The following is a 224903-nucleotide window of genomic DNA, read 5'->3' on the forward strand; positions in this document are numbered from 1 at the left end:
ATCGTCGCAGATCCGGATGCCGAGGCGATCGGGATTTACCGATCACTCGGATTCACCGACACCGAACGCCAAGTCAAGCTTCAGCGCACGGTCGACGCGTCCTTGAAGGATCTGGAAGAGGCGCGAAGCCTCGCGCCACATAATCCGCAAGTCGAGTTGAACTAGAAGCCGACGCAACACGCCCCGACAGGTTCATCTGGAACGGACAGGCCCGGCCGACCCGGCGCATCTGACGCCGCGCAGGTCCGAGCACCGGCCCCGCATCAGGTCCGGTGAGGCGGGACACAGGCGGGATCATGAATGGGTTGGTGTCCGTGAAGGCCAGGCAGGTCCGACGGAGCCCCGCGCGGTTGTCATCCGCGGAGTAGGGCGTTCAGGAGGGTGAATAGCTGGGCTTTGGTCCCACTCAGGTCGCCGCGTTGGCCGGGACTCGCCGGCCTGGCCGCCGGCGGACTGTGGCCGTACGAATCCCTCACGGCCGAACGTCTCCCGGCAAGCCATCGCCGAACGCATTGCCGGCACCCTCAGAGGCGACTGAGGCGCCCGCCGTCGCCGACATCTGCCCCGTCACCCGCCGGGGCCGCCTGCCCTACCCGCGCGCGGAGCACCTGTTCAAGACCGCCTCGGCCGAACTCGACCCGCACGGGTCCGGATGGACGCTGCACCAACTGCGGCACTCGGCCCTGACGCACTAGCGGCCGCCGGACGTCAGCCGTCGAACTACAGGCCAAGTCCCGCCACGCCCACCTGGGCAGCCTCGGCTCCAAGTTCAGGTGAGCGAGAGGCCGTGGCCCCGATTGATCTGCTTGCGGCCCGCTTGACAAGATCGCACAATGGTTTTCGGTCATGATTTCGAACTGGAGGGGCCGGGTGCCTCGGTGCACTCCTGGAACTGGGTGGGCACAGCGACAAGGACGGCCGTTCGAGCGCGCGCCTTTACCTGCTGCCGAACGGAGATCTGACGCTCTACCTCGTGGACAGCGGCTATGGCGTCATGATGCAGATCGGGGAATCGGTGCTGGAGTGGCGGCGGTGGACGACGATTGCCGCCGCGGACGTCCCCCGCCTGGTCGGGGAGGACGCCGCCGATCCGCTGGAGGCCGTGCGCGCGGCCGTGGTGGGGGAGGGGCAGGAGAGGAACGACGCGTCGACCATCGCGGGCCGACTGGTCCGGTGGCTCGACGAGCGGGACGTGGCGTACGTGTTCCGGCAGTTCGACTACGACGGCTGACCGGCTCCCGCGCAGGGATCGCCCCGGCCGGGTCTCACAAACCGACGTGAGACCCGAGAAACCGGCCAGGGGCCTTTGCGACAGTGAGACGTCCGTTAGCGGCACGACCCCGGCGGACTGATTGTGCGCAGCCTGATCTGGGCTCAGCCACGGACCGACAGCGCGTGGTGAAAAACGTTGCGCGGGTCCCAGCGGGCCTTGACACGCTGAAGGCGCGCGTAGCCGTCGCCGTAATAGAGCGCGTGCCACGGAACGTCCGACTGGTTCCACCGCGGGTCGGCCAGGTCGGCGTCCGGATAGTTGATGAACGTGCCGAAGCCGCCGTCCTCGGCCGGGACCCCGCCGCTCGCTGCGTAGATCTTCCGGTAGAACTCGCGGATCCACGTGAGGTTCCGGTCGTCGCCCTTCGCGTCCTCCCAACCTGCCAGATAGCCGATCTTGAAGATCGAGTCGCGGTGCGCCACGGCGGTCGCCCCCGGCGCCACCGCGTTGACCTGGCCGCCGTAGGTGTTGACGAAGAAGTGCCCGTTGTCGAAGTCGGTCCTGGCGAGCTGCTCGTACGCGACGGCGGCCTGCGCGTCGGTGAAGCGCCGCCGCCGGTAACCCGACTTGATCTTGATCCGGTAGAACGGCGCGGGACCCCCGTCGAAGCCGTACCGTGTCGCGTGGAGCCACGCCATGGCGGACGTCCTTGGTTGGGGACGAAGGTCGAGCCCGCGGTGGAGGGCGCCCATCAGATCGGCCAGTATTCGTTCGGCGCCGCTGTCACTGACCACTTGTCCCGTCAAAGTGGCGTTCTCGGCGGGTTTGGAAAAGATGAACTCGCCGTACAGGGGCGCCATGGGCGAGCCAGGCGCCGAGTTGCGCTCACCCCACTCGCCGTAGTTGCGCAGGAGCCGTACGAAGGCCTCCCGGTCGAGCTTCTCCCACGGCCAGTCCACGGTGAACGTGAGGACAGTGCCGGGCGGCTTCGGCAGCGCCGCCTGCTCTCCCGGAGACCGGAACCAGTAGCGCGTGACAACACCGAAGTTGCCGCCGCCCCCTCCCGTGTGGGCCCACCACAGGTCACGGTTGGGATCCGAGGCCTCACGTGTGGCCACGACGCTCCTCACCTTCCCCGCGCGGTCCAGGACGACCACCTCCACGGCATACAGGTGGTCCACGGAGAGACCGTCCCTTCGGCAGAGCACCCCGTAGCCGCCGCCCGCGATGTGCCCGCCCACTCCGACATCCGGATGGGTCCCGCCAGGAAGGGCCACGCCCCACCCCACGTACAACCGGCGGTAGACCTCGCCCAGCGTGGCGCCCGCCTCGACCATGAACGCCTTGCGCCGGCGGTCGTAGTCGACCGCCGTCATCCCGGACAGGTCGATGAGCACCCGCACCGACGGATCGTCGACGAAGTTCTCGAAGCAGTGACCGCCGCCGCGCACGGCCACCCGCCGGCCCGTGCGCACCGCCCTCTCGACGGCCCGGACGACGTCCTCGGTGGACGTCGCGACCCGGATCTCCTCGGGTCTGCCCTCGAAGCGCCGGTTGTAGCCCCGGAGCACCAGCGAGCGGTAGCGCGGATCGCCGGGGCCGACCATGACCGGATCGGTACCGGCCGCCGCCGGGCTGATCTGCCCGGCCAGCGGCACGGACGCCACGGCGATGCCGCCGCTGCGCAAGACAGTCCTTCGGGTGTGCTCGACCACGTGGCCTCCCCATGTTGGCCGCCCATGCACGGGACACTATGAAGCCGAGATCACCCGGACAAGGGAGCTTCCACCCCCAACCAGGTAGAGAAAACCCCACCTCCGTAGCCCGACCTGATGCCTCCCGCCAACGCCGATCTGAAGGCCGCCCGGCGACCGTGTCATCCGGCCGCGGCGGGCAATGCGTGGCGTGATGCCACGCCTGCGCAGCCAGCGCCGCAGACCAGTCGGCGCTTGGCGCGCATTCTCGGCCGATGGCTTCCGGACGCCGCGACGCTGTCGCTCGACCCCATCAGGAGGTCGCCTCCGTCATCGCTGAGCCTCCGATCCAAACGTCCACAAAAGCCCAGGTGGGAACGTTCCATGTGCGAGGTCTGCCGGACCTGTCCTACCGTCTTCGGCAGCGGGCCCGCACCCCTCGTTCGTTTCCAGACAAAGAGGTTCTCCATGACCATCCTCGTGACCGGAGCGACCGGCACCGTGGGCAGGCACGTGGTCGATCGGCTCCTCGCCGCCGGACGGCCCGCCCGGGCGCTCACCCGCAACCCGAAGACCGCCGGGCTGCCCGACGGCGTCGATGTCGTGCAGGGCGACCTGAACCGTCCGGGCGACCTGTCCTTCGACGGGGTCGAGGGCGTGTTCCTCATCCCCGGCGTCTTCGATCCAGAGCACGCGCCCGACCTCGCGGAAGCCTTCGTCAGCCGCGCCGCCGCGGCCGGGGCCGCCCGGATCGTGTCCCTGACCAGCTCTGGCGTCACGACCCGGCGGGCCGGCTTCTACGAGACGCTGCACGCGGTGGAACAGGTCGTCGAGAAGTCCGGGGCGGCCTGGACCCACGTGCGGCCCGGCGAGTTCGCCGTCAACAAGCTCGACTTCTGGGGCGAGTCAATCCGCAGGGAGAACGTGGTCCGCAACGCCTACCCCGACGGCGTCGGCGTCCCGATCCACGAGGCCGACATCGCCGAGGTCGCAACGATCGCCCTGCTGGAAGAGGGTCACGCAGGCCAGGCGTACTCGGTGACCGGCCCGGAGGCGCTCACCCACCGGCAGCAGGCGGAGGCGATCGGCACCGGGCTCGGCCGTACCCTCACGTTCGAGGGGCTGACGTACGGGCAGGCCCGCCGCGCCTACATCGAGGCCGGGCTCCCGATGGAGATCGCCGAGTTCATCCTGGGCTACCAGGCCGAGTACGCCGAAGAGCCGCCGTCGGTCTCGCCCACGTTCGAGCAAGTGACCGGGCGGAAGGGCCGCACGCTCGCGCAGTGGGCGGCCGACCACGCCGCCGAACTGGCCCCGGCACACTGACGGCCGACGGCACGAGGCGGGGTGGTGCGGTGAGGTCTCGGCCCGCCGCACCACCCCTCCGTCGGCGGCGCCTGATCCGGCCCGTAGCCGGGCGGGTCACATGCCGCGCGGAGGACGGCCGGTCGGCGGCCGCCCAGGTCGCCAGCGGCACCAGGGCCGGGGCGACGTCGAGGAGGGGTGTTGGCCAGCCGAACCGGTATCCCAGCCCAGCCGCTGGCCGCTCTGTCCGCTCAAGGTCGCGTCGCCGCCCGGCCCGTAGTATCGCGGTTGCCCGTTCGTCAACAAGCGCCAGGCCGTGACTGTGGTTGAGCGTTGTCACAGCTCATTGCGGTGAGCATGGGGCGTTGTTGGTCGAGTGAGCTCGAACAAGGGGGCTTCGCAGCTCAACACCGACGAACTCGCCCCGTGGCTTGGGGACGCGGCCGGGAGAGCGGTGCCGGCGCGGCAGTCAAGACGACCGATCCACCGCCGCACGGTGGTGTCACTCCAGCAGCTCCCCGATCCCACCATCGACGACGAGTGCGCGACTCGTCGTCGATGGTGGACAGTCATGTCCTTGCCCTTGATTGCTCGGTGACCGATCAGTCGGGCCTGAACGTATGGACGGTGATGTCGGAGGTGACGGTGCCAGTCGCCCGCAGTAGTTCGAATGCGATGCGCAGTTCCTTCTGCCCCATGCTTTTACAGTCCAGCCGGGTCTTGCGGGCGTTGTAGGCGGAGTTGTTGTTCAAACTCCACCGGCCGGTGAGCAGTCCGTCAGAGTCGATCTCCGGTCTGAGTTCCCCGCCGATTCGGGCCGGCGGCCGGAGCCGGAGCAGTCTGGTCACCCGGTCATACGATGCCCCCGCCGCGAGATCGGCGTGCTTGAGCCCGTGGTCGGGGAGCCCTCTGCTCTCAAGGTAGACCCGCCTTGGGTAGAGACTTGCATACGAAGGGTCTTGCTCGGGCGCGATACGGATGTCGCCCTGAGCATCGATAAGCCAAAGGAAGGTCAGCGACGGGTCGAGCATGCTCACCTCCAGCGGCGCTCCTCGCCGGATGATCTGGACGGTGGGCGGCGAAATATAGGGCCGCTCAAATCCGCGTCCGCGGACGAATATCCGGCTCGGCCTGCCGAGCCGGTCGAGCAGCTCGTCCCTCCGGCTCGGCGAGATCCGGTCCTGCTCGACAGTCAAAACGATTCCAGCTTTCTATTGTACGACAACCGCCACAACGGCAAGCTGAGGTACACTTCGCGCACATACATTCTGAGTTCCATTCCGGGCGAGACGAACCGCATGCCACTCAGTACCGTCCGGAGAACTTCTGATCGGACCAGCACCATAGCGGGGCGACCCCACCCCGAGCCGTGACGCGGCCGGGGAGGTCATCGCCCATCTGCGTGCTCAGCAGACGGCGCGAGGCGCCACCTGCGGGGGAGTGGGCGAGACCGGCGCGACGGACGCGGCGCTCTTCGGCGTGGACACCGATGACGAGCATTGCGAAGATGCCGCACACGATTCCGGCAAGGAAAACGGAACCGTTCACCACCCGCGGCACCACGGTCACCCCCTTCGCGCCCATGGCACATGGGAGGGCTCCCGCAGCATCAGTTCGCTTCGCGCGCTGATACTGCTCGGACCCGGCGCCCTCTCATCAGAGCGCAGAACACCGCCGCCCTCCAGAAGTCCCTGATCTACGGGCTCCCAAGGCCACGAATGCCGCAAGAGAGATGTACCAGTGAATGGCTCCTGCGGCGTACGGACCCGACGATCGAGCACTTGTACAGAAACTGTCGGCCAGGAAAAGCGCGGGGGAGAGGCTTAGTGGAGCTGCGCCGAAGCGTCATCGGGGAGCTTGAACCGAGTGGCCCGCAAGTGCGCCAGGACCGGCGAGATCCTGGCCAGATCACGCGCTGCTTGAGCGGCCACCTTGGTGTAGAGGCTGGTCGTGGCCAGGTTCTTGTGACCGAGGACCGCCTGTAGCTCGTTCAGGCCGCCGCCGTTGCGCAGCACCCCGACGGCGAAGGTGTGCCGGAAGACGTGGGCGAGTTCGCCTGGGGGGCGGGGGACACCCGCCCAGCGGAACCACAGGTCGACGCGGTACTCGATCATGCCTGAGGTGATGGGGGAGCCGTTCAGTGCGATGAACAGCGGGTCGCCGGGGTCCACGGTCCCGAAACGTTGCTCACGATCGGCGAGGTAGTCGTCGACGCCGTCGACCGCGATGTCGTCGATGGGGACGTTGCGGTCTGCGGCCCCCTTGCCGTGTAGCCGAAGCAGACAGCCATTGAGATCCCGGACCAGGTCGGCGACCGTGAGGCCGCACACCTCGGCCGTGCGCGGCCCGGCCCCCGCGAAGACCGCCAGCAGTGCGCGATCCAGCAGCACCCACTGGCTCCACGCCCCGGGCCGCGGCGTGGAAGCGGCGCGGACGACCTCGCCGAGCTGCTCGTCGGTCAACGCGACCGGCAGCCGCTCCGGGATCTTCGGGACCTCCAAGTCGTTGGTGGGGTCGACAGACAGGCGTTTGGTCTTCACCAGCCAGCGGCACAGGCCGCGCATGGCGGAGATCCGCACGGCGCGGGTGCGTGCGCTGAGGCCGAGGCGGTGGAAGGCCGCTGCGCACATCAGTAGCGATTCTTCGGTGAGATGTGCGGGCTGCAGGAGATCGCGCGGGTCGGTGCCGTCGGGCACGGTGATCTCATGGATGTCGGCGAGTTCGCGGGCCCAGCCGGCCAGTGCCTCGCGGTAGGTCTTCTCGGTGTTGTCAGCGATTCCACGGCCGGCACGCTTGGTGTCGAGCCACCGGTCCTGCAGGAACGAAAGGTTCTCCGGCGTCTCATCGGTTCTTGCGGTCTCGCCGTTGAACACGTCCACAACCCTCCAAATACACTCTTTTCCAGGATAATTCATATTATCCTGGAAAAATCACCGCGCGTCCACCTCGCACCACACCTGACGACGCACAATCTCAAGCAGAGCCAACGACGATCCACCTCCCCTCACCCCGAATCGCTCAGCAGCACGAGACGATGAATACCTCCATCGTCGCAAGCGGTTCTGCACCCTCAAGGCCAAACAGGATGGAGCCGAAATCGGCTGCCGGCACGACCATTTATGAGCCCACACGAGCAAATGTGAAGTCCCATGCATGAAAACAGCCCAGGTCCGCCCAGACCGCCGAAGACCTTGGTCCAGCAGCAGGCTCGCTGGGAGCGACACCGACCGTGATCAATGGCCAACTGGTCGGCCAAGTACCGTGACAATGGCCATGAGCGCTGGCGAGCGACATTGGTGGTTTGGAGTCCTGCTCCGGCCGTGTCGTTAGTTGGTCGATAATGAGCATTATGTTAAGTAGAGGTGATTCGGGTGGTGCCCGAGAGGTTTGTTCGGGCGTTGGACGTCTTCGAGGCGGTACTCGCCGGGACGCCCGCTGACCGGTGGCTCTCCCCCTCGCCGTGTGAGGGCTGGGCGGCGGTCGACGTGGCCGGGCATGTGACGGCGGGCCTGCTGGTGGTCGAGCTGCGGGCCGCCGGGCGTCCGCTGCCCGAGGACGATCCGGACTGGCACGAGGTGGCCGGCGCGGATCCGCTGGAGTTGCTCGTCCACGCGTGGGATCTGGCCCAGGCCACCGGGCAGTCGGTCGTCTTCGACGCCGATCTGGTAGGTCCCGCGCTGGCGACCGCGCGGGAGATGGCGCCTGGCGGTCGGGAGGCGGGCATGCTGGGTCCCGAGGTCGCCGTCCCCGGCGATGCCGGCGACCAGGCGCGCTTGCTGGCGCTCTTCGGCCGCTCCCCCGTGGGCGCGTGAGATGACCCCAGGTCGTTACAGAAAGTGACGATTCCGTCGGGCCTCTCCCCCGTCGATTTCCTGGTGCGCGGGTGGCTTCGCGGCGGTTAGGGTGCGGGCATGCGCCGACGACATTGATCTTCACCTGAGGCAGGGCTCGCGCGGAGGCTGTACGGCTACGCGTTCCTTGAGGATTTCGTCCTTCTGTACCCGGTGTACGCGGTGCTGTTCGCCGAGACCGGGCTCTCCCCCGCGGCCGTCTCGTCCCTGTTCGTGATCTGGTCGGTCACGGCGTTCGCGCTGGAACTGCCGTCCGGTTTGTGGGCGGATGTGTTCTCGCGGCGGTTGCTGCTGGTGGCCGCTCCCCTGCTGGCGGGCGCGGGTTTCGGGCTGTGGGCCTTCTTTCCTTCGTATCCGGCGTTCGCGGCAGGTTTCGTGCTGTGGGGTGCGGGGTCGGCGCTGCGGTCGGGGACGATGCAGGCGCTGGTGTACGAGGAGCTGGAGCGGGTGGGGGCGCCGGGCGCCTACGCGCGGCTGGTCGGGCGTTCTGAGGCGGTGTCGCTGCTGGCGGTGGTGGCGGCGTCGGCGGTGGCGTCGCCGGTGCTGGCGGTGTGGGGATACCGGGGGCTGGGTGCGGCGAGCGTGGCGGCGTGTGCGGGGTGTGCTGTCGCGGGGTGGTTCCTGCCGGAGTCGCGGGGTGGCGGTGAGGGCGCGGAGGAGCCGTCGTTCGGGCGGGTGGTGCGTCAGGGGTGGGCGCAGGTGCGGGGTGAGCCGGCGGTGCGGCGGGCGCTGGTCCTGGTGACGGTGCTGGAGGGGGTGACCGCGCTGGACGAGTTTGTGCCGCTGCTGGTGCGGTCGACGGGGGTGGCGGCGTCGGCGGTGCCGTTGCTGGTGCTGGTGGTGACGGTGGGTGATGCGGTGGGTGGTTGGTCGGCGGGCCGGGGTGCGCGGTGGCTGGCGCCTGTGCTGGGCGTGGGTGCGGTGTGTCTGGCGGTGGGTTCGCTGGGTGGTCGGCCGGGTGGGCTGGTGCTGGTGGCGGTGGCGTTCGGGGTGTTCCGGTGGGCGATGGCGTCGGCGGACGCGCGGTTGCAGGAGCGGGTGGGTGACGGGGCGCGGGCGACGGTGACGTCGGTGGCGGGGTTCGGGGCGGAGGTGGTGGCGGTGCTGGTGTACGCGGGGTATGCGCTGGGGTCGCGGTGGGCGGGGGCGGGGGTGTTGATGGGGGTGGCGGCGGTGCCGTATGTCGGGGTTGCGGTCGTGCTGGGGTTGAGGGCCCGGCGTGGGCGTGTACATCCGGAGGTGTAGGCGGCGGGTGGTCGGTACGCGAAAGGCGCATGGCGGTTCAACGCTCTCGCCGGATTCGCGGGCGGCGGGTGCGGGCCGAGGATCGTGAGGTCGTTGCGGATCGATTCTTGGAGTGTGTGCTCATGGGTGGGGACCCGCTGGTTCTGGCGCGGGTGCAGTTCGCGTTGACGGCCGGCACGCATTTCCTGTTCGTGGCGCTGACGCTGGGGTTGGCGACGCTGGTGGCGTTGACGCAGACGCGTGCGACGGTGTCGGGCAGTGCGGTGCATGCGCGGATGGTGCGGTTCTGGGGGCAGTTGTATGTCATCAACTATGCGGTGGGGATCGTCACCGGGTTGGTGATGGAGTTCCAGTTCGGGTTGAACTGGTCGGGGCTGTCGCAGGTGACGGGGAACGTGTTCGGTGTGCCGCTGGCGCTGGAGACGATCGTGGCGTTCTTCGTGGAGTCGACGTTTCTGGGGTTGTGGATCTTCGGGTGGGGCCGGTTGAACCGGTGGGTGCATCTGGCGCTGATCTGGGTGGTGACGTTGACGGCGTATCTGTCGGCGTACTTCGTGCTGGTGGCGAACGGGTGGCTGCAGCGTCCGGTGGGGTTCTCGATGGTGGACGGTGTGGCGCGGCTGGACGACGTGGGGGCGCTGCTGGCGAATCCGACGGCGTTGCTGGCGTTCTTCCACGTGCTGTTCGGGGGGCTGCTGACGGCGGGGTTCTTCATGGCGGGGGTGAGTGGGTTTCACCTGCTGCGGCGGACGGCGGAGGTGGAGTTCTTCCGGCGGTCGATGCGGATCGGGTTGCTGGCGGTGATGGTGTCGGTGATGCCGGTGGTGGTGTTCGGCGGGATGCAGTTCCAGTACGCGCAGCCGACGAAGACGGGCGGGCACAGGGCGGCGGCCGCGGTGGCGGATTTCACGGCGCGGTTCGGGCCGGACGACTATCGGGCGCCGGTGCTGGCGGGGGTCGGTGAGGGGCTGATGGTGACGATGTGGTTGCTGATGCTGCTGGTGGCGGCGGTGGCGCTGGTGAAGTTCCCGTTCGGGCGGTGGCTGGTGCGGGGGCGGGTGTTCCACGTGTTGATGATCGTGGCGGTGCCGCTGCCGTATGTGGCGATGGTGTCGGGGTGGGTGTTCCGTGAGGTGGGGCGGCAGCCGTGGATGGTGTACGGGGTGCTGAAGACGCGGGACGCGTTGTCGCCGGGTGTGGGGGCGGGGGCGATCACGGTGTCGTTCGTGGCGTTCTCGGCGCTGTTCGCGGTGCTGTTCGGGGTGAACGCGTGGCTGCTGGCGCGGTTCGCGCGGCGGGGGCCGGAGGGGGCGGGGCTGGGCGCCTCTCCCCCGGTGGAGCCGGTCGCGCCGGTGATGAGCCCGACGTTCTGACAGGAGCCTGGTGATGGATTCTCTCGCGGTGGTTTTGCTGGCGGTGTTCTCGGCCGGGTATCTGGTGCTGGCGGGCGCGGATGTCGGGGTGGGGATGGTGCTGCCGTGGCTGGGGCGGGATCAGCGGGAGCGGCGGTTGGTGATCGCGTCGTTCGCGCCGTTCTTCCTGGGCAACGAGGTGTGGCTGGTGGCGGCGGCGGGTCTGGTGGCGGGTGCGTTCCCGGGGTTGGAGCACGGGTTGGTGGCGGAGTTGTATCCGCTGTTCGCGGTGCTGCTGTTCGGGTGGGTCGTGCGGGACATGGGGTTGTGGCTGCGGGGGCGGGTGGACGCGGCGGTGTGGCGTGGCGGGTGTGACGCGGCGGTCGTGGCGGGGAGTTGGGCGTTGGCGCTGGCGTGGGGGGCGGTGCTGGGGTCGGTGCTGGCCGGTGGCGGGCTGGGTGTGGGGAGTGTTGCGGGGTTGCCGTTGGCGTTGCTGTTCGCCTGGCATGGGGTGGGGTTCGCTCGGTGGCGGTTGCCGGTGGGGCTGGCGGAGCGTGCGGGGCGGGTTCCGGCCCGGTACGGGTTGTCGGCGCTGGTGATGGCGGGTGCGCCGGTGGTGGCCGGGGTGCAGGTGGAGTGGTCGGAGGTCGTGGCGGAGGGTGCGGGGTTGGCGATGACGGCGGTGGTGACGGTGGTGGTGCTGCCGTTGCTGTTGGCGTCGCAGGCGCTGGTGTGGTGGACGTTCCGGGGGCGTGTGGAGTCGCCCTCGTACCTTTAGGCGGGTCGGGGTGAAAGCGGTCGAGCGGCGTCTGCTGCGGTTGGTTCCTGGCCGGGTGATGGTGCTGCTGGGGGTGCTGGCGGCGGGTCAGGGCGTGCTGCTGGTGGTGCAGGCGGAGTTGCTGGTGCGGGCGGTGGCGGGGCTGGATGCGGGGCCGTTGCCGTGGGTGGCGGTGGTGGTGGCCGGGCGGGCGGTGCTGGCGTGGGCGGTGGCGCTGGTGGCGGGCCGGGCCGCGGCGGGGGTGAAGCGGGGGTTGCGGGGGGCGCTGCTGGAGCGGGCGGCGGGTGATGCCGGGGCGCGGGTGACGTTGCTGACGCGGGGGTTGGACGCGGTCGATCCGTTCTTTTCGGGTTATGTGCCGCAGGTGGTGGCGGCGTGTGCGGTGCCGGTGGTGGTGCTGGTGCGGCTGGTGGCGGCGGATTGGGCGTCGGCGCTGGTGGTGGCGGTGACGGTTCCGCTGGTGCCGGTGTTCGGTGCGCTGGTGGGGATGCGGACGGCGGAGTTGACGGGCCGGCAGTGGGGGCTGCTGCACCGGTTGGGCGGGCATTTCCGGGACGTGGTGGCGGGGCTGGGGACGTTGCGGGCGTTCGGTCGGACCGGTCATCAGTCGGTGGTGGTGCGGGAGTTGGCGGGTGAGCATCGGCGGGCGAGCGTGCGGGCGTTGCGGGTGGCGTTCCTGTCGTCGCTGGTGCTGGAGCTGGTGTGCGCGTTGTCGGTGGCGCTGGTGGCGGTGCCGGTGGGGTTGCGGCTGCTGGGCGGGGAGATGGCGCTGGCGACGGGTCTGCTGGTGCTGGTGCTGACGCCGGAGGTGTATCTGCCGTTGCGGGCGTTGGGGCAGCGTTTCCATGCGAGTGCGGAGGGGGTGGCGGCGGCGCGGGAGGTGTTCGCGGTGCTGGACGCGCCGGGGGTCGCCGGGTCCGGGGGCCGGGTGGTGGCGGGTGCGGGGGCGCCGGAGATCGTGCTGGAGGAGGTGACGGTCCGGTATCCGGGGGCGGCGGAGGCGGCGTTGGATCGGGTGTCGCTGCGGGTGGGGCCGGGTGAGCGGGTGGCGGTGACGGGGCCGTCGGGGGCGGGCAAGTCGACGCTGCTGCTGGTGCTGGCGGGGCTGGTGTCCCCCGATTCGGGGCGGGTGCTGGTGGACGGGGTGGATCTGGCGCGGCTGGAGGTGGAGGCGTGGCGGGCGCGTGTGGGGTGGGTGCCGCAGCGTCCGCATCTGTTCGCGGCGTCGGTGGCCGACAACATCCGGCTGGGTGATCCGGGGGCCGGGATGGAGCGGGTGGAGGAGGCGGCGCGGGCGGCCGCGGCGGATTTCGTCGGGGGTCTGCCGGAGGGGTTGGGGACGGTGCTGGGTGAGGGCGGTGCGGGGTTGTCGGCGGGGCAGCGGCAGCGGTTGGCGATCGCGCGGGCGTTCTTGTCGGGGGGGCCGGTGATGTTGCTGGACGAGCCGACGGCGCGGCTGGATCTGCACAGTGAGCGGGTGCTGGTGGAGGCGGCGGTGCGGTTGCTGGCGGGGCGGACGGCGGTGCTGGTGGCGCATCGTCCGGCGTTGGTGGGGGCGGCGGACCGGGTGGTGCGGTTGGAGGGCGGCCGGGTGTGCGCGGAGGCCGGTGGGCGGGCCGGGGAGGTGGCGGCGTGAGGGGCGCGTCGGGGGTGTGGGGTGCGGTGCGGCCGCACGCGGTGCGGCTGGTGGCGGCGGGTGCGGCTGGTGCGGCGGCGGAGCTGTGCGGGCTGGGGTTGATCGCGGCGGCGGCGTGGCTGGTCGCGCGGGCGTCGCAGCGTCCGGAGTTGGCGGCGCTGTCGTTGGCGATCGTGGCGGTGCGGGGGTTCGCGCTGGCGAAGGGGTCGCTGCGGTATGTGGAGCGGCTGGCGGGGCATGACGCGGCGTTGCGGGCGCTGGCGGAGTTGCGGGGGCGGGTGTTCGACGCGTTGGCGGCGGCGGGTCCGGGGGCGCGGCGGGTGCGGGACGGTGACGCGCTGACGCGGATGGTGTCGGATGTGGACGCGGTCCAGGATCTGTTGTTGCGGTGCGTGCTGCCGGTGGCGGCGTCGGTGGTGTGCGGGGTCGCGGGGGTGGTGGTGTGCGGGCTGGTGGAGCCGCGGGCGGGGCTGGTGCTGGCGGTGGGTCTGCTGGTGGCGGGGGTGGTGCTGCCGTCGGTGGCGGTGGTGGCCGGTGGGCGGGCGGCGGCGCGGATGGCGCGGGGGCGTGAGCTGTTGGCGGTGCGGTCGCTGGACGTGCTGGAGGGGGCGCGGGATCTGGCGATGTTCGGTGCGTCGGGGCGGTATGCGGAGCGGGCGCGGGTGGCGGTGCGGCGGCTGGAGCGGGCGGAGCGGTCGGCGGCGCGGGCGGCGGCGGTGGTGGCGGCGGCCGGTTTCGTGGTGCAGGGCGTGGTGGTCGCGGCGGTGGTGTGGGTGGGGTTGCGTGCGGGTGTGGACGAGGTGGGTGCGGCGGTGCTGGCGTTGACGGCGCTGGTGGCGGTGGAGTCGGTGCTGCCGCTGGCGGGTGCGGCGCAGCGGTTGCGGGAGGTGGCGCCGGCGGTGCGGCGGGTCGGGGCGGTGCTGGCCGCTCCCCCGGAGTCGTGCCCGGGGCGTCCGGCGGCGGTGGCGCGGGGGCCGCTTGCGGTGGAGTTGCTGGGGGTGCGGGTCGACTACGGGCGGGGGGCGGTGCTGGACGGGGTGGATCTGCGGGTGGAGCGGGGCCGGCGGGTCGCGGTGGTGGGGGCGAGCGGCGCGGGCAAGAGCACGTTGCTGGCGGCGGTGTCGGGGGATGTGCCGGTGGTGTCGGGTGTGGTGCTGGTCGGTGGGCGGGACGTCGGCGGGTATGCGCCTGGGGATGTGCGGGCGGCGGTGCGGGGGTTGGCGCAGGACGCGCATGTGTTCGCCGCGTCGGTGCGGGCGAACGTGCTGCTGGCGCGTCCGGGCGCGGGTGAGGCGGAGTTGTGGGCGGCTGCGGAGCGGGCGCGGTTCGGCGAGGTGGTGCGGGTGTTGCCGGAGGGGTGGGACACCGTGGTGGGGGCGGGTGGGCGCGGGCTGTCGGGCGGGCAGCGGCAGCGGTTGCTGCTGGCGCGGGCGTTGCTGGCCGATCCGCCGGTGCTGGTGCTGGACGAGCCGGCGGAGGGGCTGGATCCCGAGGCGGCGGACGTGGTGACGCGGGATCTGCTGGAGGCGCCGGGTGGCGGGACGCTGCTGCTGGTCACGCATCGGCTGGCGGCGTTGGGGGCGGCTGACGAGGTGGTGGTGCTGGATCGGGGGCGGGTGGTGCAGCGGGGCCGGCATGGGGAGTTGCTGGCGGTGGCGGGCGCTTACCGGGATCTGTGGGAGGCGGAGCTTCTGGCGTCTCGGGCGGTGGCGTGCTGACCCTGGTGGTGGTTGTGGAGTGCGTGGGCGAGTGCGGTGATGGCGTCGGGGATGGCCGAGGTGGGGACGGCCGCGTAGCCGAGGACCAGTCCGGGCGGGTGGGGGCGTTGTGCGTGCCATGACAGCGGGTGGGTCTTGACGCCGTGTTCGAGTGCGGCCGCGGCGAGGTCGGTGTCGCGGAGGCCGGCCGGTGGGTCGGGGAAGGTGATGGTGAGGTGCAGTCCGGCGGCGGCGCCGTGGACTGCGGCGGTGGGCAGGTGCGCGGTGATGGCTTTGATCATCGTGTCGCGGCGGTGTCGGTGGCGGCGGCGCAGTAGCCGCAGGGTGCGTTCCATCTCGCCGGAGTTCATGAGTTCGGCGAGGACGAGTTGCGGGAGGGCGGCGTTGCCGAGGTCGGCGAAGCGTTTCTCGGCGATGACGGCGTCCAGGTGCGGGGGCGGCGGGAGGATCCAGCCGATCCGCAGGGCGGGGGCCAGGAGTTTGGAGACGCTGCCGAGGTAGAAGGTGTGGTCGGTGAGCAGGGAGCGCAGTGCGGGGACCGGGGGGCGGTCGTAGCGGTGCTCGGCGTCGTAGTCGTCTTCGATGATCAGGCCGCCGGCGGCGGCCCAGCGGGTGAGGTCGCGGCGGCGGTCGCCGCCGAGTACGGCGCCGGTGGGGAACTGGTGGGCGGGGGTGAGCAGGACGGCGGGGGCGCCGGTGGCGCGCAGGCGGTCGACGCGGATCCCGGCGGTGTCGACGGGGACGGGCGGGGTGGCCATCCCCCAGTGCGCCAGGTGCTGGCGGACGCCGAGGGAGCCGGGGTCTTCCACGGCGATCCGGTCGATGCCGCTGTGTGCGAGGACGCGGGTGGTGAGGGCGAGGGCCTGGGCGGTGCCGGCGGTGATGATGAGGGCGGCGGGGTCGGCGTTGATGCCGCGGTAGCGGGCGAGCCAGGCGGCGACGGCGGTGCGCAGGGCGGGGGTGCCGCGCGGGTCGCCGTAGCCGAGGCCGGTGGCGGGCAGGTCGCGTAGGACGGTGCGTTCGGCGCGCTGCCAGGCCGCGCGGGGGAAGGCGGCGAGGTCGGGCAGGCCGGGTGACAGGTCGATGCGGGCGGGCAGGTCGCGCAGGGTGTCGAAGACGTCCGGGCCCGGTTGCGGCGGGATGGGTGCGGGGGGCGGTGGTGGGGCGGTGGGGGTGCGGGTCTGGCCGGTGGTGCTGCGCGGGGCCGGGGTGAGGGGTGCGGCGACGACGACGGTGCCGGCGCGTCCGCGTCCGGCGAGGTGGCCTTCGTCGGCCAGGCGCTGGTAGGCGTCGGTGACGGCGCCGCGGGAGACGCGCAGTTCGGCGGCCAGGAGGCGGGTGGCGGGCAGGCGGGTTCCGACGGGCAGGCGGCCGTCGGCGATGGCGGCGCGGAGCCGTCCGGCGAGCCAGTCGGTCAGTCCGCCGTGGGGGGCGTCGGCGGGGTCGAGTTGCAGGAAGTCCGACCCTCGCGTTGTGGCCCGGTCGTTCTCGGTGGTTTTGGACCTGTCCATCAGGCCGTTGTGGGGCCACGGTGGACGCATGGAGACCACGATGGCGGGCGGGCACGGCGGCTATGTGCACGGGTACTCGGGGCGGGAGGCGCGGCGGCTGGGTGATCAGGCCGATGTGCTGGCGGCGCTGCTGCACGACGGGACCGCCTATCCGGCGGGTTCCCGGGTGCTGGAGGCGGGGTGCGGTGTCGGGTCGCAGACGGTGCGTCTGGTGGCGCGCTCCCCCGGTGTGCGGTTGACCGCGGTGGATCTGTCGCAGGCGTCTTTGGACCGGGCCCGTGCGCGTGTCGAGGCGTCCTTTCCGGAGGCTCTGGTGCGGTGGATGCGCGCCGACCTGCGGGACCTGCCGTTTCCCGATGCGGCGTTCGACCACGTGTTCGTGTGCTTCGTGTTGGAGCACCTGCCCGATCCGGGGGCCGCGCTGGCGGGGCTGCGGCGGGTGCTGCGGCCCGGGGGGACGCTGACCGCCGTCGAGGGCGACCACGGGTCGGCGTTCCTGCACCCCGACAGCGCCCACGCGCGCGCGGTGATCGCCCACCAGGTCGCGTTGCAGGCGGCGGCGGGCGGCGACGCCCATCTGGGGCGCAGGCTGGGCCCGCTGCTGGCGGGGGCCGGGTATGGGCGGGTCGGTGTCGTCCCGCTCACCGTCTACGCCGACGGGTCGCGGCCCGATCTGGGGCGGGCCTTCACCCGCGGCACCTTCACCGCGATGATCGAGTCGGTCCGGGACGAGGCGGTCGCGGCGGGGCTGGCGACCGCGGCCGACTTCGACCGCGGGGTCGCGGACCTGCGTCGTGCCGCGGGCCCGGAGGGCACGTTCCACTACACGTTCTTCAAGGCGACGGCCGTGAACCCCCGGTGACCGCCTCCCCCGTCCCGGGTCTGGCCCGGGACGGGGGTCAGTGGTCGGGCAGGAGCGGGCCGAGGGGGCCGAGGTCGAGGTTGAGGTCGTGGTCGTCGAGGTCGAAGTGGTCCTTGAGCCGGGTCATCGCCTCGTCCAGGCGCATCAGCGCCAGCCCCAGGTCCTCGACCTGCTGGTCGGTGAGGTCGCCGCCCTCGGCGCGGCGCAGCGCCTGCCGCTCCATCAGCTGGCGGATCAGCTCGACCAGGGTCAGGACCAGTTTCACCAGATCCCGTTCGACCGTCTCGGGGTCGGAGCGCAGCCGCTGCATCGTGCGGGAGGACCGCTCGCGCAGGTCCGCCTCGCGGACCGGCGCGGCGCGCACCGGGGAGTCGTCGGAGGATTCGGTGCGTCCCGCCAGGATGTCGTCGGTGAAGGGGTCCCCGACGGCGGGGTCGTGCACCGACGCCTCCCCGCTGACCGGTTCGCCGCTCCCCCGCCCGCCGCGCGCCGAGGGGGCGCGGCCGGTCCCGGGAGGGGCCTCGTCATGCGGGGGGTCGTGCGGGGGCTCGCGGCGGTCCGGGCGGCTCATGGCCGTTCCTCCTCGGGGAGCAGCTCGTCGCGGACGGAGGTGATCAGCGCCCGCAGGGACACCTCCACCAGGTCCACGCCCGCGATCGAGATGACCAGGTCGCCGGTGATGACGACGCCGCCCGCCAGGAGCCGGTCCAGCAGGTCGACCAGCGCGATCCGCTCCATCGGGGCGTCGCGGCCCTGGTCCAGGACGGCCGTCACACCGCCCCCGGCTCGATGAAGGAGTAGGGCGGCCAGGGACCGGTGACCTCCACCTCGATGCCCGCCGGCCTCTCGGCGGCCGCCCGCGTCACCGCCAGGAACCCCTCCACCTGCTGCTCGTCCAGCAGGTAGGCGACGTTGAGGATCTGCGTGCCGTCCCTGCCCGACAGGCGCGGGTCCTGGGGCGGGTGGTGCCGGGCCGCCACGGCGTGGTCGGCGAGCTCGGCGTGCACCGCGTCGGCCTGCTCGCCCACCCGGCGTCCGGCGGCGGCGCGGCGGCGGCGCTCCTGCTGCCGGCGCCGCAGGTAGGCGGTGCCGGCCCCGCCGGACGCGCCGGCCCCGGGGGCGTGCGCGGCGCCCTGCGCGGGGGCGGGCCCGGTGGGGGGCTCGGCGCCCGGCGCGGGCCCCCCACCGGAGTCGGGGCCGTCCTCGGCGGGGTCGCCGCGCAGCAGCCCGGGATCGGCGTAGGCCTTCACGCCCCACTCCGAGCGGCCGGTGATCAGGTCGAGGACCTCGGTGAACCGGCCGCCCTCGTCGACGAGCACCTCGGCGACGCGCGCGTCGTCGCGGTAGATGGTCGCGATCCGCACCGGGGCGGTCGGGGCGGCGTGCGCGGCCCGGTCGACCACGGCGTGGTGGGCGCGGGCGGTGGCCTCCAGCCACTCCAGGTCCTCCAGGTTGGCGCGCAGCGCCGCCTCCCCGTACTCGGCGAGGCGGACGGTGCTGACCAGAGCGGTCAGACCGGCCGCGACCACGCCGCGCACCGGCGCGCCGGCCACCCCGGCGGCGTCGCCCAGCACGGCCGGGTCGAGGTCCCGCGCCACCCCGTACAGGTAGACGCCTGCGTCGGCCGGTTCGGTGTCGCCGTGGTCGCCGGCGGTCCGTCCGGTGATCCCGGGGGCGGTCATGATGGGGTCTCCTTCCCGTCTCCGGTGCGTTCGGCGGCGCCGTCGGCGCCCGCCTCCAGGGCGGCCAGGCGTTCGCGCAGCCGCCGGTTCTCCTCCAGCAGCTCGCGGTCGCCCTGGCCGTCCACCTCGGTGTCGTAGACCGCGAGGATGTCCGCGGAGTCGGGGATGCGGTGGGTCTCCACGACCTCCACCGTGACGCGCCAGCCCTCCTCCGTGCGCTCCATTCCCACGACGCTCTCGGCCCGGCGGCCGGTCATCGCCGTGACGTGCTCCACCGCCCGTTCGGCGGCCTTGGACGCGGACGACATCACCGGCCTCCTAGCCGCCCGGCTGGTAGCCGCGGGCGCGGCCCTCGTTCAACCGGCGGATCAGCTCCTCCTCGCGCTCGGCGGCCTCCTCCTCGGTGATCTCGCCGGCGGCGGCCTCGTCGGCCACCTGCTGCATCTCCGCGGCGATCCGCCCCGGGTCGTACAGCTGCGCCTCGGCCTGCTCGGTCAGGGTCTCGGCCAGCCACATCACGCCCTTGACGGGCGCCAGGGGCGCGGTGACGAGCCCGGAGAAGAATCCCATCGCCTTTTCACGCCTCCGGAACGAAGTCGTAGGGCGGCAGCGGCCCGATCAGCCGGATGCGGATCCGGTCGCCGTGCTCCCGGCCGAGCTTCTCCACGGCCTCCTCGAACGCGGCGCGGCGGTCGGAGCGGACCAGGAACGAGGCGTCCAGGACGTCCTCCTCCCGGGCCGGGGTCTTGCGCGTGAACGCCTCGGCCGCCGAGGCGGCCCCGTCCAGCAGGACCTGCTCGTCGCTCTCGCGGAGCCGCTGCATCGACTGCGCGATCAGCTCGCCGAGCCGGACCCGGTCGTAGTAGACCGCGTCGGCGGCGTCGGCCGGGACCTCCCGCAGCCGCTGCGACAGCTCGGCGACCTCCGGGTCGTTCTGCATGATCTCGCGCAGCACCGCGTCCTCGACGTAGGTGCCCTTGACGCGCAGCTCGATGCGGCCCTCCAGCTGGTCCAGGACCTGCCCGAAGCGCTCGGAGTTGCCGGCCAGCAGTTCCTTCTCCACCGCGCCGCGGTCGGCCAGGGCAGCGCCGAACCGGAACGGCAGGACCACGGTCCCGGCGTCGACCAGCGCGTTCAGGACCCGCTGGTGGGCCACCAGGTCGGCGCGCTCGCCGAGAGCCCGGTCGGCCGGCAGGTCGCTGACGACCGCGGCGGCCGTGCCGCCGTCCTCGATCAGCGACACCGGCCCGTCGTCCAGCCCGGCCAGGTCCGCGGGCAGCGCCGCGCCCGACCGGGTCACCCCGTACACGTACTGCGGGATCGGGGCCCCGGCCTCAGAGCCGCCGGGGTTCGCGGGCGTGCTCATTCTTCCCCGTCCTCCTTCTTGCGCGACGAACGGCGCCGCGCGGGCGGCTCGTCGTCCTCGTCGTCGGAGTCGCCGCCGAAGGTCTCCTTCAGCCGCTCCTGCGCCCCCTCCAAAGCGCCGCGCGTCTTCTTCTTGGCGCCCGACCTCCTGCATTCCGCCGACGAACTCCGGCAGGCCCTGCGAGGTGCCGTCGTGAGCGATGTCCAGACGGTTCACCGCCGCGGCAGGGCCGCGGGACACCGGGCCGCGACGCCCCGCGCCGCCTGGCTCACCGCAGGCTTCTGACACCCCGGCCCGCCCAGGACCAGCGGGTCAGATGCTCCAGAGGCGGCGCTTGCGGTAGCTGGGCTCCCACATCACCCGGTTCAGCTCGCGCAGCGGCTTGGGCAACGCCGCCAGGAACCGGCTGCGCTCCACCGGCCCGATCCCGTCCACCACCCACGGGACGAACAGCGGCGTGCCCGCCTCGGCGGCCAGCGCCCGCAACTCCGCGCCGGCCAGCACCGACTCCGCCAGCGGCAGCGCGCTCGCCTCCTCGTGCCGCAGATGCCGCTCCAGCGCCTCGCGCAGCTCCCCCACCGCGGCCGGCAGGTCACCGCCCCGCCCCGACGCGGCCGCCATCGCCGCGTCGACGCGGGCGATCAGCGGGTCCAGGCGGGCGTGGTCGGCGCGCATCTCCTCCAGCACCGCCCGCTCGGCCCGGCGCCCCGCCACCGCGCGCTCCACCCGCGGCCACAGCCACCCGTCCCCCAGCTCCGAATGCAGCCGGATCTGCTCCTTGAGGTTCTCCCAGCCCGCGCGCACGTGCGACGCCCCGCCCTTGCCCGCCGCCGCTGCCGCCGCGAGCCGGTCCAGATCCCGGCGGAACGCGTGGTGGGCGGCGTGCAGGAGGGTGCGGCAGGTCGTGTCGCGCGGCTGGACCGCGAAGGTCTCCATACCTGTAAGAGGCCTCCGGCGGCCGCCGATGTGACGTCCCGCGCGGCGGAGAGACGCACCTCACACGCGGGCGCGCCGCCCGGTCAGCCGGCGGCGAGCAGGTCCACCGCCGCGCGGGTGAACGCCCGGACCCGGGCCGTCTCGGCCCCCGCCCGCCACGCCAGGCCCCACTCCAGCGGCAGCGCGCCGTCCAGCGGCACCCCCTCGCGCATCCGCGTCGGCCCGGGCCCGGCCCGCCCGTCCTGGGCCGGGCCTGACGACACCGGCTCAGGCCGGGGCGGACAGCCGGATCGAGGCGAGCCTGGCCGGATCGACGACGATGTGGATGCCGGTGATCCGGCCGTCGGCCACGGTGAAGGCGATCACGGAGAGGGGCGTCCCGTCCGAGCGCCAGGACATGTGGCCCGGCACGCCGTTGACCAGCACGGGCCTGTGGCGGGCGGCCGCGCCGGAGAACATGCGGGCGCCGGCGGCGACCTCGGTGGCGCCGAGCGTGACGACCACGCCGCCGGGGGTGTCGACGGTCAGCCTCACGTCCGGGTCCAGGACCCGCAGGAGCGCCGCGAAATCTCCGCCGAGGGCGGCGGCGCGGAACGCCCGGACCGCCGCGCGGTGCTGGCGGCCGGGACCCGCCGGCCGGTCCGCGGCCCGGACCTTGCGGCGGGCGCGGCTGGCGGCCATCTTCGCGGCGTCGGCGGACCTGCCCAGGATCTGGCCGATCTCGTGGAACGGGACCGCGAACATGTCGTGCAGGACGAACGCCAGCCGCTCGCTCGGAGTGAGCGAGTCGAGCACGACCAGCAGCGCCAGGCCGACCGCATCGGCCAGCGCGGCCTGCTCGTCCGGCGCCGGGTCGTCGGCGGGCGTCGCCACGAGGTCCGCGAACCGCTGACCGCGGTCGGCCTCGGGGCGTGCCTGGCGCGATCGCAGCACGTCCAGGCTGATCCGGCCGACCACGGTGGTCAGCCAGCCCGCCAGGTTGGCGATGGCCGCCTCGTCCTGGCGGACCAGGCGCATCCAGGCCTCCTGGACCACGTCCTCGGCGTCGGCGTGCGATCCCAGCACCCGGTAGGCGACGGCGCGCAGCCGGTCGCGCTGGGCCTCGAACACCTCGGCCGCGAGGCCGGACGGGCCGGCGGTCACGGCTCCCGCCGCTGACGCAGCGAGACCCGGTTGCCGTCCGGGTCCACCGCCTCGACGCGGACCCCGAACGGATAGTCCACGGGCTCGGCCTCCTCGAAGACCACACCGCGCCCGCGCATGATCTCGAAGTCCCTCCGCAGATCGTCGGACTCGAGGATCAGCGGGCCGGGCGCGGCGGGCTCCCCCGCCCCGCCCGGCCGTCCCGCGGCGGCCGCATGCGACCACAGGATGATCTGCACCGGGCCGCCGGGAACGCCGGCGGTGAGGAAACGCCCGTCGGGCCCCGGGAAGTCGGCCCCCTTCTCCAGGCCGAGCCCCTCGGTGTAGAAGCGCAGCGCGCGGTCCTGGTCGGTGACGTAGACCGTCACGTACATGATGGTGGTCAGCACCCTGTCCTCGCTTCACTCGTCGATGCGACGACCGTTCGGATCGCGTCGTCACACCCATGACGGGCGCCGGCGGGAGAAGGTAACGGAAGGACCCGGCCGCCGCCGCTCAGGCCCCGGGGGGATCGTCGGCGTCGAGGGCGGCGGCGATGCCGTCCAGGACCAGGGCCAGGCCGCCCTCGAACGCCTCCCGCGCCGCCTGCTCCAGGTACGGGACGTCCTCGGCGGCGCCGATCTCGTCCTCGGCGTCCAGCCAGGCCACCAGCGGGAACCGCGCGGCGAACCCGGGCGCCAGCTCCCCCAGGGCCCCGGCCCGGCCGTACCACCACGCCTCCTCCGGCAGGCCCGTCGCCCGCACCGCCTGCCGCGACTCGGCGAGGGTCTGCGCCGCGCCGCGCACCACGCTCGACAGCGCCGACACCGCCCGCCGCACCCGCCGCGCCGGCAGCCCGGTGCGGGCCAGCACGCCCAGCAGCGCCTCCAGCGCCCGGTACTCGTTCGGGCCGAGCACCGGGCGCGCCTGCGACACCTGCAGCATCCACGGGTGCCGCAGGTAGAACTCCCAGGAGTCCTGCGCCCACCGGGTCAGCGCCGCCCGCCAGCCGTCGGCGTCGCCGTAGCCGCCGGGCAGCTCGGCCAGCGCGCGGTCGTACATCAGGTCGACCAGCTCGGCCTTGCCCGGCACGTAGGTGTACAGCGCCATCGCCGTGCGGCCGAGCCGCTCCCCGACCGCGCGCATCGACAGCGCCGCCATCCCCTCGGCGTCCGCGACGGCGATCGCGGTGTCCACGATCACCTCCACGCTCAGCCCCGGCCGCGGTCCCGGCCCCGTGCGGGGCGCCTGCGCGCCGCGCCACAGCAGGTCCATCGAGCGGCGCGGGTCGCCCTGCCCGGCGAAGACGACCAACGTGCATCTCCTTATGCCATAAACTGTCGAGTTCGAGTAACTCTTTACGCCCTAAGATACCAAGCGAGTGAGGAAGCCCATGTCCCTCCAGCCGACGACCGCGCAGCCCGAGCCGCCCGCCGGCGCGCTCCGGGCCGCCGACGCCCACGACGTCATCGAGGTCCGCGGCGCGCGGGAGAACAACCTCGCCGACGTCAGCCTGGACGTCCCCAAGCGCCGCCTGACCGTGTTCACCGGAGTGTCGGGGTCGGGCAAGTCGTCCCTGGTGTTCGGCACCGTCGCCGCCGAGTCGCGGCGGCTCATCAACGAGACCTACACCGCGTTCGTGCAGGGCTTCATGCCGAGCGTCGGCCGCCCCGACGTCGACGCGCTGCGCAACCTCAGCGCCGCGATCGTGGTCGACCAGGAGCGGATGGGCGCCAACTCCCGCTCCACCGTCGGGACCGCCACCGACGCCCACACCATGCTGCGCATCGTCTTCAGCCGGATCGGCGAGCCGCACGCCGGCACCTCCTCGGCGTTCAGTTTCAACAACGCCGAGGGCATGTGCCCCGACTGCGAGGGGCTCGGCCGCGCCTCCCGCGTCGACCTGGACGAACTGGTCGACCGCGACCTCTCCCTCAACGAGGGCGCCGTGACCGTCCCCAACTTCGGCGTCGGATCCTGGTACTGGAAGGTCATCGCCGACTCGGGGCTGTTCGACGCCGACGCCAAACTGCGCGACTACACCCCCGCCCAGTGGGACGACCTGCTCCACAAGCCCGCCACCAAGATCAAGAGCAGCGGCATCAACACCACCTACGAGGGCCTGCTGGTCAAGGTCAAGCGGCTCTACCTGGACAAGGACACCGAGTCGCTGCAACCCCACATCCGCGCCTTCGTCGAGCGCGCCGTCGCCTTCAGCGCGTGCGGGGCCTGCGGCGGCGCCCGCCTCAACCCCGCCGCGCTCGCCAGCCGCATCGCCGGGCTCAACATCGCCGACTGCGCCGCCATGCAGATCAGCGACCTGGCCGCCGTCGTCCGCGAGATCACCGAGCCGTCCGTCGCGCCGGTCCTGGCCGCCCTGCAGGACACCCTGGACTCCCTCGTCGAGATCGGCCTGGGCTACCTCAGCCTGGACCGCGAGTCCCCCACCCTGTCGGGAGGCGAGGCCCAGCGCGTCAAGATGGTCCGCCACCTCGGCTCCAGCCTCAGCGACATCACCTACGTCTTCGACGAGCCCACCGCCGGGCTGCACCCCCACGACATCGCCCGCATGAACGACCTGCTGCTGCGCCTGCGCGACAAGGGCAACACCGTCCTGGTCGTCGAGCACAAGCCCGAGACCATCGCGATCGCCGACCACGTCGTCGACCTCGGCCCCGGCGCCGGCGCCGAGGGCGGCCGGATCTGCTACACCGGCGACCTCGCCGGGCTCCGCGCGTCCGGCACCCTCACCGGACGCCACCTGGACCACCGCGCCCGGCTGCGCGAGAAGGTCCGCGAGCCGTCGGGGCACCTGGCCATCAAGGGCGCGAACCTGCACAACCTCAAGGACGTCGACGCCGAGATCCCCCTCGGCGTCCTCACCGTCGTCACCGGCGTCGCCGGATCGGGCAAGAGCTCCCTGATCCACGGGGCGCTGCCCGGCCGCGACGGCGTCGTCGTGGTCGACCAGTCCCCCATCCGCGGATCCCGCCGCAGCAACCCCGCCACCTACACCGGGCTGCTGGACCACGTCCGCACCGCCTTCGCCAAGGCCAACGGCGTCAAGGCCGCCCTGTTCAGCGCCAACTCCGAAGGCGCCTGCCCGGCCTGCAAGGGCATCGGGCTGGTCTACACCGACCTGGCGATGATGGCAGGCGTCGCCTCGGTGTGCGAGCGGTGCCAGGGCCGCCGCTACACCGACGAGGTCCTCACCTACACCCTGCGCGGCAAGGACATCAGCCAGGTCCTGGCCATGCGCGTCGCCGAGGCCCGCGAGTTCTTCACCGCCGGGCAGGCCCGCGCCGTCCTGGACCGCCTCGCCGACGTCGGCCTGGGCTACCTCGGACTGGGCCAGCCCCTCACCACCCTGTCCGGCGGGGAGCGCCAGCGCCTCAAGCTCGCCATCCACATGGCCGAGAAGGCCGGCACCTACGTCCTGGACGAGCCCACCACCGGCCTGCACCTGGCCGACGTCGACCAGCTCCTGGCCCTGCTGGACCGGCTCGTCGACGGCGGCAACACCGTCATCGTCATCGAGCACCACCAGGCCGTCATGGCCCACGCCGACTGGATCATCGACCTCGGCCCCGGCGCCGGCAGCGACGGCGGCCGCGTCGTGTTCACCGGCACGCCCGCCGACCTGGTCGCCGGCGCCGACACCCTCACCGCCCGCCACCTGCGCGACTACGTCCACAACACCTGACCCGGCCCGGCCCGCCGGCGCCCCCGGCGGGCCCAGGCCCGCACCGGCGCCGGAGCCGGGGACGCGCGGCCGGGGCCGGGCTCAGCGGCGCAGCGCGGTCTCCCGCTCGACCCTGGACAGCTTCTCAGGGTTGCGCACGGCGTACAGGCCGGTGATGAGGCCGTCGTCGAGGCGCACCGCGATGACGGCGTCGATCTCGCCGTCGAGGCGCAGGACCAGCGCCGGATAGCCGTTGACCTGCACCGGCTCCACCGCCGCGGCGATCGTGCTGAGCCGTCCGGTGGCCAGCACGCGGGCCACCGCGTCGGCGCCCACGATCGGCTCCAGCGCCGCCTGGACGACTCCGCCGCCGTCGCCCAGCAGGACGACGTCGGGAGCGAGCTTGTCGAGCAGGCCTTGCAGGTCGCCGCTCTCGACAGCCCGCTGGAACGCCTTGAGCGCGTCGTGGGTCTCGGCCGGCGAGACGGCCCCGCGCGGGCGGCGGGCGGCGACGTGCGCACGGGCCCGGTGGGCGATCTGGCGGACCGCGGGCTGCGTCTTGCCGACCGCCTCGGCGATCTCCTCGTAGCCGAGGTCGAACACCTCGCGCAGCACGAACACCGCCCGCTCGGTCGGCGCGAGGGTCTCCAGCACCAGCAGCATCGCCATCGAGACGCTGTCGGCCAGCTCGACGTCCTCGGCCACGTCCGGCGCGGTCAGCAGCGGCTCGGGCAGCCAGGGCCCGACATACGACTCCCTGCGGCGGCGCACCGTGCGCATCCGGCCGAGCGCCTGACGCGTGGTCATCCGGACCAGGTAGGCGCGCCGATCGCGCACCTGCTCCAGATCGACGCCCGCCCACCGCAGCCACGTCTCCTGCAGGACGTCCTCGGCGTCGGCGGCCGAACCGAGCATCTCGTAGGCGACGGTGAACAGCAGGTTGCGGTGCGCCGCGAACGCCTCGGTGGCCGCGTCCGCGGCCGGTTCGCCGTACTCGCTCATCGTCGTCGCTCCGCCCTTCGCGGTTGATCGTGTCCCACGCACGAAGGTGCCGGTCGCCGCCCGCCTGTGACAGCCCCGGCGTGTGGCATGCGCCACATCACCCGGCCGTCACAGGCATCGGGCCACCGGCATCTCCATGGTCGTCCGATGCCGCGCCGACGGTCGCGCGGCACGCACCCCCACCAGTGAGGAAGCAGCCATGGAATCCCGTCTGAACCTGTTCGGCAGCCCGGTCATCGCCGCGGCCCTGGGGCACTACGGCGCGACGGCCCCGGTGCTGATCAACGAGTCGACGCTGCCGGCCGCGACCCAGAACCTGGTGATGCTGCGCGCGAGCCAGATCAACGGCGACGGCTACGCCACCGACGTCCACGGCAAGAACGCCGCGGCCGCGGGAGAGACCGCCACCCGCCTCAACCTGGTCGCGGCCTGGCGCGAGTCGACGGTGTTCACCGACGCCGAGCGCGCCGCGCTGGAACTGGCCGAGCAGGGCACCCGCATCGCCGACGGCGCCGGCGGCGTCACCGACGAGGCGTGGGCCGACGCCGCCCGGCACTACGACCACGACCAGCTCGCCGCCCTGGTGGCGTTCGTCGCCCTCATCAACGCCACCAACCGCTTCGCCGTCATCAACCGGCAGCGCGGCGGCGGCCACGAGCCCGCCCCGGCCGCATGACCCCGCGTCCCGGAGCCGCTCGACCGAAAGGCCGAGCACCCGGCGCCCCCTCCGAAGGCCCGCCCCCGGCAGCCTGCTCCCGCTGCCGGGGCCCCGCCTTCCGCCGGGAGGCTCGCCTTGCCCGCCTGCCTCGTGACGGCCCGCCCGCGCGCCACCGGGCGCGGTGCCCGATGTTCACGCCGGCTTCCCGGCCAGCACCTCCAGGTAGTGCGGGTTGGACATCACGCCCAGCACGTTGCCGAACGGGTCGACCACCGACGCGGTCGCGAACCCCGTCCCCTCGCCCCGCTCGGTGATCTTCTCGTGCGTCCGCGCGCCCATCGCCAGCAGCCGCTCCACCGCCGCCTCCAGATCGTCCACGTGCCAGAACACGACCGCCCCGCCCGGGCCCGCCGGCGGCGCCCCCGGACGGAACCGGGCGTCGACCAGCCCCAGCTCGTGCTCGTAGTCGCCCACTCGGAACTCGTAGTAGGCGGCGCGGCCGTCCGGGCCCGCGACCCGGTAGTACGGCCGGATCCCCAGCAGGTCGGCGTACCAGTCCTTGGCCGCCTCCACGTCGTCCGCCCAGAAGCTGATGGTGGCGAATCCCCGTAGCATGTCCGACCTCCCGATCACCCGGAACCGGACGGTCCGGCCCCGACACCCACGACGCTAGACGGCCAATAGGTCACCCAACGTCCTAGAGGCGCGGCAGGATGGCGAACATGCGCGATCCGTCCGGACGGCTGCTCCAGCTGCTGTCCCTCCTGCAGACCCCCCGCGAGTGGTCGGGCACCGAACTGGCCGCGCGGCTCGGCGTCACCGCCCGCACCATCCGCCGCGACGTCGACCGCCTGCGCGAGCTCGGCTACCCCGTCCACGCCACCCACGGCAGCACCGGCGGCTACCGGCTCACCGCCGGCGCCGCGATGCCGCCGCTGCTGCTGGACGACGACGAGGCCACCGCCATCGCGATCGGCCTGCGCACCGCCGCCTCCGGCGCCGTCACCGGCATCGAGGACACCTCGCTGCGCGCCCTGGCCAAGCTCGAACAGGTCCTGCCCCACCGGCTGCGGCACCGCGTCGCCGCCCTCACCGAGGCCGCCGTGCCCCTGCCGCCGCAGGACGGCGCCCCGCCCGCCGCCGACCCCGCCGTCCTGGCCCTGCTCGCCGCCGCCTGCCTCACCCGCGAGAAGGTCCGCTTCACCTACACCGCCGCCGACGGCCGCCGCACCCGCCGGCTCGCCCAGCCCCACCGCCTCGTCACCGCCGGCCGCCGCTGGTACCTGGTCGCCCACGACGAGGACCGCGCCGCCTGGCGCACCTTCCGCGCCGACCGCGTCACCGACCCGCACCGCACCGGCATGCGCGGCCCCGAACTCCGCCTGCCCGGCGGCGCCGACCCCGCCTCCTGGGCCATGGACACCCTGGCCGGCGGATCGGGCACGATCCGGGCGCGGCTGCTGCTGCACGCCCCCATCGAGGAGGCGGCCGAGCACGTCACCGCCTGGCAGGGCGTCCTGGAACCCGCCGGCGGCCGCACCTGCCTGCTGCACACCCGGTCGGACTCGATGCGCTTCCTGGCCTACCGCGTCACCCTGCTGCCCGTCGACTACACGCTCCTGGACCCGCCCGAGCTCGCCGGCCACCTGGCCGCCATCGCCGACCGCGCCGCCCGCGCCATCCGCCCCTTCACCGCACCCGCCGCCACCTGACCGCGCGAGGCCCCGGGCCGGCGCGTGCGGCGGGGCCGTCAACCGTCGCCGGACGGGGAGCGGAGGGAGGTGTCGCCGAGGGACTCCAGCAGCGTGCGCAGCGCGGCGGCGAGGCGCCCGCGCTCGGCCGGCGCCAGCGCCGCCAGCAGCCGCTCCTCGTTGGCGACGTGCAGGCCGACCAGCTCGTCCACGATCTCCAGGCCGCGCGGCGTCAGCCCGATCCGCACCGACCGCCGGTCACCGGTGTCGCGCACCCGCTCCACCAGGCCCTTGGCCTCCATCCGGTCGATCCGGTTGGTGATCGCCCCGGAGGTGACCATCGCCGCCCGCAGCAGCGCGCCCGCCGTCAGCTCGTAGGGGGCGCCATGCCGGCGCAGCGTCGCCAGGACGTCGAACTCCCAGCTCTCCAGCCCACGCGCGGCGAAGAACTCCTTCAACTCCCGGCCGAGCAGCGCCTGCGCCCGCGAGATCCGCCCGACGACGCCCATCGCCGACACGTCCAGGTCGGGACGCTCGCGGCCCCACTGCGCCAGGATCGCGTCCACCGCGTCCGCCATTCCCACCCTCCCGCGACAATCTCAACGTTGAGAATATCAATCGGGCAGGACCTGTGCCGGATTCCGGACGCCCCGGGAAGGCGCGGCGCTCCGCGCCGCGCCGGAGGGAGGACGACTCCACCCCCTCCATTTTCAACTTATAGCGGGCCGGGGGGCTTGCGGCAAGACCCCGGTCGTGCCGCACAATCGTCGACCGAAGCCGGTACCCGCGTGAACGGGGACGCGGCACGCTCCGGCGGGCCGCCGGAGCGTGCCGGCCGGGAACCGCACCGCTCAAGGGGGATTCATGATCGACGTCATCGTGGTCGGCGGCGGGCCGACCGGCCTGATGCTGGCCGGCGAGCTGCGGCTGCACGGCGTGCGCGTCCGGGTGCTGGAGAAGGAGGCGGAGCCGGTCCCCTACGTCCGCGCCCTCGGCCTGCACGTGCGCAGTATCGAGCTGCTGGACCAGCGCGGCCTCCTGGAGCGGTTCCTCGCGCACGGCAAGAAGCACCCGCTCGGCGGCTTCTTCGGCGCCATCAGGAAACCCGCACCCGACGGGCTCGACACCGCCCACCCCTACGTCCTCGGCATCCTGCAGCCCGTCACCGACCGGCTGCTGGAAGAACGCGCCGCCGAGCTCGGCGCCGAGATCCGGCGCGGCCGCGCGGTCGTCGGACTCAGCCAGGACGGCGACGGGGTGACCGCCGAGCTGGCCGACGGGACCCGGCTGCGCTCGCGCTACCTCGTCGGCTGCGACGGCGGCCGCAGCACCGTCCGCACGCTGCTCGGCGTCGGGTTCCCCGGCGAACCGTCCCGGGTCGAGACACTGCTCGGCGAGGTGGAGCTCACCGCGCCGCAGGAGACGCTGACCGCCGTGATGGAGGAGGTCCGCAAGACCCAGAAGCGGTTCGGGATCATGCCCCTCGCGGACGGCGTCCACCGCGTCGGCGTGCCCGCCGAGGGCGTGGCGCGGGACCGCTCGGCCCCGACCACCCTGGAGGAGTTCAAGCAGCGGCTGCGCGCCGTCGCCGGCACCGACTTCGGCGCGCACTCTCCGCGCTGGCTGTCGCGCTTCGGCGACGCCACCCGGCTCGCCGAGCGCTACCGGATCGGACGGGTGCTGCTGGCCGGCGACGCGGCGCACATCCACCCGCCCACCGGCGGGCAGGGCCTCAACCTCGGCATCCAGGACGCGTTCAACCTCGGCTGGAAACTCGCCGCGCAGATCCGCGGCTGGGCTCCGCCGGCACTGCTGGACACCTACCACACCGAACGCCACCCCGTCGCCGCCGACGTGCTGGACAACACCCGCGCCCAGATGGAACTGCTGTCCACCGAACCCGGCCCCCTGGCCGTGCGCAAGCTGCTGTCGGAACTGATGGACTTCGACGAGGTCAACCGCCACCTGACCGAGAAGATCATCGCGACCGGGGTCCGCTACGACCTCGGCGGCGACCACCCGCTCGTCGGCCGCAGGCTCCGGGACGTCGCACTGAAGCAAGGCCGCCTCTACGAGCTGATGCACGACGGCCGCGGGCTGCTGCTCGACCGGACCGGCCGCCTCTCGGTCGCGGGCTGGACGGACCGCGTCGACCACGTCACCGGCGCCGGCGAGGAACTCCAGGTGCCCGCGGCCCTGCTCCGGCCGGACGGCCACGTGGCATGGGTCGGCGACGACCAGACGGACCTGCTCGGCCCCATGACCCGATGGTTCGGCGCTCCCACCGCCTGAGCATCCGAGCGCACCGGTTCGGCGACGGCCGGTGCCGCTCGAACAATGGCCGAGCCCATGCCCGGCACCGTGGTGTCATTCTTCTTCTGACCTCCCCCCCTTTGGCCGCGGACACTTGTAGGCCGCAGGTCTGCCACAGGGCCGGGCCCGAGGTTGTCCTGAAACCGTTGTTCGTTGGCCGGGTTCGGGCTCGTCCAGGAGCGGACGACCGATGAGAATCGGGCCGGAGAGATCACTAGATACGTTCCCGGTCCCATCCATCCCCTCGCACCGTAAACGCGATCAAGGAGTGCTTTCCCTTGAGTGCAATCACCTTCAAGACCTTCTCCGTCGGTGTCGCCGCCACCGGCGTGCTCGCGCTCGGCGCGGACGTGGGCGCCGCGCAGCAGGCCGCCGCCGCGCCCGCCACGGCATCGGCCCTCCGAGCGCCCACGGGTCCCACGGCCCCGGTCATCTACGCGGAGAACACCGTGGGCGACCCGGCGAAGGTGGCCGCCAAGCGCAAGACCACCACTGTCACCTACCGAACGTTCATCAAGAACAGCAAGGTGAGCGCGCTCGGCTGCTACTACAGCGACCCCACCGGAGGGACCAGGTACTGGTTCACGGGCGACGGACGCTCCTACTCCACCGCGAAGCGGTCCTACCGGACGATGATGCGGGTCAGCATCAACTGGAAGAAAAAGAAGATCACGGTCACCAAGGATGTGGGCACCTCCAAGGTGATCAACCGCAAGGGCAAGGTCGTCGCTCGCAAACGCGCCTCCATGAAGAAGATGAAGGTCATCAACGCAAAGGTGAACAAGAACGGCAAATCGGCCGGCTTTCAGCTCGACCACTCGGCTACCAACCCGTTCTGCAAGAAGACCGGCGGCTCGATCCGCTACAAGCTCGGCATGTCGGTCTTCAAGGACGGCAAGTACATCCTGGTCGGTTGGCGGCAGAAGGCGCCGCACCACGAGATGTTCATCGACCACAACGACACGAAGCCCAAATTCCTGTTCAGGGCGAAGAACCACGGGTTCATCTGCCTGCAGCCGGGCCTGTGCAAGCGCCAGTACTTCTCCTAGCCAGAAGCGAGCGCGTGCGGTACCGGTAGGCGCCTGAGGAAGGCGAACCGACCACGGGCGAACCGGCGAACACGAGCACCCGGCAGGGGCCGGCGGATGCGCCAGAACCGCCGATGGGCGGCCCGGCCCGCCGCCGAGCAGAATCCGTTGCCCCTTGCGGCCAGGATCGGCGGCGGCCGCCGGCACTCTCGCCACTGGCACCATGGCACAGCCATGACCCGACGAGATCTGACCAGCGCGGCGGACCAGAGGGTGGCACCGTGGGAGCCATGAAGGAGACCCCGGACCCAGCGCCGGCGACCTACGAGGACCTGCTGCGCCAGACCCGCCGGATCTACCGGGAACTGGAGCGGTACGACGGCATCACCCGGCGGCGGCTCCAAGAGAAGTGGAAGACCGTCCGGGTGTGAGTAGCTGCGGTACAGGAAATCCCGGTGAGAACGATCATGGTCATGAGCTGAGCACGCCGCGGCGTCCGGTCGGGGCCGGGGGACGTCTGCGTTACGGGGGTCGGCGAAGTCGGCGTGGGCCTGCTCGACGGCTTCGGGGTATGCCTCGCGCTTGGCGTGCTCGGCGAGCGCCGCTGGATCTGATTGTGGACGCCGCCATGGCCGGGGCCGGGGCCGGGCACTGGGCGGCGCTGCCGGTGATCGCCGTCCGGCAGGCGCGACGGTGACCTCGCGGCGGTCGCCCCGGCGGTGTGCCGAGGCGGCCGCCTCCGTTGGGACGCCGGGTCAGTGTGGCGTCGCACCGGGTAGCGGGTGCGCGGGTGGGGTGTTGGTCCAGCCCGCCGTCCGGACGAGGTGCCGGTACTGAGGCACACCCGGTCGCAGGAGCCGGTTCTTGCGGCCGGGTTTGACGACCACGGCCTCGGTGCCGACGACCGTGGCCGCGCGCGCGTCCAGGTAGAGCCGCCAGTCGAGGGTGCCGAGCGCCCCGGTGGTGTCGGACATGGTGAGCGCGGTGACGCTGCGGCCGAGCGGGTCCTTCACGGTGCCGAGGCTGCGCACCCCTGGCAGGCTCGCCAGCATCTGGAACAGCGCCGCCCGGGTCTGGGCGGGCAGCGGGGCCGAGCGGTCGGCCATCAGGCCGTCGATGCCGACCTGGTAGAGGAGCAGGTCGGGGCGCGACGGCGTCGCGCGGTGATCGCGCATCCAGCCCAGGATCGCGGTGCGCATGCGCAGCGGATCGGTCGGAAGGCTCGCGAGGTCGCCCTCGTAGAAGGTGCCGTCGTCGTGGCCGCGCGGCGTGTCGGGCACGTCGGGGACGACGACGCCCGCGTCCGGGTCGGGGTTCTCGTTCGCCTTGGGGGATCCGTCTCGGCGGTAGGCGGCGGCGTCGGAGGCGGTGATCGGCCGCACCCCTTCCTGCGTGCTGGCGAAGACGCCGTCGCCGTCGCGCCGGTCGGTCGGCTCCCACAGCTCGGTCGACCAGACCCCGAGCAGCATGTAGTCGTTGCCGCGGTGCGTGCGCCGGATCGCGACGGACTTCTCCCCCACCGCATGCCAGAACCGCCCCTTGGTCTCGGGCGCGGCGGTGCGGGCGGCGGCGGCGAGCAGCACGTCGTGGGCGGCGCCGGCGGTGACGATCGTCTGGTGCGGGATCGGCGGCTCGTAGAGCACGCCGAACGCGGTCGCCCCGGCGGTGAGGGCCGCTGCGGCGGGCAGGACGAGCTTCCAGCGGCGCCGCAGAGGACGCAGCGGGCGACGGGCGGCGCGGCGCGGCGCGGGCTCGTCCAGGATGCGTTCGAGCAGGGCTTGGGCGTCCGGGGTGCCCGCGGTCGCGCCCAGGGCGGCGACGTCCACGGGGTTGGCCGCGGCGAGGCGAGCGTGGAGATCGGTCATCGGGCCACCTCCGGGCGGACGGGCGCGGAATCGGGTTCGGGTTCGGCCAGCAGCGCGGCCAGGCGCTTGCGGGCGCGGTGCAGCCGCACCTTGAACGCGGTGGCCGAGCACCCGGCGGCGTAGGCGGCGGCGTGGTTGTCCAAGCCCTCCCAGCTCACCAGCAGCAGGGCCTCGCGGTCGGCGGCGCCGAGGCGGGCGAGCGCGTCGGTCAGCCGGTCCTGCTCGACGACGCCGTGCGCGGGGTCGGGGCCGGTGCGGGCGGGCTCGCCCGCGAGGCGCCCGGCGAGGCGCTCCTGCCGTACGCGCGAGCGGTGCTGGTTGGCCAGGCAGTTGGCGGCGGTGCGGTACAGCCAGGGCAGCGGATCGTCGGGCAGCGCGGACGCGTGCCGCCAAGCGGCGGTGAACGTCTCGGCGACCACGTCATCGGCTCGGGCCGCGTCGGTGCGGCGCAGCGCGTACGCCAGGACGCGCGCGTGGTGCTGCCGGAAGAGCGCGGTGAACCGTTCTTCATCGGGTCTCAAGGGCAAGGCTCCCTGCCGGAGGAGGCGGACACACGTACAGGTCCGGCAGGACACCCGAAGTTACCGGGTTCCTCCCCGGCAGCGGCCCGCAAGGCCGGGAAGCGTGCCGTCGATCACCACGGCGGCGACGTCCTTGGGCCGAGCGACGCGAATCCGCATTCCGGCCGCCAACCGGACCTTGATCGTTCTCACCGGGATTTCCTGCACCACAACCACTCACACCCGCCGTCGAAGCCGCGATGTACGACGGCGTCCGGCTGTTCGAGGACGCTGCGACCACCTCGAAGATCCCCGCGCTGGAGCGGCCCGCGTTCGCCGAAGTCGCCGCGGCCGCCGACCCCGGCGACTCCCTGGCCGTCTCCGAGCTGTTCCGCCTGTGCCGGGACCTGATCGACACCCACCGCATACGCGGCTGGTGCCTGGCCCGGGGCGTGTCCCTGCACGTCCTGTCCGGGCCGCTGAGCAACTTCGCCGACCTCGCCGCCAAAGACCCGACGACCGAACTCGTCATCAGCGTCATCACCAGCGTCGGCCAGTTCCAACGGGACCTGCAGAACGACCTCACCCAGGAAGGCATCGCCGCGGCGGCCGCGGAGGGGCGCCACCGTGGCCGGCCCCCGGCCCTGACCGGTGAACAGCGCGAGGAAGTCCGCACCGCCTACCTGGAGGAGGCGGGCGCCTCGATCGCATCGCTCGCCCGCCGGCACGGGGTGAACCGAGTCGCCGTACGGACCGCCCTCGCCGATCTCCTCCCCAACCGGCCCGGACCGACCGCCTGACCTCCACCCGCATCGGAACGGCCGGTTGCGACAACCCCGGCCCGGACGGCCCGCTAACGCAGCTGGCCGTTCGGTTGCTGCTCGACCCCCGATGCCCGGTCGTCACGGTCACCACACGGCTGAACGGCTTCGACGTCGCGCTCATCTCCCACAGCCAGGGCAACCTCGACGGCCTCGTCCAAGCCGCACCCGAACACGTCACCGTGCAGGAGTTGCGCCCGCAGATCGACCACATCCTCTACGGCGCGATCATCGCCACCCAGGCCGGAGGACGACTGACTGAAGGTGCTCAAGCAGATGATCCACGACACGGCGGCGCCCCGGCCCGGACGGCCGCGGCCCGGTGCCGTCGCCCAACGCCCGGTTCCGGGACCTCGGCCGGACGCCCTACCTGCGATGACCTGCTGAGGCGGCAAGGCTAACGGCGGTCGAGGCCGTCGAGCATGATGGGGAGGAAGCGCTCTGGGATGACGCCCGGGTGGCAGGCGAACACGTTGAGCAGTTCCAAGATGTCGCCGGTGCCGACGTCTGAACGCATTGCACCCTCCGCCTGCGCCTGCCGTACCAGCTCGTCGAGTCGCCGCACCAGCGCCTGCCTTGCCTGCGGCGCGGTGGTCCCGGCCAGCGAGGCCGCGATGGCGCCACGGCCCTTTTCCACGCTGTAGACGACGAAGGCGCGAACGGCCGCCCACGCGTCGGCCTCGGCCGCCACAGCGCGGTCGAGGCCGTCCATGAGCTCGTGGACGTACTGCTCCGCCAAGGCGGCGAGCAGCACGCCGCGGTCGGAAAAGCGGCGGTAGAGCGTGCCGACACCGACGCCGGCCCGGCGGGCGATCAGTTCCATCGGCACGTCCGCGCCGCGCTCGGCCACCGCGTCGCGTGCCGCCTCCAGGATCCTGTCCCGATTGCGGCGGGCATCGGCGCGCATTGAACTCTCCTCGAATTGGACGACAGCCTTCCGGTTAGTATATAACCGGAAGCCGACATTCCGTTTAAGGGGGTTGTGATGATCGTGGTGACGGGTGCGACCGGCACGATCGGGCGTGCGCTGGTCGAGGAACTCGGCGGTGTCGCGCGTGCCGTGGTGCGGCGCGCGGAACAGGGCGAGGAGCTGGGATGCGACTACGTGGTCGGCGACCTGGAGCGGCCGGAGAGCATCCCACTCGAGCCGGGTGACAGGCTCTTTCTCAACAGCGGGCTGTGGCCGGGTTTCGTGCGAGCGCACAAGGCGGTCATCGATCACGCGACGGCCGCGGGTGCGGCGCAGGTGGTGACCGTCTCCGTGCGCGGCGTCACGTCGAGCAGCCTGCTCGGGTTCGGCATGCACGGGCAGGTCGACGAGCATCTCAAGGCCTCGGGAGTGCCGTGGTCGATCCTGGCGCCCGTCGGCTTCATGCAGAACCTCGCGGGCGACGTCGACGAGGAGGGGCGGATCTTCGGCTCGTACGGCAGGGGCAGCGTCGGCTACATCGACGCGCGTGACATCGCGGCGGTCGCAGCCGCGCTGCTCACGCGTCCCGTCGGGGCCGACGCCACGTACGAGCTCACCGGGCCTGTGGCGCCTACGCACGATGAGGTCGCCGCCGAGCTCACCCGATCACTCGGCCGTACCGTGCGTTACGTGGACCTAACGGTGGAGGAAGCCGCCGTTCACCTGGAGAAACGCGGCATGCCCGCCCGAGCGGCGCGTGACCTGGCCGAACTCATGTCGCAGATCGGGGACGGGCGCTGGGCGAGCACGACCACGACCGTGGCCGACATCCTGGGCCGCGAACCGCGTTCGCTGCGGGAGTTCCTTGGATAGACGTGTGCAGCGGCGGCCGAGGAACAGGATCCTGGCCGCCGCTCCCGCGCGTAACGGCGGGACCAGCCCCGCTCCGCACCCGCACCGAGCGGTAAGGGCCTCACCTTCGGGGTCCTCGTCTCCGCCACGCTGCGCTGGGAAGCATCCGACACCGTCATCGTCCCGGGTGCGATGGTCGGCGCGATCGGAGCCCACCCGGACGGATCCGAGCACCATTTCGAGATGTGCACCTTCGCCTCTTGGCGCGGCGTCGCCGAGGACCCCGTGTGCGGCAGCCAGAACGCCGCCGTCGGGCAGTGGCTCACCGCCACCGTCTGCATCCGTGGGGCCGTCACCCTGCAACCCGTCCGTCGCCCGCCCTCAGGCGCGCTGCCCACACGACCCACACCCGCCCGTCGGTCGCGCGGCGCCGCGCTTGCCGGCGATGAGGTCGCGCTCTTCGTCCAGGATCGTCCAGTGCTCGAGGTGCAGCCCCGTGGCCGGTCAGGCCGCCCCGGCCCGCGCGAGCACCTCGGCGATCTCGTCGTGGCCCCGCTCCCTGGCGATGCCGAGCGGTGTGTCACTGCCGACCTTGAGCCCGGACGGGTCGGCGATCCGGGCGTCGACGTCGGCCCCGGCGGCGATGAGCATCTCGATGACATCGGGCGCGGCTCCCCACCACGCCGCGTAGTGCAGGGGCGTCGCGCCCGCCGTCGTGCGCGGGTCGGGATCGTCGGAGCGATCGAGCATCAGCCGGAGCGCCTCCTGACACCTGCCGCCCGCGGCGGCGTGCAGGGCGGACATGCCTTCGATCCCGAACAGGTCCGCGTGTGCGGTGCGCCGCGCCGGGTCCGCCCCCGCGTCGAGCAGCGCCGCGACGAATTCCGGCGCCTTGACCGCGACCAGCAGCGGGGTCGTGCCGATCCTGTCCTCGGCCTCGACGTCCGCGCCGGCGTCGACGAGGCGGCGCAGGATCTCCAGCCGCTCGGCGACCGCCCGCTTGCGCTCCCGGCTGAACCGGCTCTCGGCCACGACGTGCAGCGCAGTCGTGCCGATACGGTCGCTCGCCCGTGGGTCGGCGCCGACATCGAGCAGCGCCCGCACCACCTCCACCGAGGGCCCGGGCCGGTCGGTGCGGAACGGTCCTCTGACGGCCATCCAGAGCGGCGCCACGTCATACTCGATCCGGTCCATCCCGAAGTCGTCGGGATGCAGGCCGAGCTCCGACAGGAGGCTGTCGTGGCCGGTCCGCGCGCCGGCGTCGGCGCCCGCGGCCAGCAGCGCCCGCACCGTCTCGGCCGAGCCCGACATCGCCGCGAAGTGCAACGGGGTCATCGCCGAGCGGTCGTCCTCGGCCGGCCCCAACGGGGCACCCGCGGCGATCGCGGCGGCCACGGTCTCCAGGTCGCCGTGGGCGCAGGCGTTGGCCAGCCGGGCGGAATCCGGCGGCGCATAGACGGTCAGCTCGGCCAGCATCCGCGACAACCGCCGCGGACGACCGAAGGCGTCCGCCGCGTCGGAACCGTCGTGGTCGATCCGGTAGACGCCGGGATCGCCCGGCCGCGGGTCGTCGAGGTCGACGACCCAGTAGTACTGCGTCGACTCGTTGAACCCGATCACGAAGCACGGCCGGTCCACCCCGAACGGATCGCCCCCGCCGCTCCCCTGCGGGAAGCTCACCCGGTCGCCGTCCTCGGCGGTGACCAGCAGGGTGCGCGGCGGCCATGCGACCGCCATCAGCGTCTCGATCTCCAGTGGCAGCGGCCTGGGCGCGTCGGTCCAGTGCACGCCCGTCTCCACCGTCCCGGGCACGGTCCCGCCCAACCGCTCGATCTGACGCAGCACGTCGGTGTGCAGGGCCCCGCTTCGCATCGGGTCAAGGTAACAGCAGAGGCAGAGTCGGTCGAACGGCTCGGGCGCTCAGCCGAAGCGGTGCGGGGCCAGGACGCCGAGCTGCCGGGTGATGAGGCCGTCCTTGGGGTAGCGGGCGATCCGTCGCTGGACGGCGCTTCGGGCGCGCAAGATTATTGCGTCCTGGCACAAGAATTCTCAATCGCTTCGATCGGGAGCTCGAATAGCGTCGGCCGGGTCGGAAGAAGCCCCGGTGAAGGGCGGCGCATGGACCTGGACGTGACGCGGATCGAGGAGGCCGTACAAGTGATCGATCCGGTGTTCCTCAACACCCCGCAGTACCTCGACGAGCAGCTGAGCCGGGCGCTGGGCGGCCGCGCGGTGACGGTGAAGCTGGAGACGGCCAACCCGGTGCGCAGCTTCAAGGGCAGGGGCGCCGACCTCATGATGAGCACCCTCGCCCCCGGCACTCCGGTGGAGTGCGCCAGCTCGGGCAACTTCGGGCAGGCCGTCGCCTACGCGGGACGGGCCCGCCGGATGCCGGTCGAGGTGTTCGTGCCCGAGACGATCAATCCCGCCGAGCGGGAGCGGATGGAGACCTTCGGCGCGCGCGTCGTCGCGGCGGGGCCGGACGGCTCGTCGGCGCGCGAGGCCGCGGCCGCCCACGCCGAGCGCCATCCCGGCCGCGTCCACCTGCAGGACGGCGTGCAGGCGGCGATCGCCGAGGGCGCCGGGACGATCGGCGTCGAGCTGACCCGCCGCGCACCGGCCTCCGGCTTCGACGCCGTCGTGCTCCCGGTCGGCGACGGCGCGCTGATCAACGGCGTGGCGCGCTGGATGAAGGAGCACGCGCCCGGAACCCGGATCGTGGGGGTCAACGCCGAAGGCGCCCCCTCGATGCTGGAGAGCCTGCGCGCCGGCCGCGCGGTCGGCCTGGACCGCGCCCGCACCTTCGCCTTCACGAGTTCTGCGGCGCAGCGGTGGCGGTGTCGAGGCGATGGTCGGGGCGGTGCAGGAGCAGGACCATCACCGCCCCGATGACGGCCAGGCCGGCGGTGTCGAGAGGGTGGCGGGTGTGGGAGACCAGCCCGAAGGCGGTGTGGGCGACCAGAGCCCCGGCCGCCGCGGCCAGCCGGTGACGGGCCGTCCAGCCGTCCGCCGCGCCCCACCGGCGCAGAGCCCAGGCGGCGGCACCGGCGACCGCCGCCGCGGCGGCCATCGGCAGCGGCACCCACGCGCGGGGAAGGAACGCCGGATGGTGCGCGCCGGCGAAGGGGAACAGCAGCGCCAGGAAGGCGAAGGCAGCGACGGCGCACACGCCCCCGAGCCGGAACAGACCGGGAACGGGCCCGGCGCCCCCGACCGGACGGCGGCCCGCGACGCGCGGGAGCCGGGCGAGTGCCGCCGCCACCGCCGCGGCCGCCGGCCCCAGGATCACCAGGGCCGCCCGCCCCGACAGCAGGTAGCCGGGGTCCTCCGCCGGGGGCACCGACACCCGCAGCAGCCCGACCCCCAGCAGCGCCGCGACGCCCGTGCCGGCGAGCCCCGCGCGCCGCAGGTAGGGCGTCCGGCCGAGGTCGCGGAACATCAACTCGACGAGCGTCACCGGCAGCAGGACGCTGAACACCGCGTGGTAAAGCAGGTTCAGCTCGGCGTAGGGCGCGTTGATCCCCCACGGCCTCGGCCCCCAGCCCGCGGCGCCGCACCAGGGCCAAGGCGGCGCGCCGCTGCCGCCTGCGCTGCCGCCGCCGGAGCGCGCGGTCCGCACGGGACGGCCGGTTTCGGGAAAGGACCATGCCCCCGACGGTAGGGACGGAGCCCTCCCCCGCACCTCCGGCGACGGACCGGTCTGCGCCCTCCGTCGTCAGACGGAGAGACCGGGCCCGACCACCCCGAGGTCGTAGGCGAACACCACGCCCTGCACCCCGAGCCCGCTGAGGATCACCGGCGCCCGCGCCGCGTCGAGCGGGATCGTCACGCGGTCTCCTTCAACGGCAGGTGGGCGCGGACCCGGAACCCGCCCGACGGATCCGGTGCGGCCTCCAGCGTCCCGCCGAGCAGCGCCGCGCGCTCGCGCATCCCGGTGACGCCCTGCCCGGAGCCCGCCCAGGCCGACCGGCCGCCGCCCGTCCCGTCGTCGCGGACCTCCACCGTCAGCCCACCGTCCCGCGCGCAGACCGTCACGAACGCGGTGGACGCGCCGCGCGCGTGCCGCAGGGCGTTGGTGAGCGACTCCTGCACGATCCGGTACGCCGACAGGGACACGCCCGGCGGGACGTCGGCGCCCTCCAAACCGTCGCGCACCACGCGGACGGGCAGCCCGGCGGCCTCCACCGTCCCGGCGAGCCGGTCCAGGTCCTCCAGGGTCGGCTGCGGCACCAGGGCGTCGCCGTCGGAGAGCGCCGGGGCCTCCCCGTCCAGCAGGCGCACGGTGCGCACGAAGCGGCGCAGCTCGACCAGCGCCTCCCGCCCCGACGCCTCCAGACTCCGCACCGCCTGCCGCGCCTTCTCGGGGCTGGCGTCGAACACGTCGTCCGCGGCGGCTGCCTGCACCACCATCACCGACACCGTGTGCGCCAGGACGTCGTGCAGTTCACGGGCGATGCGGGCCCGCTCCTCCAGCACGGCCCGGCGCGACTCGGCCTGCCGCCGCGCCGCCCAGGCCCGTCCGAGCGCGCCCCAGCTCCAGGCCAGGACCGCCGCGACCGGCCACAGGACCGCCCCGACGCCGTGGCCGCCGGCACCGGCGGCCACGCCCAGGACGACCGCGGCCCCCGCCGCTCCCCACAGCGACGTCCTCGCGGGCCTCAGCCAGGCGAACGTGCTCAGCACGACCAGCGCGATCCCCGTCCCGGCCTCCGGGACCAGGAACTGCAGGGCCGCGCCGGAGACCACCGCGACGGCGGTGACCACGGCCGGCCGCGAGTTCAGCCACCACAGCGCCGTGGCCTGGACGACGACGAGCACCGTCACCAGCGGACGCCCGGCCTCGGCCGGCACGCCGCGGGGCGCAAGCAGCAGCACCGGCGACAGCGCCGCCAGCGCGCCCGCCACCAGCGGCGCCTTCCACCGCGCCGGCAACGACGCCTCGAACCGGTCCCGCACGAATGCAGACGCTACCAGCGCAAGCTCCCGCCACCGGCCGCGCGGGACCGGAGGCATGCAGGCGAATGAGGCGGCGCTTGGCCGGGCGTTGAGGAGATCGGCCTGCAGGGACGGCTTGCGGATCATCCGTTCGGTGCCTCGCTGATTCTGTCGGGCGACGGCACTACCTTTGCTCCACATGCCCCCGAACGAGAATCTCCTCGTCATCCCTGACGATTGGCGCGTCGCACTCCATCCACGTCGCGGTGGGACGCCCGGACCTTCGATCGAACTCGACGCCGACGCCGTCTCCGTCGTCCAGCAGTGGGTGAAGGAGACGCGCGACGAGATAGACCATCTGCTCGACACGCCGCAGAGCCGGAGAGACCTGGTCGGGTCCGCCCGCGCATATTTGCAGGGCGAGGCGAACCCCCAGGGCGCCGCCGTGATCGCGGCCGTCCTCGCCGCGGAGTGGCCGCTACGGGACGACTACGAGTACGGCGAGGAACCGTTCGCCACCATCGCGGACGCGTGGATCGCCGAGCACGGCCTGGTGTTCGCCGCCGCGGCCACGGTCGAACTCAGCGGCGTCTTCGTCGACGGCTACGGCTGGCAGAAGCGGGAGGACCGGCGCCATCTCCGGCTCCGCCAGCTCGACGAGGAGGACCCCGGTTACAACAGGGGTCTGGATTGCCTCGGATTGGTCGCGACCCGCGTGCGCGGCCTTCTCGCGGCCGCCGACGAGCCGGAGTACGAGCGGGCCGTCGACGAGCTGGGCGAGCGCCGCCTTGACGGCATGCGACGCCTGGCCGCCGCGTACCTGGTGCCGACGCAGACCGCGTGGGTCGACGAACTCTGCGCCACCCTGCCTGAACTGGAGCCCCACACCTGGATGATGGTCCTGTGCACGATGGGGTCGGCCGACCAGCTCGCCACGCTGCTCGCCGGCCAGAGCGGGTGGTCCTGGCTCGACGGCAGGCCGGGCGTGCTCTCCACGGCCGTCGAGGGCGTCGGTCCGGCGCTGGCCTCGACGCTGGCCACCGTCGCCGAGGAGGAGACCGAGATCGGACGCGACCCGTACGCGTTGCTGCGGGCACTCGGCGTGCTGGCGACGGACGAGGCGTTCCAGCTCCTGGTGGACCGCCTCGACCGGCCGCAGGTGCACAAGGCCGTGATCGAGACGGCCCGCCACCACCCGCAGCGGGCGCTGCGGCTGCTCAGCGAGGCGGCCGCGTCGGGCCCCGCGCCGATCTCCTCCTACGCCGTCCGGCTGCTACGCGACCACGTGACGGCCCGTCCCGACATCACCACCGCCGTTCTGCCGCGGCTGTCCGCGGCGGCGCGCGAAGTCGTCGAGTCGATCGGCGAGTCGGCCGCCGGCTGGGCGCCGGAGGCCGCGGCGGAGTCCCTGCCGCGGCTGCTGGTCGAGCCGCCGTGGACGCGCGAGCGCCCCACGTTCAAGCGGGTGACCGTCAAGGGGCTCGAACCGCTGACCGCCAGGGTGCCGGGAGAGCCGGAGGGAAGGGCGGAGATCCGTGCCGTCATTCCCGACGCGCTGGGCAAGACCGGCCCGCAGCGTTTCAAGGCGGAGGCCGCCCTTCGGCGCGTCGCCGAGGCCGAAGGCGACGAGGTAGTCCTTGAAGTGGCCGGTGAGTACGGCGCCAAGGCCGCGAACGCCGCCAAGGCGCTGCTCGCCGCCGACCCCCTGGACGACCTTCCGGCCGAGATTCCGCGGCGGCCGGCCTGGCAGGATCCGTACATCCTCCCCCAAGTGCTCCTTCGGGAGAACGGCCTCGCACTTCCCGCCGACGCGGTCGACCACATCGTCACCATGCTCTCCATCTCCAAGCCGGACAAGCCGTACGCGGGCATCGACGTCGTCAGGGAGATCTGCGCTCCCGCCTCCCTCGCCTCCCTCGTCTGGCGGTTGTTCGAGGCGTCGGGCCTGCGCGAGCAGAGCTATGCCACGGACGACGCCGGCTGGGTGCTGACGGCCCTGGGGCTGTTCGGCGACGACGAAACGGTGCGCAGATTCGCGCCGGTGATCCATGCCTGGCCGGGCGACGGCGGCCACGCCAAGGCGGTCAAGGGTTTGGACGTCCTGCTCGCGATCGCCAGCGATGTGGCACTGATGCACCTCCACGACACGGCGACCAAGGTCAAGTACAAGGGCCTCCGGAGGAAGGCGCAGGAGCGGATCGACGTCCTGGCCAAAGATCTCGGGCTGAGCCCCGAACAGCTGGCCGACCGGCTCATTCCCGACTTCGGGCTGGACGAGAAGGGCGAGTTGTTCCTCGATTACGGCCCGCGCGGCTTCACCGCCGGCTTCGACGAGCGGCTCAGGCCGTACATCGTCGACGACACCGGTCAGCGGCGCGCCGGCCTTCCCAAGCCGGGCGTCCGCGACGACCAGGAACTGGCCCCGGCCGCCCACCAGCGGTTCGCCGCCTTGAAGAAGGACGTCCGGACCCTGGCCGACGAACGGCTCCGGCGCTTCGAACGAGCCATGGTCGCGCAGCAGCGGTGGAGCGTCCGGGAGTTCCGGACCTTCATCGTCGAGCATCCCCTCGTGCGGCACGTCGCCCGGCGGCTGGTGTGGATCACTGAGGGGGGCCGCGCGTTCCGCGTCGCCGAGGACCGGTCGTTCGCCGACCTCCAGGACGACGAGCTGACCCTGACCGAGACGGCCCGAGTGAGGGTGGCCCATCCGCTCCACCTGTCCGGCGACCTGGAGGCGTGGGCCGAGGTGTTCGACGCCTACGAGATCAACCAACCCTTCCCGCAGCTGAGCCGCCCCACGTACGCGCTGACCGAGGACGAGCGCGCGGGCACCGAGCTGGGACGCTTCCACGACGTCACGGTGCCGGTCGGCAGGCTGGTCGGCATGGAGCGGCGCGGATGGCAGCGGGGCAGCGCCGAGGACAACGGCATCCAAACCGGTGTTCACCGCGAACTGCCCGGTGGCCGAGCCCTTGTCATCGGCGTTGATCCGGGCATCGTCGTCGGTGACATCGGTCACTGGCCCGAGCAGCGGATCGACCGCGTCTGGCTCAATCAGGGCACCGACCTCGGTTGGCGCGCCGAGACCCGGCCGCTGCCGTTCTCCGAACTGGACGCGATCACCGCCTCGGAAATCCTCGCCGATCTCGTCGAGTTGACGACCGCCTGAGCGCCGGAACGGCCTGGACCTGCATGATCAGGCGATCATGCAGGTCCAGGGAAACACGGCCTAGTACTACATGCCTAGATCTCGGTGGGCGATCGAACGATTCCTCTACGTGATCACACTGGGTGGTGTAACGGTGTCTGTATGTTTGACTCTCGTGAGTGCGCCGGTGCGGTGACGGCAGCGGTTCTGGACAGATGGAATTCGGATTTCGAGACGGTGTGCGTCCGGTTCGAGCGCCGATGGTACCGGACGGAGTCACGTGAGCATTTCCGGCAGTACCTGCGGGGATTGCTGGCGCCACTCGCGCGCAAGAATTCCTGGACGATCTCGGAGTTCACCGGGGAGCGCAGGCCGACAGCGGTCCAGCGGTTCATCAACCTGACGTCATGGGACGCCGATGGGCTGCGCGACGATGTGCGGTCCTATGCGATGGAGTATTTCGCCGATCCCCGGGCGGTGCTGATCGCCGACCCGACCGGGTTCGCTAAGAAGGGAAAGAAGTCGGCCGGGGTACAACGGCAGTACTCCGGGACGCTCGGCCGGGTCGACAACTGTCAGATCGGCACTTTCCTGGCCTACGCCAACACGGCCGGAGACCGGGTGCTCATCGACCGGGAACTCTATATGCCCGAACGCTCCTGGTGCGCCGACGCCGAGCGGCGGGCCGAGGCCGGCGTCCCCGAGGACCTGGCGTTCATGACCCGCCCGCAGCAGGTCCAGGCCATGATCGACCGGACGGTCGGGGCAGGGGTGCCGTTCGCGTGGTTCGCCGGGGACGAGGAGTTCGGCCAAAACCACAGACTGCGCCGTCATCTGGAGGAACAACAGATCGCCTACTGCATGGCCGTGCCCAAGAACACCACCGTCATCACCGGAAGCGTTTCCTCGGCGACAGGCGACCCCGCCATTGTCGAGACCGTCGCCGCACAACTGAAACCCCACGACTGGCAACGCCGAGCCTGCGGAATCGGATCGAAAGGCTTCCGGGTCTATGACTGGGCCGTGATCGAGGCACCGTTCCCGGGACACCAGTACGTGTTCCGGCGAAACATCACCGATGGCGAACTCGCGTACTTTCACTCCTACAACCCGCGCGGGGAAGGATTATGCGAGTTGGTCCGGGTCATCGGCTCCCGTTGGCCGATCGAGGAATGTTTCGAGGCCGCCAAACAGGAAGCGGGGCTGGCGCAATACCAGTTCCGGCTCTACCGCGCCTGGTACCGCCACATCACCCTGGCGATGCTCGCCATGGCCTTTCTCGCCGTGCTGCGCCATACCGCCAAAAAGGGGACCCGCCCCCTGTGGACAACCGGCGGCGACCGGCGGCGCACAACAGACGGACCGGCAGCAATCACCACCCGCCCCCCGGACGGTCACCTCAACGGCCTCTCCGGCGACTGATCGCCCTGTCGATCGCAGAGATCCGGCGTCTGTTCAACCTGATCGGTAAAGACGATCACGCTGTTGACCTGGGACTCTACTGGTCCGCCCTCCGCCGTGGCCATCAAGCTGAAGCGCGCAGGCACCACTTCAGGCGACACCTGCGCCTCCAGATCATCCAGATCTAGCTATGTAGTACTAGTCCCCGGGCATCACCGTGAAGGTGAACCCGGCGCTCGCCTGACGGCGCAGCGGAACGTCGCACCTGACCCGCCGCAGCACCTCGTTCCTGCTGAGGCCGAGCCCGTGCGCGATGAGCCGGTCGGGGCGGACCGGGCCCGGATCGTCGAAGACGACCTCCACCTGGACCGGCCACGCCTCGTCGAGCCATGGCGACGGGACGTCGAGCCGCCAGGCCCCCGTCCAGTCCAGGGTGAAGCGGTTGCGCCGGGCCAGCAGCGGATCCAGCAGCCGGGACGCCACCAGTTCCGGGTCGTTGACGCGGTAGCCGTGGAGTTCCGCCGGATCGAGGGAGCGGACCGGCGCCCGCTCGTGGACGGCGAGCTTGCTCGTGCGATCGCAGTGCGTGCAGCGGACCAGCAGCCACACGTCCAGCAGCTTCCCGTTGGCGTTGACGCGGAACCTGCCCTCGCCGGCGGAGGCCGACCCCGACGGGCAGTCCACGCACCGCAGCGACAGCAGGGGCAGCCTGGTCCGGCGAACAACCCAGGGCAGCACGGTATGAGGTTGTGAGGACATGAGCTCTCTAGACCTGACACGAGGCCGATTGCGCGCGGCCTCAAACGCTGTATGACCGGGTGCGCGAGGGCAGCCCGGCAGGACCGACGAGAGCGTCGGCTACAGGTGAGCGGAAGAAGGTGTCAGGTCTACAGAGCAGGCGGGGTCACGCGAGTTTTGTCCCTTCGTCTTCACTGCGATTGTCTTCACTGCGATGTGGGCCGCAGGCACCCTATGAGAACGCGCAAGGAAGGCTCAATCGGTTTTCCGGCCGAGACCTCGCCGGCGCTGCAAGCCCCCCAGAGGCGCTGGTGTCGTCAGGCCCGGCCGAGGACGCAGAACTCGTTGCCCTCCGGATCGGCCAGCACCGTCCACGGGACGTCGCCCTGGCCGAGGTCGAGGTCGGTGGCGCCAAGGGTCCGCAGCCGGGCCACCTCCGCCTCCTTGCCGTCGACGGGGTGGGGCAGCAGGTCGAGATGCACGCGGTTCCACCATGTCCTCGCGCCGGATGCGCGGCGGAACTCCAGATACGGCCCGACTCCCTGCGCGGAGCGCAGCATCGCGTGGTCATCGGTGACCTCGTGCAGGGTCCAGTCCATCACCTCGCCCCAGAACCGGACCATCGCCCGCGGATCCGCGCAGTCGACCACCACCGCGGCGATCGGCCCGGTGTCCTTGTAGATCTCCCGGGGCTCCAGCACGCAGAACACGTTGCCCTCCGGATCGGCCAGCACCGTCCACGGGACGTCGCCCTGGCCCACGTCCACGGGCGTCGCACCGAGATCCCTCAGGCGCGCGACCCACTCCGCCTGATGGGCCGCGGAGGAGGTGGCCAGATCCAGGTGCACGCGGTCCTCCACCGTCTCGGGGTCCGGGACGGTGACGAGGTCGACGCACACGGCGGTGGGGTCCGGCCAGTCGAAGCCCTCGGGTTCGAGGTTGGTCACGCCGGGTCCCTCGCTGGACGTGCCCCACCCGAGCGCCTCCGCCCAGAACCGGCCGAGCGCCGAGTCATCCCCGGCTTTGAAGTTCACCTGAACGAGTCGCAGCGTCATGGCGCCCCACCCTAAGCCCAGGTCGACGGGGTCGCTCCGTCAGGGGACGGACTCCGCGGCGGCGAGGGTCAGAGCGCCCGCCAGGGCGGCGCGGGCGCCCAGAGAGGAGGACCGCACCTGGACCCGGTCGCTGATCGCGGGCTGGGCGAAGCGCCGCAGGGACTCGCGGATCCCCTCCAGGAGGGGGTCGCCTCCCGTCGCGAGCTCGCCGCCGATGACGAGCATCGCCGGGTCCAGGGCGTTGCACAGGTCGGACAGGACGCGTCCGAGGCGGCGTCCCGCGTCGGCGACGATCCGGGCCACCACCGGGTTGCCGACCAGGGAGCCCAGGGACAGGTCGTCGGGCCGTTCGGGAAGCGGGAGGCCCGCCGCGATGAGCTGCCGCCACACCTCGCCGATCGACACCACCGACTCCAGGCAGCCGCGCTGCCCGCACCGGCACTGCGCCCCGCCCTCCTGGATCAGCGTGTGCCCGATCTCCCCCGACGCGCCGTACGCCCCGGTGTACCGGCGGCCCGCGAGGATCAGCCCGGCCCCGATGCCGTGGGACGCCTTCACGTAGATCAGGTCGGACACGCCCCGGGCGGCCCCGTGCGTGTGCTCGGCCAGCGCGGCGAGCTCCGCGTCGTTCGCGATCACCACCTCGCCGCCGAGCCGGGCGGTGAGCTCCTCCCGCGGCCGGACGCCGGCCCAGCCCGCGAGGATCGTGGCCGACTGGATCCGGCCGGTCGCCTGGTTGATCGGCCCCGGGATCCCCGCCACCGTCCGCAGCACCTGGCCGGCCGGGACCCCCGCCCGGTCGAGCAGGCCGGCGACCAGGTCCCCCGCCCGGTCGAGCGCGTTGCCCGCCGAGCCGTCCACGTCGACGGGCGCCCGTTCCTCGGCGACGACGTCCTGCGCGGTCGAGGCGAGGGCCGCGGAGACGTGCGTGTGCCCGAAGTCGATGCCGACGAGATACCCCGGGGGGCGGTGCGGCGACAGCGGGGAGGACGGCCTGCCGCGGCCCGCGCGCTCGGCGGCCGGGTGCTCGTGCACCAGTCCTTCGGCCAGCAGTCCCCGGACGATCCCCGCCACCGTGCTCGGTGCGAGCCCGGTGCGGCGGCTCAGCTCCTGCCGGGTCGCGGGAAAGGACTGGTTCAGCGCGTCGAGGATCGCGCGCCTGCTGCGCTCGATCCGCGGGTTCGGTGGGGTGGGCACCGGACCACGATATCCAATTAGAGCGTTGAACACACAAAATAATACTTTTTTAGAGTGTTGACCATAGAGATTTGTCCAATCTACGATCACCGGACCGTTTGTGGAGCGTTCCACCCCCACCCCCAGGGAGACGCATATGGGCCGTGCAGGCACCAAGTGGCGAAGAAGACGGGCGGCATCGCTCGTCGCGGCGGCGGCCCTCATGGTCCCGGGAGCGCTCGCGGCCGCTCCGGCCCGAGCCGCCGAGCCCGCCCCCTCGGGCGGACTCGCCGAGGCCGCCGGGAAGGACGCCCGGACCGTCAGGTCACCCGACGGCGATCTGCGCGTGGCCATCGCCACCGAGAACGGCCGCCTGACCTACAGCGTGAAGGAGCGCGGCAGGGTCCTCGTCGGCGCGTCCGGACTCGGCATGGATCTCGCCGGACGGTCCAGCCTCACGCGGGACATGTCCATCCGGTCCGTCGAACGGCGCACGATCGACGAGACGTGGAAGCCCGTCTGGGGCACGTCCAGCAAGGTCAGGAACCACGCGAACGAGCTCACCGTCCACGCCGTCCAGGCCGGGACCGGGTTCAAGCTCGACCTGGTGTTCCGGGTCTTCGACGACGGCGTCGGGTTCCGCTACCACTTCCCCGGACAGCCCGGCCTCGACGCCTACACCGTCACCGCCGAGCAGACCGAGTTCGCCTTCGAACCCGCCGCCAGGAGCTGGTCCATCGCCGCGGGCACCAACTGGACCGCCGACGAGAAGCACTACCGCGACCTGCCCCTGTCCAGCGTCCCCACCGCGCAGACCCCGATCACCGCCTCCCCCGCCGCCGGCTCCTACGTGGTGGTGCACGAGGCCGACCTGACCGACTACCCCAGCATGACCCTGAAGGCGGTGCCGGGACGGCCCGGCGCGTTCTCCAGCGACCTGATCAGCCTCCCCGACGGCACGAAGGCCAAGCTGAACGGCGAGTTCTCCACGCCCTGGCGCACCCTGACCACGGGTGAGCGGCCCGGCGACCTCGGCGAGTCCCACCTGACCGAGAACCTCAACGACCCGTGCGCGATCTGCGGCGACACGTCCTGGATCGAGCCCGCGACCTACGTCGGCGTCTGGTGGGAGCTGCAGCGGCGCGCCACCACCTGGAACGCCGGACCGAACCACGGCGCGACCACCGCGCGGGTCAAGCAGTACGTCGACCTGGCCAAGAAGGCGGGCGCCAAGTTCGTGCTGGCCGAGGGCTGGAACACCGACTCCGGCGGCTCGTGGAGCGGCCAGGACTTCCTCACCCCGCAGGCCGACCTCGACCTCCCTGAGGTGCTGCGGTACGCCAAGGCCAACGGCGTCGGGTTCATCGCGCACAACGAGACCCGGGGCGACGTCGACTACTACGACCAGAACCTGGAGAAGATCTTCTCCAGGTACGAGGCCCTCGGCATCCACTCGATCAAGACCGGCTACGCCACGAAGTACCTGCTCGGCGGCGTCAACCGCAGCCACTACGACCAGGAGGCCGTCCGGCACTACCAGCGGGTGGTCGACGCGGCGGCCCGGCACCGCATCACGGTCGACGCCCACGAGGCGATCAAGCCCACCGGCCTCGCGCGCACCTACCCGAACATGATGACCGGCGAGGGCGTCGCGGGCATGGAGCAGCACAACTACATGGGCGCGGGCGGCAACCCGCCCGCGCAGGCCACGATCCTCCCGTTCACCCGGTTCATGGGAGGGCCCGCCGACTACACGCCCGGCGTCCTCAACGTCACCTGGGACCCGGCCCGCCTCGGGACCCGCGTCCAGACGACCTCGGCCGCGCAGCTGGCCCTGTATCCGACGTTCTTCAGCCCAATGCAGATGCTCGCGGACACCCCCGAGAACTACGCCGCCCACCCCGGGTTCGCGTTCCTCAAGGACATGCCCGCCACGTGGGACGAGACCCGCGTCCTGGACAGCGCCATCGGGGACTACACCACCACGGCGCGCCGCAGCGGCGAGAACTGGTACCTCGGAGCGATCACCGACGAGAACGACCGGACCCTCCAGGTGCCGCTGTCGTTCCTGCCGCCCGGCACGTTCGTGGCGGAGGCCTACGCCGACGCCCAGGAGACCACCTGGAAGGGCGACCCGCTGCCCGTCGAGATCCGCAGGACGCTGGTCAGGTCCTCCACCCGGCTGTCCATGTCGCTCGTCGGCGGAGGCGGTCAGGCGGTCAAGCTCAGGCCCGCGACCGCCGACGACCTGCGCGCCCTCTCCGGCTACTCCGCGCCCCGCGCGGAATTCGGCGCCGCCGAGGCCGTCCTGGACCAGGCCACCCAGCGCCTCACCGTGAAGGCCCCGCTCACCAACGAGGGCAGCACCGTGGGCGGGTTCCAGGCCCGGGTGTTCCTCGACGGCCGCGCCGCCGGCGAGGCGCGGACCGTCCGCGTGGCGGGCGGCGGAACCCGGACCGTCGAGTGGACGCTGCCCGCCTCCGAAGTGCCCGACGGCGACTTCCGGGTCGCGGTGGGCGCGTCCGGCGCCGGCTCCGGCAAGCCGGTCCGGGTGGAGCAGGCGCGTTCGCTGCTCGAACTCGTCCAGGACCTGCGGCGTTCCGGCAAGATCACGCCGTCGGCGGCGGCCGGCCTCCAGCCCGCGATCGCCAAGAGCGAGGCCGCGCTCCGCCGGGGCGACGTCACCGGCCGCCTCCTGGCCCTGCAGGACCTGCGGCTCGCCCTCTACGGCCTGCCGCTCGACGAGGTGAGCGCACAGGCCCGCACCGCGATCGACGACCGGCTCGCCACCCGGCTCGGCGCACCGGAGGGGCTCCTCTCCCTCGCGCTCAAGGTGCGGGGGGCGGCCGATGACCGGGCCGTCGACCCGGCCCTGTCCGGCAGGCTCGCCGCCGAGGTCAAGGCCGCGGTCCACGCCGCGTCCGCGGGCGACGCCACGGAGATGAGGAAGGCGCTCGGCCGGTTCGACGCCCTGGTCGAGGCCGCGCAGATCGCCCCGGACGTCGCGGACGGCCTGCTGGCCGCGAGCCGGGCGCTCGCCGCCGAACCGCGCACGGCCGAGGCGGAGTCCGCGCAGCTCGTCAGCGGCGCGTGCCGGCGCACCGACCACACCGGCTACACCGGCACCGGATTCGTGGCCTGCCTGAAGACCAAGGACAGCGGCGTGCGGGTCGACGCCCCGGTCACCACCGAGGGCCTCTACACGGTCCGCCTCCGCTACGCCAACGGCATGGGCTCGACGCGGACCATGACCCTCGCCGGCGGCCCGCAGCCCGTCCAGGTCCACCTCCCCGACCTCGGGTCCTGGGACACGTGGTCGGAGGTGCGGGCCGGCGTCCACCTCGGCCCGGCCACGCCGCTGACCTTCGTCTACGGGGCGAACGACGACGGCAACGTCAACCTGGACTCGATCACCATCGAACCCGAACCTGGAGTCGTCCACCGGTAACCGGCGGCCCACCACGCGGAGGCGCGGTGCGGCGGTGCCCGAAGGGTCTCGGCCGAGACCCTGAACGGCACCGCCGCCTTCTCCAGATCCCAGGGCATCGCGGCGAAGAAGCCGGTGAGGATCCAGATCGTCAGCGGCAGGGCGAAGGACAGGTCGGGAAGGATCAGCGCGGGGAAGGTCCCCAGCCAAGGGATCTCGGTGAACAGCTGGAACATCGGGCCGAAACGGTCACCGCCGCTCGTGTCGAGCGCCACCACACCACGATGACGGCCGCGCCCGCGTACAGCCACAGGCGTCGCCGCGGCCACCGGCGAGTCGCTCGGGCGGCCGGAGTGGTCGGGCCATCGCGATCACAAACTGCGGGCGGTCTCCCGAAGCCGGAGGTCGCGTGTTATCGCGGGCGTATCAGAAATCGCATACGCCACCGCAACAGGCTCCCGTCTTCGGTGGGCGCGTGGACCGCGGCGGTCCGCCCCGAGCAAATGCCGCCGCGGCTTCGGAAGGTGACCGTGAAGAGGAGCGCGTCGTGCCGTACGAGAACGTTCGTCCGTCGTTGAGGAAGGCCGGTCTGGCCGCCGGTGTCGCCATGCTGGTGATGGCCCAGGCCGGGCCCGCCACCGCCGCCCCGGAACCCGTCGGGAACGTGCAGAAGGCGATGGAGGAGTTGGCCAAGGCTCCCGGGGTCGTGGGGGCCGTCGGCGGGGCCTACGTCGACGGGAAATCCATTGGAGTGGGCAGCGGGGGCTCCCGGCTGCTGGGGGGCAAGGGCGGGAGGATACCCGCGAACGCCCGTTTCCGGATCGCGTCCCAGACCAAGCAGATGGTGGCCACCGTCGTGCTCCAACTGGTCGAGGAGGGCAGGTTCGGCCTGGACGACAAGCTCGGCGAGCTGCTGCCGGTGGTGGTGGAGAAGGACCTGGTGGAGCGGGCCGACGAGGTCACGGTACGGCAGATGCTCCGGCACACATCCGGCATTCCCGACTGGTACTCCAAGCCGAATCCGGACGGGAGCGAGGGCGAAGACCCCGCGTTCGACGTGTTCGACTTCACGACCCACTACCAGCCGCTGGATCTGGTGAAGTGGAGCCGCGACCGGCCCCGGACCGGGGAACCGGGCGAGAGGTGGTCCTACTCCAACACCAACTACACCCTCCTCGGCATGATCATCGAGAGATCGACCGGCCGCGACCTGGCCGCCGAGCTGCACGGGCGCCTGTTCGGCCCGCTCGGTATGACCAAGACGTACCTTCCCGTCAAGCCGCCGGAGGGCATCAAGGGCCCGCACGGCCACGGCTACTACCCCGACGCCACCGGCAGGCTGCGCGACATGGACCGGTTCAACGCGAGCATCGCCGGGGCGGCTGGAGGAGTCGTCTCCACCGCCCACGACGTCAGCGCCTTCCAGCGGGCGTTCACCCAGGGCAGACCGCTGCCGCCGGAACTTCAACGCGTCCTGACCGACCGGCTGCCCGGTGGCCCGCAGCCCCTGGGCAGAACCCGGAACCTCTGCGGCGACGATCTCTACATCATGGGCGGGACCGCCCCCGGCCTCATCGCCATGACCTTCTACTCAGAGGACGGCCGCCGCCAGCTCTCGATTTCGGCCACCCTGAGCAGCAAGGACAACTCCGGAGCGGGCCAAGGCATGGGCAAGGCCATGGGGACCATCTTCTGCCCGTCCTCGTAGCGGCGGCTTCGGCCCCCCAGAGACCGACGGCGAGGGCATCCGGTTCCACCGGATGCCCTCGCCGTCGCTTTGCGCAAGAACGCCGCGACAGGCGAGCACACCGAACACCCCCTGCCCCTGCGCCCTGCCGGACGATCACCGCCGTGGGCCGGGGCGAGGTCCCCTGACACGTCCGGGACCGCCTCCTCCACGTCACACACCGGAAGCTCTGATCGCTGCGCATCGAGGCGCGCCGCGCCGCCCTGGCACACCGGGCCCGGCGGTGAACCGGATCCAGCCCTCGCCCCGCTCATCGCCCTCTCGGGCCATCGACGAGCCGGGCTCGCTCCCCCGCCGCAGCGCGACTCCATCGCCACTCTTATGAATGCGTGCACGACTCTTGCAGTTGAGTGCACATTCTGCACTGAAATACCCAATGGAAACGCTTTCTCGCCACTGGGGCGGTCACAGATGCGTACAGTTCGGATTGCTGACGGCAAAGGCCGTCCGTGAATCATCAAAGGAGAGAAGCGATGCGCAAGATCGCGATGATCGTCCGCCGGGCGATGAGCGCCGACCAGTACCCGTGCCCCTCCTGCGGCACTTACAACAGCGAGAACGCCAAGGTCTGCCAGGGCTGCGGCACTCGAATCGGCTGAGGTAGCGGCACACCGGGGCAACCCGATTTACTTTTACCTTTACCGATAATAGTCGGCTCCGGCGTTCGTTGCCTTGCAACGAGCGTCGGGGCTCATTTCTTGGCGTGCGGCTCTGCCGGCGAACTGTCGCCGCACGCGCGCCGGCACCCCTCTTCGCGACGAAGAACTCCCCCGGAGGCAGGACGCGAGTCCGTACGCAAGGGACCGCTCCTCGCCTGGACGTGAACCGCCCAAGATTGAAAGCGGAAATGCACACCGTGAGCACGAACGGGTTGGCCGCCGGCGACCGGTTCGCCTTCTGGCATGAGGTCAGTTCCCGAACCTGGGTCCCCTACGAGCTCAGCTGCGAACCGGACCTGGAGATGAGCTTCCAAGCCCGTATGGACATCTGGGACCTGGGTTCACTTCAGGTCGCGCTGATGACGACCACGCCCTATGTGATCCACCGGACGGCGAAGCTCATCCGCCAGGACGACCCCGGGTTGTGCAAACTCGGGATCGCCGTGGACGGTGCGGGGAACGCCGCGCAGAACGGCCGGGACACGGCCTTCGGCGTCGGCGACCTGGTTCTCTACGACACCTCGCGGCCGTACTCGGCGACACTCTCGGCCGACTCCCCCGTCGCTCGTCTGCTGGTGCTGCGGTTCTCGCGTGCCCTGCTGCCGCTGCCGGCCCGAGACCTCGACCGCCTGACCGCCGTGCGGATTCCAGGTGCCCAGGGGGTCGGGGCCCTCGCCTCGACCTTCCTCCTTCAACTCGCCCGGCACATCGACGAGTACAGCCCCACTGACCTGGCCAGGGTGTCCACCCTCTCGCTGGAGGCGCTGACCACCGCCCTCGCCCACGAGTTGGAGGCCGGCGACGCGGTGCCGCTGCACACCCGCCGGCGGGTGCTCCTGGTGCAGATCCACGCCTTCATCCAGCAGAACCTCGGTGATCCGGACCTGTCGCCGGCCTCGATCGCCGCCGCCCATCACATCTCCCTGCGCCTCCTCCACAAACTGTTCAACGAGCAGGGCCGCACGGTCGCCGGTTGGATCCGCGAACGCCGTCTGGAACACTGCCGCCGCGACCTGGCCGAACCGCTGCTCGCCACGCGTCGGATCAGCGAGATCGCGGCCCGGTGGGGGTTCTCCAGGCCGCAGCATTTCACCCAGGCGTTCCGCAATGCGTACGGCTTGTCTCCGCGCCAGTACAGGGAGGAGCAGTATTGGCGCGCGCGTAGGTAGGGCGACCAGCCTTTGACGGAGGTCGGTCTCACCCAAAGCGCGCGCCCACCACGGGCTCGCGCAAGCCGCCCGGGCACTGCACACCTCCCCGACGAGGCGTCCCTTCACCGCCGCAAGGCCCTGGACACCCTCACCGGCCTTGGTCTCGTCGTCCACGAGAAGATGACCGAAACCGAGATCGACACCAGACTCGCCGGACGTCCTCCCGCCCTCGACCGTGACGGTGTCGCCAGCGGTCGCCGTGAAGGGACAGCGTCAGCGATTGAGCAGGTAGCGGCGGGGCGTGGTGCCGACCGTGCGGCGGAAGGCCGCCAGGAACGCGCTCGCCGTGGCGTACCCCACGTCGTGCGCCACCCGCGATACCGGCTGCCCCTCGGCCAGCAGCGGCAGAGCGGCGCGCAGCCGTACCTGGGTGCGCCATTGGTCGAAGCTCATGCCGGTGTCGCGGACGAACAGCCGTGTCATCGTTCGCCTGCTCACGCCCGCCGCCCGGGCGTGTTCCTCCAGGCCGCGCGAGTCCGCCGGATCCGCGAGCAGGGCGTCCGCCACCACCCGGACCCGCTCGTCGGTGGCCTGCGGGACGTTGATGGGCCGGGTGGGCAGCGGGCGCAGCAGGTCGGGCACCACCGCCTCGGCGCGCGCCCGCGCGTCGTCGGCGAGGTCGGTGCGGGCCAGGTACCCGATCAGTTCGGCCAGCAGGCCGTCGACGCCGACCGCCGTGGGCTCGGACCAGTCCACCGGGCAGTGCTCCGGTGCCAGGTACAGGCTGCACAGCACCGCTTCACGGGTCGCGCCGGTCGTGTGGACGACGCCCGCGGGCAGCCACAGCGCCCTGGTGGGCGGCAGGATCCAGTACACCTCGTCCACGCCGACGCTCAGGACGCCTCGCCGGGTCCAGGCGAGCTGGTGGTGGGTGTGGCTGTGCGGCGCGAACCACTCCCCCGAGGCCAGCGGGAACCGGCCGACGATGATCGCGCCGATGTCCTCCATCCGGCTGTCCTCCATGCGACACAGGCTGGCCTCGTCGCGGATTGTGGTCAAATGCGGCGGATCGTAGCGTCGTCAGATGCCGATGATCGTGTTGTGCCTCGTCCAGTTCATGCTCGTGCTCGACGACACCGTCGTGAACGTCGCTCTGCCGAGCATCCGCGACGACCTGGGCTTCAGCGACTCCGGACTGCCCTGGACCGTCAACGCCTACTTCCTGGCCTTCGGCGGGTTGCTGCTCCTGTGCGGCCGGATGGCGGACCTGCTGGGCCGCCGCCGCGTCTTCCTCATCGGCGTGGCGATGTTCGGAGTGGCCAGCCTGGCGTGCGGGCTCGCGCAGCAGCCGTGGCAGCTCGTGACCGGGCGGTTCGCGCAGGGCGCGGGTGCGGCGATGGCCGGCCCGGCGGCGATGTCGATGATCACTTTGCTGTATCCGGGACGGAAGGAGCGGAGCAGGGCCCTGGGCATCTGGGGCGGCGTCGCGGCCCTGGGCGCGACCTCCGGCCTGGTGATCTCCGGCGTCCTGACCGACCTGGTGTCCTGGCGCGGGATCTTCCTGATCAACCTGCCCGTCGTCGTCATCGCCCTGGCGCTGCTCCCCCGCCTGGTCCCGGAGTCCCGCGCCCCCGGCCGGCGCCACCTCGGCGTTCCCGGCGCGGCCCTGGTCACCGGTGCCGCGGTGTCGCTGGTGTATGGGCTGCTGCACTCCGGCGAGACAGGCTGGAGCGATCCAACGGTCATCGGCGCCCTTGTGCTGTCGGCCGCCTCGGGGGCGATGTTCCTGAGGGCCGAGTCGCGAGCGGCGTCGCCACTGGTGCCCAGATCGTTCCTGGCTTCGCGGACGCGGGCGGCCGCCAATGGCGCGACCCTGCTGTTCTCGATGGCGATGTACGCGATGTCGTTCCTGTTGATGATCCAGGTGCAGACCGTCCTGGGGTACAGCCCGCTCCAGGCCGGCATCGCCTACCTCCCCTACGGCGGCGGCATTCTTGCGGGCATGTGGCTGTCCTCCCGCATCTCGCTCAGGCTCGGGACGCGGCGGACGCTCCTGCCGGCGTTCGCGGTCAACATCGCCGGTCTGCTGCTGCTGTCCGGCGTAGCGGCGGGCGACTCCTACGCCGCCCACGTCCTGCCCGGCATGCTCCTGCTGAGCGTGGGCAACGGGCTGAGCCTGCCGGTCATGGCCGCCGCCGCGGTCGAGGGCACCACCGAGAAGGACGCCGGTCTCGGCTCGGCCGTGTTCACCTGCGTCCAGCAACTCGGCGGCGCGATCGGGGTCGCCGCTCTGGCCATCATGGGATACGCGGGGGGACTCACGGCCGGCGCGGTCTGCATGGCGTTCGGCGCCGTGCTCATCGCCGCGCTGCTGCCGTCACGCGCCGGCGGCCCGCAACGTCCTGACGAACACCAGACCGACGAGCCGAGCGGACTGACAGCGGTTCCGCAGTAAGACGGGTCCAGAACTGCGGCAGCCACTACCGGGCCAGGCGTCTTGATGCTGGTGAGCTCGCGTAATCGTTCGGCGCGTCTTCGTCTGTGGCTTGGACTTCTCGGTCACCGGGTGTGGTCGCCGGGGGCGTAGCGGTTCTGGTCGAAGTCAGCGCCGCCGGTCGCGGCGGCGTCGTGCCGCCCGGGTTCTCGCCGTCGGCGACCGCGTTGTCCAAGAGGGTGTAGAGCTGGGCGGTCTCGGCGTTGGCGTGGCCGAGGTGCCCGCCGCCCATTGGCGAGGGCGCAAGCGATGCCCTCCAAGGCGTGCGCCTTTTCCAATAGGCTCCCGATCTGCCGAGCCAGCTCCAACGCCTGCTCATCTACCGCGCGTGCTCGATCAGATGCAGACGTCTACACCAGCAGCTCTCCCACGCTGCACAGCGTCTCCGTCTCCCCCAGCCGGTCGCCTGGGGGTACTCCCCGGGCTGGCTGCGGATGCGGCGCAGGTCGTTCAGGGTGTCGGCTTCGCCGAGCCGGTCATGGCCTCGATGCTCGCCACCGCCATGGGCGCGATGGGGCACCGGATGTGCATCATCCGTACCCCTTGTCTGCGCTGGTCGTGCGGGGCCGTGTGAGGTACGCCTACCCGCGAGTCAGTGGCAAGGGTTTTCGCCGTGATGGAAAGGCCTTCTGCTCGTGCTGGCGGCTGTCCATGCTGACCCCCGAGATGCGCCCCCATGAGGGCGCCAGTCGCCACGGAAAGTTGGGCAGATCATGCGCGCAGGTACTCGGATCGCTTTAGCTGCGGCAAGCACGGTGGTCGCAGGAGCGACGCTGATGATCCCGCTAGCGCCTTCGCAGGCGGCGGTCAACAGTCAGGCGCACAACGCGACGGCCGCTGCCGGCACGGAGTGCGTGAAGCACAGCTACGCGACAGCGTGCTTCGTGAAGCACGGAGACAAGATCTCGCTGTACGACGGGGGCTACACGACCGACAACCCGACGTCGATGAAGTGGAGAAACTACCTGCGAACCCGCTCCGGAGCGTGGAAGTACTACCGAAAAGGCTCTCACGCCAGCTTCCGGCCTCTTAGCTGGACGACCTGGAATTACAACTTCTACGAAGACCGGTCTGTGAACGCCTACGGGGGCAGGGGAAGCGGGATCCGCTTGTACGCGTGCACCAAGGAAGGCTGCTCGGGGTACATCTGGGTCCGCAACAACCAGTAGGCGGCGGAACGGGAGCGACAAGCCCCTCCATGGAGCCCCGATCATGCGATGAGGTTCACAGTCCGCCGGAAGGTCGCAGCGGCGGCTTCCAGGTCGGCGAGAGTCTTGCGCCAGTCGGCGGTTTCGTGCTGGTCCGTGTCGACCCGGTGCTGGTGGCCGAACTCACCGAGGTGTTCGGCGGTCTCGGCGAGCTTGTTCAGGACGGTCTCGACGCTCATCCCGCCGGTCGGGGCGGTGCGGAACCGGTGCGGCCGGGTGACGGTGATCGTGGACTTGCCCGCGCCGCCTCGGTGAGGATGTGCCGCTGCCGGAGCAGGACTGGGTCGCGGTGGACGAGCGAGAGTGGACCACGTCCCGTGATCAGGGCGCATGTAGGCGATCACCAGTGGTCGTATCGCCGAGGCCAGGCGCGCGATCAGTCGCGGTCGGTGGCCGAGGTCCGGAATCCATCCAGTCCGAAGGTCAGTAGCCGCTCGCCCTGAGGTGGGGAGCTCTGCTCGCCCGCCCATGCCGCCGCGTTGACCAGCGCGTACAGGTCCGGGGCGGTGACATCCGGCCGTACTTCACCGGCCGTTCGCGCCCGGGCCAGCAACTCCTCTCCCGCGGCGAGCACCGCTTTGCACGCCGCGTGCAGTTCGGAGGTTTCATCCTCGATGGCCTGCATAAGCGCGGCGCCGAGCCCCCGGTAGATCGTCGTGTGCACCATCGCCGCCCGCGCCCAGGTGGCCAGACCATCGAAGGGTGAGCACGCGGTGAGCAGCTCAGCGCCGGTCGCGGCCAGGGCCTGCATCCGATCACCCATCAGGGCCTCCAGTAGGGCCCGGCGGGTGGGGAAATGGCCGTAGAGCGTGCCGTTGGCCACCCCGGCCCGGCGCGCGATCGCCTCCAGGGAGAAGTCCGCGCCGTGCTCGGCGAACGCGGCCGCCGCTTCCGTCAGCAGCCGTTCGTAGTTGCGACGTGCGTCCGCGCGCATGCGACGACGAGATGGCGGTGTGCCGGTGTTCATGAGCAAACCCTCGCTTGCAAAGTTGAGACTGTCTCGATATTTTCTCGGGACAGTCTCGACTTTACCGTTTCCGGAGGTCCCTCACATGACCACGCCCGTGGAGCATTCGCTCTCCACCACCGCCGCGAGCAGGGCCGGCAAGCCTGTCCTGGTCACCGGCGCCACAGGCCGACAGGGCGGAGCCACCGCCGCACGCCTGCTGGCCGACGGCTGGCCGGTCCGCGTTCTGGTCCGGGATCCCGCCGCCACGGCCGCCCGCGTACTGGCCGCAACGGGCGCCGAGTTGCGGCTGGGTGACCTGGACGATCCCGGCAGTCTCAAAGCAGCCATGGCCGGCGCCCACGGCGTCTTCGCCGTCACCCCCGACGACCCGGACAGCGAACGCGAGATCCGGCGCGGCCGTCACCTGTCGGAGGCCGCGGACGCGGCCGGCGTGTCCCACCTGGTCTTCGCCTCCGTCGGCGGTGCCGAGCGAGGCACCGGCATCTCCTACTGGGAGAGCAAGTGGGCCATCGAGCAGCACATCGCCGCCCTCGGACTGCCGGCCACCGTCCTGCGACCGGTGCGCTTCATGGAGAACCACGCCATCCCCGGCCTTGGGCTGGGCGGCATCTCCACCGACGGAGTCCTGCGCCACCTGTTCGCCCCCGATGTGCCCGTGCAACTCGTCGCCGTGAGCGACATCGGCGCCTTCGCCGCCCTCGCCTTCGCCGACCCCGCCGCCTATCTCGGCCAGGCCCTGGAGCTGGCAGGCGACGAACTGACCCCCGAGGCCACCGTGCGCCTGATCAGCCGGCGGCTCGGGCGCCAGATCACTTACCAGCAGGTCGCCGGCGAGGAGCTGAACCTGAGCGAGGACGCCACTCGGGCCTTCACCGCCCAACGCGGGCTGTGGCGCGCCGACATCCCCGCCCTGCGCCACCACCACCCGGACCTGCTGGACTTCCCAAGCTGGCTGGACCAAGGCGGCACCGAAGCCATCGCCGCACTCCTCGACGGCGACCCATCCGATCCGCCAGCAGCCGGTGCGGCCGCTCGTCCGCGCGTCGAACTATGAGATAGCGGTTGACCGGTCAGCCTGCGTCCTGACATCCGGCCGCCCCTGGCCCTGGAGTTGGCGGGCGATGCGGGTTCCGTCCGGTGTCATGGCGTACGTCGTCGGCTCCCTCGCTCCGCCCTCAGACACCTGCTGCCACCGCGGTGCCCAGCCCCAGCAGGACGACGCCGGTGGTCACGCTGAGTCCCCGCAGGACGCTCGGCCGCGACACCAGGGCGCGCCCTCGGCTGACGGCCCAGGTGAGCAGCATGTACCAAGAGGCGCTGACGAGTGCCCACACGGCTCCCAGGCCGACGGTCGACAGGAACACCGGGCCCTCCGCGGTCACGAACTGGGGCAGCACCGAGATGGCGAACACGCCCGCCTTGGGGTTGCCGAGATTGGTGACCAGACCGGTGAGGTACCCGCCCGCGAAGCCAGTGCCGCGCTCGCCGTCGCAGGGCGTGCGGGTGGACACGGTGGTGAGCGCGGTCCGCAGCGTCTTCACTCCGAGGATCATCAGCACGACGCCGCCTGCGATTCGGAGGGCCGCGTACGCGGCGGGGCTGGCCAGCAGGACGGCGGACAGCCCGGCCGCGGCGGCCGTGGACCACAGCACGAAGCCGCTGGCATTGCCCGCGAGCGTGCCTCGGAGCGCACGTTGACCCCCTTCCAGAACCTGCCGGATCATCAGGGCCTGACTCGCGCCTGGCAGCATCGCCAGCAGCAAGGTGGTGGCGATGAAAACGGGCAGATGCGTGGGCATGGGAAAGAACCCCTTCCGGGGAGTGCGGCCGATGGGTGCACCACCAGGCTTCCTGTCTCGCGCCCCTAAGAGAAGTTAAAAGAGCGAGCTTCAGCGTTAGGATTAGTGAATGCTGGTGGATCCGGGACAGCTACGGCTTCTCGCGTTGATCGAGCGGCACGGCTCCCTGACGGCGGCGGCCAACGCACTCCAGCTCACGCCCGCGGCGGTCACCCAGCAGGTGGCCAAGGCCGAGCGCGACTGGCAGGTGCCCCTGGTCATCCGCGGTCCTCGGGGAGCGACGCTCACCGCGGCCGGTGCGCTGCTCGCCTCCCACGGTCGAACCGTCGAGGAGGCATCGGACAGAGCCGAGGCGGAACTGGCCGCACTGCTCGGCCACCTCTCGCTCCGTCTGCGGATCGGGACCTTCCAGGCGGCTGCCCTGCACCTGCTGCCACCGGCCCTGACGGCTCTGCGACACCGGCATCCGGAGGCCGACGTCTCCGTCATCGACGTGGTGTCCGGACGCGGAGCGGACGAAATCAGCGCGGGGCGCCTGGACGTGGCCATCGTCGCGTCCTGGAGCACCCCATTCGCGCCGCCCCCACACCTACGGGCCCACCCGCTTCTGCTGGACCCGATGGTCGTGGTTCTCCCCGACGACCATCCACTGGCCGTCGAGCGGCCCGCGGGCACCGAGTTTCACCTGGAACGACTGCGCGACGATTCGTGGGTTTCCATCCTGGCCGGCCATGCCGCCCGCGAACAGTTCCACGATGCTGCCCGCGAGGCCGGCTTCACTCCCACCGTCCGGTTCGAGACCGAGTCCTACGACGTCGCCCAGGCCCTCGTCGGCACGGGCATCGCAGTGGCCCTGGTCTCGCGCCTGGCCCTGACGCATGCGCCTGGCACCACTCATCGCGAACTGGCCCACCCCAGGCCCTACCGCCAGCTCTACGCCGTGACCAGAACCGACGCCGGCCTCACACCACTCGCAGACATGCTCATCGACCTCCTACGTGATGTCGCCCGCGACATCACCGCCACCTGGGAGGCTCCCCTGCAAGAGCAGGGCTCATCGAACTCACCGCACAGAACCTGAAGCGCCCTCCGAACCGCCCCCGCCTGATCCAAGCGGCCCCACTCCGATTTCGGCCACCGCAGGGTGCGAGTGCTCAGTGGAGGACGGTGAGCAGGCCCTCGACGCCGCGTTGGAAAGCGCCGCCGACGCTCTCGACGCCGTCGAGGTGGGCGCCGGTCATGGCGCCGTCGCGCATCATGACGAAGTGCCGGGCGGCGTGCTCGGGTTTGCCGCGTCGCGGTGAATCCCCGAAGACCCGCGCGAACAGCTCCGTGAGTGTGGCCATGTACCAGGCCCGGTGATCGAGGACGACCTGCCGCACCGGGTCGTTGGGGTCGGGGTACTCGTTTGCGGCATTGAGGAAAGCACATCCGCGGAACTCTGGTCTGGCCAGGTCGTCGGCGACGGAGGCGCCGATCGTGCGCAGCGCGTCGGCCGGCGAGGGCGCGGCTTCGATGGCGGCCTGCGTGTCGGAGCGGATGTGGGCGTCAACACCGCGCAGGTAGGCGAGTACGAGGTCTTCCTTCGAGGGGAAGTGCCGGTAGAACGTCGCGCGGGTGGCCGGCGCCTCGGCGAGGATCCGCTCGACCCCGACCGCGCGGATGCCCTCCCGGTAGAACAGGGCGCTGGCCGTGGACAACAGTCGTTCTCGAGCCTCGGACCGCCCCTGCCTCCCCGCGCTGCCGCTCTGGCCGTCTGTCATGACCATCACCGCCCCGGCTGCGACCGGCGTCGCACCGACGCTTCGGCGGCTCTACTTCGTGCGCTTCGGGTTCGCCCTCGTCTGGGCGGCCCTGCTGTTCCCGACCGCGTCCAGCATCAACCCGCTGACCGCGGTGCTGATCGTGCTGTACCCGGCGTTCGACGTGGCCGCCGCCATAGTCGATGCCCGCTCCGCCCGGGTAGACGTGAGTGGCGGGTCGGCCCAAGGCCTCTACGTCAACATCGCGATCAGCACCCTCGCCACCGTCGGACTCGCCGTCGCCCTCGCCTCCGGAATCCCGGCCGCCCTGCGCGTCTGGGGGGCCTGGGCCGTCGTGGCCGGCATCGTGCAGCTCGTCGTGGCCGTCCGGCGGCGCCGATTGGGCGGCCAGTGGGCGATGATCGCCAGCGGGGCGATCTCCGTGCTGGCCGGCACGTCGTTCTTCCTCATGGCGTCCCGCGAAGACGCTTCTCTGTCCAACGTGGCCGGCTACGCCCTGCTCGGCGGCGTCTTCTTCCTCGTCTCAGCACTGCGCCTCGGACGGAACGTCAACCAGAGCGCCAGTGGGAGGCACTGACCTGACCGACCACGACCCGAAGGATCTGGCAGGCGGTGAGGGCGGAGTGGCGGAGTGGCGGAGTCGCTGGGGCGATCAGCCGCGGGCGTGGGGGTCCATGTCGCGAGCGGCGGTCTTGAACAGATGCTCGCCGCGCGGGCAGGACAGTCGCCGCATGGTGGACGCCAAGTCGATGTCAGGGGTTGGCCCACGTACGCCAGCGGTGAGCGTGCACGGAGGAGGGCACCGCGGCAAAGTGGGGCCGCCCCTTCGACTGCGGCGCCAGATTGCATGTGCGAGAACGCATCGGCAGGGACACCTGGGGGCATCGCGGCGGTCCCCCGCCTGGACGGCCCCGGACCGGGCGACGAGAGCGTGTCAGCCTGCTCGATCCGACGGCTGATCATGAGCCGATCGCTGCCCCGCCGGCAGCGATCCGGCTACTCCCGTGGTGAGGGCGGGCCCGGTCAGCTCTTCGGCCAGGAGATCCATGAGGAGACCGTCGTGCCACGTGCCGTCGGCGCCGCGTTCGTACCGGCGCATGACGCCGACCGGACGGAAGCCGACCTTTTCGTAACAGCGGATGGCGGCAACGTTGGAGACCGCAGGGTCGATGGTGATCCGGTGGTGCCCGTGGCCCTCGAACAGGTGCCTGGCGAGAGTGCGGATCGCGTCGGGCCCCAGGCCGCGCCCGCGCACGGACGGGTCGAGGTAGATGTCGATACCGGCGTGTCGGTAATCGGGGTCCAGTTCGGCATGCCACTGAATCAGGCCGATGGTCTGGCCCTCGTGCTCGACGGCCAGTTTCCCGGTGTCGGATTCGGCGAGCTCGCGGGCCACTTCGGCGGCCGGGTCCGGGCCGCCTCGCCACCACCGGCGGATCTCCGGTCTTGCACGGATCGCTGCCAGCACCGGCACGTCGTCCACCGTCGCGGGCCGCAGGGTCACCCACTGGCCGTGAAGTCTCTCGGGCATGATCCGACGATATCCGCGGCACCGTCCACCGGTACCTGATGCCGTTGGCAGGTTCTCTCATCCGATACGGCCGAACGCCGGCTTCGCGGGACGCCCGCGGGGATGCGGGAACAGGGCAGAATGAAGCGGCCTCCCAAAGAGGCCGCTTCATGTCGGAGGTCTTCGCCGGTTCGGCGAAAACCCTGTTTGTTCAGCGTCGGCGCGGGCGGTCTCTCGAACCGCTCAGGCTGCCGACGATCAGACCGACAAAGAAGCCGATCAAGGTGCCCGTCATCCCTGAGGCGACGATCGCGGTCGCGGAGCCGTCGGGGTGCTCGATGAAGCCGCCGACGACACCAACGATGCCGACCACGACGCCGAGGACGCCGAGGACGATCCCACCGATCCAGATGCCGAGGATGGCATCGATCAGGGCATCGTCGGAATCGTTCGGTGAGTCGTTCTTAGCGGGCTCAGGCATCTAGATCACACCTTCGTTCTGGTTTTGCCTTTTCGCGCGAGGCGAGGGGCGTGCCCCACCTTGTGGGGGCGCTTGATGGCCATCAAGCCAAAAATTTCGGCTGCCGGCTACGCCAGAACGCCCGGCGCGGGCACTTTGGAGGACATGAAACTCCCCCTCAGGCTGGTCACAGCGTCGTCGGCGCCGACGGCCGTTCCGTTCGCCCTAGGGATGCAACTCTCTGACCAATACGAGGTCTCAGTGGTGACGTGCGCGGATCAGCAATGCGAGCGGCCGCGCGGGTCACCGCGACATGAGAACAGGCCCCCGAAGCGCCGAAAATCACGCGACATGCCTTTGCGTGGCCGCTCCGCGGCGGGGGCTCACCGCCTTCACGCTCGGGGAATGAATCCCGCCGGAGCGCGAAGCGCATGTGATGCCGATCACGGCTGGCCGTCGCCTTGCTGAGAACGGGTCGCTTCCGACTCCGGAGGAGCTACGGGCGCCCTTGCCTACGGTCGCCCTTGCCTGCGGAGGCCCAGGTGACCGGAGAGCCCGCGGTGCGGATCGTCACGACGGACTCCGGCCGCGTCTCGGCCATCACCCGCCGGCCCGACGGGACCGGCGGGACCGGCGGGACCGAGGTCCTGGACCCCGGGGAATGGCAACTCCAGGTCCGTGAGGGCCTAGAGCTTGAACCCATGATTGACCGGTCCGCAGGATTGAGGCCCCTCAACCTGCGGGCCGACGCTTTTTGAGACCTGGACCAGGACGCCAGTCAGGATCCTATGAGTCGCTAGCGGGGCCGCTAATTCCCACGAGGCGCCCCAGACGTCCGCGGCTCGCGGAGGTTGCGACGACTTTGGTCGCCGCATCCGCGACGACCAAAGTCGTGATCGCTGTAGACCTTGGCTCGTATCGCCCGGCGTCCGAGGCCGACACACTCATCCCATGTGGGGAATTCTTGGGGTAATCATAATAATCCAGGGCTTTGGCTCGGCCATCGCCACGGTGTTCAGTGACGACGCGAAGTTCGGGTTCCTGCTGAAGTGGGCGCACGACTATCAGCCGTTCATCGGCATCGCGACCGGCCTCCTCGGGATCGGAGTGGTCGTCCTGGGCGAGCGCGGCAAGAGTTCGGACGGCGGCTGACGGCGAGGGCCGATTCTCAGCGAGAAGGACGGCGCCGGGACCGAACCGCTGCACCGTCGCGGCAGCAACCCACGTTGCTGCCCCAGATGGACGTCGCCGACGCGCCGATGCGTGGTTGTACTGGCGCCCTGGACAACCCGCGCCAGACCGACGCCCTGGGGAAGCGCGCCAGGCTTCTGCGGAGGAAGCGGTCCGCGATGAAGAGGACCGGACGCCCGCCCACCAACCGAACCTCTGCTCGCCCTGGTCGGCGGGAGCGGTCGGCCGCGGGGCGGCGCGCGTCGTCCCGTTCGCCCGCCGCCCGAAGCAACGCCGGGGTTTTGATCGTCGCCGAGCCGGTTGTTAGGCGGGGGGCGGATCCTCGGAGTATTAGCGGTCTGGTGGCGGGGCGCAGGAACCGCGCTGGACGAGTTGGGCGCCGACGCGGTAGGTGCGGCCGTTCCGGGCGGGGGGGACTTTGCCGCGGCCGCGTTCCAGTTGCTGGAGGAGCAGGTCCATGGCGAGTTCGCCCAGTTCCCGGGCGCCGTTGTCGACGACCGTGACGGGCGGGTGCCACCAGCGGAGCCAGCTGATGTCCTCGTAGCAGACCAGGGAGAGGTCGTCGGGGACGCGGACGCCTGCGGCCACGAGGGCGGGCAGGACGCCGAAGACGGCCTCGTGGTTGGCCGCGAGGAGGGCGGTCATCTCCGGGGCGCGGCGCAGCAGCCGGTCGGTCGCGTCGGAGCCGAAGGCCGGTTCGAACGGGCCGCGCTCGACCAGCCGCTCGTCCACCTGGAGGCCGCGCTCGCGCAGGGCCTGCTCGTATCCCGCGAACCGCTCCTGGCCGGAGTTCGTGTCGGGCGGTCCGCCGATGTAGGCGATGTGGCGGTGGCCGAGGTCCAGCAGGTGCCGGGTCGCCTCGTGGGCGCCGTCGCGGTCGGCCGCGAGGACGGTCGGGGAGGCGCTCTCGGCCGCGCCGCGGATGAGGTTGACCACGGCGGTGCCGCCCGCCAGCAGGGCGTTGGAGGCGGCGGCGTTGGAACCGGTGCCGATCAGGATCAGGCCGTCCACGCCGTGCTCGCCTAGCGTCCTGAGGATGGTCTCCTCGCGGCGCGGGTCGGCGTCGGTGATGTAGAGCATCATCTGGTAGTCCTCGGCCGCGGCGCGGCGCTGGACGACCTCGGCGACGGTGTGGAACGAGGCGTTCACCAGGTTGCCGACGACGAGCCCGATCAGGTGCGACTGCCGGGACCGCAGCGAGCTGGCCGCGCGGTTCGGCCGGTAGCCGAGGCGCCGGGCGGCGTCCTCGACGAGGGCGCGCGTCTCGGCGGCGATCAGGGACGAGCCGCTCAGCGCCCGGGAGGCGGTGCTGCGCGAGACGCCCGCGGCGGCGGCCACGTCCTTCAGGGTGACGCTCATCGTGCTCCGTCTCTGCAATCGATCCCACTGGCGTGCTCATCATGCCACAGGAGTGTGGGCGAGGGTGGGGCAACAAAAAGCTTGAAGACGACTCTTGACACCCGAGTTACCTCTGCCGCAACCTTATGCAACCGATCCCAGCGGGATGAGCTCTACAGACTCGGGGAAAGATCTTGGATCGCGACGACGTCTCATGGCACGGCTACTGGCCGGCGGCGCCCACGCCGTTCACCGCGGATGGCGCGCTGGACGAGGACGCCTGGCGCGCGCTGCTGCGGCTGTACGTGCGGCAGGGCGTGCACGGCGTGCTGGTCAACGGCAGCACCGGCGAGTGGTTCAGCCAGAGCCCCGCCGAGCGCCGGCGGGTCGCCGAGATCGCCGTCGCCGAGATCGCCGGCCGGGTTCCCGTGGTCGTCGGCGTCACCGCGTACACCCCGGCCGAGGCGATCGGGCTGGCCAGGCACGCCGCCGACGCGGGGGCCGACGGCGTGCTCGCCACCCCGCCGCCCTACGTCCACCCCGGCCCGGAGGAGCTCCTCGCGTTCTTCGCCGAGGTCAGCGCGGCCACGGACCTGCCGTTCATGGTCTACAACTGGCCGCGCGGCGTCGCCGTCGACATGGGCGACCACCCGGACCTGGTCCGGCGGCTGGCCGACCTGCCCCGGGTCGCCGCGATCAAGGACAGCACCGGGGACTGGCTCCGGATGCTCGCGACGGTCGAGGCGGTCGCCGACCGCGTCCGCGTCTTCGGCAGCTTCCTGCACCGCCGCGGCCTGGCCGTCCTGCTGGAACTCGGCGGCGACGGCAACATCGACGGCGGCGGGCTCGGCGCCCCGTTCGCCGTCCCCTACTACGAGGCCGTCGCCCGCCGCGACGGCGCCGCCGCCCGCACCTGGGCCGACCGCTACACCGGCCTGTCGGGAAGGCTCATCCGCCCCGACTACAGCGGCGTGTTCGGCTCGCCGATCGCCCAGCTCAAGGGGGCCATGTCCCTGCTCGGGCAGCCGGGCGGGCACGTCCGCCCCCCGCTGCGGCCGGTCACCGGCGCCGCGCTGGAGGCGATCGGCGCGGTCCTGGAGGAGTCCGGCCTGGCGGACGCCCTCGCGCCGGAGCGGGACGCGGCCGGGGCGCGGCCATGAGCACCGGCACCCGGATCACCATCGACGGGGAACCCGTGGACGCCGCCGCGGGCACCTCCCTGACCGCCGTGTTCGTGGCCGACGGGCGCTGGCGGCTGCGCGACAACCCCGTCAGCGGGGAGCCGCGCGGGCCGTTCTGCGGGATGGGCGTGTGCTTCGAGTGCGAGGTCACCGTCGACGGGCGGCCCGGCGTGCGGGCGTGCCTGACCAGGGTCCTGCCCGGCATGGCCGTCGAGACGGGGGCGCCGTGACGGCCGCCGCGTGCGACGTGCTGATCGTGGGCGGTGGCCCGGCCGGGCTGTCGGCCGCGGCGAGGCTGGCCGCCGCCGGGCTCGCCGTGACCCTCGTCGACGAGCAGCCCGAGCTCGGCGGCCAGTACTACCGCCGCCCGTCGCCCACCGTGCTGCGCGAGCACGGCGACCACCGCCCGGAGGGCGCCCGGCTCATCGCCCGCGTCCGCGACCTCGGCGTCGACTGCCGGACGGGCCACCTGGTCTGGGGCGTCGACGACGACAGGCGGACCCTCCTCGGCACCGGCCCGGACGGGACCGCGGTCCGGCTGCGCGGACGCCACGTGATCGTGGCCACCGGCGCCTACGAGCGGACCCACCCGTTCCCCGGCTGGCAGCTCCCCGGCGTCACGACGCCCGGCTTCGCCCAGCACCTGGCCGCCGCCGATGGCATCCCGCCGGGCCGGCGGGTGCTGGTCGCCGGGTCGGGCCCCTTCCTGCTGCCCGTCGCGTGCTCCCTGCTCGCCGCCGGCGCCGACGTGGTCGGCGTCGCGGAGGCCGGGCACCCCTACCGGCCGTCGCTGCGGGCGGCCACGGCGCTGCGGCATCCCGCCCGGCTCCGCGAACTGGCGGGATACGCGGCGCGGCTGGCTCGCGCGCGCGTTCCGCTCTGGCAGGGGCGCGTCGTGAGCAGGGCGTCCGGGGCCGACCGCGTCTCGTCGGCCACGCTCGCCGCCACCGCTGATCCGGAACGGCCGCTGCGGACCGTGGACGTCGACGCCCTCTGCGTCGGGTACGGGTTCCGGCCGCAGACCGACCTTGCCCGCCTGCTCGGCTGCGAGATCCGCGCCGACGCGGTGACCGGCGACGCCGAACCCGTCACCGACGCCTTCGGCCGCACGAGCCGGCCCGGCGTGTACGTGGCCGGTGAGGCGGCCGGCGTCGGCGGCGTCCACCGTGCCCTGGTCCGCGGCGCGACGGTCGCCGCGCACATCCTCCTCCGGGAAGGGAGCCCCGCCGCCCCCGGCCGCCGGGAGATCGCCCGGCTCGCCGCGCGGGGCCGCGCCCTCACCCTGTTCACCGCGCTCAGCGACGCCCTGTACCCGAGCCCGGCCGAGCTGCGGAGGGCGCTGGCGGCCACCCTGGACGACGACACGATCGTGTGCCGCTGCGAAGCGGTCACCGCCGCCGCCGTGCGCTCCGCCGCCGCCGAGCGGGCGGGCGGCGACCTGAACGCCGCCAAGTCCTGGTCGCGCGCCGGGATGGGCCCCTGCCAGGGCCGCTTCTGCGGGTTCGCCGTCGCCGGCCTCGTCCGCGACGCCGCCGGCGCCGCGGGACGGTGCGGTGTCCCGGTCTTCCCGGCACGCCAGCCCGTCCGCCCCGTGCCCGTCGAGACGCTGCTCGCGCTCGGCGAGCAGGACGGGGGCGACGGATGAGCGCGCTGACCGCCGACGTGGTCGTGATCGGCGCCGGGGTGCTGGGCGGCGCGGCCGCCTTCCACCTCGCCCGCGGCGGGCACCGGGTGATCGTCCTGGACCGCGGCGCTCCGGGCCGGGAGGGATCGGGCACGACAGCGGGTAACCTGCACGTCCAGGCCGTCCACACCCGGCGGCCCGGGCAGGAGGTCCCGCTCGACAGCGCCCGGTTCCTGCCCCTCCAACGCGCCGCGAGCGACCGGTGGAACTCGGTCGAGGCGGAGCTGGAGACCTCGGTGGAACTGCGCCGCAGCGGCGGTTTCACCATCGCCGAGACGCCCGCGCAGCGTGCCGAGCTGATCGCCAAGCACGCGTGGGAGGAACGGGCCGGGATCCGCACCGAGGTCCTGGACGGCGGCGGGGCCCGCGCCGCGCTGCCGCTGCTCGGCCCCACCGTCACCGCGGCCACCTGGTGCCCGCTGGACGGGTACGCCAACCCGCTGCTGACCACCCCCGCCTACCTGGCGGCGGCGGTGCGGCACGGAGCCCGGCTGCACCCGTTCTGCCCGGTCCGCGCCGTGGAACGTTCCGGATCGGGCTGGCGGGTCACCGCCGGGGACCTCACCGTCGAGGCCCCGCACGTGGTCGACGTGGCCGGGCCCTGGCTCGGGGAGATCGCCGCGCTGGCGGGGATCGGCCTGCGGATGACGCCCGTCGCCATCCAGATGCACGTGACCGTCCGGCTCCCCGAGACGCTGCGGCACCTCGTCCAGCACATCGGCGAGGGCCTGTCGGTCAAGCAGGTCGCCGCGGGGAACCTGCTGATCGGAGGCGGCTGGCCCGCCCTGCGGCTGGACCCGGACGGCCGGAGCCCGGTCAGCGTGTCCAGCGTCCTCGGCAACGTCGCCCAGGCCGCCCGCGTCCTGCCGTTCGTGCGCGACCTGCGGCTGCTGCGGACATGGGCCGGCCCCCTGGCAGCCACCCCCGACGAGATGCCGGTGATCGGGGAGGTGCCGGGCGCGCCCGGCTTCCTGGTCGCCGGCGGAACCTACGCCTTCACCTTCGCCCCGCTGTGGGGCGAGACCCTGCGCTGCCTGGTCGAGGGGAAGCCGACCCCGGTCGACGTCCGCGACCTCGGGCCGGACCGGCTCCTGGAGCCGGCCGCGCCCTATGAGCAGGCGCGATGAGACGAGCAGGCCCGATGAGAGAGGAGACAGCGGTGCCGACAACGACCACCGCGCGGCGGCCCGCGCCGCGGGAGGGGACCCTCTGGCTGACCGGCGGGCACGTCGTCGACGTGCTCGGCGGGACGATCCGCCGGGGCGCCAACGTCGCGGTCGCGGCGGGCCGGATCGAGAAGATCACCACCGAGGAGCCGGAACCGGGCGCGCAGCGCGTCGATCTCGGCGGCCGGTACCTGCTGCCCGGACTGATCTCGGTGCACACGCACCTGTCGGTCGTGTACCCGTTCTCCGCCACCGACGAGGCGGAGAACCCCGGCCTCACCGCGATGCGCGCCCTGTCGCGGGCGCAGGACGCGCTCCACGCGGGCGTCACGTCGATCCGCTGCGTCCACGAGCAGAACCGCGCCGACCTGCTCGTCCGCACCGGCGTCGAGCAGGGCTGGGTGGACGCGCCCCGCATCATCGGCGCCGGCCGCGCCGTCTCCACCACCGGCGGCCACGGTCACGGCTCCGCCTGCTCCTACGCCGACGGCCACGACGGCTTCCTGCGCGCGGCGCGCACCGAACTGGCCGCGGGCGCGGACCTGATCAAGGTGTTCATCACCGGCGGGATCGCGCACGAGGGCGAGTCGTTCACCGGCGCCCAGATGACGCTGGAGGAGATGCGCGGGGTCGTGCGGGCCGCCGAGGAGCACGGCACCTACGTCACCGCGCACGCGGGATCGGGGTCGGCGATCCGGGAGGCGCTCGCCGCCGGGGTCCGCGGCTACGAGCACGCCTACGAACTCGACGACGCGACCGCGAAGGAGATGGCCGAGCGGCGCGTCTTCCTCACCCCCACCCTGTGCGTCACCCGCTGCCCCGACTGGATGGCCGAGCACTCCTTCAGCGAGTGGCAGATCCAGCGGGCCCTGGAGGTCGGCCCCGGCCACCTCGCCAGCATCCGCCGGGCGATCGCGGCCGGCATCGCCGACCCGCGTGACCCGAGCGCGCCCGGGATCACCATGCTCGCCGGCACCGACTACCCGCCGGGCGAGCCCATCGAGGGCACCGTCGTCGCCGTCCGGGAGATGGAGTTCCTCACCGAGGCCGGGCTCAGCCCCGAGCAGGCGCTGCGCGCCGGCACCAGCGACGCCGCCCGGCTCGTCGGCCTGCACGGGAAGGCCGGGGCCGTCGAGGAGGGCCTGCTCGCCGACCTGATCGTCACCGACCGGGACCCGCTGTCGGACCTGTCCGCGCTGCGCCGCATCCCCTTCGTCATGCAGGGCGGACGCGTCGTCCGCGACGACCTGCCCGCCGCGCCGGCCGGACGGGCCGCCGCCGACGCCCCCGGAGGCACCCTGTGACGTCCTCGCCCCGCACCCGGCTCGCGGTCGACATCGGCGGCACGTTCGTCGACGCCATCGCCTACGACGAGGCGACCGGCGAGCTGCGGCTGCACAAGGCCCCGACCACCCCGGACGCCCCCGCGCGGGGCGTGCTGGACGCCGTCGGCGGGCTCGCCGGGCGGCTGGACGACGTCGAGGCGTTCGTGCACGGCACCACGCTCGGGCTCAACGCCATCCTGCAGCGCCGCGGCGCCGACGTCGGGATCATCACCAACGCCGGGTTCCGGGACCTGCTGGAGATCGCCCGCGCCAACGTGCCGGGCCAGCACATGTACGACTTCGCCTACGCCCCGCCGCCGCCGCTCGTCCCGCGCCGGCACCGCACGGGCGTGCCCGGCAGGATCGACGCCCAGGGCGCCGAGGTGGAGCCGCTCGACGAGGACGCCGTCCGCGAGGCGGGCCGGATCCTGGTCGAGGAGCACGGGCTGCGCTCCCTCGCCGTCTGCTTCCTGCACTCCTACGCCGAGCCCGCGCACGAGCGGCGCGCCGCGCAGATCCTGCGCGACGCGTACCCGGACGTGTCGATCTCGGTGTCCACCGACATCAGCCGGGAGTACCGGGAGTACGAGCGGACCAGCACCGCGACGCTGGACGCCTACATCCGCCCCGTCCTCAGCGACTACATCGGGGCGCTGGAGACCCGGCTCGGTGACGCCGGGCTCACCCGCCCGCTGCACATCATGCGGTCGGGCGGCGGCGCGATGACCGCCGAGCTGGCCCGCCGCGCGCCGCTGATGACGGTCCTGTCGGGCCCGGCGGGCGGCGTGGTCGGCGCCTCGTTCCTGGCCCGCGAGCTGGGCCGGGACAAGCTGATCTCCTTCGACGTCGGCGGCACCAGCGTGGACTGCTGCGTGATCGAGGACGGCTCCCCCGGCGAGGTGCACGAGGCCGCGATCGACGGCTTCCCGCTGCTCATCCCGATCTTCGACATCCGCACGGTCGGCGCGGGCGGCGGCTCCATCGCCTGGATGGACCACGGGCTGCTCAAGGTCGGGCCGCAGAGCGCCGGCGCCGTGCCCGGCCCCGTCGCCTACGGGGCCGGCGGCACCGAGCCGACCGTGACCGACGTCGCGCTGGTGCTCGGCTACCTCGACCCGGCCGCGTTCCTCGGCGGCGACATGAGCATCGACGCGGACGCCGCCCGCGCCGCCGTGGCCGGCAAGCTCGCCGGCCCGCTCGGCGTCGGGGTGACCGAGGCCGCCGCGAGCGTCCTGCGGGTCCTGCTCGCCCGGACGGTCGGCGCGCTCCGCGAGATCACGGTCGAGCGGGCCCTCGACCCCCGCGAGTTCGCGCTCCTTGCGTTCGGCGGTGCGGGCCCGCTGCTCGGCCCGATGCTGGCCCGTGAGATGGGCATCACCGAGACCGTCGTCCCGCAGGTCCCGGCGGCCTTCTCGGCGTTCGGGATGCTCATGTCGGACCTGGAGTACGAGTTCGCCACCACCGTGCTCAAGCCGCTCGGCGACGCCACCCTCGCCGAGCTGGAACCGGCCTTCGCCGACCTGGAGAACCAGGGTGAGGAGGTCCTGTCGCTCCAGGGCGTCAAGCCGGAGGACCGCACCCTCGTCCGCCGCCTGGACGTCCGCTACCACGGCCAGGAGCACACGCTGGCCATCGACCTGCGGCCCGGGGACGACGCCGCCGCGATCCTCGACCGGTTCCACGAGCTGCACCGCGCCCGCTACGGGCACGCCATGCCGGACAGCGGGCAGATCCTCACGCTGCGGGTCCGGGCGGTAGGCGTCCTGCCGAAGCCCGGCCTGCGCAGGCTCTCCGGCACCGGCACCGGCACCCCCGAACCCGCCGGGAGCCGCCCCGCCTTCGATGTCGCCACCGGCGACACCGTGCCGTTCCCCGTCTACGAGCGGCAGGCCCTCGCGCCCGGGCACGCGGTGCCGGGCCCCGCGATCGTCGAGGAGGGCACCTCCACAACGGTGATCTTCAGTGACCAGCGGCTCACCGTGGACGTCCACGGCCACCTGCTGGTGAGCAGCCCGGAGACGGCCCAGTGAGCCAGACAGGAGATGGTCCGATGAGCACGACCCAGCCCGGCGGGGAAGGGGCGGCCCCGCTGGACGGCGCGACCGTCGAGGTGATCCGCAACTACCTGGTCTCCGTCGGCGAGCAGATGCGCCGCACGCTGGTGCGCGCCGCGTTCAACCCCGTGATCTACGAGGTCCTCGACTTCGGCATCTCGATCTATGACGGGGACCTGGAGCTGATGGCCGAGGCCGCCGGGATCACCTCGTTCCTCGGCGCCAACGACCACGCGATCGTCAAGGGCGTCGAGTACGTCGGCCGGGAGAACCTCGCCCCCGGCGACGTCTACCTGCTCAACTACCCGTACTGGAGCGGCGCGCACTCCTACGACGCGATGCTGTTCGCGCCGGTGTTCCGGGAGGGTCGCGGCGAGCCGTCCGCCTACCTCGCCGTCCGCGCCCACTGGATGGACCTCGGCGCGAAGGCCCCGGGCTACGTCCTCGACTCCACCGACATGCACCAGGAAGGGCTGATCTTCCCCGGCACGAAGATCGTGCACCGGGGCGAGGTCGTCCGCGACATCGTCGAGCTCATCCGCTTCAACTCGCGGCTGCCCGACCTCACCGTCGGCGACTTCCACGCCCAACTCGCCGCCCTGCGCACCGGGGAGAACCGGCTCGCGCAGGTGTGGGACAAGTTCGGCGGCGAGGTCGTGGACCGGGCCGTCAAGCAGATCATCGAGCACGGCGAGCGCGTCGCCCGCTCGGCGGTCGCGGCCCTGCCGGACGGCACCTGGACCGCCGCCGACTACTGCGACGACGACGGCATCACCGACGACCTGATCCGCATGGAGGTCAGGGTCACCATCGACGGCGACCGGATGGAGGTCGACTTCAACGGCTCCGACGGCGCCGTGCTCGGCCCGGTCAACCTTCCGATCGGCGCCACCGAGAGCCTCGCCAAGTCCACCTTCAAGGAGCTGACCACACCGGAAGAGCCGTCCAACGCCGGCCACTACCGGGCCCTGACCGTCAAGGCGGACCCGGGGAACTTCTTCCACGCCGTCTACCCGTCCGCGACGTTCACCCAGTGGAGCGGCATCGTCGCCTTCGAGCTGATCCACAAGGCGCTCGCGGGCGTCCTCGACACCATCCCCGCCTCCTCCGGCGGCGACGAACCCGGATTCATGGCCCTCGGCCACGACCCGCGCACCGGCGACGACTTCGTCATCAGCAACAACGAGGGCATCGGCTGGGGCGCCCGGCGGGACCGCGACGGGGCCAACGCGCAGCAGCACCCCTCGCAGAGCGTGGTCCGCAACACCCCGATCGAGGTGCTGGAGCACAAGTCGACGATCTTCCACGAGCGGCTGGAGCTGATCCCCGACTCCGGCGGCGCGGGCCGCTACCGCGGCGGTGTCGGCGTCCTGCGCGAGGTCGGCTACCTCGCCGACGGCGAGGTGCTGTCGATGAAGAAGAAGAGCAAGACGCGGCCGTGGGCCCTGCACGGCGGGCTGGAGCCCGAGCCCAGCGGGATGACGCTGTGGCCCGGGACCGACCGCGAGCGGCGGGTCGGCATGTACCGCGCCGCGATGCGGGCCGGCGACCGGTTCGTCAACCGCACCGCCGGCGGCGGCGGCCACGGGAACCCCCTGGACCGCGACCCCGCCGCGGTCGTCGCGGACGTCCTGGACGGCTACGTCACCGCCGAGGCCGCCGAGCGCGACTACGGCCTGGTCGTCGCCCCCGACGGCTCCCACACCGAGACCGCGGCCCGCGCCGAACGGCGCGGAACGCAGCCCCCCGCCGACCGGCATGACACCTGACACCGTCCGCCCGGACACGTCCACGAAGGGGAGACACCAGTGCTCCACACAACTGTCACGGCCGGTGAGCCGTCGAGGACCAGGTGGTTCCCCGGTCCGCTCCGCACCCGCGGGCGCGCCGGGCTGCGGCTGACGGCCGTCCTCGCGGCGGGGGCCCTCGCCGCCGCCGCGTGCGGCGGGTCCGGCGGCGGGACCTCCGCCCGCACCCAGACGCTGATCATCGCCGAGAACGAGCCGCCCGCGACGTTCGACCCCGTCCAGGCCGACAACTCCACGGTCGACGAGGTGGCCCGGCCCGCCTACGACACCCTCGTCAGGTATGACGCGAACAACAAGATCGTGCCGAGCGTCGCGACCGGGTGGAAGGTCTCCGGGGACGGCCGCTCCATCGACGTGACCCTGCGCGGGGACGTCACCTTCCACGACGGCGCGCAGCTCACCGCGGCGGACGTGAGGTACAGCCTGGACCGGATCAAGAAGCTGAAGGTGGGCGTCGCGTCGCTGGTCACCCCCTACGAGTCCACCGAGGTCGTCGACGACACCCATCTGACGATCAAGATGGCCCGCCCCTACGCCCCGATGATCCCGGCGCTGACCCGCGTGTACCTGCTCAACTCCAAGCTGGTCGGCGCGCACGAGGGCGCCGACCAGGGGCAGAAGTGGCTCGCCACCGCCGACGCGGGCTCGGGCCCCTACAAGCTGACCGGCTACACCGCCAACCAGGAGGCGAAGTACACCCAGTACGCCAAGTACTGGGGCGGCTTCTCGGGGCAGGCCAAGAACGTGGTGTTCCGCTACCTGCCGCAGGCCGCGACGCAGAAGAGTTCGCTGCTTTCCGGCGACATCGACATCGCGATGGACATCGACCCCAACGACTGGAAGTCCTTCGAGGGCAACGGCGGCTACAAGGTCGACAAGGCCGACACCAACGTCCAGCTCTACGTGTTCTTCAAGATGAAGGACTCGCCGCTGTCGAACAAGGCGCTGCGCGAGGCGATCGCCTCCTCCTACCAGTACGACCAGCACATCACCTCGATCCTCAAGGGAGCCGGCAAGAAGGCGGTGGGCGTGCTGCCGCCCACGATGGCCTGCTTCGACTCGTCCGCCCCCCAGCCGGTGCACGACGTCGCCAAGGCGCAGGCGGCGCTGAAGTCCGCCGGGTCCTCGGGCGCCTCCCTGACGATGACCTACCTCAAGGCGACCGCCGAGATGGAACAGGCCGCCACGCTGCTCCAGTCCGACCTGGCCAAGGTCGGGATCAAGCTGAAGCTGGAGGCGATCACCTACCCCGAGCACGTGGAACGGCTGAAGAGCAACAAGACCACGCCCGACCTCGCGATGATCTACGCCTTCCCGCCCAACCCCGACCCCGACTCGGTGCTGTACCAGCTCTTCGACTCCAAGTTCATCAACAACGGGCAGAACACCGGCGGCTTCGCCAACCCGAAGGTCGACTCGCTGGTCGAGAAGGCCCAGGCCCTCACCGACGAGAACGAGCGCTGCGGCCTCTACAAGCAGGCGCAGCAGCTCATCGCGGCCGACGTCCCGTCGGTCAACATGTCCAACCCGCAGACCGTGACCGTCCTGCGCAAGGGCGTCGAGGGCTACGCCTACCAGGCGTCGCACCACCAGACCGTCGACGTCTACGGCGTCAAGGTCGGCTGACCGGCCCGTGCCGGGCCCCGGCCCCGGCCCCGACAGGGACGCCGCGGGCCCGGCGCACCCATCCATGAGATCTCCAGCGAGGGGAGGCACGGCATGGCGCGTTTCCTGCTGAGACGGCTCGTCACCAGCGTCGTCGTGCTGTTCGGCCTGGGCGTCGTCACGTTCCTGATGACCCAGGTGCTGCCCGGCGACCCCGCGCGCGCCGCGGCCGGCCGCAACGCCACCGCCGAGCAGGTCGCCGCGGTGTCCGCGCGGCTCGGGCTCGACCGGCCGATCTGGGAGCAGTTCCCGCGCTACCTCGGGAACCTCCTGCGCGGCGACCTCGGCACGTCGGTGTTCACCCAGCGCCCCGTCCTGGACGACATCGCCGGCGCCCTGCCGTCGTCGATCGAGCTCGTCCTCGCCGCGATGCTGATCAACGTGGCGGTCGCGGTCCCGCTCGGCGTCTACGCCGCCCACCGCCGGGGGCGCGCCGCCGACATCGCGGCCCGCCTGATCGTGCTGTTCGGCGCGGGCGTCCCGGTGTTCTGGCTGGGGCTGATGCTCCAGCTCGTGTTCGCCGACCGGCTCGGCGTGCTGCCGCTGACCGGGCAGCTCGGCTTCGGCCGCGAGGTGCCCGAGCTCACCGGCATGACCTCGCTGGACGCGCTCCTCGCCGGGGACCCGGCCGCGTTCGGCGACGCCGCGTCCCACCTGCTGCTGCCCGCCGTCACCCTCGCGGCCGCGTTCGTCGCGGTGGTCGCCCGCACCGTCCGCTCCTCCATGATCAGCGTGCTGGACTCGGACTACATCACGCTGGCCCGCGCGACGGGGGCGTCGGAACGCCGGGTGGTGGTGCGGCACGGCCTGCGCAACGCGCTCGTCCCGGTCAGCACCATCCTCGGCATGCAGCTCGGCTGGATGCTCGGCTCCACGGTGCTGGTCGAGTCGGTGTTCGGGCGCAAGGGGATCGGCGCCTACGCGGTCAACGCCGTCCTGCAGAACGACCTGTACGCGGTGATCGGCAGCGTGCTCGTGATCGGAGTGGTGTTCGTGCTGGCCAACATCGTCGTCGACCTCGTCCAGCTGTGGCTCAATCCCCGCCTGCGCCAACCCCCGCGCGCACGCCCGGCGGCCGCCCCCGGCGGGGAGCCCCTGGACAAGGGCGTCATGGAAGGGGCGGCATCGTGAAGGCGGCCGTCGCCCCCGTGACGAAGCGGGACCCCGCGGCAGGACGCGGCAGGCCCGTGCTGCGGCGCCGGCGCGGACGGTCGGGACGCGTGTCCATCGTGGACCGGGCCGCGCTCGCGGTCGCGGGGCTGATGGTCCTGGTCGCGGTCGTCGGCCCCTTCCTGGCGCCCCACGACCCCTACGCGGTGGACCTCGGGCAGGCGCTGCACGCCCCCTCGGGCGCGCACTGGTTCGGCACCGACGCCAACGGCCGCGACGTCTTCAGCCGCGTCCTGTACGGCGCGCGTGTGTCGCTGCTCGCCACCGTCACCGTGATCGCCGTCGCCACGCTGATCGGCACCCTGATCGGCACGCTCGCCGCGCTCGGCGGGCGGGTCGTCGACGAGATCCTGATGCGGATCTGCGACATCGGCCTGTCCCTCCCGGCGATCATCCTGGCGCTCGGGCTGGCCGCCGCGCTCGGCCCCGGCCTGCGCTCCGCCGTGATCGCCCTCTGCCTCACCTGGTGGCCCGGGTACGCCCGGCTCGTTCGCACCCTGGTCCGCGACGTCCGGGACGCCGAATACGTCGAGGCGGCCCGCACGCTCGGCGTCTCCACGCCGCGCCTGGTGTTCCGGCACGTCCTGCCGAACTCCCTCGACACCCTCTACGTGCAGACGACGCTGGACGTGTCGGCGGTCATGCTCGTCATCTCCGGCCTGTCGTTCGTCGGGGTCGGCGCGCAGGTCCCCTCGGCCGAGTGGGGCGCGATGATCGCCGGAGCCGCCGGGAACCTCACCAACGGCTGGTGGGCCGTCGCCCTTCCCGGCCTGGCGATCATGCTGACGGCGATCTCCTTCAACCTCGTGGGCGACTGGCTCCGCGTCCGCAACGACCCGACGCTCCGCGGGAGGCGGCCATGAAGCCACTGCTGGCACTGCGGGACCTGCGCGCCGCCTTCCCCGGGCCGGACGGGCCCGTCGAGGTCCTGCGCGGAGTGGACCTGGACATCGCGGCCGGCGAGAAGGTCGCGCTGGTCGGCGAGTCCGGCTCCGGCAAGTCGGTCACGGCGCGGGCCGTCCTGCGGCTGGACCGCGACGCCGACCTCACCGGCCGCGCCACCCTGGACGGCGCCGACCTGCTCGCGCTGTCCGAACGCGAGATGCGCGCCGTCCGCGGCGCCCGGATCGGGCTGGTCTTCCAGGACCCGCTCGCCTCCCTCAACCCGGTGATGACGATCGGCTGGCAGATCATGCAGCCGCTCCTCATCCGCGGCGTGCGCAGGAAGGAGGCCCGGCGGCGCGGCGTCGACCTGCTCGGCCGGCTCGGCGTCCGCGACGCCGACCGCCGCTTCGACGACTACCCGCACCAGTTCTCCGGCGGCATGCGCCAGCGCGTCGTCATCGCCATCGCGATGATCGCCGAACCGGCGCTGCTCATCGCCGACGAGCCCACGACCGCGCTCGACGTCCGGGTGCAGGCGCAGGTCCTGACCCTGCTGCGGGAACTGGCCGACGAACGCTCCATGGCCGTGCTGCTCATCACCCACGATCTCGGGATCGTCGCCGGGTTCGCCGACCGCGTCGTGGTCATGCGGCACGGCGCGCCCGTCGAGGAGGGCCCGGTCGAGAAGATCTACGCCGACCCCGAGAACCCCTACACGCGGGGGCTGCTGGCCTCGGTGCCGCGCATCGACGACGACCCGTCCCGCCGGCTCAGCACCGTCGACGACGTCCCGGCGGCCCTGGAAGGAGGTGCCCGATGACCGCCCTCAGCGTACGGAACCTGGTGAAGAGCTACGGCGGACGCCGGGTGGTGAAGGACGTCTCGTTCGACCTCGCGCCCGGCGAGGTGCTCGGCCTCGTCGGGGAGTCGGGCTCCGGCAAGTCGACGGTGGCCCGCTGTGTCGCCCGGCTGACCAGGCCGGACTCCGGGCAGGTCCTGCTCGGCGGCCGCGACGTGCTCGGCGCGTCCCACCGGGAGCTGCGCGCGCTCCGCCGGGACGTCCAGATGGTCTTCCAGGACCCCTACTCGTCCCTCAACCCGCGGATGACCGCCGGCGCGCTGGTCGGCGAGGGGCTGCTCGTCCACGGCCTGGAACCGGACTCCCGCAGGCGCACCGCGAAGGCCGCCGAACTGCTGGAGACCGTCGGGCTCTCCGCGGCCGACGCGGGCCGCCATCCGCGCTCCTTCTCCGGCGGCCAGCGGCAGCGCATCGCGATCGCCCGCGCCCTCGCCGTCGAGCCGAAGGTGCTGATCTGCGACGAGGTCGTCTCCTCCCTCGACGTGTCCGTCCAGGCGCAGGTGCTCAACCTCTTCCGGGACCTGAGGGAGCGGCTCGACCTGGCGATCCTCTTCATCGCCCACGACCTCGCCGTCGTGCACTACCTGTGCGACCGCGTCGCCGTGCTCGACCAGGGCGTCCTGGTGGAGACCGGCACCCGCGAGGAGATCTACCGCAGCCCCCGGCACCCCTACACCCGTTCGCTGCTGGACGCCGTGCCCGTCCCGGACCCCGCCGCCGAACGAGCCCGCCAGACCACCTGAGGAAGGCCCCCATGGAAACCCTGCGGATGTTCGTCAACGGACAGGCCATGTCCGGCGGCTCGCTGAACGCGGCGCTGGAGGGCGCCCGCTTCCTCGGCCCCGCCGAGACCGCGCCCCGCTACCGGTTCTACTCCGTGCGCGACGAGTTCCCGGGCCTGCACCCCGTCCCGTCCGGCGGCCGCGCGGTGCCCGGCGAGCTGTACGCCGTCACCTACGAGATCCTGCGCGACCATCTGCTCCCCGGCGAGCCGCCCGAACTGGAACTCGGAGCGATCGAGCTCGCCGACGGCTCCGGCTCCCTGTGCATGCGGATGCGCGCCGAGTCCCTGACCCTGCCCGGCGTCGTGGACATCAGCGACGCCGGCGGCTGGCGCGCCCACCTGGCCGCCCGGTGAGGCCCGACGCGGTGGTCCGCGGCGGCACCGTCGTCGAGGCGGGCTGGTCGGGCCCGGCCGACGTGGTCATCGCCGGCGGCCGCGTCGCCGCGCTCGCCGCCCCCGGCACGGCGCCCCCCGCCGCGACCGTGGTCGACGCGACCGGGCGCCTCGTCATGGCCGGCGGCGTCGACCCGCACTGCCACGTCGGCTTCACCTCCGGCGACTTCACCTCGCTGGACGACTACCGCGCCTGCACCACCGCCGCCGTGCACGGCGGCACCACCACCATCGTCGACTTCGCGATCCCGCGCCCCGGCGAGAACCCCGCCGACGTCGCCTACGCCCAGCGCGCGAAGGCCGCCGAGGGCCTGTGCGACAGCGCCCTGCACGCCTGCGTCGTCCAGTGGGACGACACCGTCCCCGACCAGCTCGCCTCGCTCGTCGCGGACGGCATGCCCACCGTCAAGATGTTCACCACCTACCGCGGCGAGACCATGGCCGACGAGGACACCGTCCTGCGCACCATGAAGACGCTCGCCGCGCTCGGCGGCATGGTCGTCGTCCACTGCGAGGCCGACCACATCATCAGCGACGCCCAGCGGCGCGGCGCCGACACCGGCCGGATCGGCGCCCCCCACATGGCCGCCACCCGACCCGGCCTCGCCGAGACCGCCTCCGTCGCCGAGATCCTCGCCATCGCCGAGTCGGTCGACGCGCCCGTGTACTTCGTCCACCAGTCCACCGCCGAGGCCGTCGAACTCGTCGCCGCAGCCCGCCGCCGCGGCGTCCGCGCCTACAGCGAGACGGTCGCGCACCACCTCGTCCTGGACGACTCCGCCTACCGCGGCGACGCCCCCGAACGCTTCGTGTGCTGTCCGCCCCTGCGCTCCGCCGACCAGGTGAGGGCCCTCGGACGGCACCTGTTCACCGGCGAGGTCACCACCATCGGCAGCGACCACTGCTGCTACGACACCGCACAGAAGGAGTCGCGCCGCACCGACGTCCGCGCCATGCCCAATGGCCTCCCCGGCGTCGAGACCCGCCTACCGGTCATCTTCTCCGAGTACGTGGTCCGCCGAGGACTCCCCGCGACGCGTTTCGTCGAACTGACCGCCGCGAACCCGGCCCGCACCAACGGCCTCTACCCCCGCAAGGGCACCCTGCTGCCCGGCGCGGACGCGGACATCACCATCTGGGACCCGTCCGCCCACTGGCAGGTCACCGCCACCGCGCTCCACATGGCCACCGACTACACCCCCTACGAGGGCATGCACCTCACAGGCCGCCCGACGACGGTCATGGTCAGAGGCCGGATCGTCATCGACAACGGCACCCTCACCGATCCGACTCCCCAAGGCCGCCACCTCAAGGCCACCCTCGCGTGACGGGATCGAGCAGAACAGGGCACCGCCTCCACCGAGGCGATCCTGCGCCGGTTCACCGAGTCCGCCTCGCACCCGGTCTACCAGGCCATGCTGGAGGGCGGCCGCGCGCAGAAGACCATCTTCGTCGCCCGCTATCTGCGCCTACGCGAACTCCAGCGGGAGATCCAGGAAGGGCCCAACGTGGTGGAGCCCTCCAACGGCGCCAACAGCGTCGGACGTCCTCGCCGACCCCGAATGGTCCAAAATACTCAAGCCCGCCGGCCACCGGGGGCTGACGCCGCCCGAGCCGACCGGCAACGCGCGCGATGCGCTCCTTGAGGATAGGACCGAGATCGGCTCCGACCTTCGTGACGAGCGGCGCCCCGGACGGAGGCGCCGGGGGCGCCTGCCGTTCGGCATGCGTCCCGCTCGTCGGCAAGGTGGTCAGGACGAGATGGCGACCAGTGTGTTGCTTACCCCGTGTAGCCGGGAAGGACCTCGTCGGCCGCCGCCGAGTCGTCGATCAGGTAAGGCGATCGAGGTGGCGTGACATCACGGCGGTCATGAGCTCAGGGCCGTACAGATCGGGGCGGGTGGAGGCGTGGACGGCGAGCCCGTCGAGCAATGCGTGCAGCCTCTCGGTCTCCAGATCGACATCCTCGCGGGCGGCCCCCGGGCCGAGAAGGTCTTCGACTAGCCGCAGACAGCCCGCCCGGAGCCGGGTGCGACCCCGTTCGCGCAGAGCGCGCAGATCCGGGTCCACCAGTGCGCGGGAGGTGAAGGCGAGCCAGACCTCGTTCTCCGCCCGGCGTTCGGCGTCCATCGGCAGCAGTTCGGCCAGCACCAGCTCGGCGCGCCGGCGGGGGTCGGCCTGCGGGTCGAGCGCGGCGATGCGGCTCTCGATCCGCTCGACCACCATGCCGAGCGCGAAGGCGAGCAGCTCGTCCTGGGTGCCGAAGTAGTGCCGCAACGACCCCATCGACAGGCCGGCCTCGCGCGCCACGTTCCGCACCGACGCCCGCTCCAGCCCGTCCCGCAATATCACCCGCCAGACGGCCTCGGCCAGCTCGCGCCGCCGCTCCACAGGGTCTACGACTCTCGGCATGCACCTTTTATAGCACAGCCGTGTTACTATCTGACTCTTACTAGCACAGTCGTACTATTACCACTCGGTGGAGGAAGCCATGCCGGTGACACGGCGCCCATCGCCCCGGAACGCCCGCCGCCCCGTCGCGCGGCCCATGCGCGAACGCGCCGTCCAGCTCACCCTCCTCGGCTGGCTGCTCGCCAACGCCGTCGTCCTCGCGATAGGCGGCCGCACCCTCCCGTTCGACTGGCCGGGCACGGCCGTCGCCGGACAACTCGTCGAGTTCGCCGCGCGGGCGTTGGAGGCTCTGCTGATCATCGCGCTGGCGTACGCGCTGACCCGTCGCCGCGTCGTCCCCGACGTCGCCGAGCGCGCCCCGGCCGAGCGCGCGCGAGCGATGCGCGAGACGCTCCTCCTGCTGGCCTACGGCGCGGCCGGACTCCTCGGCGGCTACTTCCTGGCCCGCGCGTTCGGCTGGCACCCCTTCGGGTTCCACCTCGCCGGATCGGTCGTCGGAACGCACGAGCACGTGACACCGGCCGAGGCCGTCACCTGGGCCTGCTACAACCTGTTGATCTACGCGACCGTGCCCCTTGTGTACTTCCGCCGCCGCTACTCCGCCACGGCCCTGAACCTGACCTCCACCGACCGGCGCGCGGACGCAAAACTGATCGGCATTGTGCTCCTGGTTGAGTCGGCGGTGCAGTTCGCCGCCCTGCGACCGGCAATCGTCGATATGACCGGCTCGCAGTTGCTGTTCGGCGTGCCACTCGCATTCGTGCTCTTCTTCGCGGGAGCGGTGTTGCCGGCGATGGTCTTCATCTACTGCGTCTTGGTGCCGCGTTTCATGCGCCTGACCGGCTCGGTCGCGACGACCACCGTCCTGGGCGGGCTCACCTACGCGGCAATGCATTTCTGGGACGCCTGGATGGTCTTCTCCTCACCCCGCGACGCGTTTCTCTCCCTCATCTTCCTGCTTCTGCTGTACGTTCCACCGGGAATGGTGAAGACGACCCTGACCCTCCGCACCGGAAATGCCTGGGTCCATGTCTGGGCCTACCACGCACTGGTGCCGCACACCCTCGTCGACACCCCGCACATCACCCACGTCTTCGGAATCAAGTGATCCGAGGACGTGCAGGTGTCAGGAACGCGGCGACGAACTCGTCAGCCTCTTTCTCGATGGCCGTGCCGTGCTCGCCAGAGTCGGTGTGCAGGGGGCAGGTGCCCGATCTCGTCCGCGATCGAGAGCCGGTGGCCGAACACGTTCTCGCTGCGACGCCGCGTCGTGACGATGATGGGACGGTCCACGGTCACGACCGACAAGGCGTCGAGTGCGTCGATCTCGCCGAGCGGGCGCACCGCGACCACGATGCCGCGAGACTCCGCCGTGGCGACAAGGTGCTTGACCGGTCCGGCGGGAAGGTCCCCGTGCCCCCTCAAGATCGCGGCGGCATCGCAGGGTCTGGTCCCATGTTCCAGCGCGAGGAGATCGGGTTCCCGAAGTTTGACGTATCTCTCGAGCGCGAACGTAAGCTCCCACGGGTTGCCGCGACCAGCGCCTTCTGTCGTTTGCTCACTCTCACCGACCACAAGCTCCGGAAATGCGCGTTCACGGTTTCGATGCGCGCGCGTCGGCGAACCTGGGTGCTGCAGGTTCGTCCACCAGGCTCCCCGCACTGGCCCGGCTCGCATCCGGGGATCCACGGGCTGAGCGCGGCCGGTGTGGTGGCCTGCAGTTCCGCCCGGCGTGCCCGGCTGATCCAGGCCATCGCGCGCCTCCGGAGAGCCGATCGCCCTCGGTGTCACACGGTTGCCCCTTCGAAGGAGCGCCTCGCTGCGGGCATGCGGTCTGCTTGTGTGGCGGTTACGGGACGGGGAGAACGACAACCTCCCGACCGGTTGCTGGAGCACTCCCGTTCCGGTGCTGCCACGAAGAGAGTCCGGCTCCCAGTACCTACATCCCACTTCATGGCATGGGCTGAGAGCCGGGCGACCACCGGCCCGCCGCCCATGCCGCCGCCGCACGCCGGGCTCGACGACCCGTTCGCTGTCGTCGATCTCTTGGAGGAGTTGGGGAAGGTGGGAGCGGCCGAGCAGGTGGCCGCGCTGCTGGACCGCGATCTCGCCGGGAACGCCGACATCGACTCTCTGTTCTTCCGTGATCTGCTGGAGGCACTGCGAGAGAGCGGAGCGGATGATCAAGCGGCAGCGCTTGTCGACCGGCTCCCGGCTCGGGGCTGGTTCGACCAGTTCTCGGCGGCTGCCGATCACGCGGAACGGCACCGCGGTTGAGGCGGTGCCGGCCACTGGTCAGGCCGCTGCCGGTGGGCAGCGGCGCGGCTCCAGCCATATGGGCGAAGCTGGCTTCGCTGCGCAGCCGGTGCGAGTTGTCGCCCGCAGCAACCAGCAGCGTGGCCGCGACGCCAGGCCCGACGCCGTCCAGCTCCAGCAGTGCGGGCGCGCAGCGGCGGACCAGCGCGTCTATCTCGGCGTCGACGTCGGCCAGCTCCTCGTTGAGGTTCTTGAAGCGGCGCGCCAGGCGGCGCAGCGCCGTCTTCACGCTGGCGTCCGGGCCGTCGGTGCCGGGGCGCAGCCGCGAGCAGCGCTCGATGAGGTCGCTCTTCTGACGTGGCGGAACCGGTCACGCAACTCGTCAGGTGCGGAGATCAGGATAAAACGCATCCCGTTGATCGCCGAGGTGCTGTCCTTGATTGCGCTGCGTTTGACGACCTGGAGGGTCCGCAGAGCTTCGACGTCGCCGTCGCGCTGCTTGGGCGCGATGTCGAGCTCGTCGGCCGGGAGCGCCTTGGCTGCGCGTAGGGCGTCGATGGCGTCGCTCTTGCCGTCGTTGCGCTGGGCCATGCGGTCGCGGCGGGGCCGGGTGGCTTCGATGGCGAACTGCCCGTGCCCTTGGAGGTGGCAGGTCAGGCCGGCGCCGTAGCTGCCGGTGCTCTCGACCGCGAAGGCTCGCAGCTCGTCGCCGAGCGAGTGCGCCCACTCCAGCAAAGTGGCGTGGCCCTCGCCGGTCGTCGGCACTGTGACGTCGCCGAGCCTGCGGCCCCGCTCGTCCAGGGCGACCGCAACGTTGACGTCCCGGTGGGTGTCGACGCCTGAGTCACCAGGCGTCTCCTTGATCACCGGATCCCCCGTTCATTGGACATTCCCTGGTTCCGCGGCCTGCGCATCCACTGGGAGATCCGCGACGACATCCAATGTTCTCGGCCGGGCCGAGTGGTACATCGAAGGATGTACCAGAGATTCATCAGCCGCGACGATGCCGGCGGCGGACCTGCGGCATGAGGATGGAGATGGTCGAGGTGCCGGTGTTCCGGTCGTCTCGCCTTTCCAAGCGTGCAGTTGGATGATTATTCGAGGATACCCAATTGGCCGATGCTCCTTTTTCTTTCGCGCGTGTCCTTGGGCGGGCCCTGTTCGGCGGGCTCGTCATGGCGACGGCGCTCGGCGTCGGTACCACCGTCGGGTCGGCGCTCACCGACAGCGCCGGGCTCGACGGTTTCCCGGGGCGGCTCGTTCCGGCCGCGCTCGTCAGCGCCATCGCCGTACCGCTCGTCGTCTTCGCTGCTCGCCGCGATCGTCGTCACGTGGAGTGGCTGGGGTACGGCGGCGCGAGAGCGAGCGCGCGGGCGCTGCTGACCGGTGTCGCCGTGACCGCGACGGCGGCGGCCCTCGTCCTGAGTGCGGGGACGGCGGCGGGGATGATGCGCTGGTCGTCGCCCGACATCGTCACTCTCGGCTGGTTCCTCGTCTCCAACGCGGTGGTGGCGTTCCTGCTCGAAGCGTGGCCGGAAGAGACGACGCTGCGCGGCTACACCTGGGCGTCCTTGCGCGGACGGCTGGGAGGCGCGGGCGCGGCGTTCGGCACCACAGTGGTGTTCCTACTGGTCCCGGGCGCCTCGACCGTGGCCGGATCGGCGACTGCGCATCTGATCGGCGTCAAGGCCGATCCGATCGGCATCGCGCCGAACGGGCAGAACCCCGCAGACTACGTGATCTTGCTGGTGGTGTTCGGGCTGACCTTGGTCGCGGCCCGGACAGCGCTGCGCCAGGCCTCTTTGTGGACCTCCATCGGCACGCACGTCACGTTCCTGACCGCCAGCCGGATCCTGCTGGAGGGCGACCGACGCGACACCGGCTGGCCGGTGGACGCGACGCCGAGCGCCTCCCTGCTCGTTCCCGCGTTCCTGCTGCTCGCACTGGCCGGTTTCACCGTGTGCCGACGGGTGGGCCGGCGCGGCCCCGGCCCCCACTTTGACGTCGCCCGGCCAATCAGAACGGACTTTGTCCCACTTCACGGGAGAGAGCCGTCGGATGGTGACAGGGCAAAGTAAGTCCGAACAGGATCAACCGGGGCGATCCCCTCTGCTGGAGGCGGGACAATGGCGGCATCTTGGCGACGATGCGCTGAATCCTGTAAGGGCAGGCGGCTTTGTCATCGGCGGCGGGACAGCAGGCCGCTGGCCAGGTAGGCGGCGTGCCCGTCCATTCGGGCCCCGGCGTGGTCGTAGCGCTGAAGGGTGGCCAGGGACGCGTGCCCGGTCAACTCCTGGATCTTGTTCGGGGGGACACCGGCGGCGCTGAGCAGCGTGACGACGGTCGCGCGGAGTACGTGCGGGGTCAACTGCCCGGGGCGCAGATCGACGGCGCGGGCGGCGCGGCGCAGCGCAGTGGTGACCCGGCCCCGGTTCCACGGCCGCCCGTCGGGATGCTGCAACAGGAACTCGTGGTCGGCGCGGCCCTGCAGGAGCGGCTCGACCAGCAGCCGCACCCGAGGCACGACCGGCACCGGCAGGACCTTTCCGCCTTTGACACGGAACCGGGCGACGAAATGCCCCCCGTCCCAGGTGAACGCCGACACCGGCATGGCCTCGAGTTCCCCGGTACGCAGCCCGACGTTCAACAGCAGCGCGACCGCGGCGGCGTCCAGGGGGCGGTCGCCGGCGATCTTCTCAGCGCCGTCCATCAGGTCGGCGGCCTCGTGCTCGGCCAACGCGGGCGTCATCCCGATCCTGGGAGTCTCCGGCGGGTCGACGAACACGGCCGGGTCGTAGTCGATGACGTGCCGGCGCAACGCGTAGGCGTACAGCGACCGCAGCGCCGAGATGCGCTGCGCGGCGGTGGCCGCGCCGAGCGGGCGCCCGCCCTTCAGCAACTGCGCGGCGTGACCAGTGCCGGAGAGGATCTGGTCCTTGTAAGCGACCAGGACATCCTCGGTGACCTCCCACAGCCCGGCGCCGGGCACCGCGATCTCCAGCCACCGCAGGAACGCCGCCAGGCAGTGCAGGTAGCCGCGGCGGGTGGCGACGGTGTTGCGGGACTGCAGCCACGCCGCGACGGTCGGCCACTCCTGCCCGGCAGGCGGCCGCGGCAGCCGGTCGACCAGGTCGACGTTCGCCGCCGGGACCTCCCCCTCACCGCGGCGACGCCGAGGCGAGAGCCCGGGGATGTCCCCCACCGTGATCAGTCTCGGCGCCGGTGCGGGCGCCTGCCGGGGTCCGGCCCCCGGCGCCGGCGGTGCACCCGCGTGGTGCAGCCGATCCGGCGTGGATGGCGGCGCTGAGCTCGGACCGGAGCCCGATCCAGCGCCCGGTTCGGGCGTGCCAGGTGGTGTGAAACCGGGCGGGTGGATCGCGGTGGGCTCCAGCGTCCGTCCGCCGTCGAACTCGCTGGACGGGGTCATCGGGTGACCGTGACGGCGCCGAGGAGCTGGTTGAGCCGGGTCTCGCGGGCGTCATCGGCCGTCGTCGACGCGGGGCGGTAGCACGCCCCCCGGACGCGGCGCCGCCTGGTGGAGTGGGCACGCGGCCGCCAGTTCGCCACAGCGGCCGAGTCCAGGATGACCTCGAAGGCCGGATCAGGGTGGGTGGCGTGCGCCGTCACGGCCTCGCGCACGACGCCGGCCAGGTGTTCATCGGTGAGGTCGGGGAACTCGGGGGTCAACGCCGCGACCACGGCAGCGGCGTAGCCGGCGGCCTGGTCGCGGGCCGTGGTCCAGCGGGGCCAAGTCATCGGTGTCCCCCTTGGTTGAAAGCTGCAAGCGGCGGCGTGTCGAGGCCAATCCGGTCCGGACCCACGGGCAGCATCTTGCCGGATGCCGACGGGTTATTTCGCCGCCCTAGTAACCCGAGCACGATGTCAGCCGCGTCGCCGTCCGCACGGCACCGCCGATCTCATACCTGGCGGCGGCCTCTTCGGGCCGGTCCCGGCGGCCCGGACACGTCCCGCCAAGAACATGGAGAGAGGCCGTGGCCGCCGCGGGTTTGACACCGGTGGAACGAGCCTCGGCCAAGCTCGCGGCCCTCGTCGGCACCCTCCGCTACCATCCCCGGATGATCTTCTCGGAGGCCGAACACCCGGCCGATCGCATCCTCACCGACCCCGCCCGGCTGGTGCACGACGACCCTGATGAGATCCTCCCGCTGCTCCCCCATGCACGCAGCGGCCCCGCCCGCTTGGCTGCGGCGGTTTACCGCACTTCCCTGCAACGCCACCGCCGGGTCGACCCCGCGCGGCGCGCCCAGGCGCTCTCGCTCGACGCTGCGCGCTGGGGCTCCGACGACCTCGCGCGTGCCCTGGCCGCAGTGCCGGTGGCCTCCGGGCACGGAGGTGCCACCGTCGACTGGAACACCGGGGTGCCGCCCAACGACCGCCTGATCCGGCGGTTCTCCGGCCGCACCGACCGCGTGTCCGCGGTGGCGACCGCGGTCCTCGACGGCCGCCCCGTCGTCGTCACCGGCAGCTTCATCAACGACAACGTGCGCGTGTGGGACCTCGCCACCGGCACCGAATCGAGCGAGCCCATGGCCGCCGATCCCACCGCCCTCGCCACCACCGTGCTGGACGGTCGTCCCGTCGTCGTCACCGGCGAGCTGCGGGGCGGCATCCGCAGATTCGACCTGGCCACCGGTGCCGAGATCGGCACCGCCATGCCCGCGCACAACTGCGCCCACGCGATCGTCATCACGCGGCTCGGCGGGCGCCCCGTAGCGGTGAGCTGCGCCTACGCGCCCGACGCCGTGCAGGTGTGGGACCTCGCCCGGGGAACGCGCATTGGCGAGCCGCTCGACGGCCACACCGGGCTGATCGAGGGTGCGGACCTGGCCGAGGTCGACGGACGCACGGTGCTGGTCACCTCCAGCATCGATCGCACGGTGCGGCTGTGGGACCTCGCCCGCGGCACGCAGATCGGCGAGTCTCTCGACTGCTTCGGCAGTGCCGTGGCGACGACCGTCCTGAACGGCCGCGCGGTGGCGGTCACCGGCGGCGGGCCCGACCAGGGACTGCTCATCTGGGACCTCGCCGACCGCATTCCCATCGGCGCGCCCCTGCACGGCCATCAACTGCGCCCCGCCGACATCGCCATCACGGAGGCTGACGGCCGACCGGTCGCCGTCAGTGCCGGTTACGACCGCACCGTGCGGCTGTGGGACCTCGCCGAGGGCGTCCAGCTCGGGGACGCCCTCACCGACCACACCGACGCAGTGACCTGCGTTGCTGTCACGAACCTGGACGGGCGCCCCGTCGCCGTCACCGCGAGCCACGACGACACCATGCTGCTGTGGGACGTCTCCCTGCGGGGCCCCGCAGGGCCGCGACCGGAAGCGCGAGAGGACCGCCCGGCCTGGCGCCTGGATTGGGCCACGGGCTCCGGCCTCAGCGAGCGCGCGCTCATGTCGATCCCCGGCGAGACTCACGCGCTGGCGGCCGGTTCCCTCCACGGCGATCCCATCGTGGTGTCCGCCGGCGATCGCGAACTGCGGGTGCTCGACCCCGCCACGGGGGAACTGCTCGGCAAGCCCATGACCGGCCATGGCGAGCGGGTGACCGCAGTGGCGGCCACCGAGCTGGACGGGCGGGCCGTCGCGGTCAGCGCCTCCGCCGACAACACGGTGCGGCTGTGGGATCTCGCCAAAGGCGCCCTTATCGGTGAGCCGATGAAGGGGCACACCCGCACCGTGGAGACGGTGGCCGTCGTCGAGGTCGACGGGCGTGCCATCGCCGTCACCGGCGGACGCGACACGACGGTGCGGATGTGGGACCTCGTCGAGCGCGCCCAGATCGGCGAGCCGATGACCGGCCACACGACCCCGGTCAACGCCATCGCCGTCACCGAACTGGACGGCCGCCCGGTCGCCCTCACCGCAGGCGGAGACTTCCCCCGCAAGGACACCGGCGTGCGGATCTGGGACCTGGCCAACCGCGAGCCGCTGGGCGCGCCCCTCGACGCCGGCACGCGCGAAGTGTCGGCGATCGCCACAACGATGCTCGATGGCCACCCCGTCGCCGTCGTCATGGCCCAGGACGATGACACCGTCGTGTGGGACCTGGCCACGCGCACCGAACTCCGCCGCCTGCCGACCGCGCGCCACCGCCCGCAGGCCGTCGCCGTCGCCCAGGTGGACGGGCGCGCCGTGGCCGTCATCGGCGACGGCACAGGCGGGGTCCTGGGCGGCACCGTGCGCGTGTGGGACCTCGCCACCGGCAAGCCGATCGGCGACCCTCTGGCCACCGACTCCACGAGGGCTGTGGCCGTCACCGAGATCGGCGACCGACCGCTCGCGGTCACCGGGGGAGCCGGCTCCGTGCGCGTGTGGGACCTGTCCCCGGACCCGCCGATCCCGGCCCGCCCACGCCCCGGCCACCCCGGCGGACTGGTCGCCGCCGGGCTGACCGAGATCGGTGGACGCCCCGTCGCGGTCACCGGCGCCTATCGCTCGGGCACCGTGCGGACCTGGGACCTCGACAAGGGCGAACGCGTCGGCGCCCCGATCGACGTGGGCTATCTCAGCGACATGGCGGTCACCGAGGTCGACGGCCGCCCCGCTGTCGTCATCAGCCCGGACAACGACTTCGGCGCCTGGGACCTCGCCACCGGCGAGGAGCTGCTGCGCTACCCGACCGACCACGTCGCCGAGGTACTCGCGATCGCCGTAGCGCACGACCGCGACCGTCAGCTGGTCATCACCGGGACCTACGACAACGCGGTCTCCGTCCACGTCCTGGGCACCGGGGCACGGGCCGGCGGGCGCAGGACGACCCTGCACGGGGACCCCGTTCGCGCCGTCGCCGTCGCTGAGGACGACCAAGGCCGCCCGCTCGCGGTCACCGTGGGCGGTTCGGCGTCGGCCGAGGCCAACGTGTGGCAGGCGCGCAACGGCCGCCAGGTGTGCTGGGCGGACGCGGGCCACACCGACGACGTGAAAGCCGTCGCCACGCTGCTCCTGAACGGCCGGAAGGTGGCGGTCACGGCGGGCCGCGACAAGGCGGTTCGCGTGTGGGGCGTCGACGACGGCAATGCCGTCCTGCCACCGCTGAGCGGCCACACCGGCATCGTCAACGCGGTGGCGGCGGCCATAGTCAACGGCAGGCCGACCGCGATTTCGGGCGGTGACGACCGTACCGTCCGGGTGTGGGACCTCACCGGTGGACGCCCGGCCGGTGACGAGCTCGTCTTCCCACACCCGGTGACGGCGCTCGCCCTCAGCCCTCAGGGGCGCATGGTCGTATGCTTCGGCGGCGACGTCGCGGTGTTCACCCGGTTCCCTGGAGGGGACGCGCCATCCAGGCCCCCTCACGGTGGGTGAAAAGCAGATTCCCACTGCAAGCCCCTGGGTGTTGCTGAAACTCATCCCTACCGTCTTCACCACGGGTCGCTCGGACCGGTCGTAGGGTTCTGGCACCCAGGGGCGCCGGGTGTGGCTGAAACTCATCTGCCATCTGTGGCTCTCGTCGATTGGCCACCCGGCGCCCCAAGGCGACTCGGCCGCTGATTGAGAATTGCGAATGCATCGCTGCGTAGGGATGAGCCGGCGAGGTCGTCTGCGGGAGCACACCTACCATGACGCCGGGAGGCGATGCTGCAGCAGGCATGGGCCGGGATCGACATCGGCAAAGGACACCACCACGCAGTCGTGATCGACGCAGAGGGGACCCGGCTGCTTTCACGGCGGGTCGCCAACGACGAGACCGACCTGCAGGAACTGATCACCCAGGTCCTGAGCTTGGCCGAAGAGGTGATCTGGGCGGTGGACATCCCAGCCGGCGGTGCCGCCTTGTTGCTGGCCCTGCTGGTGGCGCATGGTCAGCAGGTCCTCTACATCTCCAGCACCATGGTTACCGGGCCACCGATGCCTACCGGGGGGCGGGGAAGACCGATGCCCGGGATGCCGCGGTCATCGCAGACCAGGCGCGCATGCGCCGTGGCCCGAACCCGTTGCGTATCGACGACGAACTGATCGTCGAACTGCGGATGCTGGTGGCCCGTCGCCAGGATCTGGTCACTGACCGGGCCCGCACGATCAACCGACTGAGAGACCAACTGCTGGCCCTGTGCCCAGGCATGGAGCGCGTGCTGGAGCTGACCAACAAGGGCCCCCTCGTCCTGCTCACCGGCTATCAGCGTCCCGCCGAGATTCGCCGCCTGGGCGCTGCTCGACTCACCACCTGGCTCCAGGCCCGCAACGTGCGGCGCGCGGCCGCCTTGGCCGACAAAGCTGTGCAGTCGGCCAAGGCGCAGATCATCACATTGCCGGGCGAACACGTGGCCGCTGTCCTCGTGGCCCAGCTCGCGGCAGAAGTGCTGACTCTCAACGAGCGGATCACCCAGGTCGAGCGACTCATCGAGGACCGCTTCCAGCGCCACGACCTTGGCGAAGTCATCGCCAGCATGCCCGGCACCGGTCCCATGCTGGGCGCGGAGTTCCTCGCCGCCACCGGGGACGACCTGCATGCATTCGACTCCGCCGACCACCTGGCAGGCTACGCCGGGCTGGCGCCCGTTCCCCGCGACTCCGGTCGCATCAGCGGCAACCTGCATCGACCACGTCGCTACAACCGAGCACTGAACAGGGTCTTCTACCTGTCCGCCCTCTCCAGCATCCGCCACCATCCCGGGTCCCAACGCTTCTACGAGCGCAAACGCGGCGAAGGTAAGCGCCACAACCAGGCCGTGCTTGCTCTCGCCAGACGACGCCTCAATGTTCTATGGGCACTCATCCGCGACAGGCGCTGCTACCGGCTGACGCCTCCTCAAGCCCAAGCCGCATAGAGGCGTCACGCTTGACAACGGTCATTGAGAATCGACGAACGTGGCCGCTACACGCGGACGAAACCAGGCATGTACGGGTGCCACCGGAATACGGCGGAAACGGGCCGCGCTCTTGATCGTCGGTCGTGAACTTCTGGGGTTCGCGCTGGTTGGTGACGGTTTCCGGTGGTTCGGTGGCGTCGATCGACCGGACGGCGCTGCGCTATCTGTCCGACCCGGACCTGCGCGAACAGATCACCCAGGTCACCAACCGCAACGAAGCCTTCCACGGCTTCGCCGACTGGCTCATGTTCGGCGGCAAACTCATCGGCCACAACGACCCCGACTACCAAGAAAAGATCATCAAGTTCAACGAACTACCCGCCAACTGCGTGATCCACTCCACCGCCTGCGACATCACCGACACCTCCAACGCCATCGCCGCCGAAGGCCGCCCCGTCGACCCCGACAACCTGGCCACCATCTCCCATACATCACCCACGTCATCCGCCGGTTCGGCAACTGGATCCTCAACCTCACCCCGCCAGCCGCTGCCCCGACCACGCACCTTGATCTCGACTCCCGTGTCCTGTTCGCCCCATGATCGGGCGGACACTAGGCCCGGGTGATCTCGAGCGGGGAGGGCGCCGGAACCAGCAGGACTCCGGCCGGCAGCTCCCAGCGTGCCTTCGGGTCCACGGCCCACGCCGCCTCGTCCGGCCAGTCGCTCAGGTAGCGCCGTCCGAGATAGACCACCGCCAGCGGCTGTTCCAGCTGGACCGGCGGGTCTTCCACCATGAAGGACAGATCGTCATCGGCGTTGGCGGTGACAAACCCGAGGTAGGCGCTCGCGAACTCGGTGACGATGCCGATCAGCTTCGCCAGGGCGTCGGTGTTGCCCCGGTTCTCGTCGTAGTTCTCGGCGAGCCGACCCTCTTCGACGGCGATCTGCAGCATCCAGCTGTCACTGAGGTGGACTGAGGCCAGAAACGTCGACAGGTCCGGCAGCCACACCTCCAGCGACGGATTGAAGTCGTAGGGCGCCGTCCCGAAGCCCTGCCCTTCCAGGACCTCGGCGAGGCGCCGCTGGTCGGCCGGGGTGGCCTCGTCACGGTCGTCGTCGTAGGGCAGGCCGATGAACCAGATCTCGTCGTCCACAGTGGCATTCTGTCGGGCTTTATCTTGGCTGTTCCCCATGATCGACGGGCTTCGCCGCATCGGCTTTATGGACGGAGGTTTCTGGACGGCATCGCGCCTGGTCGTTAGAGAGTGTCCGGAAAAGTAGACATTTTCGGACGACTGGAGGTTGGATGACCGGGAAGGTGTGGGCGTACGCCCGTGTGTCGACGCGCGACCAGAACCCGCAGCTCCAGCTCGACGCCCTGGAGGCCGACGGCTACGACGAGCTGGTGATGGAGAAGGAGTCCGGCAAGCGCGGCACCGCACGGCCAGGGTGGGAGGAGTTGCTCACCAAGCCGGTCGCCGACGACACGCTGAAGTTCTGGAAGTCCGACCGATGGGGCCGCAGCGCGGGACACGTACTCACCACGGTGACCGAGTTACGCGAGCGCGGCGTCCGCGTGGTCAGCCTGACCGAGAACTTCGACCTGGAGACCAAAGAGGGCCGCTTCATATTCCCTCGCCGCGGCCGCCGAGTACGAACTGGAACTGCGCGCCGAACGTCAGGCCGAGGGGATCGCCGCCGCCAAACGGCGCGAGACCGAAGGGAAGATGCTGCCCGGCAAGCAGCGCATCGGCCGACCCCGAGTCATCGGCCGCACTGAACTCGCCGCCCTGCGCCGCCTGCTCGACGAGGGCGTCTCCGTCACCGAAGCAGCCCGCACCCTCAAGATCGGCAGATCCACTGCATACACCGCACTCTCAGCGCGCTGACCAGCACATACTTCAGCCACGGCCCGTTTCCGCCGTATTCCGGTGGCACCCCCGGTAGGTGGAGTGGGTCACGTCCAGCGGAGTGGTGTATGAGTCGGCCTCCGCGTGATCCTGTTTCTACAGGTTAAGCGGTGAGTTCCTGGTTGTCGATCTTGGGGTCGGGTGTGGTTCCGTCGATGACGCGCAGGCGGGCTTTGGCCAGGAACTCCAGGCCCATGTAGCGGCGGGCCTCGGTCCATTCGTCGGTCTGCTCCATCAGAACCGCGCCGACCAGGCGGACGATCGCGGCCCGGTCGGGGAAGATCCCGACCACGTCGGTGCGCCGACGAATCTCCTTGTTCAGCCGCTCCTGGGGATTGTTCGACCAGATCTGCCGCCAGATCTGCCGAGGGAACGCGGTGAAGGCCAGCAGATCGGGTTCGGCCTGGTCCAGGTGCTCGGCGGCATCGGGGTGCTTGGCCTCCAGCGAGGCGACCACGCGGGCGTGCTGGGCGTGGACCTCTTCGGAGGCGGGCTGGTCGAAGATGGTCCGCACCAGCGTCGCCACCCACGGCTGCGCCGACTTGGGGACCCTGGTCAGCAGATTGCGCAGGTAATGCGTCCGGCACCGCTGCCAGCCCGCGCCGGGCAAGGTGGAGCCGATCGCCTCGACCAGGCCGGCGTGGGCATCGGAGATCACCAACTGCACGCCGGTCAGGCCGCGGGCGACCAGCCCGCGCAGGAACGCCAGCCACCCGGCGCCGTCCTCTGCCGAGGTGACCTCGACGCCGAGGATCTCGCGGTGCCCGTCGGCGTTGACACCGGTGGCCACCAGCACGTGCACGTTCACGATCCGGCCGCCCTCGCGCACCTTCTGGGTCAGGGCGTCCACCCACACGAACGCATACGGGCCGCCCTCCAAAGGCCGGTTGCGGAACGCGGCCACCTGGGCGTCCAGCACCTTCGACCACCTGGCTCTTGGAGATGCCCTTGATGCCCATCTGCTCGACCAGCTTGTCCACGCGCCGCGTGCTGACGCCCAGCAGATAGGAGGTGGCGACCACGCTGACCAGGGCCTGCTCGGCGCGGCGACGCCGCTCCAGCAGCCACTCGGGGAAGTAGGACCCGCTGCGCAGCTTCGGGATCGCCAACTCCACGGTGCCGGCGCGAGTGTCCCATTCCCGGACCCGGTAGCCGTTGCGGCGGTTGACCCGCCCGTCCGAACGGGCCCCGTAGTCGGCCCCGCAGACCACGTCGGCCTCCGCCGACATGAGCGCCTCGGCCATCGTCTTGACCATCGACCGCAGCAGATCCGGCTCACACGCCCCGATCTGCTCGGCAATCCACTCGCCAGGGTCCACACTGTTGTCCGCGGCCATCGCGTTGTCTCCTTCTTCTTGATCATCCATCTCGAAGGATCTACGCGGTGGCCGTCTCACGTCACGACGCCACGCTCTTCACCTGCGGAAACTCGTACACCACCTCCGTGGACGCAACCGTGGAGTGCTCCTTGCCCGTGCCGAGGATCTTCTTCTCCAGGTCGTCCTGCTGCGTCGCGGCCAGACCTTGTCCGTGGATCGGGAGCCGGGATTCGTCGAGGCTGTGGAGCCGTTCGTTCATGTGCCGCCGGACGCGCTCCAGCATGTCGATATCCGGTTCCAGCAGGTACCAGGCCCGGGCCGGAGTCTCCAGCAGGCCACGCGCGACGGTGTATGTCGAGAAGATTCCGCTCGCAGGCATGCGCAGCACCGCCGCGAGACCTGAGGCATGGTCGTTCGCCGAGCCGACCAGCAGACCAGCGGACAGGTTGGCGTCCTGTACCGGGTTGCTGCTCGATTCCCCCTTCAGACGGCTGCCACCGGTGTTCTCCCACGCCGCAGGCGAGGAGGGCCGCTGGGTGTTGCCGTTGGATCAGTTATCGATAGTGACTGTGATTGACGTAAGCCATCCGGGAGGGCGTCCGGCGCCTCACGCATCAGGAGCAGTCATGTTCACCCCTGCGAGGATGATCAGTCTCGCAGGGGGTTCGAAAACAGCTTCTTACCGCCGTCTACCGCCGTGTGGTGGTTCGCCCTGCAACGTGTCGGCTATGTCAATCGGTCATGCTGGCGTGCACGGCGATGATTCGCCAGCCGAGCGTCTCGTCGTGTAGCCAAGTACGGGTGTAGCGCATCCTGGCCGCGAACGGCGCCCCGGAGACGGTCCCTTCGACGGTGCCGAGAAACCACGTCACCCCGGTGCGCCCATCGGCGAGCACGGTCAACTCCTCCTCAGCCACCCTCGTCAGCACCTGCGCCCGAGTGCGGTGCACCTCCAGGTCGTCCGCCTTGGTCTGAACGTTCGCACCGAAGGTGAAGATCAGCCGATCATCCAGCAGCCGATCCAGCGCCTCGACATCTCCAGCGAGCTGCGCGGCCTGGAGTCGGCGCTCGGCGTCCCTCAAGTCCTCCATGAGGCCCACACTCCCAACCGGCGCCATATCCGCGCCAGGACGTTCACGCTCGGCTGATCTTCGCAGTCCGGTCCCGGGACTCCGATCGTCGGTGAGTGGGAATCTTCTTTTAGAAGGTTTCCCGACACCCCGCCGCCCCCGCGTCACACGGAAAACCGGATACTGGGGAGAGAAACGCCCCTCCAGAAGAGCGATTCCGGGCCCGGATTGACGCCAGGATTTCCCGACAGGTGGAAGGGCTCCCCCAGCCCTTCCCCGGAGAACCGTCGGTGCGGATCGTCCACTCGCGCGTGCCCACCGCGGCCCAGTCCCTGCTGCACCAGCGCCACATCCTCACCGAGGCCGGCCTCCTCGTGCGGACCGAGGGCGTCTCCGAAGGATTCCGGCCCGCCGAGGGTGTCCTGCTGTTCGAGGACCCGGCGACCACCTCCAAGACGCCCGCGCTGGAGCGGCCCGCGTTCACACGGATCGCCGCGGCCGCGCACCCGGGCGACGTACAGACGGTCTCGGAGTTGTTCCGGCTCTGCCGCGACCTCATCGACATCGACCGCGTCCGCGACTGGTGCCAGGCCTGCGGCATCGCCCTGAGCGTCCTGTCCGGACCGCTCAGCACCTTCCAGGACCTCGCCGCGAACGACCCCGCTACCGCGCTGATCATCAACGTCATCACCTCGGTCCGGCAGTTCCAGCGCGACCTGCAGAACTAACCCGCCGACGAGGGCAATCGCCGCGGCCGAGGCCGAAAGCCGCCACCGAGGACGGCCGCACGCGCTCGACGGCGCCCGCCACGACGAAGCGCGGGCGGCGTTCCGTGACGAGGGCACCTCCATCGCCGCCCTCGCCCGCACCCACGGGGGGAGCCGAGCCGAGCCGCCGTGCCCACCGACCAGCCGGCCCGAACGGCCGTCACCAGACCGACACCGAAACCGGCCAGCTACCGCTAGTTCCTATACCAATCCCTCCTCGCGGGCCGGACGGCATCAGATCCACGAGGCCAGGCATCACGTTGAACTCCGTCCGCATCAGGTCGACTGAGCCAGGACAGCCGTCGCAGTCACAGCAGGGTCTCGCTGCGCACCGTTCTGCACAATCAGCATTGTGCGATGCCTTCAATGGTCCATGAGATTCGTTCCGTTCCGTTTTGAGAACCGTTCTGGAACGCAACGGAACGACTGCTAGCCTGGATCTGTGACAGAGGACCGCGATGACCCCGCCGCCGAGCAGGCGGAGCCGCCCCCGGCGGAAGCATTCGACGCCGCAGCGCTACTGGACGGCCCGGTGGCCGAGGACGACCTGTCCGCCGACGCGGTCGCCGAGCGCGCCGAAACCACTCGGGGCGCCGGGCGCCGCCCCTGCAAGCACTGCGGCCGGCCGATCCCCCGCGGCGTGCGCCGCGACGCCGAGTACTGCAGCCCCGCGCACCGCACCGCGCACCACAAGGCCGGACGCAAGGCCGAGACCGCCGAGCTCGCGCCCACCCGGACACTGCGCGGCGAGACGGCGCAACTCGGCCGGCTGCTCGCCGCGTTCGAGGAGCGCACCGGCGCGCTCACCGAACTGCTGAACGGCGCGGTCGCCGACGCGACCAGCCAGGCCGAGCAGGCGCGCCGCGAGGCGCAGGCCGCGCGCCGCGCTACCGACGAGGCCGAGAGCCGCGCCAAGCTCGCCGAGGACCGCGCCGACGCTGCCGACGCCGCGGCGAAGGCCGCGCGCACCGACCGGGACGACAAGGTCGCCGACGCGCGCCGCGACGCGCGCGAGCAGGTCGCCGACGCGCGCGCCGACGCCGAGCGGGCGTGGCGGCAGGCGGGGCAGGCCCAGCGCGCCCAGCAGGCCGCCGAGGAGGAGGCCGCCGCGGAACGGCACCTGCGCGAGGTCGCGCAGCAGCAGGCCGCCGACGCCGAGCGGCAGCGCGCCGAGACCGCCGCGCAGCTGGACGCGGCGCACCAGGAGACCGCCAGCCTCCTGGAAGAGCGGCACGCCACACGCGCGCAGCTCGCCGAAGAGCAGGCGCGGCACGCCGCGGCCACCGGCCGCGCCGATGCCGCCGATACGGCCCTCGCCGAGACCCGCGACCAGCTCGCCGACGCCCAACAGCGGGAGAAGACCGCGCAGGACAGCGCCGCGCACAACGACCGAGCGGCCAAGGAGCACGCGGCCGCGGCCGAGGCCGCGCGCGGGGACGCCGCGCAGTCGCGCGCCGCCCTGCAGGCCGTCCGCGCGGCCGCCGACGCGGCGATGGCGGAGTTGCGGCGCCAACTGGAGGAGGCGCGCACCGAGGCCCACCAGCAGCGCGAACGCGCCGCCGCCGCCGAACAGCGCGCCCAGACCGCCGAACACGCTGCCGAACGGGCCGCGCGCGCGGCGCCCGAGGAGCGATGATGGCTGCTTACTCCCGCACCACCATTCATAGAGAAGCGCCCGCGCCATGCTGACTCTCGCCGCGCACGCCCCCCGACTCCGGACTTCGGGAGGGCCCCGATGGGCCCTGAACCACCCACCGCCACTTCCGCCATCAGCGGGCAGATCCCGCGCAGAACAATCGGGACTTGCAACCCGCGCCGGTGCACGCGCGACCCGCAGATCCTTCACGACCGCCAGCGCCAACTCCGGCCCCCTCGCCTTCACCCAAGCCGGGAGACGAACACGGGCCACGATGGAACTTCGAGGACTCTGAAGTCTCTTCAGATGGCAGAACCGGCATAGATCCAGCCACAGACCCCTGGTCCAGCGGCTACGCGCGTACAAGCTCGCTCAGGGAACCCACGGGTTATTTCTCACGAGGGCGATCCACTCGGGCGGAAGCCCGCGGCGCCGATCAGGCGCCTGTTCATCATCTTGCTTCCGCTCCCGCCAACGCGCTGCTATGACGGTCCTAGCGTCCACACCAGTAGCCGGTTCTCGAATTGGTGGACGCTGACGGCGATCGTCTTGCCGTTCATGGTTCCGACCGCCATCGACCCGCCGCCGGTTTCCAGGTGGAAGTCGCCGACTAGTTTCCGTGTGGTCAGGTCCCACGCTCGGAGCACGTCGTCATCGCTGGTGACAGCGATGGGCCTGCCGTTCATGGTTGCGATCGCCACGTCCTCGACTGGCAGGGAAGCAGAAGAGTTCATTTTCTGAACCTTGCCGAGTGATTTCCTGTCGGCCAAGTCCCAGACCTGTACTGACTTATCCCCGCCGGTGACCGCGATGGCCCTGCCGGCCAGGGTCCCGACCGCTACCGCCCTGACCTTCTCATTGGTCTCGATGGGCTTGCCGACGGGTTTCCCTCTGATCAGGTCCCATACGTGCAACCTGCTTTTCCATGCGGTGGAGGCGACGACGGCAATGGGCCTACCGTCCAGGGATCCACAGGCCAGTGCGTCGGTGCCTCCGTCGATGTTGGCCTTGAAGACCAACTCCCAGGTCATCGGGTCCCACACGCGTATGCCATCTTCATCGCTTCCGAAGACGATGACGATCTTGCCGTTCCGTTCCGCTGCCGCGGCCGTTTGGATCGTGGTTCCGGTCTCATACTTGCTGAGCCGTTTTCCCGTGCTCATGTCCCACACGACGGTGTCGGTGACGGCGATGGTTCTGCCGTTGACGGTGGCGACCGTCACGTCCTCGATCCAGCCGATGTCGGCCGTCCCATCGAATTTGTCTATCACCCCGGGGGCTTCACCGATGAGCTTCCTCGTGGCCACGTCCCACAGCCGCGCGCCGTCGCTGTGGCCGGAGATCGCGAAGGTCGTCCCGTCCACGGTTCCGATCGCCAGCGATAGAGGGGCGCTGTCACGGGTGGAGGACGGCACCAGTTTCCAGTCCGGCCAGTCACCGATGGCGGTGCTTGTGGCAGAGGGGGCGGCTCGGCGTCGAACGCTCGATGACGCCAGGTTGGGGTGGGCCTGGCTGTCGCCGGCGCCGAGGAGGGCAGCGCCCACGGCCGTGGACAGGCCGAGCAGGAACCGGCGTCGCGGCAGGGAGGACCGTCCTTGGTTCGGCTCCGGCAAGGCCGGGCCGGACCGGATGACCGCAGCTGGGGGTGACCAGCCGGGTGGGGGTCTCCCGGACAGGGCAGGCGACTCGGAATTGTCCACGACTTGTCCATGGACAATTGAGGGCCCCCGATCGGGGAGGCCGAGAAGCTCGCGGATGTCATGGAGGGTCTGACGAACCTGCAGCAGCACTCCTGCGGTCTCGTCCAGCAGCCGATCGCACTCCCGTTCGGAGAGCCGCTGCACTCCTGGGGTGGTCAGCGCGGCCGGCAACTCGAGCCAACCGCGATCTTCTCCGAGTAGCCGCCGGTACTGCTCGGCCTGGGCGTAGCCGTCCAGGTGCAGGTCCTCGGCTTCGTCGCGGGCCTCTCGTGCTGCGCGCAGGCACTTTTGCGCCGATTCCACCCGCATTCGGGCCGCCCGCCGCTGCTGATGGTCTACTTCGGCCCGTAGAGCCCGGTTCTGCTGCTGAGCGTTGTGCAACACGCTCAGCAGCATTGACACCAGCGTGTGCGTGAGCAGCATCTGGTTCCGCGCCTGGCTCTGTGCTTGCTGCGCCTGGTTGAGGCGGTGCAACAGTTCCTGTTCCGGCAGCCCCTGAGCGCTGACCGCCAGCTTCCCGGCGGCGGCCTGCTCGGCTCGTTCCATCAGCTCGTCGCCTTCGGCGAGTAACTGCTCCCGCAACCGCGGCTCAGGCACGACCGTGCGCAGGAGGAGTTCGAGCACATGCCGGGGTATCACGTCGGCGCCGTTGCGGAACTCAGCCCACTTGGCGTGGCCGTAGACAGGCACGCGGTCGGCCAGCTGACGGTTTGTCAGCCCGGACGTGACCCGCTCCCGCAACCATGTGGCCAACGCCCGGGCTTGTGGAGTCTGAGCACGGTCCTTGACCGGACGGCCCCGCCGGCGACCGCCACCGTCGTGCCACTCGCTCACTCCGGCCCCCTTCGCCAGCTCATCTTGATTGCTTGGGCCCTCAGCACCTTATTTGTCCAGGGCCGACCTGCGCCGCCGCATTCGATCGCTAGTGGACAAGTTGAGCGACAAGGACGGTGAGGCCTCACGACAAGACCATTCACGGGCGGCCGACTCAGCCGGCCGCCTGGCAGGAGGAATAGCGGGCGATGGACCTTGGAACATCGGCACAGATCCTGGTCGCCGTCTTGGAGGCGGTAAGCGCTGCGTTGTCGGTCATGGAGACCTATCGACGTCACCGCGACCACCCGAAGAGCGATCACGCTGGCCCCAGCGGGCATGTGCCTTCAAACGAACACGACGCCCCCGACAGCGACACCTGTTGATGAGTTGAGACCGCCCCACCGTCCGAGGTCGCGGCCGGTCGGGTTCAACGGTCGCGTGGCCGGGTCGGTGAACAGCTCGGCCCACCCCTCGCGGACGCTCGCGAGGGCCAGGCCCTCGCCGAGCAGCTCGGGCGGGGTGGACGTCGACGGGCCGGTACGTCGGCCAGTACGCCGCCCATGACCGCAGGTGCGCCATGATCCGGCCCGCTCGACCACGGCGCGCTGCAGCTCAATGGCGGACGGGTCGCCCAGGCGGCGGACGGTCGTCAGTCCTGGTCCGCGGCTTCGGCGGCCTGGGCCAGGCCAGTAGCGACTCACTCGCGAGGAAACGTCAGCGCGCGCTCATCGAACCGGAATAACATCTCCAGCTCACTCAGCGACGGCTCTGCCGCGAACCGTCCGAGCCAGGGCGCGAAGAGGTGAGGGCCCGGCGGTGCCGGGCCCTCTGGGTGGGGGCGATCGCTGTGGCTACTGACCTGGTCGATGGTGGCCTGCCCGCCGTCGACCTGGATGTTGCTGCAGTCGCAGACCTCGCCGATGTTGAGCAGGCCGTCGTCGTTGACCGCGGCGCGGCCCTGGCCGGAGGTCTTGGTGATGGTGGCCCGGCCGCCGCGGAGTCGACGATGGCCCAGTTGCAGACCTCGTCGATGGTGGCCCGGCCGCCGCTGAACACGGTGACGTCGCCCGGATCGAGAACCTGGCCGATGGTGACCCGGCTGCCGTCCAGGACAGCGACGCGACCGTTCCTGCAGACCCTGGCGATGGTCGCCGAGTTCGAGGCCAACCTGGGCCACCTGCGCACCCGCGAAGGCATGGCGCTGGCCAAGAAGAACGGCAAGCTCAAGGGCAAGCAGCCCAAACTGCCCGAGCCGGCGCGGCGTTCCATCCGCCGCCGCTATGCCGCCGGCGAGGTATCCCTCGCCGACCTGGCCACCGAGTACAGCGTCGGCCGCTCCACCATCCATCGCATCATTCACGGCCCGCCGACCGAGCCACGCTGACGATCAACCAGCTACGACGCTGGTCCGTGATCCCTTCCTGGGCGTACTCCGGCCGGCGTGCTGTTCGGGCTGGGTGGGTCGGTCTACGACTGGAACGACCCGTTCGGCCGGCTCATACCGCGGCCAGGGCCTGGTCCAGGCCGCTGCGGTTGCGGCGGGTGGTGCGGGAGAAGCCCCGTTCGATGTAGATCCGATCGGCCGGGACACTGAGCGCGAGCAGCTGCTCGGTCTGGACGACGACGTCCTGCTCGTCGGTGGAGCAGCGGGCGTAGCCGACCCGGACGGCGCCGGGGGCCGTGCCAGAAGCGGGGGCGTTCGCGGCGTTCACGCCGTCCAGTGTTCCGGATAGGACCTCGCCACCGGGACAGTTCGCGGAACACTCTTACGGAACACCTCGACCTGGGGCGTCATCTCGACCGGTCGCTGTTCCGGTAGACGATCCCCCAACGAAACACCCGCTCAGCACCCACGCCGCTTACAAACAGCCACATGGCGCACGTTCGGGGGAAGACCCCTAGCTAGATCAGGCTGGTGGCGGCTCTGTCCTTGCTCGCGTTAGGCTCACCGGTCGCACTCACGTCGAGATACGGCGGAACAGGGCTGGGGAGGAGTGCATCGAGATGGTCCCGTACGAGCAGAGCCTGCAACGGGCGATGGGAGAGGTGCGCGATTCACGGCACTTCGATGTCGTGTATGAGCAACTCGGTCCGGGAGGGCCCGGGAAAGATCCGACTGGGATCTTCGAGCTCATGGCCGAGGACGGCTTCCCGCTCGCTCCGAGGCTCAAGGAGAGCTACTTCCCGTACCGCTACATGGCGTTGGAGTGGCGCACCGCAAATCCCGGGACGGCACTGGTCGGAGAGTTCCAGATCTACAATATTGACGCCGGCACCGAGGAGTGCCTTCGGCCACTGGAGGACTTTTCACGGGATCACCGCGGCAAGGAGCTGCTGTCACAACTACGCATCTTCGATGACCTATCCCGTACCGGTCATGGGCGACTGGCCACTCTGAGGCTGTACCCAGGCGTCACGAACCCGGAGATCTGGTTCCTGGACAAGTCTCACCCCGCCGTCCGCCTCGATCTGGACTATCGCGCGTATCTGGACAACCTGATCCTCACCAAGGGCACGCTGGGCTGGCAGTACCTGTTTGCCGACGTCGACAGGGAGTACATCCACGTCCTGGAGGACGTCGCGACGATGCTGCGGATCTTTCCAGGCCTCTTCCCGGACTACGACTACGCGCCTCTGATCTCTCGCCTCGAGGCCCGGCTTTGACCGCCGGCCGGCTCTGAACGGCGGCATCCCGGCCGGAGATCGTCACCGTCGAGGCGGACGTCGACATCGAGGGTGCTTCGGTCACCGTGCAGGGCGTCATCGCCCGCGACGACTCGCCCGGGGCCGCTCCCGGACCGGGGCTGGGAGCCCTGGAGGGCCGGTCCTCCTGGTTGGGGTGCCGGTAAGAAACGCGTCATGAGCCCCAAACGGCGTTGATCTTGCCGTGATTTGCTGGTCGATGCTGGGCGGCTATGACGCACTCCCCGATGCATATCGACGAGTTGGTCGAGCACTGGACGGTCCTGGACGAGGAGCGTGAGTTGATCGCCGGGAAGCGAGGCGCCACCCGGCTCGGCTTTGCGATCTTGCTGAAGTTCTATACGCGGCACGGGCGGTGCCCGCGAGGGCGTTCGGAGCTGGCCGACGAGGTCGTGGGGCATGTGGCCAAGCAGGTCCGGGTGCCCGTCTCGGAGTTCGGCTTCTACGAGTGGTCTGGTTCCACGATCGAGTACCACCGGGGGCAGATCCGGACGCACCTGGGCTTTTGGGTCTGTACGACCGCGGACGCGGACAAAGTCACGGTGTGGCTGGCCGAGAACGGCGCCCACGCCGAGCGTCGGCCCGAGCGGGTTCGGGAGGAACTGCTCAAGCATCTGCGCCAGGAGCGGATTGAGCCGCCGACCTCGGGGCGGATCACTCGGATCGTGGCCTCGGCCCTGCATAGCGCGGAGGTCGCCTGGTCGGTGCGGATCGCTTCTCGGTTGAGTGCGGATACCACCAGGCGCATCTACGCCTTGGTCGGCATCGACGATGGCGCCGAGACCGGGACCGACGACGCGGACGATGCGGCGCAGGATGAGGCGGCCGAGACGGCGGCGGAGGACGATGGCGGCGGTTCTTCGGGACTGCTGGCGCTGATCAAGTCGGCTCCGGGGAATGTGAGTCTGGAGTCGATGATGACCGAGATCCGCAAGTTGGAGGCGGTGCGTTCGATCGGGTTGCCGCCGGGGTTGTTCGCCGATGTGGCGCCCAAGGTGCTGGCGGCCTGGCGGGCTCGGGCGGCGGTGGAGGCTCCGTCGCACATGCGCTCGCATCCGCGTGAGCTGACGGTGCTGCTGTTGGCGGCGCTGGTCTGCGAGCGGGAGCGGGAGATCACCGACACGCTGGTGGAGTTGCTGATCGCGACCGTGCATCGGATCAAGGCGCGGGCCGACAGCAAGGTGACCAAGGAGCTGATCAACGCGTTCAAGCGGGTGACCGGGAAGGAGAACATCCTGTTCAGGGTCGCCGACGCCGCCCGCCTGTTCCGATCGGTCACCGACATCCTCGCCCTGCGCCCGGTCCTGGCCCGAAGGGGCCTGCACCTGCGGGTGGAGTCCGGGCTGCTGTCGGGGATCGACCTGGCCTCAGACGACCCCGGCACCAAGATGATGGTCTCCGTCCTGGCGGCCGTGCTGGAGTTCCAGCGCGACATGATCAGCGAGAACACCCGCGAAGGCGTCGCCGCCGCCGAGGCCTCCGGCAAGACCCTCGGCCGCCCCACCGCCCTCGACTCCGCAAAGGCCGCCGAGGTCGTCACCGCCTACCGGCAAGGCGCCGCCGTCAAGGCCCTCGCCCGACAGCACCACGTCGCCCCCAAGACCATCCGCCGGATCCTGGACAGCGCCCGCACCCGCGAACTGCCCGAACAACTCGACACGCCCCCGCCCACGGGCGAACCGGCCCGCGCCCCAACGCCCCCGGATCCGCAGGTGACACTCGATCTGCCCGGCCTGCTCGCCGACCACCTGAACGCCGCCGGCGACGACGCCGTCCGCCAGGCACTCGCCGCCGGGCGGACCATCCGCCGCGGCCAAGGCCGCTCGGTCCGCCTCACCGCCCCGCTGACCCTCCACCGCGCCGCGCTGCACCAGAGCGCCGCCCTCGCCGCCCGAGACGCCGGACCGGCTGAACGCAAGGCCCACCGGGTGTACGCCACCCGCATCCCGATGAACTGGACGCGCTCATCGGGTCCCCCGCCCAGCGATACGACGAGATCACCGAGCTGTGGGACACCCTCCTGTTCAGGAAAGACGACCCCATGATGGCCAAGGCCGAGGTGGTCCTGAGCGCGATGAAGGCGCTGGTCATCTTCACCGTGCTCCCCGGCTCAGCCGCGGCGGTCGCCGAGGCCACCCGGCACCTGAACCGCCTGTTCGAGCATGAGGGCGATCTGGGAGACCAGCGCCTCCGCCAGCACCAACGCCAAGGCGGAATCGGAGCCTCCCTGGCACACCTGTGGAACTCCTACCTGGACCTGCTCGAAGACCCCTCGATCCCCCGAAAGGGCCGTGTCGATGGTCAAGTCCACCTCTGGTCGGCACCGAGGAAGAAAAGAGTCCGGCCCGCCCCCTAGGGCGGTAGGCCGGACTGTAATTATCCGCTGTCTCGGTGCCCTCGTGGGGTCACCGAACGTTTAGCTCAGCCTCGGCATAGAAGCGAGCGGATCGATGCCCTCTGGCGAGCTACTCTCACAAGTGGGGGCAGTTCGTGTTCGGACAACGGCAGCGCTGGAATGCCTCCATGCCGGAGTCCTCGGCGTGGGCCTCCAGCGTCTGCTGGTGGTTCAGCGTCTCACGCGCGACACCGTATTCGATCAGGCTGATGCCCTTGACAAGGGCGTCCATGATCTCCTCGCGCAGGAAGCAGTAGACCCCCCAGTCCCCGCGGCGGGTGCTTTCGGCGTGAAATTCCAGGATCTGCCCATCCGAGACATCCAGATGGGAGAACATCACACCCAGGAAGTCACGGCTTTCCGCCACAATCTTCTGGTCACAAGGATTCATCTCGCCCTCCATCTCATTTGTTTCTTGGCCCAATGGTCTTGATCGTGGGCAAGGGAGACCGTCCGTGCACGGCTGTCTGTGGCAATAGGCTAGCCGCCGATCGGCAGCCGGTGTCGACCACCGCTGAGAGGGGCCACTGCGCCGCCGCCGGAGTCGACATCGGCATCCACCAGCTGCGGCACGCGCACGCCACCGCACAGCAGCCGAGACCCCCGCATCCGCTCGTTTGGGGCTCATGACGCGTTTCTTACCGGCACCCCTACAAGCCCCGGCAGGTCGTCGGCGTGATGGAACCCGACGGTGAGGCGGGTGGCCCGTGGAAGCCGATGAGCTGGAACCGCTTCCCCACGGAAGTCGAGATCGCGGACTTGCACGCAGTCGCGGACGCAGCGGGCCTGGGTGACTTCGTGCTGGCCGGATACTCGGGTATGGCCGCGCTGGCGGGTTTCCTGGTGGGCGCCACTGATCGGGTGGTCGGCCTCATGACCGGCGGGTTTCCCCTGCTGTCCGGCACGGACTACTGGCTCGGCTATGTCGAGGGCGCCCGCACGGCCCTGCTGCAGGCCGGGCTGCAGGACAAGGCGGACGAGAACCACCTGGGCATCTTGCTGTACCGGGAGTGGGCCGCCCGTGACGATACCGAGGTCCTGACGGCGCTCAAGGGTCCGAAGGTCGTCTGGTACGGCTCCGTGGATGGTGAACCCGGATGCCGGATGTAAGACTATGTGGGAGGAAGTGCCATCGCACGCCGCGTTCGCGACCGCTCTGCAGAACTGCGCGAGGTCGGGTTCGAGATCATCGAGTTCGACGGGCTGGACCACATCACCGGCCTGACCGAGGCACACGTGGTCGCCCCACTGTTGTCGGCCGCTGGCCACGGCAGGCTGGTAAGCCCCCAGGGCGCGCAGGCCCAGCGCTTCCGCACAACGGCGGACGAGGCTGGTCGCGTCCCCCGAGCTCTTGATCGACGACCTCCGAATCTGAGCGGTTTAGTCTTCTTCCTCGTCGCCCCCGTTGTCGGTTGAGGAGCGCGGCGGCCGGAGTCCCTGGCTGGGGCTGGAGGAGGTGATGGCGTAGCGGCCCAGGCAGCTGAGGCGGGCGTGCCCGAGGTGGGACAGGCGGGCCACGTCGGCGTCGGTCACGCCGAGGCCTTCGGTGGAGGTCCGGGCCTGGGTTCGCAGGTCGTCGATGACCGCCGACAGGTATGTCGAGTTCCACAGCACCACGGCGTTGACGACCAGGCCGAGGGCGGCGAGCTGGTCTTGGCCCTCCAGTAGGAGCGGACCGGGGAACCGGAGTTGGTGTCACATCTGTTGACACTGTGGCTGTGACCGGGTGAGTCTCGCCGCGTGGTGGATTCTGAGGGTGTGGGGTTTCCGCGGTCCGACGTGGAGCGGTTCTGTGGGGAGATTGCTGGTCTGGCGCCTGCGATACGACTACGACGGCTTGCTGAGCTGCCGTCGATGGGTTCAACGTGGGGGTCAGCGCTTCTCGATGACGATCTGGGAGATCACGACGTCCTGCTGCGGGCGGTCCATCATTCCGGTCGGGGTCGCGGCGATCGCGTCGACGACCTTCTGACTCGCGGCGTCGGCGACCTCGCCGAAGATGGTGTGCCTGCCGTTCAGGTGAGGGGTCGGGCCGGCGGTGATGAAGAACTGCGACCCATTGGTGCCCCTGGTGCCCCGGCGCTTCCGCTTGTCGGCGTTGGCCATGGCCAGCAGGTAGGGCTTGGTGAACTGCAGGTCGGGGTGGATCTCGTCGTCGAACTGGTACCCCGGGCCGCCGGTGCCGGTGCCGGTTGGGTCGCCGCTCTGGATCATGAAGCCGCTGATGACCCGGTGGAAGATCACGCCGTTGTACAGCGGGCCCTGGCCGGGCTGACCGGTCCGGGGGTCGGTCCACTCGCGCGTGCCGTCGGCGAGGCCGGCGAAATTCTGAACCGTCTTGGGTGCGTGGTTCGGGAACAACTTGATCAGGATGTCCCCGTGGTTGGTCTTGATGGTGGCGAACAGTTCACCGGCCACGGTGTTGGAGACCGCGGGCGGGAGCGGAGTCGTGCCTGGCGTTGTAAGTGGCCGGGTTCGGTCGCCTGCTGGGGATGCGGGTTCGGGTGCGCGGTCGAGTTGTCGCAGTGCCTGGGAGAGGTCGGCGGCGTTCGGGTACCGCTGGTCGGGGTCTTTGTGCAGCAGGGTCAGTACGAGGTTGTCCCAGGTGGCTGGGATGTGCGTGGATATCGAGCTGGGGGCGGGTGGTTCCTGGGTGAGGTGCGCCGAGAGGTAGCCCACGATGTCGGGGGCCTGGAACGGCAGTCGGCCTGTGATCAGTTCGAAGAGGAGGCAGCCGAGCGCGTACAGGTCGCTGCGCGGTTCCGGAAAACCACGTGCCTGTTCAGGGGCCATGTACGGGGGTGTGCCCACGATGAAGCCAGTCTGGGTGAGCCGGTCCGCGGTCGCGTTGGGGTCGGCCGCCCGCGCGACGCCGAAATCGAGGACCTTCACGGTGCCGGAAGGCGTGATGAGGATGTTGGACGGCTTGATGTCCCGGTGCATGATTCCGGCGTTGTGCGCGTCGGCAAGTGCGTCACCTATCTGCGCGCCCCATCGGGCCGCGTCCGGCAAGGTGATGGCGCCTCGGCGTCGCATCGCGTCCAGGCCCTCGCCTCGGACCAGCTCCATCACCAGGAACGGGACCCTGTTGCCATCGGTGCCGGTCTCGCCGAGGTCGTGGACGGTCACGATGTTGGGGTGCTGCAGCCGGGCGGTGATCCGCGCCTCGCGCAGGAACCTGGCGCGTGCCTCGTCGCCGCGGCTTCCGCCACCGGCGAGCAGCGAGATCACCTTCACTGCGACGGGCCGGCCCAGCGTCTCGTCCTGCGCCTCCCATACTTGCCCCATTCCGCCCTCGCCGAGCTGTCGCACCAACCGGTAACGGCCCCCCAGGAGCTGGTCTCGCACTGTTACGCCTCTCCCGTTTCGAACATTGCTGTCCCTCCTGCCGGCGAACCGGCGCGATGGGGATCACGATGCGACTGTGAAGACGACACCATCTTGGGAATGCCGGTCTTGGTGGCGATCACGCCGAGCGAGTCGCCTTGAGTTCAAGAGCCGGGCCGCCCGCGGCGATGAGACAAACTGCCGTCTCCTCAAGCATCAATCCGCCAGTAGTCGGCCTCACGTCGCGGCCGGTTGCCATTTCTGACCGCCGTATCTGGCGAGGGCCTGGATCAGCCTGGCTCGCTGTTCCTCCGACATCGGTCCGAGAACGCAGATGGGGAACAGCCCGTCCTCACGATTCGCGACTGTGCCGAGCCAGGGGTAGGGCCATCCCGCCGGGAGCGAAACGATCAGTTCGTCTTCGTTCCGGGGCCGGATGTGGACCCCGACGTACAGATACGCGGCCGACCCCATGAACTCCTCGACGTTGCCGTGCGCGGGATGGATCTCCTCGATAGTGACGTGCTGGAGCCGATCCCAGGTGAATTCGCGCCGCCCCGTGGCACTGACGGTCTGTAGGTAGTCCGGTCCCACATGCAGCGCCCAACCCGTTCTGTTCTCGCGCAGGCGCTCACCCCACGCTCGGCCGGCTGCCGGAACCGCCCAGCAGACGGCCATAATGGCGGCCAGCACCCCTACCAGGAGAAGAGCGAGCCCTGGAGTCATTTCCTGCGCCTGAAGCTGGCGCCCCGATGCCAGGGGGAGGCACACGAGCGCCACCAGCGCCGAGACTGATGCCAGGATCGCCATCGCCTTCCAGCCTCGCCTGGCCGCCCTGTCGGCGTAGGTGGACAAGGGTTCCTTGCCGGTCCAGGACATCTCGAAGGCGCCGTTGGTTTCCGGCCGCTGTTTGAGGGCCGTCGTTTCGAGCTGGGTGACCATCTCGGTGACCTGTGGCGGAAGCCATCGCGTGGCGTCGCGGGCCGACACGGCCAGCCGATCGAGCAGATCGTTGAGACCGGGCCGGTTCTCGGGAGTCCTGCTCAGGCAGGCGCCCACCAGGTCGGCCAAGTCCGGCTTCAGGCCGGTCAGATCCGGGTCGTCTTGGAGGATGCGATTCATGATCGCGTGGTGGTGGCCGTCGCCGAACGGGCCGCGGCCGGTGGCGGCGAACACCAGCACCGCGCCCAAGGCGAACACATCGCTGGCGGGGCCGACCTCGTCGCCGCAGGCCTGTTCGGGGGACATGAACGCCGGCGTGCCGATCAGAACGCCCTTGGCGGTGCGGGAGGTGGAGTCCAGCGCGCGGGCGATGCCGAAGTCGATGACCTGGGGGCCGTCGGCGGCCAGGATCACGTTGCCGGGTTTCAGGTCACGGTGCACGAGTTTGCGGTCGTGGATCGCGGCCAGGCCCTCGGCCAGGCCCGCCCCCAGCACACCGATCGCCGCGGGCGGTAGCGGCCCGTGCGTGGTGACGGCATCATGCAAAGACGGGCCGGGAATGTAGGCGGTGGCCATCCACGGCGGATCGGCGTCGGTGTCGGCGTCCACCACCTGCGCGGTGTAGAACCTGCCGACTCGCTGCGCCGCCTCCACCTCGGTGGCGAATCGGCGCCGGAACTCCGTATCGTCGGCCAGCTCTGGCCGCACGACCTTGACCGCGACCGTCCGGCCGCCCCGGGAGCGGCCCAAGAACACCTGTCCCATGCCGCCGCCGCCCAGCCGCCCCTGCAGCCGGTATGGCCCGACCTGGCGCGGATCATTCGCCCGCAGCGGCTCCATACGCCACCTTTCAGAAGAACAATCCTGTACCTACGACGAGCTCAGATCATTTCAGGAAATGGCTCTTCCGTGAAGTAACTTGGTCCCATGGCCCACCCCGACACCGTCCTGGGCGGTCAGGATCGCCACAAAATCACTTCACGAAAGATGGTCGGCCTGCCGGACAGGCTCACCGAAGCCGCCGCCGTCGCCGGGCTGGCCGGCCACCTGGACCGGCTGCGCCCCGACGCCGAACTGGCCATCGAGGTCAGCTGGCGGCTGCTGCGCCGCCAGGGCCGCAGCGTCGAAGAGGTCACCGGCCCGCTGCTGGCCGCCGGCTTCCACCCCTACCTGCTGACCAACGACTACCGGGCCCGCTCCTACCCTGGCGCGCCGCGCCACCCTGCGGCGCCGGTCCGCTTGGATGCGCCCTTCACCAGCATGCGCGACCCCAGCGACCTGGTGTTCTCCCGCGCTGACGCCGATCGCCTCCCCTGACGGTGAGGCCCGGCGGTCACTGCGGGCGGGCGTCGACCACCTCTTCGCCCTCGCCGTCGGGCTCGTCGAAGCGGGCGATGAAGTCCTCCAGCGCCGGCTCGGTCACCAGCAGCGCGTTGGCGTCCGCCCGCTGGTTGCGCAGCTGAAGACGGCGCATCAGCTCGTCCCGTCCCACCTTGAGGTAGATCAGCCGCCACCGGCCCCCGGCGGCCTCCACCAGCTTCTTGGCCGCGTCCCGGTCCCCCCGCCTCCACAACCCGTGGTCCAGCACCACGCCCCGGCCGGCCTTCACCAGCTCGCCCAGCCGCCGGTAGACTTCCTCGGCGACCGGGTCGGCCAGTTCGAACCACCGCGATTCGTGGAAGTCCACGCCGTAGCGGCCGTGCCGCCGGAAGACCTCCTCGTCCACCGACAACCGCACCACGCCCCGCTCCTCCAAGTGCCTGGCGAAGGTGGTCTTACCCGACCCGGTCAACCCGACCAGCAACCACACCGTCGCCGTTCTCACGGGAATTGCATCCAATGCACGACCCTCGAAGCTATTCACCTGCTGCCCTGGTACATCATAGTTGCGGACTTATGACTCCTGCTAAACCGCGTGAACTGGCATGTTGCGTCGGCCAGAACCGAGCCTATCTGACAGATAATTTGGATTCTGTGTCCAGCCGCTACTGCGGCGTGGCCGCCGGCGGTTCCCCGGCACTGGGTGCGGGGGCAAGAAGGCCGCACCGGTAGAAGCCGGCGGCGATGAGGACGACGTCGCCAAGAGCCTGCTTCGGCGTGATGCCGAGCCTGCGGGCGTTGGCCCGCACGGCCTGGTCCAAGCCGCCGGTGTCGGCGACGGACTCGTAAATCGCCAGCGATTCGTGGTTGTAGCCGAAATAAAAGCGCCCGGTCCGGGTGTCGGCCAGGGCCAAGAGGCCGAACTCGGTCGACGCCCACCGGACGTAGTCGGGAACGGTCATGCCCGAGGCCAGCCCATCGGCGGACAGGTGGTCGACGGTGTAGCCGGGGTTGGCGGCGTGCCAGTCGAGCAAAACATCGTGAGCGAACTCGTGCAGGTCCTCGTTGAACATCTGCCGCCAGCCACAGTCGGCACAGCGGGCGATCCCTCCGAAGTCGGGATCCTGGGCAACCTCGGGGTGATGCGGCTCGCGCATGGGACGACGATATGACGACGCCGATGCGCCACGCGAGGATTCTCGGCGGCGTCTGCGCCCTTTCGGGCCGCCGTGGTCTGTTCCTGAGCCAGGTAGACCACCCGCCGGCTGCCCTCAGGCTGGACTTCCAGCGCGCTCGGATCGCCCCGAGGCCCCTCGGAGAGAATGGCTTCGATCTGCTGCAGAGCCTCGTGGAACGAAAGCGGCTCCCACGTCTGCCTGCGAGTCGTCGGCGTGCCCGCCGCCGAGAGCCGGCTGCGTCGGCGCTCTCCTCGCCGAACTCACTCCTCGACCAGCCGCTTCCGGAACCATGCCAGATCGGGGGGTTGTTCGTTACCCTCCCCCGCCTCTCGCTCCGCTGCTCCCGGTGGCTGCGGCCGCGCGACGCTCCCGCTGTTCCTGGTCCGGTGGAGGGCGCTCCCGGGCACCGTCCGGATGCGGGTGGCGGTGTCCCGATCCGGTCAGGGCGCCGTCGCCGGATCGGCGTCGCCTACGTGTACGACCCGGCCAAGGCGCTGCCCCGCCGCACTGCGACGGTACACCCCACCCTGACCTGGGCGTCCGCACTGGATGGCGGGTGTTCGGGTAGGGAGATCCCCCATCGGACAGTCTCGGGGGTGACCTCGTGCCGCATGTTGGAGACGGGAGAAAACCGCACCGGGCATATCCGACTGATGTCACAGGACACCCCGGGACTCAGGCGGTTCACGCGGTTCGGTCTGACATGCGGCCATGCGTCGCTTCCCGATCGGGGCAACGGTCTCTACGTGGCCGTGCCGCTCTCGGTGAGGTGGAGGAGGTCGGTCAGGAGCTCCGAGGCGTTCACCTCGTCGAGGTCGGCGAAGGTCGCGGAACCGCTGCCGGGCCGCGAGAACGGGTTGTCGCCGGAGATGATGCCGACCGTCTTGATCCGCTGCTCCGGCCACATTCCCGGAGTGACGACGGAGATGCCGGGGTCGAGGTCCAGCACGACCGTCCGGTCGCCGGGGAGGCTTCGCGAAATCCAGAAGATGATGCCGTTGTCCTGCGGGACGCCACGGGTCCAGCCGCGCCGATCCATGCCCTGCGCCGCGCCGGTCGTAACGGTGAGGCCATGGAACCGGTCGAGCGTGTGCCCGGCACGCTCGTCCTCGGTCAGCGTGTGGACCGGGCGGGCGATCTGGGGGAACGGCTGGACGATCTCGTAGCGGCCGAAGACGTCGGACCACGCCGCCAGTTCGTCCGCGGACATGTGAAGGGGGTGGACGATCCCGACCTCGCCGGTGCCGGACAGGACGGGCTCGGCTCCGTCGACGTCGGCGAGCGAGCGGTCCTCGGTGATCCGGAACGTGGGGCCCCCGGTGGTCCACAGCAGCCGACGGGCGACGTGCTGGAGCAGGGGATGTCCGAGGATGAGCGCGCGGAAATCCCCTGCGCTCCAGCACCGCCCGGCGACCATCGCCCGCTCCAGCCGCTCCAGCTGCGGGGCCGCGGTGGCACGCGCCGCCTTCTTCAGTTCGGTGAACCGCTTGTACGCCGCCAGGGCCAGCTCGGCCTCGTCGCGCGCGCCGGGCTTGGGGAGGCTCGCCCGCCGCTCGCCGTCCTCACCGAGCACGAACGGCTTGAGCCGCTCGTCGAACCCGACCGTGAACCGGCGCGGGCCGTAGTCGAGGACGAGCGTGCCCGCTGCGTCCAGGCCCAGGTCGGGGACGAGCCGGTCGGCGAGCTGCTCGGTGGTCAGCCCGCGGTGGGCGGCGAGCGTGGCGATCCGGTCCCGTGCCTGGCCCCGCAGGCCCTTGTACCTGATCTGTTCGGCGATGGCGTTGAGCTCGCCGAGCGCGGTGTCGGTGCCGATCGCGGCGAGCACGTCGAGGCCCGCGACGGCCATGCGGTTCCCGTTCATGCCAGGCCACTTGCGGATCACCGGCGTCAGGTCGCGGGCCGTGGCGTCCTGCCCGAGCAGGCCCAGCGCGGCCATGACCCAGGCCTCGTCCCCGAGGCCGGCGCCGCCGCCGCGCTCGCGCAGGCCGGACAGCTCGAAGACCTTCCAGGCGAACGCGTCGAGGGAGGCGGGGGCGCACGCCTCCCGCACCGCCTTCACGCCCGGGTGGACGTCGTCGGGCTCGCACACGGTGAGGAGCGTGACCAGGTGGCCGACCGAAGCGGCGGGCAGCGCCCTCCCGTCCCGCAGCAGCACCTGGGGGATCAGGTGCGGGTCCAGCCAGTAGGGGGCCTTGGGGATCTCTGCGGGGAGGGCGGCCACCATCGGGTCGAGCGCGACCAGCGCCTCGATCCCGGCGGCGGCCTCGGCACCGTGCTCTCGGCCGGCGGCCAGGGCATCGTCGGCATGCCCATGCGAGGCGAGGTGGACCAGCGCCGTCTCCGCGTCGCGTCGCGCCCGGCGGTCGGCGGCCTTCTTGCCGACGGAGAGCGCGGCAGGGACCAGCATGCGAGCCGCGGCTGCCGCGTGCCGCGCGAACCAGCGTTCCGCGACGGGGCTCAATGCCGGGCGCCGCAGCCGCCACTCCGCCATCCGCGCGGCGATCCCGGCGTCGCAGAACGGGAACAGCAGCTCCGCGGTGGCCGCCGGAGGAACCGCCGCCATATCGCGGACGAGGTCGATCACCTTCTCCCAGCCGACCTCTTCGACGTCCGAGAGAGCGGCCCACCGCTCGCGTTCACCGGGCTCCCATATGACCGTTCGCTCGGCCGGGGGTTCGAGGCCCTTGACAACGGCGGGCTTCCGGTCCGGCAGGCCCCGGGCCCAGGGCGGGTCGGCCAGCACGGACGGCAGGTCCTCCAACGCGGCGTCGGCGGCCCACCCCGCCTCCCGCTCGGCGGTGCCGCCCAGCAGGCGCGCCGCGAACCGGGCGATCTCCCCGGGACTGGAGTCCACGGCGTCCTGGAAAGCCCGGCGTGCGCGTTCGGGGAAGCGCTCCGCGGCCTCGACGGCGGCCGCGTGCACGCCCGGCCGGTCGAGGCGTTCCACCAGGGCCTTCAGCGCCTCGTCGGACGGCAGGATGCCCATGACCTCCAACGCCAGAGGATCGGCCGTGCAGTCGATGAGTTCGGTCAGGAGAGGGACCAGCGCGGGACCGAGCCCGTCCGCGGCGGTGTACAGGACCTCGTCCGTGACCAGCCTTTCCCACGGCTGCGCCCTCGTGCGGAACTTCGCGACCTGGTCCGCCGTGCCGAGCGAGCACATGACCCGCTGCGAAAGGCAGGGCGCCGGATCGTCGGGCAGCTCGGCGCACAGGTCGTCCACCCAGCCGGTCTTCGATGGCACCAGGAACGCCGTGGCGATCCGCGCGATCAGGTCCTGGCGGCATTGCGCCAGCACCGTGACCACCTCCCGGTACTGTTCGTCACCGGCCGCCGCGATGAGCGCGCGCACGCGGGGAGCGACGTCGTCGAAGGCCGCGTCGGCGTGACGCCACATGAGCGCGTGGTCGTCGTGGCGCACCAGCTGAAGGCGCCGACCCCTGCCACCTCCGTCGGGCTCGACTCGGATGCGGGCGAGCGCGGCCGTCGCCCCGGCCGCGAACGCCAGACCGTGCTCAGCGGCCCACGCATCCGCAAGATCCGCGGTCTTTCCGAACTCTTTCGCGGCGGCGGCCGCGAGGACGGCCGCGCCGGTGGGGTTCGCGGAGCCGTCCAGGTGGGCGCGGGCGGGTTCGACCAGCTCGCGAACGCTCTCCCCGTGCCTGAGCAGCCGTTCGGCCCTCTCCTGCGAATCCGTCAGGGCGTCGCGCAGCCGTTCGGCGGCCCCGGCGTCGATGGCGGCGGGCGCGGCAGGCGTCCCGCCGCCACGCCGGGGGTGGAGGCGGCTTCGCTGATGCTCGGGAATCACGAGCGCGTTCTCGGACATGTTCGGGAACGCTAACGCCATCGGCCGACAAATCCCCGTGCGGTGAGTCCGGGCTGTCCCCCCGGCCAATTCCTGTTGCTGGCCGCGCGACCCTTCGATGGGATTGACCTGATGCGATTTCCGCGACGTCCTCTGCACGGGGTGGAAGCCAGGTAGGGGGCGGCCGGAGTACGCCGGAAACGCACCGCGCCCCGGCCCTGACCGAACAGAAGCCCAGGTCTGTCCGGTCTCCCCGGAGGCGTTTACGCAGGTCATCAGCTTGGAATGCGCGGCCGCCACGTTCCGGCCCACGCTCGGCACCGGCTGTCCACAACCGACATCACGGTTCCCGCTCGGCCTCTCTGACCTGGGCGGTGATCCCCTGAGGAGCAGATGCTCTGGGACTGGGAATGCACCTGGTTCGAGCCCGAGCCCGGCAACCCCGCCGGCGGCGGCACCGTGATCCTCGGCGTCGCCTGGTTCGACCCCGAGTTCTTCAACGAACGCCGCGACGCCTGGTTCGGCCGCATGCACACCCGCATCTACGCCGACCTCGGCATCCCGCTCGACGACATCACCGTCACCCACTGGGCCGCGCCCCCCACCGCCCAGCCCACCGCCTGACACCGTCCCCACCTCGCGGAAGACCCTCGGCCGCCCCGACTCGGGGCCGAGGGTCTTCGCCTGTCCGGCCCCACCCGCATCGGACCGGTGGACGGCGGTAACTCGGCCCGGCCCGGCTCGCTATCGCCGTTGGCCGTTCGGTTGTTGGTCAAGGGCCGGGCCGCAGCCGTGCTCGACCAGCTCCGCCGGACCGGCGACCCGGTCACGGCAGCGCTGCGCACCGACGACCCCGACCCGACCGTCACCGCGAGCGCCGGCGACGTCGTCCAGGAGCCGACGCAGGAGGAGGCCGAGGGCCTGGAGACCGACCAGGACACCGCCGCGCCGATGGACCCGGCCGCCGCGCGCCACCTGGTGGCCGACTGGCTCCGGCACCGCCACGCCACCGGCAACAAGCCCTTCACCGCCTCCGACGACGAGCTGACGATCGTGCGCAAGAAGACCGGCAACGGCCGCACCTGGACCTACAACGTGCTCCGCGAGCTGATCGCGATCGGCGTGCTGAAGGACTCGCGGTCCGGCGGCAACAAGACCTGGACGGTCGTGGACCTGTCGCCCCTCGACGAGGACCGCGAGCTCGTGCCCGCCTGACCCTTCTTCGCTCGCCCGGCACCGGGGCGGTCCCGCGATCCGCGGGGCCGCCCCGCCGTCATTACAGGCCCCGCCCGGCCCGTGCGCGTGCGGCTGCGCGTGGGACGCGCGCCCGTGTCACACGGCGTCATGACAGGCCCGTCACGGCCGTCACAGAGCGCCGACCTGTAACCCTCCCCCAGCCCCCGCCCGTGACACCGCCCCGCCGTCACGCATGATCAACAAGTCGGCTCACCCGTGATCATTTCGGTAATGCCTCGGTGTGAGGGCCAGGCGCGGGGGGCGTGGTCCTGGTGGACGTCGGCGAGTCGCCGAGGGGGGCGTACGTCTGGGAGTTCACGTACGGCGATGACGTGACGTACAGGTCCGACTTGCAGTGGCGTTAGGGCAGAGCAAGTTATGCGTTATGTCGGACTTACAGTCCGGCACCCCTGGTGAGCGGGGCCGTCGGCGACCGTAGCCAGTCCACCCGTTGCCCTCTCCGCCCCGGGTCTCCGCGCACTCTCCGGCCCCGGGCGGGACGACCGGACCGGCAAGACCGGTCCTTGCGTCCCCGCTCTCCGCGCCCCGCAAGTGGTTCCCACTTCTACATCTTGCTTCCAGAAATCCGGCCGCTCCGGACCGGCCGGGACCGTCCGCACTTGGACCTCGTCTTGGCTCCACGACTTGGCTCGCCGCCCCCGCAGGGAGGACTCCCAATGACGTTGTCAACTGAGCGAGTGGGGTCAGGCCGCCTTGAGTGCGGGTGGGACGGCTTGGATGTGTCGTTTGCCCTCGCGCCTCTTCCGGTCGTAGAAGGCTCGCGATTCGGGGTGGTTCTGGATGCTGATCAGTGCGGAGGTGTAGAAGACCCGCTGGAGTCCGCGGTGGTAGCGCTGCGGCCGGTGCAGGTTGCCGTGGATGCGTCCGGAGTCGCGGGCGGCGGGGGCCAGGCCGGCGTAGCCGGCCAGGCGGTCGGGGCTGCCGAAGGCGTCCATGTCGCCGCCGGTGGCGGCCAGGAACTCGGCGCCGAGGATGACACCGATGCCGGGCAGGCTGGCGATCACCTCGGCTTTCTCATGCTGGCGAAACCGGCCCTCGATGAGCTGCTCGACGTCCTTGATGCGCTCGTTGAGGGCTATCACCTCCCCGGCCAGTGTTTGGATGAGCTGGGCGGTCAGGACTTCGCCGGGCAGTGTGGTGTGCCGGCGGCCGGCAGCGTCGGCGGCGGCCTGGGCGAGCTGGGCCGCGCCTCGGACCTTGCGGGCCCTCAGCCATGCCTCCAGTCGGGTGCGGCCGAGGCGGCGCAGCCCGGCCGGGGTCTGGTAACCGGTCAGCAGGATCAGCGGCCCCGCGTTGTTGACGTCCAATGCCTGCTCCAGAGCCGGGAAGATGCTGGTCAGGGCTGCACGCAGCCTGTTGATGGCGCGTGTGCGGTCGTGGACCAGGTCGGTGCGGCGGGTGGTGAGCGTTTTCAGCTCCGCGCTGATCTCATCGCTGGGGCGCAGCGGGAGCAGGTCCCGGCGGATGCGGGCCTGGTCGGCGATGACGGCAGCGTCTCGCGCGTCGGTCTTGCCCTCGCCCCGGTAACCCTCAGCGGCTCGGTTGACCTTGCGGCCGGAGATGTAGAGCAGCGGTTGGTCATGGGCGGTCAGGATCCCGATCAGCAGGGCCGCTCCGCCGTCGGCCAGGTCCACCGCCCAAGTCGCCTCGCCCAGGTCCAGGACGTCGCTCATCAGCTCAAGCAGCTCGGGTTCGTCATTGGCGACACGCCGCGACAGCATCCGCTTGCCTTCCCCGTCGATGACCACGCAGTGGTGGTGGGTCTTCCCAGCATCGACACCAGCCCGGATCTGGCCCATCACGCTCCCACTCGCCGACGTCACATGTCCCGCAGACGGCCACGCTGGCATGTCCCTACTCAGCGATCAGTTCGCAGCTCCCAATCAGCAGCCGTGCCGTCAGGGGGCGCCGGGCGGCCAGTCCTCCCGAGCCACACCAACGGCAGACCGGTGAAAGCCACACCCGGCACCCCGGGGCGCCAGAACCCTACGACGGTCCGGACCACCCATGAGCTGAAAGGTAGGGACCGGTGATCCAAGTGAGCCAAAACAGGGTGAGCCGAATCACGGACCGTCCGGAGCGCCCGGACGCCTCGGACGGTCCGCATCCGTGACCGCGTGGCGTCCGGGTGTTCCGGCCCGCGGGGGTTCGGGGGCGGCGCAGCCCCCGAGTCCACGACGCCCAACCGGCCCCCTCCACCACCCTCAGCGGAGCGACCGCGCGACCCGCGCGGACAGGATCAGGTCACCTGAGCCCATATCCAATAAGGGGTGTCGCGTCGAACGCCTGTCGCATATCTGGTCCTCTGAGGCCTAGAGCAAGACCGTGCTGACGCGGCTCCGTCGTGGTGGACGGGTTGGACGGATCGGGCCCTCCACCGCGGCGGCTTACGGCAGGTTGTCGATCGTGGTTCGAGCCGCCCGCGCGGTGCATCCCTCGCCCTCATCAGAGCCTCGGAGTTCTCTAGGCAGACCGGGAGCCCGTGCGGGTCGCTGGGATCGCGAACGGCTCCATCGGAGGCCAGGCCACGAGCCTTGTTATTAGAGCGCTGCGCGTTCCCTGCCAGGTGAGACCCACAGTCGGGCATACCGAGGGCGACCAGAGGAGAGAGCCCCACGTGAAAGTGTTCTGCGGGATCGACCGGGCCGAGTCCCACCACGACATTGCGCTGGTCAACCAGTCCGGTGATCTGGTGGCCAAGCGCCGGATCAAGGACACCGCCGAAGGGTTCGGTGAGCTGTTGCAGATGCTCACCGACGCCGGCGACGATCCGGCCGATCCTATCCCGGTCGCCATCGAGACCCCGCGCGGCCTGCTGGTCTCCGCGCTTCGCGGCACCGGCCGCAAGGTCTACTCCATCAACCCGATGGCCGTCGCCCGCTACCGCGAACGCCACACCGTGGCACGCAAGAAGTCCGACCACGTCGACGCCATGACGCTGGCGAACATCCTGCGCACCGACGCCCACGCGCGCCGGCCCCTGCCCGACGACACCGAACTCGCCCGCGCCATCGCGGTGCCGGCCCGCGCCCACCAAGACGCCACCTGGCGGCGCACCAAAGCCTCCAACGAGCTGCGCTCGCTGCTGCACGAGTACTTCCCCACCTTCCTGGCCGCCTTCGCCGGACGCACCACCAACCTAGCCAGCCGAGAGGCCCGCGCCGTCCTGGCCATCGCCCTCACTCCGGCAGCCGCCGCCAAGCTGACGCGCGCCCGCATCGCAGCGGCGCTGCGCCGGGCTGGTCGGCAACGCGGCATCGACGGCCTGGCCGGGCAGCTCCACCAGGCCCTGCGGCAGCCGCAGCTGCATCACCCGCTGATGGTCGAACAGGCGATGGGCGAGCAGGCCCGCGCGCTCCTGGCCGCCCTGGACACCGAATGCGCCAACGCCGACCGCCTGGGCGAATCCGTCGCCGAGGCATTCAGCCAACACCCCGACGCCGCGATCATCGTCAGCTTCCCCGGTCTCAGTGACCAGCTCGGCGCCCGGGTGTTGGCCGAGACCGGCGTCCGACCGGGCCCGGTTCGCCGATGCCCGCGGCCTCAAAGCCTATGCCGGGTCTATGCCGGGTCTGCGCCGGTCACCCGGGCCTCAGGCCGGAGCATCTCCATCACGCACCGAACGATCAAGAACGATCGCCTTGCTGGGGTCGGATTCGTCTGGGCGTTCGCGGCCTCGACCAATCACGAACCAGCCCGAGCTCACTATCAGCGGCGCCGCGATCGAGGCGATCGACACCCTTCCGCCCTCCGGCACCTGTTCAACCGGATGCTCGGCCAGCTCTTTCACTGCCTCCAGACCGGCCAGATCTACGACGTCGACAAGGCCTTCCCACCCGTCCTCGTGGCAGCCGCTTGACGGCTTAGCACTATCGGAGGTCTTGCTCCGCCGGTTCTTTCGGCAACCGCTGACCTGCGGTCCCGCGCGCGGCCGCCGTCCTCCTGGTGCTCGTCCTCGTCCGCCGTCCGCTCTTTCGGCAACGCCGGTCGGACGTCCTGCAGACGTCCCTGGGGACGCGCTGAGACGTCCTCCGCGTGGTTATCCGGGCCGAGGGGATCTGGGGAGATTCTTGCGGTTGGGGTCGTTGTGGTGACGGTCTTGGTTGATCAGCGCGTTTTCAGGAGCGCTGGATACCCAAAGGAGACAACACATGACCACCATTCGAGTGCTTGCCGAGGGCTCAAAGGGGCACACGGTGGGGACCGTGACCGTCATCAACGGGGAGACCGAGCGCGTCTTCGCCGACTACATCTTGGGCCGCTTCGATGGCGAACGCCGGTTCGTGATGAAGAGCCGCCCCAACGCGAGGATCATGATCTGCGCCGCCGGGAGTACTGAATGCCGGACCCTCAATGTGCTGCAGGGTTACGCCACGATCAACGCCGGTGACTGGGTCCAATTCGACAACCAGTGGACCAGGTTCCAGCCACCGCCACCCGAGGCGGACTACAGCGAACACATCTGGTTCGAGTCGTCCGCCCCGCCGCCGCGTTAGCGGCGCGTACGCCCGAGAGGCCCCGACCCGTCGGGGCCTCTCATGCTGTACAGCCACCACCGCACCACCCCGCTGATCACCACTCCCGGGTGGCCGTCAGCACCCGGCACCGGGCTGACCTGACGTGCGGCCAGATGACCTTCCCGGGGGCGGCCCCGCCGCCCTCCTGGCGCTCGTGCTCATTTCTTTCGGCAACGCCGGCCCGGACGTCCTGCAGGCGTCCCCGGGGACACGCTGAGACGTCCTCTAGCGGGGCGCAGACGTCTAGCGGACGCTTCTGCTAGACCTAGCGGTCCCGCTAGCGGCTCACGGGCTCCTGATCGGCGTCCTAGCGTCTAGCGGCGCGCGGACGGCCGGGCCGGGACCGGCCCCCAGGCCGCACGCCCGGCCCGTCCGGGCCGCGCGCCGCGGCGGCCGCCAGGCCGCCGCCCTTGACCCCCAACAGCCCAATTCGGCACCGCTGAACTGGGTGTTCGTGAACGGGCTCGTCCGCCTGGCCCTCGTCGGCCCGTGGTCTGTGCTCGTTGCCGTCGAGCCCGCGGGGAGTCGACTCGCGCCGGATACGCGGGAGTCCCTACGGGACTCCGGCGAGTCTAACGACGCGGTTCGCTCAACCGCCCGGCCCGGCCTGGCCGCTGGAGGTACGACGGTCGTACGTCTCCGCCGGTCGAAACCGCGCGAAACATCAAGGGCTGCGCTCTCTCACCCGGCCACCGGAGGATCAGAAACAGGTACTTGTCTTTCAACGTGCGGTCCAGATCCAGCCCAGTTGGGTGAGGCCGAGAGTGCGGGCGACGGATTGGGATGCGTGGTTGTCTGCGGTGGTGCTGTAGAAGAGCACGGTCTTGGTGCGGTGCTCACGCTGCGACCAGGCGGCTACGACGGTCGGTGCGAGGCGCTTGCCGCGGAAGTCGGGGCGGGTCCAAATGCCTGCCTCCCCGGCGGTGGCGTTCGACGCGGGTGTGAAGCAGATCGACACCGGCTCCCGGTCGCGGATGGCCATGGCCCACTCACCCATGCGCCCGTTGATCAGCTCGTTCCACTCGTCGGGCTGCCAGTTGTCCGGCCGGATCAGGTGTTGGGCGGTGCGCTGGCCGTCGGTGGTGGAGGCAATGATGGGTAGCGGAGCCGGATCAGGGATGTTGAGACGGTCTGGGAAGACGAAGCACGGGCCGCCCTCGACAGACACCGTCCGGTGGTCGAGGGATGCGACCAGACAGTGAAGTGCGTCGGGTAGACGGCCGGGGCTGTACTTCTGCTCCATGCCGTCGATGGAGCTGGGCAACGCGAGGCCGGGCGCGAGCGCCAGGAGACGTGCGCGGGGAGACCATGCCCACACCGCGAGCAGGGAAGGATCTCTCAGGGTTGCTTGAGGAGTGTCCGGATCCGGCGCGAGGCCGTAGTTCACGTCGATCTCCAGGGCCAGCAGGCGTCCTTCGTCCCCGTTCATGGCAAGAGGCTAGTGAGCCTGCTGCACAACGCCGCCCGCGTCGAGTCGCTGACTGGCCCGTGAGACTGGCAGGAGTCGTTCGGCCGACGCCGCGAGGGAGCGGATCGGCGCCGCGTAGCCCAAGCAGGCAGGGACAGCGCAGGCCGCCGGAGAGTTGTCTCTGGGGCCCGCTGCGTTGGCACTATTTGCGGCTTATCGGTGTCGTTCATGTCGTTCATGTCGTTCGGGTTGCTTTCAAGCCGCGGGGCGGTGCCGGTCGCCCGCCTCCCGGGCAGCACAGGGGCACGGCCGCGCCTGCGAACAGGCGACAACTGGTCGCGGGGGCAGGCTCGCCTCCCGACGATCAAGGCTCGCCGCTACTTCTACGACAAGTTCGTCCGGCACTGGCCCGACCTGGAGGAATGGTTCGCCGCACCGCTGTTGACGCGCCTCGACCTGAGCGCCGAGGGCGTTCCTATCCTCTCGGCCGCGGGCAAGCGGACCGGTCCCGCCTACGACGCGGGCTCCTACCTGGTCTACCTGGCGATGATCCACCGCATGCCGTTGGACGCCGACTACCTGCTGAGCCGCGACTTCGACAGTCTGATCAAACCTCAGACCGGCAGAGCACTGGGCGTCGACCTCGACCTGCTGGAGTGGCTGGACCAGCGGCAACGCCAGCTCGGCTACCGGCACGGCCGCACGTCGCTGACCTGGGCCCTCACCCGGCTGGTCCTCTGGCGAGGCGACCCGGACATCACCGCGATCGGCTACGGGGACCTGGTGGCGTTCGCCGAGGAGATCCGCCGCTGGTGCGCCCTGCCAGAGGCACCGCTGATCCGCGCCTGCCACGTGCACAGCACCCGCCGGATCCACGACCCCGCCGTCCTGGCGCCCTTGTTCCAGAAGCAGTGCATGGGACGGCTGCACAGCCTGCACGTGCTGCTGTTCAACAACGGGCAGATCACCCGGGAACCACTGCATAGCCTGCGCAACGACGTCATCTGGAAGGAACAGCCGGTGCCGCCCGGCACCTCGCCCGCGATCGCCGCGCCGATCGACCGGTGGCTGATCGGCCGGCTGCAGAGCACCGATCGGCACGAGTCGGTCCGCGGCGCCCGCGACGCCTTCCGCTACCTGCTGCGCTGGCTCGCCGAAGAACACCCGGAGATCACCAGCCTGGCCGAGCTGACCCGCGATCACATGGAGGCATACCTCGCCTACCTGCACGCCCGGATCAACCCGCGCAACGGCAGGCCGCTCGCGGCACGCACCCGCTACACCTACATCAGCCCCCTCCTCAACTTCTTCCGGGAGGCCGGCGAGTGGGGATGGGACGACGTGCCCACCCGGCCGGTGCTGGGCCGCACTGACCTGCCCAAACTGCCGTCCCGGCTGCCGCGATTCATCCCCCGCGAAGAACTGGACCGGCTGATGAAAGCCGTCGAGGGACTCGACAACCCCTACCAGCGGGCCGCGCTGCTGCTTCTGCGCTGGGGCGGCGCCCGCAAGAACGAGATCCTCCGGCTCACCATCGACTGCCTGGACGCTTACCCTGACGGCTACCCGAGGCTGCGGATCCCGGTCGGCAAGACCTACACCGAACGCATGATCCCGCTGCACCCGCAGGCGGCCGACGCGCTCCGCGAGCTGATCGAGTCGGCCAAGGCCGCCGCGGCGGCCGCTCGCTTCGACACCTGGGCCCAGCAGCCGGTCCGGTGGGTGTTCATGCACCGCGGCCAGCCGATGAGCAAGAAATACCTGTTCGACGAGCCGCTGGAGCTCGCCTGCACGGCCACCGGACTGATCGACGGCGCAGGACGACCGACCGTCTCCCCGCACCGGACCTCCGCTTCCTCATGGGGGCCATCGTCAGCCCTTGAGCGCCGTGACGATGGCGGTGGTGTTGTGCCGCTCCATCTCCAGGTACGTGGCGCCCGCCGAGCCCGCCGGGCCGAGCGTGTCCCCGTACAGGGAGTCCTCCCCCCTCGACCTTCACCCCGGCCTCGCGGCCGATGGCCTCGGCGGTCTTGGACGGAAGCGAGGACTCGGAGAAGACCGCCTTGACCCCGGTCGACTTGATCTTGGCGACCAGCGAGTTGAGCTGCTTGCCCGACAGCTCGGCCGAGGTCTCGAAGCTCGGGATGATCGAGCCGACGACCGTCAGGTGGTACCGGTCGATGTAGTACCCGAACGCGTCGTGGTTGGTGACCAGCTTGCGCTGGTCGGCGGGCAGCGAGTCGATCTGCCCGGCGAGAACCGACTACCGCCGCTGGAGACCACCGGTCGAACGCGCCATCGCCTGGCTCGTCCACCACGCAAACCGCCGCCTCCGCCACCGCGGCACCATCAAAGGCGACGCCTGGCTCCAGACCCGAGCCGCCGCCCTCAACCTCCGCCGACTCATCAACCTCGGACTCACCCGAGACAACGACACCTGGCACCTCTCACCAGCCGGCACATAACCATGAGGGGCTTCTCCGGCCCACGACCGGACAGCCTCTCACAAGATCTTCAGCAGTCTTCTTGCCACTCTGCGGACTTCGCGAGGAGAGCCGACCCCAACCAAAACGACGGCGAGTGAAGCTTTCCTGCGCCCTGGCGATGATCAGGGCCGACCGTGCGCATGGCGGCGCTGCTCCGCAAGGCCCTGTCGCTGAGCCGGTCCGGTCGGACATCACGATGGAGATCGAGCATCGAGCCGGCTCTGCCGGACGACGACGCCGAGCCGTGGCGGAGCAGGTCGCTGCCGGTCTCTTGCGGGCAGCAGGGACCCGCTCGGCAGACGACGACCGTGAACGGCCGATCAACCACTGCATCCACCTTCAACTGGGCACGGCGATGCCCGTGGAGGCAAGCACCCTCGGCAGGTTGCCCGGCAGGTCCCCCACCTGAATTGATAACCGTTTCCATTATCGTTAGCATGTCACCGCTTCGGCCTGGAGTGCCGGACAAGGGGGCGCGCGTCCGGAGAGGGGCCGTATGCGGAATCCATGGACGGTGCCTCGCCGCCCACATGGACGGAGCCGCATGGAGGTCGGACGCGGGCGCGGCGAGGCGGTGGCTCTGCCCGTGGCGGTGCGGCTGCTGCTGGTCAATCAGTTCGGTGTCAACGTGGGCTTCTACCTGCTGGTGCCCTATCTGGCCACCCACCTGACCGGGGACCTGGGCATGTCGGCAGCCGCGACGGCGCTGGTTCTGGGTGCCCGCAACCTGGCCCAGCAGGGGCTGTTCCCCGTCGGCGGCGCGGCGGCGGACCGGCTGGGAGCACGCCGCGTGATCATCGCGGGTTGCGGCCTGCGCGCGGTCGGATTCGGGATGTTCGCGTTCGGCGACGGGCTGGTCGTCCTGGTGGGCGCGGCGGTGCTCAGCGGATTGGCAGGAGCGCTGTTCAATCCCGCCGTACGGGCTTACGTCGCGGTAGAGGCTCCGGACCGGGCTGGGGCGTTCGCGTTGTTCAACGTGTTCGCGCAAGCGGGCGCGCTTTGCGGGCCGGTCCTGGGCGCGGTGCTGCTGCTCGCCGACTTCCGCGTCGTCGCGGTGACCGCCGCGCTGATCTTCCTTGTGCTCACGGTCGGGCAGGCGGCGGTGCTGCCCGTGCGGGACGTTCCGCCGAGCGGCGGCGGCTCGGTTCTGGGCGACTGGCGGGCATGCCTGGGCGACCGGCGTTTCATGGCGTTCGCGTTCGCGCTGAGCGGGATGTACGCGCTGCAGAACCAGCTCTACCTGGTGCTCCCGCTGGCGGCCGAGCGTACGACCGGCAGGCCGGAGGCGGTCGCGGCGGTATTCGTGATCGCCACCGTGGCCACGCTGGTGCTGCAGGTGCCTCTTACCCGGTTCCTCGGCCATCCGGCGCGGCGGACGGCCGCCATCGCGGGCGGGCTGGCGGTGATGGGCCTCGGCTTCCTGGCGCCCGCGTTCCTGCCCGGCCCCGTTCCGGTGCTGGTGGCCGTGCTCGGACTGGCGGTGGGCGTGATGATGGCGCAGCCGTTCGTGTACGACCTGGTCGGCTCGTACGGCGGCCCGGACCGGCCGGGGACGTACTTCGGGATGTTCTACCTGGTCTCCGGCGTCGCCGCCGCCGTGAGCACCGTCGTCATCGGCCGGGCCGGGCCGCACGGGCCGCTGGTGTGCGCGGCCATCGGACTGGCTTGTGCGGCCGGAGCCGCCGCGCACGCCCGGCGCTCACCGGATCCACCGTGAACCTGCTTCTCCCCGCCCCCAGCGACCGGTGTGCCGCCAGCGCGCTGCCGTCACGCCATCGTTTCCTCGAAGGAGATCGTCACCATGCGAAACCAACTCAGCCGACGCGGATTCCTCGGCGCCACCGCCGGCGCGGTCCTGCTCGCCGGATGCGGCACGGGCACCGGGTCCGGCCCGGGCGGCGGGAGACTGCGGGCGGCCTTCTCGGGCGGCGGTGCCACCGAGGTACTCGACCCGCACAAGGCCAACCTGTTCGTGGAGGCCGCGCGGTCGAAGGCCATGTTCGACAAGCTCGCCGACCTGGGGGACGATGTCGCCCCACGGCCGCGGCTGGCCGAACGCTGGGAGCCGAGCGAGGACCTGCGGACCTGGCGCGTGCCGCTGCGCCGGGCGACCTTCCATGACGGCAAGCCGGTACGGGCACAGGACGTGCTGGCCAGCTACGCGCGCATCCTGGATCCGAAAGGCGGCTTCCGCGCCAGGTCCAGCCTCACACTGATCGAGCTGCCCAACAGCAGGGCGGTGGACGACCGCACCGTGGAGTTCAGGCTGAAGCGGCCGTTCGCCGAGTTCCCCAACGTGCTGGCGGCGTTCGGCGCTTACATCGTGCCCGAGGGCCTGCGCGACTTCTCCAAACCGGTCGGGTCGGGGCCGTTCCGGTTCAACTCCTGGACACCCGGGCGGTCGGTCGTACTCACCCGCTATGCCGACTACTGGGAGGGCGCGCCGCAGATCGGGGAACTGGAGTTCCTGATCGCCAATGAGGAGTCGGCGCGGATCAACGCGCTGTTGGGCGGGCAGGTGGAGTACGCCCATGACATCTCCCCCGCCACGGTGCGCCAGCACCGCTCCCGCGCCCGGTTCGTGCACTCGCCCAACAGCAACACGCAGGCGTTCGCGATGAAAGTGGACCGGCCGCCGTTCGACGACCGCGACATGCGCGAAGCGATGTTCCTGCTCACCGACCGCCGGCAACTGGTCGACGCCACGATGCCGGGGGCAGGGCAGATCGGCAACGACCTTTTCGGCAAGGGCTACCCGCACTACGCGGCCGACATACCGCAGCGCGAGCCGGACCTGGACCGCGCCAAGGCGCTGATCAGGAAAGCGGGCGCCCAAGGGGCGACCATCGAGGTGACCACATCCCAGGCGTCGGCCGGCTTCGTGGAGGCCGCGACCGTGTTCGCCGACCAGATCCGCGCAGCCGGACTGAACGCGAGAATCGTGACCGGGAACAAGGACACCTACTGGTCGGACATCCTCACCAAGGGCACGCTGGTCAGCTTCCGGTCCGGGACGATGCCGATCGAGACGCACATCGCCCAGCGCCTGCTGTCGGACTCGACCACCAACGCCACAAAGTGGACCCGGCCCGAGTTCGACGACCTGTACGAACAAGCCGTCTCCTCCCAGCGCGAGCAGGACCGCAAGGACGCCTTCGACCGCATGCAGCGCATGCTGCACGCCGAGGGCGGGCTGCTGATCTGGGGGTTCGCCGACGGGATCGTCGCCACCTCCAAGAAACTGACCGGCGTGCGCGGCGCCCCGTTCAACACCCTCGACTGGGCGCGCTTCGACAAGGTCCGCCTGGGATGACACTGACCCGGTACACCGTACGGCGGCTGCCCCTGGCCCTGGCCCAGGTGGCGGCCGTCGCGACGTTGATCTTCCTGCTGGTGGAGTTGCTCCCCGGGGACGCCGCGGTCGTGCTGGCGGGCGACTCCCCCGATCCCGCGCGGGTCGCGCAGATCCGCGCACAACTCGGCCTGGACCGTCCCTTGCGCGAGCGGTTCACCGAATGGGCGACAGGGCTGGCGCACCTGGACCTGGGCAGTTCGATCGTGTCAGGACGCCCGGTGTCAGAGATCGTGCTCGGCGCGCTGGCGCCCACCGCGCTGCTTGCCGTGCTCACGCTGGCCTTGCTGGTACCGCTGGCGGTCGTGGCGGGGGTGAGCGCGGCCGTACGGGAGGGCGGCCTGCTGGACCGCGCGCTGACCTCCGTCGGCGTCGCGCTTTATTCGGTTCCCGAGTTCGCCCTGGCCATGGTGCTCATCGCGCTGTTCAGCGCGTACCTGGGCTGGCTGCCCGCCACGGCGATCGGCGGGCTCGGCGCGGCCGTGCTGGTGCTGCCGCTGGTGGTGCTGCTGGCCCGGCCGCTGTCGTCCACCGGCCGGCTGGTCCGCGCCGGGATGATCGACGCGCTGCGGTCCGGGTACACCCGGCATGCCATGCGGCTGGGCTTCTCGACCCGGCGCGCCCGGTACGCGCACGCTCTGCCGAACGCGCTGGCACCCGCGGTGCAGCAGCTCGCCCGCACGGTGGACTGGCTGCTGGGCGGGGTCATCGTCGTGGAGGCGGTGTTCGTGATCCCGGGCCTGGGCACCGTGCTGGTGGACGCGGTCGCCGACCGCGACCTGCCGGTGATCCAAGGGCTGGTGGTGCTGTTCGCCACCACGACCGTCCTGGTCAACCTGGCCGCCGACACAGCGGCGTTCCGGCTGGTGCCTCGCGCATGAGGCGGCCGCCGATCCTTCCGCTGCTGCTGGTGGCGGTTCCGATCCTGCTCGCCGTCGCCGGGCCATGGCTGGCGCCCGAGGCGTCCGGCCGCGGGCCCGCCTTCGCCGCCGACGGCCTGCTGGGCACCGACTTCGCCGGACGGGACGTCTGGCGGCAGGTGCTGCTCGGCGGCCGGAACCTGATCCTGGTGGCCCTGATCGCCACCGCCGGCGCGTACCTGCTCGGTGTCCCTTGGGGACTGGCCGCCGCGACCGCCCGGCGGCGCGCCGTGGACGAGCTGCTGATGCGCCCGCTGGATGTGCTCCTGGCCGTACCGTCACTGCTCCTGCTCCTCCTGCTGGCCACCATCGGCTCCGGCACCGTGCTGGTGTGGGCGCTCATCCTCGTCCACCTGCCCGACATCGCCCGCGTCACCCGGGCCGCCGCGCTGGAGGCCGCGAACGGCACGGCGATCGAGGCGATGCGGCTGCAGGGCGAGACCCGCTGGCGCACCGGCGTGATGTTCGTCGGCCGGGCGGCGCTGCGGACCCTGGTCACCGATGTCGGCACCCGCCTGACCGGCAGCCTCTACCTGGTGGCGGCCGCCGCGTTCCTGGGCATCGGGGTGTCGCCCGACACCGCCGACTGGGCCGTGATGATCGACCGCAACCGCAGCGGGCTGTTCCTCAACCCCTGGTCCGTGCTCGCCCCCGCGCTGCTGATCGTCATGCTCACCGTCGGGCTGAACCTGGCATTCGACCGCGTCCTGGGCCCGCCGCGGTACGGCTGGCGGTCGCGACGCACGGCGCACCCCGTTCCGGAGAAGGTGACGTGATGATCGAAGTGTCGAACCTGCGGGTCCGTTCTGCGGCCAGGACGCTCGTGGACGGGATCAGCTTCACCGTTCCCGAGGGGCGGGTCCTGGCCCTGGTGGGGGCCTCCGGCAGCGGCAAGAGCACCACCGGGCTGGTGCTGCTCGGCGAGCACCCGCCGGGCACCGAGGTCACCGGAACGATCCGCGTCGCCGGGACATGGCCCGCGCAGCCCGGCACCATCGGCTACATCCCGCAACATCCCTCGTCCGTGCTCAACCCCGCCCGCCGGATCGGGCCGATACTCAAGGCCGTGGCGCGACTGCACGGCACGCACGTGCACGACGCGCTGGAGGCCGCTCGGCTGCCCGCCGACCGGTCGTTCCTGCGCCGCTTCCCGCACCAACTGTCCGGCGGACAGCAGCAACGGCTCGTCCTGGCTCAGGCCCTGCTCACCGCGCCCAAGGCGATCGTGGCCGATGAACCCACCACAGGCCAGGACGCCATCACCCGCGGCGAACTGGCGACGACGCTGCGCCAGCTCGGCGTGACGCTCGTCCTGCTCAGTCACGACCTGGACGTCGTCCGCGCGCTGGCCGACGACATCATCGTCCTGCGCGACGGCAGGGTCGTCGAATCAGGACCCGACGTCCTGGACGCGCCGCGCGGCGACTACGCCAAGGCCCTGGTCGCCGCCCAACCCGACCCCACGGCGCCCGCGGCCGCCCGTTCACTGCCGGAAGCCCCCCGGCTGCGGATCCACGAACTGACCGCCGAGTACCGGGGCCGCCTCGTCGTCCGCCAGGTCAGCATCGATGTGGCCGAAGGCGAACGGCTCGGCGTCGTCGGCAGGTCCGGCAGCGGCAAGACGACGCTGGCCCGTTGCGTGGCAGGGCTACATCCCTGGACCGGTGGCAGCGTCACCGCCGACGGCGTACCGCTTCCCGCACAGGCCCGGCGGCGTACCCGGGCCCACCGCACGCTGGTGCAGTACGTCTTCCAGGACGCGCACGCCTCGTTCGACCCATGGCGACTGGTGGACGAGCAGGTGGCGCGCACCGCCGTCCGCCTGCGGAACATACCGTCCGACCAGGCCCTCACGGAGGCACGGGAAAGCCTGGAACGCATGGGGCTGGAAGCCTCAGTGGCACGGCACCGACCGCGCCGCCTGTCCGGCGGCGAACTCCAGCGCGCCGCCCTCGCCCGCGCCCTGCTCGCCCGGCCCCACATCCTCATCTGCGACGAGATCACGTCCGGGCTGGACACGCTCACTCAGGCCACCATTCTCGACCTGCTCGCCGGACTCGACCTCACCCTTGTCTTCATCAACCACGACCTAGGCGTGGTCGCCCGGATCGCCGACCGCATCGCCGTCGTCCACGAAGGACGCGTCGTCGAGCACGGACCGGCCGAACGGGTCCTGCGGGCTCCCGACCATCACCTGACCAAGGCCCTGCTGGGCGACCCGAACGGAACAGGAGTCACCACGTGACCTACGAGATCCGCCCCGCACGCCTCGAGAATCTCGACGGCGCGCGCAGCCTCATGCTCGACACCTTCTACCACGACCTCGGCTACGGCTACCGGCCCGAATGGCACCGAGACGTCATCGAGTTGGAGGAGACGTACCTGCGGACACCGCGCCACGCGCTCTTCGTCGCCGTCCATGACGGGCAGGTCGTGGGCACGACCGCCGTACGCGCCCAGGGACCTCGCAATCCGCCTCACCCCGCCTGGCTCGTCGAGCGCTACCCCGACCGCAGCACCGGCCAACTCTTCCGCGTGTACGTACGGCGCGAGCACCGCAGGAACGGCCTGGCCCGCGACCTGGTCGGCCAGGCCCGCGACTTCGTCGCCGCGACACCCGGATACGAACACCTCTACCTGCACAGCGACACCAGGAGCGACGGCGCCGAACCGTTCTGGAAGTCCGTCGCCCGGGTCGTCCGCGACGACCGGGACGGCGCCCCCGGCCACTTCCAGACCGTCCACTACGAGATCCCCCTGCACCCCTACGAGGTCGCCAGAGCGGGCAGCCGGGTATAGGACCGTCGCCGGGAAACCCACGCCGGTCACCGGCATGGGCCTCAGTTCAACAGGCTTCGGGTGCGGTGGCGGACCGCCGCTTTGGAATGACCAGGCGGAACAGCGCTCCGGCCACTAGGACCTGAACATCCTCGTGACCGCACTGTACGTGAAGATCGATGACGAGTTGGGAGGAAGCCGGTGTCTGGGCCGCCCGCCCAAGCTGACCGATTCCGAACTGCTGTGCCCGGCGGTTGCTCAGGCGCTGCTGGGCTGCAGGTCGTAGACCCGATGGCTGCGGTTCGTCGCTTCCCGTCTGGCGGGGATGTTTCCGTATCTACCGCAACGTCCCGGCTACAACAAGCAGCTGCGAGCGGCGTTGCCGCTGCTCAAACGGGCCATCCGGATGCTGGCGGCCGACACCGACTTCTGGCTGGACAACGTGTGGATCGCCGACTCGACCCCGGTGGAGTGCGGCCGCTCCCGGGAGACCGCGCGGCGTTCGCAGCTGGCCGGCTGGGCCGAGTACGGCTACTGCGCCTCGCACTCCCGGGTTCTTCTGGGGGCTGCGGCCGCATCTGCTGTGCACGCTGGGCGGCTTGCCGGTCGCGTTCGCGCTGACCGGCGCCAAGGCCGACGAGCGCACCACCCTGCTGGACATGCTGGACGCCGATACCGACCTGGCCGCCCGCCACCCCGGGCAGACCATCATCGGCGACCGCCACTACTACGGCCGCGCATTCCAGGACGCTCTCACCGAGAGTGACCTGCGACTGCTGCGCCCGGCCCGCAAAGGCGAACCACCACGGGCGGCGACCCCGCTGTTCAAGCCGCTGCGGCAGACCATCGAGTCGATCAACCAGACCCTCAGAGGGCAGTTGGACCTGGAACGACACGGTGGCCGGACCGACACCGGCGCCATCGTCCGGGTGGCCGCCCGGGTCCTGGCCCTCACCACTGCGATCTGGCACAACGACAAAACCGGCCAGCCGGTCGCCCGCTCCCTGACCGCCTACGATCACTGACCGCAACAACAGCCCTTGGAATCAATCATCTAGTCGCCGACCTGGCCCGGCTTCCCGAGCTGGGCCACGGCCGCCGGGTGGCATGCCGCGCTCGGCGCGGACCCGCTGAGGCTGACGCAGCAGGACGGCGCCGTCCTGAGTGCGGCGAGTCGGGGAAGGGCTGCGCCTTGCCCGCTTTGCGCCAGCCCCACCGGGCGTAGCCGCGTTGCGCGGAGTCGTTGTCGTCGCGCACGAGCAGCGTTGCCCGCTCCTCGGCCCGGCCGTCCAGCAGCGCGTCGTGTAGGGCGTGCGCTACGCCCTGGCCCTGCCACTGGAGGATGACCACGAGCTCGTTGAGGGCGAACGTCCTGGCTCCGGTCTCGGTGGTGAACCCATCGGGGACCGGGGTGGTGAGCCCTTTCCACCACCGTGTCTTCTCCGGCAGGGTGCATCCGATCGCCTGCCCGACCGCCTCGCCTGCGATGTGGGCGACGACGGTTTGGAAGCCTGAGACTCCGCTGTAGCTGCGGACCCGTTCGGCGAAGCGCTCTGCGGAGTAGAACGGCTGGCTGATCAGGTCCGGGTGGGATGCGGCGTAGACCGGCACGATCACGGTTTCGAGGATCTCGGCTACCTCGCTGGGGCCGTGGCGGGTGAAAGTGGGGGCCGTGGTCATCAGTATCCTGCCGCGGCGAGGAGCTCGCGTGCCTGCCGGATTGAGGCACGCCCGGACTGAGCGGGGTCGGCGAGCCGCAGAGAGGTGAGCGCGCTTCCCTGCAAGAGTCCGTCGCTGCGCTGCTCGGCCGGTAGGTCTTCCAGGACCTGCGTCAAGCAAACATCCCGGCGAGCCGTGGCGCGAAGCGCACCGGACCTCGTGCACTGGACGGACGAGCACACCGACTCGAGTGAGATTCAGGCTCTGAACATAAGCGACGGCTCCCGAACTCACGGCGGGGTTCCTTTCGCAGGGACCGCGCCCCATGCCCCTTGCGGAGACGGGAACTACGGGTGGTCCTTCAGTGCGGCGACCACAAACCCGCCGGTGGCGTTCGGGGGCTCGGCGCACAGCCCGACGTGGCCGGCGAAGGTGACCTCCACAGGCAAGCCGACAGCCTGACCTGCCTCGAAAAATGCCTCAGATGGCGGCTGGTGGGCTCCCTTACCGACGGGCCGCGTCCCTCGGCCCGTTGTCAATACGCCGTAGGTCATCGGTTCGGGGGACCTGCAGGAGACGTGCGGGCGCGGGCACGGGGGCAGCCTTGGGCGCGTGAGAGAACTCACTGTTTCCAGGGCTTTGGTCGTGGCCGCCACCGCAGCGGGAGTGGCGGCGCTCGTGCCGCATCGGGTCACCTACGACAAGGGCTTCGCGCCGCCGTGGGCGACAGTGGCCGGAGCGGTGCTGGCGGTGGCGTTCGCAGTGCGCGGACGCAAGTGGGCGGGCCGGATCGCGATAGTACTGCTGCTGTAGGCGGGCGGCGGGGCGGTGCTGTCGCTGGCCCTCGTCCAGGGGTGGGGGCGGCGCCTGCCGCGGCCGACGGTGCTGGTCCCCGCGTGGACAGCGACCGGCGCGCTGGTCAGCATGGGGGCGCTCGCGGGGTTCGGCTCCCTGTCCCAGGCGCTCGGACTGACGGACGGTCCGGTCGACTTCGGCGACGTGGCGTCCGTCGCAATGGTCGGGACGGTGTACGGATCGTGGCTACTGTTCGGGCTGGCGCTGGGGGGCGCCACCCTGACTTACCAGCGGCTCACCCGCTGATCTACCCCCACGATATGCGCACGGGCCGGATGAAACACGGCGTCGACCGCGCGGACGTGACACTGGCGTTCGTGGCGGGCGTCCCGCTGGCGGGCCTGTCGGCAGTGGTCGCGGTGCTGTCGGTGCCGGGGGCGCGCGCAGCGACGCTACTTGCCGCGGCGGTGGCCTCGCACGTCGCGCTGGCTGGCCGCCGCGCCCACCCGATCGGCTCACACGCCGCCGTCTGCGCGATGTTCGCCGTCCAGGTCGCGGTCACCGGGCTCTTCCTGGTGCTGCCGTCGGTGCTGGTCTTTCCACTGTCGCTATACGCGGTCACCGCGTACGGGCGGCGGACGGCCGGGCCGGTCACCGGGGCGGTGACGGGCGTGCTCGGATCCTGCCTGGTCGCCGCCGGTTCGCCGCGGACGCGAGCGTGCACGCCGCACACCTGGGCCCGGACCCGTGGACAGTCCTGGCACTGCTGCTGGCCATCGCCGCCGCCACCTGGAGCGTGGGCATGGTGCGCCGGACCCAGCTGGCGTCCGCGCGGGCAGCCGCGGCGCAGGCCGCCGCCCTCGCCGCCGAGCGCGCCCGCCACGAGGAGCGGACCCGGATCGCGCGGGAGATGCACGACGTGATCGCGCACTCCCTCGCGGTGATCGTCTCCCAGGCCAAGGCTGGCCGGTACGCCCCAGGCCACGCGGCCGGCGCGCTCGCGGTCATCGAGGACGCCGGCCGCGCGGCACTGACCGACGTGCGCGGGCTGCTCGGCGTCCTGCGGCCCGGCGGCCCGCAGATCGGTGATGGCACGCAAGCCGGTGACGGCCCGCAGCCCGCGCTGCGGGATCTGCCCGCCCTGCTGGACCGGGTCCGGTCGGCCGGGCTGGACGTCCACCGCACCGACCGGGGCGCGCCGCGCCCACTCAGCCCGGCCGCGGAACTGGCCGCGTACCGGCTCGTCCAGGAGGGACTGACCAACACCGTGAAGCATGCGGGCGTCCGCGCGAAAGCGGGCATCGCGCTCGTCTGGGGCGCCGACGCGCTGACCATCACCATCCGCGACAACGGCCCGGGCCCGGCGCAAGGCGGGGCGGGCGGTACGCCCGGCCTCGGGCCGGCCGGGATGCACGAACGGCTCGGCGCGCTCGGCGGCGCGGTCACCAGCGGCGCCGACGAGACGGGCGGGTACGTGGTCCAGGGCCGCTTGCCCTGCCCGGCGGCGTCATGACCATCAGCGTGCTGGTCGCCGACGACCAGGACCTCGTGCGCACCGGGACCGCCCTGGTGGTCGACTCCCAGCCGGACACGCGGGTGGTCGGCCAGGCCTCCGACGGAGCAGCGGCGGTGCGCCTCGCGGCCGGTGCCGACGTCGTCCTGATGGACGTCCGCATGCCCGTCATGGATGGCGTCGAGGCGACCCGGGAGATCTGCGGGGAGGGCTCGGCGCGGGTGCTCGTACTGACGACGTTCGACCTCGACGAGTACGCGTTCGCCGCGCTGCGGGTGGGCGCCTCTGGGTTCCTGCTCAAGGACGCCCCTGCCGAGGAGATGCTCGCCGCGATCCGAACTGTGTACCGCGGCGACGCGGTCATCGCCCCGTCCACCACCCGCCGCCTCCTCGACCACGTCGCGCCTGGTCTGCCGGCGCCCGCCGGTCCCGACCCGCTCACCGACCGTGAGCGCGAGGTCCTCCTCCACCTCAGCCTCGGCCTGTCCAACGCCGAGATCGCCGCCCGGCTGTTCATGGCCGAAGGGACCGTCAAGACCCATGTGGGTCGCATCTTGGCCAAACTCGGGGTCCGCGATCGCGTCCAGGCCGTCATCTGGGCCTACGACCACCGCCTCGTCCGCCCGGCCTAACCGCAGCCGGCCGGGCGGCGCCTTTCCAGCGAGGCTCGACCTTGCCGGTAAGGGGCGCGGTCATCCGCTGTGTCGGCGATCAGATCCACGAAACACCCCAGCAACGGGTCCCTCCCCTCGGCAACCACGGCATAGAACGCGCCGCGACGCCGAGAGATCGCCGCCGCTACACAGCAATGCCGCCAGCAGCGGCCGCTTGACAAAGCATTGAGATGCCTCTGGTGGGGACGGGACGTTGTGAGAGACCAACCGTCCTACCAGGGGCTTCCTGACGTCCGGGGCTGCCACTCCGTCCGCGATCATGGCGGTCAGCAAAGAGCCTGGCGCATGACGGCCGCGAGCATGACGAAGGGCCGGGCCGCTGGCGGCCCCGAGCGCGCGGCCGGCACCAGCCTGACCGAGTTGCACGGCATCGGTGACTTGCTGGCGGCCAAGATCCTTGCACGCACAGCGGGCGTCGACCGGTTCCGATCGGCCGCGTTCCCCTCCTGTTGCGGCGTGGCGCCGCTGGACGCCGCGTCCGGAGACGTCGAACGGCATCGGCTACGAGGGCCGGCGACTGGCAGTTCAACTCCGCCCTGCGCACATCAGGGCCATCAGCCAGATCCGGCGCCAGACCGCTGGCTGGGACTTCTACCAGCGCAAATGTGCCGAGGGCAAGAGTCACAAAGAAGCCTTGCGCAGCCTGAAACGACGGCTCTGCGACGTCGGCGGACGTGGCGTTTGTGGATCCGGGGCGTGGGCGTGGTCCTGATGATCGGCTTGGGCTTGCTGTTCGACTCTGCACGTTGCCCTGGTGGTGGCGAGCCGCCGACAAAGGGAAACGCCGGTCGAAGGTCCATGGGTGACTACGCCATCGCCTCCTGGGCGCCGGTCGAGGGGCTGTGGCCGCCTGGTTGGCCGTTGGTCGGTGCCGCGTCGGAGGCGTGGAGGTGGGCGCGGGCGTGCGCGATGGCGGCGGGGGTGTCGGGAAAGACCAGGCCGTCGCGGCGCAGGTGTTCTGCGATCCGGAGAGTGGTCAGCACCTGGTCGTGGGCGGGATCGATGCCGGACAGCAGGACGAGGATGCCGCGGTGTTCCAGGCGGGTGATGGCGTCGCCGAGGACGCCGGCGCCGGTGGCGTCCAGGGTGGTGATCCGCGACATCCGCAGGATGACCACGTGGACGTCGGCGATCTGCGACAGCTCCAGCAGGAAGCGGTGTGCGGCGGCGAAGAACAGCGGGCCGTCCAGCCGGTAGGCCACGATGTGCTCCTCCAGCAGGCGCCGCTCTTCGGCGGTGTGGTCGCCCGCTTCGAGGGGGACAGGACGGATCCGCGCGGTGCCGGCCAGGGTGCGCAGCGCCAGCACGATGGCCACCGCGACCCCGACGGCCACGGCGGTGATCAGGTCGAACGCCACTGTGACGAGGAAGGTCAGCACCAGGACCGCGCCGTCGCGGCGGGTCGCGCGGGCGAGGGCGGTCAGCGAGGCGACCTCGACCATCCGGACGGTGGTGGCCAGCAGCACCCCGGCGAGCGCGGCCAGCGGGATGCGGCCGACCAGACCGCTGGTGGCCAGCACGATGACGGCCAGCACGCCCGCGTGGGTGAGCGCGGCAAGCCGGGAGCGGGCTCCGGCCCGGACGTTGACCGCGGTGCGCGCGATCGCGGCCGTGGCGGGCACGCCGCCGAGGACGGGCGCGGCGAGGTTGGCGATGCCCTGGCCGAACAGCTCCCGGTCCGGGTCGTGTTTCTCCCCTACGCTCATCGCGTCGGCGACCGTGGCACACAGCAGGCTCTCCAGCCCGGCCAGCGCCGCCACGGCCAGCGCCGACGGCAGCAGCGCGGTGACCATGTCGAGGCGGACGAAGTCCAGTGACGGGGCGGGCAGTCCGGCGGGAAGGGCGCCGATCCGCGCGACCTGCAGCCCGGCGGCCTCGGCGACCAGGGTGGCGATCGCGACGCCGGCCAGCGAGAACGGGACGCCGGGCCGCCATCGGCCGCCGATCAGCATCAGCGCCGCGACGGCCACCGTCATGACGGGGGCGGCGGCGGTGGGGTGGGCAACGAACTGGGCCGCGGCTTCGGCAGCGGCCCGCCACACCTTCTCGGCGTGCCCGCCGGCCACGCCGAGCGCGGCGGGCACCTGCTGCAACGCGATGACCACGGCGATCCCCGCGGTGAATCCCTCGATCACCGGGGCGGGCAGGAAGGCCGCGAACCGCCCCACCCGCAACGCGGCCGCTGCGATCAGGACCAGTCCGGCGAGGAGCCCGACGAGCAGCACGCCCTCGGCCCCGTGCCGTGCGACGATCGGCACCAGCACCACCGTCATCGCGCCGGTCGGCCCGGACACCTGGAGGTTGCTGCCCCCGAACACCGCGGCGAGCGCCCCGGCGACCACCGCGGTGACCAGCCCGGCCTGGGCGCCCAGCCCGGAGCTGACCCCGAACGCCAGCGCCAGCGGCAGCGCCACCACCGCCACGACCAACCCGGCCACCAGGTCCCGGCCCCACGACCGCCGGGCCATCCCCCAATCGGCACGTCCCGGCAACAAGCGCACCAGCCGCCCGGGCAGATCACGCAGTTGCGCCTGGTCGCTCATGCGCGCTTCCCACCCACCGGGCCGGTCGGCTCGGCCAGTTCGTCGGCCTTCAGCTCGGCCAGCAGTTCCCCCTGGCCGGTCAGCAGGTCGGTCAGGATCCGCCTCGCCGCGCGCATCAGCTCCGACACGTCGGCGCCCGCCAGCTCATACATCACCGTCGAGCCTTCGCGGCGGGCGGTGACGATCTGGGCCCGGCGGAGCACCGCCAGCTGCTGCGACAGGCTGGACGCCTCCACGCCGGTCGCGGTCAACAGGTCGCGGACGGGCCGCGGCCCCTCGCACAGCAACTCCAGCACCCGGACCCGCACCGGATGCCCCAGCGTCTTGAACAGCTCGGCCTTGGCCTGATGCAGCGGAACCGGCATGCTCATCCCTCCGCCATGTCATCGTCCGAACCTTCGTCCGGGCCACCACCGGGTGCCGGCTCCCCGGCAGCGACCGCGACACCATGCGCGGCAGCCAGGCGCTCCAGCTCCGCCACCTCACCGGTGTAGGTCAACACGCCGTACTCATCGCCGTCCTGGCGGGCGGAGGCCAGCAGCAGCCGCGCCCGCGCCAACCGCTCCCGCACCTGGATGCCGAACTCACTCACCCGCGGTCTCCCCGGATCGGTCCTCGACCTGGTGACGGTCTTCTTCGTCCCCTCGGCCAGCCGACGCGTCGTCACCGCCGGCGGTTGCTCCCAGCTCCCGCCGCAGTCGCTCAAGATCGCCGCCTCCACCGCCGTACTTCAACCTGCGTGCGACCTTCGCCTGCTTGGCCTTCGCCCGACCACGCCCCATGACCGGCCTCCTCGCTCCCAGCAACACCAACCACCAGACGAGTCGCAAGCCTAATCAATTGCATAATTCATAAATTAGTTGAGCCGTGTGTGATTGCACACACGAGGGCCCGCCATCCCCTCGCAGGACGGTGCCCCGGAAACACTCGAATACGGGACGGTCACGACCGCGGGAAGAACGCCCAGGTCGAGGCACGGCAACACGACCTTCCCGTCGATGAACCCACCACCGGCCACGCCCACGACGTCGCGGAAGGGCGGGCGCTCGCCGCCGCACTCCACAGCCGCCGCTATCACGGGCGGCTACGCAAGGTCTGAGCCAGTCGTCTGTGCAGGTCGACGGCCAATCAAGCGTGGGGGCGGAATCGACCGACTACGCCCCCACGCTCGATCCAATCAGACCCCAGCGCCCGACCTGCCGAAACCGGACGCCGATCCAATCAGATCCGATCCCCACTTCCGCCCCTCCTTTTCGCCCCCCAAGGTGGCCGTCAGAGCCCGCCGGACACCTCCCGGGCCACCTGCGGGGAAGGAACCTGATCGGGCATGGCCGACCGCGTCTACCTGCGACACTCCACCGACAAACAGACCGACGCCCGCCAGCGCCACGCCCTGGCCACGCTGATCGCCTCCGGCTCCCCCGTCTACGACGACCCCGCCACCTCCAGCCGCCGGCTCTCCCTGGACCGGATGGGGTTCACCAAGCTGCTGCACGAGGCCGCCGTCGGCGACACCATCCGCATCGCCGACGCCGCCCGCCTGTTCCGCTCCGTCGCCGACATCCTCGCCCTGCGCCCCGTGCTGATCCGCCGCGGCCTGCACCTGCGGGTGGAGTCGGGACTGCTGTCGGGGATCGACCTGGCCGCCGACGATCCCGGCACCAAGATGATGGTCAACGTGCTGGCCTCGGTGCTGGAGTTCCAACGCGACATGATCAGTGAGAACACCCGCCAGGGCGTCGCCGCCGCCGAGGCCTCCGGCAAGACCCTCGGCCGCCCAACCGCGCTCGCCCCCGACAAGGCCGCCGAGGTCGTCACCGCCTATTCCAAAGGCACCGCCGTCAAGGCCCTGGCCCGCGAGCACCACGTCGCGCCCAAGACCATCCGCCGCGTCCTGGACGCCGCCCACGCCCGCCAACTCCCCGACCAGCTCGACGCGCCCCCGTCCCCGAGGAGCCGTCCGGCCCTGCCGCGGACACGCCCGTGACGCTCGACCTGCCCGGCCTGCTCGCCGACCACCTACGGGCCGGCGGCGACGACACCATCCGCCAGGCGCTCATCTGGGGGCGGATCATCCGCCGCGGCAAGGGCTACTCCATCCGCCTCACCATGCCGCTCGAACTCCACCACGCCGCGCTGCAACAGAGCGCAGCCCTCGCCGCCGAGGACGCCGGGCCGGCCGAACGCAAGGCCTACCGGGTGTACGCCACCCGCATCACAGCTGCTCAACAGCCGAGGACGCCCGGCAACTAACCACGCCGCCCCGCCGGGCTCACCGGCCCCCTGGCCTGATCCGCTACCGCCAGCTCGTTTGGGCTCATGACACGGTTCTTACCGGCACCCCTTGTACAACGGCCGCCGTCCCACAGGTAGTTGGCGTCGCCAGGTCCGAACGGCGTGTCGGCTTCCTGCGCTGACATCGCGGGATCGGCACCTACACCTTCACCGTCCCCGACCTGGGCACGACCTGGGTTCGTCAACTCCGCGATCCCGACGCCGGCGACGAAGACGACTGACAGTGGCTGGGGGCGGTATAGGCCGCTTAAATCGACCAAGATGATCGAGGCGATGAAGCGTCCGCATCGGGCCGAGGGGCGCCCGCATCGTCGGCTTCGGTGTCGCTGCCCTGGTCGGCGTTGCGCTGGCCGTCATCGACAAGCTGGTTCACCAGCTCACGCAGCTTCATGTTGCTGGGATCGTGGTCGGAGGGCTCCCCCAGAACGCCCACCGTGTACTTTCCGGCCCCTGGTGTGCCGATGACCAGAAGCCGCGGACGGTCCTCGCCTGCCCACAGGATCCGCGTTTCGGGGAAGTGCTCGACCCCCGACTCTCGGAGGCGAAACCCCCACATTGCCGCGTCCTGCACGACCCGCTCGATGCGGGCGCGGTGAGCCGGCTGAGCCGCATCACCCGCTGGCAACGGACGGGCGGCTTCGTGCAGGGCTTCCTGGACGTCCTGCTCGGCCTCGGCGAGCTCGGCTTCGGCTTCTCCCCAGGACAGGCGCTGCACCCGGGACAGCATTCGACCCAGCGGCCGCCGAAAGATCATTCCGAGAATCAATGCGGTGATCGGCCAGGCGAGGCGACCGGTCATGGAATCGATGAACTGCAGTGTGTTCACGGCAGGAATTGTGACCGGTTTACAGTGCTTTCTTCCCGGCTTCGCCGGAAGTGTCCGCCGAGCCTGGCCGGGGCGTGCGGATGTTGTGCATGCCCGCACTCCGGGAAACTTATCCACGGGGAACTGTGGAGCGGGTTTATGCGCTGCAGTGCCGATCAGGGTCGATGCCGTGTTCGGGGCACCGCTGGTAGTAGGTGGTGTCGAGGTTGCGGGTGGGGAGGGCTCGACCGTATGCGGGCTGCCATCCTCTCCAGTTGCGGGTGTTGCAGCGGTTGCACAGGGGCGCTCTGACGTATCCGTGGGTGTGGCAGTGATCCCAGACTCGAGCTCGGGCGGTGAGGCAGGCAGCGCACATGAACTTCGACGCCAGCGGCCAGCCCAGGCGTACCCGGTCGGCGCGATCCACGTGGTACTGCTGGCCGGTGAGTTCTCCGTTGTAGAGGGTCGGGGCACCGTCGGCGGTCTTGCCGCCGAAGAGGACGACCGTGCGTTTGGCCTCGCCGCGGTCGGCGACCATGGCGTCGTCGATGCGTTCGTACCAGTTGTGGGCGCCTTCGCCGTGGAAGACGCCCATGCAGGAGCAGTCGCAGTCCAACCCGGTCGCTTCAAGGCACGCCTTGTTGCAATGCGAGAGCTTCGACATGTCCCGCCAGAGAGCGACGTAGCCGTACCGGTCGATCGCCGCGTTGACCAGCCGGGTGAGACAGCTGCGCGGCAAGTACCACCACTCGCCGTCGAGCCGGGGCGACCGGATACCCACTGGCCCGCGCAGCCACCATCTGTTCGTTCGGCTCGGCGGGAACTTCGCGACGACCTCGCCGTACTGGGGAAGCCATACCCGCGCGATCGGCCCGACTCCAGGTGCTTCGACGATCTGGCCATTGACGATGCGAACCTCAGGCTCATCGCCCATCTGCCCAGATTCGCATACAGCACCGACAGATAGGGCGATCCACTGGCCAGTCGATCACGGTCGACTTTGGAAGAGCCTGTGGTTCGGCGCCTACGCCTGCGCCCCATCCGACGGGCCTGCATCACCCGGTTGCAAGGGGTGCAGATGCCGACGCCGATCGTGCCTCGCAGCCACCCATGCCCGGTGGCAGTGGTCATGGACGAGCGGCTCGCTAGTCTTGCCGCAGATCAGACAGTCCCCCTTGGGGGACGGCCGGAGTATGGCAGAAAGACACCGCGGCTTGACGTATGCCAAGGTCAGAAGCGACCGAGGCCGGGCTGTGGGCTGGCCGAGTTTTCCCGCTTGCGACTTGTCGGGCGGCCGGCTGGTTAGGTGAGTCCGCAGCGTGCGGCTAGTCTGCGCAGGTCCGGGGTGGTGGGGCCGGATGCGGCCAGGTGGGAGATCAGGATGTGCACGGCCGGGCGGGAGTGGACTTCTTCGGGCGCCTGATGTTCTGCGGCCAGCAAGGCGTTCAGTGCCTGAGCGCGGTGTCCATTCTGTCCTTGGGCTTGGGCGATGTCGGTGAAGTAGCGGGCGCCTCGTTCCACGGTGGGCAGGGATGCCGGGACGATCCGGCGGGCGGCGGTGAGCGCAGCGCCTGGTTCGCCCACCGAGCACTCGGCGGAGATGCGATGCAGTTCCACCGTGACGGGTGAGAACCCTCCGCCGTGGTCGCGAAGTAGTGGGACGTCCCCGAAACGGGCGGCGATGGAGGCGGCCTCGTCAGCCAGTTCGCGCATGGTGGCGCGGATCGCCGGCCTTGGCGGCGGAGTAGGCCGCCGGCTGGATGAGAAGGCCGCGTTGGGCGGCGTGCTCGGGTGTGCCAGAGCGTAGTTCGCTGCGGTCGGCCGCGGTGAGCGCGATCGCCATCGCCTGGGAGTGCCATCCGGTCCTGCGTGCCAGCACTGCCAGGTTCCGGGCCGCCTCGGCGGCGACGAACGGAGCGGCGGCGGTGTCTGCGCGGGTGCGTGCCCGGTCGGCGGCCAGCCATCCCAGTTGCTGGTCGTCCAGCTTGATCAGCATCCGGGTGACCAGGGTGTAGAGCTCGGCGAGCACCGTGTGCGCCGTGCCGGTCCCACTGGCCATCGAGGTCAGCTGGCGGCTGCTGCGCCGCCAGGGCCGCAGCGTCGAAGAGGTCACCGGCCCGCTGCTGGCCGCCGGCTTCAACCCCTACCTGCTGACCAACGACTACCGGGCCCGCTCCTACCCCGGCGCGCCGCGCCACCCTGCGGCGCCGGTCCGCTTGGATGCGCCCTTCACCAGCCTGCGCGACCCCAGCGACCTGGTGTTCTCCCGCGCTGACGCCGATCGCCTCCCCTGACGGTGAGGCCCGGCGGTCACTGCGGGCGGGCGTCGACCACCTCTTCGCCCTCGCCGTCGGGCTCGTCGAAGCAGGCGATGAAGTCCTCCAGCGCCGGCTCGGTCACCAGCAGCGCGTTGGCGTCCGCATCGGCCGCGCGGCACCATGCCCGCACCGGCGGCCCGTACCCGCCGGGTGTTACGACCAGTTGCCTGCGTGCGTGGTGCGGCACCCGTCCGTGCGGGCCCGGCTACCGGAGATGAGGGCGCTCGGAATACTGGTGGGGCACGACGAGGACGGCTTGCTGTTCCACGGCTTGGCTGGTCCGCCCTATCTACGTGGCGTTCTGCGCTTTAAGCTCATCCAGCGTCTGGGGTTCACCGCAGCAGATGGCTCCCCCGCGGCCTGCGCTCTTGCTCAACGCGAGCCCCCGCTCGCCTCCTGTTTTGATCCTGGATCACGGACATGCTCCGAGCGCAGACCTCCGGTGGCGTCACGGATCGGGCCGGGTGGCTGGTCTCGGAGGACGGATCGGCAGGATTCCCACTGTTCTACCGAGCCTGACGAATGTGAACGCCTTCATGTCGCCGGTCGCCGAACTGGACGGTCATGGGAGCTGTTCAGGTGCCCCGGCAATGGCCGCTCCCGCCCCTGAGGGGTTCTGGAGAGCCGCCCTGATTGAAGGGGGCTCCCCGCGGCCTTACCTCAAGAGCGGGTAAGAGTGACCTTAGTCGCCTTGTCGGTCGTTGTGGCGTATGTGATACTCCATGTCAAGATCGTTAACGATGCGGATGTCTGAGGTGTACGTGCCCTAAGTCGCCGTTCGGACTCAATGTGACGTTTGTTTCGCCGACCGTGGGACAGTGCGGAGCACTGCACCCCTCTGTACCGATCGTCCGCCGGTCATAGACCAGGGGGCCTTGGGAGGGACTACCCGTGTCGACCGTAGCCCAGTCGCCGCTCGCGCCCGGATCGCCCTCACCACCTCGCCGGCCAGTCTGTCTGCCCCTGCGCCGGATCGTCGCGACGGTCGGGCGCGGCAGGCCGCTGCGTCTGCTCGATACGATCGCCGAGGAGGCGCCCGGGGCGATCGTCCGGCTCCAATTGGGACCGTTCCGCCCCTACCTGGTCAGCCATCCCGACCATCTTGAGCACATCTTGCGCACCCGGGCTGAGAACTACCCCCGGGGGGCGGCGATGTGGCACGCTCTGGGACGCCTGACCGGCGACGGTATCGGCGGCGAGGGCCCGCAGTGGCAGGCTTCCCGGACCATCCTGCAGCAGGCGTTCAAGGGCCGCTATCTGGCTGCGATGAGCGAGCAGATGATCTCCTCGATCGCGCACGCCGCCGATGACCTGGGGCACCGCGGCGCTTCCGGCGCGCCGCTGGATGCCGGCGTGGAGATGACCCGCGTCGTGCAGCGGGTGATCAATCCAATCTTCTTCGGGTCGCTGGTGCCCGATCACCAGAGTGATCGGCTGGGTGAGGCGATCGCGACCGCGATGAGCAGCCTGCTGTGGCGGATGGCGTTCCCGTTCGTGCCGCACGCGGTCCCGGTCCCAGGTGACCGGGCCTTCCGGCGGGCGACTCGGACGGTCAACGAGATTCTGCGCCCCGTCGTTCAGGCGGCCCGCCACAGCGGCCGCGATGGCGGCGACGTGGTCACCCTTCTGCTGAACGGCACCGGCGCCGACGGGCGGCCACTGACCGACGAGCAGGTCGCCCACGACATCATCGCGCTCTTCGTGGCGGGCTCGGAGTCCTCGGCGATAGCGCTGACCTGGGTGTGGCATGAGCTGGCTCGGCACCCGCAGGTGGCCGAGAAGGTCACCGGCGAGATCGACCGGGTCGTGGGGGCCGGGGAACTGCGGCGTGATCACTTCCGGCAGCTCACCTACACCCAGAGCGTGCTCGACGAGGTGCTCCGCGTCCGTTCGGTCGGATGGGTCTTCCCCCGCATGGCACTGCGCGATGACGTCATCGGCGGTGTCCCGATCCCCGCAGGGGCGACCTTGGCGGTCAGCCCGTACCTGACGCACCGGCTTGAGGAATTCTGGGAGCGCCCGCTGGCCTTCGAACCCGGCCGCTTCGCCCTGGAGCGGGTCCGCGGCCGCCACCCCTTGGCCTATCTCCCCTTCGGGGACGGCGCCCACCAGTGCCTCGGGCAGGCCTTCTTTCGCCAGGAGGCGGTATTGATCTTGGCCACCCTCCTGCGCCGGTACCAGGTGCGAGTCGCCGAGACCGCAACCCCGAAGCTCAGCCTCACGCTGCAGCCCCGAGACCCGGTACGGATCTTGGTGACCCCGCGCTAGTCGACCCGATTCATACCATCTTGCGGAGATCTGCCTCTATGAACCACGGCCTCGACAGCGTCGACGCCCGCGTCGCCGGGATGACCGTCGCCCAAGCCCATGCGATCGAAGACGATCTGCACGCCTACACGGCGCGCTACCCCACCCTGTTCCCCGCCGAGCCGATGGGCCCCGTACCCGAACGCCTGAGCCAGGCCGTCGCCTTCGGCGCACCAGGCCACACCGCCGTCGAGCTCCGCCCGGCAGCCCGCACGTCGCTATGGGTCTTCGGCGTCGACTGGCTCATCGACCACCAGGCGCAGCGCGCAGAGGACATCATCGACATCCGCAACCGCTGTGTCGTGGTCGCCGACACCGGCTCGCCCATCGACGGCGATGACCTGTCCACCTTCCTGGCCGACGTCCGCGCCCAGGTGGCCACGTCCCCCGCCTTCGCCCAGCACGAGGGCGTGTGGCGCGAAGAGCTCCTCGCGATGCTACGGGCGATGATCGTCGAGTGGAGCTGGAAGCAACAGCTTCGCCCCCAGTCGACCGCTCAAGCGCCAGAGCTCGGCGTGCAGCCTCCCATCCCCAGGGACTTGGATGGGTACTTGAGCATCGCGGACAACATCGGCTCGGCCTGGGTCAACGTGGCGCACTGGATCTATCTGGCCGACCCCGTCGTCCTGGACCACCTCCTCCCCCTCCGCGAGGCCAGCAAGACCGTTCAGGCTGCCTTGCGCCTCCTCAACGACCTGGCGACCGCGGACCAGGAGAAAGTACGGGGAGACATCAACGCCCTCGCACTCGGATTCTCCGAAGAGGCCGTCCGGACCCGGGCGGGGGAACTGGCCGACGAGGCCAATCACCTGCTGCGCCGGCTACGCGGCGAATGCCCCCAAGGCGCGCACTATCTCGCCGAGCAGCTGCAGTACAGCCAGGCTTTCTACGGCGCCGGCCTCGACTACAAGGCCCCCCCGAATGAGCCCTCATAGCCGTGTTTGACCAGCTGCGAAACGAAAGACTCTGTTGACGAGCCTTACGTGTTCGCGGGCAGTCAGCCGAGCCGGGCGGGGCAGCCCAGGAGCGCCAGCGGAGTAGGTAGCCCTTCCCCTCGCCCGCATGCCTCCCCGCACGCGGCGGCAGATGGCCGGATCGGTGAATGCCCGTAACGCCGCATTGCTAAGGTTTTCGCGGCATAGGTAGCGATCGCCCGATACCGGGCGACGGCTCGCCGCCCCTCCCCTTGGCGATGATGAGGACTTGTTGATGCGTTTGCGCACGGCCGCCGTACCTGACCGTGGAGACCGACCCCGCAACCTGCGGCTCGCACCCCTGATGGCGGGCACGCTCATCTGCCTGATCGCACTTTGGCTATTCGCGGCCTGGGGAATGGGCCGAGAGGGCTTCGACCTGTACCAGGCGAACGAGCGCGACACCACGGCAGGACGCCCCACCAAGAGCCTGATCAACGCCCTGCAGGAAGAGCGGCGTGCGTCTCTGGTGGATCTCGGGAATCGAAAGCGCCGGGGAAGCACGCCCGGGCTGCAGCGGCAGAGGGCGCGAACCGACCAGACGATCAGCCAGTGGCGCAAGTCGGCGTACTCAGCCCCAGGCGACAAGGTCCAACGCTTCGTCCGAGCCACCAGCAAGCAACTCGAAGCCCTGCGGCCGACACGCGCCGCCATTGACCGAGGCTCCATCACACGGAGCGAGGCGGCACAGACCTTCGCGTCGATCATCGACGAGGGCCTGCTCATCACGGCCGCCAACGCCGAGCTCGATGACGTGGAGATCTCTGCTGACGGCCGCGCCCTCATCGCATTGACCCGCGCCCGCGAGCAACTCTCCCGCGAGGACGCGCTACTCGCCGGCGTGCTGGCCGAAGGACGCTTTGAAAGCGGCGAGAACCTGGAGTTCGGGCAGGCGATCTCCCTGCGCCAAAACGCGGAGACCCAGGCGCTGGCCGAACTCCCTCAGCCCGACCGCACCCGCGTCGAGGGCATTCGCCGCGGCGCCGACTACACGGCCCTGGGCCAGATCGAGGCCCAAGTCCTCCAGCCCCAGCCGCAGCGCCGTCCCGGACAGCCACCAAGCCCCCGTCTCCAGGTGAGTGCCGCGGACTGGGGAAGAACCAACGAGAAGCTGCTCACCAAAATGGATGAGGCAATCGACCTCGGCGGCGACGCGGTTGTCGAACGGTCCAAGCCGAAGGCAATGATGTTCTTTTTCCGGCTGGCCGTGGTCGGGGTCCTGGGCGCATTCGCTATCGGTGCCGCAATCGTGGTCTCGGTGAGGACGCTGCGGCTGTTGAATCGGCATCTAGGCCGGCTCCTGTCGGAGGTCCGTGACACCGGAGAGAAAACACCGGACATCATCGCCCGTCTGTCGCGTGGAGAGAACCTGGACGTCGATGCCCTACTGCCTCCCCTGCGACTCGGTACCGATGTGATCGGACAGATCGCAGACAGGTTCAATGGCATGCGGCAAGTTTCTATCAAGGCCGCCGTAGACCAAGCCATGATGCGCGAGCAGAACCGCCGTATCCTTCTCCACCTGGGGCGCCGCACGGGAAGCATGATCCTCCAGCAGATCGCATTGATCACCGACATGGAGCGCCGGCAGGACCTCGACCAGGAGGCCATCACGAAGCTCTTCAGACTGGACCACCGGACCGTCCAGGGACGACGTTTCGTCCAAAACATGATCTTCCTGGCGGGAGGAAACACCACCACCATATCCCGCATCGACATGTCGCTGCACGACGTCATCCGCGCGGCTGCAAGCCAGGTTGAGGGCTACGAACGCGTCCAATACGGCCGCATGAACGAGGAAATGGTGCGCGGTTTCGCCACTGAAAACGTGGCGAGTATTCTCGCGGAATTGCTCGACAACGCCCTCTCCTACTCGCCCTCGAAGCTTCCGGTGGACGTGGAAACGGACATCAACTCCACGGGCATCGCGGTCATCATCCACGACCGCGGACGAGGCATCGCCGAGGAGGAACTCAACCGCATCAATGCTTTCCTCACCAAGGATCCGGACTTCCTTTCCGAGCGGAGCAACGAAGGGCAGATCGGTTTCTTCGTGGTTGCGAAGCGGGCCGGCAGCCATGGGATCCGGGTCACTCTGAAGACCAGCCCCTACGGTGGTCTCAGCGCCGTCGTCGTGCTGCCGCACGACATCCTCAACGAGCCGGCCCCGCAACTCGCCCGCGCTGGCGCCGCCCAGATCACCAGCCCGCAGGCGGCGGCACTCCCGACTCCGACCGCGTCCGAACGGCCGAGCGCCCCCACTCTGGTAGCCCTCCACGGCGAGCGCACCTCATCCGCCCCCACCGCTGCCAGGGCATCTGAACCCGAGCACCAGCAGGTATCCCTGCCGAGCCACACCCAGGCGGACGCCCCTAGCCCCGCAGGCGACGGCCCTGAACCTTCGGAAGGCTCCGATCCCGACGGAACCACTCCGGGGGGGCTGCCGGTAAGACGGCCCCAGGCGAATCTGGCGCCGGAGCTGCGCACCGAAGCCCCGCCACTCGACGACGAGGCCGAGCTGCCGGCCTCGTCGCCCGAACAGACCCTGGACCGCTACAGGAACTACCAGCGGGGAACGGAAAAGGGGCGCGCCAACGCCAGTGGGGATGATGAACCTGCAGGCGGTACCGGTGAGGATTCGTCGAGAGACGAAACCGGCGAATGACCTCGGGCGGCGGTCTCCAGCCCTCGGGTGCCGGAGACCGCCGTACGCAATGCCTATGGCGATATCGAGGAAACTGTGTCACGCGATCCGGACCCGAAGCCCAATCGTGGTGCTCGGAAGAACCGGCCCTCTTGCCGTTCTGACGGGTCGGCGCTTGAGCGCACCTTCGGATTGACAGACGTGGTGGTGTCGGCCCTGCCGCCAGAACTGATCCTCGCCGAAATCAGGGTCTACAAAACCGTCGAGGACGGCGAAACGGTCTCGCGCGCGACAGCGTTCGGACTGAAACCTGACGAGCTCAAGCTGCTGCGCTGGTGCGCGAAGCCCCGATTGGTGGCTGACATCGTCGCCTACCTCGCCTTCGAGCAACCCTGCATAGGTGATGACGCCGCAGCGTCCGGCGTCGAGATGCCTCCCATTTCGGACGCGCTCGACACTCTGGAGCTTTTCAGCAGCAAAGGCCTTCTCACAACAACCGCCGGCGGTCCCGACCTCACTGATCCCGATCGCCTTCCTCTGGGGATCACCACCCTGGTGGTCGCCTCAGACCTTCCGTTCCAACACCTCGAACGAGAACGACCACATGACCCTGCCGCACTGGACCTCACACCGGACAAGCAGCTCCTTTGGTCATGGTGCCGGGAACCGCGAGCTGTATTGGAGCTCGCGCTGCAGCTTGCCGCACACGAGGACCGCCCAGCCTCCCCCGCCACGCCTCAAGCGCAATTCGCTCACACCCTCAAACGCGTCTGCCGTCTTCTTTCGCAACTCTCAGACGAGGGTTACATAACCTCCATGACCGATGCGGACGAGCGAGACCTCTATGATCGTCGGCTCTACCGCACGGTGATCTCCGGACTTCAAAGTCTCTAACCAGGGTTAATTGGTGTTGGCGGGTGTGGTGTTGAGGGTGAGGCCTGTGGGGGCGAGGCGGCCGTTGATCACGTCGGGGTGGTGCTGGATCACTTTGAGTCGGTGCTTGATCATGTCGGCGAGGTGGTCCAGATCGGTGGCCAGGAAGTTGGCCATGGAGCGTTTCAGGAGCGACCAGACTGCCTCGGCCGGGTTCAGCTCGGGGGCGTAGGCCGGCAGGTAGAACACCGTGAGCCAGTCGGTGTGGGCGTCGATGAACGCGCGCATCGCCGCCGAGTGGTGGACGCCGAGGTTGTCCCAGACCAGCACGATCTTCCCGCCAGGTAACTGCTGGTGGGCCGCCTGCAGCAGGCGTCTGTACTCCGGGACGGTGAAACCGGCGCGTTCGCCCTTGCGGCGCCGGTAGTGGCACAGCCGGTAGATCAGCCGGGAACGCATGCCGGGCCGATAGCAGACTGACCGACACCCGCGAGCCGTGCTCGCCGCCGTGCACCCTCACCTGCGGGCGGTGTCCCCGGCGGCTCCAGGAGCGACCTTTGGGCGGCCTGAGCCCCTGACCGGCCTCGTCTTCGAAGCAGATCCAGGCCCCCAGGTCGCCCGCGGTGGTTCCACCTGCGGCCACACCCGCGTCTTCCACACCTCGACCGCCTGCTCGTCGCGCTCGATCGCGCGGCGCCCGGGGACCTGCACCGACCAGCTGCCCAGGCGCAGCAGCAGCGACACCCCCGGCCGGGTGTAGCCGATCCCGAACAGGCGGCGGATCACCTCGGCGACCCGCTCCAGCGTCCACCGCTGGTCCTCGACCCAGCCGTGCGCGGCGGGACCGCGGTTCAACTCGGCCTCCAACCGCGCGAACTGCGCCTGGTCCAACCGCGGCCGTCCGTGCGGCCCCTTGGACCGCAGCGCCTCGGCCCCGCCCCGGCGCCAGGCCTGCCGCCACTTCTCCACCTGCCGTAACCTGACCCGCAGATCGGCGGCGATCTACGCGTTGGGGCGCCCTTCGCCGAACCACTGCGCGGCCTGCATCCGCACCCGTTCTCGCCTGTCACAGCCGGCAGCGGTCATCCCACCACCCTGGGGGTGTCTGGCCATGCCACCGGCATACGCCCACACCACCTGCCCGTCCACTCACCAAACCGCCATCACCTAATAACTCTGGTTAGTAGGGCAGCCGCAGTTAGTGATCTCGGGTTCGTTGTCGCCGGTAATGGCATCGGCGGGCGCGGAGTTGGTGGCGGCGTCGCCAGTGTGACCAGCGCAGATGGTGATTCCAGGAGTGCTGGGGTTGGTGGGCCAGAGCGTGCAGGCGGCGGATCTCGTTGACGGTGAGCGGGATCAGCTCGTCGTCTCCGAGGTGATCGACGGTGAGCGATTCGTCACGCGGATTCGGAGGGGCGTTTCGTTGTCCACAGGCTGCCGGCCCCCTGTGTGGCGAGCTCGTGCTCGCCCTGGTCAGTGCCCGTTTCGGTGCCGAGACCAGGATCAGGGCCGGGCGGCGGCTCGGTTTCCTGCGCCGCCGCCGCGGTGAGGGCCAGATGAGCATGTGCGACCATGGCCAGCGTGATGTGCCGATACCAGGCCAGGCGCTTGCGGACCTGGTAGTGATCGAGGCCGACCTCGTTCTTGGTCGCCTGAAAACATTCCTCGATGCTCCACCTGGATCCGGCCACCCGCACCAGCTCGCCCAATGTCACCGGCCCGGTGCTGTAGCAGCGGTAGAAGGCCAGCTCGGAGGGGTCGGACACGCTGCGGCGCACCAGCAGTTGATGGTGCTCGTCCAGGTGGATCCAGGCCCAGTCGTACCACCTTTCGCCCTTGGAACCTGGTCCGCACGAGTACCGCTGCCACGCGTCGGCGGCCAGGTCCGCGGCCAGATGATCGGCCCGCATCTTGCCGGTGGCCAGGGTGAGGTGGTGATCGCACGACACCGCCATGACGTAGTTCAGCCCGCGGCGCTCCAGCTTGGTGCGCAGCGGCCCGTTGTCACCGTAGGCCTCGTCCCCTGTCACCCAGCCGAACAGGAAGAGCGGGTCGTCGGCGGCACGTTCGATCATCACCCACGCCAGCTCCGGCTTGGTCGAAAACCGCAGGTCATCGTCCACTCCGGCATCGGCCAGCCGATCCGGGGCGGCATACCAGGACTTGGGCACATACAACTCCCGGTCGATCAGCACCCGATGCCGGCCCGGATCGACATAGGAGCAGAACACCCCGATCTGACAGTTGGTGATCTTCCCCGCGGTGCCGGTGTACTGCCGCTGCACCCCCGCCGACCGGCGGCCGGTCTTCTCAAACCCGGTGTCATCGACCGCCAGCACCCCATCGGCCGAGCCGATCCGCCGGGCCACCACGCGACGCAGCGCGTCCCGCACCCGATCGGCATCCCACACCGCAGCGTTCAACAACCGCTGCATCCCATCCGGCGTGGAGTCCCCGGCGAACTCCGCCAGCGACCACCCGTTCTTATGCTCCAGCCCGCTCAGCAATCCCAGCACATACGCCCGGGCCCGCAACCTGGGCTCCCGCCGGAACACCGCCGGGGCCACCACCTCGCCGAACAGCTCATCCAGCCGCCGTACCCACCCGGCCGGGTCGATCTCCATTACGGTCACGGCCTCCGCCGGTCATGTCGTCCATGCACATCTTCATGATCACAGCGGTGGCCGTCTCACGTCCGGCTCCGTCACCGAACCGAGATCGCCAAGTGCGGCTGCCCGACTATTCGGTGTGGAAGCCCGCGAGGTACTCGCGCACGATGTCGGCGTAACCGCCCGTGGTGGACGGCCAGGACGCCACGAGACGCTCCACCCGCTCCCGGTGGACCTGGATCCGGCTCGGCAGAACGAGGTGAAGCGCGGCCCCGATCTGAAGTTCCAACTCGTCCGACTCGGTCGCGCGGACAAGCAGGTCGTCGACCTCCGGTGCCTCGACCCCGTTCAGAGCCGAAAGCGCGTCACACCGCTCTGCGATGTCGAGCGTCTCATCGAAAACCATGCCGCCGACCACCGCCAGCAGCCGCGGATTCGGTACGGGCCCGTCCTGCAACGCGGCGGAGGCCGCGAAGATACCCGCTTCCCGCACGTTCACGTCAGTGGCGCCTTCGAGAGCGTCAGCGATCAGGTCCGCGTCCTCGGCCCCGGCCAGGTTCATCATCGCACGCAGGGCATGCACGTGGTCGACACCCTCCTCGCTGGATGCCGGAAGGCGGCGGAGCATACCCCGCGCGGCGACAAGCACCTCGTCGGCGAACGGCTCAAGCGGATTCCCCCCGGCAAACCGACTGCGCGTCACCGCGTCCTGGTATTCGTCCAGGGCTTCGCTCACGTACTCACTGTGCAGCAGGATGCCGAACGCGCGCAGATAAGAGTCCTTGCTGGTCGGGGCCCTCAACTCGGCGAGCGCCCAGTCGAGGTTCACGTTCTCCAGGGGCATATGTCTCAGGATCTCAGGGTCCGGTCCGCGATGGATCAGGCTAGCGGGCACACCGTCTTGATCACAGAGGTGGCCGCCTCACATCCGGCTCCGTCACCGAACCGAGATCACCAAGTGCGGCTGCCCTACTAAGCCTTCTCCCACCACAGGTAGCCCTCGTCGTCGACGGTCTGGACGTGGCCACGTATCGGAGTGCCGTTGCATAGGGCATCGGCGGTTTCCGCGAGCATCGCCGAGACACTGGGCCACCAGGTGCCGTTCTCGGCGCCGCCGGTGCGCTCGAACCACCGCACGCAGCCGTACTCCGGCCCCTCCCGCAGGTCGACGAACAGGTCTCCGGACGACGACCCGTCGGCGATTGGCAGCCAGACGGGCAGAAACGCGAGCGTGCACGCCGACCCGGCGGGCCGGCGCAGATGCTCCTTGACGTAGTCGGTGTGTGCTTCGGCATCGCTTCGGCCGTCGCAGGGCTCGATCGGGTCTTCGCCCTCTGCGGCGAAGTCGTCGGCGTCGTAGTCTGAGAAGCCGTCGAGCACAGCGCCGTTCCAGTGTTCGACCCACGAGTCCCGGTTACGCAGCGCGTCTTTGAGGTTCCCCCCGTAGCACGGACAGTTGGGGTGAGATGGGTCAGGTGGTCCTGGTCGAGGCGCGGTGTCGTTCCTCGTAGTTCACCGGACTGAGCATTCCGAGGCTGGAATGCCTTCTGAACGGGTTGTACCAGCACTCGATCCATTCAAACGCCGCGGCTGCGAGTTCGGCTCTTGTTTGCCATTTTCTGGTGTCGAGGAGTTCGAGCTGCATCGAGCCCCAGAACGACTCCATCATGGCGTTGTCGTAGCAGTCGCCGACGGTGCCCATCGAGCCGAGGAGTCCTGCGGCCCGAAGGCGCTTCCCGAACGTCAAGGACGTGAACTGGGCGGACTCAACCGGTCGTCGCAACACCTCGATCTCGGAGGTGTTGGATGGGTCGGCCAGCTGGGTGGATGCAGGCGCTGACGGGGCGGTCACCGATGAAGTCGCCGGGTGCGCCGGCGCATCGTCGGGAGATCGAGCGGGCGTTCTGGCGGGAGATCGCGAAAGGGCTTCTCGCCGAGGAGGCAGCGGCTGCGGTCGGGGTGTCGCAGGCGGTGGGTGGCAGGTGGTTCCGGCATGGTGGCGGCATGCCACCGATGGATCTTGCCCCGCTCTGCGGCCGGTACCTGTCCTTCCACGAGCGGGAGGAGATCGCGATCTGGAAAGCGCAGGACGTTGGGGTTCGGGAGATCGCACGGCGACTCGGCCGCCACCCGTCGACGATCTCCCGCGAGCTTCGGCGCAACGCCGCGACCCGCGGCGGCCGGCTGGACTACCGCGCATCGGTCGCGCAGTGGAAGGCCGATCTGGTGGCCCAGCGCCCGAAGGCGGCCAAGCTGGCCACCAACGATCGACTGCGCCAGTACGTCCAGGAACGGCTGTCCGGTCAGATCCACGGTCCGGACGGGGCGGTACTCGGACCAGAGGCCGGGCCGTGGAAAGGGCGAAACAAGCCGCACCGGGGAGACCGCCGGTGGGCGACCGCCTGGAGCCCGGAGCAGATAGCCAACCGGCTGAAGGCCGACTTCCCCGAAGATGAGTCCATGAGGATCAGCCACGAGGCGATCTACCAGGCCCTATACGTCGAGGCCCGTGGGGCGCTCAAGCGCGAACTTGTCGCCTGCCTGCGCACTGGTCGTGCGCTGCGGGCTCCCCGAGCCCGCTCCAAGCGCAAGGCGTGGGCTCACGGCACACCCGAGGTGTTGATCAGCGAGCGCCCTGCCGAGGCCGATGACCGCGCCGTCCCCGGGCACTGGGAGGGCGACCTGGTGATCGGGTTGGAGCGGTCGGCGATCGGCACGTTGGTTGAGCGCACGACCCGCTTCACGATGCTGGTCCACCTGCCTCGCCAGAAGGGATTCGGCGTCATCCCGCGGACCAAGAACGGGCCACCGCTGGCCGGCTACGGCGCCGAGACGATGAAGAACGCCCTCGCCGCCACCGTCAGTGCCCTACCTGAGCAGCTGCGCCGGTCACTGACCTGGGACCGAGGCAAGGAGCTGTCAGCACATGCCCAGTTCACGATCGAGACGGGCGTCCCGGTCTTCTTCGCCGACCCGCACAGCCCGTGGCAGCGCGGCACGAACGAAAACACCAACGGCCTACTCCGCCAGTACTTCCCGAAGGGCACAGACTTGTCTCGCTGGAGCGCCGACGACATCGCGGCAGTCGCAGCGGCTCTCAACGCCCGACCTCGTAAGACCCTCGGCTGGAAGACGCCTGCCGAGGCCCTCAATGATCACCTACTATCGCTCCAACAGGCCGGTGTTGCGTCCACCGGTTGAGTCCGCCCTGCGTCCCATGGTCTGAGTGCAGAATCGTTGCGTCCTTGGCAGGCTTTCTGCGGGCGACTGCGGCGGCCATCGCATCGACCACGAGTTTGGTGGTCTGGCTGATGTCGATGGAATGGCCGATGATGCGGCGGGAGAAGCAGTCCAGCACGGCCGCGCAGTACAGCTTCCCCTCGCCGGTCGGGTGCTCGGTGATGTCGGTGACCCACAGCACGTCGGGCGCCTGGACGTCAAAGGCCCGCTTCACCAGGTCCTCCTCGGTCGGCTCGTTGACCGGGTTCCGGCGTCCCCTGCGCCGCTAGATCCCCTGGATCCCGGCTTCCCGCATCAGCCGCTCGACCCGTTTGCGGCTCACCCGCTCGCCCTGTCCCAGCGTCAGCTCGGCGTGCACCCGCGGCGAACCGTAGCTCTGGCGTGACGCCTCATGGATTTCTCTGATCATTTTCACCAGCTCGGTGTTGCGTTGCTCCCGAATCGAGGCGGGTCTGCCGAGCCAGTCGCTGTAACCGGACCGGGAGACGCCTGACACTCGGCAGGCCACCGCGACGGGGATGTCGTTCTCGGCAAGTTCACGGACCAGCGAGTACCTTATTTTGGGAGAACGTTCTCGCGAGCGAAGTAGGCCGCAGCCCGTTTGAGGATTTCGTTCTCCAACTCAAGCTGCCGGGCCTTTCGGCGCAGCTCGACCAGCTCTTTGTGCTCGCCGGCGCTCAGACCGTCGAGGTGACCCTCTTCGATGTCGTCCCGGCGGATCCAGTTGCGCAGGCACGACTGGCTGATGCCCAGACTCTTGGCCAGCGCGGTCACCGACTTGTCGCCGGTCCGGGCCAGCTCGACGGCGCGACGCCGGAACTCGGGCGGGTGAGGTGGTGGCACGAGACACTTCCTTCCCAAGTTGATCAAGGTCAACTCAGATGAGGTGTCCGTGAAACCGGGGGAAGCTCATCTTCGGCGGAGGTGGGGCTGAAACAGGGCGGAATCACGATCGCGCCCACGGTGTCGGTGAAGCCGTTCTGCAGCCCCCACCAGGCGACGAGGTCGGTCGGCAGGTTCCCACCCATGGCGGACCACGCGGCGGCGACGGCGTCGTGGGAGGCGGGCGGCGCGATCTGGGCCGCTTCCTCGGGAAAATTCGACTCCAACCACCTGGTGATCCGATCCCAGGCCTTGGCGACATTCTGAGACACCCACGGCACTGTACTGGATACGGTCCTTGACCAACACGACCGAACGGCTAACGGCGATAGCGGGCCGTTTTGGGCGGAGTTACCTGCGTCCACCGTTCGGATGCGGGTGGCCCATCTGTCGATCAGGACTGAGGGGGAGAGGAATGCTCAGGACTTGTGGATAGGTTCTGGGCGGGCACGCGGAGGGCGGACCTTCCCGAAGGATCCTTGATGGTCACCGAGTAGGCCCGCGTTAGCAGCGCGGGTCGGGAAGGTACGCCCGTGCTCAGCGTAATCACGGACGGCTCGCCCCAGTCCGGCGCCCTGATCGACGAGATCGTCCGCGAGGGCGCCCGGCGAATGCTGGCCGCTGCTTTGGAGGCAGAGGTCAAACCAGTGCATAGCCGAACTGGATGCCGAGACCGATGAGGCCGTGCGCGGCATGGTGGTCCGCAACGGGTACCACCGGGCCCGTACCATCACCACCGCCGGTCCGATCGAGGTGAAGGCCCCGCGGGCGAACGACCGCCGTGCCGACGAGGCCACCGGCGAGCGCAGGCGGTTCTCGTCGAAGATCCTGCGGCCGTGGTGCCGCAAGTCGCCGAAGGTCTCCAAGGTGCTGCCGTTGCCTCACCTGCACGGCCTATCGTCCGGTGACTTCGTGCCCGCGCTAGGGAAGTTCCTTGGCTCAGCGGCCGGGCTGTCGCCGGCCACGGTGACCCGGCGGTCGGGGAGGGCACGTTGCGGGCGCGGTGGCCGAGGCCAAGGCTGATGAGAAGGCCTACAAGGCGTGGGTGCGTACGGTGCTGACCTCCTCGTATTCCTCCTACTACCGGCGGATGCCGCCCAAGCTGCTGGCCGCGATCGAGTTCAAGTGCAACAACAACGCCGACTACCGGCCGGTGATGGACGCCCTGGATCTGCTGGCCCGGTACGCCGAAGTGCCGAACAAGGTCCGCCACTACGACGCTGCCGACAAGGTCCCGATTGCCGGCGTGGTGCCGGATGGGAGAGTTGTCGGTGCCCCTCGGGAGACTGGCGTGTGCACGTTCGACGCTGGCTACCGAGGGGTTCCGCATGCATCAGACCCAGTTCTGCACGTTTCTCGGGCACGACTGTGCCACAGAGGACTGGTTGGGGGTGCAGGCCTGGGAACGACGGGCGCTGGTGCTGGCTTCCCAAGCGCACTTGCTGTCGTGCTGGATCGCCGAGGACGCGCCGGAAGGTACGGCCGTCCCGGCGCTCCTGCTCGCGGCCGGTGAGTACGACGCGCCAGCCGACAGCGGGGCGCCGAACTTGGCGACGGCGTACGAGTGCGGGCTGTTCCCACACATCGATCCGGCGTCGAACACCGCCAGGCAGGCGCTGGGGCTGCATGCCATCAACGAGGAGGAGTTGCAGCGGCTCATCTGGGAGGAAGTGCTGAGCCCCTGGCCCACAGGCGAGACTGGCGCTAGCGAACGGGTCATGGCATTGGGCCGTGAGCTCCTGGAGGAGCTGACGCATTACTTTCGGGATGCCTTTGTCGCCGAGACGGTGAAATTCACCGACGACAGGCCCGTCCCGGGGGAGTTGCATCTCGTGGTGGCGACCTCCGGTGACGAGCTGACACGGCTGAGTGTGCTGCGGTCCGCGCCCGCGCCGGTGCGGCGCGGCGGCTCGATCCCCGATCCGGCCTGCTCCTTCGGCGGCCATGCGTGCCCCGACGGGCATGGGCTCGACAATGACGCCGCGGATCGCGCGCACGTAGCGCTGCGTGCGGTCAGTGCGGGCGTGACGCTGAGCCTGAGGCTGCCGGTCAACAACGACCGCCACATCTCGTTCGACGTGAAGCTTGCCCCGCACGGCCTAGTACTGCAACGACAGGTTGTGTCTCTCGCGTCTGCGATAGTGGCTGTCTCTGGCTCGTTGCTGGGCGCGTCTTCTCCATTCAGACCATTTCAGAGCGTGGTCGATGAAGTGTGTGGTGCGCATTACGACGCGGTTCCACAGGCGACGGATCTCGTTGATGCTCAGCGGGCGAATACCTACCGGCAGGTATTCGAGATCTCCCCTTTTTGGCAGGCCCGCTGGAGCCTGAGCAGGAAGGCGGAAGCAGCCATGGACAAAGTGATGTGCCGATACCAGGCCTGGTAGCCGCGGACCTGATAGTGGTCGAATCCTGTCTCATTCTTGGCCGCTTGAAAGCACTCCTCGATGGCCCACCTACTGCCCGCCACACGCACCAATTCCTTGAGGAGAGTCTGCTCTGGGGCGAAGCAGATGTAGTAGGCGATTTCATTCGGATCGCTGATGCTTCTGCGCGCAAGAAGCCAGTGCCCTGCTCCGGGTTCACGAAATGGTCTGATGTCGACAGCAGCCCAGTCGTACAACCGTGGACCATGAGCTCCGTCTCCGCAGCTCAGCCGCTGCCACGCGTCCTCCTCCAGTTCGTCGATCAAGTGGTGGACACGCTCCTGGGTCAGCTTCATCGAGATCACCATCTGCGTTTTGGGAACGGCGACCACGTGGGCGATGCCGCGTTCTTCCATCCACCACCGCAGCCGCCACACCTGCCCGTAGGCCGCGTCCGCGGTGACCCACCGGAAGGGGATCCCCGATGCGACCACCCGTTCAAGTAAGGCCTTGCCCAGATCGGGCTTGGTGGCGAACTCCACTTCATCGCCGATACCCGCCTGGCGGCACCGTTTACGGTCTTCAGTCCACGACTTCGGCAGATAAAGCTCACGATCGATTAGCGCCCGCCCCGCAGGACTCGCATAGGCGCAGAAAACGCCAATCTGACAGTTCTCGATCCTGCCGGCGGTCCCTGAATACTGGCGGGCCACCCCAGCGGACCGCATGCCCTTCTTTAGGAACCCTGTGTCATCAAGAATCAGCACACCCTGTTCAGGGTCCCCGATGGATTTAGCGACCATAGTACGAATGTCGTCCCGCAAACCATCCGTGTCCCAGGCGTAGAAGTTCAGTAGACGCTGAAGACGCTCAGGACCATTCTCACCCGACATCTCAGCAAGAGTCCATCCGTTCTTCCGCTCCAACTCGCTCAGGAGTCCACGCAGGTAGGAGGCTGCCTGGCGGCGTGACTCCACCCGGGGAAAACGATGAGCGAACATAGCCAGAAAGTCAGAGAATTCCCGCGACCAGGCTTCGACATCGATCGTGACCACCACCACTGCCTACCGTACGCAGCGCCGTGATCACAACCTGTTGTTGCAGTACTAGCAGTCGTGGACCCGGAGACCGTGGACGCCTGGCTGTCGGACTGCCCATGGACGAGCGAACTCAACGGCGACGAAAAGCCGTTCGACGTCGCCGAATGGTATAGCGCCCTGGACGGGCTCTACACCGAATGCGTCAACTGCTACGTCGACAACACCGAGGACATCGACGACTACTCACTCGTCTACGCCGGCGTCCTCAGCGGCGAGATGCTTGGGGAACTCCTCGATGTCCCACTGCGCCGAATCTCCGGCCCTACGCCCCAACGCGCCCTCCACATCACCGGCTCCTGCGAAGACGGCGACTGGCTCAGCATCGAGCGGCCCTCCAGGTTCGTCGTCGTCGGCCCCAATGAGGCGATGTTCCTGCAGATCGACGCCGTCGCCTGACCACGCTCGACGACCCTTCGGAGTCGGCCTGTCGTAAACGAAGCTGCCAGGAAGTACACGCGATCGCGTTGATGCTGGTCAGCGGGGTGTTGCGGGTTTGGTGCGCAGGTACTGGTAGACCGTCTCGCGACTGATGCCGAACTGTTTGGCCAGCGTGGTCTTGGCCACCCCCGCGGCGGCCCGGTTGGCTAGGTCACCTATCTAGTCCGGGTTGAGGGAGCGGCGGCGGCCCTTGTAGGCGCCGCGTGCTTTGGCCGCGGCGCGGCGGGTGGCCGGTCACCTGCCAGGTGCGCTCCAGGGTGGAGCGGGCGGCAGCGCGGCGGGTGGTGAGGGCGATGCTGACCTCGTCCAGCATCGAGCGCAGCAGGCGAAACCAGACGCCGGCGTGGACCTGGCGGCCGCCACGGCCCGTACCAGCACCCCACGTCCCCGACGCCGAACCGGCCGGCCTCGCCGGGCGGCAGCAGCACCGAGTTCTGCCGCACGTAGACCTCGAAGGTCTCCTGCGCCTGCCAGTCGCTGGTGAGGGGTGCTGGCCTTTCTTCTTGCCCTTGCTGATGACAACCGGACGGCGATGTCGCGGAGGCTGTGGTTTCGCTCGCGCAGGTGGAGGGCCATGCTGAGCATGGCGTCGTCGGTTGCGGTGGCGCCGCCGATGGCTTTGCCGCGGGTGCAGGCCGATTCGTGGCCTTGTAGGGTGTGGTCGCGGATGTACTCGCCTTCCATCCCGGACAGCGCCGCGAGCACGGTGAACACGATCCCGGACGTGTCGTGAGAGCCCTGAAGCTCGCCGCTCAGGAACTCTAGGCCGGATGCCAGCGGCTTTGAGTGTTCGGCCGGCGCAGCCAGTTCGACAGCGCGGCCGAGCCGCTTGTGCTCGTGCACGGCAAGGGTGACCGCGACGCCGGTGGCCCGCAGTTCCTGGGCCAGGCCCACCGCCTTGTCGAGTGCGGGACGGCTGGTCGCGCGGGTAGAGACCTTTTCGGAGAAGACCCGGGTGACGCCGGATTCCTTGAGGGAGTCGAGCTAGGTGTCCAGGACTGGCGGACGGTCGAGGCGCGGGCGTAGCCGATCCGTACGTGTTTGGTCGGCTACGCCCCTGCCGCCGCGGTTGTCCACTGAGGCAATTCCAACCCGAGCCTGCAGGTCACGGGCTGGTTGCGGACGGCAGATAGGCGCCCGCAAAGAGTGAAGCTCCTGCTAGATGAGGTTGTCGACCAAGATCAACCTTGTCCGCGCAGGAGCTTCATGTGCTTTTCTACCGTGCCGCGCTCGATCTGTCGCGCCAGACCCTTACGTTCGTGGCCCGGCTGGTGCGCGAGCGCCGCCGCCAGATCGGAACGCGGTGGCGAGTGCTGGGCCCGGACCGCCAAGCGCTGCTGGTGCTGGTGCATCTACGCCGCAACGAACCCTTCGCCCGCCTGGCCGCCGCGTTCGGCGTCGGGGCCGCCACCGCACACCGGTATGTGACCGAGGTCGTGGAACTGCTCGCCGAACAGGCACCCGACCTGCGCGAAGCCCTCCGGATCGCACAGCGCAAGGCCTACGTCATCCTGGACGGCACCCTCATCGCCACCGACCGCCTGTCGGGCGAGAACGATCGGCTGTTCTACTCGGGCAAGCACCGGCGGCACGGAGTGAACGTCCAGTTCCTCACCGATCCGCACGGCGAACTGATCTGGGCGTCCCCGGCGCTGCCGGGATCGACCCATGATCTGACCGCCGCCCGTCACCACGGCATCGTCGCCGGCCTGACCGCGCGAGCGATCGCCTGCTACGCCGACAAGGGATACGTCGGCGCCGGCGGCGCGATCGGCACGCCGTACAAACGGCGCAAGCGCCGCACACTGGGCAAACCCAAGAAGCTGTTCAACCGGCATCACGCCCAAGTCCGTGCCCAGGGCGAGCGGGGCGCTGCCACGCTCAAGAACTGGCACATCCTGCGCAAGGCCCGCTGTTCACCCAGCAGACTGACCGCCATCATCCAGGCCATCCTCACCCTCCACCACCAGGCCAACTGAAGATGGAATGGGCTCACTGAGATATGAGCGGCGTGTTTCAACCATGCTCATACGCAGAAGAGCAGGGATGGCACTGCCTTATCGAGCCAGTCCCAGAAGGGGTCGCCGGGCCGCTGGGAGGTGCCGTTGATGCTCGACAACGCGACTCGGGGGATGCCGTGGGGATCGCGGTCTGCCATGTCCAGGAAGTAGGCCTCAGCGGCGGAGTCGCACGTGCAGAACCGTATCCAGTGGTCGAACTCGCCGTTCACCGCGCGGACGAAGTCTTCGTCCTGGCCGTAGTCGCCGGGGTCTTCCCCCTCGTAGTCCTCGAGGGTCGAGGCGCCGAGCGTCGTGGTGAAGCGGTCCAGGCGCAGATCGAAGTCGAACGAGGTGAGGGAGGCGTGGACCGCAGCGAGGTCACGAACTCCCGCGGGGAGCGGCTGATCCAGCAGGGGGACGACGTCGGCCGCGCCGAGACGGGTCGGGGCCGTCCCCCACAGTACGTCCAGGGAGTTCGACCCCGTGTACGGCGGCAAGTCCTTCAGATCGCGCGGCAACTCCCCTCCACGATCGGCGAGGTACAGATACCCGAGCAGGTACCTGCCCTCCATCGCGACCAACGCCAGCCCGAGCACCTCCGAGCCCAGCGCCGCGAGGAAGCCTGGGCAGCGTCCGGCGACTGGTGCCCACACGTGTTCCAGCGTGTCGGCGAGGCCCGCGCCGACCGGTATGCACCACGGAGAGTCCGCAGCGAACGGAACGTCGCCGCCGCCAAGCAGCAGAAGCCCCCGCAGTTCGGCCGTCTCCGCTGCCTCGAGGGTTCCCGACCATTCATGCCCCAACAGCTTCAGTCGAGTGTCGCGCCGCAGCAACCGTTCGATGCCGCCTGGGTCGCCGTCGGCCAGCGCCTTCCGCCACAGGCGGTTCGCCTCGTCAATGTCCATGATCACGGTCCTCTCTTTCGACGCCTCAGGGGCTGAGCATGTAGGTGGTTCCGGACTCGTTGACGGTGGTGGGGCGCAAGGGCCGCCACTCTTCGATGAGTTCGGCAAGTTCGGCTTCGATGTCGACGTTGATGAAGCCGAAGAAGTTGATGTTCTCGCGGTGGCCGGGGGCGATGAACGACAGCAGCTCGTCGCCGATGTCGCGGCCCTGGTCGCGTAGCCGGCCGATGGCGATGCCGTAGTACTCGGTGGTCCAGGTGATGACGGCGTTGGTGAGCAGGGGCAGGCACCAGCCCTGTTCGGTCTGGTCATGAAGGTGGGGGCGGACGATGGTGCCCTGCTGGGCGTAGTGCAGGTCATGGCGCAGCGCGTGCAGGGACTCGCCCTTGTTGAGCTGCCGGGAGATCGTCCGTCGGTAGACCGGGTCGGACAGGTAGCGGGCGGCGTGGACGGTGCGGCGGATCCGACCCCACTCCTTGAGCGCCGCGGCGAGGGTGTTCAGCCGGGACGCCGCCGACCACTTCCCGACGATCAGCGATGCGGTCGCCTCCCCGAACTTCAGCGACCCGCCCATGCGCAGCAGGTCGGCCCAGCGGCCGGCGACCAGGTCCTGGTTCCACCGGTCGGCGAGCAGCGGCCCGGCGTGCGTCCCATGCACGGTGGGCTGGCGCCTCGCCCTGGTCGGGGCATGAAGGTCTTCGGGGCGCATGCAGGAGCTGCTGTCAGAGGAGGCCAATCGCCCGACGAAGCCGGGCCCGGCACTTGAGCGGGTCATGCAGCGCGACGCTCAATCGTGACTTCACGCGCAGGGCCGTCCGGGAAGTCACCAAGGCAGGAGTCGAGCAGTACCTTGTTCTGGGATCGGGTTTGCCAGATGGTGGCAGTGTGCAGCCGTTTTCCCATGAAGTGGCTCCGCATGCGCGGGTGGTCTACAATGACATCGACCCCATGGTCGAATCGCACAGGCGAGCTTTCCTTCCCGGCGACTCGGAGAATACCGGGATCGTTCTGGCTGACCTGGGGGACACTTCCGCGGTGTTGGGGGCCGCCGAGACGGCTCGTTTGATTGATCTGTCCAAGCCGATCGGCGTCATCTCGACCGCCGTATTTCACCTCATCCCCGGGGATATCTCGGAGACGGTGTCGGCATATGTCGACGTGATGGCGCCGCCGGGCAGCTACCTCATTGTGTCCGCGTGTGTCGCCGAGGGGGTGTCACCGGAAATGATAGAGGTGTGTACCAAGCTGTTCCCTTCCTTCGAGCCCCGTTCAAGGGAGGAGCTCAGCGCGTGGTGCGCTGGCCTTAAGGTCGTCGCGCCCGGCGTCGAGATGGTGCAGCGGTGGCGGCCAGAGAAGGCATATGAGCCCCCGCTGGACATGCGGGTTCTTTGTGTGGTGGCGCGCAAGCCTGGAGGAAGAGCCACGCGCCGCATTTAGAGCCTTTCGCCCCCCCGATGCCGGGGCCACAGGCCCGGCATCGCGGCTATCGCCCGACGTTCATCTGTCGAGCCTGCACAGAGCAGACAGCCCAAACACCACCGGAGCGACCGAATGCCCGAAATGCCCAAGACCAACGTAAGCTTCGATCGTGCGGACCTTCCCATCTCCACCAGCCGCACGAAGGCCTACCGTTTGCTGCTGGCCCACGGACCACTGGTCAACGCGGGACCTGCGGGCCACTACATCGTGACCGCCAAAGCGGCCAGGTATGTACTTAAACATTTTTAGGCGCTTTCGTCCACTATCGCGTCGGCGACGTTGGGTTGCACCTATCCGTTGGTTCCAGTCGCCGTGGACCCTCCACGGCACACCGAGATCCGCCGGTTTTTGAATCCGTTTTCAGTAAGCGTGCCGTTGGTGCTATGAAGCCGACGGTGCAGGCTGAGATCAATGGGCTTATCGATGGCTTCATCGATTCCGGCGACTGTGATATCGCCGACATCGCGCTATTCTTTCCTGCCCGGGTTTTTCTTGCGTTCTCTGGGCTGCCGATGGACGATTTGGATTCATTCATCCGCTGGCAGCGGGTAATCGCCGGCGGCGCCGACCCGGGATCGGATATTCCGAGGGCGGAAGTGCGAGCCGCGACAGAGGAGTTGGAGACCTACTTCGAAGACCGTCTCGAGGAGTTCAAGCACGGTCGCAAGGCCCCGGACGGCCTGTTCCGCAGAATTCTGGCCGAGGCTGGCGATGGTGAGCGACTCACCGACCGCGAGCTGCTGGGCTTGGCATTCCTGTTCGTCCTGGCAGGCCTCGGCACGGTCGCATCCGCGCTGACAACGATGTTCGGCCACCTGGCATAGAACGCCGGGTTGCGTCGGGAGCTCGTTGCCGACCCTTCCCTCATTCCTGGCGCTGTTGAGGAGTTCCTGCGTTTCGAGTCGCCCACCCCCTTCGTCCCTCGTATCACGACACAGAAAGTCGTGGTCGAAGGGGAGACCATCGCGCCACGGGAAGTGTCGTCATGGTTGCCCTGGGAGCCGCTAACCGGGATCCAGTCGAAATCGATGATCCCGACACTTTGAAGATTCAGCGCACTGGCCGCCATATGGCCTTCGGGCTAGGCGCCCACTATTGCCTGGGTGATGAACTGGCACGTCTGGAACCGTGCACGGCATTGGAGGAGTTCCACCGCCGTATTCCCGAGTACAGCCAAGAAGAAGGAGTGGAGCTACGCGTGCTGTGGCCTGCCACTGAGATCAGGTTCGAGACGGTACCGCTGAGGTTTCCTCCGGGAGGAAGCGTCGGCGAGTGATGCTCAGCCGCTGCTCGACAGCTCTGGATCGCCACCGCCGGGCCGACACCGATCGGTTGAGGTCCCGGCAGTGCACCTTCGCACGGCCCACGATGGCGACGACATTCACGATCGCTGGCGGCCGAGACGGTCGAGGCGATGTGGGCTCGGATCGAGGTCGTCGTTCCCCGTCGAGAGCTGACGGCCGCGATCACCGCGATCACAGAACTCGCGCCGCCGCTGGATTCGGACGCCGTCGAGGTGTGGCGGGCCCAGTCCGCGACCCGGGCGGGGCGCATGTTGCTCTGCGACGGCCGCTAATAGGGCAGCCGCACTTGGTGATCTCGGTTCGGTGACGGAGCCGGATGTGAGGCGGCCACCTCTGTGATCAAGACGGTGTGCCCGCTAGCCTGATCCATCGCGGACCGGACCCTGAGATCCTGAGACATATGCCCCTGGAGAACGTGAACCTCGACTGGGCGCTCGCCGAGTTGAGGGCCCCGACCAGCAAGGACTCTTATCTGCGCGCGTTCGGCATCCTGCTGCACAGTGAGTACGTGAGCGAAGCCCTGGACGAATACCAGGACGCGGTGACGCGCAGTCGGTTTGCCGGGGGGAATCCGCTTGAGCCGTTCGCCGACGAGGTGCTTGTCGCCGCGCGGGGTATGCTCCGCCGCCTTCCGGCATCCAGCGAGGAGGGTGTCGACCACGTGCATGCCCTGCGTGCGATGATGAACCTGGCCGGGGCCGAGGACGCGGACCTGATCGCTGACGCTCTCGAAGGCGCCACTGACGTGAACGTGCGGGAAGCGGGTATCTTCGCGGCCTCCGCCGCGTTGCAGGACGGGCCCGTACCGAATCCGCGGCTGCTGGCGGTGGTCGGCGGCATGGTTTTCGATGAGACGCTCGACATCGCAGAGCGGTGTGACGCGCTTTCGGCTCTGAACGGGGTCGAGGCACCGGAGGTCGACGACCTGCTTGTCCGCGCGACCGAGTCGGACGAGTTGGAACTTCAGATCGGGGCCGCGCTTCACCTCGTTCTGCCGAGCCGGATCCAGGTCCACCGGGAGCGGGTGGAGCGTCTCGTGGCGTCCTGGCCGTCCACCACGGGCGGTTACGCCGACATCGTGCGCGAGTACCTCGCGGGCTTCCACACCGAATAGTCGGGCAGCCGCACTTGGCGATCTCGGTTCGGTGACGGAGCCGGACGTGAGACGGCCACCGCTGTGATCATGAAGATGTGCATGGACGACATGACCGGCGGAGGCCGTGACCGTAATGGAGATCGACCCGGCCGGGTGGGTACGGCGGCTGGATGAGCTGTTCGGCGAGGTGGTGGCCCCGGCGGTGTTCCGGCGGGAGCCCAGGTTGCGGGCCCGGGCGTATGTGCTGGGATTGCTGAGCGGGCTGGAGCATAAGAACGGGTGGTCGCTGGCGGAGTTCGCCGGGGACTCCACGCCGGATGGGATGCAGCGGTTGTTGAACGCTGCGGTGTGGGATGCCGATCGGGTGCGGGACGCGCTGCGTCGCGTGGTGGCCCGGCGGATCGGCTCGGCCGATGGGGTGCTGGCGGTCGATGACACCGGGTTTGAGAAGACCGGCCGCCGGTCGGCGGGGGTGCAGCGGCAGTACACCGGCACCGCGGGGAAGATCACCAACTGTCAGATCGGGGTGTTCTGCTCCTATGTCGATCCGGGCCGGCATCGGGTGCTGATCGACCGGGAGTTGTATGTGCCCAAGTCCTGGTATGCCGCCCCGGATCGGCTGGCCGATGCCGGAGTGGACGATGACCTGCGGTTTTCGACCAAGCCGGAGCTGGCGTGGGTGATGATCGAACGTGCCGCCGACGACCCGCTCTTCCTGTTCGGCTGGGTGACAGGGGACGAGGCCTACGGTGACAACGGGCCGCTGCGCACCAAGCTGGAGCGCCGCGGGCTGAACTACGTCATGGCGGTGTCGTGCGATCACCACCTCACCCTGGCCACCGGCAAGATGCGGGCCGATCATCTGGCCGCGGACCTGGCCGCCGACGCGTGGCAGCGGTACTCGTGCGGACCAGGTTCCAAGGGCGAAAGGTGGTACGACTGGGCCTGGATCCACCTGGACGAGCACCATCAACTGCTGGTGCGCCGCAGCGTGTCCGACCCCTCCGAGCTGGCCTTCTACCGCTGCTACAGCACCGGGCCGGTGACATTGGGCGAGCTGGTGCGGGTGGCCGGATCCAGGTGGAGCATCGAGGAATGTTTTCAGGCGACCAAGAACGAGGTCGGCCTCGATCACTACCAGGTCCGCAAGCGCCTGGCCTGGTATCGGCACATCACGCTGGCCATGGTCGCACATGCTCATCTGGCCCTCACCGCGGCGGCGGCGCAGGAAACCGAGCCGCCGCCCGGCCCTGATCCTGGTCTCGGCACCGAAACGGGCACTGACCAGGGCGAGCACGAGCTCGCCACACAGGGGGCCGGCAGCCTGTGGACAACGAAACGCCCCTCCGAATCCGCGTGACGAATCGCTCACCGTCGATCACCTCGGAGACGACGAGCTGATCCCGCTCACCGTCAACGAGATCCGCCGCCTGCACGCTCTGGCCCACCAACCCCAGCACTCCTGGAATCACCATCTGCGCTGGTCACACTGGCGACGCCGCCACCAACTCCGCGCCCGCCGATGCCATTACCGGCGACAACGAACCCGAGATCACTAACTGCGGCTGCCCTATTAGTCCTCCTCGTGCCAAACGAGGTCGCTTACGGCGGCGACCGGCTCCGCACCGACGCCATCGCGGCCAGAAACGCCGGGCATTGCAGTTGATCGCCGAGGTCGTGGCCGCGGCAGTCGATTGCGCTATCCAAATGTGGCTTCGGGGTGGTGGATGGGCCATGGATTTCTTCCTCGATCGCCGCCCTCACCCGCAGGCACAGGGTGAGCGGGGTGGCCGTACGGACCGCGCTGCACGACCTGCTTCCCGACCAGAGCGCCCCCGCCCGCTCAGTCGGGACGATTGAGCAGACAGGACGACGGTGACCTGGCCGAATGAGGTGGCCCTGATCTCTGTCAGGCGGAGAGGTCCAGGTCGAGGCGGCGTCCCATGTCGATGGTGCCGTAGAGGTTGGCGTTGGACCAGAACAGCGGGGACAGGCCGCGTTTGTCGGCGTCGGTCATCGTCTGCTGCCAGGCGGGATCCTTCAGGACGGACTGGACGAGCAAGGTGTTGATGAACACCGGCGCGGACTGGAGCAGATGCAGGCAGAGCATGGACACCTCCTGATGCTCCTTGTCGCTGCCGGGGATGCCGGCGCTGCCGTAGAACAGGTCGGTGTTGGCGGAGTTCGAGTTCTCCACGACCCGTGCGGACCCGAGCCTTGTGTGCCCGGCATCCGCCTTGGCCTCGGTGACCAGCGCCCGCAACGTCGTCTCCCCGCCCGGCACCGCCGGGAACACTACGTGGCGGACCGTGCCCTCCGGCGCAGCCAGCGACGCCTCTGCGATCGAGAACAACTTCTCGGTCTTGCGATGCACTTTCTTGGCCTCGGCCTCGACCGCCTTCTCGACCTTCCGTTCCGCCCGTGTGTTGATCTTCGACACCACGGTAGGTGTCAAGTCAAATGAGACAGGGGTCAGTGATCGTTAAGCGGCGTCTTCTCCCTGGTCAACGCTGGTCTGGGCGGCGGTGTCCTGGCCGGGCCGGTTGATCCACGCGACCGCGGGGAGTTTGGGCAGCGCGGGAGCCCGGGTGAACCGCCGTGGGTTCGCCGCACGGAACGCCTCGATGGTCTGGCCGCGCCTGTCCTGGATTGCGGGCGCGGTGCCGACATGGACCGAGAAGGGGACGTGCAGTCCGATCCCGGAATGGTAATGCTCGTGGTTGTAGTAGTTGAAGAAGTGGTGGCAGAACGTTTCGGCCTCGTCGATCGACCCGAAGTTCTCCGGGAAGACGGGACAGTACTTCAGGGTCCGGAACTGCGCCTCGCTGTAGGGGTTGTCGTTGCTGACCTTCGGGCGGGAGTGGGACTTGATGATGTCCAGGTCCGCCAGCAGGTCGGTCACCGCCTTGGACGTCATCGAGGTGCCGTTGTCGGAATGGATCGTTCCCGGCACGATCCCGCCGTTGGCGGCAAACGAGTTCTGCATGAACTGCTCGGCCAGTTCTCCGGACTCGCGCGGGTGCACTTCCCAGTGCACGACGCAGCGCGAAAAGATGTCGAGCATCACGTACAGGTCGTAGAACCTGCGGGGACCGGGGCCTCGCAGCTTCGTGATGTCCCAGGTCCATATTTCATTAGGTGCACGGGCGACCAGGTAGGGCTTCTTCCCGGCCTCGTGGCGGGCCTGGGCGCGCCGCTCGCGGACCTGGTCACGCAGCCGCAACTCCCGGTACATCGTCGACACCGACGCCAGGTAGACGCCCTCGTCCAACAGCGCCGCCCACACCTGGCGGGGCGCCTTGTCGGCGAACCGGTCACTGTTGAGAGCGGCCACAAGTTCGGCGCGCTCACCGGCGGTCAGTGCATTCGGCGGGGACGGCCGCACCGCCGCTTCACCGCTTTCGGGGGACGGCTTCCGCCGCCGGTAGAAGCCCGAACGCGATAGGCCCGTCAATGCACACGAGACGGTGATCGTCAGATGCTCGGCCAGCAGGGCGAAGGTGTCGGCCCGGCAGGTGTTCACGAGTTCTCGGTGTCCGCGCTCTCGGACATCGTTTCCAAGAGCGCGATACCTTTTCCCATGATGTCCAGGGCGGCCTCGGTCTGCTTGAGTTTCTTGGCCATGGCGGAGTTTTGCCGTTCCAGCCGCGCTTTTTCCTTGCGCAGCTGATCCAGTTCTACCTGCTCCGGCGACTTCTCCTTCTTGGGCGTCGGACGGGCCGATCCCGACGAAGTCAACTGCCCGGCGTCGCGCTGCCGGCGCCACGAGGAGATGCTGGATTCGTACAGGCCCTCACGGCGCAGCAGCGCACCCTTTTCGCCGGTCGGGGCATTGTCGTACTCCTCCACCATCCGCAGCTTGTAGGCGGCCGAGAAGGTCCGCCGCTTGGGTCGGCCGGCTCGGGGGCCGTCGTCGGGAGGGAGGTCGTGGCTGGTCATCGTCACTCGGCTCGGTACCCGTTCTCGCCCTGCTCATGTCAGTTAGGGATGTTTGTCCCCTTGTGTCCCACCTGAGCCTGACACAGAGGGATACGGCGTTCGGAGCGGCGGCGGTTGCGGTCGTCGCACTCGGCCATGAGCAGCTCGGCCAGAAACCCGCAGTGGGTCATCTGGTCGCGGACGGCGGCCTCGGCAAGTTCGGGGAACTTGGCGCGGACGGTGGGCAGCCTCAGCATCCGGCAAGCGCTGTCCACGGCTGTTTCGGCGGCCTGTTCGGTCAGTCCGCGGTGACGGTTGATGGCGGTCATCGGGCCTCTTCCTGGCTGGTCGGTCCCTGCCTCCCGGGCGGGCGGCGGCGCAGGAGCTGGTCGTAGTGGGCCACCGACGGCAACGGCCGCCGCTCGGGCGGCAGTTGCGCCAGCCGCCGCTCGGTGAGCGAGGTCACCGTCGCGGCCTTGGCCGGCGCCGCCGCTTCGGGGGCGGGGACGTCGGCGGAGTCGTCGGCCTCGGCGGCTTTGCGTGCTTCCAGCGCGACCGCGTCGGCGGTGGGCGCCCCGGCCCGCAACACCGCGGCGATCCCGGCGACGATGTGACGGCGCGCCCTCATGCCACCGTGACCCGAACGTGACGGACCGTAGGCATGATCGGACGTCCAGCATGATCGGACGATCTGCGGAATCGGGAGCGGGAGGAAGCCTTGGGACGCGCGAAGACCACCGGCTACGGATGGGTCGGTTCGGTGCTGCCCCTTCTCGCCTTGGTCCTCGGAGGTTCGCTCGGTATCGCGGCCGGCGGCTGACTGGAGGTCGAGGACGTCTTCGGGCCGCCCGCCATGGGCGTCCTGGCCGGCGAGGTCGCCGCCGCGGTGGTGGTGTTCCGCGTCGGCTTCCGCAAGAACAGCTCGTGGACGCCCGAGGGGCGGATGTGGACGAGGGAGCACAGCTATGGCGGCCACGGCGTCCAGTGGCTCGGCGTCACCGTCGCCCTCGCCATCGCGACGGTCCCCTTCTCCATCACGTTCGAGAAGCTGACCGCACCCGGGCTGAACTGGGCGGGCCTCGTAGCGGCGATGGCGGGGACGGCCGGCGTCAGCCGCCTGATCTACGTGAAGACCTGTGTACCCGTCATCGACCCATAAGAGCCACGGCCCCCGGCGCGCCTGCTTCTCCGCTCTCGCCGAGCACCTGCCCGTCGTCACCGCAGACCGCGGAGCGGCCGGGCTCCCCTACCGCCAGCCCGCGTGAGATCTCTTCCCGCTCGGCGCAGGAAAGGTGCGGAGCAGAGTGTCCCCGGCACCACCGCGGCCGCGATCCAGGTGGAGGAGATCCTTGATGCACACCCTCTTGCCAGGGTCCTGATCTCGATGTCCGGCCTCGGGATCAGGACCAGCGCACGGATCCTGCTGGAGATCGGTGACATCTCCGCCTTCGCCACCCCGGGCACCTGGCCGCCTATGCCGACCGCGCGCCCGTCACCCGCCGGTCCGGATCGTCCAGCAAGGGCGAACACCCACCCCAGGGCGGAAACAAGGCTCTCAAACGCGCCATGTTCCTGGCCGCGTTCGCTTCCCTCCGACTCGCTGAGCAGGGCTTACTACGACAGGACGAGGGCCGAGGGCAAAAAGCCCAACGCCGCCCTCATCTAATAAGGGGTGTCGCGTCGAACGCCTGTCGCATATCTGGTCCTCTGCCTTGCCCGCCGCCGCAGCGCTCGGGATCGAAGCCGGGTGGCCGGCCTCCGGCGCGACCGCCGTTGCGGCGATGCTGTTTCTGGTCTTCTTTGGCCGGGATGCCGTACGGATGCGACGTCCGCGCAGGTAGCTACGGTTGGCGCGGGAGGAGTAGGCCTTGTCGGCCAGCAGGGCGCCCGGGGTGCGCCGCGGACGGCCCGACGATGCGGATCTGTTCCCTGAGCGAGGTGAGCCGTGGGCAGTCGGCATGCTGCCCGGGCGAGGTGAGCCGGGCGATCGGGCGGCACCGCCGGTCGGCGATCAGATGAATCTTGGTGGTCCAGCCGCCCCGGGACTTGCCCAGCGTCTCCCGCCCGGTCTCTTGCCATTCGTTTTGTCCCCCTGTGGGGTCATCAGCGGCCGGGGCCTTGCGTGCACCGGCCGCGTGCTGGTGAGCGCGGTTGATGGTCGAGTCCGCCGACACCGTCCGGTCCTCGCCCTCACCCGCGTCGCATCCGGCGCGCAGCCCGTCCCAGGATCGTGGTCCGCGTTCCGTCCAGTGACCAGCGCCGATGCCGGTTGTAGACCGTCTTCCAGTTCCCGTAGCACCCCGGCAGGTCCCGCCAGGGCGGGCCGGTCCGGGTCCGGACTCCCGTCGATCACCATCCGGTGGTCAGCCCACCGGCCGCCCTGCCGTGGCCGCCGCACCAGCCGCACCCGCCGCCACCAGCCGCACCGCGTGCGGCCGCACCGCACCCCACACCCCCGACGCGCGTGGTCGAGGGCAACAGAGGTTCCAACTGCGCCCACTCCGCATCGGTCAGAACGTGTCGCTTGAGCAACTCCTCGTTCACGACACGTAACTATCAGGCCACCCCGAGATCAGGAGCCTGACCAACGTCCCTGGGCAGTAACACCTAGGACCTGTCCCGTGAATTGTCTGGTCTTGCTTCATTCGTTGTGGAAGTCGTGACTTAGCTGTGCATTGGTCGCTACGATCCTTGAATGATCATGAGCGCAACGATTCCCAGTGATTCCTCGATCTGTGACTTTTCCGTTGTGCACCATGCGGGGAGTTCCCTGATCGTCTGCGCGGAAGCGTGGGGCGGGGTGTGGACATGGTCTCCGTCGACCGGGGCATGGGTGGCGCGCTCTCTCCCGTACGCGCACGCGGGGGATCCGGCCGTCGCAGAGTTCCCCGATGCTGAGAACGTCATCGACACGGTTGCCGCACTTTCCGTTGACGGTGCGCTGCTCTTGGCGGCCGGTGGAGACGAACAGGAACCAGCTCTGTGGGATCTCGGCAGCTGTTCCCTCCGGTGGCGGGCACCACTCAACGGCGCCTACCTCGCCGATGTCATCGCGCTCGACGGAGCGGTCGTCACCGCACAGCAGTATTCCGAGGAGGTGCGGCTCTGGTCGCCGACCGGCGCGGACACACTACTTGGCGAAGTGAGCCGGCTTTCCTGCCTTGGGGCGGCGCGGGTCGGTGGCCGCCGCCTGATCTTGGCGGGCGGGTCCGGAGTCGAAGTGTGGGACGCCGCGACACCTGCCAAGATCGGCTCCTTCTATCCGTACGAGGGACGGGTATGGGCGGTGACGGCCTGCGCTGCCGCAGAGCGTACGGTGATCGTCGCTGTGACCGAGTTGGGCGAGTTGTACGCCTGGGCTCTTGGTGCCGAACCAGACGAGTTGTTGTACGGACCGGTCGCCGCCTCGGGCGGGTCTCTGGAGACGGTGGCGGTGATGACGGTTGACGAGCGGCCGCTGGTGTTGACCCCGGCCCAGAACTCGCTGCACCTATGGGACGCAACCGACGGGACCAAGGTCGGCCAAGTCAACGCGCACGGGCACGGCATCACGACCATGGAGTCGACGATCGTCGATGGTCGACGGGTTCTTGTTACCTCTGGGAGCGACGGCGTACTGCGAATCTGGGACGAGTCTGACCTTGCCTAGGCCGCGCCACTGGCATCGACCAGTGCGCCATCGACGTCGCGTCGATCCGGATCTGGCTGCCATGACCCCGTCACCTGATCCGCGGGACAGGCCCTAGCAGCCCGTCCTGGTCACGGCCGGTCTCACCACAACGCACAAGCGCCGCGAGCACCCGCCCTCCAACGCACAGCTTCGCCCACACGCCCACGAACGCACCAGCCAGCAGTTTGTCCCGCCATCGTCGAGAACGGTGACGTGCAGGCCGACCGATCCACCGATGCCCACACCTCGACCAACCGACGGCGGAACACTTCGTTCGCGAGGACGGAGTAGAGGTTGGCCCGAAGGCGGCCGGTCCAGGTCGTCCGCGTCCAGCCCGCACACCTGCGGCCGGCGCGTACGCCGAGGGCGGGAGGTCGCCGTTGAGAGTTCGAGGCGGCCCGCGTCCGAGCGGCGGTTGCCCTGACGGAACCACCTGGGACGGTCCTTCACAGCTCCGGATGACGTAACGGAGCCGTCCAACCGCGCTTTGCGTAGGGGATGAAAACCCAAACCGCAGGATGGTTCACCATGCAGAACACATCGAGCACCCCGCAGGAAGGGGAGCCGCAGGCGCCCCCTCAGGGAGGGGAGCCGCAGGCGCCCCAGCCCGAGGAGCCGCTGAGGGATCCGCTGGAGGTCAAGCCGGGCGAGGTCAACCTCGACCCCGACAACCCCTTCGGGCAGTGACCGCGAAACCTGCTGGCCTATGACGCGCCCGTAGGTTATCGAGGCGGCCCCCTTCACCGGGGGCCGCCTCTTCATCTTCCGGGAATGGGAAACGAGGCGCTTGCGCATCACGCACCCTGATCGATGGGGCCGCCCGTAAATCATGCTGGACGGTCTCTGCGGCGTGCTGTTCGGCGGCTCGGGCCCGTTCGGCGAGGGTGGCCGGCCACCACGACGACGTTGTGGCCACGGCTACCTCCCAGGTAATCGCTCTGACGACCGGACGCCCATAGCGTCGAGGTCGTCAAGGCAAGTAACCCCGGAAAGAGGACTCCGATGACCAACACGGCCACGAGACACAACTCCGCCGGCCTGTTCGCCGATGCCCGCCGGCTGCTGCGTCTGGCGCTGCGTGCGGACGCGATCGTGACTGGTGCCAACGGTCTGCTCTACCTCGCTGTTGCCGCTCCGCTTCAAGACCTGCTCGGACTCGACGCCACCACCGGACGGGCACTGGGGGCGTTTCTCCTGGTGTACGCCGCCGCCGTGTGGGCCATCTCGATGCCCGCCCGGCCCAGGCGGGTCGCCGTGACGACCGTGGTCGAGGCGAACTCGCTGTGGACGGTGCTGAGTGTCGTCACGGTGGTCGTGGGCTGGTTCTCGCTGAGCACCGTCGGGGCCGTGTGGGCGGTGCTCCAGGCCATCGTGGTCGCCGGCTTCGCAGCGCTTCAGTACACCGCGCTACGCCGCGCCCTCTAACTGACGCCCAGTTCAGCGCTGCCGATGCGCGTCGACGAGCATCGGTGCAACCTCGGTTGTGCCGGCGCACCTGGATGGGCGTGCGCAACTCCCGGGCGTGCGTACTGATCTTGTTGGCGGCGATATGGAAGGAGAACCGGGCGGGACACCCAGAAAAGGCGGACCGGTGAGTGTTGGCTGACGGACGCGGGTGGTGCTGGTGGGCGGACAGCCGGGTGCGGTCTGGCGGACGGGGGAAGTGCCCGTCGCGAGACGGCGAGGCCCTTCTCAGTGATCAGATCGAGGCCTGGTCTCCTTCGCCCAGGAGTCTTTTGGTGATGGACTCCAATCGTGCCGCGTCGGCCCGGTCGAAGGACGGGCCTGTCAGGCTGAGCCGCCGGCCTTCGGAGAATGCGCTCAGTGGTTCGTCTGGCGGGCCGTCGATGATGTCGATGATCGGGGCGATGCCCACCGCGACCGGTAGCCCACCGGCCTTCATTCGCTCGACCTGGGCCGCCGTCTGCGGGTCGAACTCTCCCGCGAGGTTGCCCGCCACGTTGCCGGGGAACGCGAGCGCATAGCGGATCCGGCTGCCGGGGTGAGCGTCGGCGTAGGAGACGCCGAGCAGGTCGTTGAGCTTGCCGCCCTGGAACAGGGCCTCGAAACCGTCGTAACCGTGTTTGAGTTCGAGGTCGTCCCAGTGGATCCGCCCGACGGGCACCCCCGGCCCCGCGACGTTCACGATGACCGGCTCTGGGGCCTTGTCCAGGAGGCCGGCGAGGCCGTGCCCGAGCAGATAGCGGCTGAGGTAGTACAGGGCGAACTGATGCTCGACGCCGTCTGAGGTCTCGCGGCGGTACGAACGGAAGAAACGGGTACACAGGACGAGCGCGTCGATGGAGGAGAACCGGGTCGCAATCTCCTTGATGACCCGCTCGTTCTCGCGGATCAGGCTGAGGTCGGCCAGAAGAAACTCTCCGCCGTCCTTGACGAACCTCTCCCCGTTGGCAGGGTCGTGGCCGATGGCCAGGACGTTGTCGCCGCGCTCGATGTAGGTCCGGGCGACGGCTTTCCCCAGACCGGCGGTGCCGCCCGGGATGACGATGTTCTTCATGCTCGCTCTCCCTGTGACCGTGACTTGAGGGTGAAGGTGAGCGCGGCAGCGAGGACCAGGGCCGCGGTGATGACGTACATGCCGACCGAGATCGCGGAGCCGTAGCCGCCGTCGTCCACGGCCGCGAAGAAGACGCCGCCCATGCCGGCGACGCCCAGCGTGGCGCCGAACTGCTGGCCGGTGCTCCAGATGCCCGAGGCGGAACCGGCGTGCTCGACGGGGATGGCTGCGAGGAAGAGCGTGGTGAGCGGTGGCATGATCAGGACCGTTCCGACGCCGAGCAGGAACAGGCCGGGCACCAGGGCCCAACCGGTCGTGTCCGCCGTACCTGACTCGGCGGCGACCAGTACGGCGGCGCTGCCCGCCGCGCCCGTGAGGGAGCCGACCAGGATCACGCGGTAGCCGAAGCGGTGGGTGAGACGGCCGACGAATGAGGTCAGGACCAGCGCTCCGGCGATGAGTGAGATGGTGACCAGCCCCGCGTCGAGGGCCGAATAACCCAGGCTGCTCTGCATCCACACCAGGATCATCAGATTGAAGCCGCTGAAAGCCGCGAAGGCGACCAGTTCGACGACCAGCGCTGCGGTGACGACCCGCTTGCGGAACAGCTCCATGGGCAGAAGTGCGCCCGCCCTGCGCTCCGGTCGACGATTCTCGACGATGGCAAGTCCCCCCACGGCCACGATGCCTGTGATCAGGCAGATCCAGATCCAGGCAGGCCAGCCGAAAGTGCGGCCTTCCAGGAGCGGGAACACGATGGCGACCAGCCCGGCGGCGAGCACTCCGGCGGCGAGCCACCGGGGGCGTACGCCGCCGGCGACCCGGCTCTCGGGCACCAGCCATGCCCCCAGGGCGACCAGCGCGACGGCGACCGGCACGGTGACTATGAAGATCATGTGCCAACCCAGCCCGCCGAGATCCGCGGTGACCAGCACGCCGCCGAGCACCAGCCCACCCGCCTGGGCGACCCCGGAGACCAGGCCGAACATGCCGAATACCGTGCCCCGCTCGCGTCCGCTGAACATGCTGTAGAGGATGCTCATCACCTGTGGGGCGATCGCGGCGGCGGCCAGCCCCTGAGCCGCACGCGAGGTGATCAGCATCTCCACGTTGTTCGCGAGGCCGGACCACAGGCCGGTCACGGCGAAGGCGGCCACTGCGCACAGGAAGACCCGCTTGCGGCCCAGGAGATCGCCGACCCGGGCGAATGTGATCAGCGCTGCGGCGAACGCGAGCAGGTAGGCGGCCGAGATCCATTCCAGGTCGGTGGGATCGGCTCGCAGATCTTGCTGGATGGCGGGCAGCGCGACGTTCACGATCGTGACGTTCAGCAGGTCCAGCATGAAGGCGATGATCAGTACGACCAACGCCGCCCACCGGCGTGAGTACGGTGCGTTGGTGCCTGGCCCGTCCGATAGCGCGGTCTCGGTGTTCATTCAGCGAGGCCCTCCCGGACCATTGATGACGGACCGATCGGTCCCGTATTGGCGGACCGATCGGTCCGCGCTCTGGGGGCATCGTTCTTGCTTGAGCGCCGCCCTGTCAACTCCGACAATCCAAACGGACCGATCGGTCTGATATCGTGACAGCATGGCCCGAAGGCCCTCACCTCAAGCGCGCGAACGTATCCTGGACGCTGCGACCGACCTGTTCGATCGGTACGGCGTGCACGCCGTGGGCATGCAACGGGTCGTCGACGAGGCCGCCTGCGGAAAGAATCTGCTCTACCGCGAGTTCAGCAGCAAGGACGAGCTGGTGGTGGCCTACCTGCGGCGAGGCAGCACCCGCTGGGACGCCACGCTCGCCCGCGCGCTCGCCGCCGCTGCGACGCCGGAAGAGCAACTCGTCGAGCTGGTACGTATCGTGGGAGAGGACGTGCCGGGCACTCGGGGCTGTGGCCTGCGCAACACCCTCGCCGAGTACCCCGACCGCGACCATCCCGCACATCGGTTCGTCGTAGAGCACTTCGAGATGGTCCGCAACCAGCTCCGCGACCTGGCCGCGCGTACCTCCACGGCCGACCCGGACCAACTCGTCGACCGGATCCTGCTGATCATCAACGGCCTCTACTCCCCAGATTGCGTCATTGCCGAGGAGGGCAGAGCCGCGACGGCGGCGGTACGTCTGGCCAGAGAGGTCGTGTCGTCCTGACCAGCTCCAAGGTCGGCTGAAGCGCCCCGGTTTCGATAGAGGCTCTGTGACTGTGGCCTGCGGTTCTGTGGTGTTCTGACGGTAGTGGAGGGCCTCGTATTCGTCGGGTGGTACGTGGCCGGTCTCACCGTGGAGCCGCGTGGTGTTGTACCAGTCCACGTACTCGGCGGTGGCCAGCTTGACGCCGTCGGGTTCTTCCACGGCCCGCACGGTTTGATCAGCTCGGTCTTGTACACCCCGATCGTCGACTCCATCAACGCATTGTCGACGCCGACCGGCTGCCGTTACCTGGTTGGGTGGACCAGCGACTCCGCCCAGACGCCGCCGACCTGCCCTCCCCCGACCGCGGGAGCCCGCGGCTCTTTGCCCCGAAGCGTAGGTGGCCGACGGACATTCAAGGCTGGGCCGGTCGCCGCCGCAAGGGTTTCGAGAGCCTGGCACCGTCTCCGTGAATCACGTGCCTCACCGCCGGGGCGCCCCGTCCGGGATCTGCTGGGTACGGCAAGCCGCCTCGCTACGACGAGTCCACCAACCTGAGCCCGCAGGCCAAGGCCGCGATCCCCGTCGGCTACCCACCCGCACGCGCCCAGCATTCTTCTCCTCCCTGCTCGGCACCCTCATGCGTCAGGCCGAGGGCGTGCTCGGCGTCGGGCCGGTCGCGCAGCCGGAACAGCTGCCGGCCGACCCGGTCCTAGTACTGCAACAACAGGTTGTGATCACGGCGCTGCGTACGGTAGGCAGTGGTGGTGGTCACGATCGATGTCGAAGCCTGGTCGCGGGAATTCTCTGACTTTCTGGCTATGTTCGCTCATCGTTTTCCCCGGGTGGAGTCACGCCGCCAGGCAGCCTCCTACCTGCGTGGACTCCTGAGCGAGTTGGAGCGGAAGAACGGATGGACTCTTGCTGAGATGTCGGGTGAGAATGGTCCTGAGCGTCTTCAGCGTCTACTGAACTTCTACGCCTGGGACACGGATGGTTTGCGGGACGACATTCGTACTATGGTCGCTAAATCCATCGGGGACCCTGAACAGGGTGTGCTGATTCTTGATGACACAGGGTTCCTAAAGAAGGGCATGCGGTCCGCTGGGGTGGCCCGCCAGTATTCAGGGACCGCCGGCAGGATCGAGAACTGTCAGATTGGCGTTTTCTGCGCCTATGCGAGTCCTGCGGGGCGGGCGCTAATCGATCGTGAGCTTTATCTGCCGAAGTCGTGGACTGAAGACCGTAAACGGTGCCGCCAGGCGGGTATCGGCGATGAAGTGGAGTTCGCCACCAAGCCCGATCTGGGCAAGGCCTTACTTGAACGGGTGGTCGCATCGGGGATCCCCTTCCGGTGGGTCACCGCGGACGCGGCCTACGGGCAGGTGTGGCGGCTGCGGTGGTGGATGGAAGAACGCGGCATCGCCCACGTGGTCGCCGTTCCCAAAACGCAGATGGTGATCTCGATGAAGCTGACCCAGGAGCGTGTCCACCACTTGATCGACGAACTGGAGGAGGACGCGTGGCAGCGGCTGAGCTGCGGAGACGGAGCTCATGGTCCACGGTTGTACGACTGGGCTGCTGTCGACATCAGACCATTTCGTGAACCCGGAGCAGGGCACTGGCTTCTTGCGCGCAGAAGCATCAGCGATCCGAATGAAATCGCCTACTACATCTGCTTCGCCCCAGAGCAGACTCTCCTCAAGGAATTGGTGCGTGTGGCGGGCAGTAGGTGGGCCATCGAGGAGTGCTTTCAAGCGGCCAAGAATGAGACAGGATTCGACCACTATCAGGTCCGCGGCTACCAGGCCTGGTATCGGCACATCACTTTGTCCATGGCTGCTTCCGCCTTCCTGCTCAGGCTCCAGCGGGCCTGCCAAAAAGGGAGATCTCGAATACCTGCCGGTAGGTATTCGCCCGCTGAGCATCAACGAGATCCGTCGCCTGTGGAACCGCGTCGTAATGCGCACCACACACTTCATCGACCACGCTCTGAAATGGTCTGAATGGAGAAGACGCGCCCAGCAACGAGCCAGAGACAGCCACTATCGCAGACGCGAGAGACACAACCTGTCGTTGCAGTACTAGCAGCCCGACCGCCGCCACGGCTCGGCACCGGATTAAAAGCCGAATATCGATCGGACCTAACCCCGCCGGGACGGGCGCGGGCGGGTGCTGCGATTATCTGAACGGTCACGGTTGGGTCGCCGGCTGGTGGCCTTTGCGATCGACTATCACGTCGAACGCCGTCGAAGAAAGGGCGCTCGGCGAGACGGTCACGGTGACCGGATACCTCCGATCGAACCCGAACCCGTGCAATGATCCTTTCGGGAAGAAAATGTCCTTGTGCTCGCCCGGTCGCAGAACGACTCCTCCGCCGGGAAACGGCGAGTCGCGGTCTCGGCGATGGTCGGCGTCGCAGACACCGTTCCGCCCCAGGCACAGGGTCACCGGCCGGTCGATGTACCGGTTGGTGAACCTGACGGGCAATCCGTAGGTGCGGACGCACTGGCGGGAGACACCCGCGCTGGTGATATCGACCGGTTGCGGCGCCTTGGAACCGACGGGGAGCCTGCAGGAAGACTGGTGGAAGAAGCGGTCATCGGCGGCGGCGCCCCGATGACTGAAGTAGATCCCAAGAACGCTGAAGCCGATCCCCGCCACTGCGACACAGGACAAGATCAAGCAACCGCAGCCCCCCGGGCTCGCCTTCGGACACCGCGTCCTCCCCTCATCTTCGATTATTGGATCCGGAGAAGAGATTGGCCAGAGCGAAGTCAAACGCCTGTCTGGCGTGGGAAGAACAGGTCGGCCCGTCCGGTCGTCTCAGTCAACGCCGCGCCGTTTCCATGCGGGTGATCTCCCTCGGTAAGGAGCAAGCATGACAGAGCCAGATCAGACGCCAGATGAGCCCGCCGGCCCACACGCCCGGCGTGCCCGGCGCGCAGGGCCACGATGGCCTGCGCGCCGATTCAGCTGGATGGGATTCGGGCGTCGTCGGGGACTTGAGCTGCCGACCACAGAGGAGATCGCCGCGCTCTCGACGAAGGACCGCATGGTGCTGGCGCTGCAGCAGCGCCAGCACCGGCAGCAGAGCATCGGCAGCATCGGCATCATGTTCGGCGTGCTGTTCACCGCCGCCGGCCTGATCACCACGGCTCTCACCTTGCGCGGCACTCAGGAAGGCCAGGTCACCGACCGGTACACCAAGGCCGTCGAGCAGCTCGGCTCTCCCAGCCCAGAGGTCCGCCTGGGCGCCGTCTACGCGCTGGAACGGCTCGCCGGGGACTCCGCCCGCGACCACAACACGATCATGGACGTCTTAGCCGCCTACGTCCGCGTCCACGCGCCCGCCCCCGATGCCAAGACGCCCCGCGAGCCGGCGGCCGACGTCCAAGCCGCCCTGACCACCCTGGTGGGCAACGACCGGACTCGCCAGCCCTACGAACTCGATCTGCACGGGGTTCGGATACCAGGGGTGAACCTGGCCAGCGCCGCATCGAACAGCGCCAGAAGAGACACCCACTTCCAGGGGCCCTACCTCACCGTCTCGGACCTGCGGCGCGCGGGCTGGTATGTCGCGGACCTACGCGGCGCGAACCTCAAGGGCGCGGACCTGCGCCACGCGACACTGGCAGCTGCCGACTTGGGCAGCAGCGACCTGCGCCACGCAGACCTACGCAACGCCGGCCTCCACGGCGCCCGCCTGCACGGTGCTGACCTGCACGGTGCTCAACTGAAGGGTGCCGACCTGCGCGGCGCGGACCTGACCCACGTGCTGGGAGTGACACCCAGCCAGATTCGTCAAAGCGCCCTGACCGACCGCACCACCCGGTTGTGACGGCGATCGGATTCTTCAGGACAGCGTGAGCGGCGGGGCCTTGGGTCGCCAGTACGCCCACCTGCTCCCGCGGCCCGATCGTCCGCGACGTTCGAGCGGCAGCGTCGGGGTGGCCGCCGGCCCGCGGCGGGTCACCTTGACGCCAGTGAGCGGGGACATGATCGGAGGCTTCTGGAACCCCGGCACCCCACGTCATCCATCAGGTTGGTTCTGGACTGCCGCAAGGCGGAGTTGCCGGTCTGGGAGGTGCCGGTCATGATCGTGGTCCCCGAGGAACCGCCGCAGGTGCACTGACCGCCGCGACCGCCGTCCTCGTGGGCCGCGTCGACGCGATGCTTGAGATCATCTTGGACGCGACGTGTGGCCGGCGACCGAGCGGCAAGACGAAGATCGGTGTTCTGCGGGAAACCCCGTCTACTCCGGGTGGGCCCGGTGCACCGCCGGGTACTCTCACTCTCCCGACCGGGCTTGTCAGTTGCGACCCTGCGCATCTGGTGTCCTGCACGGGCGAAGCCACGCACGCTTCTGCCGCGCCGCACGATGTCTTCTGACCGCGGATGTCTGGTCCGCTGCCGATCAGGGCAAACAGCCTTCGATGGAGGATGGGCCGACGCCGAGGACCAATTCGACCCTATTTGCCAGAATTGTTGGCAGGTGGCTTTCGGGCGGCACCATCCTGTAGCCGGCCGACGCGGTCTGCGATGATCGGTTCACGGAGGTGGAGACCATGGCCCAGGAGCCGGGACGGAACCCGAAGATCGACACCAGCGTGCCGCACTCGGCGCGCATCTGGGATTTCTGGCTGGGCGGCAAGGACAACTATCCGGTGGACCGCGAAGCCGGCGAGGCCGTCCTGCGGATCCTTCCGGTGATCGCGACCTCGGCCCGACAGGACCGCGCGTTCCTGGGCCGGGCGGTGCGTTTTCTGGCCTCCCAGGGCATCCGGCAATACCTGGACCTCGGAACCGGGCTGCCGACCGTCGACAACACACACGAAGTCGCCCAGCGCGCCGCGCCCGAGTCCCGGATCGTCTACGTCGACAACGACCCGCTGGTCCTCACCCACGCCCGCGCCCTGCTGACCAGCACCCCGCAGGGGGTCTGCGACTACATCCAGGCCGACATCCGCGACACCCACGCCGTCCTGGCCGGCGCCGCCGCCACCCTGGACTTCGACCGGCCGGTCGCGCTGATGCTGCTGGGAGTCCTCAACCACATCGTCGACGACGACCAGGCCCGCCGCCTGGTCGCCGACCTGCTGCTCGGCCTGGCGCCGGGCAGCTACCTGGTCATCTCCCACACCTGCGACGCCACCACCGACGAACTCGACGGCGAGGCGATGCGCCGCGCCGTCCAGGAGGTCATGGACCGCGGAGGCACGCCCATCCGTGCCCGCTCGCCCGAGCAGATCCAGGAGCTGTTCAGCGGAGCCGACCTGCTGGAACCCGGAGTGGTGTCCTGCTCCCGATGGCGGCCCGACCCCTCCCCCTGGCCCGTCCCCGAGGTCCCCCACTACAGCGGCGTCGCCATCCTCGACGACGGCGCCACCGACCGAGGCACGACACCGCAGAACCCCGACCAGTGAACGCCGCGCAACCCGCCGCGGCCGCGCCGGCGCCCGCCATCGCGGTCCGCGTCGCGCCGTGATCCTCGAAGGCCGGCATCTCTGCCTGATCCACCGCCGGCGACCTGACGGCGACCAGTACTCCCTGCCCGGCGGCCTCGTTGATCCAGACGAACACGTACCCGCCGCCCTGGCCCGCGAACTCGCCGAAGAACTCGACCTCGACCTGTCTGATCTGCCCGGACGACCGGAGCTGCGCTGGGTCCAGGACCAGGTCAGCACCCGCCCAGGCAGCCGCGCCGTGTTCCGCCGGCTCCACCTGATCCACCTGCTCTCCGTGCCGCCCCACATCCGGGACACCATGGCGGCCACCGAGCGGGACTCCGAGGACGACGCCCGCGTGGTTTGGACGGACCTCGACCAGGCCGCCCGGCTGCATCTCTACCCCGCCATCGGAGAAGCGCTCAGCGCCGTGACCGCCCCGGCCCATCCGGTGCTCCCACCGCCGATCACCGACCGGACGTACCGCTGGCGCTGACCCGCCAGGCCGTCGGATGCACCCGTCCTGCCATGGCGGCAGGACCGGGACATCACATTCCTGGGGCTGGGGACGGCGGCCGCGACCGTGCAGGCGCCGGACGGAGTCTCCGCAGACCGATGTAACACATAGCGGTGCCGAGTCGCCGCGGCGCGCGGCGAGCCGGGCTGGTCGCGAGCCGACGCGGGTCAGCGTGACAGGCATTGCGGAGGATGCGACTCCGGAGCGTGTTGTCTTGGCTGTGGGTGCTGCCCGCCGTCACCGGCAAGGGCGCCCCGCTGTTCCCCGAGATGGATCAGGCCGCAAAGCTGCGCTTGGTCAAAGCACGGCCTTCCCGTCCGGCATCCTGGAACTGGTGTACGCCAGCCGACAGGTAAGGCCCTGCTGCCCTGTCCCCGGTGCCGTCCGGAGTTCGGCACAGACCTCCGTTCCCGAGCGGGTGTCAGGGCAGGCGCACCGTTCCGGCCCATGGGGGGGCCTCGCGGCCCCGCAGTCGGCTGCGGGGCCGCGTACTGCAGAGGTTGATCAGAACACCATGGTGAGCAGATCGGCGAACAGTTCCTGTTCGTCGATTTCGAGCCCGCGATTCGTGAACCATGTGGCCATGTTGTGGCAGTCGCGCATCAGAAAGTCCATGCCCTTGGGGTTGCCGACGATGTCGACGACCTGGGGCAGGTCGATCATCACGATCCGCTCGGCCTGCGCGAGGACGTTGTACGGCGAGAGATCGCCATGCGCGTGCCCTGAGCGGGCCAGTTCGCGCATGCCGTCGCGGAGCTGCTCGAAGTACACACCGAGCAGCGCTTTCGAGGGCCTGACCTGAGCGAGCCTGGGCGCGGCACCGCCCTCGCCGTCGTCGATGAACTCCATCAGCAGTTCGGTCCCGTCCACCTGCACCGGGTACGGCACTGGGACGCCGGCCTTCCACAACCGGTTGAGGGCGTCCCATTCGGCGTACGCCCACTGACCGGCCGCGACACTGCGACCATGCGAGGTCTTCTTCGCCATCGCCCGGCTGTCGCGGCTGTTGCGGGTGCGGCGGCCCTCCACGTACGTCGTACTGCGGTGAAAGGACCGGTGCTCCTCAGTGCGGTACCGTTTCGCCGCCAGCAGCGAGGACTTCGCCGGGTTGTCGCCAATGGCCTCGACGGACCGTTCGAGCAGGAAGACGTCAGCTTCCTTGCCGGTTTTGAGAATGCCGAGTTCCGTGTCGATCGCGGCTTGCTCCGTGACGACCCACGAGGGGCGCGGCTCGGGGCCACGTGAGCTGCGCTCGACGTCCAGCCAGGTGGACCATCGTTGATCCGGGCTCAGCTTCTCGTCGACCGAATGGAACTCGAAGGCGAACGCGTCGGCCGGATCCGCTTGGGACACGTCACCAGTGAGATCGGACCGACGGGAGTCGATGCCGGAGGAGGAATCAGAGTGTTCGTACTCGGAAGACAACGGATGTGCTCCTGAACAAGAAGGTGGGACTGATGCGGACATGCCGCAGCGCAGTGATGGCCATTCGTCAGCCCTCCTTAGTCCAGGCAGCGTTCGTCGCCGCTCGTTCGCCCCAGCTTGCCCGCCCGTCTCAGAAGCTGCAACGTATTTACCGGCACCCACACTGTGCGGTCGGCTCAGCCGAGCCTCTTTGCGCCGGCTTCGCGACGTGATCACTTGGCGGCCTTGCGGGGCTTCGGGCGGACCGTCGCGCCCCGGCCCCTAAAAAGGTTTGCCCGGGGAGGCCGTCCATGGGGATGCTCTGCCGGACGGAAGGAACCGCGAAGTGGTGGTCACCGCGTCCAGCGAGGTCTCGGAGTTCGAGCCGGAAGTCCGCACGGCGGCCGGCGTCCTGCGGGGCAGGCGGGAGGCCGGCCTGGCGGTCTTCCGCGGCATACCGTTCGCGGAGCCGCCGGTCGGCGACCTCCGGTTCGCCGCTCCACGGCCGGCGCGCGGCTGGGACGCGGTGTGCGCGCGGCGCCGGCGTTCGGTCCGCCGCCCCCGCAGTCCGGCCTGCTCGGGACTTCCCAGGGACGCGGACCGCGACGACTGGTTGACGGTCAACGTCTGGACACCGGAGCCCGGTCCGGCGGCAGGGCTCCCGGTGATGGTCTGGATCCCCGGCGGCGGTTACGTCATGGGCGACTCCAGCCTCCCGGAGTACGACGCCGGGCGTCTCGCCGGCAGCGGAACAGTGATCGTGACCCTCAACTACCGGCTCGGTTTCGAGGGTTTCGGCCAGATCGACGGAGCCCGGCCAACCGGGGGCTGCTCGACCAGGTCGCGGCCCTGCAATGGGTGCGGGACAACATCGGCGTGTTCGGCGGCGACCCGGACCGGGTCACGGTCTTCGGGCAGTCGGCGGGCGGCGGATCGGTCGCCGCGCTGCTCGCCATGCCGCGCGCCGCCGGGCTCTTCCACCGCGCGGTCGCGCAGAGCGTGCCGGGCACGTTCTTCTCGCCCGGACTCGCCGCCGACATCGCCGCCGCCTGCGCCGCCCAGCTGGGGGTACGGCCCACGGTGGCCGGCCTGTCGGCGGTGGCCCCGGCCCTGACGGCGCACGCCGCTACCGGGAGGCGTTCCCGGCCGCGACCGACGAGGAGCTGTACGAACTGGTCAACGCGGACTGGCTGTTCCGCATGCCGAGCCTTCATCTCGCCGACGCGCAGATCGCCGGTGGCGGCCGGGCTCACGGGTACGAACCGACCTGGCCCGCGCCGGGGGCCGGCGGCGGTCTCGGGGCCTGCCACGGTCTGGACGTGCCGCTCGTCTTCGGCAACCTGACCAGCGGACAGCCCTCCATGCTGATCGGCGACCCGCCCTCTCCGGCGGCGGAGGCGTTGCCCGCGCAGATCCGCGGAGCGTGGACGGCGTTCGCCGCCCACGGCGACCCGGGCTGGCCCGCGTACGACGCCGACCAGCGACTCGCACTGCTCTACGACACGCCTTCGACCATCGCGGCCTACCCCGAGGAGACCTCGCGACGGCTGTGGCAGGGCCACGCGTTCCCGGCGCTCCCTCTGCTCGCGCAGTAGCGCCGCCGTCGTCGGGGTTGACCTTGACACCGGCGTCAACGGATACCGTCCCAGACCGGGATCAGGGAGCCCGCCCTGGTCACAGTGGAACACGGGGGACGACGTGAAATTCGCGATCAGCTACAGCACACCCTTCTTCGGCGTGGATCCCGACCGGATCACCGCCTACGCCAGGCACGCCGAAAAGTGCGGCTTCGAGGCGCTCTACGTGCCCGAGCACATCGCTCTCTACCCCGGCGCGCAGGTCGGCGCGATGGCGCTGCCCCCGTCGCTGCCCTTCGGCGACCCGCTGGACTGCCTGAACTTCGTCGCCGCCGCCACCGAGCGAATCCTCCTCGGCACGGGCGTCCTGCTGCTGCCGTACCACCATCCGGTGACGCTCGCCAAGCGGCTGGCGACCATCGATCGGCTGTCCAAGGGACGGATGCGGCTGCTGACCGTGGGGCTCGGCACGCTGCCCGGCGAGGCCCAGGCGGTCGGGGTCGACTTCCGCACCCGGGGCCGCCGCGCGGACGAGGCCATCCAGGTGCTGCGGCTGCTGTGGGCCGGTGACGACACCGGTGTCGGCTTCGACGGGGAGTTCTTCTCCTTCGAGAACCTGTGCAGCTTCCCCAAACCGTTCGGCGACACCGGCCTCCCGATCCATGTCGGCGGATCCAGCGACGCGGCCGCCCGCCGTGCCGGACGCCACGGGGACGGCTTCTTCCCCGGCGGCTCGCTCACCCCGGACCAGCGAGCCGTCCAACTGGAGATCGCACGGTCGGCCGCGAGCGAGGCGGGCCGCGATCCGGCCGCCCTGGAGTACACCCGCTGGGGCTCGATGGACATGTCCGAGGGACGGGTCGAGGAGTTCGCCCGGCAAGGCGTGACCCGCATCGTCGTCAACGCCACCGCGCCCGATCTGGAGCAGCAGCGCGAGCAGATGTCCGCCTTCGCCCAGCGCTTCAACCTCGCCGCAGGCCCTGAATCTCCGTAGTCAGGCGAAACTGCGCGGCGCAGGAGGTTGGGTGCGACGGCGGCGTCGCGGCGCGAACAGGAATCACGTCCGTCCCCGGGTGGCCTGCCGGATCCGCTCGGTGAGCCGTGCGGCGTCGGGGTGCGAGACCACGATCTCGTCGAAGCCGTCCCCGGTGATCCCGCGGTTCAGCGTCAGGCGCAGGGCGGGCCGACGGCGCACCGACACCAGCCGGCGCGGGCCGCGCAGCACCCCCCAGACCCCGATCTTGGTATGGCCCGAGACGACGAGACCGCGGTGCCCTCCGCGCGCCACCCGCAGGGGCGCGTCGACGCGGGCGACCCGGTCGATCGCGGCGAGCGGGACGCTCACCTCCGCCCGCCTGGTCCAGATCCGCTCCCAGGCGCTGAACGCGATCGCGACCTGGTCTCCGCCCATCGTCACTTCCGCCATTGTCATGTCCTCTCGTCGGGGGCCGTCGTGTCGCCCTTCTCCGCGGCGGGGGCGTCCACGGGCATGAGCACGGTCGCCAGCAGCCGGGGGGTCCGCCCCTCCCCCGGTTCGTTGCCGAGCAGTGGTTGCACGAGTTCGGTGAAGCGCCGGGCGAAGTCGGCGAACTCCTCGTCGTCGAGGTGCAGTACCGACTGCTGGTAGCCGACGCCGTCGGCCATCAGATCGATCCGCTCGCGCGCCAGGTAGCGGGAGAACTCGGCGAGCAGGCTGGAGACGAACGCGGTGAAGTAGCGTCCGTGGTCCTCGGACGTCGCCGTGGCCAGCGCCTCACCGCTGAGCACCGCCCCGCCGGATGGGAGCGCGTAGACACGCTCGCTCGTCCCTCCGACCCTGCGTTCCTCCACCACCTCAAGCAGGTGGCCCTTGGCGAGCGCGGCCAGGTGCCGGTAGAGCGTCGCCTGCGGCACGTCCGGCAGCAGACGAGCGATCTCGCGCGTGCTGCACCGTCCCCCGCCGACCGCTCGCAGGACCCGTATCCGTACCGGATGCAGGGCCAGCTCCGCCCACCCCTCTTTGGAATCTCCCACATCAGTACATTATCATTATCGATAATGAGAACGTCCAGACGAGGCGCGGGACGGGGCCGCCCGGCGCGCGCCTGTCAGGCGGGCGCTCCCCTCGGAGGAATGTTGAAGTTGATCCGGAACACGTTGCCGGGGTCATAGACGGCTTTGAGCTCGGTCAGGCGGGTGTAGTCGTCGGGCCGGTAGGCGGTGCGGACGACGGCCGGGGCGGTGTCCTCCACACCGGCGAAGTTGATGTTCGTGCCCCCGGTGCTCCAGGGACGCATGTCCGCCAGCAACCGATCGCGCGACTCCCGGCTCCCGGGGTCGGGCGTCGCGCCGGTGAACAGGGAGAACAACGCGTCCCTGCCGCCGACGCAGTTGGGGATCTCAGGCGGACGGGCATAGGCGCCGCCGAAGTGACGCAACTCGGTGATGAACGGCGGCTGCGCGCCCGGTCCGGCGTGGGCGAGGAGCGTGTCGACCGCGTCCTTGCCGATCTCACCCAGGAGCACGTTGCGGTCATAGGCCACGTAGGGGGCATCGGTGGGCTCGTGGTGGATGGTGCCGACCTCGGCGCAGGGCATGTCCCGCAGCGTGTCCAACAAGGCAGGGCCGACCTCGCGCAGCGGCCGCACGAGGTCCTCACCGCCCTCGGCGCCGCTGAAGGCGACCCGTACATGCGCGACGAACCTGCCCCGCAGCGGCGCCGGCACCGCGGGCAGGTCCGGGTTCTGGGCCAGCAGCACTGAAGAGGCCATGTGCTCCGGCAGCGAGCGGCTCCAATCGGCGTAGGCGTGCAAGACGTCGCCGGTGACGTCCGCGGCGAAGTAGAGGCCGCCGCCGTACAGCCGCGAGACCGGGAACAGGTCGATCTCCATGCCGACGACGACGCCGAAGTTGTCCTTGCCCCCGCGCACCGCCCAGAACAGATCGGGGTCGCTGCCGGGGCCGACCTCGCGGAGGCGGCCGTCGGCGGTGACCACACGCAACCGCCGCACATGATCGGCGGCGAACCCGAAACGGCGGCCGAGGAGACCCGCGCCCCCACCGGTCGTGTACCCGACGGGACGTCGTCCACCCCGGGTTCCCCGGTGAACGCACGGCGGCGGCCACGTCGCCCGGATCGGTGGAGACCTCGTCGGACGGGTGGCGCCGGTGCTTCAGGTGGCGGGGGCCGTCGGGCCCGCGAGGCCGTGGAGGAGCAGGTCGGTCAGGGTGTCGACGATCTCGTCGTCGGTCGCGCCGGGGGCGTCGTCGCCGGCGGTGAGGACGGAGTAGCCGAACATCGAGAGCATCGCGCCGATGGCGGGGGCCACCAGCGCGGGGTCGCCGGGGAGCGGGCGGCCCTGCTCGCGGAGCCATTCGAGGTGGTCGCGGAAGACGCCGGTCTCGGCGGCCAGGGTCGTCCACGCGCGTCCCGACGCGGGGCCGTCGGCCATGATCGACTGCAGTCGGGCGGCGATCACCGGGAGATGCTCCCGGTAGGCGTGCCAAGCGATCGCCAGGTGCCACCGCAACTGGTCCCGGTCGGACAGGTCGTGGTCGCGCGGGTGCTCCGAAGCCGCGACCTCCGCGTCCGCCTGCTCATCGAGGTCGGCCATGAGGGCCTGGAGCAGCTCCTCCTTGCCGGTGAAGTGGTCGTAGAACGAGCCGGTGGCGCGGCCGGCCGCCGCCGTGATGTCGGTGATCTTGGTGTTCAGGTAGCCGCGCTCCATGAACACCTGCCGCGCGGCGTCCTTGAGGGCGGCCCGGGTCTCGGCTGCCTTCGCCTTGCGCACGCCGCTCACAGGGCTCCTCCCGGCCTTGCCGTTGACAGCAGACGCAGTATCCCAGAATACTGAGCCGCGATTCGCCGAATAAAGATTCGGTGAACCTGGATTCAGGAGGACCTGTGCGAGTCATCGTGGTCGGCGGCGGGGTCGCCGGAGCGGTCGGCGCCCTCGCGCTGCGGCGCATCGGAGCCGAGGTGACGGTGTACGAGGCGTACGCCGACCCGGCGGGTGAGGTCGGTTCGTTTCTGAGCCTGGCGGCCAACGGACTGCGGGGCCTGGAGGCGCTCGGCTGCCTGGAGACCGTCCGGCGAGCGGGTTTCGCCGTGCCCCGCCAGCGGCTGTGGGCCGAAACGGGCAAGCTGCTGGGCGACACGCCGCGCGGACGGCCGGCCGGCGGCACCCTCATGAGCGTCACGCTGATGCGCGGCCGGCTCGTGGAGGCACTGCGCGCGGAGGCCGTCCGGGCCGGGGCCCGGCTCGTGACCGGGCAGCGCCTCGTCGGCGCGGTCACCGACGGCTCGACCGTCCGGGCCGAGTTCGACAGCGGCCTCACCGCCGAGGCGGACCTGCTGGTGGGGGCGGACGGGATCTGGTCGGCGACCCGGCGGATCCTCGACCCCGAGGCCCCGGAGCCCCGGTACGCGGGGCTCTACTCGGCGGCGGGGGTCTCCTACGGCGTCGACGTGGAGCCCGGCGTGTTCAACATGGTCTTCGGTCGCGACGGCGGGTTCATCTACCTGGCCGCGCCGGACGGCGCGGTCTGGTGGGCGGCGCAGGTCGCCTCTCCCCGGCGGCCCGACCTGGCCGGGGTCGACCTGGACCTGATCAGACGGCTCTACCGGCGCGAGCGGATGCCCGCCGCCGTGCTCGCGGGGGCCGCGGAATGGCACCGGCCCACCCTGATGCACGCGTTGCCCGAGGTCCCGGTCTGGAGCGCCGGCCGGGCCGTCCTCGTCGGCGACTCCGGCCACCCGGTCGGCGCCGGGCAGGGCGCGTCCATGGCGATCGAGGACGCCATCGTCCTGGCCCGGGCGCTCCAGGAGACCGACGTGCCCGCCGCCCTGGCCCTCTACGAGCAGAAACGGCGGGCACGCATCGCCAGGATGGTGAAGTCAGCCGGCGCCAACCGCGACGCCAAGACCGCGGGCCCCATCGCCCGCCGGGCCCGCAACCTCCTCATGCCCGCGGCGATGAAGCTGTTCTACGAGCGCGGCACCTCCTGGCTGTACTCGCACGACGTGACCGCCGGCTGGCACTCGTCCTCAGGCGCCGCCGGCGTCGGGGGCGCCGAACCAGTCTCCGAGCGCTCGGCGCAGCGCGGGCACGGCGGTGCCGGCGGACTCGTCGACGGTCGCGGCCCACGCGACGTGGGCGTCCGGACGGATCAGTAGGACGTCGGCCGGACGCTCATCGGTCTTGGCCGTGCGGACGTCGACGCGGCCCTGCCAGTCCCGGGCCGCTTCACGCAGGTCCGGCCGGTCGGCGAGGTCGAGCAGGACGGGCCGTGCGGAGTGCATGAGGCCGGCGACGCCGGTGATGCCCTGGTCGGTGTGCAGGGTGAGGTCGGGGGCGAAGGCGCCGGCCAGCGGGTGGTGGACGTCGCCGGGCATCGGGTAGCGGATGTCGGCTCCGGAGAGAAGGGCTCCCATGCGCCGCAGCGGCTGCTCGTCGGCGAGCAGTTCCTGGAAGAGTTCGCGGAGCGCTTCGGCGGCGGGATCGTGCCCGCGCCGCAGCGCCACCTGGGCGCGGGTGTGCAGCATGGTGCGGGCGCCGGCGAGGTGGCGTTCGCCGTGGTAGGTGTCGAGCAGGCTGGACGGCGCCCAGCCGTGGACGGCGCCGGCGAGCTTCCAGGCCAGGTTGACCGAGTCCAGCATGCCGGCGCTGATCGCCACGCCGGTGGCGGGGAACAGGTGCGCCGCGTCCCCGGCCAGCAGGACCCGCCCGCGGCGGTAGTGCTCGGCCTGCCGGGCCTTGAAGGTGAACCGCGACAGCCGATGCGTCTCTCCCACGGGCACGTCCGCGCCGAGCACGCGGCGGATGCTGCCCTGGAGCTCGGCAACGGTCATCGGCGCGTCATCATCGTATTCGGTGGCCTCGTCCTCGATGGTGTGGAGGGACACGACCCTGGAGTCGGGGGACGAGCCGAGCGCGAACAGACCGCGGTCGGTCCGGGTGAACCCCGCACGGATCGTGCCGAAGCCGGGGACGTCGAGGTCGCCGCCGTCCAGCACGGTCACCGTGTCGGGCAGGGTGACCTGGGCCAGCCGGTTGACCTCCGGATAGGTCGTGCCGGGGAAGGCGATCCCGGCCAGGTCGCGGACGCGGCTGCCCGCACCGTCGCACCCCACCAGGTAGTGGGCGCTCACCTGGTAGGACCCGTCCGGGCCGTGCACCTCCGCGGTCACCGCGGCATCGTCCTGGCTCACCCCGACCACCTGGTGCCCCCGCCGGACCTCGGTGTCGAGTTCGCCGGCGCGTGCGTCGAGCAGCCGCTCCAGCAGCTGCTGCGGCATCGGCAGGGCGTGCATCGGGGGATCCTGCAGGCGGGTGAAGTCCAGGTGCACCCCGCCGAACGGGAACCGGGGAGCCGGAACAGGGGCGGTGCAGGCCGCTTCGAAGCGTTCCAGCAGTCCCCGGTAACGCAGCAGCTCCAGGATCTGCCCGCCCAGGCCCCCGGCCTTCGGGGTGTCGCGGCGTTGCGGCCGGCGTTCCAGGACCAGCGGCCGCGCACCGGCCAACCGCAGCTCGCAGGCCAGCATCAAGCCGGCCGGACCGGCACCCACAATGATCACATCGGCGTCCATGCACTCTCCCTCGATTGAACGGCACGTGCCGCGCCAACGGCACGTGCCGGGGCAAATTGAAATCGCGGCCATGGCGCGGACCGCGTGGTGACCGGGCAGGCGGATCGGCTACGTGAGCAGCACGACGGTCCTCCGGGGCGGGTTCGCCGGGTGGCGGCCGGAGAGGGGAATCGCTATGACTGAGATGTCGCGGCCCCCCTTTCGCTGATCGCGGTCCCGTCCGTGGCGCCTTCGGCGCGCGAGCGGCGGAAGGTGCGGCGGTAGGCGTCGGGCGGGACGCCGACCGTGCGGTTGAAGTGGCGGCGCAGCGTCGTGCCGGTGCCCATGCCGGTGGCCGCCGCGATCGCCTCGACGCTGTCGTCGGTGGTCTCCAGCAGCTCCTGGGCGCGGCGGATCCGCTGGGTCAGCAGCCACTGCAGCGGGGTGGTGCCGGTCACCGACCTGAACCGGCGGCCGAGGTTGCGCGAGCTCATGGCGGCACGGCGGGCCAGATCCTCCACGGTCAGCGGCTGGTCCAGCCGTTCGATCGCCCACGGGAACAGCTCGGCGAGCGGGTGGCTCTCCCGCGCGGGCATCGGGGCGGTGACGAACTGGGCCTGGCCGCCGGCCCGGTGCGGCGGCACGACCAGGCGGCGCGCGACGGCGTTCGCGACCGCCGAGCCGCGGTCGAGACGGACCAGGTGCAGGCACAGGTCCATCGCGGCGGCCTTGCCGGCGGAGGTGAGCACGCTGCCGTTGTCCACGTACAGGACGTCGGGATCGACCTCCACCCGGGGATAGCGCGCGGCGAGTACCTCGGTGTGCGCCCAGTGCGTGGTCGCGCGACGTCCGTCCAGCAGGCCGGCGGCCGCCAGGACGAACGCGCCCGTGCAGAGCGAGGCCACGCGCACGCCCGCCTCGTGGGCCGCGCGCACCGCGTCGACGAGGTCGCCGGGCGGTTCCACGTCGACGTCGGCCCACCCCGGGACGATCACAGTGTCGGCGCTGCTCAGCCGGTCGAGCCCATGGTCGGGCTCCAGACGGAAGCCACCGGCCCGCACGGTGCCCGGGCCGCAGCCGAGAAGCCGGTACCAGGGCCCGGTCACCCCTGCCGGTGCGCTGCCGAACACCTCGTAGGCCACCGAGAGCTCGAAGTGCAGCATCCCGTCGGTGACGGCGACCGCGACAGTCCTCATGTCCGGAATTGTACGAGGCATGGCGTTCCAGACGCTCGTGCGGGACGACCCCGGCTGTGAGAATCCCTCCAGTGGTTCGGACGAGGGCAATGGGAGAGACGATGGAAACGGGACAGGCGGTCGCGGTGTTCGGCGCGTACGGGCACACCGGGCGGTTCGTGGTGGCGGAGCTGCGGGAACGCGGGTTCGTCCCGGTGCTGTCCGGCCGCGACACCGGGAAGCTGCGAGCACTGGCGGAGTCCTTCCCGGGGCTGGACGTCCGGCCCGCGTCGGCCGACGATCCGGCGTCGCTGGACCGCGCGCTGGCCGGGGTCGCCGCGGTGGTCAACTGCGCGGGGCCCTTCGCCGCGACGGCCGCCCCGGTGATCGAGGCGGCGCTGCGCGCCGGCGTCCCCTACGTGGACGTGGCGGCCGAGATCGAGGCCAACGCCGACACGCTCGCGCACTTCGCCGGGCGCGCCCGCGACGCGGGAGTCGCCGTCGTCCCCGCGATGGCCTTCTTCGGCGGACTCGGCGACCTGCTGGCCACCGCCGCGATGGACGACTGGGCCGCCGCCGACGAGGTGCACATCGCCTACGGACTGAGCAGCTGGCGCCCCACCACGGGTACGCGCGCCGCGGGCGCGGTCTCCCACGAGCGCCGCGACGGCCAGAAGGTCCGGTACACCGGCGGAAAGCTGGAGTACCACCAGGACGCGCTCCCCTCGTTGAAGTGGACGTTCCCCGAGCCGATGGGCGTCCGGCCCGTCATCGGGGAGTTCAGCATGGCCGACGTCGTCACGATCCCCAGCCACCTGGCGGTCTCCGAGGTGCGCTCGTACATGACCGTCGAGGCGGTCGAGGACCTGTCGGCCCCGGACACGCCGGCGCCGGTGGCGGCCGACGGGCGCGGACGGTCCGACCAGACGTTCCTGGTCGACGTCGTCGTGCGCTCCGGCGGCGAGGAACGGCGCGCCACGGCGAGCGGCCGGGACATCTACGCCGTCAGCGCTCCGCTGGCGGTGGAGGCGGTCGGCCGCATCCTCACCGGCCGCACCAGGACGACCGGCGGCGCCTCCGCCGGGGAGATCTTCGACGCCGCCGACTTCCTGCGCGCCCTGTCCGCGCACCTGTCGTTCGACCTGTACCGATGACCGCCCTCGGGCGCCGGGCGACCGCCGGCCCGGCCGCTCGCGTCCCGCGACGGGACGCGAGCGCCCGGGCCGGGGCCCCTCAGATCTCGTCGACGTTCATGGCGCCCTCGTTCGGGCGGCGGGAGAGGTCGATGCCGAGCTCCTCCGCGGCGCGGAAGACGTCCTCGTCGGTGTCGCGCATCTCGATGGACATGCCGTCGCTGGAGAGCACCTCGACGTTGAGGCACAGCGACTGCATCTCCTTGATGAGCACCTTGAAGGACTCGGGAATGCCGGGCTCGGGGATGTTCTCGCCCTTGACGATGGCCTCGTAGACCTTCACGCGGCCGAGGACGTCGTCGGACTTGATGGTCAGCAGCTCCTGGAGGGCGTAGGCGGCGCCGTAGGCCTCCAGTGCCCAGACCTCCATCTCACCGAAGCGCTGGCCGCCGAACTGGGCCTTACCGCCGAGCGGCTGCTGGGTGATCATGGAGTACGGGCCGGTCGAGCGAGCGTGGATCTTGTCGTCGACCAGGTGGTGGAGCTTGAGGATGTAGATGTAGCCGACCGAGATGGGTTCCCGGTAGGGCTCGCCGGTACGCCCGTCGAACATCCGTGCCTTGCCGGTCGGCATCACCATGCGGTCGCCGTCGCGGTTGACCAGCGTGGTGCCCAGCAGGCCGATGATCTCCTGCTCGCCGGCGCCGTCGAAGACGGGGGTGGCGACGTTGGTGCGCGGCCCGACGCGGTCGAGGCCCTTGTCCCTCAGCCGCTCGGCCCACTCCTCCTGCACCTCGCCGATGTCCCATCCCCGGGAGGCGATCCAGCCGAGGTGGGTCTCCAGGACCTGTCCGACGTTCATGCGGCCGGGCACGCCCAGGGGGTTCAGGACGATGTCGACGGGGGTGCCGTCCTCCAGGAACGGCATGTCCTCCACCGGCAGCACCTTGGAGATCACGCCCTTGTTGCCGTGCCGGCCCGCGAGCTTGTCCCCATCGGTGATCTTGCGCTTCTGCGCCACGTACACCCGGACCAGCTCGTTGACCCCCGGCGGCAGCTCGTCACCGTCGTCGCGGGAGAACACCCGCACCCCGATGACCTTGCCCTGCTCACCGTGCGGCACCTTCAGCGAGGTGTCGCGCACCTCGCGCGCCTTCTCACCGAAGATCGCCCGCAGCAGCCGCTCCTCGGGCGTCAGCTCGGTCTCCCCCTTCGGGGTGACCTTCCCGACCAGGATGTCCCCGGGCACCACGTCGGCGCCGATCCGGATGATCCCCCGCTCGTCCAGGTCGGCCAGGACCTCCTCGGACACGTTCGGGATGTCGCGGGTGATCTCCTCGGGACCCAGCTTGGTGTCACGCGCGTCGACCTCGTGCTCCTCGATGTGGATCGAGGACAGCACGTCGTCCTGCACCAGCCGCTGCGACAGGATGATCGCGTCTTCGTAGTTGTGGCCCTCCCACGGCATGAACGCCACCAGAAGGTTCTTGCCCAGCGCCATCTCACCGTCGTCGGTGCACGGACCGTCGGCGATCACCTGACCGACCTCGACCCGCCGGCCCTCGTCCACGATCGGCTTCTGGTTGAAGCACGTGCCCTGGTTGGACCGCTTGAACTTCGACACCCGGTAGGTCGTCCGGGTCCCGTCGTCGTTCATCACCGTGACGTAGTCGGCCGAGACCTCCTCGACCACACCCGCCTTCTCCGCCGTGATCACATCACCGGCGTCGGTCGCGGCACGGTACTCCATGCCCGTCCCCACCAGCGGCGCCTCACTGCGCAGCAGCGGCACCGACTGCCGCTGCATGTTCGACCCCATCAGCGCACGGTTGGCGTCGTCGTGCTCAAGGAACGGGATCATCGCCGTCGCGACGGACACCATCTGGCGCGGCGAGACGTCCATGTAGTCGACCTCGTCGGGCCGGATCGCCTCGATCTCGCCGCCCTTGCGGCGGACGAGCACGCGCTGCTCGGCGAAGGCGCCGTCGGGGCCGATCGGCGTGTTGGCCTGCGCGATGACGTAGCGGTCCTCGACGTCGGCCGTGAGGTAGTCGATCTCCTCGGTCACGCGGCCCCCGACGACCCTGCGGTAGGGCGTCTCGATGAAGCCGAAGGGATTGACGCGGGCGAAGGACGACAGGGACCCCATGAGGCCGATGTTGGGGCCTTCGGGCGTCTCGATCGGACACATCCGCCCGTAGTGCGACGGGTGGACGTCACGGACCTCCATGCTCGCCCGCTCGCGGGACAGGCCGCCGGGGCCGAGCGCGTTCAGGCGGCGCTTGTGGGTGAGGCCGGCCAGGGGGTTGGTCTGGTCCATGAACTGCGACAACTGGCTGGTGCCGAAGAACTCCTTGATGGAGGCCACCACCGGCCGAATGTTGATCAACGTCTGCGGCGTGATCGCCTCCACGTCCTGCGTGGTCATCCGCTCACGCACCACCCGCTCCATGCGGGCCAGACCCAGACGCACCTGGTTCTGGATCAGCTCCCCCACCGTACGCAGCCGCCGGTTGCCGAAGTGGTCGATGTCATCGACCTCGATCGGCACCGCCACACTGCCCAGGGTCGCCTCCTCCTCACCCGCGTGCAGCCGCACCAGATACTCGATCGTGGCCACGACGTCGTCCTCGGTCAACGTCCCCTGGTTCATGTCCAGGTCCAGACCGAGCTTCTTGTTGATCTTGTAACGGCCGACCTTCGCCACGTCGTACCGCTTGGGATTGAAGTACAGATTCTCCAGCAGCGTCTGCGCCGACTCCCGCGTCGGCGGCTCACCCGGCCGCAGCTTGCGGTAGATGTCCAGCAGCGCGTCATCCTGCCCGGAGGTGTGATCCTTCTCCAGCGTCACATTGATCGACTCATACGAGCCGAACCGCTCCCGGATCCGCGCCTCGTCCCACCCCAGCGCCTTCAGCAGAACCGTCACCGGCTGCTTGCGCTTGCGGTCGATGCGCACACCCACGTTGTCACGCTTGTCGATCTCGAACTCGAGCCAGGCACCCCGACTCGGGATCACCCGGCACCCGTAGATGTCCTTGTCCGACGCCTTGTCCAGCGCCCGGTCGAAGTACACCCCCGGCGAACGCGTCAACTGGGAGGTGACCACCCGCTCGGTGCCGTTGGCGATGAACGTCCCTTTCGGCGACATGAGCGGGAAGTCGCCCATGAACACCGTCTGGCTCTTGATCTCACCGGTGGTGTTGTTGATGAACTCCGCCGTGACGAACATCGGGGCGGAGTAGGTCATGTCCTTGTCCTTGCACTCCTCCACGGAGTACTTGGGCGGCTCGAACCGGTGATCCCGGAACGACAGGGACATGGTCCCGGAGAAGTCCTCGATCGGACTGATCTCCTCGAAGATCTCCTCCAGCCCCGACTGCGTCGGAACGTCCCTGCGCCCGGCCTCGCGGGCCGCCTCGACCCGGGCCTTCCACCTCTCGTTGCCGACCAGCCAGTCGAACGAGTTGGTCTGCAGGGCGAGCAGATCGGGAACCTCGAGGGGTTCGTGGATGCGTGAGAAAGAGACGCGGCGGGGACCGGCGGGTACGGCGGAATCGGTGCGCGAGGCTGCCAACAGGTGTCCTTCCGAGGGCTCGCGGCGGACTGACGGCGCGCACGCCGGACGTCATCACGGCCATACGGAAGAAGGGGACGTCGAGGCGAGCGCGGAAGGGCAGCATAGAGCAGAATGCAGACAGATGTCCACACCTACATAAATTGTCAACCTCGATCCCGGGACCAGGATGACACGCTCGCCTCGTCCCCGTCAAGCCGCGCACCCGGAAGAAGCCCCCGGAAAGGACGCATACTTATGTTCGCCTTCAGAAGTACAGCTGTTACGCGGATCGGATTTCTCCGATCCCCGCCCTGGCGTGCCCGGCGCATCGGGCGCGGGGCGAGGGCCGGTCCGCCCGCGGTACGGACGGCCACCGACTTTGGTCGGTGTCGGCTCCGCGGCCCGTGCGGCTAGCCTCGGCCCGTGAGTGAGACGTTCGACCAGGTGAAGACCGATCCCCAGCGCGCGGGGCGCGCCCACCAGCGCATGCTGTGGTGCGCGGCCGGCGTCGCCGCGGCGGCGGGCGCGCTGGGCGGGCTGACGTTGTGGGGCCGCTTCAGCGCGGACGTGACCGGCGCCGTTCTGGCCCTGGACATCGCGGTCGCCCTGGTGAGCTGGCTGCTGTCACCGCTGCTGCTCTGGCGCCCGGTGGGCGTCACTCTGGCGCTGACCGTGCTGGCCGCGCTGTCCCCCACCGCCACCCCGGCGGCCAGCACGGGCGTGTTGCAGGTCGCGCAGCGGCGCCCTTTCCGGGTGGCGGCGCTGGTCGGCGCGGTGGGGGTCGCGTCCCATGTCGTGCAGGGGCTGTGGCAGCCGAACCGGGGAATCTCCTTCGGCTGGTGGCTGCTGCTCATCGCCCTCGGCTACGGCGCGATGGTCGGCTGGGGCGCGCTGGCGCGGGCGCGCCGTGAGCTGCTGTGGTCACTGCGCGAGCGGGCCCGCCGCGCCGAGGCCGAGCAGGGGCGCCGGGTCGCCGAGGCCCGGATGGCCGAGCGGACCCGGATCGCGCGGGAGATGCACGACGTGCTCGCCCACCGGCTGTCGCTGCTGGCGACCTACGCGGGCGCGCTGGAGTACCGGCCCGACGCCCCGCCGGAGAAGCTGTCGCACGCCGCCGGGGTGATCCGCGCCGGGGTGCACCAGGCGCTCGACGAGCTGCGCGAGGTGATCCTGCTGCTGCGCGCCGAGGACGCCGGCGAGGAGGACCGGCCCCAGCCGGTCCTGGAGGACGTGCCCCGCCTGGTCGAGGAGTCCCGCGACGCGGGCGGGCAGGTGGAGCTGCGCGACGAGACGGTCGGCGCGTCCGCGCTTCCGGCGGCGGCCGGGCGCACCGCGTACCGGATCGTGCAGGAGGGGCTGACCAACGCCCGCAAGCACGCCGTGGGGCGTCCCGTCCGGGTGGTGCTGGAGGGGCGGCCGGGGGCCAGGCTCGTGGTCGACATCCGCAACCCGCTGCCCGACGACGGCGCGGGGCCGCTCGCGCCCGGCAGCGGAACGGGGCTGGTGGGGCTGACCGAGCGGGTGCGGCTGGCGGGCGGGCGGCTCGACCACCAGGCCGCGGAGGGCGAGTTCCGGCTGCGGGCCTGGCTACCATGGCCCGCGTGAACCGCCCCCTGCGCGTCCTGATCGTGGACGACGACGCCCTCGTCCGCGCCGGCCTGTCGATGATGCTGGACGGGACGGGCGGCATCACCGTGGCGGGCGAGGCCGCCGACGGCGACGAGGTGCCCGCGGCCGCCGACGCGCACGCCCCCGACGTCGTGCTGATGGACCTGCGCATGCCGCGCGTGGACGGCATCACCGCGACCCGCCGGCTGCGGGCCCGGCCGAGCCCGCCGGAGGTCATCGTGCTGACGACCTTCGACTCCGACGAGAACATCCTGCACGCCCTGCGCGCGGGCGCCAGCGGGTTCCTGCTGAAGGACACCCCGCCGGACCAGATCGTCCACGCCGTCCGGCAGGTCGCGGGAGGCGACCCGATCCTGTCGCCGCGCGTCACCCGCCGCCTCATGGACCGCGCGGCGGTGGAGGCCGGCGCCTACCAGCGCGCCCGCGCTGCGCTCGCCCGGCTCAGCCCCCGCGAGAACGAGGTGGTCCTGGCGATCGCCCACGGGCGTTCCAACGCCGACATCGCCGCCGAGCTATTCATGAGCGTGGCCACGGTCAAGGCGCACGTCTCCAGCGTCCTGACCAAGCTCGACCTGGACAACCGCACCCAGATCGCGCTGCTGGCCCACGACGCGGGCCTCGCCTGACCCCTCCCCTCTTGCGCGCCGTCGGGCCCGCGTGCCAATCTTGGAACGATCATTCCAAGTTGGGAGGAGCGGGACGATGCCGGACGTCAAGCACTTCGATCCCGACGCCGTCCTGGACCGGGCTGTGCGGCTGTTCTGGCGGCGCGGCGCCGCCGCGACGGGGATCGCCGAGGTGGTCGCCGAGACCGGGATCAACCGGTCCAGCCTGTACGCGACGTTCGGCGGCAAGCGGGACCTGTACGTGGCGGCGCTGCGCCGCTACGCCGACCGGCGGTCGCGCCCGGTGTTCGACCGGCTCGCCGCCGACGGGCGGGGCCTGCCGGGCATCGCCGCGTTCTTCGACGGGCTGGTCGCCGCACGGTGCTCCGGCGAGTACGCCCGCTGGGGCTGCATGGTGTCCAACGCCCACGCCGCCCAGGACGGGAGCGACGCCGGTGAGCGGGAGGTGCTCGACGCCCACCACGAGGCGCTGTGCGCCGCCATGCGCGCCGCCCTTGCCGCCGCCCGCGACCACGGGCAGCTGCGCGACGACGTGGACGTTCGCTCCGCGGCGCGGATGCTGGCGCTGCTGGCCTACGGCGTGAACCTGCGTTCCCGCGTCGGCGCCGACCCCGGCGAACTGGCGGACACGGTGGACGCCGCCCTGCGCTCCCTCTCTCCCACTCCCCTGCCGCCCCGTTAGGAGACGACGATGGCCGAGTTCACCGTCTACGACGAGACCGATGCCCCCGCCGACGCCCGCCCGCAACTGGAGGCCGCCAAGAAGCGGATGGGGTTCGTCACCACGCTCAACGGCGTGATGGCCGAGTCGCCGGAACTGCTCGCCGGCTACAACGCCCTGTCGGAGCAGTTCACCAAGTCGTCGCTGCCGGGGCCCGCCAGGCACGTCGTGCTGATCACCGCCAGCGTGCTGAACGGCTGCGAGTACTGCGTGGCCGCCCACTCCACGGTGGCGCTGCGGGCCCGCGTCCCCGCCGAGGTCGTGGAGGCGCTGCGCGCGGGACGGGCCCTGGACGACCCCGCGCTGGAGGCCGTCCGCCGCCTCACCGGCGCCATGGTCACGCAGCGCGGCTGGGTGGCCGACGCGGAGGTCGAGTCGTTCCTGGCCGCCGGCCACACCCGCCGCCACGTCCTGGACGTCGTCCTCGGCGTCGGCATGAAGACGCTGTCCAACTACACCAACCACCTCGCCCACACGCCGATCGACCCGGCGTGGAAGGAGCAGGAGTGGACGGCCCCCTCCTGACGCCGCCCCTCACACCGCGGCGGGCCCGGCCACGGCGTTCTCGGCCTCCGTGTCCGCGGCCGCGGACGGCGCGGGCTCCGAGGCCGCGCCCCGGCGGGCCGACGCCGCGACCAGGAGGGCGAGCACGACGAAGATCGCGGCAGCGATGGCGCCGGTGACGTGCAGGCCCGCGGTGAAGGCGGCGCGGGCGCCGTCCAGCAGTTCCGCGGCCTTCGCGGGCGGAAGGTGGCCGCTGTCGGCGACGGCGCCGGCCAGGGTGCGGGCCGCGGCCCCGGCGGCGTGGTCCATCCGGGCCTGGTAGACCGAGGCGCCGATCACCCCGATGACCGCCAGGCCCAGCGACCCGCCCAGGTAGTTGCTGGTCTCCGACATCGACGCCGCCGACCCCGCGCGCTCGGGCGGGACGGACCCGACCACCAGGCCGGTCCCCAGCGCGAACAGCGGGCCGGTGCCGAGGGCCAGGACGGTGATGCCGGAGATGACGGGCACGATGCCGTCCGACACCGTCAGCGGGAGGCAGCCCGCCGCCGACACCGCCAGCCCGGAGGCGATCGCGGTGGCGGGGCGGACCCGCTTTGCCAGCGTGGGCGCCGCCATCGTCCCGGCCGCGACGCCCAGCCCCATCGGGGCGAACAGCACGGCCGAGGCCAGCGGCGAGTGCCCCAGCACGTCCTGCAGATACTGGGTCACCATCAGGCCCGTCCCCGCCATGGCGACGCCCGCGAGCACCAGCGAGACCAGGACGGCGCTGAGCGGCCGGCTGCGCAGCAGCCGCAGGTCCAGCAGGGGGTGGTCGAGCTTGAGCTGGCGCCGGACGAACAGTGCGCCGACCACCGCCCCGCCGGCGAGCGCCGCGGCCGGGACGGCCCAGCCGCGGCCGTCGGCGAGCGCCAGCTGCTTCATCCCGTACACCATCGGCAGCACGGCGGCCAGGGAGAGCCCGACGCTGAGCGGGTCGATCCGCCGTCCGGCCGACCGGTCCCGGAACTCCGGCAGCAGGAACGGGCCGGCCGCCAGCAGCAGCGCCATCACCGGGACGGCGACCAGGAACACCGATCCCCACCAGAAGCGCTGGAGCAGGAGCCCGGCCAGCACCGGGCCGAGCGCCCCGCCCGCGAACTGGCAGGTGGCCCAGATCGCGATGGCCCTCCCGCGCTCGCGCTCGTCCCGGAAGATGTTGATGATCAGCGCCAGCGTCGAGGGCATCAGCGTCGCTCCCGCCACGCCCAGCAGCGCCCGGGCGGCGATCAGGGTCCCCGGGCCGGGGGCGTAGGCGGCGACGGCCGACAGGACGGCGAACGCGGCGGCGCCGGTGAACAGCAGGCGCCGGCGGCCGACGCGGTCGCCCAGCGTCCCCATGGTGATCACGAACCCGGCGACCATGAACCCGTAGGCGTCGCTGATCCACAACTGCTCGGTGCCGCTCGCCCCCAGGTCGGCGCTCAGCTGCGGCAGCGCCAGCAGCAGCGCCGTCATGTCCATGGCCATCAGCAGCGACGGCAGCGCCAGGACGGCCAGCGCGAGCCATCCCCGCGTCCCGGCACGGGCCGCCGAGGCCTCCGGCCCCTCGTGCTCCCTGTCCGCACTCCCCATATCCGCACTCCCCTTCGGGTCGAGTCACGTGTCACGGGGTGGTCGGAGCGGTCGCGCGGTTCTCGACATCGATCTGAGAGAAAAACGGGGAAGGTGTGTCGAAGGCGGCCGAGCCGCTCCGACGCCTCCCGTGCGAGGCGCCGAAGGCGTCAGGCCGGAGGGGAGACCACCGTGAAGTACATGCTCATGCTGTACGCGTCGCAGCGGGCCTATGACGAGATGGCGGGGAACGTGCCCGAGGACGAGGCCGTCTGGTCCGCCGAGGAGCTGGCCGAGATGCACGCGTTCATGGAGAGGTTCAACCAGGACCTGGTGGAGTCCGGGGAGTTCGTGGACGCCCAGGGCCTGGCCGCGCCCGTCCACACCCGCCGGTTCCACACGGAGGACGGGGTGCCGGTCGTGACCGACGGCCCCTACCCCGAGACCGCCGAGGTGCTCGCCGGGTACACCGTCATCGAGTGCGACGGCTTCGAGCGCGCCTCGGAGATCGCCGCGCGGCTCACGCGGTGCCCCGGCCCGGCGGCGGCGCGGGAGCGGGCGTACACGGACCTGCGGCCGATCGTCGAAGGGCGCTCCGACCTGGAGCCGTGACCGCGCGGACGGAGAGGACTCGGGACCTGCTGCGCCCACTGGTCGAAGCCGAGGTGGCCGGGCCGCTCGGGCTCATGCTGCTCACCGACGCGCGCCGATCCGCCGCGCCGCGCCGGGCCGGGCGGCGGTCGGGGGTCGGGCCTAGCCGCGCAGGCGGGTGATCGCCTGCGGGGTCAGGTGCCGCGCGAGCTCCTCCAGGAGGCCGACGATCTCGGCGACCCGCCGCGGGTCGTCGGTGTCCAGGGCCGCCGCGAGGGCGGCGTCGACGGTGCTCGACCTGACCTCCTCCACCCGGGCGGAGGGCCGGGGCGCGGGGCGGATGCGGACCCGCCTGCGGTCGCCGGGGTCGGGCTCGGCGACGACGGCGCCGGTGTCGCGGAGCCGGGCGACGGCCGCCGACACGGCGCTCTGCGGAAGACCGGTCCGGGTGGCGATCTCTCCGACGGCGCCGCCGGGATGGGCGCGCACGTCGCTGGCGACGATCAGGACGGTCCGGACGCTGGTGGAGTGCCGGCCGATGCCCTCGGTGGGCAGCGCCTCCTCGCCGATCTTCATCAGGGTCCGTCCCAGCAGGAAAAGCTCGACTCCGTCCATGCCGGCCAAGTTACATCATTTTTGATGCATCAGTCTTGATGTATCAAATTTGATGCTTTACGGTCGGTCTCGCAGGGGCAGAACGGCCCCCGACCGAGAGGACCCGCGATGGACACCGCCACGACCCCGGCCACGGGCATGCTCTGGACCGACGGCGCGACGCTCTACTACGAGGTGCGCGGAACCGGCCCGATGCTGCTGATCTCGCAGAGCGGCGAGGGGGACGCCGGGCGCAGCGCGGACCTGGTCGACCGGCTCGTCGCCGACTACACCGTGGTGACCTACGACCGCCGCGGCCTGTCCCGCAGCGTGCTGGACGACCCCGCCCGGGGAGTGAGCCTGGCCGCGCACGCCGACGACGTCCACCGTCTGCTGGCCGAACTGTCGGACGAGCCGGTGCTCATGCTGGGGTGCAGCATGGGCGCCTCGATCGGGCTCCACCTGGCCGTCGACCACCCCGGCCAGATCAGCGCGCTCGTGGCCCATGAGCCGGTCACCCCGCGGCTGCTGCCCGCCGACCAGCGCGCGCACCACGAGCGGGAACTGGCGCACATCCAGCACGTCCACCGGCGCGACGGGCTGGCCGCCACGTTCACGACGATCGCCGGCGTGCTGGGCATCGATCCCGCCGCCCCCGACGCCGAGCCGGGCCTCACCCGCCACCCCATGACACCCCAGCGGACGCGCAACTTCGACTTCTTCGTCGAGCACGACTTCACCGCCGTCATCGACGACACCCTCGACGTCGCCGCGCTCACCGGCACCGCGACCCGGATCGTCCCGGCCATCGGGCGCACCACACCGCGCACGGTCTTCGACAACAAGTGCGCCTTCGCGCTGGCCGGCCTGCTCGGCGCCGAGCTGCACGAGTTCCCCGGCGGGCACAACGGCAACACCACCCACCCGCGCGCCTATGCCGCCGCGCTGCGCGCCACCCTCAACGCCTCGTGAGGTTCCGTCCCGGATCGTAACGCAACTCCGGTTGCGTTAACTTCGTCCTCGGACGGAAACAGCAGTGGAGGGACGAGGGGGGACGACATCCATGCCAGAGGGTTCGCACGCCAGCATCAAGGAGTTCCGGGTGTCCGGCCCGGACGCGGGACCGTACAGCGTCGCCGCAGGGCCGGACGGGGCGCTGTGGTGCACGCTCGTCCACGAGGGCCAGATCGCGCGCCTGGAACCGGACGGAGGCCTCACCGTGCACGGACCCGTCCCCGCCGGACCGATGATCATCACGGCGGGCCCGGACGGCGCGCTGTGGTTCACCGCGTTCCACGGCGACGCGATCGGCCGGATCACCCCCGCGGGTGAGGTCACGCGGTTCCCCCTGCCCGGCGGGTGGGGTCCGTGCGGGATCGCGGCCGGTCCGGACGGCGCGCTGTGGTTCACCCGCATGCACGCCGGCGGCGTCGGACGGATCACCGTGGACGGCCAGGTCAGCGCCTTCCCGGTGCCGGGAGAGGGCGCGATGCCCTCGATGATCGCGGCGGGTCCGGACGAGGCCCTGTGGTTCACCCTCAACCAGGGCAACGCGATCGGGCGGATCGCGCCGGACGGGGAGGTCGCCGTCCACCCGCTGCCCACCGAGGGCTCCGCGCCGGTCGGCATCGCCGCCGGTCCGGACGGCGCGCTGTGGTTCACCGGCATCGGCGCCGGGCACATCGGGCGGATCGCCACCGACGGGAAGGTGACCGAGTTCCCGCTGCCGGACCGGGGCGCCCGTCCGCACGCCATCGTCGCCGGCCCCGGCGGGGACCTGTGGTTCACCGAGTGGGCCACCGCCCACGTCGGCCGCATCAGCACCGACGGCCGCATCGACGAGCACCCGCTGCCGACTCCCGGGAGCGAGCCGCACGGCATCGCGGTGGGACCGGACGGCGCCCTGTGGGTGGCGCTGGAGATCGGCGCGCTCGCCCGCGTCGCCGTCGCCTGACCCGCCGCCCGCCTCGCGGGCCGGACGGTTCGAGCCGCGCCGAAACGTCCGCGGGCCACCGTGGGCGGCATGGGTTCCCCGACGAACGCCACCGAGATTCCCGCCGCACGCCCGACCGGCCCCGCGCCCCGGCGCGGGGCGACGCTCGCGATCCTGTGCGCCGGCATGTTCCTGGTGCTGCTGGACGTGACGATCGTCAACGTCGCACTCCCCGGTATCGGCCGGGCGCTCGGCACCGGCCTGCCCGGCCTGCAGGGCGTCGTGGACGGCTACGCGGTCGCGATCGCGGGACTGCTGCTGGGCGGCGGCGCCCTCGGCGACCGGATCGGGCACCGCCGGGCGACGCTGGCCGGGTTCGCGCTGTTCGGGCTGGCGTCGCTGGCCTGCGGGGCCGCGTCCGGCGCCGGCCCGCTCATCGCGGCCCGCGTCGCGCAGGGGCGGGGGCCGCGCTGCTGCTGCCCGGCAGCCTCGCCCTGATCACCGCGGTCTACCCCGGCCGCGCCGAGCAGGCGCGGGCCCTCGGGGTGTGGGCCGGGATCTCCTCCACGGCGCTGCCGGCCGGACCGCTGCTCGGCGGGCTCCTGGTCGACACGGCCGGCTGGCGGTGGATCTTCCTGCTGAACGCGCCGATCGCCGCGGCGGCGATCGGCGGCGTCCGCGCGCTGGTCCGCGAGCCCCGCCGAGCCGGGCGGGGCGCCGCGCCGGACCGGGCGGGGATGGTGCTCGCGCCGCTCACCCTCGGCGGCCTGGTCTGGACGGTCATCGCCGCGGGCCACGGCCACCGGGACGTCGCCGCCGCCACCGCCGTCGTCACCTTGGGCGCCGGGACGGCGTTCGTCCTGGCCGAGCGGCGCGCGGCCGCGCCGATGGTCCCGGGCGGGCTGCTGCGGGCCCCGGCGTTCCTCGGCGCCGGCGCCATCGCGTTGATCATGAATCTGGTCACCAACGGGGTGCTGTTCGTGGCGACGCTGCGGCTGCAGCAGGCCGGGCACCGCTCCGCGCTGGCCGCCGGGGCGATGCTGCTGCCGATGGCCGTGCCGCTGGCGGCGCTGGCCCCGGTGAGCGGGCGCCTCACCGCCCGGTTCGGGACGCGGGTGCCGCTCGCCGCGGGCGCCGCCGTCGCCGCGGCCGGTTCCCTGTCGCTGCTCGGCGCCGGTCCCGGCGGCGGCTACGTCCCGCTCCTCCCGGCGCTGCTGGCCATCGGAACCGGGGACGGCCTGATCGTCACGGCGGTGGTCGCCGCCGCGATGCGCGCCGTCCCCCCGGCGCACGCCGGGCTGGCCGGCGGGTTCAACAACACCGCCCGGCAGGTCGGGACGGCGCTCGGCGTCGCCGTCTACGGGGCGGTCGCCGGTCCGGCGCTCCGCCCGGGGTTCGCCTCCGGCCTGCACGTCCTGGCCTGGGCGAGCGTGGCGCTGTGGCTGGTGGCGCTGGCCCTCACCCGCGTCGTCCCGGCCCGCTGACGCGCCGAAAACCGGTTGGCAGGACCGGCGGCCGGGCCCTAGAACGGTCGCATGCTGCACAAGTACCCCCGGACCCGGCACATCGCGGGCTCCCGGCTCCAACCGGGCGACCACGATCTGGCCGCGGTGCCGTTCGAGGCGATCGCCGGGCGGTACCTGGTGGTGGAGGAGAAGCTCGACGGCGCCAACTCCGGCATCAGCTTCTCGGCCGACGGCGAGCTGCGGTTGCAGAGCCGCGGCCACTACCTGACCGGCGGGCCGCGCGAGCGCCAGTTCGGGCCGCTGAAGGCGTGGGCGGCGTCGGTCCAGCACGTCCTGCGCGAGCGCCTGCGGGACCGGTACGTCCTGTACGGGGAATGGCTGTACGCCAAGCACACGGTCTTCTACGACGCGCTCCCCCACTACTTCTGCGAGTTCGACGTCCTCGACCAGACCGACGGGACGTTCCTGTCGACCGAGCGGCGCCGCGAGTTGCTCGCCGGGACGCCGGTGGTGTCGGTGCCCGTCCTGCACGAGGGCCCGCTGCCGGACGTGGCCGCGCTGACGAAACTGGCCGGCCCCTCCACCTGCCGGACGCCGCGGTGGCGGGACGCGCTGCGCGCGGCGGCCGAGGCGGGCGGCGCCGACCCCGGCCGCGTCGTCGAGGAGACCGACGCCTCCGAGGAGATGGAGGGCCTCTACATCAAGGTGGAGGAGGACGGGAAGACGGTGGACCGCTACAAGTGGGTCCGGCCGAGCTTCCTGACCGCGATCCTCGACTCGGGCACCCACTGGCAGGAGCGGCCCATCGTCGCCAACGGCCTGGCCGACCCGGAGGTGCTGTATGCGGGTGTTTGAGGAGCTGTGCCCGGCGCCGCCGCACTGGACCGTCCCGTGGGAGCGGATCCGGAACGCCTTCACCTGGGTGCGCGACATGGCGGACGTCCCGCAGGACGCCGTCTACCACGGCGAAGGCGACGTGGAGACCCACACCCGGATGGCGTGCGAAGCGCTGGCGGCGCTGCCGCGGTGGCGCGCCCGCCCGCAGAGCGAGCGGGTCCGCCTGTTCACCGCCGTGCTGATGCACGACATCGCCAAGCCGCACTGCACCGCCCTGGACGACGACGGCCGCATCACCGCGCGGGGGCACTCCCGCCGCGGCGACCTGATGGCGCGGCGCATCCTGTGGGAACTCGGCGCGCCGGTCGCCTGGCGCGAGCACGTGGCGGCGCTGATCCGCCACCACCAGGTGCCGTTCTGGGCCCTGGAGCGGCCCGACCTGCGGCAGATCGCGTTCCGCGTCAGCCTGCTGGCCCGCAACGACGACCTGGTGCTGCTGGCGTCCGCCGACATCCTCGGCCGGATCTGCCCCGACACCGAGGAGCTGCTGGAGAACGTCGCCCTGTACGGGGAGTACTGCGCCGAGCAGGACTGCCTGGACGGGCCGCGCGCCTTCCCCTCCGACCACGCGCGGTTCTGGTACTTCCGCAAGCCCGACCGCGACCCCGGCTACGCCGCCTACGACGACACGCGCTGCACCGTGACGGTCCTGTCGGGGCTGCCGGGCGTCGGCAAGGACCACTGGATCGCCGCGCACCGCCCGGACGTTCCCGTCGTCAGCCTCGACCGGCTCCGCGCCGAGATGGGCGTCGACCCGGCCGGCGACCAGCGCGCCGTGGCGGCCGCCGCCTACGAGCTGGCCCGCGAGCACCTGCGCAGCGGACGGTCGTTCGTGTGGAACGCCACCAACGTGTCCCGGCAGCAGCGGGAGCTGTGCACCGGTCTCGTCGCCGGTTACCGGGGGCGGGTCGAGGTCGTCGCGCTGGAGGCGCCGCCGCGGGTGCTGCGGGACCGCAACCGGGCGCGCCGCTCGCCCGTCCCGGACGCGGTGATCGACCGGCTCGTGCAGCGGTGGGAGACCCCGGACCCGACCGAGGCGCACAGGGTCGACTGGCTCAGCACGGCCTGAGCCCGTCGGCGGGCACGCCCGGCGCGGCCGGACCCCGCCTGGTCACCGCGTGTCGGGGCGCCGCCACGTTTAGCCCATGCGCACGGGGAACGCCCTTTTCCAGGTTTCGAGACATGGAGGGGGCCTGGAGGCATGAGCATCGTGCGGCAGCGGCATGACGGCGACGGCCAGGCCGGGACGACGGGCGCGCACCGGGGGGATTTCGGGAGCGCGCCGGAGTTCCGCGCCGAACGCCACGAGGCGGGAACGGGCGAACTGGTCAGGCAGGCCACGCAGCAGGTGTCGGACCTGATGCGCGCCGAGATGCGCCTGGCCGTCGCCGAGCTGAAGGACAAGGGCCGCCACGCCGGCACCGGCGCCGGCCTGTTCGGCGGGGCCGGTCTGGTCGCGCTCTACGGGGTGGCGGTGCTGCTGGCGGCCGCGGTGGCCGCGATCGCGCTGGCCCTGCCGGTGTGGGCGGCAGCGCTGATCATCGGCGTGTTCCTGCTGGTGGTGGCGGGCGTGCTGGCGCTGATGGGCCGGGCGCAGACCAGGCGGGCCACACCGCCCAAGCCCGAGCGGGCCATGGACGAGGCCAAGCTGGCCGTGGCCGAACTGAAGGAGAGGGCGACGCACCGATGACGATGCAGGGCAGGCACGGCGCCGAGGCGGGCACCGAGGAGCTGCGTCAGGAGGTCGACCGGGCCCGGCACGAGCTCGGGGAGACGGTGGAGCAGCTCGCGGCCAAGGCCGACGTGAAGGCCATGGCGCGGGAGAAGGTCGAGCAGGCGCGCGGCAGGGCCCGCGACACCGCGACGTCCGCGTGGGGGGCCGCGAGTTCGCGGGAGGGCAAGGCGAAGGCGTTCCGGGGCGGCGCCGTCATCGCGTCGGCCGGGGCGATCGCGCTGGGCGCGGTGTGGCTGCGCCGCCGCCGCACGTCGCCGCCCACGTCGCGGATGCGGCTGGGACGCGGCGGCAGGCCGCCGGTGCAGGTGCGGATGCGCGTCGGGCAGAGGCGCGCCGTCACGGTACGCCGCACCGGGCGGCGCTGAGCGGCCCGGAAGAGGACGAGCATGCGCAAGCCCGGACCCCCCACCGCCCTGCCCGTGCGGTCGTGGTGGCGGACGCTCAAACGCACCTTCGGCGAGTTCCAGAAGGACAACCTCTCGGACTGGGCGGCCGCCCTCACCTACTACTCCATTCTGTCGATCTTCCCGGCGATCCTGGTGGTGGTCTCGCTGGTGGGCCTGGCCGGCCAGTCGGCGACCGACAACCTGGTCAAGAACGTCGGGAGCCTGGCCCCGGGCGCGGTCCGGGACCTGCTCGTCAGTTCCATCAGGCAGCTCGAAGGCGGCGCCGGGGGCGCGGGCGTCGTCGCCGTGCTGAGCCTGGCGGCCGCCGTCTGGTCGGCGTCGGGCTACGTCGGGGCGTTCATGCGCGCCTCCAACGCCGTCTACGACGTCCCCGAGGGCCGCCCGTTCTGGAAGAAGGTGCCGCTGCGCATCGGGGTCACGCTGCTGACGCTGGTGCTGCTGTCGGCGTCGGTGATCGCCGTGGTGGTGTCCGGGCCGCTGGCGCGCAAGGTCGGCGACACGCTCGGGTTCGGCTCCGAGGCCGTCACCCTCTGGGGCATCGCCAAGTGGCCGATCCTCGTGGTGGTCGTCGGCTTCCTGTTCTCGCTGCTGTACTGGGCCTCCCCGAACGCCAAGCGCGGATTCCGCTGGGTCACGCCGGGGAGCGGGCTCGCGATCCTGCTGTGGCTGGCGGCGTCCGGGGTGTTCGCACTGTACGTGGCGAACTTCGCCTCCTACAACAAGACCTACGGCAGCCTCGCGGGGATCATCATCTTCCTGGTCTGGCTGTGGATCACGAACCTGGCGATCCTGCTGGGCGCCGAACTGGACGCCGAACTCGAACGCGGCCGCGCGATCGCCGCCGGGCAGCCCGCCAAGGAGGAGCCGTACGTGGAGTTCCGCGACACCCGCGCCTTCGACGACGAGGAGCGGCGCGAGACCGGCGTCGAGGACGTCGAGGACGGAGCCGGCAACGGAGCCGACGACGAGCACGGGGCGCACCGGATCTAGCCCGGTTCGGCGGGGCGGCGTTTGTTACCGGGGAATTACGGGTCGCACAAGACCGAATCCCCTGAATAGGATCATCGCATGCTCCGTCCCGCCTATCCGATCGAGACCGAGCGGCTGATCCTGCGGCCGTTCCGCGAAACCGACCTGGAGGGCCTGTACTCCTACCAGTCCCTGCCCGAGGTGGCGCGCTTCCTGTACTGGGAGCCCCGCTCCATGGAGGAGTCGCGGTCGTTCCTGAAGCAGAAGATGATCGCCTCCAGCGTGGAGAAGGAGGGCGACTGGCTGGTCCTGGCGGTGGAGTGGCGCGAGACCGGCGAGCTGATCGGCGAGGTCAACCTGCAGTGGCGCAGCCGGGAGCACCGCCAGGGCGAGATCGGCTACATCTTCAACCCCGCCTACCACGGCAAGGGGTTCGCCACCGAGGCCGCCGAGGTGGTGCTGCGGCTGGGCTTCGAGGGGCTCGACCTGCACCGCGTCTGCGGGCGGCTGGACGGCCGCAACGCCGCGTCCGCCCGCGTCCTGGAGCGCCTCGGGATGCGCCGCGAGGCGCACCTGGTGCAGAACGAGATCGTCAAGGGCGAGTGGAGCGACGAGGTCGTCTACGCGATGCTCCGCCGCGAGTGGGACGCCCGCGCCCAGCCCTGACCGGCCTCGCACGGGGCGCGGTCACCGTTCCGCCTGCTCGCGCAGGGCCCGCGCCAGGTCGCGGACGTGGCCGCGCAGCTCGTCGGGCCGCCGGATGACGAACCGGAAGCCCAGGCCGGCCAGCATCCGCGCCATGCCGTCCAGGCGTTCCGCGCGCGTGGTCATCACCACTCCCCCGGCGGCCTCGGCCAGCGTCGCCGTCGTGGCGGGGATCCGGCGCCGCGCCTCGGCGAGATCCGTCTCCAGCAGCACCTCGACCTCGTGGGCGTAGGGCACGCGCGCCAGCGACCGGGTGACGTGCTGGACGGGGTCGACGTCGTCGGGGATCTCGAAGCGGGCGGTGCCGGGCTCGGCGGCGGCGACGCGGTCG

At 70.5% G+C, this 224903-nt stretch carries 212 protein-coding genes and 22 pseudogenes (2 of these 234 running past the window's edge); 128 read left to right on the forward strand and 106 right to left on the reverse strand.

What is annotated here, in order from left to right:
- The 3 genes from ACQEU6_RS06520 to ACQEU6_RS06530 form a co-directional block, all read left to right on the forward strand.
- On the forward strand, window positions 1-165 hold the 3' end of the coding sequence (locus ACQEU6_RS06520) for a GNAT family N-acetyltransferase (RefSeq protein WP_499329685.1). Its footprint begins 672 nt before the window's first position; only the last 165 of its 837 coding nucleotides appear in the window; its start codon lies beyond the left edge, outside the window; the stop codon is at window positions 163-165.
- 347 nt (window positions 166-512) lie between these two features.
- A complete protein-coding gene (locus tag ACQEU6_RS06525) occupies window positions 513-695 on the forward strand; it encodes a hypothetical protein (protein ID WP_499329686.1) in 183 nt (60 codons plus the stop codon).
- A 278-nt stretch (window positions 696-973) separates the two neighbouring features.
- The gene (locus tag ACQEU6_RS06530; protein WP_499329687.1) at window positions 974-1231 is read left to right on the forward strand and encodes a hypothetical protein; all 258 of its coding nucleotides are present in this window, start codon (window positions 974-976) and stop codon (window positions 1229-1231) included.
- A gap of 143 nt (window positions 1232-1374) precedes the next feature.
- Here ACQEU6_RS06530 and ACQEU6_RS06535 read toward each other — a convergent pair whose 3' ends face one another.
- On the reverse strand, window positions 1375-2901 hold the full coding sequence (locus tag ACQEU6_RS06535) for an FAD-binding oxidoreductase (protein ID WP_499329688.1): 1527 nt from the start codon (window positions 2899-2901) through the stop codon (window positions 1375-1377).
- 474 nt (window positions 2902-3375) lie between these two features.
- Here ACQEU6_RS06535 and ACQEU6_RS06540 point away from each other — a divergent pair, with 474 nt between their 5' ends.
- Entirely contained in the window at window positions 3376-4233 is an 858-nt protein-coding gene (locus ACQEU6_RS06540; protein ID WP_499329689.1) for an NAD(P)H-binding protein, read from the forward strand.
- 581 nt (window positions 4234-4814) lie between these two features.
- Here the strand turns inward: ACQEU6_RS06540 and ACQEU6_RS06545 are convergent.
- The 3 genes from ACQEU6_RS06545 to ACQEU6_RS06555 form a co-directional block, all read right to left on the reverse strand.
- Window positions 4815-5408 (reverse strand): hypothetical protein, encoded by a 594-nt coding sequence (locus tag ACQEU6_RS06545; RefSeq protein ID WP_499329690.1) that lies wholly within the window; start codon window positions 5406-5408, stop codon window positions 4815-4817.
- 109 nt (window positions 5409-5517) lie between these two features.
- Window positions 5518-5796 carry a hypothetical protein gene (locus ACQEU6_RS06550; RefSeq protein WP_499329691.1) on the reverse strand — a complete coding sequence of 93 codons (279 nt, stop codon included), beginning with the start codon at window positions 5794-5796 and terminating at the stop codon, window positions 5518-5520.
- 239 nt (window positions 5797-6035) lie between these two features.
- Window positions 6036-7091 carry a tyrosine-type recombinase/integrase gene (locus tag ACQEU6_RS06555; RefSeq protein WP_499329692.1) on the reverse strand — a complete coding sequence of 352 codons (1056 nt, stop codon included), beginning with the start codon at window positions 7089-7091 and terminating at the stop codon, window positions 6036-6038.
- Window positions 7092-7586: 495 nt separating this feature from the next.
- Here ACQEU6_RS06555 and ACQEU6_RS06560 point away from each other — a divergent pair, with 495 nt between their 5' ends.
- From ACQEU6_RS06560 to cydC, 6 genes are all read left to right on the forward strand, one after another.
- Window positions 7587-8024 (forward strand): DinB family protein, encoded by a 438-nt coding sequence (locus ACQEU6_RS06560; protein WP_499329693.1) that lies wholly within the window; start codon window positions 7587-7589, stop codon window positions 8022-8024.
- A 192-nt stretch (window positions 8025-8216) separates the two neighbouring features.
- Complete coding sequence (locus tag ACQEU6_RS06565; RefSeq protein ID WP_499329694.1) at window positions 8217-9308, forward strand: MFS transporter; 1092 nt, start codon at window positions 8217-8219, stop codon at window positions 9306-9308.
- Window positions 9309-9337: 29 nt separating this feature from the next.
- Window positions 9338-10681, forward strand: a complete 1344-nt coding sequence (locus ACQEU6_RS06570) for a cytochrome ubiquinol oxidase subunit I (RefSeq protein WP_499329695.1) — start codon at window positions 9338-9340, stop codon at window positions 10679-10681.
- 13 nt (window positions 10682-10694) lie between these two features.
- Window positions 10695-11438, forward strand: coding sequence for a cytochrome d ubiquinol oxidase subunit II (locus tag ACQEU6_RS06575; RefSeq protein WP_499329696.1), 744 nt, complete (start codon window positions 10695-10697; stop codon window positions 11436-11438).
- A 10-nt stretch (window positions 11439-11448) separates the two neighbouring features.
- On the forward strand, window positions 11449-13074 hold the full coding sequence (gene cydD, locus ACQEU6_RS06580; protein ID WP_499329697.1) for a thiol reductant ABC exporter subunit CydD: 1626 nt from the start codon (window positions 11449-11451) through the stop codon (window positions 13072-13074).
- Window positions 13071-14792, forward strand: coding sequence for a thiol reductant ABC exporter subunit CydC (gene cydC, locus ACQEU6_RS06585; RefSeq protein ID WP_499329698.1), 1722 nt, complete (start codon window positions 13071-13073; stop codon window positions 14790-14792). Before cydD ends, cydC begins: the two co-directional genes overlap by 4 nt.
- On the opposite strand, the gene pdxR is transcribed toward cydC, so the two are convergent.
- On the reverse strand, window positions 14738-16303 hold the full coding sequence (pdxR, locus tag ACQEU6_RS06590; protein WP_499329699.1) for a MocR-like pyridoxine biosynthesis transcription factor PdxR: 1566 nt from the start codon (window positions 16301-16303) through the stop codon (window positions 14738-14740). The two genes, cydC and pdxR, sit on opposite strands and share 55 nt — an antisense overlap.
- 28 nt (window positions 16304-16331) lie before the next feature.
- Between pdxR and ACQEU6_RS06595 the strand changes: the two genes are divergently transcribed.
- A complete protein-coding gene (locus tag ACQEU6_RS06595; protein ID WP_499329700.1) occupies window positions 16332-17165 on the forward strand; it encodes a class I SAM-dependent methyltransferase in 834 nt (277 codons plus the stop codon).
- 37 nt (window positions 17166-17202) lie between these two features.
- Here the strand turns inward: ACQEU6_RS06595 and ACQEU6_RS06600 are convergent, their stop codons facing one another.
- From ACQEU6_RS06600 to ACQEU6_RS06650, 11 genes are all read right to left on the reverse strand, one after another.
- On the reverse strand, window positions 17203-17736 hold the full coding sequence (locus ACQEU6_RS06600) for a gas vesicle protein K (protein ID WP_499329701.1): 534 nt from the start codon (window positions 17734-17736) through the stop codon (window positions 17203-17205).
- The gene (locus tag ACQEU6_RS06605) at window positions 17733-17939 is read right to left on the reverse strand and encodes a gas vesicle protein (RefSeq protein ID WP_258939748.1); all 207 of its coding nucleotides are present in this window, start codon (window positions 17937-17939) and stop codon (window positions 17733-17735) included. The genes ACQEU6_RS06600 and ACQEU6_RS06605 overlap by 4 nt, the downstream gene beginning before the upstream one ends.
- Window positions 17936-18847 carry a GvpL/GvpF family gas vesicle protein gene (locus ACQEU6_RS06610; protein ID WP_499329702.1) on the reverse strand — a complete coding sequence of 304 codons (912 nt, stop codon included), beginning with the start codon at window positions 18845-18847 and terminating at the stop codon, window positions 17936-17938. The genes ACQEU6_RS06605 and ACQEU6_RS06610 overlap by 4 nt, the downstream gene beginning before the upstream one ends.
- Window positions 18844-19155 carry a gas vesicle protein GvpO gene (gvpO, locus tag ACQEU6_RS06615; RefSeq protein ID WP_499329703.1) on the reverse strand — a complete coding sequence of 104 codons (312 nt, stop codon included), beginning with the start codon at window positions 19153-19155 and terminating at the stop codon, window positions 18844-18846. The genes ACQEU6_RS06610 and gvpO overlap by 4 nt, the downstream gene beginning before the upstream one ends.
- A 10-nt stretch (window positions 19156-19165) precedes the next feature.
- The gene (locus ACQEU6_RS06620) at window positions 19166-19417 is read right to left on the reverse strand and encodes a gas vesicle protein GvpG (protein ID WP_185024558.1); all 252 of its coding nucleotides are present in this window, start codon (window positions 19415-19417) and stop codon (window positions 19166-19168) included.
- A gap of 7 nt (window positions 19418-19424) precedes the next feature.
- Window positions 19425-20213 carry a GvpL/GvpF family gas vesicle protein gene (locus ACQEU6_RS06625; protein WP_499329704.1) on the reverse strand — a complete coding sequence of 263 codons (789 nt, stop codon included), beginning with the start codon at window positions 20211-20213 and terminating at the stop codon, window positions 19425-19427.
- Between the two features lie 312 nt (window positions 20214-20525).
- Window positions 20526-21149, reverse strand: a complete 624-nt coding sequence (locus ACQEU6_RS06630; protein WP_499329705.1) for a hemerythrin domain-containing protein — start codon at window positions 21147-21149, stop codon at window positions 20526-20528.
- An 83-nt stretch (window positions 21150-21232) separates the two neighbouring features.
- Window positions 21233-21412: a hypothetical protein gene (locus ACQEU6_RS06635; protein WP_499329706.1), complete on the reverse strand. Its 180-nt coding sequence runs from the start codon at window positions 21410-21412 to the stop codon at window positions 21233-21235.
- Window positions 21413-21416: 4 nt separating this feature from the next.
- Window positions 21417-22292 (reverse strand): sigma-70 family RNA polymerase sigma factor, encoded by an 876-nt coding sequence (locus ACQEU6_RS06640; RefSeq protein WP_499329707.1) that lies wholly within the window; start codon window positions 22290-22292, stop codon window positions 21417-21419.
- Window positions 22289-22681 carry a VOC family protein gene (locus ACQEU6_RS06645; protein ID WP_499329708.1) on the reverse strand — a complete coding sequence of 131 codons (393 nt, stop codon included), beginning with the start codon at window positions 22679-22681 and terminating at the stop codon, window positions 22289-22291. Before ACQEU6_RS06645 ends, ACQEU6_RS06640 begins: the two co-directional genes overlap by 4 nt.
- A gap of 106 nt (window positions 22682-22787) precedes the next feature.
- Window positions 22788-23585: a TetR/AcrR family transcriptional regulator gene (locus ACQEU6_RS06650; RefSeq protein WP_499329709.1), complete on the reverse strand. Its 798-nt coding sequence runs from the start codon at window positions 23583-23585 to the stop codon at window positions 22788-22790.
- A 79-nt stretch (window positions 23586-23664) separates the two neighbouring features.
- On the opposite strand from ACQEU6_RS06650, the gene ACQEU6_RS06655 reads away from it, so the two are divergent.
- The gene (locus tag ACQEU6_RS06655; RefSeq protein ID WP_499329710.1) at window positions 23665-25974 is read left to right on the forward strand and encodes an ATP-binding cassette domain-containing protein; all 2310 of its coding nucleotides are present in this window, start codon (window positions 23665-23667) and stop codon (window positions 25972-25974) included.
- 81 nt (window positions 25975-26055) lie between these two features.
- Here ACQEU6_RS06655 and ACQEU6_RS06660 read toward each other — a convergent pair whose 3' ends face one another.
- Window positions 26056-26955 (reverse strand): RNA polymerase sigma-70 factor, encoded by a 900-nt coding sequence (locus ACQEU6_RS06660; protein WP_499329711.1) that lies wholly within the window; start codon window positions 26953-26955, stop codon window positions 26056-26058.
- Window positions 26956-27154: 199 nt separating this feature from the next.
- Here ACQEU6_RS06660 and ACQEU6_RS06665 point away from each other — a divergent pair, with 199 nt between their 5' ends.
- Window positions 27155-27631, forward strand: coding sequence for a carboxymuconolactone decarboxylase family protein (locus ACQEU6_RS06665; protein ID WP_499329712.1), 477 nt, complete (start codon window positions 27155-27157; stop codon window positions 27629-27631).
- A 174-nt stretch (window positions 27632-27805) separates the two neighbouring features.
- On the opposite strand, the gene ACQEU6_RS06670 is transcribed toward ACQEU6_RS06665, so the two are convergent.
- Window positions 27806-28228 (reverse strand): VOC family protein, encoded by a 423-nt coding sequence (locus ACQEU6_RS06670; protein WP_499329713.1) that lies wholly within the window; start codon window positions 28226-28228, stop codon window positions 27806-27808.
- 107 nt (window positions 28229-28335) lie between these two features.
- Here ACQEU6_RS06670 and ACQEU6_RS06675 point away from each other — a divergent pair, with 107 nt between their 5' ends.
- Window positions 28336-29325, forward strand: a complete 990-nt coding sequence (locus ACQEU6_RS06675; protein ID WP_499329714.1) for a helix-turn-helix transcriptional regulator — start codon at window positions 28336-28338, stop codon at window positions 29323-29325.
- Between the two features lie 38 nt (window positions 29326-29363).
- Here ACQEU6_RS06675 and ACQEU6_RS06680 read toward each other — a convergent pair whose 3' ends face one another.
- Complete coding sequence (locus tag ACQEU6_RS06680) at window positions 29364-29882, reverse strand: MarR family winged helix-turn-helix transcriptional regulator (RefSeq protein WP_499329715.1); 519 nt, start codon at window positions 29880-29882, stop codon at window positions 29364-29366.
- Window positions 29883-30168: 286 nt separating this feature from the next.
- Between ACQEU6_RS06680 and rox the strand changes: the two genes are divergently transcribed.
- From rox to ACQEU6_RS06695, 3 genes are all read left to right on the forward strand, one after another.
- Window positions 30169-31596, forward strand: a complete 1428-nt coding sequence (gene rox, locus ACQEU6_RS06685) for a rifampin monooxygenase (protein ID WP_499329716.1) — start codon at window positions 30169-30171, stop codon at window positions 31594-31596.
- Window positions 31597-31895: 299 nt separating this feature from the next.
- Window positions 31896-32666, forward strand: a complete 771-nt coding sequence (locus ACQEU6_RS06690; RefSeq protein ID WP_499329718.1) for a hypothetical protein — start codon at window positions 31896-31898, stop codon at window positions 32664-32666.
- A 269-nt stretch (window positions 32667-32935) separates the two neighbouring features.
- Entirely contained in the window at window positions 32936-33076 is a 141-nt protein-coding gene (locus ACQEU6_RS06695; RefSeq protein ID WP_499329720.1) for a hypothetical protein, read from the forward strand.
- A 324-nt stretch (window positions 33077-33400) separates the two neighbouring features.
- Here ACQEU6_RS06695 and ACQEU6_RS06700 read toward each other — a convergent pair whose 3' ends face one another.
- Together ACQEU6_RS06700 and ACQEU6_RS06705 are read right to left on the reverse strand one after the other, a co-directional pair.
- Window positions 33401-34510: a hypothetical protein gene (locus ACQEU6_RS06700; RefSeq protein ID WP_499329722.1), complete on the reverse strand. Its 1110-nt coding sequence runs from the start codon at window positions 34508-34510 to the stop codon at window positions 33401-33403.
- Window positions 34507-35031, reverse strand: coding sequence for an RNA polymerase sigma factor (locus ACQEU6_RS06705; protein ID WP_499329725.1), 525 nt, complete (start codon window positions 35029-35031; stop codon window positions 34507-34509). Before ACQEU6_RS06705 ends, ACQEU6_RS06700 begins: the two co-directional genes overlap by 4 nt.
- Window positions 35032-35270: 239 nt before the next feature.
- Here ACQEU6_RS06705 and ACQEU6_RS06710 point away from each other — a divergent pair, with 239 nt between their 5' ends.
- Window positions 35271-35810: a recombinase family protein gene (locus ACQEU6_RS06710; protein WP_499329727.1), complete on the forward strand. Its 540-nt coding sequence runs from the start codon at window positions 35271-35273 to the stop codon at window positions 35808-35810.
- A gap of 53 nt (window positions 35811-35863) precedes the next feature.
- Here ACQEU6_RS06710 and ACQEU6_RS06715 read toward each other — a convergent pair whose 3' ends face one another.
- Together ACQEU6_RS06715 and ACQEU6_RS06720 are read right to left on the reverse strand one after the other, a co-directional pair.
- Window positions 35864-36103: a hypothetical protein gene (locus ACQEU6_RS06715; protein WP_499329729.1), complete on the reverse strand. Its 240-nt coding sequence runs from the start codon at window positions 36101-36103 to the stop codon at window positions 35864-35866.
- A 125-nt stretch (window positions 36104-36228) separates the two neighbouring features.
- Window positions 36229-36738 (reverse strand): TetR/AcrR family transcriptional regulator, encoded by a 510-nt coding sequence (locus tag ACQEU6_RS06720; RefSeq protein WP_499329732.1) that lies wholly within the window; start codon window positions 36736-36738, stop codon window positions 36229-36231.
- Between the two features lie 78 nt (window positions 36739-36816).
- On the opposite strand from ACQEU6_RS06720, the gene ACQEU6_RS06725 reads away from it, so the two are divergent.
- Complete coding sequence (locus tag ACQEU6_RS06725) at window positions 36817-37614, forward strand: NAD(P)H-binding protein (protein ID WP_499329734.1); 798 nt, start codon at window positions 36817-36819, stop codon at window positions 37612-37614.
- Window positions 37615-38097: 483 nt separating this feature from the next.
- Here the strand turns inward: ACQEU6_RS06725 and ACQEU6_RS06730 are convergent, their stop codons facing one another.
- On the reverse strand, window positions 38098-39465 hold the full coding sequence (locus ACQEU6_RS06730; RefSeq protein WP_499329736.1) for an ankyrin repeat domain-containing protein: 1368 nt from the start codon (window positions 39463-39465) through the stop codon (window positions 38098-38100).
- A gap of 246 nt (window positions 39466-39711) precedes the next feature.
- Here ACQEU6_RS06730 and ACQEU6_RS06735 point away from each other — a divergent pair, with 246 nt between their 5' ends.
- A complete protein-coding gene (locus ACQEU6_RS06735) occupies window positions 39712-40485 on the forward strand; it encodes a pyridoxal-phosphate dependent enzyme (protein WP_499329738.1) in 774 nt (257 codons plus the stop codon).
- Here ACQEU6_RS06735 and ACQEU6_RS06740 read toward each other — a convergent pair.
- Entirely contained in the window at window positions 40403-41212 is an 810-nt protein-coding gene (locus ACQEU6_RS06740; protein WP_499329740.1) for a hypothetical protein, read from the reverse strand. The genes ACQEU6_RS06735 and ACQEU6_RS06740 overlap by 83 nt on opposite strands.
- A gap of 206 nt (window positions 41213-41418) precedes the next feature.
- Window positions 41419-42549: a sensor histidine kinase gene (locus tag ACQEU6_RS06745; RefSeq protein WP_499329743.1), complete on the reverse strand. Its 1131-nt coding sequence runs from the start codon at window positions 42547-42549 to the stop codon at window positions 41419-41421.
- A gap of 178 nt (window positions 42550-42727) precedes the next feature.
- On the opposite strand from ACQEU6_RS06745, the gene ACQEU6_RS06750 reads away from it, so the two are divergent.
- Both ACQEU6_RS06750 and ACQEU6_RS06755 read left to right on the forward strand, forming a co-directional pair.
- A complete protein-coding gene (locus ACQEU6_RS06750; protein ID WP_499329745.1) occupies window positions 42728-45697 on the forward strand; it encodes a DUF4132 domain-containing protein in 2970 nt (989 codons plus the stop codon).
- Between the two features lie 141 nt (window positions 45698-45838).
- Window positions 45839-46987 (forward strand): annotated as a pseudogene (locus ACQEU6_RS06755) (IS701 family transposase); the annotation flags it as partial.
- A 288-nt stretch (window positions 46988-47275) separates the two neighbouring features.
- Here the strand turns inward: ACQEU6_RS06755 and ACQEU6_RS06760 are convergent.
- From ACQEU6_RS06760 to ACQEU6_RS06770, 3 genes are all read right to left on the reverse strand, one after another.
- On the reverse strand, window positions 47276-47815 hold the full coding sequence (locus tag ACQEU6_RS06760; protein WP_499329748.1) for a DUF1062 domain-containing protein: 540 nt from the start codon (window positions 47813-47815) through the stop codon (window positions 47276-47278).
- Between the two features lie 317 nt (window positions 47816-48132).
- Window positions 48133-48870 carry a VOC family protein gene (locus ACQEU6_RS06765; RefSeq protein ID WP_499329750.1) on the reverse strand — a complete coding sequence of 246 codons (738 nt, stop codon included), beginning with the start codon at window positions 48868-48870 and terminating at the stop codon, window positions 48133-48135.
- Between the two features lie 39 nt (window positions 48871-48909).
- Window positions 48910-50067, reverse strand: a complete 1158-nt coding sequence (locus ACQEU6_RS06770; protein ID WP_499329752.1) for an ROK family protein — start codon at window positions 50065-50067, stop codon at window positions 48910-48912.
- 136 nt (window positions 50068-50203) lie between these two features.
- On the opposite strand from ACQEU6_RS06770, the gene ACQEU6_RS06775 reads away from it, so the two are divergent.
- Window positions 50204-53494: a glycoside hydrolase family 97 N-terminal domain-containing protein gene (locus ACQEU6_RS06775; RefSeq protein WP_499329754.1), complete on the forward strand. Its 3291-nt coding sequence runs from the start codon at window positions 50204-50206 to the stop codon at window positions 53492-53494.
- On the opposite strand, the gene ACQEU6_RS06780 is transcribed toward ACQEU6_RS06775, so the two are convergent.
- Complete coding sequence (locus ACQEU6_RS06780) at window positions 53416-53748, reverse strand: hypothetical protein (protein WP_499329756.1); 333 nt, start codon at window positions 53746-53748, stop codon at window positions 53416-53418. The two genes, ACQEU6_RS06775 and ACQEU6_RS06780, sit on opposite strands and share 79 nt — an antisense overlap.
- Before the next feature lie 272 nt (window positions 53749-54020).
- Here ACQEU6_RS06780 and ACQEU6_RS06785 point away from each other — a divergent pair, with 272 nt between their 5' ends.
- The 3 genes from ACQEU6_RS06785 (at window position 54021) to ACQEU6_RS06795 (ending at window position 57048) form a co-directional block, all read left to right on the forward strand.
- Entirely contained in the window at window positions 54021-55181 is a 1161-nt protein-coding gene (locus ACQEU6_RS06785; RefSeq protein WP_499329758.1) for a serine hydrolase domain-containing protein, read from the forward strand.
- 512 nt (window positions 55182-55693) lie between these two features.
- Window positions 55694-55819 carry a zinc-ribbon domain-containing protein gene (locus ACQEU6_RS06790; protein WP_499329760.1) on the forward strand — a complete coding sequence of 42 codons (126 nt, stop codon included), beginning with the start codon at window positions 55694-55696 and terminating at the stop codon, window positions 55817-55819.
- Between the two features lie 257 nt (window positions 55820-56076).
- Window positions 56077-57048, forward strand: a complete 972-nt coding sequence (locus ACQEU6_RS06795; protein ID WP_499329762.1) for an AraC-like ligand-binding domain-containing protein — start codon at window positions 56077-56079, stop codon at window positions 57046-57048.
- A gap of 255 nt (window positions 57049-57303) precedes the next feature.
- Here the strand turns inward: ACQEU6_RS06795 and ACQEU6_RS06800 are convergent, their stop codons facing one another.
- Window positions 57304-58053, reverse strand: a complete 750-nt coding sequence (locus tag ACQEU6_RS06800; protein WP_499329764.1) for a helix-turn-helix domain-containing protein — start codon at window positions 58051-58053, stop codon at window positions 57304-57306.
- A gap of 61 nt (window positions 58054-58114) precedes the next feature.
- Here ACQEU6_RS06800 and ACQEU6_RS06805 point away from each other — a divergent pair, with 61 nt between their 5' ends.
- Window positions 58115-59485, forward strand: coding sequence for an MFS transporter (locus tag ACQEU6_RS06805; protein ID WP_499329765.1), 1371 nt, complete (start codon window positions 58115-58117; stop codon window positions 59483-59485).
- Window positions 59486-60300: 815 nt separating this feature from the next.
- A complete protein-coding gene (locus tag ACQEU6_RS06810) occupies window positions 60301-60693 on the forward strand; it encodes a hypothetical protein (RefSeq protein WP_499329767.1) in 393 nt (130 codons plus the stop codon).
- Window positions 60694-60734: 41 nt separating this feature from the next.
- On the opposite strand, the gene ACQEU6_RS06815 is transcribed toward ACQEU6_RS06810, so the two are convergent.
- A complete protein-coding gene (locus ACQEU6_RS06815; protein ID WP_499329769.1) occupies window positions 60735-60911 on the reverse strand; it encodes a hypothetical protein in 177 nt (58 codons plus the stop codon).
- Window positions 60912-61108: 197 nt separating this feature from the next.
- On the reverse strand, window positions 61109-61699 hold the full coding sequence (locus ACQEU6_RS06820; protein WP_499329772.1) for a TetR/AcrR family transcriptional regulator: 591 nt from the start codon (window positions 61697-61699) through the stop codon (window positions 61109-61111).
- Between the two features lie 85 nt (window positions 61700-61784).
- Between ACQEU6_RS06820 and ACQEU6_RS06825 the strand changes: the two genes are divergently transcribed.
- Window positions 61785-62756: an NmrA/HSCARG family protein gene (locus ACQEU6_RS06825; RefSeq protein ID WP_499329775.1), complete on the forward strand. Its 972-nt coding sequence runs from the start codon at window positions 61785-61787 to the stop codon at window positions 62754-62756.
- A gap of 121 nt (window positions 62757-62877) precedes the next feature.
- On the opposite strand, the gene ACQEU6_RS06830 is transcribed toward ACQEU6_RS06825, so the two are convergent.
- On the reverse strand, window positions 62878-63501 hold the full coding sequence (locus tag ACQEU6_RS06830) for a LysE family translocator (RefSeq protein WP_499329778.1): 624 nt from the start codon (window positions 63499-63501) through the stop codon (window positions 62878-62880).
- A 109-nt stretch (window positions 63502-63610) separates the two neighbouring features.
- Here ACQEU6_RS06830 and ACQEU6_RS06835 point away from each other — a divergent pair, with 109 nt between their 5' ends.
- Window positions 63611-64582 carry a LysR family transcriptional regulator gene (locus ACQEU6_RS06835; RefSeq protein WP_499329783.1) on the forward strand — a complete coding sequence of 324 codons (972 nt, stop codon included), beginning with the start codon at window positions 63611-63613 and terminating at the stop codon, window positions 64580-64582.
- A gap of 73 nt (window positions 64583-64655) precedes the next feature.
- On the opposite strand, the gene ACQEU6_RS06840 is transcribed toward ACQEU6_RS06835, so the two are convergent.
- A complete protein-coding gene (locus ACQEU6_RS06840) occupies window positions 64656-65201 on the reverse strand; it encodes a TetR/AcrR family transcriptional regulator (RefSeq protein ID WP_499329787.1) in 546 nt (181 codons plus the stop codon).
- A 61-nt stretch (window positions 65202-65262) separates the two neighbouring features.
- Here ACQEU6_RS06840 and ACQEU6_RS06845 point away from each other — a divergent pair, with 61 nt between their 5' ends.
- Window positions 65263-65841, forward strand: a complete 579-nt coding sequence (locus ACQEU6_RS06845; RefSeq protein ID WP_499329791.1) for a hypothetical protein — start codon at window positions 65263-65265, stop codon at window positions 65839-65841.
- Window positions 65842-66285: 444 nt separating this feature from the next.
- Here the strand turns inward: ACQEU6_RS06845 and ACQEU6_RS06850 are convergent.
- Both ACQEU6_RS06850 and ACQEU6_RS06855 read right to left on the reverse strand, forming a co-directional pair.
- Window positions 66286-66795 (reverse strand): annotated as a pseudogene (locus ACQEU6_RS06850) (GNAT family N-acetyltransferase); the annotation flags it as partial.
- A 190-nt stretch (window positions 66796-66985) separates the two neighbouring features.
- Window positions 66986-67255: a hypothetical protein gene (locus ACQEU6_RS06855; protein ID WP_499329795.1), complete on the reverse strand. Its 270-nt coding sequence runs from the start codon at window positions 67253-67255 to the stop codon at window positions 66986-66988.
- Window positions 67256-68245: 990 nt separating this feature from the next.
- Between ACQEU6_RS06855 and ACQEU6_RS06860 the strand changes: the two genes are divergently transcribed.
- On the forward strand, window positions 68246-68386 hold the full coding sequence (locus tag ACQEU6_RS06860) for a hypothetical protein (protein ID WP_499329798.1): 141 nt from the start codon (window positions 68246-68248) through the stop codon (window positions 68384-68386).
- 369 nt (window positions 68387-68755) lie between these two features.
- On the opposite strand, the gene ACQEU6_RS06865 is transcribed toward ACQEU6_RS06860, so the two are convergent.
- Window positions 68756-69784 (reverse strand): LacI family DNA-binding transcriptional regulator, encoded by a 1029-nt coding sequence (locus ACQEU6_RS06865; RefSeq protein WP_499329800.1) that lies wholly within the window; start codon window positions 69782-69784, stop codon window positions 68756-68758.
- 173 nt (window positions 69785-69957) lie between these two features.
- On the opposite strand from ACQEU6_RS06865, the gene ACQEU6_RS06870 reads away from it, so the two are divergent.
- The 15 genes and pseudogenes from ACQEU6_RS06870 to ACQEU6_RS06940 all read left to right on the forward strand — a co-directional run.
- Window positions 69958-70923, forward strand: a complete 966-nt coding sequence (locus ACQEU6_RS06870; RefSeq protein WP_499329804.1) for a dihydrodipicolinate synthase family protein — start codon at window positions 69958-69960, stop codon at window positions 70921-70923.
- On the forward strand, window positions 70920-71174 hold the full coding sequence (locus ACQEU6_RS06875; RefSeq protein ID WP_499329807.1) for a (2Fe-2S)-binding protein: 255 nt from the start codon (window positions 70920-70922) through the stop codon (window positions 71172-71174). The genes ACQEU6_RS06870 and ACQEU6_RS06875 overlap by 4 nt, the downstream gene beginning before the upstream one ends.
- On the forward strand, window positions 71171-72589 hold the full coding sequence (locus ACQEU6_RS06880; RefSeq protein WP_499329810.1) for an FAD-dependent oxidoreductase: 1419 nt from the start codon (window positions 71171-71173) through the stop codon (window positions 72587-72589). Before ACQEU6_RS06875 ends, ACQEU6_RS06880 begins: the two co-directional genes overlap by 4 nt.
- Entirely contained in the window at window positions 72586-73755 is a 1170-nt protein-coding gene (locus tag ACQEU6_RS06885) for an NAD(P)/FAD-dependent oxidoreductase (protein ID WP_499329812.1), read from the forward strand. The genes ACQEU6_RS06880 and ACQEU6_RS06885 overlap by 4 nt, the downstream gene beginning before the upstream one ends.
- A gap of 32 nt (window positions 73756-73787) precedes the next feature.
- Window positions 73788-75098, forward strand: a complete 1311-nt coding sequence (locus tag ACQEU6_RS06890; protein WP_499329816.1) for a metal-dependent hydrolase family protein — start codon at window positions 73788-73790, stop codon at window positions 75096-75098.
- Entirely contained in the window at window positions 75095-77149 is a 2055-nt protein-coding gene (locus ACQEU6_RS06895) for a hydantoinase/oxoprolinase family protein (RefSeq protein ID WP_499329819.1), read from the forward strand. Before ACQEU6_RS06890 ends, ACQEU6_RS06895 begins: the two co-directional genes overlap by 4 nt.
- A gap of 20 nt (window positions 77150-77169) precedes the next feature.
- Window positions 77170-78942, forward strand: a complete 1773-nt coding sequence (locus ACQEU6_RS06900) for a hydantoinase B/oxoprolinase family protein (RefSeq protein WP_499329824.1) — start codon at window positions 77170-77172, stop codon at window positions 78940-78942.
- A gap of 39 nt (window positions 78943-78981) precedes the next feature.
- Window positions 78982-80607: an ABC transporter substrate-binding protein gene (locus tag ACQEU6_RS06905; protein ID WP_499329828.1), complete on the forward strand. Its 1626-nt coding sequence runs from the start codon at window positions 78982-78984 to the stop codon at window positions 80605-80607.
- Window positions 80608-80700: 93 nt separating this feature from the next.
- Complete coding sequence (locus ACQEU6_RS06910) at window positions 80701-81777, forward strand: ABC transporter permease (RefSeq protein WP_499329830.1); 1077 nt, start codon at window positions 80701-80703, stop codon at window positions 81775-81777.
- Window positions 81774-82679: an ABC transporter permease gene (locus tag ACQEU6_RS06915; protein ID WP_499329832.1), complete on the forward strand. Its 906-nt coding sequence runs from the start codon at window positions 81774-81776 to the stop codon at window positions 82677-82679. The genes ACQEU6_RS06910 and ACQEU6_RS06915 overlap by 4 nt, the downstream gene beginning before the upstream one ends.
- Complete coding sequence (locus ACQEU6_RS06920) at window positions 82676-83521, forward strand: ABC transporter ATP-binding protein (protein WP_499329835.1); 846 nt, start codon at window positions 82676-82678, stop codon at window positions 83519-83521. The genes ACQEU6_RS06915 and ACQEU6_RS06920 overlap by 4 nt, the downstream gene beginning before the upstream one ends.
- Complete coding sequence (locus ACQEU6_RS06925) at window positions 83518-84303, forward strand: ATP-binding cassette domain-containing protein (protein WP_499329837.1); 786 nt, start codon at window positions 83518-83520, stop codon at window positions 84301-84303. The genes ACQEU6_RS06920 and ACQEU6_RS06925 overlap by 4 nt, the downstream gene beginning before the upstream one ends.
- 11 nt (window positions 84304-84314) lie before the next feature.
- Window positions 84315-84698: an allophanate hydrolase-related protein gene (locus ACQEU6_RS06930; protein WP_499329839.1), complete on the forward strand. Its 384-nt coding sequence runs from the start codon at window positions 84315-84317 to the stop codon at window positions 84696-84698.
- A complete protein-coding gene (gene hydA / locus ACQEU6_RS06935) occupies window positions 84695-86065 on the forward strand; it encodes a dihydropyrimidinase (RefSeq protein ID WP_499329840.1) in 1371 nt (456 codons plus the stop codon). The genes ACQEU6_RS06930 and hydA overlap by 4 nt, the downstream gene beginning before the upstream one ends.
- A gap of 18 nt (window positions 86066-86083) precedes the next feature.
- A pseudogene (locus ACQEU6_RS06940) lies at window positions 86084-86266 on the forward strand (Tn3 family transposase); the annotation flags it as partial.
- Window positions 86267-86567: 301 nt separating this feature from the next.
- On the opposite strand, the gene ACQEU6_RS06945 reads toward ACQEU6_RS06940, so the two are convergent.
- The gene (locus tag ACQEU6_RS06945; protein WP_499329842.1) at window positions 86568-87149 is read right to left on the reverse strand and encodes a TetR/AcrR family transcriptional regulator; all 582 of its coding nucleotides are present in this window, start codon (window positions 87147-87149) and stop codon (window positions 86568-86570) included.
- Window positions 87150-87216: 67 nt separating this feature from the next.
- On the opposite strand from ACQEU6_RS06945, the gene ACQEU6_RS06950 reads away from it, so the two are divergent.
- Complete coding sequence (locus ACQEU6_RS06950) at window positions 87217-88257, forward strand: hypothetical protein (RefSeq protein WP_499329844.1); 1041 nt, start codon at window positions 87217-87219, stop codon at window positions 88255-88257.
- Between the two features lie 41 nt (window positions 88258-88298).
- On the opposite strand, the gene ACQEU6_RS06955 is transcribed toward ACQEU6_RS06950, so the two are convergent.
- On the reverse strand, window positions 88299-88502 hold the full coding sequence (locus ACQEU6_RS06955) for a hypothetical protein (protein ID WP_499329846.1): 204 nt from the start codon (window positions 88500-88502) through the stop codon (window positions 88299-88301).
- A 600-nt stretch (window positions 88503-89102) separates the two neighbouring features.
- On the opposite strand from ACQEU6_RS06955, the gene ACQEU6_RS06960 reads away from it, so the two are divergent.
- Window positions 89103-89426 (forward strand): hypothetical protein, encoded by a 324-nt coding sequence (locus ACQEU6_RS06960; protein WP_499340583.1) that lies wholly within the window; start codon window positions 89103-89105, stop codon window positions 89424-89426.
- A 43-nt stretch (window positions 89427-89469) separates the two neighbouring features.
- Here the strand turns inward: ACQEU6_RS06960 and ACQEU6_RS06965 are convergent.
- Window positions 89470-89694: pseudogene (locus tag ACQEU6_RS06965) on the reverse strand (transposase); the annotation flags it as partial.
- Complete coding sequence (locus tag ACQEU6_RS06970) at window positions 89691-90272, reverse strand: IS110 family transposase (protein ID WP_499329848.1); 582 nt, start codon at window positions 90270-90272, stop codon at window positions 89691-89693. The pseudogene ACQEU6_RS06965 and the gene ACQEU6_RS06970, both read right to left, overlap by 4 nt.
- A 245-nt stretch (window positions 90273-90517) precedes the next feature.
- On the opposite strand from ACQEU6_RS06970, the gene ACQEU6_RS06975 reads away from it, so the two are divergent.
- The gene (locus ACQEU6_RS06975; RefSeq protein ID WP_499329850.1) at window positions 90518-91483 is read left to right on the forward strand and encodes a CPBP family glutamic-type intramembrane protease; all 966 of its coding nucleotides are present in this window, start codon (window positions 90518-90520) and stop codon (window positions 91481-91483) included.
- A gap of 101 nt (window positions 91484-91584) precedes the next feature.
- On the opposite strand, the gene ACQEU6_RS06980 is transcribed toward ACQEU6_RS06975, so the two are convergent.
- Together ACQEU6_RS06980 and ACQEU6_RS06985 are read right to left on the reverse strand one after the other, a co-directional pair.
- Window positions 91585-92607: a tyrosine-type recombinase/integrase gene (locus ACQEU6_RS06980; protein WP_499329852.1), complete on the reverse strand. Its 1023-nt coding sequence runs from the start codon at window positions 92605-92607 to the stop codon at window positions 91585-91587.
- Between the two features lie 221 nt (window positions 92608-92828).
- The gene (locus ACQEU6_RS06985) at window positions 92829-93161 is read right to left on the reverse strand and encodes a hypothetical protein (RefSeq protein ID WP_499329853.1); all 333 of its coding nucleotides are present in this window, start codon (window positions 93159-93161) and stop codon (window positions 92829-92831) included.
- A 320-nt stretch (window positions 93162-93481) separates the two neighbouring features.
- Here ACQEU6_RS06985 and ACQEU6_RS06990 point away from each other — a divergent pair, with 320 nt between their 5' ends.
- From ACQEU6_RS06990 to ACQEU6_RS07000, 3 genes and pseudogenes are all read left to right on the forward strand, one after another.
- Window positions 93482-96736, forward strand: a complete 3255-nt coding sequence (locus tag ACQEU6_RS06990; protein WP_499329854.1) for a WD40 repeat domain-containing protein — start codon at window positions 93482-93484, stop codon at window positions 96734-96736.
- 270 nt (window positions 96737-97006) lie between these two features.
- Window positions 97007-98199, forward strand: a pseudogene (locus ACQEU6_RS06995) (IS110 family RNA-guided transposase).
- 125 nt (window positions 98200-98324) lie between these two features.
- Window positions 98325-98807 carry a Tn3 family transposase gene (locus tag ACQEU6_RS07000; RefSeq protein WP_499329856.1) on the forward strand — a complete coding sequence of 161 codons (483 nt, stop codon included), beginning with the start codon at window positions 98325-98327 and terminating at the stop codon, window positions 98805-98807.
- Here the strand turns inward: ACQEU6_RS07000 and ACQEU6_RS07005 are convergent.
- On the reverse strand, window positions 98794-99336 hold the full coding sequence (locus ACQEU6_RS07005) for a hypothetical protein (protein ID WP_499329858.1): 543 nt from the start codon (window positions 99334-99336) through the stop codon (window positions 98794-98796). The genes ACQEU6_RS07000 and ACQEU6_RS07005 overlap by 14 nt on opposite strands.
- A gap of 152 nt (window positions 99337-99488) precedes the next feature.
- Between ACQEU6_RS07005 and ACQEU6_RS07010 the strand changes: the two genes are divergently transcribed.
- A complete protein-coding gene (locus tag ACQEU6_RS07010; RefSeq protein WP_499329860.1) occupies window positions 99489-99962 on the forward strand; it encodes a recombinase family protein in 474 nt (157 codons plus the stop codon).
- Window positions 99910-100071 (forward strand): helix-turn-helix domain-containing protein, encoded by a 162-nt coding sequence (locus tag ACQEU6_RS07015; protein ID WP_499329861.1) that lies wholly within the window; start codon window positions 99910-99912, stop codon window positions 100069-100071. The genes ACQEU6_RS07010 and ACQEU6_RS07015 overlap by 53 nt, the downstream gene beginning before the upstream one ends.
- A gap of 124 nt (window positions 100072-100195) precedes the next feature.
- Here ACQEU6_RS07015 and ACQEU6_RS07020 read toward each other — a convergent pair.
- The 3 genes and pseudogenes from ACQEU6_RS07020 to ACQEU6_RS07030 all read right to left on the reverse strand — a co-directional run bounded on the left by ACQEU6_RS07020 (window position 100196) and on the right by ACQEU6_RS07030 (window position 102502).
- Window positions 100196-101429: pseudogene (locus tag ACQEU6_RS07020) on the reverse strand (IS256 family transposase).
- Window positions 101430-101490: 61 nt separating this feature from the next.
- A complete protein-coding gene (locus tag ACQEU6_RS07025; RefSeq protein WP_499329862.1) occupies window positions 101491-101790 on the reverse strand; it encodes a hypothetical protein in 300 nt (99 codons plus the stop codon).
- A 352-nt stretch (window positions 101791-102142) separates the two neighbouring features.
- On the reverse strand, window positions 102143-102502 hold the full coding sequence (locus ACQEU6_RS07030; RefSeq protein ID WP_499329863.1) for a nuclear transport factor 2 family protein: 360 nt from the start codon (window positions 102500-102502) through the stop codon (window positions 102143-102145).
- A 230-nt stretch (window positions 102503-102732) separates the two neighbouring features.
- Between ACQEU6_RS07030 and ACQEU6_RS07035 the strand changes: the two genes are divergently transcribed.
- Both ACQEU6_RS07035 and ACQEU6_RS07040 read left to right on the forward strand, forming a co-directional pair.
- Window positions 102733-103209 (forward strand): recombinase family protein, encoded by a 477-nt coding sequence (locus ACQEU6_RS07035; RefSeq protein ID WP_499329865.1) that lies wholly within the window; start codon window positions 102733-102735, stop codon window positions 103207-103209.
- 481 nt (window positions 103210-103690) lie between these two features.
- Window positions 103691-104884, forward strand: coding sequence for a hypothetical protein (locus tag ACQEU6_RS07040; RefSeq protein ID WP_499329866.1), 1194 nt, complete (start codon window positions 103691-103693; stop codon window positions 104882-104884).
- A gap of 482 nt (window positions 104885-105366) precedes the next feature.
- On the opposite strand, the gene ACQEU6_RS07045 is transcribed toward ACQEU6_RS07040, so the two are convergent.
- A complete protein-coding gene (locus tag ACQEU6_RS07045; RefSeq protein ID WP_499329868.1) occupies window positions 105367-107418 on the reverse strand; it encodes a WD40 repeat domain-containing protein in 2052 nt (683 codons plus the stop codon).
- Between the two features lie 829 nt (window positions 107419-108247).
- Here ACQEU6_RS07045 and ACQEU6_RS07050 point away from each other — a divergent pair.
- Entirely contained in the window at window positions 108248-108784 is a 537-nt protein-coding gene (locus ACQEU6_RS07050; RefSeq protein ID WP_499329870.1) for a hypothetical protein, read from the forward strand.
- A 112-nt stretch (window positions 108785-108896) separates the two neighbouring features.
- Here the strand turns inward: ACQEU6_RS07050 and ACQEU6_RS07055 are convergent, their stop codons facing one another.
- The gene (locus ACQEU6_RS07055) at window positions 108897-109112 is read right to left on the reverse strand and encodes a recombinase family protein (RefSeq protein WP_499329871.1); all 216 of its coding nucleotides are present in this window, start codon (window positions 109110-109112) and stop codon (window positions 108897-108899) included.
- A gap of 292 nt (window positions 109113-109404) precedes the next feature.
- On the opposite strand from ACQEU6_RS07055, the gene ACQEU6_RS07060 reads away from it, so the two are divergent.
- The 3 genes from ACQEU6_RS07060 to ACQEU6_RS07070 all read left to right on the forward strand — a co-directional run bounded on the left by ACQEU6_RS07060 (window position 109405) and on the right by ACQEU6_RS07070 (window position 112459).
- Window positions 109405-110064, forward strand: coding sequence for a hypothetical protein (locus tag ACQEU6_RS07060; RefSeq protein ID WP_499329873.1), 660 nt, complete (start codon window positions 109405-109407; stop codon window positions 110062-110064).
- A gap of 251 nt (window positions 110065-110315) precedes the next feature.
- A complete protein-coding gene (locus ACQEU6_RS07065) occupies window positions 110316-112148 on the forward strand; it encodes a DUF4158 domain-containing protein (protein WP_499329874.1) in 1833 nt (610 codons plus the stop codon).
- On the forward strand, window positions 112145-112459 hold the full coding sequence (locus tag ACQEU6_RS07070) for a hypothetical protein (protein ID WP_499329876.1): 315 nt from the start codon (window positions 112145-112147) through the stop codon (window positions 112457-112459). The genes ACQEU6_RS07065 and ACQEU6_RS07070 overlap by 4 nt, the downstream gene beginning before the upstream one ends.
- A 115-nt stretch (window positions 112460-112574) precedes the next feature.
- Here ACQEU6_RS07070 and ACQEU6_RS07075 read toward each other — a convergent pair whose 3' ends face one another.
- Window positions 112575-112901, reverse strand: coding sequence for a hypothetical protein (locus ACQEU6_RS07075; protein ID WP_499329877.1), 327 nt, complete (start codon window positions 112899-112901; stop codon window positions 112575-112577).
- A gap of 272 nt (window positions 112902-113173) precedes the next feature.
- On the opposite strand from ACQEU6_RS07075, the gene ACQEU6_RS07080 reads away from it, so the two are divergent.
- Window positions 113174-113608, forward strand: a complete 435-nt coding sequence (locus ACQEU6_RS07080) for an alpha/beta fold hydrolase (protein ID WP_499329878.1) — start codon at window positions 113174-113176, stop codon at window positions 113606-113608.
- A gap of 270 nt (window positions 113609-113878) precedes the next feature.
- Here the strand turns inward: ACQEU6_RS07080 and ACQEU6_RS07085 are convergent, their stop codons facing one another.
- The 4 genes and pseudogenes from ACQEU6_RS07085 to ACQEU6_RS07100 form a co-directional block, all read right to left on the reverse strand.
- Entirely contained in the window at window positions 113879-114163 is a 285-nt protein-coding gene (locus ACQEU6_RS07085) for a Tn3 family transposase (protein WP_499340107.1), read from the reverse strand.
- A 207-nt stretch (window positions 114164-114370) separates the two neighbouring features.
- Window positions 114371-114916, reverse strand: a complete 546-nt coding sequence (locus ACQEU6_RS07090; protein WP_499340108.1) for a peptidylprolyl isomerase — start codon at window positions 114914-114916, stop codon at window positions 114371-114373.
- Window positions 114917-115063: 147 nt separating this feature from the next.
- A pseudogene (locus tag ACQEU6_RS07095) lies at window positions 115064-115846 on the reverse strand (serine/threonine-protein kinase); the annotation flags it as partial.
- A 216-nt stretch (window positions 115847-116062) separates the two neighbouring features.
- On the reverse strand, window positions 116063-117607 hold the full coding sequence (locus ACQEU6_RS07100) for a serine/threonine-protein kinase (RefSeq protein ID WP_499329880.1): 1545 nt from the start codon (window positions 117605-117607) through the stop codon (window positions 116063-116065).
- An 87-nt stretch (window positions 117608-117694) separates the two neighbouring features.
- On the opposite strand from ACQEU6_RS07100, the gene ACQEU6_RS07105 reads away from it, so the two are divergent.
- Window positions 117695-118084, forward strand: a complete 390-nt coding sequence (locus ACQEU6_RS07105; protein ID WP_499329881.1) for a hypothetical protein — start codon at window positions 117695-117697, stop codon at window positions 118082-118084.
- Window positions 118085-118100: 16 nt separating this feature from the next.
- On the opposite strand, the gene ACQEU6_RS07110 is transcribed toward ACQEU6_RS07105, so the two are convergent.
- The 3 genes from ACQEU6_RS07110 to ACQEU6_RS07120 form a co-directional block, all read right to left on the reverse strand.
- Window positions 118101-118592: a P-loop nucleotide/nucleoside kinase family protein gene (locus tag ACQEU6_RS07110; RefSeq protein ID WP_499329883.1), complete on the reverse strand. Its 492-nt coding sequence runs from the start codon at window positions 118590-118592 to the stop codon at window positions 118101-118103.
- Window positions 118593-118752: 160 nt separating this feature from the next.
- Window positions 118753-119244 carry a hypothetical protein gene (locus ACQEU6_RS07115; protein WP_499329885.1) on the reverse strand — a complete coding sequence of 164 codons (492 nt, stop codon included), beginning with the start codon at window positions 119242-119244 and terminating at the stop codon, window positions 118753-118755.
- 763 nt (window positions 119245-120007) lie between these two features.
- A complete protein-coding gene (locus ACQEU6_RS07120) occupies window positions 120008-123091 on the reverse strand; it encodes a DUF4132 domain-containing protein (protein WP_499329887.1) in 3084 nt (1027 codons plus the stop codon).
- 372 nt (window positions 123092-123463) lie between these two features.
- On the opposite strand from ACQEU6_RS07120, the gene ACQEU6_RS07125 reads away from it, so the two are divergent.
- Window positions 123464-123694: a hypothetical protein gene (locus ACQEU6_RS07125; RefSeq protein WP_499329889.1), complete on the forward strand. Its 231-nt coding sequence runs from the start codon at window positions 123464-123466 to the stop codon at window positions 123692-123694.
- Window positions 123695-123823: 129 nt separating this feature from the next.
- Complete coding sequence (locus ACQEU6_RS07130) at window positions 123824-124285, forward strand: hypothetical protein (protein ID WP_499329891.1); 462 nt, start codon at window positions 123824-123826, stop codon at window positions 124283-124285.
- Between the two features lie 749 nt (window positions 124286-125034).
- On the opposite strand, the pseudogene ACQEU6_RS07135 reads toward ACQEU6_RS07130, so the two are convergent.
- Window positions 125035-126126, reverse strand: a pseudogene (locus tag ACQEU6_RS07135) (IS110 family RNA-guided transposase); the annotation flags it as partial.
- An 818-nt stretch (window positions 126127-126944) separates the two neighbouring features.
- Here ACQEU6_RS07135 and ACQEU6_RS07140 point away from each other — a divergent pair.
- Both ACQEU6_RS07140 and ACQEU6_RS07145 read left to right on the forward strand, forming a co-directional pair.
- Window positions 126945-128186 carry a transposase gene (locus tag ACQEU6_RS07140; protein ID WP_499329894.1) on the forward strand — a complete coding sequence of 414 codons (1242 nt, stop codon included), beginning with the start codon at window positions 126945-126947 and terminating at the stop codon, window positions 128184-128186.
- Between the two features lie 292 nt (window positions 128187-128478).
- Complete coding sequence (locus ACQEU6_RS07145; RefSeq protein ID WP_499329897.1) at window positions 128479-128823, forward strand: hypothetical protein; 345 nt, start codon at window positions 128479-128481, stop codon at window positions 128821-128823.
- A gap of 742 nt (window positions 128824-129565) precedes the next feature.
- Here ACQEU6_RS07145 and ACQEU6_RS07150 read toward each other — a convergent pair.
- On the reverse strand, window positions 129566-130273 hold the full coding sequence (locus ACQEU6_RS07150; protein WP_499329899.1) for a GNAT family N-acetyltransferase: 708 nt from the start codon (window positions 130271-130273) through the stop codon (window positions 129566-129568).
- Between the two features lie 1182 nt (window positions 130274-131455).
- Between ACQEU6_RS07150 and ACQEU6_RS07155 the strand changes: the two genes are divergently transcribed.
- Window positions 131456-132319, forward strand: a complete 864-nt coding sequence (locus ACQEU6_RS07155; RefSeq protein ID WP_499340109.1) for a tyrosine-type recombinase/integrase — start codon at window positions 131456-131458, stop codon at window positions 132317-132319.
- Here ACQEU6_RS07155 and ACQEU6_RS07160 read toward each other — a convergent pair.
- Window positions 132303-132497 (reverse strand): annotated as a pseudogene (locus tag ACQEU6_RS07160) (metal ABC transporter solute-binding protein, Zn/Mn family); the annotation flags it as partial. The gene ACQEU6_RS07155 and the pseudogene ACQEU6_RS07160 overlap by 17 nt on opposite strands.
- On the opposite strand from ACQEU6_RS07160, the gene ACQEU6_RS07165 reads away from it, so the two are divergent.
- From ACQEU6_RS07165 to ACQEU6_RS07200, 8 genes and pseudogenes are all read left to right on the forward strand, one after another.
- Window positions 132460-132717 (forward strand): transposase, encoded by a 258-nt coding sequence (locus ACQEU6_RS07165; protein ID WP_499329902.1) that lies wholly within the window; start codon window positions 132460-132462, stop codon window positions 132715-132717. The pseudogene ACQEU6_RS07160 and the gene ACQEU6_RS07165 sit on opposite strands and share 38 nt — an antisense overlap.
- Before the next feature lie 565 nt (window positions 132718-133282).
- A complete protein-coding gene (locus ACQEU6_RS07170) occupies window positions 133283-134455 on the forward strand; it encodes an MFS transporter (RefSeq protein ID WP_499329905.1) in 1173 nt (390 codons plus the stop codon).
- 84 nt (window positions 134456-134539) lie between these two features.
- The gene (locus ACQEU6_RS07175; protein ID WP_499329907.1) at window positions 134540-136051 is read left to right on the forward strand and encodes an ABC transporter substrate-binding protein; all 1512 of its coding nucleotides are present in this window, start codon (window positions 134540-134542) and stop codon (window positions 136049-136051) included.
- Window positions 136048-136971 (forward strand): ABC transporter permease, encoded by a 924-nt coding sequence (locus ACQEU6_RS07180; RefSeq protein ID WP_499329909.1) that lies wholly within the window; start codon window positions 136048-136050, stop codon window positions 136969-136971. Before ACQEU6_RS07175 ends, ACQEU6_RS07180 begins: the two co-directional genes overlap by 4 nt.
- Entirely contained in the window at window positions 136968-137786 is an 819-nt protein-coding gene (locus tag ACQEU6_RS07185) for an ABC transporter permease (protein ID WP_499329911.1), read from the forward strand. The genes ACQEU6_RS07180 and ACQEU6_RS07185 overlap by 4 nt, the downstream gene beginning before the upstream one ends.
- Complete coding sequence (locus ACQEU6_RS07190) at window positions 137786-139255, forward strand: ABC transporter ATP-binding protein (RefSeq protein ID WP_499329914.1); 1470 nt, start codon at window positions 137786-137788, stop codon at window positions 139253-139255. Before ACQEU6_RS07185 ends, ACQEU6_RS07190 begins: the two co-directional genes overlap by 1 nt.
- The gene (locus ACQEU6_RS07195) at window positions 139252-139809 is read left to right on the forward strand and encodes a GNAT family N-acetyltransferase (protein ID WP_499329915.1); all 558 of its coding nucleotides are present in this window, start codon (window positions 139252-139254) and stop codon (window positions 139807-139809) included. The genes ACQEU6_RS07190 and ACQEU6_RS07195 overlap by 4 nt, the downstream gene beginning before the upstream one ends.
- A 121-nt stretch (window positions 139810-139930) precedes the next feature.
- Window positions 139931-140813 (forward strand): annotated as a pseudogene (locus tag ACQEU6_RS07200) (IS982 family transposase).
- A gap of 25 nt (window positions 140814-140838) precedes the next feature.
- On the opposite strand, the gene ACQEU6_RS07205 reads toward ACQEU6_RS07200, so the two are convergent.
- Window positions 140839-141468 carry a GNAT family N-acetyltransferase gene (locus ACQEU6_RS07205; RefSeq protein ID WP_499329917.1) on the reverse strand — a complete coding sequence of 210 codons (630 nt, stop codon included), beginning with the start codon at window positions 141466-141468 and terminating at the stop codon, window positions 140839-140841.
- Window positions 141469-142059: 591 nt separating this feature from the next.
- Between ACQEU6_RS07205 and ACQEU6_RS07210 the strand changes: the two genes are divergently transcribed.
- From ACQEU6_RS07210 to ACQEU6_RS07235, 6 genes and pseudogenes are all read left to right on the forward strand, one after another.
- On the forward strand, window positions 142060-142260 hold the full coding sequence (locus tag ACQEU6_RS07210) for a hypothetical protein (protein WP_499329919.1): 201 nt from the start codon (window positions 142060-142062) through the stop codon (window positions 142258-142260).
- A gap of 15 nt (window positions 142261-142275) precedes the next feature.
- Entirely contained in the window at window positions 142276-142548 is a 273-nt protein-coding gene (locus ACQEU6_RS07215; RefSeq protein WP_499329920.1) for a hypothetical protein, read from the forward strand.
- 29 nt (window positions 142549-142577) lie between these two features.
- Window positions 142578-142943 (forward strand): annotated as a pseudogene (locus ACQEU6_RS07220) (DUF7134 domain-containing protein); the annotation flags it as partial.
- A gap of 17 nt (window positions 142944-142960) precedes the next feature.
- Window positions 142961-143755, forward strand: a complete 795-nt coding sequence (locus ACQEU6_RS07225; protein ID WP_499329922.1) for a sensor histidine kinase — start codon at window positions 142961-142963, stop codon at window positions 143753-143755.
- Window positions 143752-144387 carry a response regulator gene (locus ACQEU6_RS07230; protein ID WP_499329924.1) on the forward strand — a complete coding sequence of 212 codons (636 nt, stop codon included), beginning with the start codon at window positions 143752-143754 and terminating at the stop codon, window positions 144385-144387. The genes ACQEU6_RS07225 and ACQEU6_RS07230 overlap by 4 nt, the downstream gene beginning before the upstream one ends.
- A gap of 342 nt (window positions 144388-144729) precedes the next feature.
- Window positions 144730-144921: pseudogene (locus ACQEU6_RS07235) on the forward strand (transposase); the annotation flags it as partial.
- 314 nt (window positions 144922-145235) lie between these two features.
- On the opposite strand, the gene ACQEU6_RS07240 reads toward ACQEU6_RS07235, so the two are convergent.
- The 4 genes from ACQEU6_RS07240 to ACQEU6_RS07255 are packed head-to-tail and all read right to left on the reverse strand — an operon-like array spanning window position 145236 to window position 147754.
- Window positions 145236-146972 carry a SulP family inorganic anion transporter gene (locus tag ACQEU6_RS07240; RefSeq protein WP_499329926.1) on the reverse strand — a complete coding sequence of 579 codons (1737 nt, stop codon included), beginning with the start codon at window positions 146970-146972 and terminating at the stop codon, window positions 145236-145238.
- Window positions 146969-147337: an ArsR/SmtB family transcription factor gene (locus ACQEU6_RS07245; RefSeq protein WP_499329928.1), complete on the reverse strand. Its 369-nt coding sequence runs from the start codon at window positions 147335-147337 to the stop codon at window positions 146969-146971. Before ACQEU6_RS07245 ends, ACQEU6_RS07240 begins: the two co-directional genes overlap by 4 nt.
- A 2-nt stretch (window positions 147338-147339) precedes the next feature.
- Window positions 147340-147564 (reverse strand): hypothetical protein, encoded by a 225-nt coding sequence (locus ACQEU6_RS07250; protein WP_499329930.1) that lies wholly within the window; start codon window positions 147562-147564, stop codon window positions 147340-147342.
- Window positions 147557-147754, reverse strand: a complete 198-nt coding sequence (locus ACQEU6_RS07255; RefSeq protein WP_499340110.1) for a DUF3073 family protein — start codon at window positions 147752-147754, stop codon at window positions 147557-147559. Before ACQEU6_RS07255 ends, ACQEU6_RS07250 begins: the two co-directional genes overlap by 8 nt.
- A gap of 545 nt (window positions 147755-148299) precedes the next feature.
- Here ACQEU6_RS07255 and ACQEU6_RS07260 point away from each other — a divergent pair.
- Window positions 148300-148959 carry a recombinase family protein gene (locus ACQEU6_RS07260; protein WP_499329932.1) on the forward strand — a complete coding sequence of 220 codons (660 nt, stop codon included), beginning with the start codon at window positions 148300-148302 and terminating at the stop codon, window positions 148957-148959.
- The gene (locus ACQEU6_RS07265; RefSeq protein WP_499329934.1) at window positions 148956-149225 is read left to right on the forward strand and encodes a hypothetical protein; all 270 of its coding nucleotides are present in this window, start codon (window positions 148956-148958) and stop codon (window positions 149223-149225) included. The genes ACQEU6_RS07260 and ACQEU6_RS07265 overlap by 4 nt, the downstream gene beginning before the upstream one ends.
- Before the next feature lie 289 nt (window positions 149226-149514).
- Here the strand turns inward: ACQEU6_RS07265 and ACQEU6_RS07270 are convergent, their stop codons facing one another.
- The 4 genes from ACQEU6_RS07270 to ACQEU6_RS07285 all read right to left on the reverse strand — a co-directional run bounded on the left by ACQEU6_RS07270 (window position 149515) and on the right by ACQEU6_RS07285 (window position 152131).
- Window positions 149515-150093: a hypothetical protein gene (locus tag ACQEU6_RS07270; RefSeq protein WP_499329936.1), complete on the reverse strand. Its 579-nt coding sequence runs from the start codon at window positions 150091-150093 to the stop codon at window positions 149515-149517.
- Window positions 150094-150229: 136 nt separating this feature from the next.
- Entirely contained in the window at window positions 150230-151006 is a 777-nt protein-coding gene (locus tag ACQEU6_RS07275) for an endonuclease domain-containing protein (protein WP_499329938.1), read from the reverse strand.
- Between the two features lie 368 nt (window positions 151007-151374).
- Window positions 151375-151785 (reverse strand): hypothetical protein, encoded by a 411-nt coding sequence (locus tag ACQEU6_RS07280; RefSeq protein ID WP_499329942.1) that lies wholly within the window; start codon window positions 151783-151785, stop codon window positions 151375-151377.
- Window positions 151769-152131 (reverse strand): hypothetical protein, encoded by a 363-nt coding sequence (locus tag ACQEU6_RS07285; protein WP_499329943.1) that lies wholly within the window; start codon window positions 152129-152131, stop codon window positions 151769-151771. Before ACQEU6_RS07285 ends, ACQEU6_RS07280 begins: the two co-directional genes overlap by 17 nt.
- On the opposite strand from ACQEU6_RS07285, the gene ACQEU6_RS07290 reads away from it, so the two are divergent.
- Window positions 152112-152366, forward strand: a complete 255-nt coding sequence (locus ACQEU6_RS07290) for a hypothetical protein (RefSeq protein WP_499329946.1) — start codon at window positions 152112-152114, stop codon at window positions 152364-152366. The genes ACQEU6_RS07285 and ACQEU6_RS07290 overlap by 20 nt on opposite strands.
- A gap of 16 nt (window positions 152367-152382) precedes the next feature.
- On the opposite strand, the gene ACQEU6_RS07295 is transcribed toward ACQEU6_RS07290, so the two are convergent.
- Entirely contained in the window at window positions 152383-152577 is a 195-nt protein-coding gene (locus ACQEU6_RS07295) for a hypothetical protein (RefSeq protein ID WP_499329948.1), read from the reverse strand.
- Window positions 152578-153281: 704 nt separating this feature from the next.
- Here ACQEU6_RS07295 and ACQEU6_RS07300 point away from each other — a divergent pair.
- The 4 genes from ACQEU6_RS07300 to ACQEU6_RS07315 all read left to right on the forward strand — a co-directional run bounded on the left by ACQEU6_RS07300 (window position 153282) and on the right by ACQEU6_RS07315 (window position 159209).
- Entirely contained in the window at window positions 153282-154658 is a 1377-nt protein-coding gene (locus ACQEU6_RS07300) for a cytochrome P450 (RefSeq protein WP_499329950.1), read from the forward strand.
- Between the two features lie 38 nt (window positions 154659-154696).
- Complete coding sequence (locus ACQEU6_RS07305; protein WP_499329953.1) at window positions 154697-155632, forward strand: terpene synthase family protein; 936 nt, start codon at window positions 154697-154699, stop codon at window positions 155630-155632.
- 274 nt (window positions 155633-155906) lie between these two features.
- On the forward strand, window positions 155907-158336 hold the full coding sequence (locus tag ACQEU6_RS07310; protein ID WP_499329955.1) for a sensor histidine kinase: 2430 nt from the start codon (window positions 155907-155909) through the stop codon (window positions 158334-158336).
- A 27-nt stretch (window positions 158337-158363) separates the two neighbouring features.
- A complete protein-coding gene (locus tag ACQEU6_RS07315) occupies window positions 158364-159209 on the forward strand; it encodes a hypothetical protein (protein ID WP_499329958.1) in 846 nt (281 codons plus the stop codon).
- Window positions 159210-159215: 6 nt separating this feature from the next.
- Here the strand turns inward: ACQEU6_RS07315 and ACQEU6_RS07320 are convergent, their stop codons facing one another.
- The 6 genes and pseudogenes from ACQEU6_RS07320 to ACQEU6_RS07345 all read right to left on the reverse strand — a co-directional run bounded on the left by ACQEU6_RS07320 (window position 159216) and on the right by ACQEU6_RS07345 (window position 163499).
- Window positions 159216-159647 carry a transposase gene (locus ACQEU6_RS07320; RefSeq protein WP_499329960.1) on the reverse strand — a complete coding sequence of 144 codons (432 nt, stop codon included), beginning with the start codon at window positions 159645-159647 and terminating at the stop codon, window positions 159216-159218.
- Between the two features lie 57 nt (window positions 159648-159704).
- Window positions 159705-160157 (reverse strand): winged helix-turn-helix domain-containing protein, encoded by a 453-nt coding sequence (locus ACQEU6_RS07325; protein WP_499329962.1) that lies wholly within the window; start codon window positions 160155-160157, stop codon window positions 159705-159707.
- Window positions 160158-160699: 542 nt separating this feature from the next.
- Window positions 160700-161812 (reverse strand): annotated as a pseudogene (locus tag ACQEU6_RS07330) (IS701 family transposase); the annotation flags it as partial.
- A gap of 115 nt (window positions 161813-161927) precedes the next feature.
- Entirely contained in the window at window positions 161928-162641 is a 714-nt protein-coding gene (locus ACQEU6_RS07335) for a hypothetical protein (protein WP_499328613.1), read from the reverse strand.
- 128 nt (window positions 162642-162769) lie between these two features.
- On the reverse strand, window positions 162770-163177 hold the full coding sequence (locus ACQEU6_RS07340) for an SMI1/KNR4 family protein (protein ID WP_499329963.1): 408 nt from the start codon (window positions 163175-163177) through the stop codon (window positions 162770-162772).
- A gap of 91 nt (window positions 163178-163268) precedes the next feature.
- Entirely contained in the window at window positions 163269-163499 is a 231-nt protein-coding gene (locus ACQEU6_RS07345; protein WP_499329966.1) for an integrase core domain-containing protein, read from the reverse strand.
- Between the two features lie 125 nt (window positions 163500-163624).
- On the opposite strand from ACQEU6_RS07345, the gene ACQEU6_RS07350 reads away from it, so the two are divergent.
- Entirely contained in the window at window positions 163625-164998 is a 1374-nt protein-coding gene (locus ACQEU6_RS07350) for an IS30 family transposase (RefSeq protein WP_499328617.1), read from the forward strand.
- On the opposite strand, the gene ACQEU6_RS07355 is transcribed toward ACQEU6_RS07350, so the two are convergent.
- Genes ACQEU6_RS07355 through ACQEU6_RS07370 form a run of 4 tightly spaced genes read right to left on the reverse strand, consistent with a single transcriptional unit; the run spans window position 164946 to window position 166191 of the window.
- The gene (locus tag ACQEU6_RS07355; RefSeq protein WP_499329968.1) at window positions 164946-165251 is read right to left on the reverse strand and encodes a DDE-type integrase/transposase/recombinase; all 306 of its coding nucleotides are present in this window, start codon (window positions 165249-165251) and stop codon (window positions 164946-164948) included. The two genes, ACQEU6_RS07350 and ACQEU6_RS07355, sit on opposite strands and share 53 nt — an antisense overlap.
- A gap of 51 nt (window positions 165252-165302) precedes the next feature.
- The gene (locus ACQEU6_RS07360) at window positions 165303-165533 is read right to left on the reverse strand and encodes an IS3 family transposase (protein WP_499329971.1); all 231 of its coding nucleotides are present in this window, start codon (window positions 165531-165533) and stop codon (window positions 165303-165305) included.
- Window positions 165534-165592: 59 nt separating this feature from the next.
- Complete coding sequence (locus ACQEU6_RS07365; protein WP_171069556.1) at window positions 165593-165880, reverse strand: transposase; 288 nt, start codon at window positions 165878-165880, stop codon at window positions 165593-165595.
- A gap of 29 nt (window positions 165881-165909) precedes the next feature.
- Entirely contained in the window at window positions 165910-166191 is a 282-nt protein-coding gene (locus ACQEU6_RS07370) for a hypothetical protein (protein ID WP_499329973.1), read from the reverse strand.
- 261 nt (window positions 166192-166452) lie between these two features.
- Here ACQEU6_RS07370 and ACQEU6_RS07375 point away from each other — a divergent pair.
- Together ACQEU6_RS07375 and ACQEU6_RS07380 are read left to right on the forward strand one after the other, a co-directional pair.
- A pseudogene (locus ACQEU6_RS07375) lies at window positions 166453-166894 on the forward strand (transposase); the annotation flags it as partial.
- Between the two features lie 353 nt (window positions 166895-167247).
- Entirely contained in the window at window positions 167248-168306 is a 1059-nt protein-coding gene (locus ACQEU6_RS07380) for a hypothetical protein (protein ID WP_499329976.1), read from the forward strand.
- Here the strand turns inward: ACQEU6_RS07380 and ACQEU6_RS07385 are convergent.
- Window positions 168198-169286, reverse strand: a complete 1089-nt coding sequence (locus ACQEU6_RS07385) for an IS701 family transposase (protein ID WP_499340068.1) — start codon at window positions 169284-169286, stop codon at window positions 168198-168200. The two genes, ACQEU6_RS07380 and ACQEU6_RS07385, sit on opposite strands and share 109 nt — an antisense overlap.
- A 114-nt stretch (window positions 169287-169400) precedes the next feature.
- Here ACQEU6_RS07385 and ACQEU6_RS07390 point away from each other — a divergent pair, with 114 nt between their 5' ends.
- A complete protein-coding gene (locus tag ACQEU6_RS07390; RefSeq protein ID WP_499329979.1) occupies window positions 169401-169781 on the forward strand; it encodes a hypothetical protein in 381 nt (126 codons plus the stop codon).
- A 78-nt stretch (window positions 169782-169859) separates the two neighbouring features.
- Here the strand turns inward: ACQEU6_RS07390 and ACQEU6_RS07395 are convergent, their stop codons facing one another.
- Entirely contained in the window at window positions 169860-169949 is a 90-nt protein-coding gene (locus ACQEU6_RS07395; RefSeq protein WP_499329980.1) for a helix-turn-helix domain-containing protein, read from the reverse strand.
- A 108-nt stretch (window positions 169950-170057) separates the two neighbouring features.
- A pseudogene (locus ACQEU6_RS07400) lies at window positions 170058-170774 on the reverse strand (recombinase family protein); the annotation flags it as partial.
- Window positions 170775-171031: 257 nt separating this feature from the next.
- On the opposite strand from ACQEU6_RS07400, the gene ACQEU6_RS07405 reads away from it, so the two are divergent.
- On the forward strand, window positions 171032-171802 hold the full coding sequence (locus ACQEU6_RS07405; protein ID WP_499340111.1) for a transposase family protein: 771 nt from the start codon (window positions 171032-171034) through the stop codon (window positions 171800-171802).
- 47 nt (window positions 171803-171849) lie between these two features.
- Here the strand turns inward: ACQEU6_RS07405 and ACQEU6_RS07410 are convergent, their stop codons facing one another.
- Both ACQEU6_RS07410 and ACQEU6_RS07415 read right to left on the reverse strand, forming a co-directional pair.
- Window positions 171850-172728, reverse strand: a complete 879-nt coding sequence (locus ACQEU6_RS07410; protein WP_499329982.1) for a hypothetical protein — start codon at window positions 172726-172728, stop codon at window positions 171850-171852.
- Between the two features lie 25 nt (window positions 172729-172753).
- A complete protein-coding gene (locus ACQEU6_RS07415) occupies window positions 172754-173386 on the reverse strand; it encodes a Tn3 family transposase (protein WP_499329986.1) in 633 nt (210 codons plus the stop codon).
- 104 nt (window positions 173387-173490) lie between these two features.
- On the opposite strand from ACQEU6_RS07415, the gene ACQEU6_RS07420 reads away from it, so the two are divergent.
- From ACQEU6_RS07420 to ACQEU6_RS07440, 5 genes and pseudogenes are all read left to right on the forward strand, one after another.
- On the forward strand, window positions 173491-174165 hold the full coding sequence (locus tag ACQEU6_RS07420) for an SAM-dependent methyltransferase (RefSeq protein ID WP_499329991.1): 675 nt from the start codon (window positions 173491-173493) through the stop codon (window positions 174163-174165).
- Between the two features lie 425 nt (window positions 174166-174590).
- Window positions 174591-175031 (forward strand): cytochrome P450 family protein, encoded by a 441-nt coding sequence (locus ACQEU6_RS07425; RefSeq protein WP_499329993.1) that lies wholly within the window; start codon window positions 174591-174593, stop codon window positions 175029-175031.
- A 590-nt stretch (window positions 175032-175621) separates the two neighbouring features.
- Entirely contained in the window at window positions 175622-175783 is a 162-nt protein-coding gene (locus tag ACQEU6_RS07430) for a hypothetical protein (RefSeq protein ID WP_499329994.1), read from the forward strand.
- 128 nt (window positions 175784-175911) lie between these two features.
- Window positions 175912-176625, forward strand: a complete 714-nt coding sequence (locus ACQEU6_RS07435; RefSeq protein WP_499328613.1) for a hypothetical protein — start codon at window positions 175912-175914, stop codon at window positions 176623-176625.
- A gap of 115 nt (window positions 176626-176740) precedes the next feature.
- A pseudogene (locus tag ACQEU6_RS07440) lies at window positions 176741-177853 on the forward strand (IS701 family transposase); the annotation flags it as partial.
- A 663-nt stretch (window positions 177854-178516) separates the two neighbouring features.
- Here the strand turns inward: ACQEU6_RS07440 and ACQEU6_RS07445 are convergent.
- The 5 genes from ACQEU6_RS07445 to ACQEU6_RS07465 are packed head-to-tail and all read right to left on the reverse strand — an operon-like array spanning window position 178517 to window position 181153.
- Window positions 178517-179050, reverse strand: coding sequence for a Tn3 family transposase (locus ACQEU6_RS07445; protein WP_499329996.1), 534 nt, complete (start codon window positions 179048-179050; stop codon window positions 178517-178519).
- 39 nt (window positions 179051-179089) lie between these two features.
- A complete protein-coding gene (locus ACQEU6_RS07450) occupies window positions 179090-180130 on the reverse strand; it encodes an IS3 family transposase (RefSeq protein WP_499329998.1) in 1041 nt (346 codons plus the stop codon).
- On the reverse strand, window positions 180127-180546 hold the full coding sequence (locus ACQEU6_RS07455; protein ID WP_499328555.1) for a transposase: 420 nt from the start codon (window positions 180544-180546) through the stop codon (window positions 180127-180129). Before ACQEU6_RS07455 ends, ACQEU6_RS07450 begins: the two co-directional genes overlap by 4 nt.
- Window positions 180547-180584: 38 nt before the next feature.
- On the reverse strand, window positions 180585-180854 hold the full coding sequence (locus ACQEU6_RS07460) for a hypothetical protein (RefSeq protein WP_499330000.1): 270 nt from the start codon (window positions 180852-180854) through the stop codon (window positions 180585-180587).
- Window positions 180851-181153: a hypothetical protein gene (locus ACQEU6_RS07465; RefSeq protein ID WP_499330004.1), complete on the reverse strand. Its 303-nt coding sequence runs from the start codon at window positions 181151-181153 to the stop codon at window positions 180851-180853. The genes ACQEU6_RS07460 and ACQEU6_RS07465 overlap by 4 nt, the downstream gene beginning before the upstream one ends.
- Window positions 181154-181378: 225 nt before the next feature.
- On the opposite strand from ACQEU6_RS07465, the gene ACQEU6_RS07470 reads away from it, so the two are divergent.
- A complete protein-coding gene (locus tag ACQEU6_RS07470; protein WP_499330008.1) occupies window positions 181379-181684 on the forward strand; it encodes a hypothetical protein in 306 nt (101 codons plus the stop codon).
- A gap of 162 nt (window positions 181685-181846) precedes the next feature.
- Window positions 181847-182188: pseudogene (locus tag ACQEU6_RS07475) on the forward strand (transposase); the annotation flags it as partial.
- 527 nt (window positions 182189-182715) lie between these two features.
- Here the strand turns inward: ACQEU6_RS07475 and ACQEU6_RS07480 are convergent.
- Window positions 182716-182850 (reverse strand): annotated as a pseudogene (locus ACQEU6_RS07480) (transposase); the annotation flags it as partial.
- Between the two features lie 370 nt (window positions 182851-183220).
- On the opposite strand from ACQEU6_RS07480, the gene ACQEU6_RS07485 reads away from it, so the two are divergent.
- The 3 genes from ACQEU6_RS07485 (at window position 183221) to ACQEU6_RS07495 (ending at window position 185620) form a co-directional block, all read left to right on the forward strand.
- A complete protein-coding gene (locus tag ACQEU6_RS07485) occupies window positions 183221-184174 on the forward strand; it encodes a WD40 repeat domain-containing protein (protein ID WP_499330010.1) in 954 nt (317 codons plus the stop codon).
- A gap of 549 nt (window positions 184175-184723) precedes the next feature.
- Window positions 184724-184882, forward strand: coding sequence for a hypothetical protein (locus ACQEU6_RS07490; protein WP_499330012.1), 159 nt, complete (start codon window positions 184724-184726; stop codon window positions 184880-184882).
- A gap of 315 nt (window positions 184883-185197) precedes the next feature.
- Window positions 185198-185620: a hypothetical protein gene (locus ACQEU6_RS07495; protein WP_499330015.1), complete on the forward strand. Its 423-nt coding sequence runs from the start codon at window positions 185198-185200 to the stop codon at window positions 185618-185620.
- 274 nt (window positions 185621-185894) lie between these two features.
- Here the strand turns inward: ACQEU6_RS07495 and ACQEU6_RS07500 are convergent, their stop codons facing one another.
- Together ACQEU6_RS07500 and ACQEU6_RS07505 are read right to left on the reverse strand one after the other, a co-directional pair.
- Window positions 185895-186713 carry an SDR family NAD(P)-dependent oxidoreductase gene (locus ACQEU6_RS07500; protein ID WP_499330017.1) on the reverse strand — a complete coding sequence of 273 codons (819 nt, stop codon included), beginning with the start codon at window positions 186711-186713 and terminating at the stop codon, window positions 185895-185897.
- On the reverse strand, window positions 186710-188149 hold the full coding sequence (locus ACQEU6_RS07505) for an MFS transporter (RefSeq protein WP_499330019.1): 1440 nt from the start codon (window positions 188147-188149) through the stop codon (window positions 186710-186712). Before ACQEU6_RS07505 ends, ACQEU6_RS07500 begins: the two co-directional genes overlap by 4 nt.
- A 154-nt stretch (window positions 188150-188303) precedes the next feature.
- Between ACQEU6_RS07505 and ACQEU6_RS07510 the strand changes: the two genes are divergently transcribed.
- Together ACQEU6_RS07510 and ACQEU6_RS07515 are read left to right on the forward strand one after the other, a co-directional pair.
- Window positions 188304-188864 (forward strand): TetR/AcrR family transcriptional regulator, encoded by a 561-nt coding sequence (locus ACQEU6_RS07510; protein ID WP_499330020.1) that lies wholly within the window; start codon window positions 188304-188306, stop codon window positions 188862-188864.
- Between the two features lie 800 nt (window positions 188865-189664).
- Window positions 189665-190729: pseudogene (locus ACQEU6_RS07515) on the forward strand (IS701 family transposase); the annotation flags it as partial.
- Window positions 190730-191036: 307 nt separating this feature from the next.
- Here the strand turns inward: ACQEU6_RS07515 and ACQEU6_RS07520 are convergent.
- Window positions 191037-191507: a hypothetical protein gene (locus ACQEU6_RS07520; protein ID WP_499330022.1), complete on the reverse strand. Its 471-nt coding sequence runs from the start codon at window positions 191505-191507 to the stop codon at window positions 191037-191039.
- Between the two features lie 391 nt (window positions 191508-191898).
- Here ACQEU6_RS07520 and ACQEU6_RS07525 point away from each other — a divergent pair, with 391 nt between their 5' ends.
- From ACQEU6_RS07525 to ACQEU6_RS07535, 3 genes are all read left to right on the forward strand, one after another.
- The gene (locus tag ACQEU6_RS07525) at window positions 191899-192684 is read left to right on the forward strand and encodes a pentapeptide repeat-containing protein (protein ID WP_499330024.1); all 786 of its coding nucleotides are present in this window, start codon (window positions 191899-191901) and stop codon (window positions 192682-192684) included.
- Window positions 192685-193411: 727 nt separating this feature from the next.
- Window positions 193412-194269 carry an SAM-dependent methyltransferase gene (locus ACQEU6_RS07530; protein WP_499330025.1) on the forward strand — a complete coding sequence of 286 codons (858 nt, stop codon included), beginning with the start codon at window positions 193412-193414 and terminating at the stop codon, window positions 194267-194269.
- A gap of 58 nt (window positions 194270-194327) precedes the next feature.
- Window positions 194328-194786: an NUDIX hydrolase gene (locus ACQEU6_RS07535; protein WP_499330027.1), complete on the forward strand. Its 459-nt coding sequence runs from the start codon at window positions 194328-194330 to the stop codon at window positions 194784-194786.
- Between the two features lie 525 nt (window positions 194787-195311).
- Here ACQEU6_RS07535 and ACQEU6_RS07540 read toward each other — a convergent pair.
- Window positions 195312-196232: a serine protein kinase RIO gene (locus tag ACQEU6_RS07540; RefSeq protein WP_499330030.1), complete on the reverse strand. Its 921-nt coding sequence runs from the start codon at window positions 196230-196232 to the stop codon at window positions 195312-195314.
- A gap of 328 nt (window positions 196233-196560) precedes the next feature.
- Between ACQEU6_RS07540 and ACQEU6_RS07545 the strand changes: the two are divergent.
- From ACQEU6_RS07545 to ACQEU6_RS07555, 3 genes and pseudogenes are all read left to right on the forward strand, one after another.
- Window positions 196561-197225: pseudogene (locus ACQEU6_RS07545) on the forward strand (carboxylesterase family protein); the annotation flags it as partial.
- A 185-nt stretch (window positions 197226-197410) separates the two neighbouring features.
- Window positions 197411-197806, forward strand: coding sequence for a hypothetical protein (locus ACQEU6_RS07550; RefSeq protein ID WP_499340585.1), 396 nt, complete (start codon window positions 197411-197413; stop codon window positions 197804-197806).
- Window positions 197807-197909: 103 nt separating this feature from the next.
- Window positions 197910-198782 carry an LLM class F420-dependent oxidoreductase gene (locus ACQEU6_RS07555; protein WP_499330031.1) on the forward strand — a complete coding sequence of 291 codons (873 nt, stop codon included), beginning with the start codon at window positions 197910-197912 and terminating at the stop codon, window positions 198780-198782.
- Between the two features lie 63 nt (window positions 198783-198845).
- On the opposite strand, the gene ACQEU6_RS07560 is transcribed toward ACQEU6_RS07555, so the two are convergent.
- The 4 genes from ACQEU6_RS07560 to ACQEU6_RS07575 form a co-directional block, all read right to left on the reverse strand.
- Window positions 198846-199214 (reverse strand): hypothetical protein, encoded by a 369-nt coding sequence (locus ACQEU6_RS07560; RefSeq protein ID WP_499330033.1) that lies wholly within the window; start codon window positions 199212-199214, stop codon window positions 198846-198848.
- Between the two features lie 2 nt (window positions 199215-199216).
- Window positions 199217-199801: a helix-turn-helix domain-containing protein gene (locus ACQEU6_RS07565; protein ID WP_499330036.1), complete on the reverse strand. Its 585-nt coding sequence runs from the start codon at window positions 199799-199801 to the stop codon at window positions 199217-199219.
- Between the two features lie 74 nt (window positions 199802-199875).
- Window positions 199876-200763, reverse strand: a complete 888-nt coding sequence (locus ACQEU6_RS07570) for an FAD-binding oxidoreductase (protein ID WP_499340112.1) — start codon at window positions 200761-200763, stop codon at window positions 199876-199878.
- Window positions 200764-200940: 177 nt separating this feature from the next.
- Window positions 200941-201567 carry a TetR/AcrR family transcriptional regulator gene (locus ACQEU6_RS07575; protein ID WP_499330040.1) on the reverse strand — a complete coding sequence of 209 codons (627 nt, stop codon included), beginning with the start codon at window positions 201565-201567 and terminating at the stop codon, window positions 200941-200943.
- A 116-nt stretch (window positions 201568-201683) separates the two neighbouring features.
- Between ACQEU6_RS07575 and ACQEU6_RS07580 the strand changes: the two are divergent.
- A pseudogene (locus tag ACQEU6_RS07580) lies at window positions 201684-202655 on the forward strand (FAD-dependent oxidoreductase); the annotation flags it as partial.
- A 159-nt stretch (window positions 202656-202814) separates the two neighbouring features.
- Here the strand turns inward: ACQEU6_RS07580 and ACQEU6_RS07585 are convergent.
- Window positions 202815-204356 (reverse strand): FAD-dependent monooxygenase, encoded by a 1542-nt coding sequence (locus ACQEU6_RS07585; RefSeq protein ID WP_499330041.1) that lies wholly within the window; start codon window positions 204354-204356, stop codon window positions 202815-202817.
- A gap of 173 nt (window positions 204357-204529) precedes the next feature.
- Window positions 204530-205531, reverse strand: coding sequence for a helix-turn-helix domain-containing protein (locus ACQEU6_RS07590; RefSeq protein WP_499330042.1), 1002 nt, complete (start codon window positions 205529-205531; stop codon window positions 204530-204532).
- Between the two features lie 101 nt (window positions 205532-205632).
- On the opposite strand from ACQEU6_RS07590, the gene ACQEU6_RS07595 reads away from it, so the two are divergent.
- The gene (locus ACQEU6_RS07595) at window positions 205633-206664 is read left to right on the forward strand and encodes a saccharopine dehydrogenase family protein (protein WP_499330044.1); all 1032 of its coding nucleotides are present in this window, start codon (window positions 205633-205635) and stop codon (window positions 206662-206664) included.
- A gap of 79 nt (window positions 206665-206743) precedes the next feature.
- Here the strand turns inward: ACQEU6_RS07595 and rpoB are convergent, their stop codons facing one another.
- Window positions 206744-210220 (reverse strand): DNA-directed RNA polymerase subunit beta, encoded by a 3477-nt coding sequence (gene rpoB, locus ACQEU6_RS07600; RefSeq protein ID WP_499330046.1) that lies wholly within the window; start codon window positions 210218-210220, stop codon window positions 206744-206746.
- Window positions 210221-210625: 405 nt separating this feature from the next.
- On the opposite strand from rpoB, the gene ACQEU6_RS07605 reads away from it, so the two are divergent.
- From ACQEU6_RS07605 to ACQEU6_RS07620, 4 genes are all read left to right on the forward strand, one after another.
- Entirely contained in the window at window positions 210626-211807 is a 1182-nt protein-coding gene (locus tag ACQEU6_RS07605; protein ID WP_499330048.1) for a sensor histidine kinase, read from the forward strand.
- Entirely contained in the window at window positions 211795-212457 is a 663-nt protein-coding gene (locus tag ACQEU6_RS07610) for a response regulator (protein ID WP_499330051.1), read from the forward strand. Before ACQEU6_RS07605 ends, ACQEU6_RS07610 begins: the two co-directional genes overlap by 13 nt.
- A 76-nt stretch (window positions 212458-212533) precedes the next feature.
- Window positions 212534-213139, forward strand: a complete 606-nt coding sequence (locus ACQEU6_RS07615; RefSeq protein WP_499330054.1) for a TetR/AcrR family transcriptional regulator — start codon at window positions 212534-212536, stop codon at window positions 213137-213139.
- Window positions 213140-213148: 9 nt separating this feature from the next.
- On the forward strand, window positions 213149-213703 hold the full coding sequence (locus tag ACQEU6_RS07620; RefSeq protein ID WP_499330057.1) for a carboxymuconolactone decarboxylase family protein: 555 nt from the start codon (window positions 213149-213151) through the stop codon (window positions 213701-213703).
- A 9-nt stretch (window positions 213704-213712) separates the two neighbouring features.
- On the opposite strand, the gene ACQEU6_RS07625 is transcribed toward ACQEU6_RS07620, so the two are convergent.
- On the reverse strand, window positions 213713-215296 hold the full coding sequence (locus tag ACQEU6_RS07625) for an MFS transporter (RefSeq protein WP_499330058.1): 1584 nt from the start codon (window positions 215294-215296) through the stop codon (window positions 213713-213715).
- A 180-nt stretch (window positions 215297-215476) separates the two neighbouring features.
- On the opposite strand from ACQEU6_RS07625, the gene ACQEU6_RS07630 reads away from it, so the two are divergent.
- Window positions 215477-215887: a YciI family protein gene (locus ACQEU6_RS07630; RefSeq protein ID WP_499340113.1), complete on the forward strand. Its 411-nt coding sequence runs from the start codon at window positions 215477-215479 to the stop codon at window positions 215885-215887.
- 141 nt (window positions 215888-216028) lie between these two features.
- On the opposite strand, the gene ACQEU6_RS07635 is transcribed toward ACQEU6_RS07630, so the two are convergent.
- Window positions 216029-216481 carry a MarR family transcriptional regulator gene (locus ACQEU6_RS07635; RefSeq protein ID WP_499330060.1) on the reverse strand — a complete coding sequence of 151 codons (453 nt, stop codon included), beginning with the start codon at window positions 216479-216481 and terminating at the stop codon, window positions 216029-216031.
- Window positions 216482-216589: 108 nt separating this feature from the next.
- Here ACQEU6_RS07635 and ACQEU6_RS07640 point away from each other — a divergent pair, with 108 nt between their 5' ends.
- From ACQEU6_RS07640 to ACQEU6_RS07680, 9 genes and pseudogenes are all read left to right on the forward strand, one after another.
- On the forward strand, window positions 216590-217432 hold the full coding sequence (locus tag ACQEU6_RS07640) for an alpha/beta fold hydrolase (RefSeq protein ID WP_499330062.1): 843 nt from the start codon (window positions 216590-216592) through the stop codon (window positions 217430-217432).
- Window positions 217433-217523: 91 nt separating this feature from the next.
- Window positions 217524-218414, forward strand: a complete 891-nt coding sequence (locus ACQEU6_RS07645) for a Vgb family protein (protein ID WP_499330063.1) — start codon at window positions 217524-217526, stop codon at window positions 218412-218414.
- Window positions 218415-218579: 165 nt separating this feature from the next.
- Window positions 218580-219877: pseudogene (locus ACQEU6_RS07650) on the forward strand (MFS transporter).
- A 51-nt stretch (window positions 219878-219928) separates the two neighbouring features.
- Window positions 219929-220714: an RNA ligase family protein gene (locus ACQEU6_RS07655; protein ID WP_499330066.1), complete on the forward strand. Its 786-nt coding sequence runs from the start codon at window positions 219929-219931 to the stop codon at window positions 220712-220714.
- Window positions 220701-221825 carry an AAA family ATPase gene (locus ACQEU6_RS07660; RefSeq protein ID WP_499330067.1) on the forward strand — a complete coding sequence of 375 codons (1125 nt, stop codon included), beginning with the start codon at window positions 220701-220703 and terminating at the stop codon, window positions 221823-221825. Before ACQEU6_RS07655 ends, ACQEU6_RS07660 begins: the two co-directional genes overlap by 14 nt.
- Window positions 221826-221957: 132 nt before the next feature.
- Window positions 221958-222446, forward strand: coding sequence for a phage holin family protein (locus tag ACQEU6_RS07665; protein WP_499330068.1), 489 nt, complete (start codon window positions 221958-221960; stop codon window positions 222444-222446).
- Entirely contained in the window at window positions 222443-222856 is a 414-nt protein-coding gene (locus ACQEU6_RS07670) for a DUF3618 domain-containing protein (protein WP_499330069.1), read from the forward strand. The genes ACQEU6_RS07665 and ACQEU6_RS07670 overlap by 4 nt, the downstream gene beginning before the upstream one ends.
- 21 nt (window positions 222857-222877) lie before the next feature.
- Window positions 222878-223888, forward strand: a complete 1011-nt coding sequence (locus ACQEU6_RS07675) for a YihY/virulence factor BrkB family protein (RefSeq protein WP_499330071.1) — start codon at window positions 222878-222880, stop codon at window positions 223886-223888.
- A gap of 78 nt (window positions 223889-223966) precedes the next feature.
- Window positions 223967-224533 carry a GNAT family N-acetyltransferase gene (locus tag ACQEU6_RS07680; protein ID WP_499330073.1) on the forward strand — a complete coding sequence of 189 codons (567 nt, stop codon included), beginning with the start codon at window positions 223967-223969 and terminating at the stop codon, window positions 224531-224533.
- 21 nt (window positions 224534-224554) lie between these two features.
- Here ACQEU6_RS07680 and ACQEU6_RS07685 read toward each other — a convergent pair whose 3' ends face one another.
- A protein-coding gene (locus tag ACQEU6_RS07685; protein WP_499330076.1) for a helix-turn-helix transcriptional regulator crosses the window boundary here: on the reverse strand, window positions 224555-224903 show its 3' end. Its footprint extends 614 nt past the window's final position; the window shows 349 of its 963 coding nt (coding positions 615-963); its start codon lies off the right edge, out of view; its stop codon occupies window positions 224555-224557.

Origin of the sequence: Spirillospora sp. CA-108201 (assembly GCF_050936235.1) — a bacterium.
Lineage (GTDB): Bacteria > Actinomycetota > Actinomycetes > Streptosporangiales > Streptosporangiaceae > Spirillospora.

Coding starts and splice junctions, on each gene's coding strand:
- ACQEU6_RS06540 (WP_499329689.1), top strand. CDS start 3,376: ATGACCATCCTCGTGACCGGAGCGACCGGCACCGTGGGCAGGCACGTG.
- ACQEU6_RS06550 (WP_499329691.1), bottom strand. CDS start 5,796: ATGGGCGCGAAGGGGGTGACCGTGGTGCCGCGGGTGGTGAACGGTTCC.
- ACQEU6_RS06570 (WP_499329695.1), top strand. CDS start 9,338: ATGGCGGTTCAACGCTCTCGCCGGATTCGCGGGCGGCGGGTGCGGGCC.
- ACQEU6_RS06575 (WP_499329696.1), top strand. CDS start 10,695: ATGGATTCTCTCGCGGTGGTTTTGCTGGCGGTGTTCTCGGCCGGGTAT.
- pdxR (WP_499329699.1), bottom strand. CDS start 16,303: ATGGACAGGTCCAAAACCACCGAGAACGACCGGGCCACAACGCGAGGG.
- ACQEU6_RS06595 (WP_499329700.1), top strand. CDS start 16,332: ATGGAGACCACGATGGCGGGCGGGCACGGCGGCTATGTGCACGGGTAC.
- ACQEU6_RS06600 (WP_499329701.1), bottom strand. CDS start 17,736: ATGAGCCGCCCGGACCGCCGCGAGCCCCCGCACGACCCCCCGCATGAC.
- ACQEU6_RS06610 (WP_499329702.1), bottom strand. CDS start 18,847: ATGACCGCCCCCGGGATCACCGGACGGACCGCCGGCGACCACGGCGAC.
- gvpO (WP_499329703.1), bottom strand. CDS start 19,155: ATGTCGTCCGCGTCCAAGGCCGCCGAACGGGCGGTGGAGCACGTCACG.
- ACQEU6_RS06620 (WP_185024558.1), bottom strand. CDS start 19,417: ATGGGATTCTTCTCCGGGCTCGTCACCGCGCCCCTGGCGCCCGTCAAG.
- ACQEU6_RS06625 (WP_499329704.1), bottom strand. CDS start 20,213: ATGAGCACGCCCGCGAACCCCGGCGGCTCTGAGGCCGGGGCCCCGATC.
- ACQEU6_RS06630 (WP_499329705.1), bottom strand. CDS start 21,149: ATGGAGACCTTCGCGGTCCAGCCGCGCGACACGACCTGCCGCACCCTC.
- ACQEU6_RS06655 (WP_499329710.1), top strand. CDS start 23,665: ATGTCCCTCCAGCCGACGACCGCGCAGCCCGAGCCGCCCGCCGGCGCG.
- ACQEU6_RS06660 (WP_499329711.1), bottom strand. CDS start 26,955: ATGAGCGAGTACGGCGAACCGGCCGCGGACGCGGCCACCGAGGCGTTC.
- ACQEU6_RS06665 (WP_499329712.1), top strand. CDS start 27,155: ATGGAATCCCGTCTGAACCTGTTCGGCAGCCCGGTCATCGCCGCGGCC.
- ACQEU6_RS06670 (WP_499329713.1), bottom strand. CDS start 28,228: ATGCTACGGGGATTCGCCACCATCAGCTTCTGGGCGGACGACGTGGAG.
- ACQEU6_RS06675 (WP_499329714.1), top strand. CDS start 28,336: ATGCGCGATCCGTCCGGACGGCTGCTCCAGCTGCTGTCCCTCCTGCAG.
- ACQEU6_RS06680 (WP_499329715.1), bottom strand. CDS start 29,882: ATGGCGGACGCGGTGGACGCGATCCTGGCGCAGTGGGGCCGCGAGCGT.
- rox (WP_499329716.1), top strand. CDS start 30,169: ATGATCGACGTCATCGTGGTCGGCGGCGGGCCGACCGGCCTGATGCTG.
- ACQEU6_RS06695 (WP_499329720.1), top strand. CDS start 32,936: ATGAAGGAGACCCCGGACCCAGCGCCGGCGACCTACGAGGACCTGCTG.
- ACQEU6_RS06700 (WP_499329722.1), bottom strand. CDS start 34,510: ATGACCGATCTCCACGCTCGCCTCGCCGCGGCCAACCCCGTGGACGTC.
- ACQEU6_RS06710 (WP_499329727.1), top strand. CDS start 35,271: ATGTACGACGGCGTCCGGCTGTTCGAGGACGCTGCGACCACCTCGAAG.
- ACQEU6_RS06720 (WP_499329732.1), bottom strand. CDS start 36,738: ATGCGCGCCGATGCCCGCCGCAATCGGGACAGGATCCTGGAGGCGGCA.
- ACQEU6_RS06725 (WP_499329734.1), top strand. CDS start 36,817: ATGATCGTGGTGACGGGTGCGACCGGCACGATCGGGCGTGCGCTGGTC.
- ACQEU6_RS06730 (WP_499329736.1), bottom strand. CDS start 39,465: ATGCGAAGCGGGGCCCTGCACACCGACGTGCTGCGTCAGATCGAGCGG.
- ACQEU6_RS06735 (WP_499329738.1), top strand. CDS start 39,712: ATGGACCTGGACGTGACGCGGATCGAGGAGGCCGTACAAGTGATCGAT.
- ACQEU6_RS06750 (WP_499329745.1), top strand. CDS start 42,728: ATGCCCCCGAACGAGAATCTCCTCGTCATCCCTGACGATTGGCGCGTC.
- ACQEU6_RS06765 (WP_499329750.1), bottom strand. CDS start 48,870: ATGACGCTGCGACTCGTTCAGGTGAACTTCAAAGCCGGGGATGACTCG.
- ACQEU6_RS06775 (WP_499329754.1), top strand. CDS start 50,204: ATGGGCCGTGCAGGCACCAAGTGGCGAAGAAGACGGGCGGCATCGCTC.
- ACQEU6_RS06790 (WP_499329760.1), top strand. CDS start 55,694: ATGCGCAAGATCGCGATGATCGTCCGCCGGGCGATGAGCGCCGACCAG.
- ACQEU6_RS06800 (WP_499329764.1), bottom strand. CDS start 58,053: ATGGAGGACAGCCGGATGGAGGACATCGGCGCGATCATCGTCGGCCGG.
- ACQEU6_RS06805 (WP_499329765.1), top strand. CDS start 58,115: ATGCCGATGATCGTGTTGTGCCTCGTCCAGTTCATGCTCGTGCTCGAC.
- ACQEU6_RS06810 (WP_499329767.1), top strand. CDS start 60,301: ATGATCCCGCTAGCGCCTTCGCAGGCGGCGGTCAACAGTCAGGCGCAC.
- ACQEU6_RS06815 (WP_499329769.1), bottom strand. CDS start 60,911: ATGAGCGTCGAGACCGTCCTGAACAAGCTCGCCGAGACCGCCGAACAC.
- ACQEU6_RS06820 (WP_499329772.1), bottom strand. CDS start 61,699: ATGAACACCGGCACACCGCCATCTCGTCGTCGCATGCGCGCGGACGCA.
- ACQEU6_RS06825 (WP_499329775.1), top strand. CDS start 61,785: ATGACCACGCCCGTGGAGCATTCGCTCTCCACCACCGCCGCGAGCAGG.
- ACQEU6_RS06830 (WP_499329778.1), bottom strand. CDS start 63,501: ATGCCCACGCATCTGCCCGTTTTCATCGCCACCACCTTGCTGCTGGCG.
- ACQEU6_RS06835 (WP_499329783.1), top strand. CDS start 63,611: ATGCTGGTGGATCCGGGACAGCTACGGCTTCTCGCGTTGATCGAGCGG.
- ACQEU6_RS06845 (WP_499329791.1), top strand. CDS start 65,263: ATGACCATCACCGCCCCGGCTGCGACCGGCGTCGCACCGACGCTTCGG.
- ACQEU6_RS06855 (WP_499329795.1), bottom strand. CDS start 67,255: ATGCCTGAGCCCGCTAAGAACGACTCACCGAACGATTCCGACGATGCC.
- ACQEU6_RS06865 (WP_499329800.1), bottom strand. CDS start 69,784: ATGAGCGTCACCCTGAAGGACGTGGCCGCCGCCGCGGGCGTCTCGCGC.
- ACQEU6_RS06875 (WP_499329807.1), top strand. CDS start 70,920: ATGAGCACCGGCACCCGGATCACCATCGACGGGGAACCCGTGGACGCC.
- ACQEU6_RS06885 (WP_499329812.1), top strand. CDS start 72,586: ATGAGCGCGCTGACCGCCGACGTGGTCGTGATCGGCGCCGGGGTGCTG.
- ACQEU6_RS06900 (WP_499329824.1), top strand. CDS start 77,170: ATGAGCACGACCCAGCCCGGCGGGGAAGGGGCGGCCCCGCTGGACGGC.
- ACQEU6_RS06910 (WP_499329830.1), top strand. CDS start 80,701: ATGGCGCGTTTCCTGCTGAGACGGCTCGTCACCAGCGTCGTCGTGCTG.
- ACQEU6_RS06920 (WP_499329835.1), top strand. CDS start 82,676: ATGAAGCCACTGCTGGCACTGCGGGACCTGCGCGCCGCCTTCCCCGGG.
- ACQEU6_RS06925 (WP_499329837.1), top strand. CDS start 83,518: ATGACCGCCCTCAGCGTACGGAACCTGGTGAAGAGCTACGGCGGACGC.
- ACQEU6_RS06930 (WP_499329839.1), top strand. CDS start 84,315: ATGGAAACCCTGCGGATGTTCGTCAACGGACAGGCCATGTCCGGCGGC.
- ACQEU6_RS06945 (WP_499329842.1), bottom strand. CDS start 87,149: ATGCCGAGAGTCGTAGACCCTGTGGAGCGGCGGCGCGAGCTGGCCGAG.
- ACQEU6_RS06960 (WP_499340583.1), top strand. CDS start 89,103: ATGGCATGGGCTGAGAGCCGGGCGACCACCGGCCCGCCGCCCATGCCG.
- ACQEU6_RS06985 (WP_499329853.1), bottom strand. CDS start 93,161: ATGACTTGGCCCCGCTGGACCACGGCCCGCGACCAGGCCGCCGGCTAC.
- ACQEU6_RS06990 (WP_499329854.1), top strand. CDS start 93,482: ATGATCTTCTCGGAGGCCGAACACCCGGCCGATCGCATCCTCACCGAC.
- ACQEU6_RS07010 (WP_499329860.1), top strand. CDS start 99,489: ATGACCGGGAAGGTGTGGGCGTACGCCCGTGTGTCGACGCGCGACCAG.
- ACQEU6_RS07015 (WP_499329861.1), top strand. CDS start 99,910: ATGCTGCCCGGCAAGCAGCGCATCGGCCGACCCCGAGTCATCGGCCGC.
- ACQEU6_RS07025 (WP_499329862.1), bottom strand. CDS start 101,790: ATGCCTGCGAGCGGAATCTTCTCGACATACACCGTCGCGCGTGGCCTG.
- ACQEU6_RS07030 (WP_499329863.1), bottom strand. CDS start 102,502: ATGGAGGACTTGAGGGACGCCGAGCGCCGACTCCAGGCCGCGCAGCTC.
- ACQEU6_RS07060 (WP_499329873.1), top strand. CDS start 109,405: ATGGTCCCGTACGAGCAGAGCCTGCAACGGGCGATGGGAGAGGTGCGC.
- ACQEU6_RS07065 (WP_499329874.1), top strand. CDS start 110,316: ATGACGCACTCCCCGATGCATATCGACGAGTTGGTCGAGCACTGGACG.
- ACQEU6_RS07070 (WP_499329876.1), top strand. CDS start 112,145: ATGATGGCCAAGGCCGAGGTGGTCCTGAGCGCGATGAAGGCGCTGGTC.
- ACQEU6_RS07075 (WP_499329877.1), bottom strand. CDS start 112,901: ATGGAGGGCGAGATGAATCCTTGTGACCAGAAGATTGTGGCGGAAAGC.
- ACQEU6_RS07100 (WP_499329880.1), bottom strand. CDS start 117,607: ATGGAGCCGCTGCGGGCGAATGATCCGCGCCAGGTCGGGCCATACCGG.
- ACQEU6_RS07105 (WP_499329881.1), top strand. CDS start 117,695: ATGGCCCACCCCGACACCGTCCTGGGCGGTCAGGATCGCCACAAAATC.
- ACQEU6_RS07115 (WP_499329885.1), bottom strand. CDS start 119,244: ATGCGCGAGCCGCATCACCCCGAGGTTGCCCAGGATCCCGACTTCGGA.
- ACQEU6_RS07120 (WP_499329887.1), bottom strand. CDS start 123,091: ATGTCCGAGAACGCGCTCGTGATTCCCGAGCATCAGCGAAGCCGCCTC.
- ACQEU6_RS07125 (WP_499329889.1), top strand. CDS start 123,464: ATGCTCTGGGACTGGGAATGCACCTGGTTCGAGCCCGAGCCCGGCAAC.
- ACQEU6_RS07145 (WP_499329897.1), top strand. CDS start 128,479: ATGACCACCATTCGAGTGCTTGCCGAGGGCTCAAAGGGGCACACGGTG.
- ACQEU6_RS07150 (WP_499329899.1), bottom strand. CDS start 130,273: ATGAACGGGGACGAAGGACGCCTGCTGGCCCTGGAGATCGACGTGAAC.
- ACQEU6_RS07155 (WP_499340109.1), top strand. CDS start 131,456: ATGGAGGCATACCTCGCCTACCTGCACGCCCGGATCAACCCGCGCAAC.
- ACQEU6_RS07170 (WP_499329905.1), top strand. CDS start 133,283: ATGGAGGTCGGACGCGGGCGCGGCGAGGCGGTGGCTCTGCCCGTGGCG.
- ACQEU6_RS07175 (WP_499329907.1), top strand. CDS start 134,540: ATGCGAAACCAACTCAGCCGACGCGGATTCCTCGGCGCCACCGCCGGC.
- ACQEU6_RS07180 (WP_499329909.1), top strand. CDS start 136,048: ATGACACTGACCCGGTACACCGTACGGCGGCTGCCCCTGGCCCTGGCC.
- ACQEU6_RS07185 (WP_499329911.1), top strand. CDS start 136,968: ATGAGGCGGCCGCCGATCCTTCCGCTGCTGCTGGTGGCGGTTCCGATC.
- ACQEU6_RS07190 (WP_499329914.1), top strand. CDS start 137,786: ATGATCGAAGTGTCGAACCTGCGGGTCCGTTCTGCGGCCAGGACGCTC.
- ACQEU6_RS07205 (WP_499329917.1), bottom strand. CDS start 141,468: ATGACCACGGCCCCCACTTTCACCCGCCACGGCCCCAGCGAGGTAGCC.
- ACQEU6_RS07230 (WP_499329924.1), top strand. CDS start 143,752: ATGACCATCAGCGTGCTGGTCGCCGACGACCAGGACCTCGTGCGCACC.
- ACQEU6_RS07240 (WP_499329926.1), bottom strand. CDS start 146,972: ATGAGCGACCAGGCGCAACTGCGTGATCTGCCCGGGCGGCTGGTGCGC.
- ACQEU6_RS07245 (WP_499329928.1), bottom strand. CDS start 147,337: ATGCCGGTTCCGCTGCATCAGGCCAAGGCCGAGCTGTTCAAGACGCTG.
- ACQEU6_RS07255 (WP_499340110.1), bottom strand. CDS start 147,754: ATGGGGCGTGGTCGGGCGAAGGCCAAGCAGGCGAAGGTCGCACGCAGG.
- ACQEU6_RS07260 (WP_499329932.1), top strand. CDS start 148,300: ATGGCCGACCGCGTCTACCTGCGACACTCCACCGACAAACAGACCGAC.
- ACQEU6_RS07275 (WP_499329938.1), bottom strand. CDS start 151,006: ATGGGCGATGAGCCTGAGGTTCGCATCGTCAATGGCCAGATCGTCGAA.
- ACQEU6_RS07280 (WP_499329942.1), bottom strand. CDS start 151,785: ATGCGCGAACTGGCTGACGAGGCCGCCTCCATCGCCGCCCGTTTCGGG.
- ACQEU6_RS07285 (WP_499329943.1), bottom strand. CDS start 152,131: ATGGCCAGTGGGACCGGCACGGCGCACACGGTGCTCGCCGAGCTCTAC.
- ACQEU6_RS07305 (WP_499329953.1), top strand. CDS start 154,697: ATGAACCACGGCCTCGACAGCGTCGACGCCCGCGTCGCCGGGATGACC.
- ACQEU6_RS07310 (WP_499329955.1), top strand. CDS start 155,907: ATGCGTTTGCGCACGGCCGCCGTACCTGACCGTGGAGACCGACCCCGC.
- ACQEU6_RS07320 (WP_499329960.1), bottom strand. CDS start 159,647: ATGCGTTCCCGGCTGATCTACCGGCTGTGCCACTACCGGCGCCGCAAG.
- ACQEU6_RS07335 (WP_499328613.1), bottom strand. CDS start 162,641: ATGCCCCTGGAGAACGTGAACCTCGACTGGGCGCTCGCCGAGTTGAGG.
- ACQEU6_RS07345 (WP_499329966.1), bottom strand. CDS start 163,499: ATGGGCACCGTCGGCGACTGCTACGACAACGCCATGATGGAGTCGTTC.
- ACQEU6_RS07350 (WP_499328617.1), top strand. CDS start 163,625: ATGCAGGCGCTGACGGGGCGGTCACCGATGAAGTCGCCGGGTGCGCCG.
- ACQEU6_RS07380 (WP_499329976.1), top strand. CDS start 167,248: ATGCATCAGACCCAGTTCTGCACGTTTCTCGGGCACGACTGTGCCACA.
- ACQEU6_RS07385 (WP_499340068.1), bottom strand. CDS start 169,286: ATGTTCGCTCATCGTTTTCCCCGGGTGGAGTCACGCCGCCAGGCAGCC.
- ACQEU6_RS07410 (WP_499329982.1), bottom strand. CDS start 172,728: ATGGACATTGACGAGGCGAACCGCCTGTGGCGGAAGGCGCTGGCCGAC.
- ACQEU6_RS07425 (WP_499329993.1), top strand. CDS start 174,591: ATGAAGCCGACGGTGCAGGCTGAGATCAATGGGCTTATCGATGGCTTC.
- ACQEU6_RS07430 (WP_499329994.1), top strand. CDS start 175,622: ATGTGGGCTCGGATCGAGGTCGTCGTTCCCCGTCGAGAGCTGACGGCC.
- ACQEU6_RS07435 (WP_499328613.1), top strand. CDS start 175,912: ATGCCCCTGGAGAACGTGAACCTCGACTGGGCGCTCGCCGAGTTGAGG.
- ACQEU6_RS07455 (WP_499328555.1), bottom strand. CDS start 180,546: ATGACCAGCCACGACCTCCCTCCCGACGACGGCCCCCGAGCCGGCCGA.
- ACQEU6_RS07460 (WP_499330000.1), bottom strand. CDS start 180,854: ATGACCGCCATCAACCGTCACCGCGGACTGACCGAACAGGCCGCCGAA.
- ACQEU6_RS07465 (WP_499330004.1), bottom strand. CDS start 181,153: ATGAGGGCGCGCCGTCACATCGTCGCCGGGATCGCCGCGGTGTTGCGG.
- ACQEU6_RS07470 (WP_499330008.1), top strand. CDS start 181,379: ATGGGCGTCCTGGCCGGCGAGGTCGCCGCCGCGGTGGTGGTGTTCCGC.
- ACQEU6_RS07485 (WP_499330010.1), top strand. CDS start 183,221: ATGATCATGAGCGCAACGATTCCCAGTGATTCCTCGATCTGTGACTTT.
- ACQEU6_RS07490 (WP_499330012.1), top strand. CDS start 184,724: ATGCAGAACACATCGAGCACCCCGCAGGAAGGGGAGCCGCAGGCGCCC.
- ACQEU6_RS07495 (WP_499330015.1), top strand. CDS start 185,198: ATGACCAACACGGCCACGAGACACAACTCCGCCGGCCTGTTCGCCGAT.
- ACQEU6_RS07500 (WP_499330017.1), bottom strand. CDS start 186,713: ATGAAGAACATCGTCATCCCGGGCGGCACCGCCGGTCTGGGGAAAGCC.
- ACQEU6_RS07505 (WP_499330019.1), bottom strand. CDS start 188,149: ATGAACACCGAGACCGCGCTATCGGACGGGCCAGGCACCAACGCACCG.
- ACQEU6_RS07510 (WP_499330020.1), top strand. CDS start 188,304: ATGGCCCGAAGGCCCTCACCTCAAGCGCGCGAACGTATCCTGGACGCT.
- ACQEU6_RS07525 (WP_499330024.1), top strand. CDS start 191,899: ATGGTGCTGGCGCTGCAGCAGCGCCAGCACCGGCAGCAGAGCATCGGC.
- ACQEU6_RS07530 (WP_499330025.1), top strand. CDS start 193,412: ATGGCCCAGGAGCCGGGACGGAACCCGAAGATCGACACCAGCGTGCCG.
- ACQEU6_RS07550 (WP_499340585.1), top strand. CDS start 197,411: ATGCCGAGCCTTCATCTCGCCGACGCGCAGATCGCCGGTGGCGGCCGG.
- ACQEU6_RS07560 (WP_499330033.1), bottom strand. CDS start 199,214: ATGGCGGAAGTGACGATGGGCGGAGACCAGGTCGCGATCGCGTTCAGC.
- ACQEU6_RS07585 (WP_499330041.1), bottom strand. CDS start 204,356: ATGGACGCCGATGTGATCATTGTGGGTGCCGGTCCGGCCGGCTTGATG.
- ACQEU6_RS07590 (WP_499330042.1), bottom strand. CDS start 205,531: ATGAGGACTGTCGCGGTCGCCGTCACCGACGGGATGCTGCACTTCGAG.
- ACQEU6_RS07595 (WP_499330044.1), top strand. CDS start 205,633: ATGGAAACGGGACAGGCGGTCGCGGTGTTCGGCGCGTACGGGCACACC.
- ACQEU6_RS07610 (WP_499330051.1), top strand. CDS start 211,795: ATGGCCCGCGTGAACCGCCCCCTGCGCGTCCTGATCGTGGACGACGAC.
- ACQEU6_RS07615 (WP_499330054.1), top strand. CDS start 212,534: ATGCCGGACGTCAAGCACTTCGATCCCGACGCCGTCCTGGACCGGGCT.
- ACQEU6_RS07620 (WP_499330057.1), top strand. CDS start 213,149: ATGGCCGAGTTCACCGTCTACGACGAGACCGATGCCCCCGCCGACGCC.
- ACQEU6_RS07625 (WP_499330058.1), bottom strand. CDS start 215,296: ATGGGGAGTGCGGACAGGGAGCACGAGGGGCCGGAGGCCTCGGCGGCC.
- ACQEU6_RS07630 (WP_499340113.1), top strand. CDS start 215,477: ATGCTCATGCTGTACGCGTCGCAGCGGGCCTATGACGAGATGGCGGGG.
- ACQEU6_RS07635 (WP_499330060.1), bottom strand. CDS start 216,481: ATGGACGGAGTCGAGCTTTTCCTGCTGGGACGGACCCTGATGAAGATC.
- ACQEU6_RS07640 (WP_499330062.1), top strand. CDS start 216,590: ATGGACACCGCCACGACCCCGGCCACGGGCATGCTCTGGACCGACGGC.
- ACQEU6_RS07645 (WP_499330063.1), top strand. CDS start 217,524: ATGCCAGAGGGTTCGCACGCCAGCATCAAGGAGTTCCGGGTGTCCGGC.
- ACQEU6_RS07655 (WP_499330066.1), top strand. CDS start 219,929: ATGCTGCACAAGTACCCCCGGACCCGGCACATCGCGGGCTCCCGGCTC.
- ACQEU6_RS07660 (WP_499330067.1), top strand. CDS start 220,701: ATGCGGGTGTTTGAGGAGCTGTGCCCGGCGCCGCCGCACTGGACCGTC.
- ACQEU6_RS07665 (WP_499330068.1), top strand. CDS start 221,958: ATGAGCATCGTGCGGCAGCGGCATGACGGCGACGGCCAGGCCGGGACG.
- ACQEU6_RS07670 (WP_499330069.1), top strand. CDS start 222,443: ATGACGATGCAGGGCAGGCACGGCGCCGAGGCGGGCACCGAGGAGCTG.
- ACQEU6_RS07675 (WP_499330071.1), top strand. CDS start 222,878: ATGCGCAAGCCCGGACCCCCCACCGCCCTGCCCGTGCGGTCGTGGTGG.
- ACQEU6_RS07680 (WP_499330073.1), top strand. CDS start 223,967: ATGCTCCGTCCCGCCTATCCGATCGAGACCGAGCGGCTGATCCTGCGG.